The sequence below is a fragment of the Methanococcus maripaludis genome (genome assembly GCF_002945325.1).
Classification (GTDB): domain Archaea; phylum AGJL01; class Methanococci; order Methanococcales; family Methanococcaceae; genus Methanococcus; species Methanococcus maripaludis.
In genome coordinates, this window is the sequence record NZ_CP026606.1 from 1,148,333 (window position 1) to 1,375,404 (window position 227,072).

Here is a 227,072-nt window from a genome sequence, read left to right on the forward strand (position 1 = left end):
GGTTTCAGTTTCAATTGCGTTACAGTAGTTAAATTTTAATTACATCAAGTATATTTTTTAAACCTTCTTCTGGCGTAATTACTTGGGCCCGTACTTCTCTTAAAATTCTTTGGATTGTAAATTTCTGCATGCTTTTGTGTTTATGCGCTTTTCTAATTAATTGACATCCGTAAGACTGGTTTATATTAATTTTAAACTCTTTTAAAATAGTTCTGCTTTCATCCTTTGCCATTGATAAAAACGAAAGGATGTTTAATCGATTAATTCCTTTATCCACTTTTTTAATTGATAAATGGCCAATTGAAAGCATATCTCCATATATCATATAGGTTATACCGTTTTTTTCAGCGTAATTTAAGATTTCAGCTTCAACAGTACTGTGGCATCTTCCGCAGGGGTGGTATTTTCCAGATTTAGTATCTTCAAAAATAGGATCTAAATTCACATCGATAAATTCATGTGAGATATTTAATGAGTTTGTAAGTTCAAGGATACTCTGTTCAGTTTTTGCATCCATTATATATTTAGAACGCACTGTAACTACACAAATTTCAAAAATTTTGTTTGCAACAATTATTGATGTAGTACTATCTACGCCCCCACTGAATGCAACAACTGCTTTTTCTTTTTTTAGGTTTTGATTTGTTATATCACTTTTTAAGTATGCCAAAAATTCATCAAAACCCTTGTTTCTAACTTCGTGAAGTTCCAATAATTTTTCATAAATTTCTTTCGAAATTTCATTTTTTTGATATATTAAATCAAGGGCTTTTATTGAAGATTCAAGAGCAGTAGTTTTAACTTCCTTATCCATGGTTTTTTCCTTTAATTTTACCGTAAAAATAAAATATTTAGATTTATCTTAAATTTTTAAAAGAGTAGTATATTTTGAAAAAGTTAATTTGCTTTTTCAGCTTTAGATTTAATTCCAAGTTCAACCATTTCATCAAAGAGGAATCTTGCATCATGTGGTCCAGGACCCGCTTCTGGGTGGTACTGAACACTCCATACGGTATTTTTGAGATCACTTGATTCAATTTTTCTTATTCCTTCAACGGTATCGTCGTTTAAATTCATGTGCATCAATTCAGAACCTGCCGGAACTATTTTATCGTCAGTAGCAAACCCGTGGTTTTGTGATGTGATGTATACTTTTCCCGATTCAACATCTTTTACTGGCTGGTTTCCGCCCCTGTGACCGAATTTTAATTTGTATGTTTTTCCACCAAGTGCAATTGTAATTATCTGGTGTCCAAGACAAATTCCTGTAACTGGAAGTGTTCCAATTAAGTTTTTAACAGTATCTACTGTTTCAGTCATGTTTTCAGGGTCTCCAGGGCCATTTGACACAAGTACAAAGTCTGGATTGTATGATATAATTTCTTCTTCTTTAGAATTGTATGGAACTTTTACAACACTGCATCCTCTTTCAACTAGGCAGTCTACAATGCTCTGTTTTACACCGCAGTCAATAAGAACACATCTGGTTTTTTCATCTTCTGCGCTGTATTCAACTGTTTCTTTGGTTGACACTTCAGGAACAAGGTCAATTTCTGAGATATCTGGATAATCTACTACTTTTTTGATTAATTCTGTTTCTTCATCTTTACTTATCGGGTTGGTGGACGTTTTTAAGAGTGATCTGATGACCCCTTTTGATCTTATTTTTCTTGTTATGTATCTTGTGTCTACGCCTGAAATTCCTGGAATATTATATTCTTTTAAAAATTCGTCGAGTTCTTTTCCAGTAATATCTTTTACAACGAATCCTTCTGCTTTAATTCCATCGCTTTCAAACCATTCCTTTTCGACACCGTAGTTTCCTTCTAAAGGATACGTCATTGTAATAATCTGGCCTTTGTAAGATGGGTCAGTTAATATTTCAACGTATCCTGTCATGGAAGTGTTAAATACGAGTTCACCGAGGACTTCCGATTCTGCGCCAAATCCTTCTCCTCGGATGATTGTGCCGTCTTCCAAAACTAAAATTCCGTACATCAATTCCACCATAATTTTTCTATAAGTTTGTTATCATGCTATTTATCAGTTAGGTTAGTTCGAGTAGTTATTTAAATTATTAGTCATAATTATTTTGTGTAATTTGAGATGTGTAGTAAATTGTATTCATTTAGGTGATTAAATGTCAAAAATACTTATAACTGACCCGCTGCATGAAAGTGCCGTTGAAATATTAAAACAGGCAGGCGAAGTTGAAGTTGCAACTGGGTTAAATGTTGAAGAGCTAAAATTAAAAATTAAAGATGTAGATGCGCTGGTAATTAGAAGTGGAACAACTGCTACAAGAGAAATTATCGAAGCATCAGAAAATTTAAAAGTTATTGCAAGAGCTGGAGTTGGTGTAGATAACGTAGATTTAGATGCAGCAACAGAAAAAGGAATAGTTGTGGTAAATGCACCAGATGCATCGTCAATTTCAGTTGCAGAACTTTTATTTGGTATGATGCTCGCAGCAGCAAGAAATATCCCTCAAGCTACTGCATCAATTAAAAGCGGTAAATGGGACAGGAAATCATTTAAGGGAATGGAAATTTACGGAAAAACGCTCGGAATTGTTGGTCTTGGTAGGATTGGACAGCAAGTAGCAAAAAGAGCTCAAGCTTTTGGAATGACAATTGTTGCATATGATCCATATATTCCAGAAGATGTTGCATCAGAACTTGGAATAAAATTGTTAACTGTAGATGAACTCTGTACTGTAAGTGACTTTATAACACTTCACGTTCCATTAACTCCCAAAACAAAACACATGATTGGAAAAGAGCAGATTGCACTCATGAAAAGCAACATGGTTATCATGAACTGCGCAAGAGGGGGATTAATCGACGAAGTTGCACTTTATGATGCATTAAACAGTGGAAAAATCAAAGCAGCAGCTCTCGATGTATTCGAACAAGAACCTCCAAAAGAAAGCCCTCTTTTAACACTTAATAATTTAATCGGAACTCCACATCAAGGTGCTTCAACAGAAGAAGCACAATTGAGTGCAGGAACAATTGTTGCGGAACAAACGGTTAAAATATTAAAAGGGGAATCTGCAGAAAATGTTGTAAACCTTCCAATGGTTCCAACTGAAAAAATGAAAAAATTAAAACCATACATGGTTTTAGCGGAAAAAATGGGTTCAATGGCAATACAGTACCTTGATAACTCGATAGAACTTTTAGAAATCACCTACATGGGCGGTCTTGCAAAAGAAAAGACTGAAATACTCAAAAGGTCATTTTTAAAAGGTATTTTAGCCCCAATATTACTTGCAGGTGTTAATTTAGTAAATGCACCAGTAATTGCAAAGAGCAGGAACATAAAAATTGCAGAAGGAACAATGTCTGAAAGCGACTATGGAAATTCAATAAAAATTTCTGCAAAAGGGGAAAACGACGAAATTTCAATAATTGGAAGTATTGAACATAACGAAGTCGTGTTTAGAGAAATTAATGGGTACAGAATGGATATAAAACCTGAAGGAACAATCTGTATAATAAAACACATCGACAGACCCGGAATGGTTGGAAAAGTTGGAGTTCTTCTCGGTGAACACGGAATAAACATTGCAGGAATGCAAGTTGGAAGAAGAGAGCCTGGAGGACACAGCATAATGTTTTTAGATATTGACCACATGATTTCAGATGAGGTACTCGATGAAATCAGGAAAATGGAAAACGTAAGGGCTGCAAAATCAATAAACATCTAATTTAATTTTTTTTAATTTTTCGGGGGCAGGATATGGAAGGAGTAATTCTTGGACTACTTGCTGCAGTTTTATATGGTATAGGTACTTTTTTTGCAAAAGTTGTTTCAAATGAGGATCCGTATCTTCAGTGGATCATTGTAAATATTGTTGGAATTGTTTTATGTGTTATATTATTTGGAGGAAAGTGCAGAAATTTACTCGATTACCCAAATAAAGTTTTAATTTACGGGGCAATTGCTGCAGTTCTTGTGATACTTGGAACACTTGCACTTTATTATGGATTAAACAAGGGAAAGGCGAGCGTTGTAGTACCTTTATCTTCAATAGGGCCTGCAATAACCACGGTTCTGGCAATAATTTTTTTAAAAGAGCAGTTAACATTTACCCAGATAGCGGGAATTGCAATGATATTAAGCGGAGTAATTGTACTCTCAATTAACAGTTAAAATAGAATAAAAAAATTTTTAATTAAATTCCGAGGTATTTTTTAGCGCCTTGGGATCCGATCTGTAATTTAATAGCATTTAATACTTCTTTTACATCTTCAACGTTTTCAGCATCGTTTAAAGCTTTCCTAAATGTTTCCTTTTTTTCTTCTGTAACTAAGCCGATTAAATATTCGACAGTTGTTACAAGTTCTATGTATCTACCATCTTGGGAGATTTGTGATTCTATTTCCTCAATAGTTTTCATTACATTTTCAGATACCAAATTATCACCACGATTCTTACTTTTTACAGATATGTTTATTTTTATATTTAAATTTTAACATTTGATTTTGTATGCACGCTTATTTTTGAAAATATTGACGTATTATTTGCTTATGGTAAGTATCAATTCACGAATGATTTTTGCTGCGGTAACAGATGTAATCTTGCCGATGTCGTAATGAGGTGAAACTTCAACCACGTCAAAACCAACAATTTTTTCTTTAATTTCTTCCAAAAGATAAAGTGAGTTTATAAGCTCTTTTGGTGTAAATCCGCAAGGTTCTGGAGTTCCAGTTCCTGGTACAAATGCAGGGTCGAGTACATCAATATCGATTGTTACGTAAACTGGTTTTTCAAGTTCTTTGATCTTTTTGATATCGTCTTTTGTGGGCATTTCCATTGAAATATTGGTATTTTTCCATCCAAATTCCCATTCATCCTGGTCGCCACTTCTAATTCCAAACTGGAAGATATCTTCTGTTAAATCGTAAGTTCTCCTAATTACACTTGCATGGGACTGTTCGTTACCCATGTATTCTTCCCTTAAATCGCAGTGAGCATCGAAATGAATTACTGCAAAGTCATCATAAACCGATTTTACAGCTTTTACAACGGGGTATGTTACAGAATGTTCTCCACCAATCATTACAGGTATTTTTTTAGCTTCTAAAATATCTTTTGAAGCACCATATGCCCGATTTATGATTTCAGACTGATTTCCTTCCATTAAAAGATTGTATTTGTCGCAAATTTTTACATCGATTAAATCTTTTTTTAAAATTGGGCTAAATGTTTCAAGTCCCCATGAAGCGTTTCTAACTTCATCAGGCCCAAATCTTGCGCCTGGTTTGTATGATGTTGTAGCATCGAAAGGGATTCCAAAAATAACAAAATCAGCATCGTTAAATGTATCATAAGCTGTGAGAAACTTGGAATAATCTTCAAAATACATGAATTATCACCAAAAAAACAATAAAAAAGTTAAGAATTATTCTTTTAAGTATCTAGGTGTTGCTAAAAATACTCCCTTGTGAACGTCCTGGTCGTAGTATTTTGTAGTCATATCTTTTAATTTAGTTTCAATTTCTGAAACATCGGAATTTAATGGATCGTTTTTCTTTGAAGCTAAGGTAAAGCTCCAAAATCCGCTAGGGTATGTTGGAATACTACATACGAGTGGTCTTATTACTGAAAAGCCAGCATCTTTTAAGTGTCCTTTGATTTTATTTATCAATTTTTCATGTAAAAGTGGGCTTTCTGTCTGTTGAACCATGATTCCGTCATCATTTAAGCATTTGTAGAGGTTGTTGTAGAATTCTTTTTCGAATAATCCTGCAGCAGGGCCAACTGGGTCTGGGCAGTCTACGAGGATTACGTCGTATTTTTCAGAAGTTTCTGCAACGTATTTAATTCCATCCGTAATCATCGTGTTTACTTTCTCGTTGTCTATTTCGCAGCTTAAGGTTGGAAGGAATTTTTTTGCAACTTCTACAACCTGTCCATCGAGTTCAACAAAATCTATTTTTTCAACGCTTTTATGTTTTAAAACTTCCCTAACAGATCCGCCATCTCCTCCACCAATGACAAGAACTTTTTTAGGGTTTCCGTGCGTAAAGAGTGCAGGGTGTGAAATCAATTCGTGGTATATAAATTCATCTCTTTCAGTAGTTTGGTACGTGTTTTCTAAAATCAAGACTCTTCCAAACTCGTAAGTGTCAAGAACTTGAATTTCTTGGTATTCTGAGTGCCCAACATAAAGTATGTCTTTTAATTTGGTTGAAAGGCTTAAATTTTCAGTTTGTGGTTCCGTATACCATGCATCGAATTTCATTCTTTCACCTCCCCGTCATTAATAATTCCTCTTTTGATATCCATAACTTCTGTTTTCTCAGGTTTTAAGAATTTTTCAATTTCTGGGATTGTATCCTCAGGTTTAACGTGTTCCCCGCAGGTAAATACGTCCATTGCAGCGTATCCAAGTTCCGGCCAAGTGTGAATACTTATGTGGCTTTCAGATAATACTGCAACCCCAGTTACCCCCTGGGGTGAGAATTTGTGTGTTTTTACACAGATTAATGTAGCTCCGCATGCTTTTACTGCATTAACAAGCATTTTTTCTATGCCTGGTTGGTCATCCAGGGCTTGACTCTCGCATCCCCAAAGTTCGAGGATGATGTGTTTTCCTAACTGTTTCAACGGTCTCGCCTCTTTTAGCGTTTTTGAAATTTATGTTTTTTTGGACAGTTCTTTTTAAAATCATGGTTTCAATATCCCACATATGTGAACTTTTATTATAGTTCTAAATTACAACTATATATCTTATTTGTACCAGAGTGCTGCAGCTGCAAATGCGCATCCGATATTTTCAACAGTGTGTTCTGAAGCGATTGAGATTATTTCGTCAATTTCCCAACATCTCATTTCGAAACCTTCTTTAGCCATATTTCTAACGGTATCTTCACATTCTTTTTTACCGCCAACGCATTCGTATTCCATGATAAGTCCACATAATTCTTTATCTTTTGGAATTGCAACGCTGATACCTGCTGCAACGGTTTCACCTTTTACTTCGCTTATCTGGTAACCGTATGCGGTAGGAACAAGTGAACCTTGCGGTATTTTTGGGAGTGGAATAATGTCTGCTTTTGGAGGCATAATGCTGCTAATTCTGATCAGGTTTAAGTTTCCGATACCAGATTTTAACAACGACATGTCGAAAGCATTTAATGGGTTGTTTGCATCACCAGTTCCTGCAACAAGGGAAATCGTGTTTGGAGCTTCGAATGGGGAGTGTATTGCACTTGATTTAATCATAAGACTAGACACCTCTCGTATTTTTTAAATTTTTGAGTTTTAAATAGCTATGCAAAATAGAGAATAATAATTATCAAACTAAATAAAAGATTATCATATATAAATCATTCGGTCGCAAAAATAAAAGGAATAAAGCGGTATTATTTAATTATTTCGGGAAATATTCAATCTTTTCTTTTGATTACTGGTTATCATTGAAACAATTTAAAAATTTAGAGTATGCATCGTCCTTTATCAATAAATTTTTGGAACCGACAACTATCAACTTTCGCTTTGCCCGAGTAACTGCAACGTTTAATCTTCTAAGGTCTTTTAAAAATCCCATTTTATCAGTTCGAACAAATGAAATCACTATTACTTCATTTTCTCGGCCCTGAAACCCATCAACGGATTTAACATCTATTTTATCCGTATTTAGCATTTTGGAGATATATTTTACCTGTGCATCGTACGGAGTTATTACACTTACCGGAATTTCATATTTTTGAAGTTTTGAGACAATTTCTAATACCTTTTCGGCTTCTTCAACGTTGTATGATGATTTAAATGAATCCTGTTGTTCTTCTCCATCAACATTTATAAATTGAAGCGGTTTTTCATTTATGATGTCATTATCTTCGTTTGAAACATTTTCTACAATCTCAAGTAAATTATGCGATTTTACAGATTCGTGTGCAATAAGCTTATTTTCGTAGAACATTTCGTTTGAAAATTCCATGATTTTTTCATTCATCCTGTACTGAACTTGGAGGATCTTTGAAAATTCAGGATTTTCATGAATCATTCTTTCAAAAAGTGTTTTTTTAAGTTCCAATTCATCACTGAGAACGGTTGGTGGAAGTTGTTTGTGATCTCCTGCAATAATTAATTTTCTCGATCTTACAATTGGGATTAATGAAGATGGTTCCGTTGACTGACTTCCTTCATCGATTACGCAAACATCAAATTTGTAATCTTCTAAAATCTCGCTTCCTGCCATAGAATTTGTAGCAACAACAACATCACTGGTTGATATGATATCGTCAATTAGCTTTTTTTCAAATTTTTGGACATTTTCTTTTGTTTTAGCAATATTTTCGCTGCAAATTACCCAATCTGCCATCTGTTTAATGGTTTCTTTGGGAATTCCTCTTATATCTTTATTTAGCTTTGAAAAAATGATAATGTCATCATTACTCATTCCTCTTCGCCATTTTGGGTCAGGTCTTTGGAAATTTTTCCTCAAATCATAGTTTTTTTGAAGTTCTGTTTTTAGTTTTACTAATGTTGAGTAGTTTGGATGTTCCGTAATTTTGTTCTGTAAAGAATATTTCATTAATTTTTTAGAAATTCTTGAGGGGTGCCCTATTCTAACAATTTTGAAAGACTCGTGTTTTGAAATATTTGATAATATGTTATCAACTGCAATGTTTGAATCGGCAGTTGCAATGACTTTGTTTTTCCTCAAAGCTTCCTGTAAAATTACTTCAGAAATGGTGCTGGTTTTTCCAGTTCCTGGAGGCCCGTGTATCAAATATAAATCTCTTGCACTAAGAGCTTCTAAAACCGCTTCTTTTTGATATTCGTTTAATCGATAGTCTAAAAAGCGAATTTCAGTTGATTTAGATTTTTGTGGACTATCTACGCTTAAAATGATATCAATAAGCCGATTATCCGTACTATTAAATTTATCAAGTGCATTTAACATTCTTTTAAATGTAACGTCATTTACGTAGAGGTCGAGTCTTATATCGTTTAAAGCCCATTTAGGAACGATTTCCGTCGAAACATCTACGTGATTTGATCCAATTTCAATTACTGTTCCTAAAAGGTCGCTTTGAAGTGGGTTTCCTTTACTGATCAAAACGATATCTCCAACAGAAATATCGGTTTTCTTAAATTTTTCACTTCTTCCATACCTTACAATATATTCTCCAAAGAATTCTCTAAGAACTTTTCCGTTTAAGTTTAAAATGGCCCTTCCAACGTTTTCACGTTTTATCCCCAATTTTTTAATTTCTTCTTTATGAAAATTTATTTCGTGGTCTCGCTCTTTTTTAACAAGTTCCTTAAATTTATTGACGTAAATCTGCTTTAAAGTCATCATATCACAAACATTATTAGTTACTAGCAATATATGTAGTAGTAATTTTTAAGATTATTCCTAAAAATCAGAAGTATTTTGGATTCTAATTTAAAAATTCCATATCTTTTTCGGTGATTTAATGAAAATACTTGTTATAACTGGAAAGCAAGCTTTTAATAAAGTTTCATCTACAATCAAAAATTACGACTTTATAGACGTTTACGAAGCAAATATCTCAATTGCTGCTTTTTTAACTCCAAATTTGATAATAAAAGAAATAAAAAAGCTTGAAGATGTAAAAAACAAAAAATTATCCGAAATATATGATTTTGTACTAGTAACTGGACTTATAAGACATGACTTGGCAAGAATTTACGAAGAAACTGGAATAAAATGTTTTAAATCAACAAGAGAAGCATCAGACATTCCAGTTTTAATAAAAAATATGGATAAAATTAATCTTTCAACAGTAGATTATGCAGATTCGCAAATTTCTAAATTTATACGAGAAAATGCCCAAAAAGATATAGAAAATGCTGAAAAATTACCATTAAACCCGGGAAATATCAAAATAGGAAATTTAAAAGTTGGAAACGATTACCCAATGAGGGTTCTCGGAGAAATTGTTCACGTTCCATGGCTTTCCAAAAAAGAACTCGAAGAAAAAGTAAATTATTATGTTGAATCCGGAGCAGACATGATTGATTTAGGAATGGTCAGCAATGAAGATTATTCTAAAGATTTAAAGCAGATAATAAAAACTGTACGGGATATTACTGATAAACCTGTCAGTGTCGATACATTAAATACTAAAGAACTCATTGAAGCAGTGAATTTAGATGTTGACATGATTTTAAGTGTGGACTCAGGAAATTTCGATGAATTGCTTCCACATTTAAAAGAAAAAAACACGGTATCAGTTGTTCTTCCAACAAACTACAAAACAAACGAAGTTCCTGAGTCAATTTCAGAAAAAATTCAAAATATGGAAAAAATTCTTGAAAAATTTAAAGAAAATAATTTATTAGCAGTTGCAGACCCGATTTTAGAGCCGATAAATAACAGTGGTTGTAATTTCACAGAAAGTGTAATTGCATGCTACGAATTCAAAAAAAGAAATAATATTCCTATGTTTTTTGGAATTGGAAATGTTACAGAATTATTCGATGTTGATAGCAACGGTGTAAATGCAAGTATTGCAGCAATTGGCCAAGAAGTTGGGGGAAATATTTTGTTTACTCCTGAAGCTTCTTCAAAGTGCAAATTTTCAATAAAAGAATTGAAAACCGCATCAAAAATGTTATTTTTGGCAAAAATGAGAAATTCGCTTCCAAAAGATGTGGGGTACGATTTAATAAACTACAAGGATAAAAAATCCGACGAAGAGTTTGATTTGGAAGATGTAAAAATAATTGATGCAGTTGAAAATGAAAAACAACTTCTTGATGGGGGAAGCTTTAAAATCCGAGTTGATAGAAAAAATAAAGAAATAATTGCAACTTATTATGTAAAAAATCAACCAAAATTAATTATTAAAGGAAATGGTCCTAAAAAAATCTATGAAACTGCTTTAAGAGAAAATTTAATTACCAAAATGGATCACGCGGCATATTTTGGGAAAGAACTTAGAAATGCCGAACTTGCACTAAAACTTGGTAAAAAATACAATCAAGACTTTGATCTGTTTTACAATGAATTTTGGAATCAATAAAATATTATAAAACACTTAAAATACTGTTTTAATTTTTCAAAAAAGAATAGAAAAAGAAATTAATTTGATTATTCGACCAATAATCTTGCAGTTTCTGGTGAGTATCTCCATTTAGCTGGCAATACTTTTGTACCTCGGTAGTACTTAACCAATCTTCTGATTTTTGATTCGATTAATTTTAAACCAACTGTTGAGTGTGTATCTCTTGGGTTGTTTTCCAAGTGGTTTCTCAAGTTGATTGCTTTTTTCATTAAGTTGAAGAGATCTTCTGGAACTTCTGCGTAAAATCCAGCTTCTTTCATGATTGATGAAACGCTTTTGCCGGTGATTAATTTTACGTTAGGAACTCCGTACATATCTCTTAAAATGTTTCCGATAATAGCTGACTGTTTACCGTCTTTTGCCATTTCAACGATTTTTGCTTCAATATCCTCAGCGCTCATTGAAACCCATTCTGGAACTTCTGTTCTTAATGGTCTCGTTGAACCGGAGGAACCTCTTTTTCCTGAGTGTAATCTTGCCATTTATATCTCCTCTAGATGATTCCCAGTCCAATGAGTAAGGTTGTTACCTAAGTCATTGACTTAATCCTGTTAGTTTGATATCTTATATATAATTATTGGGTATTCTTTAAGTTAAATTTATAGGCGGATTATTCTTCATCGTAGTCTTTTTCGTTTAATCTTCTGATTCTGTTGATTCCATCGATTTCTTCAATTACCTTTACGACTTCTTCAGGAACTAGGTGTTCCCAAGCACTGCCTTCTAACATTTTTTTCCTTATTTTTGTTCCAGAGTAGTCTGTTCTATTGTATAATTCTGGTTTTTTAACCACATAATTTCTTTCAGAGAATAGTTCTCTAACAAGTGAATTTCCCGTGTAAATGGTAGTAAATGGGGGGGTTAATGACTCTACAGACGAAACCCATACAGCATTATAATCTATATCGATGATTGGAATTGCGTAATAATTTATGTCGTAATTTTCAAGTGTTTTTGTAATCATCATCATTCTTTCCCCTGCAGTGAACGGGTCTGTTAGAGTATGACTTTTTTGACAGCTTCCAATGCCCACAATTATCTCGTCAACTTCCGCAGAGATTTTTTTAATTATTTCTAAATGCCCTTTGTGAAATGGCTGCCACCTGCCGATTAGAAAAGCTCTCATAAAACCACCAATTTCCAGTAAAAAGATAAACATAAATATAATTTAATAAGATAACGAAGTAAGAATTACTAAATAAAGTTATATTCTGTTTTTATATATTACTGTTTATTATTTCGAGACAGGTGATTTTTTGAGCGACTATTCAGAATTTATACGTTGTATCATTTCTAATCTTTTAGTTGAAAAGGAAAAAATAAAAGATCTGGATCCAAAGAGGAAAAAACAAAAAGTGGAGGATATCAAGGCAAGATGTCTTCGTAAATTCGATTTAAACGTGGGATTTCCTCCAAATTCAGATATTATCAGTCAAGCTTCAGAAGAAGAAAAAAAGGAATTACTTCCACTTTTGAGAAAAAAACCAATAAGAACACTCTCAGGCGTTGCGGTTGTTGCAGTAATGACTTCCCCTGAACCATGTCCGCATGGAAAATGTTCATTCTGTCCCGGTGGAAAAGAAAGTAATTTTGGAGATGTTCCGCAAAGTTATACTGGAAAAGAACCTGCGACAATGCGGGGAGTAATGTATAATTTTGATCCATACGTTCAAACAAGTGAAAGGCTTTCACAACTTGAAAAAGTGGGTCACCCAACAGACAAGGTAGAATTGATAATAATGGGCGGAACTTTTCCAGCAAGAGACATTGAATATCAAGAAAACTTCATAAAAAGATGTCTTGATGCAATGAATGGCGAAGTTTCAGAAACACTTCAAAAAGCACAGGAAAAAAACGAAACTGCAAAGCACAGGTGTGTTGCACTTACTGTTGAAACAAGGCCTGATTATTGCAATGAAAAAGAAATAAATGAAATGTTAAAATTAGGAACTACGAGAGTTGAACTTGGAATTCAAAGTACAAACGATGAAGTTTTAGAGTTTGTAAAAAGAGGACACGGAACTGATGCGTCAATTAAAGCAACACAGCTTTTAAAGGACAGCGGATTGAAAGTTTCATACCACTTAATTCCTGGACTTCCAAAAACAACTCCAGAAATGGATAAAGAAACAATTAAAACAGTATTTGAAAATCCAAACTTCAAACCTGATTTGATTAAATTTTACCCCTGCCTTGTTATTCCTGGAACAGAAGTCTATGAATTATGGCAAAGTGGAGAATTTAACCCAATGACTGATGAAACGGCAGTAGAAGTTATCACCTATGGAAAATCAATCATGCCAAAATGGGTCAGGACTTCAAGAATTCAAAGAGATATTCCTGTAACCGTAATTGATGCGGGAGTTAAGAAAAGTAACCTTGGAGAACTCGTTTACAATAATTTGGAAGAAGAAGGAATAAAATGTAAATGTATAAGGTGCAGGGAAGTAGGCCACGTTACATACAAAAAAGGAATAAAACCGGATTTAGAAAGTATCAAATTATGCAGGGAAGATTACGAAGCAAGTGGTGGAAAAGAGATATTTTTATCATTTGAAGATACTAAAAATGATCTTTTGATAGGTTATTTAAGACTTAGAATACCAAATAATCCATTTAGAAAAGAAATAACCGATAAATCTGCACTTATAAGGCAGGTTCATGTTTGTGGACAGCAGAAAGAACTTGAAGGTAGCTCAAAAGAACTTTCGTGGCAGCACAAAGGCTACGGCAGACTTTTAATTGACGAAGCTGAGAAAATCGCAAGAGAGTTCAATAAAGATCAAATATTAATCAATAGCGGAATAGGTGTTCGAGAATACTATAAAAAACTTGGATACAAAAGAGTCGGTCCGTATATGGGTAAAATTCTTAAATAATTTTTCTTTTTTAAATTAGTGTAAGAATAGAGATGCAATAACTACTACGTTGAAAGCGTAAGCTGCGTATTTTATGGCATTGTTTCCGCGGTATGGTCTTTTAAGGTCGTTTGAAATTTCATCGATTTCATTGAAGTCTAATTCTTGGGTTTTAACTTTTGTATTTATCATAATTTCACCTGTTGTTAGCTATTACTATGAAATACTCCCTATATATAGCTATTTGCTCATTATAAATCGTGATAGATGTTTTTAATTAAAAATAATGACAGATTATCCGTCTTTATTATAATTATCGATAATGATAAATACAAAAAAACTGATTTATATTTAAAGAAAAATTAAGAGATTAAAAAATGTTTAGTTTAAAAATGAGAGCTTCAAGCAATGGAAATCACGTTTCAGGGGCTGAAAGGTTAGTTAATGAAGAAAAAATTGAAGAAATTTCTTCAGAATTGATAAAACGTGCAATGAATCACGAAAATGGGGTTCCCGATTTTATAAATTTGAAAGTGGAAAAAGTCACTGAAAAGATAAATTACATTGAGCACCTCAAAATAAAAACGGTTAATTCAAACTCAAAAGAAAAGTCTAGAGAATTTGCAAGAGATATCTTGAAAAAAGAGTTAGAAAAATATTTTTTGAAGAATGAAAAAGATACTGAAAAAATTGATGAATTGATTGACTCTGCATTTAAAATAATTGATGCAGGAAATATGCGGGGAGCCGCAATTTTAGATTTAGATGGAAACCGGCTTGAAAAAAGTTCAGATCGAGGAATTAGGGTAAGAAATATTGATACAGCTGAAGAATTATCTAAAAAAATTTTAAAAGATGATTCGTTAACCGAAAGAACTGTTGATGCAATTGCAATTGCAACAAAAGTTGTAAACTGTGACATTATTGCAGAACTCTGTACCTCTGATAACTTTTCTTATACAACAGGTTACGTTGCAACTAAGGAAGGATACTTTAGAATATTAAATCTTAAAGATAGCGGCCAGGTTGGGGGACGGGTATTCTTTGCTGAAAATTCTGATATCGATGAACTCTACGATAAACTTGAAAATATGCCCGTGATTGTTTATTAGGTGTTTTTATGTTTAGGGAAAACTTAAAAAAAGAGCTTGATTTGATAAAAAATCAAAATCTATATCGAAAATTAAAATTAGAAGATAATATTCGTTTAAACTTTTCTAAAAACGATTATTTGGGACTTTCAAAAAACAATGAAGTAATTAACGCATACAATGATGGACTGAACTATGGGGCCGGTGCAACTGGCTCAAGGCTTACTTCTGGAAACATAAACCACGAAGAACTTGAAGAAACAATTTCTGAATTTAAGAAAACTGAAAAATCATTAGTTTATTCTTCAGGATATGGTACAAATTTAGGTGTTATAAGTTCGCTCTGTAAAAAAGGAGATTTGGTATTAAGCGATGAATTAAACCATGCATCCATAGTTGATGGAATAAGACTTTCAAGATCTGACAAAAAAATTTACTCCCACAATAACATGCAGGAGTTAATAGAAATTTTAGAAAATAGCAGAAATTACGAAAATAAATTTATTGTATCTGATGCAGTTTTCAGCATGGATGGAGATATTGCGCCAGTAGACGAATTAAAAAAAATAGCGGATGAATATAACGCGGTATTAATACTTGATGATGCACATGGAACAGGTGTTTTAGGAAATGGAAAAGGAACACTTCACCATTTTAAAATAAAACCAACGGACAATATTATTCAAATTGGAACCCTTTCAAAAGCAGTCGGAACGGTCGGCGGATTTGTATGTGGAATCGAAGAATTAATCGATTATTTAATAAACACATCCCGAAGTTTTATTTATTCAACGGCTCTTCCTCCTGCAGTAATTTCTGCAAGTATTAAATCCTTTGAATTAATTAAATCTGGTGAATTAACTGCCAAATTATCCAAAAATATCAATACTGCAAATAAAATTTTCAAATCATCAGGGTTTATCGAAGAAGAAAAGATTACTCCGATATATCCGTTTATATTTGGTAAAGACTCGATAAAAATTTCAGAAGAACTTTTAAAATACAAAATATTCTGTGTTGGGATTCGCTACCCCACAGTTAAAAGAGGTTTTGAAAGAATACGGCTGAGTATAACCGCAGAAAATAAAAAGGAAGATTTTGAATATTTGTGTGAATGTATTTCAAAAATAAAAAATGGGTGATTTAAACGCTATTTGTAACGGGAACAGATACTGGAGTTGGAAAAACATATGTTTCAGTAATTTTGGGAAAGATTTTGAAAGGACGAGGTGTAAATGTTGGATATATAAAACCTATCGAGTCAGGGGGAGTTGAAGATACAACTTATGCTAAAACTGAACTTGAACTTTCCGAAGATTTGGCAGTATTAAATCCAATAAACTTAAAAAATCCGCTATCTCCAAATATCGCAGCAGCAGTTGAAGATGTTGAAATAGATATTGACAAAATAAAAGAATCATTCCAAAAATTGAAAGAATCTCACGAATATTTAATTGTTGAAGGGGCTGGCGGAGTATGCGTTCCTATAAAATCAGATTATTTAATGGCAGATTTAATTAAAGATTTAAATTTACCCTGTGTTTTGGTTTCAAGGCCGGACCTTGGAACAATTAATCACACGATACTATCAGTTGAATACTTGCGAAATAAAGGAATATTGGTAAAAGGAGTTATTATAAACTGCATTGACGAATTAAAAGACATTCCGTATTATGAAGAAACTTTTAATGCAATTGAAGAGTTTGGACACGTTGAAATAATCGGTGTTGTAAAAAATAAAGATGATTACTCGATAAATATTGATAAATTGCTTTAAATTCAAAATAATTATTTTTTTAAACTTTCTAAATTTTTTCTTATTTCGCAAATTTTGTTAAGTAGTAATTCTCTATCTTTTTTGGAAATTTCTTTTTTAAAAAGTTCAAATACCAGTTTTTCTTTTTGAATGTCGATTAAATTTAGAATTAAATCAATTTCAAAATCTGTTTTAGTTTCTTCAATTATTTTTTGCCATTTTTCTCCAATTTCATCAATTTTAGATTCGATTTCTATCTTTTCAGTTCCTTTAATTATGGTTAACTGTTTTTTAAGGTAATTTACGTTACATTTTTTATTGATCATCATTTTAAAACCAGCAACATGATATATGGGTATATATAATTATTATCAAGATTACACAAAAGTTATATTTATTGGGTTGCCCGGTGATACTTTGGATAGTACATTAATTGCAGGCGCTTTTTACAGCTCTTTTTTGTATACTGTGAGGATTTCTGTAGTTGTACTGTTAACCATTTACATTGTAAATTATTTTGTGAATCGGGGGCTTTTGGAAAAAATTTCAAATTATGCATCCCCAGTAACCAAAAAACTTAATTTAAACAGCTTTTTAGTTTCATCAATACTCGTTTCCTTTTTCAGCCCCACTGTTGGTTACACCATGCTTGCAGATGGGATAACTGAAAAAGAATTAACACAAACAGAAGTTTTGGCAGGAACATTGGCAAATTCGTTTCCTGCAGTACTCTCACACGTTTTAACGTATTATATTCCTGTAGTAATACCAATTTTAGGGTATACTGGAATAATTTATGTAATTTTAAGGCTTTCGATTGCATTTACAAAAAGTATATTGGGATTATTCATTTTATTAATAATTTCAAGAAAAAATATTGGAAAAATAAAAAGCCGTGGAAGTAAAATAAATAATAAAATTAGTCCTTTTGAAAAGACATTTAAATTTGCAAGAAGATTTGTTCCGATAATGTTTATTTCAATGTTTTTGGTACTTTACTTGTCAAAAATAGGATTTTTCGATGTTTTTTCCACAATTGTAATGCCTGTAACGAATATTTTTAATTTAAATCCAAATACTGGAATTTTGGCAATAACAGAGATAATAAATGTTTCAGCTGCAATGGTGATGGCAGGAACATTCTTAAATGAAGCCTCATTAACTCAAAATGAAGTTTTAATTGGCCTTATATTTGGAAATATTGTGGCATTTTCTACAAGATCGGTAAAACATTCGATTCCACTTCATTTTTCATTATTTGGTTCTAAAATGGGTACAAAAGTAATAATTTTAAATTCAGGAGTTACAATAATTTTAGATATCCTGATAATAGGTTTTTTAATTATGATTTAGGTGTTTTTATGAATTTAGCGGATTTTAAGTATATCGACTCACACTGTCATGTTGAAGATAAATCGCTCAATAAATATCGTGAAGATATCGTAAATAGGGCGTTTGACAAAAAAGTGCAGATGGTAACAAGCGGTACAAATTTAGGTAGCTGCAGGAGAGCAGTTGAATTAAAAGAGAAATATGGAATTTACGTAACTTTAGGATATCACCCTGGAAGAGTTAATGCGGATGATAATGCAATTGAAAAAGTTTATAATTTTATTCAGTCAAAAGAAAAAGAAATTTTAGCAGTTGGGGAAATTGGGCTTGATTTTGATGCAGAAAATATTGAAAGGCAGGAAAATATATTTAAAAAGTTCATAAAACTTGCAGAAGAAGTAAATAAGCCTGTAGTAATTCATGCAAGGGGCATGGAAGAGCGTTCTTACGAGATTTTAAAGAATGACGTGATTTCAATGTATCACTGCTACAGCGGTTCGCTAGAACTTGCAAAAGAACTAATCGAAAACGGTAATTTTATTTCATATTCTACACTGGTATGCTTTTCAGAACACCACAAAAATCTCGTTAAAAATCTAGGTCTCGAAAATGTCGTTGTTGAAACAGATAGTCCCTACCTTTCGCCTATAAAAGGTGAGAAAAACGAGCCAAAAAATGTAATAAAAGTTATTGAAACGATATGGGAATTAAAAAAGGATGAATACGCTTTAGATGAAATCACTAAAATTATATACAATAACACAAAGAGGTTATATCGTATCTGAGGGTGATATGATGGTAAAATTTACTGCAAAATTGATATCGATTATAACCGTGGAAGAAGCACTGAATTCCGAAGTTTCGGGAACTGTTCGTGTTAGGGCTTCTCATGATGATAGGGAACTTGACCCAAATCAAAATGTGGCAATACTTAATATTGAAGGAACTACCAGTTACCAAGCTTACTTTGTAGATCCTGATACTGACATTGAGAAGATAAAGGCAGATCTGGAAAAATACGGTGCAGTATTGAACCACAATTCAGAAGAAATAATTAAAAAATATGTAGAGAGGATGAATAATGAAGGATGCCAAGGGGATTGATAAACAATGGGTAATACTAAACGAACTGGCATCAAAGATTTCTAAAGTTCGGCCACTTCCTGAGGATGTTTATTCAAAACTCAGGATTGCAAACAACATCATTACTTACTATTTACTTGATGAACACGCAGATTTTGAAGTTTTAAGGGATGCTGAAAAAGAAATTTCTAAAATACAAGTAATACTGTTTGGATTAGCTGATCCTGGTACTTCAAAAGAATATCTGATCAAAATGGGTCAGGCATTACGAAATGAAATTAATCTTGAATTCCCACTGAAACAGACTTCATTTAATACTGAAGTTAAACGAAAAAAGGGTTCTGAGACAATAAGAATAACTATGCCAGTAGAAGTTCAAATAGAGGTTCTTGGTGAACTCAGTGAACATAACGGAGTAATATTTGAATTAAGTCAGGATGATGAACAAAAAATCCTTGTAGAAGGGGTAAAAGAGCGAATAACTTCTGCATTAAAAGATTTTTCAGTAATCTGGAAATTTCAGGATAACTAACTTTTTTTATTTTTTTTATATGTTATAACTCATAAATTTAAATTTATAAATATTATTTTCTAAAAATAAAAGAAGAAACAAATTAATTAAATTAATTTGTTTAATGGGTGTTCTGCAACAGGCACTGTTCCCATTTCTTTTGCTGTTTCTGCGATGATCATATCGGTCATTGCAACTGCAGGGAATGCAAGTTCAGCATTGTCGATTGGACCGTATAAAACGTAGTCACCTGACGTCATTGTCTGTACAATGTTTGCACCAATGTCACATACGTGGTGTACGTCTTTTGCGATCTGATCTTTTCCTTCTTCTCTTAATCCTTTTCTGAATTCTCTAAGCCAGTCCCATGCGGAAGGTACGTTGTGAATACCGCTACCTACTGGTAAACCGAGTTTTGCTTTAACTGCGAAAGCAGCTCTAACAGCGTGACCTGCACCGTTACCCATTGGGGTTACTGCAACGTCGATGAGTGGGTATTTAATACCTGCTTTTTCTGCAAGTTCTAACATACCGATGTCTTTTGTTTTACCACCATCGTTTAATACGTTTAACTTACCTCCAACGGATGGGTCCATTGGGTCGAAACATAAAACGATTGAAGCTTCAACATCACTGTTTGTTAAGTTTTCAATTTCTTCGTCTTCTGCAGCAACGTTGATTGAGTTGTAGATACACTGGTTTGCGTATCCTGCTTCTGTAGCTCTGTTTGCAGCAGCCATTCTTGCTTTACCGGATGTTGAGTCGAGTAACATTGGACCCTCCCATACTTCGGAAACAAAATCAATGTAGTTAACTAAAGCTTCTTCAGTACCACCGAAAACTTGCACGAATGCTGAATTTCCTGTGATGTCTTGCATTTCAGCTTGTTTGTTGATTAAAGCTTCAGCAGCTTTTTTATCGAAGATACCTTTTTTAGCATCTTCTACAATTTTGTGTCTTGAATAGAAAATTGTACCTGATAATGCGGTTGGGTATTCTCCTGGTTGTCCACCGAATTTTGCACCAGCGAACTCAATGACCATTTGTTCTTTGTCAAATCTAAACATTATTCCACCTCTGTTTAGGCTCTCTTATTTTATTAAGTCAAATAATGGTAAAACGGTTCCTAGAACATATACAAATATAAATCCTATTGCGAGTCCGTATGCAATACCTACGTCTCTTCCTGCCTTTTTACCGGTTCTCTGGATTATTTCAGCGTTGGTATTTTCAACGGTGTTTTCGATTTCATCGAGTTTTGCTTGAAGTCTTTTGTAGTCTTTTGTTGGTGTGACTACTGTTGGAATTTCAGACATTTACTCACCCCATTAAGAATTTTAAAGCTATTGGGATTGCAACTAATGCGACAGCAAATACTGAACCGTACATTAATCCTGTAACGGTTTCAGTTTGAACACCGGAAGCTAATCCAATGTCTCTTGTCATCAATCCTACTTTGTAATCCAATGCTTCATTTAATGATTTCATTGATTCAATGTCTGGCTCTGCTACAGTAGGGATACCTTCAATCATGAGGCCTCCTTCTTCCTCACCAGCAGCAGCTGCGCCACCTTCTAATTCAATAACCATAGGATCTTCTTCAAATGCTCCTGGGTCTTTTGAGATACAGTTTTTGATTGCATCTGAAATTTTTCCAGTGTCTTCAACATCGATTAAATCAATGCATTCAACGATTTGGCTTTGAAGTCTTCCAACTGGTTCTGTTCCTACATTTTCCATGAAAGGAATAGCTCCTTTAGCTCCGATGATACCACCATCGTCACCAATTCCGTTTTCATATAATGCTTTGATACATTGTCCAGTAATGTGTCCTTGAACTTCTGATCCAGTAATTACCATAAATCTAATGTTCGGGTTTGAAATGTAGTTTGCAACAACTTTTTCAATTCCTAAGTTTTCTGTGTGGCATGGTCCTGAAATAGCTGCACCAGCGTCAATTGCAGCCTGGTCCAAACCGTGGGAACCGAGTGTAACTACTGCAACACAGCTTTCAGGGTTACCCACTACGTATTCACCGTTAGCAACAGGCCATCCTGCTGCGGGGGCTTTTTTATCTGCCATTGTCTGCACCTCCTCCTTAGAGTAATGAGAATATCACAATTGAAAGGAACAATCCTATTGCAATACCTTGGATTTTTCCGTTGTAGTATCCTGAGTTAAATTTAGCAATCATTGCAGCTTCATTCATTTTTTCGGAGACAATTCTCATTCTAGCTTCTAATAACGCCATTTCAGGTGAAGTAGGTTTAATTGAAGTGGATTCTTCACCAGCAGCAGCTGCGCCACCTTCTAATTCAATAACCATAGGATCTTCTTCAAATGCTCCTGGGTCTTTTGAGATACAGTTTTTGATTGCATCTGAAATTTTTCCAGTGTCTTCAACATCGATTAAATCAATGCATTCAACGATTTGGCTTTGAAGTCTTCCAACTGGTTCTGTTCCTACATTTTCCATGAAAGGAATAGCTCCTTTAGCTCCGATGATACCACCATCGTCACCAATTCCGTTTTCATATAATGCTTTGATACATTGTCCAGTAATGTGTCCTTGAACTTCTGATCCAGTAATTACCATAAATCTAATGTTCGGGTTTGAAATGTAGTTTGCAACAACTTTTTCAATTCCTAAGTTTTCTGTGTGGCATGGTCCTGAAATAGCTGCACCAGCGTCAATTGCAGCCTGGTCCAAACCGTGGGAACCGAGTGTAACTACTGCAACACAGCTTTCAGGGTTACCCACTACGTATTCACCGTTAGCAACAGGCCATCCTGCTGCTGGGGCTTTTTTATCTGCCATTGTCTGCACCTCCTATTCAGATTACAACCCTATTAGGCTTAGATTCATTTTAACAGCCAATATAGTTACAAGCACAAGAACTGCCATTGTTACCCAGAAACCAAAGAACATTCCTTGGAACATACCTGCAAGTTTGTAAGTTCCTTCCCTTCCAGCGTATGCTTTCATAGGTGTGTTTCTTGGATCAAGCGAGTTTTCTAATGCTTTTGCGTATTGTGCTAATTTGTTTATTTCGTCTTCAACAGGGTGTAAATCTACAACGAGAATGTCTTTTCTCATTTCGGCTATTAAACCTGAGTCTACGTCCATTACTATGTGAAGTTCAGGACATACTTTGACGATATCCATCTATACCACCTTACTCTTTCTTAGGCAATTCTGGTACATATTTAACTTCGCAAGCGTCACCAAGTGACATTTTTACGAATGATCCGTAAGTGTATAACCAGAAGATTGCAGCTACTACTATTGAAACTATGTCTAATTTTGCAATTGAGAATATCAACCATGCCATCAATCCACATGCAACTGCAAGAGTAATTGTTCTCTTGTGGCTTTCATCTGGGCCGATACATGCGTTGAATGGGTGTAAAATTGACATACCTGCTGCAATAAATGCCAATGCAATAACTCCGTTGTTGATTGCACCATTAATAATTAAATCAGCTGAAAATCCGCCTGCAAATGCAGTACAGAATCCTAAAATTGCTAAAGCACCCATTAATGAGAGTTTAGTCATACTTGAAACGATAATTGGTACTTTCATTCCTACTGGATTTTGTGTTAATTTACCAACAATAAATCCAACAATTACTGCGATTACTGCAGCAAGGATTGGTGTAGCAAGTACTGGGAGTCCAAATGCTGAAGGTATTAAAACACCTGCCAATGCTGAAATTGTACCCATACCTAAACTTACCATTCCAATTGATGGAACACCTGTACCTAATCCGTAAGCGGCTACTCTTCTTGTAGTGTTTGCACCTGCAACACAAGCGCCCGCAGCTAATAACCCACCAATGAGCATAGCTAATGACGGAACAAATTGTGCAACGTACATTCCGATGATTGATAATACAGCGCCGATAGCTAAAACCTGATCTTCAGGAAAAAGCTCTGCTGCGTGTCCTCCACCACCATGTGACATAATTACACCTCAAATATTTTTGAAAACCATGCAGACTTAAAGTCCCATAGCCATTCCAATTAATACTGCTCCTGCGATTAATGAAGAAACAAATGAAGCAATAACTCCGTTTGGCATTTTCTTAAATTTAGGGTCGTGGAATCCTTCGATTGTACCACCAATATTGTATGAAGCTAATACTGCGTTCATGAAGAAGAATCCAACTGCCAATACACCTGCAATAGCTGCAGCAAATCCTAACTGCTGGAGTGCGATGTATGCAAGAGCACCACCAAGACCACCAAGTGCTGCACCAATTGTACCACTTACGAAACAAACGGTTGGAATACCGTGTCCTGTTGTACCTGGTGTAATGTATGGTTTTTGAATATCTCCTGTAATAGGGTCTTTTTCACATTTATCTGCTGCAGGGACGATACCAATACCGTATACATAGATAATCTGACCAATTAACATTGTAAGACCTAACATGATCATTGCACCGACAGCACCAGATAACATGATTAATAACATGTGAACTGGATTAGACAGTGAAACACCTGCTTGTGAAGCCATTGCAGCTGCAGCTAAGAGTCCAGTAAAACCTGCACCTGCTGCTAACTGTGTTGTACCTGTACCTACCCCTGTTGAAGTAGCCATCGCTGCTGGAGCACCACCTACTGGAACGAAGTGAACACTTGCGTTGATAATCGCTCCCGCAATGGTTATTTCCGCAAGAGGTAATATAAAGCTTGTAGCATCCATAATATCACCAATCTTCCTTATTTTAATTAATTTCTGTATGGTCCGTATTTGTTTCTAGCATATACCTCGAGTTTCCTGTTGATAACTGCTGCAACGGCCACTACTAAGAGACCTACTAAAAGTGCGATTGATGTTTTTGTTACTAAGTCTCCACCGATGATGTTACCGAGAATGCTTCTCCAGCCATCGAGGAAGATAATTAAACCAAAGCATAATCCTGTAAGTGGACCACCAAATCTTGAACAGAAGTATGAAGAATCTAAACCATTTCTTACCCCATATTCTGCGTAAATATCGATGTCACCTTGGTTAGCAACAGGGATACCGCCACCGAATGGGTATTTTTGGTATTCTCTTTCAGCACCGTAGTGAACGTCACCAGTTGATGAACCGATAGCACCTACAGTAATACCGAAGATCAATGAAACCAATGGTAATGGGAATGGGTTTCCTAATGCCGTTGTTGCTAAATATGCAGCAAGAGTCATTGTGAAAACAGCTATAAATCCGTGTCCTACGATTGGACCTATGTGTGATGTAAGAACATCCATGTAAACAGGTTGTCCGAACTTTTTGGACTGACCTACAGTTCTTCCAAGGAATGCACTAACTGAGTAAGCACCGTGTACGATTGCAGCAACACCTGCACCCACGATTATCGCTAAAACAACGTTTAATCCTGCGTTTATTAGTGCCCAAGCAATGGTACCTGCAACTGCAACATACAAACCGTATGATACAGGTTCCCCAGATATAGCCTTGTTGAAGTATCTGTGAATATTGCCCATTTGCGGACCTAATTGAACCTGAGAGTTAGGGTTGGACTGTGAACCGACGTCGGATTCCAAGTCTTCAGCACAACCAGAAACAGTCGCAGCTGCTCCTGCTAGGGCCAATGCCCCCAGAGAAATCAATGTTGGATCCATTATTTCACCTCACAATATAAGGGACTGTTAGCTATGCCTTTATTGGCTTTTTAAGCCTAGAGATATATCTATGCCGTTAGCTATTCAGTTATTATCTTGTTATATGATATATATTACTTTGTATTCCGTTTTTCATCGAATAACGTCTAATATTTTCTTTAATTTAATTAAAGTATATTTTAATTAATCTATATTGTTAACGATTATGAAACAATATATAATAAGTATAAAAAAAGGAAGCCAAGTGGCTCCCTTAAATTATAGAATTTATTTAGCAGGTAAGATAACGTCTCTTTCTCCTGCAGCTTCGAATTCTCTTAATGCTCCCCTAGCAATTTCTTTTCTAGGTTTGGAGAAATCGAATACGAGCATTGGGTCAGCGAATGCAACTTTTACCAATGGGTTAAGTGCAAATGCGTCTCCTCTTGCAGAGTGAGCAGCTTGTGCAATACCTGCGTATTCTCCCTGGTGACCTACGTTCATCGCGTAGTTAGGGTAGTTAGGTCCTCTTAATTCAAGAGGTGCAGCTTCGTCGTTTCTGATTGCGAGTGAGTTTGAAGCACCACACTGGTCCTGCAAGTCGTAACCGTAGAATCCGAGTCTGCTGTGGTATTCTTTGTGTAAGATTTGTGATAAGTACCAGCCGTTTACACCAGCGTTTGAGTTTCCTGTTGCCATACATACACCAATACCTGATGCAGCAGCAGCAACTGCAGCTCTTTGTGATCCACCGAAGTGGTCTTCTAATAATGCTGGGTAGTCATCGTACTGTTCTAATGCGTAGAGTGTAACTTCTCCAGCAACATCTTCTACTACATCCATTGTAGCTTTTGTTCCCATTCTACCGTATTTTTTCTCAACGTAGTCGAGTGCGTAGTATGAGAAGTCATCTAAGATATCGTCGGTGTATGATGCGGTAGCGTATTGAGTGAATCCTATACCACCAGACATGTATGCACCGAGCCAGATTTGGTCATATAAAGCAGCACCTGTTGCTACTACTTCTAATGATTGTTCAACTGGGTCTTCTGAAACTCTTGTTGTTTGTACAACATCGGAGAGAATACCGAATCTGATTCCTCCTGGTTCGTTTGGACCTCTTGCTCTTCTTCCTGGTAAAGCATTACCCATCTGAATTACATCAGCGTGTTTTGAAGCGTATGAGAAGTCAGCTGTTGCAGCTTCCCCTGCACAAAGTTTGTATGCGGTAATGAATGACATTCCGATCTGCATTGCAGACCATCTTGAGATTGTACCACCGTCACATACTCTACCTACGAGTGATGGAACTCTTGATACTTGGTATGTTTTTTTACCAATTGCAGCTTTTAATGTTTCAGCTTGTTCTTCAGGGAATAATTTGTTGATGTCGATTAAGAATCTGCTGTCTAATTCGTCAGCTAATTCATCGTCACCGGTGAAGATTCTAGCGTAACAGTCCCATGCAAGGGAAGGGTGAACTTCAACCATGTGTTCCTGAACAACAGCTCCTCCTGGAAGGGAGTGGTTGATTGTGTGCATGTATTCGTTGATTGTTTCAGGAGTTACTTCTACACCCAATCTTTTTTCTAAAACTGAGTGAGCAGTGTCCATACCTACAATAACAGTTCTTCTGATATCGTCCCATAATTGTTGGATAGCAGCGTTGTTTAAGAAGTGTAAATCGTCACCTTCACAGTAGTCGTCAGTGTTTGACAATTTGTAAGGCATTAATTTTCTCTGTCCTAGAGGAACACCAATATCTGGGTTGTAGAGTGGGATTCCTTGTCTTTTTTCAGCTACTATTTTTTCATTAGCTTCAACAAATTCTCTTTTTCTAGCAGATTGTTCCCAACCGCCAAAAGTATAGAATTTTGTGTACTTTTCTTTAGGGTCTTCTTCGAATTTTTCCTTTAAGGCTTTCAAAAATAATCTTTTTTCAGCTTCCATAAGTTCACCTCAATGGTTTAAGAGGTTTTTTTTAATTTAAAATTTAATTATAATCCTTTGAATGTTTCGTTTGTAGGGATGTATCCACCGAGTGTTCTTGCTCTGTGAATTCTTTTTACAACTTCGATAACGTCAGGATCTGCTCTCATTGCAACACCATCGTTTCTGTAGATGGTTGTAATTTCTCTTAATTTTGCTTCAGGGATTGGTTCTCCAACGTCAACAGGTGCATCGAGTGGTTTTCCCACCTGATCTTTTACGTACATAACGTGTCCGGTTTTTTCGTCGAATACACATCTTTGGAGTGCATCAAACATCATACCGTTTTCGTCTAATCTTAATGAGTGTCCGTGTACGGTTGCACCTCTCATACCTGATGTAGCAGGGTCAAAGAGTTCTGTATCCATGAGTATGTTTTTGGAGAATTCTTCAAGGTCACTTTCTCTACATTCAACAACTTGCCTTCCTGAGAGTGTACCTGCGTCTACTCCTCTTAATCTTGACATGTATGATCTTGATCTGTCGTATGGTTGAGCAGGAGCAAAGTACATTGAGTCAGCAAACTGAATGTATCTAACTCTGTGTCCTTCTTTAGCACCGTTTAATGGTTCTACTAAGTCTCTTGCGTAGTCTTCTACGAAGTCCATTTCTTCAAGTGGAGGGTGAACTGTTTTGTAGTCTTCACCAGGTTGTCTGTGTCCCATGATTTTTACAACATCTTCATCAGGGATTTCTCTTAATTTTTCCAATTCATAGTTTGGATTCAAGTGATTTCGTCTGTTTTCAGCAACTTTTGTTGCACCAGGGTAGAACTGAGGCGTGTATGCCATAAGATCACCTTAACCTAAATGTTTTTTTATGCTTTCAATGATTTCATCAATTTTTTTTTGAGGAGCTGATTCTCCTCTTATTACGCCAGTAATAATTTCAACGATTTTACCTTCAGTTTTTGATTCCAAAGGCATTACATTTTTCGTTTTTATTCCAATTGCTGCGAAATCTTCCATATCTACTGGAGTTTGGCAAACAATTATTGTAGGAATATCCACGTATTTTAAGAATAATCTAGCTTTGTAAATTATGTGGCTTTTTACATTTCCAAAATGTATTACACATAATTTATGCCTATTAACTTGTTTAGCTTCTTCGGGTTTAAGTCCAAAAGTGGAACCCAAACTTCCTTGTGGAGCATCTGACGGAATTCCCCCTCCTGCATCTAATACAAGAACGCTGGTCTGAATTCCCGCTTCCCTTATTCCATAGGTAATTTCGCACACGGGTTTTGTAATGTGCCTTCTCCCTGGAGACATTGCAACAACAACCACGTCGTTACGTAGCCCTTCTGCAAATGTTCCTCTTTGTGCAAGTCCGCCTCCTTCACCAAGACCCATAACAGCCCTACAATCAACGATCTGCTCTTTTCTACCTACTGGCATAAAATCACTTACTCGTTTTTTTCGCTCTTTGGGATAATTGTGACAGAAGAATCAAACTTACTTCTGGGGTCAGTTGCACCTAATAATCTTTTGTCGATATCATCAACAGCAGATTCCCCGTATTTTATGAAATCCGATACTGTAGGGTCGTTCCTTAAGAATTTACCCTTTGTTAACCGGTATCCAAATGGGAAAAGATCCTTACAGATTTCTTCGATTTTTTCAATTTCGCTTTCATCATCCAGTAAAACCCATAACCTTCCAACTTGAAGCATGAGTTCTACAGGGACTCCCTTAACAGTAATTTCCCTTTTTTCCGAGTGATTTACAGGAGTTCCTTTAGCTGGACCATATCCAACTTTATTGGGAAGAGATTCTCCATGTATGACTACTCTTTGAACTTTACTCAATGAATAAGCGCGGTTCAGGAATTTTTCGGTAGTTTCTGCTTTTAAATACCTATGTGGGAAGACTTCTAATTCAATCATCGTTTATTACCTTAAAACTGGTCTTTAATGCTTAAAGCTCCTTCAATTACGTATTTCATTGGTTCTCTGAATTCATCAAATGCTGAGTATACTGAACCAACTAATCCTGAAGTGTGTTCAGGTGAGAACATTTGTGTACCTGCATCTGCACACATTGCTGCACATACTGGAGGAATTGCGAATCCTTTGGAGTGTCTGGTTACAACGTGGTTACCGTTAAAGATACCAGGTCCACCACCACCGTAGATTGAGTGTGAGAAGAATGAGAATCCTACTGCAGTACCCATTGATCTACCGTAGTCAACACCAGGTAAACCAGTTTCGTACTCTAAAATATCGTTGAAGTATAAAATAACTGAAGCAACGTTCTGTGCTGCTCTTGCTGCACCACAGCTTACTGCAACTGCTGCAACTAATCCTGCTGCTGCGTATGCATTCCATTTGTTTACGTCAGCTGGTTTGTACATGTTGAATCCTGAGCTCATTGTTTTGTCAACAACGATTACGCCGTCAGCAATGGCTCTATCAATAACTGTTTCTACAACTGAACCAACAGTTCCTTTTGCATTTGCTTTAATAAAGTCAATAACTAAGTTATCAGCGTTTAATCCTTGGTAAGCTAAACCAAGTAAGTGCTGTCTTTCGAATGATCCTACTGCGTCACCCATTTCGAATGTTGCAGTTTGTTCCATAACTGATGAGAATGCAATAGCGTTCATCATGTTTTTCTTGGTTGTAGCAACTGCGTGGTTAACTGGAATGTTTCTTAAAGCGTAACCTAAACCTTCCATCATTGAAGGTGCACCTAAGAGTGATGCAATGTTACTGCCTGCGTAATCCATAACCTGTGGGTAGTTACCAACAATTGCAGCGTGCACTGTTGAACCATCGAACATGTCGATGTTGAATGTTTTAATAAGTGCTTCTTTTAATGCCATAGCAGTTGAAAGCATGGATACTGAGTATTCTGCAGCTACTTCCAATCTTGCGGTTGGAACTTGCACAGCTAACTGTTTTCCACCGTTGATTATTTTTACTGCTGTATCGTCGTCTTCGGATACTTTTAAGATTTTTTCTACTTCGTCAGCAATTGCTTGAGCATTGCTTACTGCAGATATATCCAAAGTTCTTCCTGGAACTTGACAGCCTTTTCCACCGATTTTACCTGCAGCTAAGGTACCTTCGATACCAGCTAGGTTCACAGCAACTGTTCTTTTGATGTTCTTTACCATACTTTTTATGGTAGGGTTGTATAATGGGCTAATAGCTTCTAATGGTACATTTTCGGCTACTAGGTTTCCTTTCGCATCGTACAAACTTATCTTATCTTCATACTTTACCATAGGAACCACTCCTATTTTTTTGATATATACATCATAACATTACTGAAAGAATATATATTCAAGTTTTCATTAAACTCAAATAGAAAAATATATATACTCTCCATCATCGATTAAGTTTTAGATTAGGTTAAATATCTCGATTTTTAGTACGTAATACTGTGTTAAATCGAAATTAACCCTGCTATTGTTGAGATAAAACGGATGTTTTTAATAGATTATTATTGATTACTATTTTTATAAAGCTAAATAAGATGGTAATATGAACCAAAAGTTTGGATTTAATAATATTGATGCGGGTTTTGGCTTTGAAGATACGGATAATAACGATTCAAATGACAAATCCCAGCTGTTAATCGACCTTAAAGGGGAACCTGGAAAGAATTGTGGCGGTTTTTGTAAATTTTGCTACTTTAGGAAAGTTAATTTTAATAATCCTGAACCTTTAGGCTGTGGGCAGTGCACATTCCAGATAGGATGCGACTACTGTACAAATTCGATAAGGGAAATCAATGGAAACTTTATTCCCGTACCTTTTGCAATCGAACAGGTTCAGAACGCGATAATATTCAAAAGATATGAAAAAGTAAATATTACAAGCGGTGGAGACACTAGTTACTACCCATATCTTGAGGATTTATGCAAAATAATCAATGAAATGGGTTTAAAGATACACTTAGGTTATACTTCGGGTAAGGGGTTAAAAGGTATCGAATCGGCAAAATATCTTGTGGATTCCGGTGTAGACGAAGTCACATTTTCTGTTTTTTCTACAGATCCCAATCTTAGAAAAGAATGGATGAATGATAAAAATCCAGAACAATCTCTTGAATGTTTAAAATATTTTTGTGAGAATTGTGAAACCCACTGTGCGATAATCGTAATTCCTGGGGTGAATGATGGCGAAGTATTAAAAAATACTATTTCAGATCTCGTTTCATGGGGTGCGAATGCCGTAATACTGATGAGGTTTGCAAATAATGTTGAAAATGGACTTATTTTTGGAAATGAACCATTAATTGAAGAGATACCTGTTCATACGGTCGAAGAATTTGGGACTTTGGTAAAAGAAATGCACGAATTATTTGGAAATAGCGTAAGAATTTCTGGAACTCCAGTATATGACCCAATAACAAACACGCCATTCGCAATTTGTCACGAAGAGGAAATTTTGAATGAACTCAGGGCTAAAATTAAAGCACAAGCAACGATAATTACCGGAAATGTTTCTTATATATATTTAAGCAAAATTTTCGAAAACACGCCGATAAAGGTTATATCTGTAAACAAAGATATTGCAGATTTAATTACAAAAACAGACCTTGAAACAGTTGATTTATCACAAGTAACTGATACTGTACTTTATCCTGTAAATGCACTTGTTCACGAAAGAGATGCAGAAGATATTTTTACAAAAGATGGAATGAAAAGAATAGTTTTAAAGGGAATTGATAAATTAACAATGGATGGCGAAGTTTCAGGAATTTTCACCAAAGAAGAAGCAATAGAATTTGAAGTAAATGCATTTAATGAATTAATTGAAAAAATAAATTTCTTTGGAAATCCTGTTTAATTTTTTTAATTTTTTTTATAATTAAATATAATTATAAATTTAGATATACAAATTAATTTATCCAAAAAGAAAAATGCCGAGGGGGGGACTTGAACCCCCGACCTCTCGGTTTCCCAGGACCCAAGGGGAAGAACCCCTTAGGAATTTCCGTATGAGCCGAGCGCTATAACCAGCCTAAGCCACCTCGGCAATGTGCTTCATCAAAGCATCTTAAAGTAAGCAGAACAAATATATATAGTTTTTGTAGAAAGTTTTATATACTGAAATACAAAACTACACTATGCTTAATTGAATAAGCACTTTTCAAAGGTTCACTGTGCGAGGGTTGCCAAGCCTGGTTAAAGGCGCTAGGTTGAGGGCCTAGTCTCATAGGAGTTCGAGGGTTCGAATCCCTTCCCTCGCATATTTTTTAAAACAAAATGCGTTTTTTATAAAGTTTATTTTAAAAATGATTTTTTCATAATCTATACTAATATTATTTTATCTAAATTTTTTAATTTTTACACCATTCTATATATAAAAGTCGGAAGAATATTTTTATTATAATCATCGAAGGGATAATATGGATGAGATAATAGTATGTATTACCGGAGCTAGCGGTGTAATTTATTCAAAACGGCTTTTAGAAGTTTTAAAAGAAGAAAATATTAAAACATCGCTGATAATCTCAAATTCTGCTAAAAAAATAATCAAACACGAACTTAAAATGGAAATTGACGAATTTAAAAAACTTGCCGACAACAACTATGAAAACGATAACTTTTTTGCACCTGTGGCATCAGGTTCTCATAAATTTAAAGCAGCAGTGGTAGTTCCATGTTCTATGAAGTCGTTGTCATCAATAGCAACAGGATACAGCGATAATTTAATTGGAAGAGTCTGTGATATTTCATTAAAAGAGCGAAGGGATTTAATAATCGTTCCAAGAGAAATGCCATTTAGTACAATCCATCTTGAAAATATGACAAAACTATCACATTTGGGAGTTTCAATAATTCCACCTGCTCCCGGATTTTACAACGATCCAAAAACAATAGATGATCTAGTGAACTTTGTTGTTGGAAGAATTTTGGACAATTTAAAAATTGAAAATAAAATATTTAAGAGATGGGGAGAATAATTACCTGCTAATAACTTGGTGAAAATATGCTTGATAAATTAGGCCAGAATCTCTCTGATGCACTAAACAAACTTAAAAACGCTACTTTTGTCGATAAAAAACTCGTAAAAGAAGTAATTAAAGATATTCAAAAGGCTTTAATCCAGTCCGACGTCAACGTGAAATTAGTATTTAACATGAGTAAGGAAATTGAGAGAAAAGCTATCGACGAAGCGCCTCCAAAGGGACTTTCAAAAAAAGAACACATTGTAAAGATTGTTTACGATGAACTCGTAAAATTACTTGGTGAAACCACTCAAAAATTAGAGCTTGACCCTTCAAAAAAATCTGTAATTTTACTTATTGGTATTCAGGGAAGTGGTAAAACAACGAGTGCTGCAAAACTTGCAAGATATATTCAGAAAAAAGGTTTAAGACCCGGATTAATTGCAGCAGATGTTTACAGGCCTGCAGCATACCAGCAGTTAAAACAGCTTTCTGAAAAAATAAATGTTCCACTATTTGGTGACGAAACAAGAACAAAAACACCTGTAGAAATCACTAAAGAAGGAATGGAAAAACTAAAAAAAGTAGATGTTGTAATCATCGATACAGCAGGTAGGCACAAGGAAGAAGAAGGTCTTTTAGCTGAAATGAAAGAAATGAAAGATTTAACGAATCCAAATGAGATAATCCTTGTAATTGATGGAACTTTAGGTCAGCAGGCTAAAAATCAAGCAAAAGCATTCAAAGAATCCGTTTCAGAAATTGGAAGTATTTTGGTTACAAAATTAGATGGTTCTGCAAAAGGTGGTGGTGCGTTGAGTGCTGTTGCAGAAATAAATGCTCCAATTAAATTTATTGGAACTGGTGAAGGGGTTGATAATTTAGAACAGTTCGACCCAAAAAAATTCATCTCCAGAATTCTTGGATTGGGAGATTTAGATTCCCTTTTAGAGAAAACTGAAGATATAATGGACGAATCAACGGAAGAAAGTATTGATTCTATCTTAAAGGGTAAATTTACATTAATCGAGCTTTATGCACAGCTTGAGACAATATCCAAAATGGGTCCTATGAAACAGATTTTAAGCATGATTCCTGGAATGGGCGGAAACATGCCAAAAGAAGCTGCACAGTTAACGGAAGCTAAATTAAAAAGATACAAGATCATGATGGACTCAATGACAATGGAAGAAAAAGAAAATCCTGAACTTATAAAAACTTCAAGGCTTCAAAGAATTGCAAAAGGGGCAGGAGTAAAACAGGAAGAAATAAAGGATCTTTTAAAATACTATTCAACGACTAAAAATGCGTTTGGAAATTTGAAGCGCGGAAAAATGCCAAAAATGGGCGGACAGATGGGCCAGATCATGAGGCAGTTAATGTATAAGGATTAACTTAAAAAACAATTATTACTTTTTTTAGTATCAGTTTCACGAAAACAATTAAATAATAAAAATGCGTTTTTGATCTAGGCTAATTTTGGGTAGATAAATGTCGGGTTAAGTTCGATATAAGTTTTTTTGGAGATAAAATGAGATTTACAGTAAATGATTCGTTAATAACAAGCGTGGCATTATTCATCATTGCTTTTTTATTGCAAGGAATACCTGCTATATTACTGCCGGAACTTGTCAACAACCCCGTTATAAACCAGATGATATTAATAATGGCAAATACTCTCAGGTTTTTAGGATTATTGTTTGCAATAATGTCGATTGTTTTTTGGAAAAAAGGAATGGTAATTCGATATTAAAGGTTTAATCCAGTAATGTGGATTCCAGCACCTTTTAATTTGTATTTTATGTTTAACTGTATTAATAATGGTGTAATTTGTTCTATAAATTTTGAAATTTCTAATTTTCCAGCATCAATTCCTCTAACTCCTGGAATTTCGCTTGCAAGTTCAACAATCACTTTCTTAGCATCGTTGTCATTTCCTGCAATTAAAACATCGCATGCAACTTCGCAATCTAAATCTTCTAAACATTTTGAGCAGATGTTTTGAAATCCGCTGACAACTTTTGATTCTGGAAGCATTTCTTGGATTAATTCTGCAACTGACCCTTGAGGGCATGCAATAACTCTTGTTGGTTTGTCTCCGATTGCTGTTGCAAGTGGAACTCCAATTGATACAACAATTTTTCCTTTTAAAGCTTCTTTTAATTCTTTTATTGTGGAAATTGTATATTCAAAGGGCAATGATACAATAACTACATCTGCTAATTTTGAAGCTTCAAGGTTGGTCATTCCTTTAATATCTGCAGAATATCCTTTATCTGAAATTATTTTCAAAGCATTTTCGGAAGCTTCAATGGCTTTTTCAGCTTTTCTTGATCCGATCAATATTTCATGATTTTTTGAAAATCTAAGTGCAAGGCCAAATCCTTGATCTCCTGTTCCACCAAGTATCGCAATCTTCATAATCACACCTTTTAATTTATTTTATTTTTCAAGCATTGATAGATATTTGTTTATCGTTTCCCTGCTGTTTACCGCATCTCGTATACTTTTAGATTCAAAAGATAAAACATTATCGTAATTAATAATTTTCAATTCGCTCAAAATTTTTAAAAAGTCAATGTTTCCAGCACCAATTAATGCATGTTCGTCTTCAATTCCTTGATTATCGTGAATATGACAGTGGACAATTCCTTTTCCAATTTTATTTAACTCTTTTACGAAATTTTCAGGGTTTTTGGTTGCAGTATTTGCGTGACCAATATCAAAGGTAATTCCAAGGTACTTTGAGTTGATATCTTTTATAATGTCTTTTAATGATTCAATGGAAACTCCCAAAACTCCAGGGTAATTTGGCATGTTTTCTAAACCAATCATTACTTCGTAGTCTTCTGCCATTTCAACTATATCATTTAATGAAGAAAAATTGTTATCCAATATTTCTTTTGTATAGTCAGACCAAAGTGGCGGTAAATATCCAGGGTGAACCGTAACAACGTTTGCATCTAGTTCAAAAGCACCTTCAATTGCTTCAATGACACTGTTTGTTGTTAAGTTTCTAACATCTCTATTCATTGATGCAGGATTTAAATCTGAAAACGGTGCGTGAATTACCAAATCAACATCGTATTCTTCTCTTAAATTTCTTAAATATTTTATATTTTTAGGATTTAACTGATGACTTCCTTCAGAAACAATTTCCCAGCAGTCAAATGAGTTTGCTGCAACTTTTTCCATTGAGGACTGCAGAGTTTCTGGTAAAAATACTAAAGATGATATCCCATATTTCATGACTATCTCTCCCCGCTTTATCTATTAATATAATAAAAGCGTTCTATCTATTAATTAGTTTTTATTCTGGTGATAGCGTGCAATTAAAAACACCCCTTTCAAAGGAAGACGTTAGAAAACTTAAAGTTGGAGATATTGTATACTTAAGCGGTGATATCTGTACCGGAAGAGATGAAGCACATATAACAACAATAGGGGAAAAAAAACCTCCAATAAACCTTGAAAATGGGGTAATTTATCATGCAGGCCCCATAATGAAAAAGGAAAATGAAACTTGGAAATGTGTTGCCATTGGGCCGACAACATCTGCTCGAATGAATGGACTCGAGGAAGACTTCATAAGAATTACAAATATTTCAGCAATTGTTGGAAAAGGTGGCATGGATGATAAGCTTTTGAAGACTTTTGAAGAATTCGGTGTAGTATACCTTGCAGCCCCGGGGGGTTGTGCGGCACTTTTGGCAGATTCGATTAATGAAGTAAAAAACGTTTATCATCTTGAACTTGGAATGCCAGAAGCGTTCTGGGAATTAAGTGTTGAAAATTTTGGACCATTAATTGTAGCAATGGATTCTCACGGAAATAGTTTATATTCTAAAGTTAACGAAGATGTCGATAAAAATTTAGAAAATATTCTCAAAAACTTATAATTTTTTTTAAAACAGATATTAATTTCATTAATCTAAATATACAAATTAATTTTCCCAAAGTAAAAAAAGAGATTTTGGATTCCAATTATTTAATTGGAACGAACATTGAACCTCTTGTTGCACCCATACCTGGTGAACCGTGTTGAACAACGCCTCTTGTTGGAGCCATTTCTCCTAAGAATCTTCCAACGGTTTCTTCAACTAATTTAATTTCTTTGAATTCTTTACCGTTGTAGATACCAAATGTTAATCCAATCATTTCAGGAGTAATAACAAAGTCTCTGCAGTGAGTTCTTATAACTCTTGCATCTTTGCCTCTGTTTGTTAATCTTCTAGCTTTTTTGATTTTCATAACTAATTTTCTTTGTTTAGGAGTGATTCCTCTGGCCATTGTTCTTCTTTGTCTTGAAGGAACAATTTCCATGAATTTTTTGATAGGCATCTCTTGAAGTTCTTCCAAACTGAAGCCTTTGTATTTAAATTCTACTCTTCTTCTTGGTGCCACATTTTGTTTTTGTTTATTTTTCTTTCTGGCGCCACCTTTGCCACTATACTTTTTTTGTCTGGCCATGTTTTCACCTTTAAAATTTAAAGAGATAGCTTAAGTTATTATCGTTTACCGGTTCTTCTTGAAGCGATATGTCCTACTTTTCTACCTGGGGATGTATGTCTTGAAACGCTTGAAGGTTTTCCTATGTGCTGGTGTCTTCCACCACCGTAAGGGTGATCTACAGCGTTCATTGCAACACCTCTAACTTTTGGCCATGCAACAGCTTTAGCGCTTAATGAATGGTATTTTTTACCTGCTTTAACAAATGGTTTTTCTTTTCTTCCACCACCTGCTACAACACCAACTGTTGCTCTGCATGCAGGGTTCAATACTTTTGAAAAACCTGAAGGTAATCTTACGATAGTTTTTCCAACATCGTGGGAAATAACGTGTGCGTAGCATCCACCAGATCTTACTAATTTACCGCCATCTCCAGGGATGGTTTCAATGTTGTATACTGGAATACCTTCTGGGATTTCTCCAAGTGGTAAAACGTTTCCAGGTTTGATTTCTGCGCTGATACCGCATTCAATCTCTTCCCCAACTTGAATTCCTTCTGGAATTAACACTAATCTTTCTTCATCATTAGCAAATTTTACTTTTGCTACAGGTGCAGATCTTCCAGGGTCGTGTAATATATCAATAACAGTTCCGAGGATTTTTCCGTCTTTTTCCATTTCGTCGTAACTTCTGTATTTAACTGCACCTTTTCTTTTATGAGTGGGGGATCTGTATTTCGGAGTCCCTCGTCCTCTATTCTGGGAAATCAGTCTTTTACCCATTATATCACCATATTATTTAATAGTGTTTTCTTAAATCGAATTAGTAGATTCCTAAGCTTGCAGCTACTTCTCCAGCGTTGTATTCATCTTTCAACGTAATGTATGCTTTTTTCTTTCCTTTTGGAGTAATGCTTGTGTTTATGTCTGCAACTTCAGCATCGAACAATTCTTTAATTGCTGCTCTAACGTCTGCTTTTGTTGCTTTTCTTTCAACGTAAAATACCAATCTGTTTTCTTCTTCAATGAGTTTCATTGTTTTTTCACTAACGATTGGTGTTTTTATAACATCAAAGGCATCCATGCCATTCACCTCGTATTGAGCTTAAAATCTTCCGTTTATTTTTTCAATGGCATTTTCAGTCCAGAGTGTTAATCTTCCAGCCATTGTTCCTGGTGCAATGTGTATTGCGCTTAAATCGTTAGCTGTAATTACATCTACACCTGCGAGGTTTCTTGATGCAGTAATTGCTTCACATGCATCGCCTACAACAACCAAAACACTTTTTGGTTTTATGTATTTTCTTCCTCTTAATTTTCCCCTTCCTGCTCTAATTTTAACGCCGTCTTTAGCTCTTTCTAAGTCAGCATCTAATTTTAAAGTTTTGAAAACTTCTAAAACTTCTTTTGTTTTAACAAGGCTCTCAAATTCTGCGTTAACAACCAAAGGTAATGAAGGAACACCTTCAATTTTGTGGCCTCTTGCTGAAACGATTTCAGGGTTTGCTGAAGCTGCAATAGCACTTGCTAATGCTTTTAATTTTTCTTTTCTGTTTATTCTTTCGAATAAGATTTTTTCAACTTTAGGAGGGTGAGCTCTTCTTCCACCAACTGCTTGGGGTACGAATGCACCAGCACCTTGTGCGGTTCTTCTAACTCTAGCTTTACCGTGTCCTTTTCCGATTGATTTTGCTGAAGTTCTGTATCCTGCAAATGCATCGCAACCTTTTGGTTGTAATTTTGCGGTTAATGATGAGATTACTGCCCTTTTAATTAAATCAGGCCTGTATTCTGCTTCAAATACAGCGGGTAATTCAATATCTCCCTTTTCAGAACCATCTAAATTGTAAACTTTAACATTCATAATTTAACACCTGCTCGTGTTTTTGAGTAATTAGTTTCCTTGTTTGGATTCTGTACTGATGTAAGCAATTTCAGGTAAGCCGAATTTGTCTTCAGCAGCTCTTACAGATCCTCTTAAAACTACTAATCTTTTTGCAGGACCTTGAACAGTTCCCTTAACTACAACGTAGCCGTTTTTAACAGCACCGTAGTTTAAGAATCCGCCTTTAGGTGTAATTTCAGCGCCTTCGCTGCCTAATTTTAAGATTCTTTTGTTGTATTCAGTTCTTTGGTGGAAACCCATTTGACCAGGTAATGGTACAGTCCACATAACTCTTCTAGGTCTCCATGGACCGATTGAACCTGTGTGTCTACCAACACCTTTTCTTTGGTGTTTTCCAAATTGAACTTTGATTCCCCATCTTTTAACTGATCCTTGGAATCCTTTACCTTTTGTAATTGCTAAGGTATCGATAATTTCGCCAGCTTCGAAAACATCGCTAATTGCGAGTGTTTTGCCTAAGATTTCTTTAGCGTAAGCTAATCTTTCAGCAACTGATGATCCACCGATTCTAATTTCAACAACTTCAGGTTTTTTCTTTGGTATTCCTGTAGTTTTTGGGTTTGTGTGAACAATAGCTCTTACTTCTGTAGCTTTTTCTAAAACTGCGTCTAAAGCATCAACAGTTTTTTTCTCTTCTTTTTTAGCTAAAGTTAATTTTCTTCCTAAGTCGCTGTCTAACTGTTCAGCCCATACTTCAGTTAATGCTTTTAACCCTTTGGTTGTTTTTTCGTAGAGTCTGATTCCTGCTACGGTAACGTCCGGTGTTTCTAATACAGTTACAGGTGTGAATACTTCCTGACTGCTGTTTGGACTTTTAGGGTTGTTTTCGATCAATAAAGCATGTGTTGTTCCTGCTTTGTATACAGGGAATGCTTGGAGCCCTACTTTTTTATCTGCAGGCCATGATCTGATTTTAGGAACTAATTTCTTAGCTCTTTTTCTTGGGCTAAATGCTAGGGAACCTCTACGAGGTCTATTTTTTTTCATACCCATAGTATAACCTCCTATGATAGTTAACTAGAATTCCCGTGTTTTATTCGCGTAGAACTAGTCGTTTTTTGAAGTGTTTGTTAAGTTTTTTTTAAAAACAAAGCAACCTATTAATGGCTCGCGCCTTTTCAGGTCTTCCACATAGTTGCCTACAAACATTAATCATTACAATATATATAGTTAACTCCACAACTGACTAAATCAGTATTTATTTTAAAAAAGAAATATTTTTAGTTATTATTGTATTTACGTAACAAAACAGGGTGATATTGTGAAAAATAGTTCTTATCTACTCGAATTCTTTGAAAAAAAGAATGAAACAAGGGAAAAAATTTTGAAGATTTCAAGGGAAATTGTAAAGGATTCAGGATTAATTATTCGAAAAACACAGAAAGGGGAAACGGTAGATTTTTCAGATATTGAAGAAAAATTAAAGAAATTAAAAAATTATTCAGAAAATCACTTTGAATTCCAAAAATATCGTGGAACGCCAGAACAAGAGTATGTAGAAGCAAGAGTTTACTATTCTGTAATTTTTGAAAATAAAATTTTGGAGTTTTCCGATTTTGAAAGTACTTTAGAAGAAAACTATATTTTGGGATTGTGCGATGTTATCGGCGAACTTAGAAGAATAACTCTTGAATCGATTCGAAAAGATGAAAAAACAAAAGCAGAACTTTATTTTGAATATATGAATAAAATTTATGACTTTTTAATGGAATTTGATAATTACCACGTAATTGATGGACTTAGGAGAAAACAAGACGTTTCAAGAAGTTTGATCGAAAAAACACATGGGGATATAGTTAACTTCAATGAAAACCTGAAACTTAGAATAGAACTTTCAAAATTTAATAAATAATCTTTTTTAATTAATTATATATCTAAATATACAAATTAATTTTCCCAAAATAGAAAAAAGTAGGGCAGCGGGGATTCGAACCCCGGACCACTCGGTTATCAGCCGAGCACTCTAACCAGGCTGAGCCACTGCCCTAATTTCCAATGCTTTTCGAAGCAAAATGAAATAAGGTGTTTTCATATATAAACTTTTCTACAAGTATTACATTTGAATGTATTTCAAACCAAAAGTAATAATTACCAATTGCAGGCATATAATGTAAATGTTAAACGATGGTAGAGGTAGATTATGGCACTATTTGGTCTTAAAGATACACACACGGCACTTTTGGCATACCTATTAGGCTTTGTTTCGGGAATAATTGTATTACTCCTTGAAAAAGAAAGTAGTTTTGTAAAATTCCACGCAATGCAGTCTACAATTGCATTTGGAGCAATATTCATTTTAAATATCATTTCTGGTTATATTCCCATTGTTGGCGGTATTTTAGGCAATCTTTTAAGTTTAATTGGATTAATAATCTGGATTGTAGGCATGATAAAAGCATACCAAGGCGAAAGATACAAATTCCCTATAATTGGAGATATTGCAGAAAAACAAATTTAATTTTTTTATTTTTTTAATTTATTATAGATCAAATTCTTTTAAAGCTTCAGGCATTTTTTGAATGATTTCATAAATTTGCGTATCGGGGCTTGGTTTTACAAGTTCTCCTAATTTTCTATTTAGTTTACATCCAAGTATTCCTGCTTTTTCTGTTTTAAATCCACATGCAATCAATGAAGAAGTAATTCCTGTCAGGGTATCTCCAGTTCCTCCAATGCATTCCATTGCTTCAAATTTTGGATATTCAACAGTATCTACAATATTTCCTTCATTTACAATATGGTCTTTACTTCCCTTTACAACCATATTTTTTGGCATTTTTTGTGTATATGCCATTTTGATTAGTTTTGGAATTTCTTGGTCGTCAATTTCTGAAATAAATCCCCTTACATATGCAGGGTGGGATGAATTTTCATCTGCTAAAAATGCGAGCTCTCCAACATCAGGGAAAAACATGTGAAATTTATCCCCAATTCCTGCAGCTTTTCCAGCATACATTCCACCTGCATCACCAATGACGTTTTTTGAGAAATCAACTTTAATAATTTCAGATATTTTTGGTTTTATGTAGTGGATAATTGTCAAATCATCATTAATTTCATGCAGTTCTTCGTAAATTTTTAAACTTCCATCTCCTTCCCCAATATCTCCCGCAGTAATGAATTTTAATTCATCTTCTTTTCCAAAATATTCCAACGTTTTAAACGCCGCACCCAAAAGAGCGCAGGTTCCCATAGATATTGGAAGTTCTTTATTTTTTATTTCAAAAGTATCTTTATTTAATTTGACAGGACCTTTGATAAGTTCCATTCCTTTTATCGGTACAGCACCTGCAATAATCATTTTGTACCCTCTAATGCAATTGTTTTCGCTTTTTCAAAAGCTTTATTGAGTGTGTATGCACACAGCGTGTATCCTAAATTTTTTGGAGTATCTTCTTCAGGTATTTTTAGAATATTCTTCCCTTTTAGTTTTAAATTTAGGTAAGGAACATCTGGACAGCCCCCTCCAGACACGTTTACAATTTTTCCAACTTTATCAATTGTAATTTTCATGTTTCCGGATCTTACAAGAGTAAATCCATCAATTTCTTTTACTTTCACAAGATTCAGAGGTTCCATCGAAGCGTCATCTAATGATATGAATTTAACTGCATTTAAGTTATTTTTTTCAAGTTCCCGTTTAATTCCCATTTCTTCTACAAGGTCATATTCAACTGCTAAATCACAACCTTCCCTTACTTCCTGAGGCGGAGCTACAACTTTTACAGAATAATTTTTTAAAATTCTTTCTGCAGATATGGCCTCTTTTACATTTTTAAATAATATTAATCCATTTCCCTTTTTTTCTTCTTTTTTGGGATTTAGAATTGTGTTTAATTTATTGAAAATCGAAGACATGAATGCCACCAAGTTGAGCTAATTTTTCAAAAAAATAGTAGAAATTAATTATATTTAGTGATTATGCTAAAATTGACAGAACAAATGGAGCTACCCACATGTGGAATACTACTGCACCAACTGCTAAACCAAGTACGTATGCCATAGCAGTTTGGTTTCCTTCTCCTGCCATCACGTAGTTTCTAAATGGACATCCACCTTGAATAATTGAGAGGAATCCAACTCCAAAACCACCAATGATTGTAACTATGAAGTGTGCACCAAAGCCTAAGCTTCCTGCAGCATCTCCGGGAATTGCTGTGAGTCCTTTTGTTGCAATCCATGGGAATAATGGAAGCATTCCAATAACATTGAATATAACTGCACCAAGTATGGCTCCTCCGACAAATCCGAGTAAACCTTTAACTAACCATGTATCTTTCATGAGGTAGTAATCCCTGATACCTCCACAAAAGCACATTGATGATCTCTGTCCTAAGTATCCTAAAAGAATACCAAATGCCAAAGTGGCAATTGCAGGTACGTAACTCATCATTTCACCTTTTTTTCCTTAATTATGCCTTTTTTAGATATACTTCAGTAGAAACGATTACTCCGGCAGCAATACCTAAAATACCGAGTAAACCAAATAAATCTCCGTAAGCGGTTCTTAAACCCATTCTAACTGGGCAACCACCCATTAAAAGTGCAAAGTTGAGTACTAAAAATCCAAGTATGAATCCAGTAACTAAACCATGGGTTTTTCTAATTTTGAAATCTTTGTGAACAATTGCACCAATTAGTGCACCGATTAATAAACCAACAACAGTTAACAAAGGAATTAATTTTGATACTGGAGCCATTCCTAATGTGGTTCCAGCAACGCTATTTACGATCCAGTTCACAAGGTCTCTCGTGTGGCATGCAACACAGAGTCCGTATGCTGGAGGCGGACTTACTTTAAAGATAACTTCCAAGAGTATTGCGGAAAAACCTGCGATAAGGCCAGTCTGCAATGGTGAAACTTTCATTTAGTCACCCCTATTTCTTTAATATAGTGTTTTATATTAGATATTTTGATATGCATTTAGTCAAAACATAATTTTTTCTGGATAATAACGTATTTATAACTATTTATTAAGTAATCTAATAATATTTAGTTAAATTAACAAAAGTATATGGGTTTAAATATGAATATATTGTTAGATTATTAAGGACATAATTAATGAGGGGTTAAATTGTCGTCTTTAATATTAAATGATAAAAAAATAACATTTCTGTGTATATTTTGCGTGGTTTTAGGAATTCCCTTTTTATCAACGTTTAAACTTGTTCCTGAAGAAAAACATATTTCTGATTTAAATGAAGGTGATTATGTAAAAATAACTGCTAGAATACAGAAATTGGATGTACAAAAAAATGAATATCTCGAAGTTACTGGCATAAAATCTATTAAATTAATGGATGAAACCGCAGGCGATCTTTTAGTATATTTTCCAGGGGATAAATCGGATGAATTTTTAAAAATTATTCTAAAAACAACTCCGCGAATAAAAGAAGGAGATATTGTATCAGTTAGCGGAAAAATTCAAATTTACAACGGGCGTTATGAAATAGTTTTAAACGATCCAAATGATTTTGAATTAATCAAAAAAGTGAATTTTGAACGGGATATCTTTCTTTCAAAATACAAAACAAATTATTATGCATCCAAAAACAGTAATGTGTACCACACTTTTGAAGATTGTCCGTACGGGGAGAAAATAAGCGAAAAAATTTATTTTAAAATTGAAGATGATGCGAAAATTTTAGAGTATGAAAAATGCAGTTACTGTGAAGAAAGGGATTAAATGATTAATAATTTATTCTTTTTAATTTTTGGAACATTTACTGGCACAATTACAGGATTAATCCCTGGAATTCATCCAAATACGCTTATTCCCATTTCTATAATTTTATATCCTTATTTTGGAAGCAGTAATTATTTTAGTTTTTTAATCGGGCTTTTAATTTCACACTATTTTTTAAATTACATTCCTTCCGCATTTATCGGGGTTCCTGACGACGAATCTGCAGTAGCAGCGGTTCCAATGCACAATTTAACGATTTTGGGAAGGGGCTACGAAGCAGTAGTTCTGGCAGGTTTTGGAGCATTTTTTGGAATAATCTGTTCAATATTCCTATTTTTGATAATTTCCAGAATAAATATTGATTTTCAAAGTTTTTATTCATATTTAAAACCATTTCTTCCATATATTTTGATGTTATTTCTTTTAATTTCAGTTATTTTTTCAAAAAATCGGGTCTGGACTACTTTAATAATTTTATTTTCAGGAATTTTGGGAATTATTGTATTTTATAAAAATCCCAGTTTTGATTATTCTTTAACCGTGATATTTACAGGAATGTTTGGAATTCCGCTTTTATTTGAAAATTTAACTAAAAAAGAACTCAAAAGCCAGTTTATCAGTTTTCCTGAACTAAAATTGTCGTATCTAAAATCTGCAGTTTTTGGAACTTTTGGCGGATTTTTAAGGATATTTATTCCGGCAACCGGTGGCGCACAGATTAATTATTTTTTAAGTAAATTGATAAAAGAAGAAAATATCGAAAATTTTATAATTTCACAAGGTTCAATAACTCTTTCAAACGAGCTTTTTTCCATTTTGGCACTCATGATGATTGGAACTGGAAGAAGCGGAATTTCAGAAGCTATAAGAACTTTAAAAATAGAATACACTCAGTCAGAACTTTTTTCAAGCGTACTTATTGCAACAGGTATTTCTTTTCTGAGTTTAACCGTGATTTCAAAATATTTCTTACAAAACATTAATAAATTTGATTACGGGCTAATTTCAAAAGTTTTGATAGTTTTTTGCACGATTTTAGTTTTAATTCTTTCTTTTAAAGCTTATTTGATTTATCACGTTGTAATATATTTAATATCAATCTCAATCGGAGTTTTATGTGTTAAAAACAGGGTAAATCTATCAAACATGATGGGTGTATTAATATTCCCAACAATTCTTTATTTTTTAAAAATTTAAAAAAGAGTTATTCAATAAGATAGAAGTAATCTTCAAGCCAGCTTACATTTCCATATTCTGGATTTTTTGAGTCTAAAAACATTAATATTTCATTTACTATATTTTCTGGACCTTTTTCACTGCAGTCTATTTCAAAAATCTTTGATTCGTCGTTTTTTTCAATAGATTCTATTAAGCAGACATCTAAAAGTTCTGCTTCAACATTTTCCTTTACTTTTTTTGGAAGATATTTTCGAGATTCCAGCCGGTTTTTAATTAACAATGGATTTGCTCGAAGTACAACAATGTAATCAGGATTTAAATAGTGGCTGACGTGCCCATCCAGTATTATATCTTCTGTTTTAATTGAACGGATATATTCATTTAATTTATCGAAATCAACAACATAAGAATCCATTTCAACATCTTTTTCCAGATAAAATCCTTCTTTCGAAACTATTTCAGTAATGTTTATGCAAGCGATATCTTTACCCTTTAATTGTAATTTTTCAAAGAGGAGTTTTGATACAGTAGACTTTCCAACTCCGGGAGTTCCCGTGATTGCTATTATTATAATTTCACCTATTCTTCAACTTCGTGAACAGGTTCTTCTGAAACGTATTTATCCATTTCAACGTCTGATTTTATTGCAAGAATCGTGTTTTCTCCAACTCTTCCAAGGCTGTAATCGAGTGTTTCGAGGTATTTTTTAAAATCGTTAAATTCTTTTATAATTGCTTCTATTGGCACTTCTTCAAGGTTAATCAATATAACATCGTGTTCTACTATATTTTTAATGTATTCAAAGTCTTGTGGCGATTTAATTCTTGTGGTAAGGACTCTTGGATAGATTTTATGTTTTATAACTTGCACTTTGTTTTCAGAAGTATCTTCCTGTATTGGGATTTTTTCAGACTCTTTGATTTCGTATGCTGAATATTCTTGGCCTATTACAACATATTCTTCGTCTTGTACTGGAACCTGGGTTGGCAACTCTTTATTTCCCACAAATATTCTTTTTATTTTTTTAAACATGATATTCCTCCGCCGTGGCTCATGTGCCTGAATACATGGATTTATAATACATTTATATAATGAAGTTATTTATCTTTTTTGATTAAATTTTTCTGTTTTATTAATTTTAAATAATATATGTCCAATAAAGTGATTAAAAAGTACATAATAATTCAAAATACGGTTTAAATGGCACTTTTGAATAATTGAGATAATAAATCAAGTTTAAACAATGGGTTTTGAAAAGCAGGTATTAATTTATAAATACTATTTCAAGTAATTCTTTTACCAATAATATTAAAATAATGTTTTATTATACGTACCAATTTAATATTGATGTTACAAAGAACGAATTTAACCAAATCGCGAAAAAACGGAGGAATAATAATGTTTTTAACTCTTGACGACTTTGAATTGGAAGGAAAAACGGTTGCATTGAGAGTTGACATTAATAGCCCTATTGATGTTAATACTGGAGATATTTTAGATGATACAAGGATTAAGGCATGTAGTGATACGATAAAAAGTCTTTCAGAAAAGGGAGCAAAGGTAGTTATTTTAGCACACCAGAGCAGACCTGGAAAAAAAGATTTCACGACCCTCGAAGCTCACGCGAAAAAACTATCCGAAGTATTAAATATGGAAGTTACACACGTAGATGGATTAATCTGCGCGTCTGCACGTGAAGCAATTCTTGCAATGGATAATGGAGAAATAATACTTCTTGAAAACGTAAGGCTTCTTGCAGAAGAAGTTTTATCTGATTGGAAGTCTTGGGAAGAAATTACTCCAGAAAAACAGGCTAAAACAGTTATGATTAAGAAATTACATCCTTTTTTCGATTATTTTGTTAACGATGCATTTGCAGCAGCTCACAGGGCTCAACCTTCTCTTGTTGGATTTTCTTACTATGTTCCAATGTTATGTGGAAGGGTTATGGAAAAAGAATTATTTACACTTACGAAAGTTCTTAAAAACCCTGAAAGACCTTGTGTATTTGCGCTTGGTGGTGCAAAAGCTGACGACAGCATCGAAGTATTAAAAAATGTGCTTGAGAAACAGACTGCAGATCAGGTTTTAACAAGTGGAGTAGTTGCAAATATCTTTTTAGTTGCAAAAGGTTACAAAATCGGCCCAAACGAAAATGTAATTGCAGATATGGGTTATACCAACCAGATAGAAATTGCAAAAGAGTTAATTTCAAAATATGGGGATAAAATTGTGGTTCCAATCGATGCAGCATTAAATGTCGATGGTGAACGGGTTGAAAAAGAACTCGACTTAAACGAAGAAATAACTTACCCTATTCACGACATGGGCGAAAAAACCATGAAACTATACGAAGAAATTTTAAAAGATGCAAAAACGGTTGTTGCAAACGGACCTGCTGGAGTTTTCGAAAATAAAAATTTCTTAAAAGGAACAGAAGAACTTTTAAAAAGCACTGCAAATTCAAAAGGCTTTTCGGTTATCGGTGGAGGACACCTCTCAGCAGCTGCCGAAGTTGTAGGGTTAGCAGGAAAAATGGACCACATCAGCACTGGTGGCGGTGCATGTATCGAATTTTTAGCTGGTAAAAAACTCCCTGTAATTGAAATGCTGTCAAAATCTTACGAAAAACATAAACTTTAACTTCAAAATAAAAGTCGTAATGAATCGGGTTTGTTTTTTAAAATTCGGTTCAAATCAATATTTATGGAAAGTTATATATAAGAATCAACTTACTATTTTATTATTAAAATAGTTTTTTCGGACATTATAGAACAGATAGGCGATTTTATGGATTTAAGCAAGCTCGCTGATGAACTCAGAAACTTTGAAGGCGTTACAAGAAAAAAAGAAATCAAAAATGTTGTTAATAATTTTAATTTTCAGGAAGATTATGACTTTGATATTGTTGTAGATTTTGGGGATGATGCAGCAATAATTGGAATCGACGACGAAAATGCAGTTTTACTCGCGGCAGATGGAATCTGGGGAAAATTACTTGAAGCAGACCCATTTTGGGCAGGATACTGCGCAGTTTTAGTAAATGCAAATGATATTGCCGCAATGGGCGGGAGATCTATTGGAATGACAAATATTATAGGTATAAAAGACTGCGATAAAGGAAAAGATCTGTTAAAGGGCCTTAAAGAAGGGGTCAGTAAATTTGGAATACCTGTCCTCGGAGGCCACACGCACCCTGATGCACAGTGCAATGTTTTAGATATTTCAATTACAGGAATTGTAAAACGAGACCATGTTTTAAGGAGCGATGCTGCAAAAACTGGTGACAAAATCGTCTTCGCATATGATTTGGATGGAAAAATCCATGAAAAATTTAATTTAAACTGGGATACTACTTCAATGAAATCTAAAAAATACGTTAGAGACCAGTTAAAAGTTCTCGAAATAATCGGTGAAGAACACCTTGCAAACTCATGTAAGGATATAAGTAATCCGGGCGGACTTGGGACTTTAGGAATGCTTTTAGAAGTTTCAAAAAAAGGTGCAATGGTGGATGTAAGTAAAATCCCTGTTCCAGAAGATATTTCATTAAACCACTGGCTTAAAATGTATCCTGGAAGCGGTTTTGTATTTACCGCGCCTGAAAACAAAACAAAAGAATTAATCGAAAAACTTGAATTTGCAGGAATCGAATCTGCAGTCTGCGGTGAAGTTAAAAATGATAAAAAATTCATGATAACTGACGGGACCGAAAAAACAATGTTTTTTGACTTTGATACAGAATACATCTGCGGCTGTTAAGGGATATGCATGAAAATGATGATAGATGGTGTATTTTACAACCCTGAGAAAATAGATTTTGAAAACGTTCTTCAAAAACTTGTTGAAATTTTGGGCGAAGATTTAAAAGTTCTTTCGCTTGAATTTCCAGAATTTGCGGCAATTTACGAACCTGATTGTTATTACAGGTCGGGTTTTTGTCTTGACAAGGAAATTGATGAAGAATTAAGCATTGAAGAATTAGCAAAAATTAAGGAAGAGATAATAGCAGCATTTCCAGAAGACACTATTGTCTACAGCCTTATGTGTGAAATTTTATGAATAAATTAAAATCAGACGAAGTAAAAGCTTTTTATGAAAATTGGGACGTTTCAAAGTATCCTAATTACTTAAAACTTTTAATGGAGTTTGAAGAAAACCTTATTTTTAAGATAATTTCAGAAGATGACTTTTTTAAATCTTTATCCAAATCCCACAAAAATACTAAAATACTCGATTGCGGTTGCGGTTTTGGTTCATTTTACAACTTAACAAAAGATTTTGATACGGTTTACCTTGATTTTTCGCTGAATCTTTTAAAAAAATTTAAAATTGAAAAAAATAAAATCTGTGCAAATATTGAAAATTTACCATTTAAGAATGGTATTTTTGATTTAATCTTGTGCATCAATGTTTTAGAGCATGTTAATTTTGAAAAAGCAGTTTTTGAAGTAAAACGTGTTTTAAAAACAAATGGAAGAGCTTATTTTATTGTAGTAAATGCCGATTCAATAATCAATGATGAAATATTTGTTGACTGGAAAATACCTCATAATTTAATTTCAAAATCCGATTTTATTGATAATGAATCCCCTGATTTCAAAATAGAGTATATAAAATCATTTTATTTTTTACATCCATTCTTTAAGCTGTTTCCAAAACTTATTTTAAAAAGAATAATAGATTTATTTTTTAAAAATGACGAAAAGATTTCAAAGGTTTTGAAATTTAAAGGACAGTTTTTAATTTGCAAAATGGTGAAAAAATGATCTGCTGTCTTGGGCCAAGGGGAAGTTACAGCGAAAAAGCTGCTGTTACATTTTCAAAAGCGATAAATGATAGTGAAATCCAGTTCGAAGATTCAATTTATAATGTTTTCAAGGCAGTTGAAACCAATCCTGAATTTTTTGGGGTAGTTCCATCTGAAAATTCAATTGGCGGTTCAGTATCGATTACACAAGACCTTCTTTTGGAATTTCCCGTAAAAATTCTCGGTGAAGTGGATATTTCGATAAACCACTGTTTAATTGGCTACGATATCAAAAAAGTAACCGAAGTTTTAGCTCATCCTCAGGCACTAGCACAGTGTGGACATTACATTACAAAAAATAACTGGAATATAATGCCTGTTGACAGCAACGCAAAAGCTGCAAAAATTGTTTCAGAGAAAAAAGACGAGAAACTTGCAGCAATCTGCGGTGTTGAAAATGCAGAAATTTATGAATTAAACGTCCTTGATGAAAACATTCAAGATTACAAAAATAATACAACAAGATTTTTTTTAATCTGCAATAAAAAAAAGGATTTTAAAACTGATTTAAAACCAAATAAGGTATCCCTTGTAATTGAAATAAATAAAAACATGCCTGGAGCATTTTATGAAGTTTTGGGCGTATTTAAATATCGAAATGTTAATTTAACAAGAATTGAATCAAGACCTTCTAAAAAAGAAATTGGAAATTATGTATTTTACATAGATTACGAATATTATGATGACAATTCTGCGCTACTTAGAGATCTTCGGTTTTGGGCATTAAATGTAATCGAACTTGGAAATTATTTTGTGGTATAACAACAGAATATGGCGAAAGAAATTAATTTATCCATTTACATATTTTAAAATGCATTACTATTTATATGAAAACCGCTTACTTACTAAAAATCACTTATTCGGGTGTTAAAATGGAAAGTTACATTCAAAACTTGTTTGCTGAAAGAATTGGCGGCAAAAGCTTTGGAAAAGAAGATGTAATCTACAAATTCGAAAAAATTAAAAGAGCAAAACAGGCTGCGAAATTAAAGTATCCCGACATGGAATTAATCGACATGGGTGTTGGAGAACCTGATGAAATGGCTGACGAGTCCGTAGTTGAAGTTTTATGCGAAGAAGCAAAAAAACACGAAAATAGAGGATATTCTGACAACGGTGTTCAGGCATTAAAAGACGAAATCCCAATTTACATGGAAAAAATCTTTGGGGTTAAAGATTTAGATCCTGTAAACGAAGTAGTTCACTCAATCGGATCAAAACCTGCTTTAGCATACATTACATCAGTGTTTATCAATCCTGGCGATGTAACCTTAATGACAGTTCCAGGATACCCTGTTACTGCAACACACACCAAATGGTACGGCGGAAGTGTAGAAACCTTACCATTGTTGGAAAAAAATAACTTCTTGCCAGAACTCGACGCAATTTCAAAAGAAGTTAAGGAAAAAGCAAAAATTCTTTACTTAAACTACCCAAACAATCCAACTGGTGCTCAGGCTACCAAAAAATTCTACAAGGAAGCAGTAGATTTTGCATTTGAAAACGATTTAATAGTTATTCAAGATGCGGCATACTCTGCATTAACTTACGGCGACAAACCGCTTTCATTCCTCTCATTAAAAGATGCAAAAGAAGTTGGTGTTGAAATTCACAGCTTTTCAAAAGCGTACAACATGACTGGATGGAGACTTGCATTTGTTGCAGGAAACGAACTCATTGTAAGGGGCTTTGCAGCAGTTAAAGATAATTACGATAGCGGACAGTTCATTCCAATTCAAAAAGCAGGAATTCACTGTTTAAGACACCCTGAAATCACTGAAAAAACAAGGGCAAAATACGAAAGAAGACTTTCAAAAATGGTTAAAATCTTAAAAGAAGCAGGATTCAACGCAAAAATGCCTGGAGGAACATTCTACCTCTACGTGAAAGCACCAATCGGAACAAAAGACGGCGCTAAATTTGCAAACGCTGAAGAGTTCTCACAATTCATGATAAAAGAAAAACTTATTTCAACCGTGCCATGGGACGATGCAGGAAACTTCGTAAGAATGGCAGCATGCTTTGAAGCATTCAAAGACGGCGAAATTTCAATCGAAGAAGAAGACAGAATCTTAAACGAAGTTAAAAGAAGATTAACTGAAGTAGAATTTGTTTTTGAATAAACTTTAAACTTTTTTTAAATTTTTAATTTAATCCAAATTAATTTAATTTTTATTTTTTTCAAGTTTTAAAAGTGCATTTTTGGCAGCTTTCATTTCAGCTTCCTTTTTACTTTTTCCAATTCCCTTTCCAAGTATATTTCGGTCCGATTTCACTGTTACAACAAATTTTTTATCGTGGGCCTCTCCAGTTTCTTCTAAATTTACATATTTGATAGTTTTATTGGATAATCCTGGAATTTCCTGCAATTTAGTTTTATAATCAATAAAAAATTCTTTTGAACTTTTTTCAATAATTGGAATTATGTGATTATATACAAACTTTTTAACTGAATCTAAACCCTGATCTAAATATATCGCGGCGATAAATGCTTCAAAAACGTCTGAAACAATTGCTGGTTTATTGTATCCTTCAGAATTTAATTCCCCTTTTCCTAAAAGTATATAATTGTTAAATTTAAGTTTTTTAGCGTAAGTAAAAAGTGCACTTTCACAGACGTATTTTGCCCGCAATTTTGACATTTCCCCTTCGGATAAATTTTCTTTTTTAAACAAGTATTCACTAATTATTAAGTCCAAAACAGCATCCCCTAAATATTCCAATCGTTCATTATTTTCTAAATTAGTATTTTTCTGTTCATTTATGTATGAAGAATGCATAAATGCTCGTTTAAATATATTTAAGTCATTAAATTGTATATCAAGTTTCGAAAGCAGTTTTTCAAAATTTTTCATCAAACCCCCTGCAAAAATAAATTAAAAAAATAGTTAATTATTAGTTTTTAGTTAAACAAGGATTTTTCCGTTGAATAAAAGTGGTGGTGAAATTAATTTTCCTCTTTGTTCAACTCTATCAAGGGGAACTGCAGTTTTTAAGATTTCAAAGATATTTCCAGAAAGAAGTCCTTTTTTGACAGGTGTTTTTTCGCCTTTTTTCATGATGTAGCTGTTGCTGATTTCAACTGAAAAGTCCCCTGTAATCGGGTTTGCAGTATGCGTTCCAATTAGTGTGTTGATGTAGAGATATTCATCAATGTTTTCCTGTTTTTCAACAGGCTCAATTACGATATTTGTCGGCCCAACTGAAGGAAGGCTTGAATATCCTCTGCTCGCATTTCCAGTAGACTCTTTTCCTTCAATATTTGCTCTTTTGATATCATACAGGTAGTTTTTCAAAACACCGTTTTCAATAAGTGTTGTTTTTTGAGTTTTGGTTCCTTCACCATCTACAACTGCAGAATAAAGCGAATAATCTCTTGTTCCATCGTCTTCAATTGTGATGTTTTCTCCAAATACGTCACATTCCAGTTTATCTTTTAAAACTGATCTGTTTCTTTGAACGTTTTCAGCGTTAAATGCGGGAATAAGTGTGTAGCTTAAAAGTGAGTTCAAGGCTCTTTGATCTAACACGATATTTCCTTCAAATTCCGTTTTTATTGCATTTGGATTTTTCAAAAATTCTACAACATTTTCTGCAAGTTCTTTAACATCAAAAATATTGTTTTTTGTTAAATAGTCGTATGCAGTTTCCCCGTTATTAATTCCCGCAATTGATGCAGAGTAATATGTATTTTCTTCTTCAACATCAACTCCGTTTGAGTTTATAATCCTTGAATAGCCGTAAGAATTTGAAACTCCACCGCTTACTGTTGTAATTTTATTTTCTTTTAAAATATCTTTCATTTCAAAGAGTGCATCGATTAACTCTTTTTCAGTCAGTTTTTTGACGTCATCATAAAACATTCCTTTTGGATGAGCGTATTTTTCAGGGTTTGAAAAACATGTATCGGAATCGTAAATCAGGTTTTCCATTGCTTTATTTACTACATCAATGTCATTTTTAGAAGAATATGCAAATCCAACTTTTTTATCTTTAATAACTCTTACTCCAATTCCGAAATCATCAGATTCTTCAATACTATCTAAATTTTCCCCATCAAGTTCTGAACTGAAGTGTTTTCCTTTTGAAATAAACACTTCGGCTTCAAAACCTTTTTTTTCTGAAATTTCCATAATTCTGTCGATTAAATACTGTAAATCTGTTTCCATGATTAGCACCATTCTTTCCATATACTCGTTTTTTATAGTTCATAAATATTTAAATAATATTGTTTTTTAATAATTGATGTTATGAACTCTATTTTTGGAGGGAAAGGATGAATATCAACTATAAAGTGTTAACAATTATCCCAATAATTTTAGCACTACTATCTTTGACCCTTGTATCAGTAAACGGGCTCAAAGAAAGCATTGACGTAAGTGGGGGAACTGAAATAAGTATCCTTGCACCAGCGAACACGGATTTAAGTGTTTTGAAAGAACAACTACCCGATTCAGAAGTCAAAATATCAGAGTCTTCAATCGGAACATTTGTAGTAATTAAATCTGGCCTTGAAACTGATGTAGATTCAGTAAGGGCTGTAGTAAAAGGGTTTTTTAATGTCCAAGACCTTTCAGAATTAAGCTACACTGAAAAACAAATTGGTTCAGTTTTAAGTAGTAAATTCTGGGAAGAAGGAATGAAAGCAGTAGGATTTGCGTTTATATTTATGGCAATTGTTGTTTACGCGATATTTAGAACACCTGTTCCAAGTGCGGCAGTTATTCTTGCAGCTGCATCAGACATGGCAATTGCACTAGGGGGAATGAGTTTATTCAATATTCCAATATCGACTGCAACAATTGCGGCACTTTTGATGCTTGTTGGATACAGTGTTGACACAGACATCATGCTTACAACAAGGGTATTGAAAAGAAGATCAGGAACTCTTGATGAAAGAATTGCTGGAGCAATGAAAACAGGAATAACAATGTCTTTAACGACAATTTTTGCAATGGCAGTACTCTACCTTGTAGTTACATTCGTAGTTCCTGCAGCAGATGTACTTGCAAATATCGCAGCAGTACTTCTTATCGGATTAATTGGTGACTTAATGCTTACCTGGATGACAAATGCAGGAATTTTAAAGTACTACGTTAGCGAATACAAAAAAGGGAAGTAACTTAACGAGGAGATAGAATGAAATTGCTAAAAGATCATAAAGTAGTAATTCTTTTAGTATGTGTTTTGGCCTCCTTGCTTCTTATCGCATTTAAAGGAATTTCCTTTGGTGTAGATTTAAGTGGTGGTTCTACAATAGTCTTACAGACTGAAAGTGAGCTTTCAGAATCTGAAATGACAACTGTAAATGAAATATTAACAAGCAGGCTCAATACAAACGGTCTTAGTGACGTCAGGATTTACCCAAGGGGTAGTGATGAGATAGTTATTGAGATACCGGAAAGTGCAGATTTAGAACGGATACAAAAGATTTTAACACAACAAGGGGTATTTACTGCGGTAATTGATAATCAAACAGCATATACTGGACAGGATGTATCATATGTTGAAGAACCTGGAATGACCGCTTCAGGTTACGGGGTAGGATTTAAATTAACTCTTGACGGGGCACAAAAATTTGCAGATGTAGCTTATGGAAAAGGCGGATATCCTGTAGAACTCTACATGGATGAAAAAGCAATAAGTGCTCCACTACTTTCAGCAGATCTTGCTGATGGAAATATACACCAAAATCAGGTAATCACGGTTGCAGGATCTAACCCAACTGAAGAGGATATTGACGAAGCTTGGGTTATTTATACTGCTTTAAAATCAGGTTCACTTCCTGTAAAAGTACATATCGAATATATCAGTTCTGTTTCACCGACACTCGGTTCAGAATTTATAAAAGGATCAGTAATTGCAGGAATATTTGCATTTATTGCTGTTGCAGCAGTTATTTCATTTAGGTACAAAAATCCAAAAATAGTTCTTCCAATTTTAATAACTGGATTTTCAGAAGTTCTGTTAATTTTGGGTTTTGCATCACTCATTAACTGGAAACTTGACCTCGCATCAATTGCAGGTATTATTGCAGCAGTAGGAACTGGTGTGGACCACCAGATAGTTATCACCGATGAAACGATTTCTGGTGAAGCTAAAAAAGTAACCAAAAGCATTAAAAGGGCATTCTTCATTATATTTGGTGCAGCGGCTACAACAATTGCAGCAATGCTTCCACTGTTTGTGATGGGTATTGGAATGCTTAAGGGATTTGCTATAACTACAATTGCAGGTGTTTTAATGGGAATTTCAATTTCAAGGCCTGCATTTTCAAGGATCATACAATATGTATTAAAACATTAAGTAACACTAATTAAATAAAATAATTTACCTACTTTATTTTTTGGGGATCAAATGGACAGAAAACAGCACCGGCTTTTAAGAAACATTGTTGTATATGGACTTGGTATCTCCATAATTTCATTTATAATTTACAAAATAGGCATTTTTGAAGTCTGTGCAGTTTTAGCATCGGCAAATGTTGGAATCTACTTATTCGCTGTTTTTATTTATTTAGTAACTCTTTATGTTCTTTCAATGCGGTGGAACTACCTTTTAAAATTAAATGGGTACAGTGCAGGCTCTAAAAACCTTCTTCTTCTAATTACGATGGGCCAATTCATAAACAACGTAACTCCTTCGATGAAAGGGGGTAGTGAGCCATTTAGGGCATATTATTTATCAAAATTAGAGCAGATACCATATCACGTTTCATTTTCTGCAGTAATAATTGAAAGGATACTTGATAGTGTTATATTTTTAATTTTCAGCTTTTTTGTAATAATATATTTTGCTTTAAAAGGCGTAGTTTACACAGAAGCATTCGCTATTGCATGGTTTTTGGTAATGGCCTTAACAATTTCTATAGTGTATATTGCAATGCACAAAAAATGGGCTTTTAAGATAACACTCCAGATTGCAAAGATTGTTACTAAATTTTCCTCTAAAACATTAAATGAGCAGAAAATAAAAGATACAATAAACAAGTTCCAAAAAACAATGATATTTTTCAAGGGAAATAGAAGGGGAATGATTACAGCACTTTTAATTTCATCAGCATGGTGGCTATTAGATATATTTAGAATTTATGTATTGTTTATTGCTATAAGCACAAATGTAGCATTCATATCCGTTGCATCGACGTACCTTGTAGCACTTCTTGTTGGAATTTTACCAACACTTCCTGGAGGTCTTGGAACGAGTGATACTGCAATGATTGCAATGTATTCATTCTTTAACATACCTTATTCAAATGCGGCAGCAGGAACCCTTCTTGATAGGTCAATATCCTATATCGGGGTTACAATTATTGGATCGATAGCCTTTAAAATAATAAAAAAGAAGTCTAAAGAAAACAGTTACGAAGTTGAAAGTTAGGTGGATACTATGAATAATTTAAATGTAGTTATGGGCAGGATTGTAAAATCAATGGACGCATTTAGGGGTTCAAAACCAGTAATTAATAAAGAAGGCATTCTTTCAGTAAGAAGCGTTTGTAGGGATCCCGAATTTGAAAAATATAATTCTATAAAAGAATATTTAACCGAAAAACTCGTTCAAAACGGGTTTGAGTTAGCAAATGAAGACGATATTTTGGATATGGTTGCAAAAATAAATAATTTAATTGGGGATTCTGAAACTTACGGCGATGAATTCGCATTTGAGGGCGTAAAAAGTGGTTTTGAGGACATCGGGTGCGATTGCGATTATTCCATTGGAAAAAAGGGCGGTGTTTATATCGGAATTAGCATGTGGTATGAAAAAGTTTCAAAAGATCCAAAATTTGTCGAAGTAATGGCAATTTAAAAAAGAAAAATCAATTTTTTATATAATTATTTTTGGGCTTTTACTTCTTCAATTGTTTTTTTAATGAATTCAACAACATCTGAAACGCCGTTGTCGTGTTTTATGGCAGTTAATAGAACTTCCATATCTTTGTTAATTTTTTTTGCATCATTTAACATTTTTTGCGGATCAGCACCAACAGCTTCTGAAATATCTATTTTGTTAATTATGGTCAAATTAGCTGTTTTGAAGATTTCAGGGTGTTTTTCAACGGTGTCATCTCCTTCAGTGACACTCACAACAACAGTTCTTTTGTGCGTTCCCAAATCAAAGTCTGTTGGACATATAAGATTTCCAACGTTTTCAATAAAAATAATATCTAAATTATCAAGGTCTAAGTCATGGAAACAGTGTCCAATCTGATGAGCATCGAGGTGGCATTCTTTACCAGTATTTAATGGAATAACTTTAACGCCGTGCTTTTCCATTCTTCCAGCATCGTATTTTGCGATTACATCGCCTGCAATACATGCAATTTTGTACTCGTCTTTTAATTCATTGATTAATTTTTCGATTAAAAGAGTTTTACCGCTTCCAATTGCACCCATAAAGTCAAATGCCACGATACCATGATCTTCTAATATTTTCCTGTTTTTATCTGCATTCTTATTATTTGCCTTAATTATGTCTTTTCCTATATTCAAAACATCAACAAAATGCATGAATTATCACCTTAAAACTAGCCATAACTTAAAGAGTATAGATAAGTTCAAATCTTATTTTATAAAAATATGTATTATTTGAAAAACGATTAAGCAGTTATAATTACCATTACATTAATATATTAATTCAAAACTATTTACAATACAATATGGTTTGGTGTGATATTTTGAAGGCTGACAAAGGATTTAATCTGTTATTTTTGGTGATTTCACTATTTTTACTGTTATTTGTATTACTTCCCCTGTTAAACATGATTTTAAATCCTGGAAATGTAGCGGGTGCAATTCACGATTCAGAAGTAATTAAATCGCTTCTTGTAAGTATCAAAGCAGCAAGTACTGCAACAGCATTGGCGATTTTTTTAGGGATACCTCTGTCTTATTTACTTGCAAGATACCATTTCACTGGAAAAAATGTAGTCGAAGCAATTATCGACATTCCTATGGCAATACCTCACTCTGTAATCGGTATTATGATTTTAGCATTCTTCTACGGAACTTCAATTGGAAGAGGAATTGAAAATATCGGTTTTGAGATTGTTGACAATTTTTGGGGAATTGTTGTAGTAATGCTCTACGTTGGACTTCCTTACATGGTAAACAGCGGAAGAGATGGATTTTTAATGGTAAATGAGGAACTTGAAAATGTTTCAAGAACTCTTGGTGCTTCAAAAATAAAGACGTTTTTTAATATTTCATTACCTCTTATTAAAAATAACCTGGTTTCCGGCAGTATTTTGACATTTGCAAGAGGAATTAGCGAAGTTGGAGCAATATTAATTGTAGCATATTTCCCAAAAACAACGCCGGTTTTGATATTGGATAGATTCAACGAATACGGGCTTAGTTCTTCAAAACCAATTTCTGTTATTATGATTGTACTGAGTATTGTTTTGTTTTCAGTATTTCGGCTTGTAAGATATAACAAGAAATAATCGAGGTTATACCAATGCTTAAGTTAGAAAATTTATGTAAATCGTGGAAAGAATTCCAGCTTAAAAGTGTGAACTTAGAAATTGGAAACAACTACTGCATTTTGCTCGGTCCAAGTGGTGCTGGAAAATCTGTTATAATTCAGTGCATAACTGGAATTTTAAAGCCTGATTCTGGAAAAATATACTTTAATGGGGAAGATATAACTGAAATGCCTCCGGAAAAAAGAAATTTTGGTTATGTACCCCAAAATTACGCACTCTTTCCAAACATGAATGTTTACAATAACATTGCATACGGAATGAAACTTAGAAAATATTCAAAAGCAGAAATTGAAAAAAAAGTAATGGAAATATCCGAATTTTTGCATATTTCACATATTCTGGATAGAAAACCAACAACATTAAGTGGTGGAGAACAGCAAAGAGTTGCAATTGCAAGAGCACTAGTACTCGATCCAAAAATTTTACTTCTTGATGAGCCAACGTCTGCTCTTGATACCAACATAAAAGAAAGTGTAATATCGGAATTAAAAAAAATTGGAGAATTAGTTCCTGTAATCCACATAACTCACGATTTTGTGGAAGCGAAAACGCTTGGTAACCAGATTGCAATATTAATAAACGGGGAATTAAACGATTTTGGAAATCCTGAGATTTTTAAAACGCCTAAAAATGAAAAAATAGCTAATTTTTTGGGATACAATATTATATCCAATAAAGAAGAAACTTTTGCAGTTGCTCCAGAAGAGATACTTGTTAATAAATCTTTAAATGGAGACAATGGTGAAAGTATTACTGGAACGGTCGAATCATTAGTTGATTTTGGATATTACAAAAAAGTAACAGTTAATGTTGGAGATACGGCTGTAAAAACTATAACTGATGGTGAAAATCCCGTAAATATTGGAGATACTGTGTCTATTATGTATCAAAGGAAAGTTCCAATTAATTAAGTTATCACTATTTTATTTTAAAGTAGCAACTCCGCGAATTTTTTTATTTTTTTATTTTTTTAATGATTATTTGAATTTTGAAGCACTTACTATTTTAAGTAGTTTAAATAAATGTATGGACAAAGTGCATTTAACGGAATAATTTTGTGTATCTGGTGAAAAATAATGAGTTCATTTAAGGGGATTTTTGGATTTAACAGGGTAGAATTAAAAGACCTGCTGATTTCATCAATTGCAATAGCTATTGTAGTTGTTTGGCCACGGGGATTTCCAACATTTAATATTGGATTTTTTTTGCATTTTATTGCAGCATTGCTTACTGTTGGAATTGCATTTATTTTTCACGAGCTTGCACACAGGACCGTTGCAAGACATTTTGGAGCATGGAGTGAATTTAGGGCATGGTATGAAGGACTTGCAATTGCAATATTTTTAAAAATAATTATTGGTTTTACATTTATCGCACCAGGTGCAGTATATATCCATAAAGATTACTTAACGACAAAAGAAAACGGTTTAATCTCAGTAGCAGGCCCGCTTACAAATATTGTGCTCGCAGTTTTATTCATGATACTTCCAATACCTGCAATATACTATTCGGGGTATTACGTGGATATTTCAAGCTACGGTTACTTTGTGAATATATTTTTGGCGATGTTTAATCTTCTACCCATATATCCTTTTGATGGGTCAAAAGTTATGCGCTGGAACTTTTTAGTTTGGGCCGTACTATTTATTCCACTGATTGTATTATATTTCTTCGTCTAAAAGTTAAGGAATGATAAAATGGAGTTTGATCTTTGGGTTAGGATCATTAAAGAAAGTATTGAAAAAAAGGATGTTGATCCTTGGAATATCAACATTTCTGAAATAACTGACGAATATCTTGGAACGATAAAAGAACTTCGAAAATTTGACATACGGTTGTCTGCAGACGTTGTTTTGGTTGCAGGAATTCTTTTAAGGTTAAAATCTCAGGTACTCTACGGGGAATGTGAAAATGCGTTTACCGAAGAAGAGGAAGAAGTATACGAAGACGATTATCGAGACGAAGACTATGTTGAGGACGAAATTGTTGAAAAACCCCAAAAAGAACCTGTTAAAGAGCTTAATCCAGAAAGTATGACTTTAGATGGTTTGATTAGCACTCTTAAAACGGAACTTAAAAAAATTAAGGATACAAAACCTAGGAAAAAAAGAGAAGTTGTACGACCGACTGCATTATACAATTTAGTCGAAGAAATGATCGAGGAAGATGATATTTCTGATATAATGGAACTTTTAGTTTTGGAACTTAAAAAATCGGGCGGTAAATTTACATTCCAGAATAAATTTAAGACGAGGGAAGAAATTATAAAGAATTTTTTGCCTGCATTATACCTTGCAAACGACGGAAAAATTGACATTGACCAGGAAAATCTTTTTGATGAGTTAAACCTAGAATTGAAGAAATAATTTCTGGTTTAATGCCCCATGATATGATATTTTTTATTTATATTTATTAATTTCAATGAATAACTCTTTTTTTTTCAGAACTTAACAAAATTAAATCGAAATCTTTATATATACCCTCATAGTCATATACATACCGAAGCAGTACATTTTACCAAACAACAGTTTGAAAAAAGAGGTGCATTTTATGTCACAACAACCAGGAGTTTTACCTGAAAACATGAAAAGATACATGGGAAGAGATGCTCAAAGAATGAACATCTTAGCAGGAAGAATTATTGCAGAAACAGTAAGATCAACACTCGGTCCAAAAGGAATGGACAAAATGTTAGTTGATGACTTAGGGGACGTTGTTGTTACAAACGACGGTGTTACAATCTTAAGAGAAATGAGTGTAGAACACCCTGCAGCTAAAATGTTAATCGAAGTTGCAAAAACACAAGAAAAAGAAGTTGGCGATGGTACAACAACAGCTGTTGTAGTTGCTGGTGAATTATTAAGGAAAGCTGAAGAATTATTGGACCAAAATGTACACCCAACAATTGTTGTAAAAGGATACCAAGCAGCAGCTCAAAAAGCTCAAGAATTATTAAAAACAATTGCGTGCGAAGTTGGAGCTCAAGACAAAGAAATCTTAACAAAAATCGCAATGACCTCAATCACCGGAAAAGGTGCTGAAAAAGCTAAAGAAAAATTAGCTGAAATCATTGTTGAAGCAGTTTCAGCAGTTGTTGACGATGAAGGAAAAGTTGACAAAGATTTAATCAAAATTGAGAAAAAATCAGGCGCATCAATCGACGACACCGAATTAATCAAAGGTGTTTTAGTTGACAAAGAAAGAGTAAGCGCTCAAATGCCTAAAAAAGTAACTGATGCAAAAATTGCACTTTTAAACTGTGCAATCGAAATCAAAGAAACAGAAACCGACGCAGAAATCAGAATCACTGACCCTGCAAAATTAATGGAATTCATCGAACAAGAAGAAAAAATGTTAAAAGACATGGTTGCTGAAATCAAAGCAAGCGGTGCAAACGTTTTATTCTGCCAAAAAGGAATCGATGACTTAGCACAACACTACTTAGCTAAAGAAGGAATCGTAGCTGCAAGAAGAGTTAAAAAATCCGACATGGAAAAATTAGCTAAAGCTACAGGTGCTAACGTAATTACAAACATCAAAGACTTATCAGCTGACGATTTAGGTGAAGCTGGTCTTGTTGAAGAAAGAAAAATCTCCGGAGATTCAATGATTTTCGTAGAAGAATGCAAACACCCAAAAGCAGTTACAATGCTCATCAGAGGTACAACTGAACACGTAATTGAAGAAGTTGCAAGAGCAGTAGACGATGCTGTTGGCGTAGTTGGATGTACAATTGAAGATGGTAGAATTGTATCTGGTGGAGGTTCAACAGAAGTTGAATTATCCATGAAATTAAGAGAATACGCAGAAGGAATCAGTGGAAGAGAACAACTCGCAGTTAGAGCATTCGCTGATGCTTTAGAAGTAATCCCAAGAACCTTAGCTGAAAACGCAGGACTCGATGCAATCGAAATCCTCGTTAAAGTTAGAGCAGCACACGCAAGCAACGGCAACAAATGTGCAGGTTTAAACGTATTCACCGGAGCAGTTGAAGACATGTGCGAAAACGGTGTAGTTGAACCATTAAGAGTTAAAACACAAGCAATCCAATCAGCAGCTGAATCAACAGAAATGTTACTCAGAATCGACGATGTAATTGCTGCAGAAAAATTAAGAGGAGCTCCTGACATGGGAGACATGGGCGGAATGCCAGGAATGGGCGGAATGCCAGGAATGATGTAATTTTCATTCCCTTCTTTTTTTATTTTTGGAAAACAATATTTATAGATTTAAATATATTTAAAAAAGTATTCGGTTTTTCGGGTAATATGTAAAATTAATATCTTAATTTTCCGCCGATATTTTCAATAATTTTATTGAAAGTTTCTTCTAATTTTTTCAAATCTTCTTTTTCGTAGGAATTTATTCTAAAAGTTGCACTCAACTCATTTTCATCAATTTTATCTCCATAATATGTATCAATTACTTTGATTTCAAATTTATGGGCAAGTAATTCAAGAATTATGTTTAAATCAATGTCTTTTTTAAATAATACTGAAATATCTACGAAATATTTTTCTAAATTTTTAATTTTCCAATTTTCAAGTTCCTTATCTTCCATTAAAGAAACATTTGAAATGTTTAAGATAACTTCCTTTTCATTCTGTTTTAAAACGATGTTGTCGGAATAAACTTCTTTTAAAATACCGTAGTGCACGTTTTCAGAATAGATATGTTTTAAACCGATTTCTTTTCCAACAGATTTTAATAATTTTTCAGTTTCTTTTGAAATTGCGTAAACTGCTTTGTTAGAACAGTTAAGTCCGCGTTTTGTTTCATTTCCAAAATGCCTTGCAGAATTTTTCATGTTTTTTACAAAACTATCCCTATCTTTAGTTTGGACAATTTCACTTATATTTTCGCAGTTTTTAATGAATGTATCGTGAATAGTTTTTATCTGGGGGTTGTGCATCTGGATATCTGCATAAAGGTAGGGGTTTTGGCCGATTATCCTTGCAATAATATTAATCATAAGTTCGTAAATTGGGGATGCAAAGTTTCTGGATTCTTTTATATCAATTCCAAGATCTTTTAAAGTTGATCCAAGTGAAATATATACAAAATGAGTTAGCCCTTGAACTACACCCATTATTTTATCGTGTTCTTTGGGGGACACAACAATTACTTTTGCACCTTCAATTTCTAAAAATTCTTTAATTTTTTCAAAAAATGGGTTTTCCTTTTCAGTCGGTGTGAGTATAACAACTTGCCTGTTTAACGATGGAGTTTCTGGCCCAAACATGGGGTGTGTCGGAAGTACAAATACACCATTCTGTGAAAATTCTGCCATCAGTTTTGAAGGTCTTTCTTTTATCGAAGTGATATCCATTAAAAGTGAACCTTTTTTAACATGCGGAGCAACTTCTTTAATCACAGATTCTGTAACATTTATCGGAACAGAAATTATTACAATGTCTCCTTTTTCTGCAGCATCAATATTGTTATTTGTGTAAGTTACACGAAGTTCTTTTTCAACTTCTTTTCCTTTTATTACATCCCTTCCAGATACGAGTACATCAAAACCCCTATTTTTAAGAAATGATGCAAACCATTTTCCAAGCCCGTCAGTTCCGCCGATTATCGAAATTATCATAATTTTTCCATTTCTCAGTTTGATTGGTTTATCTTATCTCTTTTATTGTATTAAGTTATTCTTACATAATAAAATTTTTACATTTTTTTATAAAATTCTTTAAAATTTAGCATATTTTACACATAATAGGGCTCCATTATAAAAAATGGATGTGTAACATTTTGGAACAACCAATGCCCATTTATTACATTCTAATTCTTGAGTATATAAATGAAGTCAAAAATCTGCTGAAAGTGATAAATACGATGTTGCCGTATTAGGTGCCAGTAACTTATCAAAAAAATACAAAAAATGTAGATGAAGAGGGATTGACATGCTAATTGGAGTACCAAAAGAAATTAAAAACAATGAAAACAGGGTAGCTATCACACCAGCAGGTGTAGAAGCTTTCGTTTTAGCTGGACACAAAGTATACATCGAAAAAGGTGCAGGTCTTGGAAGCGCAATCACTGATGAAGAATATGTTGCTGCAGGAGCAGAAATCTTGGTAACTGCAAAAGAAGTATTTGACATTGCAGAAATGATTATCAAAGTTAAAGAACCTCTTAAATCAGAATTTGAGCTTTTCAAAGAAGGACAAATCTTATTCACATACTTGCACTTGGCACCAGAACCACAGCTTACAAAAGCTCTTCTCGATAAAAAAATCACAGGAATTGCATACGAAACAGTTCAACTTGCTGACAGAAGCTTACCTCTCTTAACTCCAATGAGTGAAATTGCAGGAAGAATGTCAATCCAACTCGGTGCACAATACTTGGAAAAACAAGAAGGCGGAAAAGGTGTTTTATTAGGCGGTGTTCCAGGAGTAGAACCTGCTGAAGTTGTAATTGTAGGTGGTGGAATCGTTGGTACTAACGCTGCAAAAATTGCAGTAGGTATGGGTGCAAAAGTAACAATCTTAGACGTTAACACAAGAAGACTTGCTTACTTAGACGATATTTTTGGAAACAAAGTTACAACCTTAATGTCAAACAGCTTTAACATTGCAAAAGCAGTTAAAAAAGCAGATTTACTCGTAGGATGTGTTTTAATCCCTGGTGCAAAAGCTCCAAAATTAGTTTCAGAAGAAATGGTTAAATCAATGCAACCTGGTTCAGTAATCGTTGACGTTGCAATCGATCAAGGTGGATCAATCGAAACAATCGATAGAATCACAACACACGACAACCCAACTTACGAAAAATTCGGAGTTATCCACTACGCAGTTGCAAACATCCCTGGAGCAGTTGCAAGAACATCTACATACGCATTAACAAACGACACACTTCCTTACGCATTACAAATAGCAAACAAAGGATACAAACAAGCAGTAATTGAAAACCCTGCATTATTAAAAGGATTAAACACACTTAACGGAAAAGTAACATACGAAGCAGTGGCAAAAGCACACGACCTTCCATACACACCTGCAGAAAAAGCTTTAAATGAATAATTATTTTATTTTTATTCATTAAAAAGCAACATTTTCAACTTATAAGGTGAAGTTTATGGTTTCACATCCGATATGGGCAGAAATTGACTTAAGCGCAATTAAAAACAATATTAAAGAAATAAGAAGAATTACAAACCCTAAATCCAAGGTAATGGCAGTAGTAAAAGCAAATGCTTACGGACACGGCGCAGTCGAGGTTTCAAAAGTATGCCTTGAAAATGGGGCCGATCGGTTAGCAGTTGCACGTTCAACGGAAGCTCTTGAACTTAGGAATGCAGGAATAACGTGTCCAATACTTGTATTTGGATATGTTACCGAAGAAGAAATTTTGAAAATGGTTGAAAATGATATAACTTTAACCGTTTATTCACTTGAAATCGCAAATTCAATCCAAAAAATTGCTGAAAAATTGGGAAAAAATTCAAAAATCCATATCAAAGTAGATACTGGAATGAGTAGACTTGGATTTTTGCCCGAGAAATCGTCGGTAGAAACCATAAAAAAAATCAGGGAACTGGAAAACATCGAAGTTGAAGGAATTTACACGCATTTTGCAGATGCAGATAATTCTGATAAAACATACACCACTATGCAATTTTCTAAATTTACGAGTTTTTTACACGATCTCGAGGAAAATGGAATTGATATTCCAATAAAACACGCATCAAATAGCGCTGCAATAATTGACCACCCGGAAACACATCTCAATATGGTGAGACCTGGAATTATTTTATACGGGCTTTATCCTTCAGAACTGGTCCACAAGGAAAGAATTAATTTACAACCTGCAATGAGTTTGAAGGTACTTGTAACACATGTAAAAGACGTTCCAGAAAACACGAAAATAAGTTATGGTTGTACTTTTGAAACCAAAAAACAATCAAAAATTGCATCACTTCCAATAGGGTATGCCGATGGATTCACAAGAATGTTAAAAAATGGAAATGTCCTGATTCATGGATTGCGGGTTCCTGTTGTTGGCAGAATCTGCATGGATCAGTGCATGATTGATGTTACAAGTATTGAAAACGTAAACGTTGGAGACGTTGTCACAGTATTTGGAAAAGACGGAAATGAAAAAATCTCCATTGAAGAGTTTGGTAATAAATTGGGAACCATAAATTACGAACTTGTTTGCATGGTATCTGCAAGAGTTCCAAGAATATATTTACATTAATTCTTTTTTTTAGCCTCATATATTTATAAAATCAAGTATTTAAATCCGTTACATTTATATACTAATCTATACATTTTATATATTGCCGGAATGTGCATTCCGGTGACCACTTAATTCAAAATAAAAATTCATATAAATGTCCCTCAACATAGTTTGAAAGGTACATCTGTAATGATTAAACATTAAAAATCTTTAAAAAACCAAAAAAATTTGGAGTGGAAAAATGGATTTTGTTTCACTTGTTAATACAGTTAACAGTTTTGTTTGGGGTCCTTACATGCTCGTACTTCTTTTGGGTACCGGGATCTTTTTAACATTGAGATTAGGTTTTATGCAAATTCACACGTTGCCTTATGCATTAAAACTCGCATTTTCAAAACATCAAGATGAAACTTCAGAAGGGGACATCTCACACTTTCAGGCATTGATGACTGCGCTTGCAGCAACAATCGGTACTGGAAACATCGCAGGGGTTGCAACAGCATACGTTCTTGGTGGACCTGGTGCAATATTCTGGATGTGGGTCACCGCATTTTTTGGAATGGCTACAAAATATGCAGAAGCAGTTCTTGCAATTAAATACAGAACTGTCGATGACAACGGAGAAATGGCAGGAGGTCCAATGTACTTCCTTGAAAAAGGACTTCCAGACCACGGACTTGGAAAAATTTTAGGGGTTGCATTTGCATTTTTCGGTGCATTTGCTGCATTTGGTATTGGTAACATGGTTCAAACGAACTCAGTTGCTGATGCAGTGGCTTCAAACTTTGGTGTTGATCCATTAATTACAGGATTTGTTCTTGCAATATTCACAGCTGCAGTTATTTTGGGCGGTATTAAAAGTATCGGTAAAGCTACAGGTATTATCGTACCCTTCATGGCAGTATTTTACATATTGGCAGGATTAGTAATTCTTGCAATGAATATTGGTTACATTATTCCAGCGTTTGGAACAATATTCTCTTCAGCATTTAACTTTAGCGCAGGATTCGGTGCATTAATTGGTACTGCAATCATGCGGGGGGTTAAAAGAGGTGTATTTTCAAACGAAGCAGGTCTTGGTTCCGCACCAATTGCAGCAGCAGCTGCTAAAACAGATCACCCTGGAAGACAGGCATTAGTTTCAATGACTGGTACATTCCTCGATACAATTGTTGTATGTACAATTACTGGATTAGTTTTAACAATTGCAGGTTTAAAAGCATTCCCTGGTCTTACAGACTTAACGGGCGCATCTTTAACCGCAGCTTCATTCGACGCATTAATGCCAATGGGTGGATTGATCGTTACAATTGGTCTTGTATTCTTTGCATACTCAACGGTACTTGGATGGTCGTACTACGGTGAAAAATGTTTCGAATATTTAATCGGTACGAAAGGAATTAGGTTGTACAGAATTGCATTTGTTTTAGTTGCTTTCTGGGGTGCAACCGCAAGCTTACCACTTGTATGGAACATTGCAGATACATTAAACGGAGCAATGGCAATTCCAAACTTGATTGGTTTGTTATTACTTTCAGGAGTAGTTGTTAGCGAAACAAAAGCTTTCAACGAAATAAGGAAAAATGAAGCTAAAAACGCTTAAATTAACAATTAATTACCTATTAATTAACAATCCAATACTTTTTTGTTTATTATATTTTTAAGGAATTAATTCAAATTAGTGGTTTTTGCAATTTATAGTTTTAAAATGATAATATGCCTCAATACTTTTTTATACGTAAAATGGATAAATCTATAGGATTTGTAATTTAGGTGATTTAAATGATTACTGACAGAGTTTCCGATTACTTGGAAAAAATCGAGAAGTCTGATGTTAATGCTTTTATCGATGTTAACGGCGAGAAAGTTTTAAAAGAAGCAGAAGAACTGGAAAAAAACGACGCTCTTAAGAATAAACCTCTTTATGGAAAAATAGTTGCAGTAAAATCCAACATAAATGTAAAAGGCTACAAAATTTCATGTGCATCAAAAACACTTGAAAAATATGTGGGAACTTATGATGCAACAGTGGTTAAAAAATTAAGATCCCAAGGGGCGCTTATCGTTGGGATGACAAACATGGATGAGTTTGCAGGCGGAAGCAGTGGTGAAACATCTTGTTATGGCCCAACGAAAAACCCTGCTGCAATGGATAGAATTCCTGGTGGAAGTAGCTCTGGAAGTGCTGCTGCAGTTGCTGCAGATTTGTGTGACATGGCAATTGGAAGCGACACTGGAGGAAGTATTAGAAATCCTGCAAGCCACTGTGGAATTGTTGGATTCAAACCTTCATACGGTGTAGTATCAAGACAGGGTTTGTGCGACCTTGCAATGAGTTTCGATCAGATTGGCCCATTAACCAAAAATGCAGAAGATGCATTAGTTTTAACAAACGCAATAAAAGGAATTGACAGGTCTGACAGCACTTCACTCGAAACACCGAAATTCGAAAAAAAGGATATTTCAAATTACAAAATTGGTGTTGTAAAAGAATTCATGGATGTAACTGACGAAAAAATCAGAAACGAAATTGAAAAAGGAATCGAAGTTTTCAAAGATATGGGCTGTAAAATTGTTGATTTAAGCTACAAATATATTGATTTAGCTCTTCCAACTTACTACCTCATAAACTACGTTGAATTCTTCTCTGCAACAAGAAAATACGACGGAAGAAGATACGGGGAATTCATCGAAGAAGCTTGTGGTGAAGAAGTTTTAAGAAGAATATTAATTGGAAAACACATCAGTGAACAGGAATTCAGTGGAAAATACTACAAAAAAGCACTTCAGGCAAGAAAATCAATGAAAAAAGAAATGCTTGGACTTTTTAATAGTGCTGATTTGATAGTTGGTCCAACTGTACCAAAACTCCCGCACAAACTCGGTGAAGATGTTTCCCCAATGGAAATGTATGCATATGACGTTTTAACAGTTCCAACAAACATTTGCGGAATATGTTCTGGTGTTGTTAGATGCGGAAATATCCAAGGCGTTCCAGTAGGATTACAAATCCAAGGGGCACCTCTTGAAGATGAAAAAGTACTCAGTGCAATGATCGAGTTTGAAAAAAATTATTAACTTATTAAATTATTATTTTTTTATAAATTTCTAGACTATTTTTTACTTTTTTAAATTATCAAAGATAGTATTATCTAAAAAAATTAAATTTACAATATAAAACTCGTTTAAAATTTAAAAAAAGAGAAAAATTTAGATTTCTACGACATCCACGTCTTCTAACGGAATATCTTTTAAAGCTCTTCCAATTGAAGATTTTGCAATCCTGACAGCGTGTTCCGGACTTTCTGCATTAAAAACTTTCATTGAAAGTAAAATACCTACAATTGCTGTTTTTGCAACTACGAGTACACAATCGATTGGTTCGCCACATTTTGGGCAGATTGTTAAACCAACGTCAATATCGACGTAATCTAAGCTTCCTTTGTTTAATAGTTTTCCAATTTGGGATATTGCAACCCCTATTGCATCTTCTACGTCTTCAACATTTTTCGCAATGTATGAAGCCTGTAATGTTACGTGGTAATTTCCCATGTTTTCTCACCGAAATCTCGCTATTTTGCTAATGTAAATCTCACGTCGTCGTCTCCTACATTAAAAATTCCGAGCCTTGCTCCAGCATCAATCCAGCCGTAAGCATAATTCAACGAAGCGAATGCATTTATATAATCTCCTTTATCTATAAATGTTTTTGCATCTTCAAAGTAGCAGTCGATCATTACCAGAAAGTCGGAAGCAACGTCGGATAAAAGACTTTTTTCTGGAGGTAATCCGTTTTTTATAATTGTAATTGCTTCTTTAGTTCTTTCAAAGTAATTTTCTATTTTTTTATCAGTAATAATATTGTCAATTTCTACCATTTAATCACAAAATCAGCATTTTTTTATTTTTCATTTTTATTAACGTTTTAATTTATTTTCACTATTGATTACATTTATAGCTAACTAAAATAATCATAGCACCTATCGAAAATTAAAACGTTAAATAACGTAATATTTTAGCACATTTTCGACAATTTTTTCGACAATAGGTGAATAGTGAAAACATTTATATAATAATAATTGTAACGATTAATCATGATGATTACAAATATGGTTTCATTGCAGAGGTTATTTTGAGGTGAATTGATGAAAGAAGTTAGATTCCACGGAAGAGGGGGACAGGGCGCAGTAACAGCAGCTCAAATTCTTGCTAAGGCTGCATTCTACGATGGTAAGTTCTGCCAAGCTTTTCCATTCTTTGGTGTGGAAAGAAGAGGGGCTCCCGTAATGGCATTTACAAGAATTGACGATGAAAAAATAAGATTAAGAAGCCAGATTTACGAACCAGATTACGTAATTGTACAGGATCCAACATTGATGGATTCAGTAGATGTTACAAGCGGGATCAAAGATGGCGGAATAATTTTGATAAACACGTTAAAAGACATAAAACTCAATGGCTACGACGTTAAAACAATAGATGCTACAGGAATAGCATTAGATGTTCTTGGAGTTCCAATTGTAAATACGACACTTTGTGGAGCTTTTGCCGGGCTTACTGGAGAAGTTACTATCGAATCACTTAAAAAATCGATTTTGGAAACATTTCCAGGTAAATTAGGCCCTAAAAATGCAGATGCAGCTGAAAAAGCGTATAACCTAACAAAAGGTCTGTAATTTAAGGTGAGTACATGGTAAACACAGGAACAATTATTTATGAACCTGGAAGTTCAGCAAAAAATAAAACTGGAAGCTGGAGAGTATTCAAACCAGTTTTAGATCAAGACAAATGCGTAAAATGTGAAAATTGTTACATCTTCTGTCCTGAAGGCTGTATCCAAGAAAAAGATGGAAAATTTGAAATTGACTACGACTACTGTAAAGGATGCCTAATTTGCGAGAAAGAATGTCCTGTAAAAGCGATAAAAGCAGAAAGGGAAGAAAAATAAGACTGATTTAGGAGGATATCATGTGTGAAGTTAAGGTTATCACAGGAACTTCTGCAGCCGCTGAAGCTGCAAAGCTTGCAGATGTAGATGTTATTGCAGCATATCCAATTACCCCCCAAACGACATGTGTAGAAAAGCTTGCAGATTTTGTGGCCAATGGCGAATTAAACGCAGAATACATTAAAGTGGAAAGTGAACATTCTGCAATGAGTGCAAGTATTGGGGCAAGTGCAGCAGGTGCAAGAGCATTTACTGCGACATCATCACAAGGTTTAGCATTAATGCACGAAGTTTTATTTGCCGCAGCAGGAATGAGAGTTCCAGTTGTAATGATGAATGCAAACAGGGCATTATCTGCACCAATTAACATTTGGAATGACCAGCAAGACAGTTTATCTCAAAGAGATACAGGATGGATTCAACTATACGCTGAAGACAACCAGGAAGTTTTAGATTTAGTTATACAGGCATTTAAAATTGCAGAAGATGAAAAAGTTCTTCTTCCAGTTATGGTAAACTTGGATGGTTTTATTTTAACCCACACTGTAGAGCCAGTTACACTTCCAAAACAGGAAAATGTACTCGACTTTATAGGAACTTATGAACCAAAACATGCATATTTGGACCCTAAAAAACCAATGACGCAAGGTGCGCTTGGTGATCCAAACTACTACATGGAAACAAGATATGCAATAGAAACTGCAATGGAAAATGCTAAAAAAGTTATTGCAGACGTTCACGATGCTTTTGCAGAAAAATTCAACCGAGCTTACGGAAACGGGCTTATTGAAAGCTACAATTTAGAAAAAGCAGAAAATGTAATTGTTGCAATGGGTTCAATTTGTGGAACAATTAAAGATATGATCGATCTCAAGAAAAAAGAAGGCGTAGAAATCGGTTTATTAAAAATAAGATGCTACAGACCGCTCCCTATTGAAATGATCAAAGATGCACTCAAAAACGCCAAGAATGTTGCAATTCTCGATAAGAGTATAAGCCTTGGTATGAACAAAGGTGCAATTTATGCAGATGTCGCATCACACTTGAAAGATAAAAAGACTGTAAATTACATTGTAGGTCTTGGTGGAAGGGACATTACTCCTGAAGACATTTTGGGAATTTACGACGATGTAGAAATCTCTGAAGATGGAAAAACAAACTGGATCGGATTGAAGGAAGAATAATTTATTTGGTGATATTATGACTGGAAGCCAATTTCCAAGAGAAGAATTATTTGCTCCAGGACACAGGGGCTGTGCAGGTTGTGGTGCAGCAATTGTTGCAAGACTCGCTTTAAAAGCTGCTGGAAAAAACACGATCGTTGCAAATGCTACAGGATGTCTTGAAGTTATGACAACGCCATACCCTGAAACTGCATGGAGAGTTCCTTGGATTCACGTTGCATTCGAAAACGCTGCAGCAGTAGCAAGTGGTGTCGAGGGAGCTGTAGCTGCCTTAAAGAGAAAACGCGGAAAATACGGTGAAGAAAAAGTAAACGTTATTGCATTTGGTGGTGACGGCGGTACTGCAGATATCGGATTCCAAGCACTAAGTGGTGCAATGGAAAGAGGACACGACATGGTTTATATCATGTACGATAACGAAGCTTACATGAACACCGGAGTTCAAAGAAGTGGTTCAACGCCTTTAATGGCCTCAACAACGACTTCACCTGCCGGAAGCCTTATCCGTGGGGAAACTATGCCTAAAAAGAACATGCCAATGATCATGGCAGCTCATGGAATACCTTATGTTGCAACAGCATCAATAAGTTACCCTGAAGATTTCATGAACAAAGTTAAAAAAGCATGTGAAATAAACGGTCCTGCATTTATTCAAGTAATGCAACCATGTACTACCGGCTGGGGATATCCTGCTGATAAAACAATTGAATTGGGCAGACTTGCAGTAGAAACTGGTGTTTGGCCACTTTTTGAAATTGAAAATGGTGAATTTAAGTTAAACTACAAACCACTTAAAAGAAAACCAATTGAAGAATACTTAAAAGTGCAGAAAAGATACAGACACTTAAATCCCGAAGAGATTTCAGTAATTCAAAAGACCATCGACATGAAATGCGACGAATACGGTCTTTAATTAATATTTTTTAAGGTGCGATCATGAAAAAAGTAATGATGGTTAACGAAGCTTGTGATAACTGCGGGGATTGTGTTAAATCATGTTCTGAAGTTCACGAAGTTAGTGGAATCAGCATTTGGGAGCACGAAGGAAGGTATCTGCCAGTAGTATGCCAGCACTGTACCTCATCACCTTGTATGGATGTATGTCCTGTTTCGGCTATCGAATCAAAGGATGGTGTAATTTATCTCGACAAAGAATCCTGCATTGGATGTGGACTCTGTGCAATGGCATGCCCCTTTGGTGCAATATACATAAGCGGAAAGACTGCACACAAGTGTGATTTGTGTTTTGGAAGAGACGAACAAGCATGTGTTAAAGCATGCAGTAAAAGATGTCTCGAAGTTGTAAACGTTGATGAATTAGTAATGGATAAAAAGTTGAATAATATTGAAAATTTAACAGTTTTGGGTTCTAAAGGAAAATCCAAAAAGAAAAAAGGACTCCTTTCTTTAGTTACTGCATCGTCAAGATGTAATCCTTAAAATTATCTGGTGAAGTTCATGAAGGTAATGCCAAATATTGACTTGTGCGTAGATTGCAAAAAGTGTGAACGGGCATGTCCTATAAACGCAATTCACGTTTTTGATGGGATTCCCATTAGATGTATGCACTGTGAAGATGCACCCTGTCTTAATGTATGTCCCGAAGATGCAATTGAAAAAATAGCTGATAAAGTAGTAGTACATCCTGAAAAGTGTGTCGGATGCGCATTATGTGCGGAAGTATGCCCTGTTGGGGCCATACAGATTGATAGATGTACAAAAGTCGCAGTAAAATGTGATGGATGTATTGAACGAGGCAGTGAAGTATGTCTTGAAGTATGCCCTACAAAGGCACTTGACTACTACGAAAATACAATTGAAAACAAAAGAGCGGAACTTGTTTCAAAACTTAAGAAATTAACTTCAAGAAAATAAATTTATTTTTTTATTTTATGGAAATTAACTCTGCATCAATTTTTCTTTCTTCTATTTTTAATTTCATAATCGTTTTTAATGGATATCTTGGAACAGTCGGGCTTCCAGGATTCAAAAGTAATATTTTTTTATTTTCAGCATGTAGTTCTTTTATCATAGGAACGTGGGTATGTCCAGAAATTAAAACATCCCAGTTTTTTTCAAGGCATAAATATTTCATTTTTAATGTATCTCCACGCGGATGAATCTGGTTTCCATGAATTATTCCAATTTTGAAATTTTCAATGTTTAGTTCATGTTCTTTTGGATAATTCATATAATCCATGTTTCCAGAAACGACTAAAATTTCACTGATTTTTTTTAATTCATTTAAAACGGATTCAGACGTTACATCACCGCAGTGAATTATTAAATCTACGTCAGAAAAGTGTTCAAAAATTTCTTTCGGTAGTTTTTTAGCCCTTTCTGGAATATGTGTATCTGAAATGATCCCTATAATCATGATTTAACCCTTAAAAAACTTGGAAAATTGATATACTTATAAAAATCTTTTAAAATAAAAAGTGGCTTCCTTGAGGTGGGTGAAAAATCCTGAAACCCATTGTACCTCAAGTTCTGCTCGATTCCGCAACCCTCTGAGCGTTGAAGTTCTTTCTACCGCTGCTCCCTTCCGGGCCTGACGGGGTTCGAAAGATAAGGGAGGTTTGTCTTTTTCCTACAAAAAAGGTTCCTCCTCCATCTTACCCCAAAGGACGAAATGTCTACACAAAACTTGAGAATGAGCGACAGAATTCAAAACCGCCCTCAAGTTTTCGGCTCTCGCAAAGGCGATTTCGAGTTACAGGAAACGCCTAACTTCCCAGCCTAGCCACATCAAGGTTTAAGTGTTTATATTTATATACCTTACGATAATAATCAATAAGTATACTAAATGCAAATATGCCAAAAACATATAAAAACTATTATATAGCATAAAAGAGGGAATATATTTAGTAAAAACAATTTTTTGACTGTTAACATACTACTAAACGTAATTTACACAACCATCTTCACCGCTTTGGAGGATTAATATGAGACTTGTAAAAGAAGCTTTGTCCAAAAATAATGAGGAATTATACAACACCCAAATGGCAAAAGACGATTTTGGAAATGCAAAAATTCTTGTTGTTGGATGTGGTGGTGCTGGAAACAATACCATTCACAGATTAAGTGAAATTGGTATTGAAGGTGCCGAAACTATTGCAATTAATACTGATAAACAGCATTTAGAACACATAAATGCTGATAAAAAAATATTAATTGGTTCAACGCTTACAAGAGGTTTAGGTGCCGGAGGATACCCAGAAATTGGTAAAAAATCCGCTGAACTTGCCAAAAACGTGCTTGAAGATGTCATAAAAAGTGCAGATTTAATATTTGTTGCAGCAGGAATGGGTGGTGGAACAGGAACTGGTTCCGCTCCAGTTGTAGCAGAAATTGCAAAAGAAAACGGTGCTGTAGTTATTGGTGTTGTAACTTACCCATTCAAAATTGAAAGGGCAAGACTCAAAAAAGCTGATGAAGGTCTTAGACGACTTACTGAATGCTGTGATACTGTTATTGTAATTGATAACAACAGGCTTGTTGATTTTGTTCCTAACTTACCAATGAACGAAGCTTTCAGAGTAGCTGATGAAATTATTGCTCAAGCAGTCAAAGGAATCACTGAAACAATTTCATTAAAGAGCTTAATCAATATCGACTACGCAGACGTTAAAGCGGTGATGACAAACGGTGGAGTTGCAATGATTGGTGTTGGAGAAGTTGACTACGACACTAAAGGCGATAGGGTTGAAAAGGTAGTAAAAGATACATTACAATGTCCTCTTTTAGATATCGACTACAAAGGAGCAACCGGTGCTTTGATACACATAACTGGCGGTCCAGATTTAACTCTTGGTGAAGCTAACAGAATCGGTGACGGAATTACAAGCAGCATGGATATAAATGCTAACGTTATTTGGGGTGCAAGACTCGATCCTTCAATGGACGGAGCAATACGAGTAATGGCAATTATTACAGGAGTTAAATCTCCAAATATAATGGGCGGTGGAAAAAGCCATCAAAAAATAATTCCAAATTCAGCTAACCGGTCAAAAGGTTCTCTTGGAATTGATTATATTGTATAATTGCATTATTCTAACGATTTTTCTTTTTTTATATTTTAGGTGGGACCTATGCGAGCACACGAACGACTTTTATTGAGTGTGGGTTCAGATAAGTTTACGGATGAATTCAAAAAAGTTCTTCTTGAATTGGATGTTCCTTTAAAGGAATTTTCCGAGATATCTGGGATTCCCTATAGTACACTTTATAAAATCACGAATGAAAAAGATTTTCGAGTATCGACTCTTAAAAAAATTATTGGGACTGTAAAAAGTTTTGAAGAAGATGATTCATCAGAAGATAAAATAGCTTTGATTGCAGCAAGACCTTCTTTAAATAAAGTAAGTAAAAAAAGAGTGGAAATAAACGGAAAAACGTATCTCTTGAAAGAATATCCTGCAAGTACGCTTGAAGAATGTATTGTTTCAGCAATATATGCAGAAAGAGAGGGCGTAAAAGCGATAGTCTGTGCGCCAATAGTAAGTACCAGCATTGAAAAGGTTGTAAGAATACCTGTTGCAGTTATTATCGCAGAAAAAAATGCATTTATGGAAGCACTCGAAATTGTCGTGTCAAAAATTTAAAAGAGTTTAAAATTCTTTAACAAAGGAATCTACTCTTGAAATATTTTTAGAGAGTATTTCTTCAAGTTCGTATTCAACATGGTCTATCGAACTTACAGTTATTGCAGGCATGTTCAATTCAGTTAAAAATTTTTTTACGTTTTTTTCGTGGAAAACGGTTCCCTCGAAGTATTTTAAGTTTGGAATCGTGTACAAAACACTATCTAACTCATTAATATCTCTGCATGAATCCATTATTATGTCAACAACAAGGGTCATTGTTCCAGAAGTTTTTGAAAATTTAGACGACCGGTAAGTTTTTAAAACTCCTTTTTTGGCCCCTACGCAGAGTCTTTTGTCGGTATTATCTATTTTTGAAATTCCTTTATCGTGGTTTCCTTTCGGGTCTTCAACGATCAAAACTTTTGGGTTAAATTTGGAAATTAAATCCGGAGATACTCCTCCAATACCTGTTAAATCAATTACCAAATCGGGGTTAATTGAAGTTCCATTTCTTAATTCAAGTTGCAATTTGTTTAAATCCATAAATTTTATTCCGTCGTTAAATAAAATATCTTTTAAATGGGGCTGAATGTCTACGATAATAACTTCGTCACAGTCTTTTAAAAGTGAATATGCAATGTAGCTTCCGGAAAGATAAGCTCCAAATACAATAGCCTGCTTAAATTCTTCGCCTTCTAAGAAGTATTTAATTGCATTAGCCTTTTTTTCTACAACATCTGAAACGATGTCTTTTATTTTTATTTTTGAACGGGTCGTTTTTACACTTTCAGTAATTCCGTAATTCATTTTTTCACCACAATACCGATTCTTTCAAGGGCCACAATCAATTCTAACTCTACTGTTTTATCTATTGGATTTTTATGAATTATGGATGAAGGAGAAACTGATCCTGTTAGAATTCGTCCCTTTCTATCCATTATAAGGAGTAGTGATCCAGAACCTGGAATTCCAAGCCTTCCTCTAGTTATTATTAAATCCGCATCTGAGGAATCCACGGCAATTAATCCCTTGTTTAATGCAGGCATTCGGGTTAAGTCCGCAGAATTTGTTGGAAGTTCAAGCATTGATATATTTGCATCTGTAATCCTTGAAATAATATCGGATACTACTTTAAATTTTTTTTCATTGCTTGTTGCTACAGTTACGTTTTTTGCACTTTTTATGGTGCTTTGGATGGCATCGATTTCTTCTATTTTGTCACCAAAGCGTGTATTGGTTATTGATTCTTCATAAGCAGATTTAATGGTATTTTTAATATTCACGAAAATCCCTTCAAAAAGTTGAATTTATTGTTCATTAACAGCAGTTTTTTTAAGCCATTCCATGTCGTTTTTGTGAAGTTCACGGATGTCTGTAAGTCCGAGTCTTAACATTGCAAGCCTGCTTAAGCCAATTCCCCATGCAAGAACCGGTTTTTTAATTCCGAAAGGTTCTAAAACTTCAGGCCTAAATACTCCGGCACCTAAAAGTTCAAGCCAGCCTTTTCCTTCCATGTAAACTTCAGCTTCAAGGGATGGTTCTGTAAATGGGAAGTATGCAGGCCTAATCCTTACTTTTTCAAAGCCTAATTTTCTTAAAAATTCTTTTAAAATTCCAACGAGGTTGTCAAAGTTCACGTCTTCAGCCATAACGATTCCTTCACACTGGTAAAATTCTGGAAGGTGTTTGTAATCGATTGTTTCGTTTCTAAATACTCTGTCAATACAGAATACTTTGTGGGGTTTTTCTCTTTCGCTTTCTGAAAGTGAAGCTAAATATTTTATCGATGAAACGGTTGTGTGCGTTCTTAAAACTGTTCTTTTAGATACGTTTTCATCAAACTTGTAGCACCAGCCTTTTGAAATTTTTTCGCCATCAATAGTTCCGCATTCGTGGATTCCTTTTACTTTTTCGAGCAAATTTTCTGGAACTTTTCCCGTGTTTGGATATTTTACAAAGAATGTATCCTGCATGTCTCTTGCAGGGTGGTCTTGAGGCTCGAATAACGTATCAAAATTCCAAAATTCAGTCTGGACGATCTGGCTTTTTACTTCCTTAAAACCCATTGAAATTAAAACTTCGTTTACTTCCTGAATCATTTTTGACATCGGGTGTGCTTTTGCAGGGTAAACATCTTCTGTAGGAATTTTTGCATCATATGGCCTTATAAAGTAGTCTTTCCATTTTCCACTTACAATCATTTCCCTTGTAAGCTGGGTAATTTCTTCTTTTATTTCTATTGGATTTTTAATAAATTCAGTTCCTGCATCCTTAATTTCAAAACTTCTATCAACTACTTCTTTTAAGTTTAAAAAACCTCTTTTTTTCAGGTTTTCAACTATTTTAACTTCGTCTTTTGAATATATTGATAAATCAGGGTTGATTGAAACTTTTTTTAATATTTCTTCTTCAATATCTTCGTAGTCTAAATTTTTAAATACAATATTTCCTTTATCTATCTCGACCAATCCTTTTTTCTTTAAATTACCAAGTGCGGCTCCTGTTTCGTCCTTTTCTAAAATTTTTGAGAGTTCTTTTATCGGGATTGATTCCAAATTATTTTCTTTGATATAATTTGCAACTTTTCTCTCGGGAATTCCAAAATCAATGGAATTTTTACCAAGTTTAGTTAATTCACAAAGTTTTGTTTTATTTTCAATAATTTCAAGAAAATCTCGCCCTGAAAGCCAAAATGCTGCTCTCATTACTTTTTCTTTTTCAATATATTTTGAAAGTTCTTCTAAATTCATCGTTTTTTTATTAGATTCCTGAAATGCCTTTAATAATCTTTTTTCGTCGTTATGAAGTTCCATTATTTTCACCTTTATGAACATATAACAATATAAACACCAATTATTTAATATATCCTATAATTTAGTTTTTGGTGGTTTCATGAATAGGGGCGCTCAAATTTACAGAAACACTAGTAGTTCCATAGATAAAAATATTGTCGATAAAATTTACAGTGAAGGCTACTCAATAGCCCAATACGGACTTTATACGAGGCGAGAAAAGGGTTACAAGACTTTTAAAGTTGCAGTTGATGCAGGATTCTCATGCCCTAATAAAGATGGGACAATTGATACAGAAGGTTGCATTTTCTGTCCAAAAATGGGAAGGCCGATAAGTGTTGAATACTGCAATGTTAAATATTCCTTAAAAGAGCAGATTGAACATCAAATACAGAGGAATAAAGAAAAGGGAATTGAAAAATTTTACGTTTATTTTTATCCTGGAACAAATACTCATGCATCACCAGAATATTTAAAAGAATTGTGGGATTTTGCACTTTCTTTTGATGATGTTATAGGAATTTCAATTGGAACAAGGCCCGACTGCCTTGAAGATGAAAAACTTGATATTTTAGAAAATTATGTGAAAGAAGGCTATGAAATCTGGATCGATCTAGGAATCCAGACAATGCACGATAAAACTCTTGATTTTCTAAATAGGAAGCATTCTTCAGACGATGTAAGAAGAGTTCTTAGGGAATGTAAACAAAGAGGGATTTTGGTATGTGGTCACATAATTTTAGGACTTCCTGATGAAAGCTGGGATATGATGATGGAAACTGCAAAAATTTTGTCTGATTTAGAAATTGACGCATTAAAGATTTACCCGCTTGTTGTTGTTGAAAATACAAAACTTGAAGAGATATACTGGAAAGGAGAATACAAATCTTTAGACGAAAAACAGTACATTCATCTTGTTGCTGATTTTTTAGAACACTTATCTCCGTATGTAATCATTCAAAGAGTTTCAAAGGACAAAGTGCCAGAAGAAATAAAAATTTCACCAGAATGGTCTTTAAAAAGGCTCAGAATTTTAAATGAAGTTTCAAAATTATTGGATAAACGAAAAACAAAACAGGGCTCAAAATATGAAAAATAAAAATTAATCTAAATTAAAATAGAGGAAGTGTTTTTCTAATATCTTTTTCAATTTTTGACATTTCTTTTGCATAAATTTCTGCAATTTCTTCCATAATTTCAAAAGTATTTTCAATTCCCATATCTTTTAACCCAACTGCAGAAACGTGGGAAGGAACACCATCACTTTTTACGTTTATTCCGAGGTGGATTTTTCCAGAACTAATTCCCCGGCATGCGATGCAGACAGATAATTTTTTATCATTAAAATAAAGGTCGTCTCCTGACTTTTTTAATTTTAAGTTGCTTTGATTTTCAATTACTTCTTTTGCGGTTGAAACTAAAATTCTTTGTCTCAAATAAGTCATTTTTAAATCCGGATTATCAAAATGTTCGACGATAAAATTAATCGCTTCTGAGGATTGAATTGGAATTTCAACGTCTTTTTCTTCTTTAACATCTTTTAAATCTTTCATATTTTCTATTTTAACGTTCATTGGACCTATAAATCCAACAATACTATCTTTTTGAACGTCAAACGTGTTAAATGCCCATAATGGTTCGATTTCTTTTCCAGTATATGATTTAAATTCTTCTAAAATAACTGCAGAAATTGTATCAAAATCGATTTTTTTCATAAATTTCACCAAAATTTCTTTCTTTTTAAATTATACAAAAGAAAGGAAAATAAAATAATATTCACTTCAAAAGGAGTTCCAAGAACCGTTAGGTTCTGAGATTAGATAGCACTTACGCTATCGTCACCAGTTAATTTTACAACTAAATTGCCAGATCCTGAATAAAGGCCCTGATTAAGTGCTAAAACACAGGCTTTTGTTCCATCCCTGTCTGATCCTGCGAGAACTAATATTTTACTGTTGCCATTGTTTGGATTGGTAATTGTTTGAATTACTCCTTTTCCTTCTCCAGGGTAGTCATTTGTAACTTCAACACTTAAACTATTTTGAATGCTTTCTGTAACTTTGTTTGAAACAGGTCCGCCGATCAAAATTAAGTCTGATGAAGCACTCAAAAGTTCGTCCTGATCAACTAATTGAACTGAACCTTGGTAATCCACGATTTTGTCATATTTTTTATTGTTTTTATAAAGATATAGTTCATCGTCCCAGTCGTTTTCTTCATCATTGTCTAATTTAACTGCAAATATGTTATTTCCGAAGTATTTTGTACCTTCATCCATATCATATTCGTAGCTCTCAGTCTGAGTTACTGTGAAAAATACAGTTAAATCTTCACTGCTTACGTCTGTAAGTTCTACGTTATAATTTAATAGTTCAAAGTTTTTGGATAAACTTTTAGGACTGTCGTAATCTAAAGTTATTTTTTTACCATCGATTTCTACATCAAATTCTCCGTTATCTTCGAAAGATTCGCCATCTTCAAGTTCAAGGGAGTCAGAGAGTTCAAAGAAAAAGTATGGTGTATCTCCACTTGTCAAATATTCATCATAATACAAAGAAAGGCTTGAACCGGATATCATGCAGCTGTCATCAGGGTACATTTTTAAGTTGTCAACCCTATCGTTTCCTTTGTAGACGCTAACCATTATTTCGCCATCTGAATTACTGGCTACTACTTTGATGGTATAGCCTTCATAGTTAAATTCATCAGAGGTTTCAAAATCTTCGATAGTGTTTCCAAGAACTATTTTTCCAGATTCGTATTCAAGTACTCTATAGGTTTTTCCCATAAAGGTTACTTCGTCCCCTTCATCGTCAGATTCAATTTCTTCTTCATATTCAAAGTTTTTGTAAGTAACTGTTTCACCAGATTTTGTAAATTCCACTAACAAGTTACCCTTACCGTCATTAATTTCAAATTCATCGATTGCAGGAACGTTATAAATAATATTTTCATTAACAACAATTTCGTTATCAGAATTTACTTCAATGGTCCTTTTCGTGTAATATTTATCCATTAAAAGTTCTGCGTAGCTTTTATCAACTTTTTCGCTATTTACTACAATTAATGGGTCATCTACAACCATACCATAAGATATGGGTAGTGTGCAGAGTACAGTTAAAATAAATAGTGCTATTAATTTACTGGGGGCACTCATTCAATCACCATGTAATTTTTGAGAAAAGATATATTTACTACCTTAATATAATATTCAAATAGCATTTATAGTTTACTTTTTTGTTTGGTTTATAAGGTGATATTTTTGGTAACAACGGAAGAAATCAGTTTAAAAAATGAATTGATAAGATTATTGAAAGAAGTAAATTGCGTAAAGTTTGGTGACTTTACATTGGCCTCTGGAAAGCAGAGTAAATATTACGTAGATATTAAAAAGGCTACTACCAACCCTAAAGTTTTAAAAGCAGCTGCAAAACTTGTAAATTATTATGTTTCAAAAGAAAACAATGAAAATTTAAAAATTGCAGGAGTAGAACTCGGTTCAGTATCAATTGCAACAGCAGTATCTTTAGAAACTGAAAAAGACCTTTTAATAATTAGAAAAAAGGCAAAAGAATACGGAACTAAAAATAAAATTGAAGGGGAATTAAATCCCGGCGATAATGTAATTGTAATGGAAGACGTTACAACAACCGGTGGAAGCGTTTCAAAAGCAGTAGATGAGATAAGGGCAGTTTCTGGAAACGTTAACAAAATTTACGTGATTGTGGACAGACAAGAAGGTGCAAAAGAGAATTTGGCCGAAAATAACGTTGAATTAATCCCTCTCGTTACAATCGAAGAGCTTGGACTCAATAAATAATTTTTAATTAATTATTAACTAATTTTAAATTTCAGGTAGATTTTCATGATTTTAGTAAAAGATGCAATTATAACCGGAAAAAAGCAGGATCTGCTTGTAGATGGAAATATTATTAAAAAAATTGGAAATATTTCAATTTCAGAAGTTTCAAAAGACGAAACAGAAATAATTGACGGAAAAAACTGTGTTTTAATTCCTGGATTAATAAATACACACACTCACGTTCCAATGTCTCTTTTTAGGGGGGTTGCAGATGATATCCCATTAATGGAATGGTTAAGCGGGCACATCTGGCCAATGGAATCAAAATTAAATGAAAAAATAGTTTACGCAGGAACTCTTCTTGGAACAATTGAGATGATTAAAAGTGGAACTACTGCATTTAATGACATGTATTTTTTCCTTGATTCGATAATTAAAGCAGTTGATGAAACAGGAATTCGATCAAGAATTGCATACGGAATGATTGATTTATTTGACGAAGAAAAACGAGAAAAAGAATTAAAAACTGCGAAAGAGTCTCTTGAAATGATTAAAAACTTGAATAATTCAAGAATTAATGGAGCTTTGGGGCCTCATGCACCATATACATGTTCAAAAGAGATTCTCGAAAGTACAAATGCCCTTGCAAGAGAATTCAATGTTCCAATTCATATTCACATGAATGAAACACTGGATGAAATAAATCAGGTCGTAGAAAAAACAGGAATGCGACCTTTTGAATACTTAAATTCTTTTGGATTTTTCGATAATGTAAACACAATCTGTGCGCACTGCGTTCATTTGAGTGATTCAGAAATTCAAATAATGAAAGAAAAAAATATATTTGCAGCCCACAATCCAGTAAGTAATTTAAAGTTAGCATCAGGAGTTTCTCCAGTTTTAAAATTGCTTGAAAACAATGTTCCCGTAACTCTTGGAACTGACGGCTGTGGAAGTAACAACAATATGAATTTGTTTGAAGAAATAAAAGCAGCAGCTTTGATACACAAAGGTGTAAATTTAAACCCGGTCGCAGTAACTGCAAAAGAAGCATTTGATTTTGCAACGTTAAACGGTGCAAAAGCACTCAATATTAATTCAGGAGAAATAAAAGAAGGAAAACTTGCAGATTTCGTACTCATCAACATGAAAAAGCCGTATTTAACTCCTAAAGAAAATATCGAATCGCATTTAGTTTATTCATTTAACGGTGCAGTCGACAAAGTTGTAATTGATGGTAAACTGGTGTTAAATGATGGAAAAATGGTTAATATTGATGAAGAAAAAGTTTATGAAATTGCAGAAGAAGCATACTTTGAATTAGCCAACTAATTTTATTTTAAATTTTCTTTTAAATAATCTAAAAAATCTTTTTCAATTTTTTCAAAATCTAAATTTTCAGATTCAATTTTCTTAAATGTTTTTAAAAACGATTTTCTTAATTCAGAAACTAATTTTATATCTTTTTTATCGATTTTTTCGGATTTTATCAAATTTCCAACAATATTTCTTGTTAAAGAATCTATTTTCACTAAATTGCTTTCAATAGTTTTTAATTTTGGAATATTATCTTCTTCAATTTTTAAATTTTTATTTTCGTTTATTTCTAAAATTTGACTTAAAATTTTCTCATGATCGATTTTTTCAGTTGTATCTACAGTAATATCTGGTAAATCCCATGCATATTTGGTTCCAGGGGTATCGAACTTTTCGTACATATTTGTTATAACTTCATTTGGGATTTTTTGCCCTCTTTCAATATTTCGCTTCAAAAGTAAGTTCAAAGGCGCTTTAAGATATATTGTAACGTAATTAACGTTACATTCTTTTGCAATATTCATTAAATCGCGTCTTTTTGAATTATAATAATTTGTATCATCCACAATAACATTAAAATTGCTTTCAAGTGCTTTTTTTATTAAATAGTTGTTAGAATCCCTTATAAATTCTTCATAAGATTCTTTCCAAACCGGAAAACTTTCTCTAATTAAATCTGTTCCAAGTATGATGTTATCGATATTTTTTTCAGCCATCTTTTTTGAAATTGCTTTTGAAAATGTCGATTTTCCAACTGAGGGAAGTCCAGTCAGGATTATTAGCATTTGTTCACCAAAGTTTCTAGATTCCACTTTAAATTCTTGCTTTTTGTTATTTATTTATAATAATTAATAGTTATGTACTATTGGTGAAAAAATGGACATGTTGGAAATGGCTTTAAATATTGCCAAAGACATCGAAAAAAGTGTTAAACCTTTAATTGGATGGGAAAAATCTAACGAAGTCGTCAAAATCGGAGCAGACGGTACTCCGACAAAAAGAATCGATTTGATCGCGGAAAACGTTGCTATAAACTCGATAGAAAAGGTTTGTTCAGCAATTTTAATAAGTGAAGAGATAGGATTTAAGAAAATAGGTAAGAATAAGCCCGAATACGTTATAGTCCTCGATCCAGTCGATGGAACTTACAATTCATTAAAAGACATTCCTTTTTATTCTGCAGCAGTTGCAATCGGCAGAATTGATAAATTTACAGATAATCTCGAAGAACTGATAAATAACCTTAAAATGAAAGACCTTGAGGTAGGGGTTGTTCGAAATATTGCGACAGGGGATACTTATTATGCTGAAAAAGGAAAAGGCGCTCATTTTTTAAGAAAAGGCGAAAAAAAATCAATTTCAATTTCAAATTCGTCAAATTTAAAAGATTCTTCGATAGGACTTTTTGCACACGATATCTCAATAGATACTCTTAAATTTATAAAAGATAGGCGATTCAGAAGAATCAGGCTTTTTGGATCGATTGCTCTTGAAATGTGTTATGTTGCAAAAGGTGCACTCGATGCATTTATCAACGTAAATGAAACCACCCGGCTTTGTGATATTGCCGCAGGATATGTCATAATCAAAGAAGCTGGCGGAATTGTAACTGATAAAAACGGTCAAGAAGTAAATCTAGATCTCGATGTCAATTCAAAGGTCTCAGTTATATGTTCAAATGAAATGCTTCACAAAAAGCTTGTTGGAATATTTGGAAACCGCTGGAGAATTAAGCCGACCAACTTTGGAATAATTTCAAGAATTGATAATGAAGAATCGATAGAAGTTGCAGATAATGTAATAAAATATTTAGATTCAAAAGGGATTAAATACGAACTCGATAGCAGTACTTACGATGCATTAAAAAACCGCTTAACTAAAAAATGTGATATTATCTCAAATATTGAGGAAATATCCCACATGATATCTATCGGTGGGGATGGAACAGTACTTAGAGCATCAAAAATGATTGAAGGAAATGAAATACCAATGATCTGCATAAATATGGGAACTGTTGGATTTTTGACCGAATTTAACAAAGATGAAATATTTTCTGCAATCGATTCTATAATTTGTGGAAACTATAAAGTCGAGAAAAGAACAAAACTTATGGGATTTGCAAAGCTTTCTGACGGAAAACAGCATATATTAAGCGATTCTTTAAATGAAGTTGTGATTACGACTAAAAATCCTGCAAAAATGATGCATTTTGAAGTATATATCGATGGAAGTCTTGTAGAAGATGTTAGGGCTGATGGAATAATTGTTTCAACTCCAAATGGATCTACAGCATATTCTTTAAGTTCTGGCGGTCCGATAATTGAGCCAACTGTCGAAGGATTTGTAATTGTTCCAATATGTCCGTTTAAACTTTCATCTCGGCCATTGGTGGTCAATGCAAATTCAGAAATAAAAATAAAACTTCTGAAAAAATCTACGTATGTTGTAATTGATGGGAATACTGAATTTGAAGCAAAAAAAGGTGACGAGATAATTTTAAGAAAGTCTGAATCAAATGCGTACTTTGTAAAAGGAGATAATTTTTACAACAAGCTGAAAAAATTAAGTTTAATGTAAAATAAATTTTTAAGTTCTTTTTTAATTTTCTTTATTTTTTTCTAAAAACAAGATTTTTTAAGAAGTATTTCATTTTAAATGCTAAAATTATGAGAATTAATAATGCAATTATCAGGTAAATTAAATCTAATGTAATATCGAGTAAATCCCGAAATAATGCATTTATTAAATTATTTGCTAGTTCATCCATATTTTCACGAATTTATGAAAGTGTAGTTTTTGTTCTAACACTTCCTCCACCATCTCCTACTGGAACACTCTGACCTCCTTTTCCACAGTATCCAACACTTAATTCAAATTCGTCAGATACTGCATCGATGTGATGTAAAATATCTAAAATTTCACCGCTGAGTCCTGCATCTCTTAGTGGTTTTGTTAATTTTCCATCTTCAATTAAAAATGCTTCAACAGCGTTAAATTGGAACAGCCCTTTTCCAGTATCCACCTGTCCACCCCTTGAACCTTTTAAAAATATACCTGTTTTTGTATCTTCTAAAAGTTCGTCAAATTTCCATGAACCCGGTTTAATGTATGTATTACTCATTCTAACGATTGGTTTATTTAACCCTTCTGCTCTTGCATTTCCTGTAACGTCCATGTTAAGTCTTCCAGCAGTTTCTCTTGAATGTAAATATCCATTTAAAACTCCATTTTCAATCAATGTAGTTTTTTCTCCCTTAACTCCTTCATGGTCGTATTTGTACTGTCCAAACGATTTTTCGATTGTTGCGTCATCAATTACGGTTACTTCTTCGCTACCAACTGAATTTCCTAGTTTATCGTGAAATACGCTGTCATTTTGTAAAACAAGGTCTGCTTCAGCAGCGTGCCCTACAGCTTCGTGAATGAATACTCCTGCAAGTTCTGGGTCTAATATTACATCAAAAGTTCCCTTTGGACAGCTTTCTGCGGTTAAAAGTCTTACAGCTCTTTCTTTGGTATTTTTAGCCATCTCTTCAATTTTTGCATTTTTAATTACTTCAAATCCGTTTCCACCGATTCTATCAAATGCAAACTGCAATGTTCCATCTTTTGCAATTGCAGTCATTCTTAAAAGTGCTTTAACACTTTCATTTTCAATTCTGGTTCCTTCACTGGTCATCAAAATGGAATGGCCTTCTCCATCACTGTAGCTAACAGAAGTGCTGACTATTTTTTCCCCAGACATGTTTCCATGTGCTGATTTTAAATATTCTTTTTTTTCTTCGATTGAAATGTTTTCAGGATGAATTTTTACATCTGCTTTTATATTGTCCTGAATTACGGGGATTTCTTTCAATTCAATCGATTTTTTTGTATGTATATTGGATATTTTTGCCATATCATGCGCTTTTTTAATTATTTCTGCAATGTTTTTCAGGGAAACGTTATTTGAAGTAGCAAGTCCCCATCCGTTTTTTTCAAGTACTCTAACAATTACTCCTGAAGAAATACCTGAAGAAATTTCGTCTATTATTCCATCTTTTTGTATGATATTGTTTGATTCACCAGTAACAATTCTTAAATCTGCATAAGTTCCAATTTCAAGTAATTTTTCAAGTTTTTCAATGTTTAAATCAAGATCGTTCAAAAAACTCACGATTTCACCAAGTTAATAATTAATAAGATAATTCATTTTCTTTTTAATTAAATGTTATGAATTACGATTGTTTTTATTTCAGACATTTCTTCAACCGTATATTTTATTCCTTCCCTTCCAAGACCGCTTTTTTTAACCCCTCCAAAGGGCATGTTGTCTTTTCTAAATGTTGGACTGCTGTTAATCATTATCCCACCGTATTCAAGCTCATCGGCTATTTTCATCGCTTTATTTATATTATTTGTAAATAAGCCAGCTTGAAGTCCGTATTTAGAATTATTTGCAATATTTACTGCTTCTTCACTGTCTTTAACAGGCAATATCGGAAGAATTGGTCCAAAGGTTTCAATTTTTGATAGTATATTTTCTTCATCGATATTAATTACTGCAGGGGAAATTAAACTGTTTTGTCGGTTTCCACCAATTAACAATTCTCCGCCTTCATTTACTGACTGTTTTATTAAATTTTCAATTCTTAAAGCACTTTCAGGGCTTATAAGTGGGCCAATGTCTGTATTTTTATCGAGTGGATTTCCCAAAATTAGTTTTTTGGTTTCTTCAATAACATATTTTGTAAATGTTTCAACAACTTCTTCTTCAACGAGTACCTGTCCAACCGAGATACAAACCTGTCCAGCATTTAAAAATTTACTTTTAACAGCAGATTTAGCAGCTAATTTAATATCAGAATCTTTTAACACGATCATGGGGTTATTTCCTCCAAGTTCGAGTGTAACTTTTTTCATTTTCGCATTTTTAGATATTGATTCTCCAACTTCAACACTTCCTGTGAAAGAAACCATGTTTACATTATCGTTTTTCGATATTTCATCCCCAACAATTTCCCCATTTCCTGTTGCGAGATTAAATACGCCTCTTGGAATATCCATCTGTTTTAAGACATGTTCTATAATTTTTGTAAGATATATTGCAGCAATGGGTGCTTTTGATGATGGGTGGAGTATAACTGAGTTTCCTGTGGCAATTGCAGGGCCGATTTTATGTGTCGCCAGATTTAAAGGAAAATTAAATGGAGTTATTGCTCCAATTACGCCTAATGGCTCTTTTTTAGTGAATATAAGGCCATTTTCTGAATTAATTGTTTCTCCACGGATTTCCTTTGCATAGAATGCAGAAAGCTTGAGCGCAGTTAATGTCCTATCCACTTCTATTTTTGACTGTTTTATCGGTTTTCCAACATCGATTGAAATTGTTTTTGCAAAAAAGTCTTTTTTCGAACTTAAATGTTCGGCAATTTTCATCAATATTTTGTATCTTTTTGACGGGCTTAAATTTTTCATTACTTCCTTGTGTTTTTCAGTAACTTCAATTGCATTTTTAGTTTCTTCCCTATCAAGTGCAGTTATTTTTTCAATATTTTCAAGAGTGTACGGGTCAAAAACATCAATATCTTCCCTTATAATCCATTTTCCATCGATAAACATAAAATCACACTCGAAATTTCAATTGAATAATATTAATGCTTAATCTATTATAAATTTTAGCGAATAATTAATATATTTAAAAAATTAAAAAGTTAAGATAATAACGTTTTGAGGGGATACAAAAATGATGATTTCGTTAATGGGCTACAGCATGTCTATAAACCTGATTTTAATATTAAAAGCAATTTTGATACTAGTTTTAGGGTATTTTGCTGTAAGAATTGTTTCTAGTATTTTAGAAAATGGTGCTAAAAAAAGCAAGATTCCAGAACTTGTATCTGAGTTTGTTATCAAGCTATTCAGTGCGATACTCTATGTATTTGTAATATTGCTTGCCGTAGGGGTTTTTGGTGTTGAAACAGGGCCAATAATTTTGGGGCTTTCTGCATCACTTGGTTTAATTTTGGGTTTTGGTCTTCAGGACACACTTACAAATTTAACTTCAGGCCTTTGGATTGCAGTTATGAAACCCCTTGACAAAGATGAAACTGTTCAAATAGGCGGAATAACTGGAAAGATCGTAGAAGTTGGAATAATGGCAACCAAACTGTTAACGCCAGATAATGTGGTAATCACAATTCCAAATAAACTAGTTTGGGGCAGTCCTATAACCAATTACACCAGAATGGATTTAAGAAGGGTTGATGTGGCAGTTGGAGTTAGCTATGGTGAAAATTTAGACAATGCATTATCAAAAGCATTAGAACTTATTTCAGAACATCCAAAAGTATTAAAAGATCCTGCACCTGCAGTAGTTGTAACTGGTCTTGGTGAGTCTTCCGTAGATTTACAGCTTAGGGCTTGGACAAAAACTGGGGACTACTGGGGCGTAAAAGGAGATCTTACAAAAGGAATATACGAAAAATACGGAAAAGAGGGTATCGAAATTCCATTCCCACAGATGGATGTACATATCCACAAATATTAAAAAATAGTTTTTATAACTTTTTTTATTTTATATGGCCAAGAATGTGGCCGGTTTCTGTTTTAATAATGTCAAGTGCGGTTTTACATGCATTAATAGATCCCGGAAGTGAATAGATAATTTTTCCCTTATAAAGTCCAGCAGATGCTCTTGAAAGGATTGTTGAGTATTTTACTTCACCATAGCTTAAATTATGGAATACTATTTTAAAACCGTCAAGTTCTTTTTCATACAGATTTTTTACGACATCAGCTGTAATATCTCTTTTAGAAAGGCCTGTTCCGCCCGTGATTACAATAGAATCAACATCTGTAAATTCAATAATATGTTCAATTAATCCTTCCAACATCGGTTTATTGTCCGGAATTAAATGGTAGATTTTTGCACCTAATTCATCTTTCAAAAAGTCCCCTGATTTATCAGTTATATCGTGCCCTGAAATTATTTCATTAAATCGGCTGTCACTTACAGTAATTACTGCGTATTTTACATCGGAAATTCTCTCATGCATGCTTATTCCCCCTTTATAAACTCTTTAATATTATTTCTTGCTTCTCCAATGGTATAGCCCATTTTTATTCCCAGTTTGTCTTCTTTGTCTAAAAGTTCTATTAAATGTGCGACCCTTGGAAGCCTTAAATTTGCACTTCTAACTGTTTCAGAGTCACTGAAAATTTCCCTTGGAGTCCCGCCTTTGATAATTCTTCCTTCATTTAACAAATAAACTTTATTTGCATATATTGGAACTAAATCTACATCGTGGGTAGATATGATTATGGTTATTCCCTGCCTGTTTAACTCGTAGAGCAATTTCATGATTTGGGATGCACCCATCGGGTCGAGTCCTGAAGTTGGTTCATCAAGAACAATAATTTCCGGGTTCATTGCCAAAATCCCTGCAATTGCAATTCTTTTTTTCTGGCCACCACTTAAATGATGCGGTGGTTTTCTCTCAAAGCCTTCCATAGAGACCGCTTTTAATGAATCTTTTACTCTTTTTTCAATTCCCTCTTTTGAAAGTCCGAGATTCATGGGTCCAAAAGCAACATCCTGCTCAACTGTGGGTGCAAAAAGCTGGTCGTCAGGATTTTGGAATACGATTCCAACAGTTTTTCTGACATTTAAAAGCGATTTGTTGTCGTATTTTATTGGTTCGCCTTTTAAAAGTACGTTGCCGTGACTTGGTTTTAATATTCCGTTAAAATGAAGAAATGTAGTGGATTTTCCAGCACCATTGGGGCCTAAAATTGCGATCATTTCGCCCTTTTCGGCTTTAAAATTAATCCCGTTAAGTGCGACAGTTCCATCAGGATAAGAATACTTTAAATCTCTTGTTTCCAAAATCGCCATTAAATCACCTTGGAGGAACTATATGCTTAAAGGTATAAAAAAGTTAGAATTTTAATTTTTGGCTTTAAAATATCTTAATGTAATTTAGGGATAACAATAATAATTCAAATACTCCTAAAAGTACAACAGAAAAGGTTCTTGGATAGGCAATATCTCCAAAAAACATTAGATTTCCATCGTATCCTCTTGAATTAAGTGAATTATAAATTATATCTCCCTTATCAAGTGCTTTTATAAACAAACTTCCCGTCAATAATCCAAGGGAGTGGTACGAAGTTTTAAGATTTTTGTAGCCCAGTCTTGTTTTTTGCGAGTTTTCCATTGTTAAAGCTTCTTCTAAAAGCATAAAAATATAGCGATACATCATCATCGCGATTTCAAGCATGTTTTTTGGCATTTTGGACTTTTTAAGGATGTAGAATAATTCGGTGAATGGGGTTGTAAGTGCTAAAAATAGGGTGCAGGATACACCACCAAGCATTTTAAAAAATGTTAAAAGTCCAAGACTAAATCCGTCTTTTAGTAAATTGATTGTAATTCCAAAAAAATCAAATGACATGTAAATATCAGTTCCAAATAAAAAAGTCATCATTAAAAACGTAATAATTCCAAAAACAATTGGAATTGCCAGTAATTTTCCGTAAATAGTTTTAGGTATTTTTGCAATAGAAATAATCACAAAACTCATTATAAGTGTGATTAAAAGAGGTACAATAAAATTTTTAGAAAAAATACTAACGAACAGTGAAGAAATTGCAAAAATAACTTTTAAAGTAGGATTAACTGACCTTAACTTGTTATAGTTTGCAATGTTATCGATTAAAGTACTGTTCGTCATTTTTTAACCTTTTACTGGTTTTTGGCATCATATTTGGCTTTGTTGTAGCCAAAGAAGTATCCTATAATTATAGCACCTATTGCAGCTTGAAGCGCAAATAATAGGCTTTCAATTTCCCCACTTGGAGGTTCCCAGAATGGTTCAAACCATGGTTCGTAATTTGGACTGATTTCCATGATCAAATCTCCAGCAGCACCATCTGCACCACCGAAGTAGCCTTCATCTTCACCAAGGCCCGAATACATGATCAAAGGTGCTAATGTAAGAATTATAACTCCAAGAATCATCAAGACGTGTTTAAATTCCATTATTCAGCACCTCCTTCTGCTTTTACCGGGTCAATAAGACCAAGTTTTGCAAGGAGATCTGGTCTCAATTTCATGATGTAATCCCAGATAAGTCCTGTTAATAGACCTTCCATAATTGCAAGTGGAATCTGTGTCACTGCAAATACGGTTCCAAAGTTTGCAAGAGCCGTTCCAAAATCGGGTAGCGGGTATGCTAATGCGAGCTGGATTGATGTTGTAGCGTATGTTCCCCAGTCTGCAAATATTGCAGCGAGTACAACAACCCACGTGATATTTAATTTTCCTTTTAACAATTTAAACACTAAAAAACCAAGCGCTGGACCCATAATACCCATTGAGAATATATTTGCTCCCAATGTGGTTAATCCACCGTGTGCAAGTAAGATTGCCTGAAACAATAATACGATCGTTGCAAGTACTGCTGTAATTGCCGGACCAAACATAATTGCGCCGAGTCCACCACCTGTCGGGTGTGAACAGCTTCCTGTAACTGAAGGAAGTTTTAGCGAACTTAATATGAACATAAATGCTCCTGCGAGGGCTAATGTAGGTTTAACTTCAGGTTTGTCGTTTATTAATTTATTTAACTGGATTATTCCATATATAACAACAATTCCGGAGAGTACAAACCAAAATGCAGCCCACATCGGAGGTAAAAAACCTTCCATAATGTGCACTTTACCACCTATTAAAGATAAGTTATATTGTTTTACAGTTATCTTTAACTTGGTTTGGTATATATGGATTTCGATTTAATTCCAGATTATTTTACTAAATGAAATATATCTTGAATACTGTTGGTAATACTATATAAAACTAATTTTAAAAAATAGAAACAAATATTGATTATTATTCATTTGTAATGTAGCCCTTAACTGCAGATTTTGCAGCTATTTTTGGAGAAGAAAGGTATACTTGTGCGTTTGTATTTCCCATTCTTCCTTTAAAGTTCCTGTTGGTTGTGGCAAGGCACACTTCTCCATCGCCTAAAACTCCCTGGTGGGCTCCAAGGCACGGTCCGCATCCTGGGGTGCATATCAATGCTCCAGAATCTACAAAAATATCAATTAATCCTTCATTTAGCGCTTCTTTAAATATTGATTTTGAAGCAGGGATCACGATTAATCTTGTGTTTTCACTGACTTTTTTCCCTTTCAAATATTTTGCAGCAATTCTTAAGTCGTTTAATCTTCCGTTTGTACATGAACCGATAAATACCTGGTTTAATTCTGTTCCTTCCACTTCTGAAACTCCTTTTACGTTATCAGGGTGGTGGGGACATGCAACCTGTTCTTCCATATCTGTTATGTCAAATTCAATTGTTTTGTAGTAGTCTTCTTCGGATTCGTTAACTGTTATTTTATTTTTTTTCAATTCAAGAATTTCTTCACGCGAAACTCCCGCATTTTCAAGGTATCTGTAAGTAGTATCGTCAGCTTCGATAATTCCTGCTTTTCCACCCATTTCAATAGCCATGTTTGATAAAACCATTCTTTCATCCATGGATAGATTTTGGACTGCATTTCCGCCGTATTCTAAAGACATGTACGTAGCCCCACGTCTTCCAACTTCCTTACAAGTTTTTAAAATAATGTCTTTTCCAGAAATATTTTCGTTTTCTCCAGTTACCTTTACACGGATAGTTTCAGGAACCCTGAGCCATGTTTTTCCAGTTGCATAGACGTAACCCATGTCTGTTGCACCAAAACCTGTAGCAAATGCCCCAAATGCCCCATGAGTACATGTGTGGCTGTCAGCTCCCGCAATTATCATGTTGGGTTTCACGTGGCCCTTTTCAGGTAGAACTTGGTGGCATATTCCTTCGCCATCGAGGTAGTAATTTTTAATACCCTGTTTTTTGATGAATTCTCTCGTTATAACCTGCATATTTGCAGCTTTTGACGTGTTTGCAGGGATATTGTGGTCAAAAATAATGACTATCTTTTCATTATCCCAAACTTTATCCGAAATCTGTTCAAAAGCTTTTACTGTAAGCGGGGTAGTCCCATCATGGGTCATTGCAATATCTACATTTATTTCAACGCTATCTTTGGCGTAAACATTTTTTCCAACATTTTTTGAAATGATTTTCTCAGCAAGTGTCATAGATTCTCACCGTAAATTCGTAATATACATAAAAACAGTACTTCATAGGTTAGGTGTTATTGATTTATAAATATAAGGGATTTAAATTAAATTTTAAAATAGAATATTTATAATTAATAAGAGTATTCTGACGTGTTACTTAATTTTTTAGGCTTTATTTCGGATAATATTTCTCCATTTTTAAAAATTCTTATGACTCCACCGCTTTCTGAAATCGTAATTGCAATTGCACCAGTATATTTTGAAATGGTTGCAGCAGCATGGTGTCGTGCACCAAGACCCAGTGGTAGTTCAATATTTCCACCGCTGCAGCTTATATACCGGCCTGCACAGAGAACTTCTCCTTTTTCACCAATTACGAATGCCCCATCGATTGTTGATAATTCTTTAACCGTCCCTTTGACCTGTTTATCAAATATAAATGATTCGTGGCCTTCAAAAGGGTTTAAAATTAATTGGGATGACATTTTTAAAACTCTATCCGAATCACCAATTACAAATATTGAACCAACAGGAGTTCCTTCTCTACCTTCAACTGCAAGTTCCATACACAGGTTTAAAACTTCATTAATAACTTTTCCTTTTGTTTTTTCAATCGATGAGATGTAATCATAATATTTGAGGATTTGTGGGTATTCGTTTACTTCAAAGATGGATATGGTGTCAGTACCGCCAGTTACTTTTGGAATACCTAAAATTGATACAACAATATCCCCTTTTTTAACAATGTTATTTGCAAAAAGGTTGGTTACAGCTTGTTTTATCATTGAAGATCTATCGTCATTCCTATATGTCATCAAAAGCGGTATAATTTTTGATTCATTTTTTAATTTCAAAAAAGTTTCTTCGTTTGGCGTGGTTACAACTACTTTTAAACTTTTAAAGTCTTTTAATGATCTATTTTTCCTGGCCCTTTTGTATATGGCTTCTTGATCTTTGTAGTACTCGTAAGTTCTTCCAGTTTCCGTAAATATCAATAAAATATCTGCGCTGATATCTATTGCAAGATTGAAACCATGTTTTATTAAACTTTTGACTTTATTATTTATCATCTGGTGCACCGGTTTTTACATTTTTGAGAGGCTTGCTGCAAAGTAAGGATTACCAATACAGTGCTGGTGAGCGTAACCTCCAACTATATCGCCATCTTTTGAAGTTATTCCATCCATGGAGTTAATTATTCCTTTTCCCCTATTTATCTTATATGAAAAGTCGTTTTCATTAATATTTATTAGTTTTGAATAATGGAATTCGTGTGCCTTAAATTCTTTAGATTTTTTACCAATAATACAATCTTTTTCAAAAGTCCCTTTAACGTAACTCAAACCCTGAACGTTTGGAGTCATTACTGCATCCGCATCTATTAATTTTAACATTTCTATTCCATCAATAGAATTTGTAAGATACATGAGCCCCCCACATTCACCGTAAATTTTTCCATCAAAGTTTCTTATAGATTCAACCATGGATTTATTATTAGAAAGTTTTTCGGAAAATATTTCCGGATACCCTCCTCCAAGGTAAATAGTATCGCAATCTGGAACTTCTGAATCATTTAACGGGCTGAAGAATTTTAATTTTGCACCGTTTTCTTCTAATGCATCAAAGTTGTCCCAATAATAAAAATTAAATGATTCATCAAGTGCAACGGCAATTTTTAAATTATTTTTTTCAACTTTCCAGAGGGTTTCTTCTTTATTTTTATCATCAACACAAAAATCAAAATTTTCATCACTTAATTCCACGATTTTTTCAAGATCAAGGCATTTTTCAACCGTTTCCCCCCATAAATCAATTCTTTCAAGCAATTCCTGTTTATTTTCAGGGGTTGGAACAAGTCCAAGGTGTCTTTGAGAAACAGACAGGCTATCGTCTCGAGGAATTGCGCCTATTATCTCAATTTCATTATCGTAATATTTTACAGCTTCTTTTAATTTATTTAAGTGCCCTTCTCCCCTGATTTTATTGAAAATAACCCCTTTGATATTTAAATTAGGATCAAATGATTTAAAACCTTTAATTATTGCAGATGCACTTCTTGTAAGACTTCTTGCATCCATCAGTAAAATCACTGGTGAATTTATAGTTTTTGCAACGGATGCAGTACTTCCAATATCATTATATGGTGAAATTCCCTCGTAAAGTCCCCGAACTCCTTCAATAACATTTATATCTTTATTTTTGGAATGTCGTTTAAAAATTGATCGAACTTGCATTTCATCCATAAAAAACGAATCTAGGTTCCTTGATTTGTTATTTGTAGCTTCCGTGTGATAAGTGGGGTCTATATAATCAGGACCAATTTTGTAGGGCTGTACATTATGTTTTTTGGATAGTGCCTTCATTATTCCTGTAGATATGGTGGTTTTTCCAACCATTGAAGAGGTGCCTGCAATAACTATTCTTTTCATATTTTTCACGCAAAAGTTAATTTAATAATATTTCCTAAAATGGATAAATTAATCATAAACTAAATATATTTTAAAAACATAAAAAATTTTTGATATTTTGTAGAGAGGATGAAATTTTGAGTTTTGAATTTTTAAAAAAACAGTTTAACGAGTTTTTAAACTTAAGCTTCATAAATAAATTCATTGTAACTTATTTTTTATCTTGGATGGGTTTATCCATAACTTTACTCATAAGTAAGCTTATAACTCCAATTATAAACGTTGAATCCGCAGGGGTTTTAACAACTGCAAAATATGAAGTAATTTCAACAGCAGTATCCTCTCAAATGGGAATTAATTATTTTTCGATATGGTATTCGTATTTTATAAGTAATTTTCTTGCATGTGTAACTATATTTTTGGTTTTCGTAATCCTTCCTTATATTTATAATAGGGATATTTCAAAAGGAAAATCAACGATCAAAGATTATTTCGATGTTTTATTGTTTTTTTACGCACTGGTTGTATTAAATCCACTCACTGGAATTTTGGGTGCAAGTTTAAGTTTTTCAGATCTGCTTGCAATAATTCCGCATGGGTTTTTTGAATATGCTGGGTTTTCAATGTCAATAGTCCTTGGAATCGAGTATTCTATTTATAAACTTCCAGTAACTGGTGAAAAAGAAGTATGCACAAAAAAACAGAAAATAAAATTTTTATTAAAATTTTTATTAATTCCGATTTTCTTATTTATTGCAGGGGGAATGGAAACTTTGGACTGGATCATAGTTAATTATGCAAAAGAAAATGGATTACCCATTGTGAAAACATTTTTTGAAGTGTATTATAACATCTTACGTTCATTAATATTTTAATCATTTTTTTAGTTTTTTAAAAAAGAAATTTTTGCAGTTTTTCAAAATATTCATATATTTTTAACACCCATATTTTTTAATGCAAATGCCAAAAAAAGCTAATTTTGGGGGATAATATGTTTAATAAAAAATTTTTGGTATTTCCTGTGATTTTTGCACTTTTAGTTGCAGTTTCATTTTCTGGCTGTACGGACAGTTCAGATTCAGAATCTGGTGCATCTGCTGAAGTGCAAACACAGGATTACGATTCACAAAGTTCTTCAAGGTTAAATACAAACGAAGGTTCGGAAATTTTAGAATTGATTGGAAATCATGCTGAGGTATGGATTTATTCGTATGAATATACTATGAATTCTAAGGTAAATGGTCAAAATATCGAGATTAGCGGATCTGGAATAGTTGATACAAAAAATAAAAATACTTACATGTATTTATCATCTGAAAATGGGAGTATTGAGTACTATTATTTCCAAGATGCAGTTTACATGGGGGCTGTTGCAAACGGGGAAACCCAGTGGATGAAAATGCCTGCTAGTAGCGAAGATTTTGAAGATAATTTTGATGTAATGGCCCAATACGACGAAAGTGTTTACGAACTTGAAAATAGTGACTTTATTTTGGAAGGTGAGGAAACCGTAAATGGAATCCCCTGTTACAAAGTAAGAATGAATATAGAAGACATTTATAATGATATGGTGTCAGAATATGCTGTTGAAGAAGGCGAAGTTTTAGATTGGGAAACAGCAGATGTTATTTATTATATCAGTAAATCGGACGGTTATTTAGTAAAAACAACAGCTAATATCAAAGGAACTGATAAATCCGGAGAGTCCTTTGAGATTAACTACGTTTTAAGTTTAAAAAATATCAATGAAGTTCAAAATATAGAACTTCCAAAAGAAGCAGAAAATGCAATTGATATGTCAGATTACTACTCAAACTACCAGTAAATTTATAATAAAAATATAAAAAAAGATTTTTTTATTTTATTTATTTTTTTCAATATCGATTGAAATATCGTAAGTTTCTTCATTTGGCGTTTTAATAGTCCATTTTTGATTGTAATCAGATTTTAAACTTTCAACGAAGTTTCCTCTAACTTCATTTGCAATATGGCTTAAATAATCACTACTGAAATCAATTCCGTCTAATTTTACATTGATTTTTTCGTTAATATCTAAATCCATATCTTTTCTCATGGACTGGATTCTTCTAACAACTTCTCTAACCAATCCTTCTTTGATTACTTCATCGTTCATCTCAATGTTAATGTAAACGTTTCCTTTTGAGAATTCAACACCGACAATGTTTTCAGGAATTTCAACCCTGAATTCAACGTATTCTGGTTTTATTTCATATTCTGAAACTTTTAAGTTTCCAGATTTCAATTTTTCTTTTAGTTCGCTAGGTGCTACTGAATTTATCGCAGCAACAACTTTTGGAACATCGCTTCTGAAGATTTTTCCAAGTTCTTTGAAGTTTGGTTTTACAGTTATATTTCCTTCAAATTCTTTTAATTCGATTTCTTTTACGTTGCCCTGTTCTTTTATGATGTATCCATATTTTTCAACAGTTTCAGCAATGTTTTCAGGAAGCGTTATTTTTGTAATCGGATATCTTAGTGTGTATTTTGCTTTATCTCTTCCTTTGAGGATTGAATCTACAATTTCACGAATAATTTCGGTATCTTTTTCCAAAGTTTCATTTATGAATTCAGATTCAATTGTTAACTTGTTCATGAAGATGCTTTCAGGCATATCTTCAGTTTTCAAGTTCTGGTAGATTTCTTCTGAAAGGTGAGGTGTTACCGGAGCCATTATTGAAATTAATTTCATGATCACGTAGTACAGAGTCTGGTATGCAGATAATTTCTGCACGTCATTTTTCTCCATCCATGTTCTGTCACGAATTAATTTAATATACCATCTTGAAAAGTCGTTGAGTATGAAATCCCTAAGTGCCCACGTGTACACGTGTAAATGGGGTTTCTCTAAAGCTTCAACAGCTTCTTTAGCGACAGTATTTATTCTGCTCAATATCCATGCATCTTCATCTTTTACATGCTTGAAATATTCGTTATTTGGAACGAAATCATCAAGAACCATGTAGTTTGCAGAAAATGCGTATGAATTCCAGAGTGTATTTAACATACTTCTGGTTTCATCCATTTCCGAGTATGAAAATCTTAAATCTTCCCAAGCTTTGTTTGCACTTAAAAGATAGAACCTTAAAACATCTGCACCGTACTGGTCTGTAACATCGTCAGGGCTTACAATGTTTCCTAATGATTTACTCATTTTTTCTCCGGTTTCATCAAGAGTGAATCCGTGCATCATACATTTTTCGTAAGAAGTATCGTCAAATACAACTGCACTCAATGCATGCTGTGAGTAGAACCATTTTGTAACCTGATCGTTTCCTTCGGTAATAAATTGAGCTTTTTTAAGCTTTTTAGATCCAATTGAAGCATATGGTGCCAAACCACTGTCGTACCAGACATCTAATACATCAGGGGTTCTTTTCATTTTTCCGCCGCAGGAACATGTAAGTGTAATTTTATCAACGGCAGGTTTGTGGATGTCGCTTAAATCTACATCTTTTTCGTTAGCTCTTTCTTTTAATTCACCAACTGAACCGATTACTTCATATTTTCCACATTCTTCACAGATCCAGATTGGAAGCGGAATTCCCCAGTATCTTTGTCTTGAGATGTTCCAGTCTCCAACAAAGCTTACACCGTTAACATATCTTGTTTTAACCCAGTCTGGGACCCAATCAACAGTTTTACCCTGTTCGATGATGGAATCTTTTATTTTTGAGATTGAAAGGAACCACTGTTCAGTTGCCCTGAATAAAAGTGGTGTTTTACATCTCCAGCAGTGCGGGTATGTGTGTTTTACTTTTCCAGAGTTTACGAGTAAATTTTTGGATAACAATGTTTCAATAACTGATTCATCCATATCTTTTACGAAAGTTCCTTTCCAGATACTATCGGTATATTTTCCGTTGTCATCAATTGGTGCGTATACTGGAATATTATGTTCTTTACCAATGTTAAAATCGTCTTCACCAAATCCTGGTGCGGTGTGAACTAAACCGGTTCCACCTTCGAGAGTTACGTGGTCTCCTGGAACAATTGTGTGCACATTTTCTATTTTTGCAAATTCTTGCTGTTTTTCGTTTTCTTCAAGGAGTGGGTGGATGTATTTTAATCCAATTAACGAATCTCCTTTAACAACTTTTGAAATACTGAATTTTGAAATTTCATTGTTTTTTTCAGCCTTTTTCATTACGTCATTTACTAATTTTTCAGCAATAATCCATGTTTCAACAGTTCCATTTTCAAATTCAACACTAACATAAGCGTAATCAAATTCCGGATTTACACATACGAGCATGTTTGAAGGAAGTGTCCATGGAGTTGTGGTCCAGATTGTGATGTATTCATCGCTTTTTTCAAGCTTGAATTTTACATAAACTGAAGGATCGAGTACCTCTTTGTATTCTCCTCTTACTTCGTGTTCAGCAAGCGAAGTTTCACATCTTGGGCACCAGTATCCTGATCTTAAGTCTTTTGTAAGTAATTCTTTTTCATGAGCTTTTTTAAGCGTCCACCAGCCCATTTCCATGTAGTCTCTTTTGATCGGCATGTATGCGTTTTCAAAATCGAGCCATACACCTAGGTTTTCAAACTGTCCTTGCATGTGTCCGAGGTGATTTAATGCAAACTCTTTACATTTGTTTATAAATTCCTGCGTTCCAATTTTTGTTTCAATGTCTTTTTTGGAGCCGATGTTAAATTCATTTTCCACTTTAACTTCGATAGGAAGGCCGTGCATGTCCCATCCAGCTTTATCTAAAACATTGTATCCTTGAATTCTCTTAAATCTTAAAACTGTATCCTTTATAATTTTATTCCAAGCCGTTCCAAGGTGTATTGCACCAGAACAGTACGGAGGGCCGTCAACAAAATAGTATTCAGGGCCGTGTTCATTTAATGCTTTTACTTTTTTGTAGGTATTTTCTTTTTTCCAGTATTCTTTTACTTTTTTATCTAATTCTCTAAAATTTACGGATTTAACTTGTTTCATTTATTCACCCCGATAATTTTTAAAATAATTTAATTTAGATTAATGTGATTCTTCAATTTCATCATCTGAATCAAGACTTTTACTTTTGTAGTACCCTTTCAAAAGCGGCATTTTTGGAAGGTCCTCTAAAAGATAAAAGTAAGGTTCATGCCTCTCGCTAACAATTACGATATGTGCAGGAGGGTGAATTTTTCTAATCCTATCGATTGCTCTTGGTGCATTTTCCTCAATCCTGACAAGGCAAGCTTTTTTGCATGGTTTTTTAATGTTTCCAACAATATGTTCAAGAATTTCATCTGCAGCTTCTGGAACCATTATTCTTGGTTTTCCAAGTATTGTTAATTTAGCATGCCTGTGAACATCAGCTATTGCGTTTTTTATTTTTTCGTAGCTGTCGCCTCTAATAATCAAGAGTACCATGTTTCTCACCGTGTTTTAGTAGTTTTAAGTTTTAGAATTATAAAATATTCTAATTTACTTTTTATCCCATAAATCAAGATATTCTTGAAGTATGAATGGAAAATCTCTTGCGTTGACGAATCTAAGCCCGAGTCTTTGAGCCCATTTTTCAATACCTTCATCGTTTGCAACAACTGCTGCATCGAGCTCTTTTGCTAACAAAAGAACATCTAAGTCAGGGGCACTGTCAAGTGTACCTCCTCGAAGTGCATTTCGGTATTTGACCCTAAAACTATTAACTGTTTTTGACAGGACTTCGTTTAACACGTCTTCCCTATCTTTTTCGTCAGGTTTTGAGAGTATGTATGCTTCCAAGGCTGTTTCATACATTGCGTTTTCACTTATTCTCATCCCTTTATTTATTCTTTCCCTTAAATCTTTTACATATTCATAAAATATTTCGGCAGGAATTTTTATTTCGTACCTGTTTGGGGTTTTTTTGACAAGCCACGTGTCTACTTTTATCAATGTTTCAGGGGCACACCCTTCACGAGTTAAAAAACCAACAAGTTCTTTATAAACAGTATCATAAGGAATATGGCATGAAATATCGAGCTGTACCCGTGCCTGTGCGATAATATCCATTATTTTTTCTGCAGATTCTGAAATATTTGAAACACCTAACGATTTTCTAACGTCACTATCAGTAATTGCAGTTGTATCAAGGCAAAATCTTTGTTTTTGCAAAAGTATCGACCCCCTTTATTCATGATTATTTATCCCGTTTAAAATTCTTAAATTTGCCGGATAATTTTCAATGTATTTTGAGATAGTTTCCTTTTCTATTCTCGCTTCTAATTTTGAGATTGTCCTTTCAATGTTATTTTTTGAAAAACCTCTTGGGATACATTCTTTTATTTCTTCAATCGATTCGTAATATTCTTTTTCATTTAATTTTTCTGAAATATTTTCTGGCAGATATCTGCTCAAATCAAAGTTATTCACGGTATCAAGGACCATCTGTTCGTTTCTTTTTAGAATAATTTCTGATAAATTATCTCCAAAAGATTTAAAGACATCAATCGTGGTTTTTGGAAGCATGTGTTTTATGGATTCAAAATTATTGTTAAAAACTCCTTCTCGTATTTTTGTTCCACTTATACCTTCAATTCTTTCGATAAATTTGAATTTAGGGTTCCATTTTGGGAAATTTTCTTTTAAACGGTACATCGTGTAGGACATTGAAGCAATAACATAGTTATCAATTTCCAATTTTTCTCCAAGTTTTTCGCAAGTTTCAATACACGAGATATTATATGGTTTTATTTTGATGTGATGCCCATTATTTATTGAATTAATTACCCGTTCCATCGTTTCTTCTTCAATATATCCTCTTGGAATAATATCTCCATTTAATGCAGAAAAAATCTTTATCAAACACTGCATGTATTGACCTGAACCCATAATTCCCATTGGGGGGCCTTCAACTACTAAATCTGCTCCAGCAAGCAGTGCCATTTCTGCACGAATATGTCGATTAACTAAATATGGAATTCCCCGTCCACTTCTTTCAAGGGGTCCTGGAATAACACTTATAAACAAACCTTCACTTTTTCCAAAATCCATGCAGTATTTGTGCCCGTTATGGAGTGGATTATATTCGGTAAAGTCTACAACAATGTTTTTTAGGTTTTTTTCATCTTTCAATGCTTCAATGAGTTTTTGAACTTCAAAAATGTTATTTTTTGAATTTTTCGAGTCTTCAATTATCAACTTTCTATCTTTTTCAAATGATTTTATTTCGTCTTCCATTCTACCACAAATCCAATGTTTTCAAAGCTTACCGAAAAATTTATATATTATGAATGCAATGTTTATTTTGCTCTCAGAACGAGAGCCAAGAGAAGCAAAAAGGACCTATGGTCTAGTTGGCTATGACATCGCCCTTACAAGGCGAGGGTCGCCGGTTCGAATCCGGCTAGGTCCACCATTTTTATTTTAGGCATATATATTGATAAATTCAAATATATTGTAATGTTTGAAATGTAACTTTTTTGAATAGATTATTTTAATATGTATTTTAAAATTTAATTTAAAAGTTAAAAATTAGTCAAAATTAGTTTGTTTTAGGATTCATTTGAGCGCTTCTCTGTTCAATTGCAGCAGCTCTTTTTTCAAGTTCAGATCTTAATTTTACAATTTCCTGACTTGTTTTTTGGATTTGAGAATTTACGAGTTCTTTTGTTTTTTCGAGTTCTTCAATACTTTTTTGGAAATCTATTATTACATCATCTACATTCTTTTCAAGTAAAACGTCTACTCCGACTGAAAGAACGATTTTTTCAGGGTTTTGAGCTTCTGCTTTTACAAATGCACCAGCACCTAGAGGTAATAAAATTTCTTTGGATGTTTTCATACTTTCCATGGATTCAATGGATCTCAAAAGTTCCATTATCATCATATCAATGTTTGAAAGTTCTTCTTTAAGTTTATCAACCTGTTGGTTGTAAACGTCAAGTGCCATAAATTGATTTTGAAGTTCTTCGTTCATTCTTATCACCCTTAATAACTATTTTGGATTAGAATTAGGACACCATAAACTCTAAAAGTAAATCGTGTTTTGTTTTCAGATATTTAAAACAATAAGCCTTATTTTCAATATTTTTATAGTTACGATAATTATATATAGCTATTTATCATTATTGATAATTAAGAATTGTTCCTCTATGGACAAAGGTGTTATAAATGAAGCTTTTTGGATTTTTCGGGTATTCAATCGTTTTTTTAAAGGCTTTAGCCGAAGCATGGATTGATGTAGTTAAAAGAAGTTTTGACGGCAAAATCGATCCAGAAGTTATTGAAATAAACACGGATATAAACAGTTTAATGGGCCAGGTTTTGCTTGCATCGAGCATTACTTTGACTCCTGGAACCCTTACAATTGATCTGGATTCAGAAAATAAAATTTTAAAAGTAGCTTCAATAAGTCCGAGAACAAAAGATGAGATAGTGCCTTTTGAGCCATACATAAAAAAGATTTTTGATTAAATTAATTTTTTTAAAATATTATTTTTTATTTTTTCTAAAGATTTAGTTGGTATTATGGATGATTTTAAACGTATTTTAATTACAAAAATATTAAAAAACGAAGTAACAGAAGCTTTAGGCTGTACTGAAGTCGGATTGATTGGTTATGCAGTTTCACTATGTAATATTTCAGACCCATTTTCAATTGATAAAATCGAACTTACACTAAATAACGGCTCTTTTAAAAACGTATACGCTGTCGGAGTTCCAAATACTAAAAAATATGGAATATTGCCTGCAGTTGTTGGCGGACTTTTGGGAAATTATAAAAACAAACTATTGGTTTTTAATGGTATAAATTACAGCCAAAAGTTAGAGGATTTTATTAAAGAACGACTTAAAATAAGCGTAACTAATGGCCCACTTTATTGTGCTGTAAAACTTAAAGATAATTCTGGGAATACTTTTGAATCGTTAATTAAAGACAATCATTTAAACGTTTTAATTCCAAAAATTAACAATGAACCTATGAATTCTGAGATAACTGGTTCTGAAAAAGAAAAATACAAAAATCTTGAACTGTTAGATTTTTTAGACTATCTTGATGAAATTCCAGAAGAAATTATTCAATTGATTGAAAAAACAATTTATACAAATAATAATTTAATCAAAGGCGATTTTTTAAATTATGGAAACGATTGTCTGTCAAATATGGTAAATAAAACAACTTCTGCATGCAACACCCGAATGATTGGTGAAAATATGCCTGCAATGAGTGTTGCAAAAAGTGGTAATATGGGCATAATGGCGACACTTCCAATAATTGCTTATGATTGTTCAAACGAACAAAATCAGGAAAAATTAATAAAATCTATCCTTCTTTCAGTTCTTGTAACAATTTATGCAACATATAAATCGTCTTATCTTTCATCGATGTGTGGCTGTGTAAGTAAAGGTGGAATGGGGGCAGTAATTGGACTCTGCTACTATAAAAACGGTAAAAACCTTAAAAAACTTGATAGTGCAGCAAGAACATTTACTGCAAATTTGCCCGGAATAATATGTGACGGCGGAAAAGTGGGATGTGCATTAAAGCTTGCATCAGGATGCTTTGCAGCGCATTCTTCTCTTTTTTTGGATATATCTTATGAAAATGGGATTGTTGGTAAAGATTTTAAAGAATGCATTGAAAATATTTCAGAGATCAGTAAAGTAATGGGGGATCTCGATTCTGACATTGTAAAAATCATGTCCAAAAAAGAAAGTTAATATTTTTTCTATTTTATTCTTCGTTTAAAAACCAGTCCGGGGTTTCTAATAATTTATATCCTCCAAGCGGCCCAGGCTTGGTTTCAATAGTAAATTCCAGTTTTCTTAAATCATTGATTCTGTTGTGAACTGCAACCCTGCTGTCTCTATCAATATGTTTTTTTAAATATTCTCCTGAAATGTATTCTGAATTTTTAGAAAAGATTCCTTCCTTTTCAAGCGTTTTCCTCGCTTCTTTTTTAGATGTATCTTTACTCAAACTTTCGTAGATATCCATAACATCAAGAAACATGCAGATGATTTTAAAGTGTCCAAGGTCGATTTTAACATTTTTTTCAAATGCTTTTTCAAGGAAAGTCCAGAAATCAATTTTCCTACTGTATTTAGGAATATTTATAAGATTAGACATTCAGACACCCGATTATTGATTATTTTTTTATGACATTTTTACAGCTTACTTTTCTTGCAAGTGCAACTTCACCGATTTTTATGAGTCCTGTAAAGAATTTTTCAAGTCCTCCGCAAGCCCATATTGCCTGTCCGAATGTAGAACCTTTTATTCTTCTTTCGTATTCTTCACCTGTAATTTTTTCTCCGGTAGTCTGTTTTGTAACAATTGCGGCGGCATTCATTAATTCTTCCCATGAAATTCCTTTCAATTCACCCATTAATGATTTAAAGATGCTGTGTACGGGAATATCGTATAATTTGGAAAGAGTTTTTGTAATATCGCAGTTTCTAACTATTCCAACAACCTGGCCATCATCGTTTAAAACAGGAATGCTTATGACTTTGTATTCTACAATTTTGGTAACGGCTTCTCTTGCAGGTTCGTTTTTATTTACAACGATTACGTCTTCAATGGGACTCATAATGTCTTTTATTGGAATATTTTTATCAGAAACGATCATTAAATCAATGGCAGTTGTCCAACCAACCATTTTGCCGTCATTATCAATAATTGGTGTACTGAATTTCTTATTTTTATACATTAAGTCAATAACGGTCTGTACAGTAAAATCAGGATATATTTTAATAAATTTTTTATCCATCAAGCTTTTTACTTTCATATTACCCCTCCCCGACTACATATCTTTTTGTTTAATCGCTATCGCAGTTACAGGACAATTTTTCTCACATTTTCCGCAGAATATGCACATTTTATCATCCAATTTCATTAATCCATCCTCGTAAACTATCGCACCAACGGGACATATTTCACTGCATACCATACAGTTAATGCAGGTGTCATTATTTAAAGATATTTCATTTTCAGCCGTTATTTCGCCCATTTCGTTTTCAACTTTTATCGCCGATTTTGGACATACTTTTTCGCAAGCAGTACACCCCATGCAGAGGTCTAGATTTATGTCAATGCTGTTTCTTTTTTCAACGGTTATTGCAGAAGTTGGACAGAATCTTTCGCAAATTCCGCATTTTATGCATGATTCTTCATCGAGTTCGTGTTTTACCAACCTTATTTTTCTATGGGTTACGTCAATTTCTTTTAATTCGTAAACTACGGTATCCTCTTCTAATTTTGCACGACCTTCTAATACATTGATTGCACCAACGGGACATGTTTTGGCACATATTTCACATTTTACACATTTTTCAGGGATTATTTCAGCAGGGCTTTTAACGCTTGGTTCTTTTATCGCATCAACAGGACAAACTTCGTAGCAAAGCTCGCATCTAATACATTTGTTGGATTCTACGTATAAATTCCTTTCAACAGGCACCATTAAATCCTTTAATTTTTCTTTTACAAATTTTTCATCAATTCCAAGATTTTTTGAAATATCTGAGATGATTTTTTGGACTGGTTTTTTTACGGTTATCATCTAAAACACCTTTTTAGGTATTATTCAAGTTTAATCGCTTTTGCAGGGCATATCTCTTCGCAATGTCCGCAGAGTACGCATTTATCCATATCGAAAGAAATATTATCATCAGATTCAGATATTGCTCCAAACGGACAGTTTTTAGTACATACTAAACACATTACACATTTTTTTCGATTATAGTCTAATTTTTTACTTTTTAATCGATTTTCAATTATTAAATTGCCCTGTTCTACCCTTACTCTAGTTTTAGTAATTTTTATCGCATCAACAGGACATGTTTCAACGCATGTGTTGCAGTAGACACATTTATTATCAATATCTGGAACTTCTGGAAAGTTCGAGCTGATTGCAGTTACCGGACACACTTCAAGGCATCTATTGCACAATATGCAGAGTTCTGGATTTATCTCGATTTTGTTACTGATGTACTGGCTGTCAAGTTCAAATTTGATATCCAAATTATCAAAATATTTTTTAAGAATTTTCGATACCATATCAATCATCCTTCCTCTTTTCACCAATATTTTCCTCTGAAATCGACTGTTTTCCAAGATTTTTAACTTCTTCTTTTAACAATACATAATTTTTGGTGAATTCTTCAAGGTCGCTGTGCAGGATACTTTCAAATTCGTCTCTTATTTTTCGTTTAGAGTACAAATCTTCAGATGTTTCTGTTTTAAGATAATCAATTGCATCAACAGGACATGCATTTTGACATAATCCGCATCTTACACAGTATTCCGGATTAATGTACGGTAAATTGGTTTCTTTAGATATTAAAATTGCTTCAGGAACATTACATGCCCTATAACAAATTCTACAGCCGATACATTTTTCTTCATCAACAATGTAGCACTCAGCAGTTCTTTTCGTAATTTTTTCAGGAACTCCGATCCTTATCGCGGTTGTTGGACACACTTCAAGACATTTTCCGGATTTTATGCAGGATGTAACTTTAAGTCTTTCAAGGTCTATTGAACCAGGACAAACATCAACACAGTTTCCGCAACCAATACATAAACTTGGAACGATCCTAGGAATTTCGGCTATTACGTCGCTTTCTTCTTTAAAATCACTTCCAAGTCTTTCCCGGTCAAATTTAGTATTTTGTGCAATTTCTATTTTTTCAGAAAGTCCCGGTTCATCGTATGTAACAATTGCATTTTCCACAGGGCATACTTTAAGGCAATTTTTACAGCTTACACAAATGTTAACGTCTATTTCATAGAGTCCAGTATTGTTGTGAGAAATTGCATCAACTGGGCACGCATTTTCACAAGTTCCACAGCTTACGCAGATTTCCTCATCAATTAATAAGTTGATGATTTTTGGAACATTCCACAAAAGTTCTTTTGCTTCTTTTCGAAGGGTTCCCATCTCTAAAACATTTGTTGGGCAAGATTCAACGCAGTTTCCACAGTTTATACATGAACCTGCATCAAATACGGGCATTTCTTTTTTAAATTCTTCGTTAAATTCCATTGAAATTGCATCAGAAGGGCAGGATTCTTTACATGCACTGCAACTTATACATTTCTCGGGTAAATCAAAAATTACCGGAATTTTTCTAAATCTTTCTGGTGGAATAAAACTTTCTTTTTCAGATTTGGCGTTCGTAAATCTCATAAACCATTTTTTTCTTACGAACTCGTAAAGGTACCAAATGGATGATGACATAAGTATCACCTGCAATCAGGTTTATTTATTAGATTTTGTAGTCGCTAAGTTTTCCAGTATTTAAGTCTTTTAATTGGATAGTTCTTTCAGTACATGATACACAAGGGTCTATTGAGGTATATGTTGCAACTGCATCCGCAATTGTTGGGCAGTCTTTTATCATGTATTTATAAGCTTCAAGGTTCATTACAGTTGGAGTTCTTATAATAATTCTTTTTATGAGTCCGCCATCGGTAATTGCAATTTTATAGTAAACTTCGCCCCTGTGAGCTTCGTTATACCATTCTCCTTCAGTAGCTCTAATTTCAGCCTTATTTCTAACGATTCCTGAAGATTCCGCATAGTGTTCAAGTGCTCTTCTTATAAGTTCGACACTCGTGAGAACTTCATCATGTCTTACCATCATTCGCGCGTAGTTGTCCCCTTCATTTCTCCAATCGGGTTTGAAATTCAGTGCTTTGTAAGTTTCATGCCTTAGTCTCCAGTCACTTTCAGGAATTCCTGAAGCTCTTGCAACAGGTCCTGCTGCACGTGTTTTCATGATTTCTTTGTAGCCAATTTTTCCAATATGTTTACTTCTCATTCCAATTAATGGGCCGGTTTCGAATACTTCAATTATATTTTTAACATCTTCTTCAAATTCATCAATTTTTTTGTGAATTTTATCTAAAATTTCCTTGTTTAAATCGAGTCTCACTCCACCAACAACGTTAAATCCCATGTTTACCCTATTTCCTGTAATTAATTCGAGTAAATCCATGATAGATTCCCTTACATTTAACATCCATATTCCAAGAGTTTCATGTTCAATTGTAAGATTGTAAACTGCTGCTGCGATCAGGTGGCTGTGAATTCTCTCAAGTTCACAGGTAATTACTCTTAAATATTTTGCTTTTTCAGGAACTTCAATATCACACATATTTTCAATGCATTCTGCAAAAGACTGGGTGTGGATATATGAACAGATTCCGCAAACTCTTTCTGAAAGGTGTATACATTTTAAATAATGTTTTCCTTCCATAATACGTTCTATACCCCTGTGAACGTAACCCATGTCTATTTCAGCACCTTTTACGTTTTCTCCTTCAACAAGGAGTTTTATTCGCAAGGGTTCTTTTAGTATCGGGTGAATGGGTCCAATCGGTACTACATTCATAATATCATCTCAATCATGCTTTGGCTTTATTTTTTTCTTCTTTTAATTTTTGATTAAGCAGTTTTTCTTTAGCCGCAAGTGCATCTGGGGCAATTGATACAACTGCAGATATAATTTCTGAAGGTCTTGGCGGGCATCCTGGAAGTTTTGCATCAACTGGAATTACTTTATCAACGGGCCCATGAATATGTCCTTCTTTAAATATTCCGCCACTCAGTGCGCATGCACCAACTGCGATAACTATTTTTGGTTCGGGAGTTTTTTCGTAAATTTCAAGAAGTCTTTTTTCCCAAGCTCCCGTTACTGGGCCAGTTACAACTAAAACATCGGCTTCTCTTGGATTGTTATGCACATAAATTCCGTACTGTTCAATATCGTACCTTGGGGCAAGGCATGATACTATTTCAATATCGCAACCGTTGCAACCACCGGTGTTTACAAGACAGACGTTAATTGATCGTTTTCTTACAAAATCTTTAATCATCAAGATCATCTCCAAATTAACTCTATTCCTCACCCTTCAGGATTCTAATTGTAAGGAGTCTGCCGTTCTCAAGTGCTTCTTTGTAGGGTATTTTTTTGATAATTGTGTCTTCAACGACCTTTCTTCTTATTAAATCAGCATCTTTTTTAGAAATTAATCCAAAAAAATCTGCTATCCAACATAATCCTAAGTCAATGTCGACTCTTCTTCCAAGGCATCCCATTTTAGCCTGTTCAACATATGCATGGGATTCGTAAAGCGCTACTCCATCGCATGTTTTTACGAATACATCAACAACTTCATCCATGGACATTTTGAGGGCTTTTGAAATTGGAACGATCGCTTCTTCCATTATGTAACGATTACCCTTTATTATGTTGTATTTTTGTTCTAAACTTGATTTTTTGTAATTTTTGTCGATTTCTTCTAGCATATTTTCACCTTTTTGCTAGACTATTCCAATTGTTAGTAAAATGTAGCCGATAAGTGCAATTAAAACTCCAAGACAGAATTCGGAATGTCCATATCCGGGCCTCATTCCAAGTGGAAATGCAAGGAATAATACTGAAATTGGGGCGTTTACTGTAAACGCGAGTCCCCCGATAATGGCTGAAATAAGTGCTGTACTGTCAAGGGTTTTTTCCACGTAAGGTTTAGCATATTTTTTGTAGCTGTATGAAAGGCCCAACATTGATCCAATAACGAATGTAATTGCACAATAAAGTAGTATGAATGGAACTTCGTTCATAAAATCACCCTGCGATAAATGCGAAATATCCAAGATAGATAAATGCAATTAATACAGCCAGCATCATTAAATGCTCTGTAGTTTCTATTAAATGGGTTATTTTTTTATTCTGAATAAGTAATGCCAATATTCCTACAAGAAGGACTACGAAAAGACCTAAAATTGGGGTTATTGGGTATTGAAGCATGTTAATAAGTACTATCATTCCCAAAACCACAAATCCTGCAATCGAAAGTAACTGGATGTACTGTTTCATGATAACACCTAATGGATGATTCTGTATGCCAGATCAATTAACGTAAGTGACGCAATTGTAATTTGGAGCATTACTGAGTGATTTGGAGCAAGTAGTGGAGTTAATGCACAGATAAATGAAATAATTATCGTTAAGACAAACATTCCAAGCAACGTCAAAACTGGGCTTGCTACGATTAATGGGCCTAAAAACAACGCCATAAAGAGCCATAGTAATACAAACCATGCTATTGCGTCTCCAATCATTATAATCGCTTCAAGAGGTCCGTAATGTTCTGTAAGATATCCGCTTATGATATCTTTTCCTTTCACTATTGCAAATGGACTGAAAGGTGCTTTTGAAAGAACAAGGACAAATACTGCAAAAGCACATATTGGGAGTTGGAATATTAATGGACCATTTACAGCCTGATAATTTATTATATCTCCAATAATCAATGAATGTGTTACCGTATAGACTATTCCAGCAGCGGCAAAGAGTGGAACTTCTGCAGCAGCGGAGAAAACACTTCTAACACCACCAACTTTTCCATATGGGGAGCCACTACTCAGTCCACAGCCATGTTCAACTATTTTTTGTAATATATAGAGTCCGATCAATATCAGTAGGGATGATTCAAAGACAACTGCAATTGATAATGCACTCATCCAGACCATGACATCCATCAATGCTACAAAGACGTACAGTGGATTTCCTGCTGAAATTGGGAATGTTAATTCTTTAAAGTAAAATTTGAATGTATGGATTAAATACTGAATAATTGGGGGCCCGGGTCGACACTGAATTCTTGCCATAATTTTTCTGTGGAATCCGAGCAAAATTCCGCCAACTAAAAAGGCATACAATGCATACATAAGTCCGTTAAACATACTGAATGCTGCGTTCAAATTACCACCCTCTGAACGGAATTTGACCTATTTTTTCTCTTCTTGATTTCGGATTAAGGAACATTGCAATGCCAAATATCAAAAATGGGGTAAATACTGCGGTTAAGAGGTATGTTACCATTTCGTTTTGAGAATTTAAGTAAATTGTTCCCATGTATCCCAAGATTCCAATTATAAGTGCTATATAGCCACTTTTCGTTTCTGGACTCATTTTTTCACCTTAAGATATTGTAAGCAGGATTTCTACAGTCCTTACGATAACCAAAAGGGATGACAGGTGTATCATCAGAATGTAAGGAGCTCCTGGAGCCCTGAACATTTCCGCTTTTGCTGCATAAAACGGAGCAACGCCTGTTTCTCCAATCATTCCAACTGCGTAGAGTAGTTTTTGATAGAATAATTCATTACCATTTTTTGCAAGTTCAAATATGGAAAGAGTTCCTGTTTTTCCTAAAATCAGTGCAGCGGCACCAAATAATGGAAGTGATGAAATTATCGTGATAAGTCCGTAGTGGAATGCTGCATTCAACACCCATTCCTTTTTAACTGCTGCAACAATTCCAATGTTTGAGATACCAATTACGGCAAGAAATAGTGCAAAGTCGAATAAGTCCCCAGTTAACATTGAAAATGCAGTCGCAATACCACATACTACCGACATAAATCTCCTTATTTTAAGTTCTTCAACTGTCACGTAATTAAATTTATCACCAAATTCATGAACCTGGGCTTCCAGTTGTTTTTCTGGTTTTGTAAAGTACACGATAACTGTGAAAAGCATCGCCACAATGAATGCTATGAGCGAAAAGTCTGTTACATAAAATACGATATCTCCCAAAGGAATTATTCCGTGAAAGTTTCCTGCGATATATTCAACGAGCATTTTAATCACCTTTGGTCGAAATTATTCGAATAACTCTCCAATTAGTCCGAGTTTAGAACCTACTTTTATTGCAAGTCCAAATCCGGCTATAATCAAGAAATATGGCCATTTTGAAGGGAATAAGAAGAATCCAATAAACCCAAGTATCCAAATTGCCCATGCAATTCCTGAAAACGCTGAAATTCCTTCCCAAGATACTTTTAACTCTTCTGGAAGTATTTTTCTACCGAGAACTCTTTTCGAAAGTACATAGAACAAAAGACCGCTGGCCATAACTGCTCCGCCAGTAAATCCACTTAAAATTGCCCCGTAAATTACGAGTATAACTGCGAGGAATTTTGGAGTGGTGTACAATACTTCCATTTTACTAAAGTTTATATCCATTTTAGGGGTTTCTTTAATCATAAACTCTTCTAAAAGCTTTGATTTTTTTGGTTTACCCTCTTTTCTTAAGTCATTTCTTGAAACAAATATTTCTGCAACTGCCAAGAGTTCTGCCATACCTACAACCAATCCTGGAAGTATGAGTGCTTCTGCAAGGTCTGATCCAATTGCTGCAATAATTACGAGCATTCCGTATTCTATAAGGTCAGTTAACAATATCATGTTAAGGTCTGATTTTTGGCGGGAAATTGAATAAAGTGAAATTATTCCAACTATAAATCCGACAGCAACTGTTTTACTAAACAATAAACTCACGTAGTCCATTATTTCACCTTATTATTCCGATTTAGGAATAACCATCCAAATATCGTGAACGAGAGGAGCAAAGTCAGTGATTCTAAAACTGTATCAAATCCTCTTGTATAGTATAATATTTCGTCCAGTATTCCCCCAGGGGTTGAAACGATTGTTGTACCAAAGTACATTGTATTTTCACTTATTGCAATAGCAACAGGGGATAAATAAGCTGTAATTTGGCCTCTAATGCTTTGGTATTCTGGGTACTGGGATTTAATATCTGCAGGTTCCGATAATACAACTCCACCCCTGTCGTATGGTGCAAGAGGTGTTTTTAAAACCTGGCCCTGTATTGCATTTTTTGGATAAAGCTGGTCGCTTGTAAATTCCGTAGGTAAGAATATACCAATGAATAAAACTATGCAGACAAACCCTGCAAACAATCTGGAGACGGCACTGGGTTTTGAAATATAATTCCAGGCTTCGTTTAGCTTTTTCATATTATTCCTCCAGTTCCTCATTTTTGATAATCGCTCTCACGAGTACAAGTGTAAGGATAGCATTTACGCCGAGGAACGTCATAAGTGCAAGAGTCTGGTTGTACGCTAGAAATATTAAACAAACTCCAATGGCCGGAACTTCAATGTTTAAAAATCTTTTAAATGGATCTTTTGTTAATGGCCCAATAACTGCACCGACTGTACCGATTATAAGTAAGAAGTAGCCCACGTACAACGTCAAGGTAATTAAATCCATTTTATCACCTATTTAGTAAGCACAGGGACTTCTGCACTGTATTTTTTCTTAGTTCTTAATATGTATTCATATTTTAACACGCCTAAAAGCAGTATCAGCGTAGAAATTGGTTCTAAAACGGATGAAACAATCGCAACATCAAGGTAGTAAAATGAAGCAATAAAGCCGATAAGTCCGCTTTCAAGAAGTGCAAACATGATTATCTTGTTAATATTGTGCGTATGAATGATGGTACCTATTCCTCCAAGAATACAGCACCCTGCAGCAACGATAGGTAGTATTTCCATCAAAATCACCTTTTCTTCTCAAATTCATCCATTTTGTCGATTTCTCCAAGAGTATGGGCTATCGCATTACTGGATACTGTTGATAATGCAAAGTAAACAACTGCTGCAATTGCACCCATCGGGCTTTTTATGTAGAGTGCAATCAATGCTGCAATACAGAAGTTAATACAACAAATAATAGGGAGTTTTAAAGCTCTGCTTTTTGTCAGAAATACTTTTATAACGGAAATTATCCCTATAAGTCCAATTGTAACGGTTACAAGAGATTCCATTTATATCCTCCCCATTTTTCTTGCAATACTGCCGAGAAGTTGTGATGCAGCGCTGTGATGTACGCCTTGAATTGAGAATATTGCTAGAACCATTCCTGCAATAAAATATTCAGCGCTTATAAATCCGCTAAATAAGTAAATTAATACTGTTGCAGTAATTGTTCCAATTGTTCCTGCACAACCTGTATCATTACATAATCTGTTTCCAATGTAGATGAAAAGTGCAGCAATTAATCCACCTTCAAAGCCCATCAGGTAGTAAAATATTGAAGCCATTAACGTTCCTGCCGATGCATCAGGGGAACATACAATGTTTCCCATGAAATAGCCACCATTGATATTTCCACCGACATTTTCTATCTTTTTACCGATTACTTTGGCACCGAGAACTCCTGGTTTTTTTGGAAGTCCAAAGTAGGTGTCAACAATAACAAAATTTAACCAGCAAATTGCAAACGCGGCCAATATTTTTCCAGTTTCAATTAATATCATTATTAACACCAGGGAATATTTTGTTTGTAAATTTCGAGAAAACACTCGCAAAAATTCCTATTATTATACTGGAAACCAGGTCTAAAGTTATTAAATAGCCAATTAATGCAGTTAAACCAATTGCTACAAATGGGGTTGGGAAAAGTACGGATCCTTCAAAAGAATCCATATCAAATGACAGTTTCATTCCAATAACTGCCCCAACTACAATTGCAGAAACCAAAGATACTGCGTAGTTAATTAATAAAACCATGAAAATCACCAGCAGTGTACAATCATGCAGTCTTTTTTTATAGAATATATTGGGGGAACTTCCTCTTTGGGAAATATTTGAAGTACTGTTTTATTATTTAGTACTTTAGATACCTTATTTTCGAGCCTTCGAATGTCTGAACAGTCTAATTGTATAAGTACGGTTTTTTTATCGAGGTGTAATCCCCTAATATTCATTCTACCTCTAAAAAAATCAACTTCTTCAATGTCCATGACACTGAGTCGTTTTTTAATTTCTTCAGTAAAATATTTTATATCTATAATGTATACAGGATGTCCTTCGATATATCTTTTACAGAAGATATCGCTTTTTGACGTTAAATCCTGGATAAATTCGACAATAGCACTTTCAAGTTTTGTGAGTGAAAGTACGTCTAATAAATATAAAATAGGATTTTCTTTATCCCAAAAATTAGTACATTTAAGCATTCCAAGTGTTATTGCGGCAGCATGTGCTTCCCCAATTTCTCTTTTCCCTTTTTCAAGCATACTCAAGTGAGATTGGCTAACCCCACTTTCTTCAGCAAGTTTGGACTGGGTTATCTTGAGTTTTTCACGAAATACTTTTATATTTTCGGGATTGAGCAGAATAGCTCGTTCTATGATTTTTAATTTATCGTACATTCTACCACTTTTTGAGGCAATCGGATCGAAAAATTATTTCCTATGAATAACATTATTCTGGGCGGATTTTGTATATATAATTTTTTACTTGAATCAAGCCAAAAATTATTACGTATTTTATCAGAATATTTTTTTATCCTATAAGCGAGTAAATGTAAAAAATATTAAAATCAGGTGAGAAACATGGAAAAACAATGCAATGTAATGGACTGCCCGATATGCGGAAAAGAGGATTCATTAAAATTAATCACTCAGGAACTCGAAATCCCTTATTTTGGAAAGGTTATTGAAACAACCATATTATGCGAGGCTTGCAAATACAAAAAAAGCGATATTTTCCCGGTAGATGTAAAAGAGCCTAAAAGATATACCTTAACGGTTGAAGATGAATACGATTTAAATAAACGGGTTATAAGAGGTTCATCAGGTCACATTTCAATACCTGAATTTGGATTTGAAGTGTCCCCTGGTCCTGCATCCGAAGCATACGTTTCAAATGTTGAAGGCGTGTTGACAAGAATGGAAGATGCGATTAAAACATTGAAGTCTTGGGTTGAAAATGAAGATGAAAGGAAAAAAGCAGATGAGTTAATTGAAAAATTAGAAGAAGTAAAACTTGGAAAAGAAAAAATAACATTAATTATTGAAGACCCGCTTGGACACAGCGCAATAATCGGAGATGGGGTAAAAGAAGAGCTTTTAACAGAAGACGAGATAGCACTGTTAAGTGACAATACTATAATTATGGATAAATAATTTTAAAAAAATAAAACTTTTTTTATTTAATTAACTAATTTATTCTTTAAATTCAAATCCACATTTTTTACAGAAGTTTTTCAAAATAATGTCACCATATTCGGTGTGTGACACTTCAGGGTGGAATTGAACACCATAAATTGATTTTTCTTTGTGTTTTATTGATTCTACTCCGCAAATGTCAGAGTATGCTAAAACTTCAAAGCAGTCAGGTGTTACTTTAACTTCATCCATGTGGGAAGCCCATGCAGTAAATTCACTGGGGACTCCTTTGAAGAGGTCGTTTTCTTCTTTTACATAAATTTTAATACTTGCATATTCTTCTGAATCTGCTCTTGAAACCGCTCCACCATATGCTTTTGAAATTAACTGGTGTCCGAGGCAAATTCCAAGAACTGGAAGTTCTGAATTTAATGCAATATTTTCGCAGTTTGTAGCTTTTGTAATATCTGGGCCACCGCTTAATATTATTCCTTTTATTTCGGGATTTGCAGCAATTTCTTCAAGAGTGGTTGAATTTGGAACTATTTTTGCAGGTACATCAAGGTACTTTAAACTTCTCTGTATCCTGTGTACGTACTGCCCACCGTTGTTTAAAATGACGATCATAACTCCACCTTTCATTTAATTATTTTGTAGTGATTTCAACACCATTCTCGGTAACTAAGACTGTATGTTCACACTGGGAAACCATTCCATGTTCTCTTTCAACCAGTGTTGGGTATCCATATAGAACTCCTGCCATCATTAAGCCTTTTAAGCCGGTTTTATAATGTTTATCGATTTTTGCCATGTCTCTTTCTGAAAATGGTAGATATGCATGGTTTTGTTCGATATCTCTTAATAAGTTTCTTGCAGCCGGAAGTCTTGTTGGTCTTGATCTTAGATATTTAAAGATATATACGTCTTTTCCATCTACAACCTGCCCAAACCCATCTGTTGCAAACGGTTCAATTGCAACGAGGTCGCCAACATCGATGGTATCTCTTGTATTTTCGGAAACATTTGGAATACTTACTCCAGAGTGGAGTGAATATTGGTGCATTACATGTCCTGAAAGATTTGAAACTGGCTTGTAGCCGTAACTTTCAATTACTTCCTGAATTATTTTTCCCATTTCCCCAACATTCATTTCAGGCATGATTTCTTTAATTACAGTATTTAGCGCATCTTCTGAAGCTTTTTTTAAGTCAGAATATTTTCCAGATAAATCTATAGTTACTGCAGTGTCTGCAATAAATCCATCTACGTGTGATCCAAGGTCTAATTTTACAACGTCTTCCTCGGAAAAAACCGATTCATCGCCATATGAAGGGCTGTAGTGTGCTGCAATGTCGTTCAATGAAATATTGCATGGAAATCCAATACCTGCACCGAGTTCTCTTGTCCTGTTTTCTACAAATTCTGCAACATCGTAGAGTTTTGCGCCAGGTTTTACTAATTTTACTGCTTCTTCTTTAACTTGGGATGCAATTTTTCCAGCTTCAATAATTTTACTGTATTCTTTATCATTCATTTTATCTACCTTAAAGTGATCTTCTAACAACGATCGTCAATATATCTCCGTCTTTTAGCACGTGGTCTAATCCTACTCTTTGACCAGGGTGTTTTGCAGATTCTCCCCATACAAGTGCATATCTGAAATTTTTAACAAAATCCCTGTGAAGCCTGTTACAAACATCTTCAACAGTTGAGTTTTTGAGAATAATTAATGGTTCATCAAGGTCTGCTTTTCCGCCCTGAGGTTTTAAGTATAATTTGATAAATCCTAAAGTTTCAAAGATTTTGTCTTTTAATTCTTCAAGATTTATTTCTTTATGCCCTGAAACAAATACGTGTGGCCTATCTCCAATTGCAGCTTCTGTTTTTTTCAGATTTTCTTCGTCTGCAAGGTCGATTTTGTTCACAATAACAAGTGTTGGAATGTAGGATCTGCTGTCTAGCACTACATCGATTAACTGGTCAGCATCAATGTCTTCTCTTATTAGAATAGCTGCATTGTGGATTCTGTGTTCTCCAACTATCGCAGTTATTGTGCCTTCATCTATTTTTGTTAAGTTAACGGTTTTGTTGATTGCAAGTCCACCACGATCGTGTTTTTCAATTTTTACGTCTGGTTTTTCCTGGTCAAGCCTTATACCTACATTTCCAAGCTCTTTTTCAAGTATAGGTATATGCTCTGGTGAAAATACATCCACAACGAGCATTACAAGGTCCACGTTTCTAACGGCTGCTAAAACCTCGCTACCCCTACCTCTACCAAAAGAAGCTCCAGAAATAATACCTGGTGCATCCAACACTTGAATTTTAGCACCTTTATGTTCCATTAACCCAGGAATAATTGTAAGAGTGGTAAATGCGTAAGCTCCAACTTCTGAATTTGCATTTGTAAGTTTATTCAAAAGTGTTGACTTACCAACTGATGGAAATCCAACGAAAGCAACTGTCGCGTCCCCTGTTTTTCTAATTGCATATGAAGGTCCACTGGATCCACCTGATCCTTTTGGGTTTTGCTGTTCGTCCCTTAATTTAGCAAGTTTTGCTTTTAATATACCCACGTGTTTTTGGGTGGCTTTATTATACTGGGTATGTAATAGTTCATCTTCTAATTTCTTGATATCTTCCTGTATTCCCATAATCTCACAACGCATAAAGCTGTAAATTGGATAAATCGATGAAAAATGTTTTAATTACAAAATTAAAAAAGAAAATTGTGTTTTATTTGTTTTCAAGTCTCAAAATATCACTTTAGTTATTCACTAATAGTGATATAAGGTATATAAAATTAACTATAGTGGCTTTTGACCAATTTATTTCGTTTAGTATAATGATTAATCTACAATTCCGCCCATAATAGATATCATTTCCCTTACTTTAGGATTTACAATATAGTAGTGGTTCCAAGTTCCTTCTTTTCTAGCTTTAATGATTCCTGACTTCTTTAATATGTTTAAGTGGTGGGAAATTGTTGGTTGAGGTTTTTTCAATTCATCAATAATTTTACAAACGCACATACTTTCATTATCACTTAAAAGCTCCAAAATCATCAATCTAGTAGGATCAGCAAACGCCTTAAAAACTTCAGCCATATATTCGTATTTGTATTCTTCTATAGCCATGATATCACCAAGTAACCATAATATAGTCTATTTATTGCAATATTTAAATATTTTGAGATACGAAAAAAGTCCATAATGCACGGTATGGGTCTTTATTCAAAAAATAAGAGTTATTTTTTTTCAATTTTGATTGAAATTGTTTCAGGGTTTTCCGTACCCTTCAGTGTTCCTACAATCCCTTTTATAGTGTTTTTTATAACGTCGGAAACAAATGGATTTACCGGGATTGTTTTGCCATCGACTATCAATGTTAGTGCTGTTGACATAACACATTTGTTCCATTTAACTTCGCCTGAGGCCAACAGGTTTGCAAAACCTTTGCAGTTGTATCCGCAGTGACCGCAGTTTAGATTATACGATGGAACTATAGCTTTTTCAAGAACTTGGGCTGTAACTTCATTTATATCGTATTTGAAGTCATCAATTACCATTATCGTCTGATTATCCTTTAATTCAGCGCCCCGTCCCCCTTCAGTTACAAGTATTTTTGGAATATTTAATTCGATCAAATCTTCCTTAAAGCCTTCTACGATAACCAGGTCGCAGTCGAGCTTTGCAAGGATGTCTTTCAAATGCATCCTGTCATAATAAAAGGCCGAACCTTTATTTGTAACAAAAATAGACGTATCTGCAAGCTGTTTTAGTTTATATGAATCAGTATCTGGGGAATCAACGTCTAAATCCATATGTGAATTTTTAACTGTCGCAACAGACATGCCAGTCAAGTTCTTGAGGATATTGGCTATTAGACCTGTTTTTCCAGTATCCTTTCTTCCGATTACACCTATTACTCTTATCATACCTTATCTATAATAGAATCTCATATATTTAAATGTTGCCATATAGAACGCATAGCTTAAAAGTTATAAATAGTAATTAAACAATGCTTGAGTATAAGGTGATAATTATGATTCCTGAACAAATACACAATATTTTGAGAAAACAGCGCTATCAAATAAAAGAACACAGTGGCGTAAAACTCTGCGGATGGGTTAGAAAATCTTTTTTAGAAGGAAAAGAATGTTATAAATCAAAGTTTTATGGAATAAACACTCATCGATGTGTTCAGAGTACTCCTTCTGTTGCATGGTGCCAGCAATCTTGTATTTTCTGCTGGAGAGTTCTTCCAAAAGATTTAGGATTGGATTCTTTCGAATCTCCAAAATGGAAGGAACCTGAAACTGTTGCAGAAGATATCTTGGCTATGCACAAAACTGTTATAACAGGATACAAAGGAATTTTGGATAGAATTGGTGAAGAAAAATATCTTGAAGCAACAAAACCAAAACACGTTGCACTATCTCTTTCCGGAGAGCCTACAATGTATCCATACCTCGATGAATTAATCGAAGTTTTCCATAAAAAAGGAATGTCCACATTTTTGGTTTCAAACGGGATATTAACAGATGTAATTGAAAAGGTAAATCCAACACAGCTCTATATTTCACTTGATGCATACGATTTAGAAAGCTACAAGAAAATATGTGGTGGAACAAAAGAAGATTGGGATTCTATATTAAATACACTTGATATTTTGGAATCAAAAAAACGAACCTGTATTAGAACTACCGTTATTCGAAATATAAACGATAATATTTTGAAATTTAAGGAATTATTCGAGAGAGCAAATTCAAATTTCATCGAACTAAAATCTTACATGAATGTTGGATATTCAAGAAAAAGATTAAATTTGGATGACATGGTAAAACAGGTTGAACTTTTAGAGATGGGTAAAATTTTAGGTGAAAACAGCATATTTGAAATCGAAGACGATTCGCCTGAAAGCAGGGTTGTTTTACTTACCAATAAAAATAGAAAAATTAATCCAAAAATAGATTTTGGATTTTAATTTAAGCACCATATTTTTTTGCAAGGCCCATGAGGTCCATTAAAATAGGCATTACATGTACTCCTTTTATCCAGTTCAATCCGCCTTTGTAGGTTGAAAATTCATCGAATTTTTCGACATCGTCAACCCTAACACTTTTTCCCCAGAGAACAACTGGAAGAGGGTCTGCAGAGTGGTCCATTTCTTCAATAGGTGTTGAGTGGTCTCCTGAGAGTACGAAATAAACTTCATCTTTGCTAATATTTTTTGTAATGTAATCTAACATTTCATCGATTTTTTCGATAACCTGTTTTTTAAGTTCGTAATTTCCGTCATGTCCAGCTTCATCTGCGCCTTTTACATTTACAAGTATAAATTCGTAATTTTCAAGGGTTTTTACAATTGCACAGGCTTTTGCCATAAAGTCAGAATCTGGGGTTCCATCGCATCCTTCAACATCAATTACGTCCAAACCAACCATTTTTGCAATTCCCTTGATAAGTCCGGTTCCTGCAATGCATGCTCCTTTGAGTCCAGTTTTTTCAGTAAACTGCATAATTTCTGGAACCTGTCCAACCCCTCTTGGAACTATCATGTTTGCAACAGGTAAATTCTGCTTTCTTCTTTCTTCATTTACAGGGTGTTTATCTAATTTTTCGTAAGCAATTTTTAACAAGTTATTTACTATTTCGGCAGTTTTTTTAGCTTCTTTTGAATCATCAAGAGGATGTATCTCTTTTACCTTTTTTCCTTCTTTTTTAGGGTCTGCATCGGTGATTTTATCACTTAATCCAGGTCCCCTCAAAACAAGTGCTGCTCTATATCCACCGGACTCTTTAAAAATAATTTCTACATCATCAATTTTTAGCCCGTCAAGTTCTTTTTCGAGTTCTGATGTATTTTCAATTCTTCCAGCTCTTCTGTCAGTTACGATAAAGTTTTCGTCAACTGATGAAAAATTGCACCTAAATGCAATGTCTCCGGATTTTACTGTAACACCAACACCACACGCTTCAAAAGGTCCCCTTCCGGTGTATGTTGTGTACGGGTCGTATCCTAAAAGAGCAAGGTGTGCAGTGTCACTTCCAGGCCTCACCCCAATATCAACGGAATTCATAAGTCCACAAATTCCTTCTTTAGCCATTCTGTCCATTACTGGAGTTTTAGCTTCTTTTAATGGAGTATTTCCATTCTTGTCGGGCCTATCTCCAAGTCCATCTACAACAAAAATAACCGCTTTCATAGATTCACCAATCCGATAATTTTAGATGATATCTGCTATTGTTTAGTTTTTATTAATATTTTTGGGTTTTAAATTCAAGAAAAATTGATAAATGGGCAATAGCTTTAAATTTCGGTTGAAAAAAATAAAAAAAGATAGATTTGTAGGTTAATTAGTAGAAATTTTGTGTTGCAATATAATACGTACCATCAAATGCAACGCCAATACCTATATTGGTGTATTGAGAGTTTAGAATGTTTGCTCTGTGGCCATCGCTGTCCATCCATGCATCCACGATAGCTTTTGCAATACTTTCAGCATCATCTGAAACATATCCAATTCCAATTACATTTCCGGTAGGCATTTTTGCAATATTTTCGCCAATTCCTGTGGAGTAATATCCATCTCCGAGGTATTTTACAACGTTGTAGTCTGCTGCAATGGCCCTATCGGTAGGAGTTTCCCCGTCCAAGTTTACATGGGAGAAATAATCATTTTCTGCCATGTCGTCACTGTGATCTTGTGAAATCTGGCTTAATGCACTATCAAGTACTAACGCTTCAAGACCATATGAAGAGCGTTCCATGTTAGTATATTCAAGTATATATTGTTCAATCTGAGCGTTTTTATATACTACTGGTTCTTCTACTACTGGTTCTTCTACTACTGGTTCTTCTACTACTGGTTCTTCTACTACTGGTTCTTCTACTACTGGTTCTTCTACTACTGGTTCTTCTACTACTGGTTCTTCTACTACTGGTTCTTCTACTACTGGTTCTTCTACTACTGGTTCTTCTACTACTGGTTCTTCTACTACTGGTTCTTCTACTACTGGTTCTTCTACTACTGGTTCTTCTACTACTGGTTCTTCTACTACTGGTTCTTCTACTACTGGTTCGGGGGTAGTTTTAATGATATATAGCGATGTTTTTGGAGATTGCGTTATTTTTGAAGGTAAATAAACGTAATCTTCAGAAGAAGTGTCAGTATTATCTTCAGAAGAAGTGTCAGTATTATCTTCAGAAGAAGTGTCAGTATTATCTTCAGAAGAAGTGTCAGTATTATCTTCAGAAGAAGTGTCAGTATTATCTTCAGAAGAAGTGTCAGTATTATCTTCAGAAGAAGTGTCAGTATTATCTTCAGAAGAAGTGTCAGTATTATCTTCAGAAGAAGTGTCAGTATTATCTTCAGAAGAAGTGTCAGTATTATCTTCAGAAGAAGTGTCAGTATTATCTTCAGAAGAAGTGTCAGTATTATCTTCAGAAGAAGTGTCAGTATTATCTTCAGAAGAAGTGTCAGTATTATCTTCAGAAGTGTCTACTGTAGTTACTGGGACATATCTTGATTCAAGCAAATCTATTTTTGAAGACGTTTTCTTTAATGGAGCATATGCTTTAACTTCAAAAGTTTTGTACCCCATATTATTTTTAAAAGGGCTGTTTAATTCGAAGAATAGATTGTGGTTATTATCAAATAAATTAGAATAGTTTTCGTTAAAATTTTGGTAAGTTACGTTTGAAAAAGTTGATTCACATCCATCAAAGCCACAATTTGCGCTAGTGACTGCCAATAAGGATAGTGTAATTAACGTTAATGTAAAAGCTTTAAACGGCCAATCCATTGTTTAGTCTCCATTATATATTTTTGAATATTGGGGGATTACCCGTTATTGAATATATAGGATCAATTTATATGGTTTTCTATAATTTTGACTTAATATCGGCCGATTTTATCGTAATAAAAGAAAAATAGTTTTAGGATATTGTTTTTGATCCCAGATTGCTGAGATACTGTAATTATATTTAGATTAATTATGGGAGCCATGTACTCGAGTCTTCAACTTTTGCAGGCAAGTATTCTTCAACAACATACTTTAAACCGTATTTTGCTAAAGACTGCTGTTCTGCCCTTACTTTACTGTCTGCCATTTGAACAAGCGCATTTTGCCATTGAGGGAATGATTTAACGAAATCATCGTTTTTCAAACCATCTTTTAATCTTTTTATGTCGTGATCTTTTAGGGGGTGCGTTGGAAGTTCGTAGTCAACAATATCCTGAGGCGTTACTCCAATAAGTCTGGCTTCAGGCACTGCCAATTTGTCTGCTAAGTGAACTGCCTTACCACTTCCTACCTTTAACGTCCTGTAGATGTTTAAGTATCCGTAAGGGTCACCATCCGTGAATACTAAAATCGGTAATTTATATTCTTCATTTAATCTTTTGATAAACCTTCTAGTTGCCCTTGCAGGAACCCCTTTTAAAGAGATTAAAATACAGTTGTGTTTTTTCCAGAATCCTTCTGCATTTAACCTTGCAAACATACCCGCAGTTTCGATTGCCAAAATAAAATCTGCTTTTGTTTCAAATTCCAATTTCGTAACATCATTAGGGATGCTGTATGCACCACTTCCAAGTTTTGTACAGTCAATTTTAATTTCGTCTCCTTCAGCAGTCCTGTCAACAATTCTTAACGGTCCGATAACTGCTGCACCATCTTCTTCAGGAATAAATCCTAAATCTTCTCTTAAAAATTCTGAAGCAGCTTCAATATCTTCAATAACTCCGTTTGAAGGTTGCTGGTCATCAAATCTTGCTTCACCCCAGTTTTTGGAAACATAATATGCTTCTCTCAGAGTTGAGAAATCGTTTGTATCAAGCAGTCCTTTTGAAAATTCCATCATTTTGATAGTCTGAGCAAATATTTTTGCCTGATTTACCGTTAACATCCTATCTTTTTCTTTTCCAAGTATCGCAAAAGTTCCTTTTTCGACATCAAATTTTGCATTGGCAAGGCTTCTTATTGGGAAGGTGAGTTTTGGTCTTTTTCCTCGTATGATATCTTCATACATGCCATTAGCAAGTTTTAGTAATTTTTTGGCCGCTAAATTTCTCTCTTCTGAGGTTATCACAGTTTCACCGCATTTTAATAGAAAATAATATAAATATGAATTAAATAAATGAAAGCTATAATCGGCTTTTATATTCCGAATATAAGTATTTTTATTTATAACTATATTTTTGGTATTGGTCCTAATCAAAAGATATAAATCTTGTAACTTATATATTTCCAATGATTATTTAAAACCCACACAATCAGGGCTTTGAGGGCATGCACTATTTCATGAGGAGGTAATAATCTTGAAATTCTTAAAAAACATAGCACAAACAGATTTTTTGGAACCTGCTTCAGAACAGCTTTCAGATATCGATAGAGAACTACTGGAATTAATCGAACAGTCAAAAGCAAGGATAACTGTTGTAGGTTGTGGTGGTGCAGGAAACAACGCAATAAATAGATTAATTGCGGAAAGCATCGATGGAGCAAGAATCGTTGCAATAAACACAGATGCACAGCAACTTGTAAAAACTCACGCGGATCATAAAGTTTTAATTGGTAAAAATCTCACAAAAGGACTCGGTGCAGGTGGAAACCCAGTTAAAGGTGAAGAATCTGCAAAAGAAAATTCAGAAGAAGTTAAAAAAGCAGTTCAAGATTCCGACCTCGTATTTGTAACATGCGGACTTGGCGGTGGAACAGGAACAGGTTCTGCTCCAGTAGTTGCAGAAATTTCTAAAAAAGTTGGTGCTTTAACAGTTGCAGTTGTTACATTACCATTCTCAATGGAAGGAAAAGTAAGGATGTCAAATGCAATTGAAGGTCTTAACAAATTAAAAGAAGTTGCAGATACTATTGTTATTATTCCTAACGATAAATTGTTAGAGATTGTTCAAAACGTTCCATTAAGAACAGCTTTCAAGGTTGCAGACGAAGTTTTAATGAATTCAGTCAGAGGAATGGTTGAACTCGTAAACAACGCTGGAGACATTCACGTGGACTTTGCTGACGTTAGAGCAGTAATGAACAACGGCGGAATTGCAATGATGGGTATTGGTGAGAGCGACTCTGAAAAAAGAGCAAGGGAAGCAATACAAATCGCATTAAACAGCCCACTTCTCTGTGTGGATGTTGATGGTGCAACCGGTGCATTAATCCACATAACTGGCCCTGAAGACATGAGCCTTGAAGAAGCAAAAGAAATTGTTTCAACTGTCTCAGATAGATTAGACGAAAAAGCAACGATTATTTGGGGAACCACAATCGATGAAACACTCGAAAATTCATTAAGAGTTTTACTCATCGTTACAGGTACAAAATCAACTGGCGATTACACTGTTGATGTAACGAAAAAGAGATATTTAATAGATATCCCAAAAATCTAAGTTTAATTTTTTAACGTAATGCCGAGGGATACTATGGCAAAAGAAAAAACTATGAATACTGAAGTGCAGAAATCAAAGTTAAATACGACATTAAATGGATTAAAAGACTTTTTACAACAGTGTAAAAGAGTTTTAATGATTTCAAGAAAGCCAACAAGACAGGAATATATAACAATTTCAAAAGTAACTGGTCTTGGGATATGCCTTCTTGGTTTTGTCGGGTTTGTAATACACGTGCCTATAACTTATTTAAAAGCATTAATAAAGCCTTAAAACACGAAACATACTTTCATATTTTTCAATTTATGAATAGATATATATAGTATAAATCGATAATTCTTTTCAATTATTTTGAGATCTATTTTTAAAATTATTTATTTTCAAATTTTATTCCGTTTTGGTGATATTATGATTTTTGCAGTAAGGACCACTACAGGTCAGGAAAAAAACGTTGCAGAATCTCTGGCGTCAAGAGCTGAAAAAGAGAATTTGGAAGTATTCTCAATCTTGGCAACCGAAGATTTGAAAGGATACATCCTTATTGAAGCTGCTAACAAAGGGGCTTTAGACGAACTTGTTAGAAAAAGTTTTAAAGTAAAAGGAATTGTACCTGGTGAAACCAGTGTAAATGAACTCGATCATTTGTTAACTCCAACAAAAATTATCGAACATATTGATAAAGGGGATGTTGTTGAATTGGTCGGAGGTCCATTTAAAGGTGAACGGGCAAGAGTTACAAGGGTGGACAAACATAAAGAAGAAATTACGCTCGAATTAATTGATGCAGCAGTGCCTATTCCAATAACTGTTGGTATTGAACAGGTTAAAATTATATCCAAACAGGATTAATTTGTATTTTATAATGTCATGGTAAATTTTAAATAGGATACACATAAATAAGAATAAGGAACTTATGATAGTATTATTGCGATACTAAACACGATTCATTTAGAGGTGAATATATGGCAGAACAAGTAGTAGAGATACTCGTATCTGGTGGGAAAGCAACAGCAGGACCTCCTTTAGGTCCAGCAATCGGTCCTTTGGGCGTAAACATCATGCAAGTTGTTCAAAAAATTAACAACATGACAAAAGACTACGAAGGAATGAGCGTTCCTGTTAAAGTTATTGTTGATACCGATAAAAGGACATTTGAAGTTGAAGTAGGTATTCCTCCTGCATCAGCATTAATTAAAAAAGAAATTGGAATTGAAAAAGGATCACAGGAACCAAAACACCAGGTTGCAGGAAATATAACAATGGAACAAATTGTTAAAATTGCAAAAATGAAACAAGATGCAATGTTAGCTTACAACTTGAAAAATGCTTCAAAAGAAGTTGTTGGAACGTGTGTGTCAGTTGGAATAAGTGTGGAAGGAATGACTCCAAGTGAAGCACAAAAAGCAATTGATGCAGGACAATTTGACAGCTACTTTAACTAATTGAATTTCACATTCTTTTTTTTCTGGAAATTCGTATTTATTAATTCAAATATTTATTGGATATGAACTCCTCCGAGTATGCTTGAGGATTTGAATGGAGGTTCTGTACATGACATGTACCATAGTAGTTGGTGGCCAATGGGGCGACGAAGGAAAGGGAAAGATAATAAGTTACCTCTGTAAAAAAGACAACCCTTCAATTATTGCAAGAGGCGGAGTAGGCCCTAACGCAGGACATACTGTCGAAGTAGACGGAGAAAAATACGGAATCAGAATGGTTCCAACCGGTTTTCCAAATGTTAACGCAAAACTTGCAGTCGGTGCTGGAGTTTTAACTGATCCTGAAGTTTTAATTAAAGAAATCAAAATGCTCGAAAAGTTCAATGTAGGGGAAAGAATTCTCGTTGACTACAGGTGCGGTATTATTGAAGAAGTTCACAAAGAACTTGATAAATCTAACGAACACCTTTCAAAAGAAATTGGATCAACGGGAACAGGATGTGGTCCTGCAAATGTTGATAGGGCAATGAGAACGTTGAAACAAGGAAAAGACGTAGAATCAATTTCCAACTATCTTGGAGATGTTTCAGAAGCGGTAAATGACGCTTTGGAAGCAGGAGATAATGTATTAATCGAAGGAACACAAGGGTCCCTATTATCATTATTTTACGGAAGTTACCCTTACGTTACTTCAAAAGATACAAATGCAGCATCTTTTGCAGCAGATGTAGGTATAGGCCCTACAAAAATTGATGAAGTCGTTGCAGTATTCAAATCTTACCCTACGAGGGTTGGTGAAGGACCCTTCCCAACAGAAATGTCATTACAAGAAGCTGAAAATCTTGGAGTGGTTGAATACGGAACAGTTACTGGACGGAGAAGAAGAGTCGGTTATTTCGATCATGAACTTGCTAAAAAAGTATGCAGGCTAAACGGAGCAACCCAAATAGCAATAACATGCCTTGATAAATATGATTCAGACTGTTATGGCATAACTGATTACGAAAAATTGTCCGAAAAAGGAAAGGCATTCATAAAAGAAGTTGAAGAAAAAGTTGGTGTTAAGGTAACTCTTATATCAACAGGTCCAAAACTCGAACAGACAATTGATGTTAGAAATGAATAATTATAAAAATTTTAATTAACTACTTTTTTTATGATTATTATATATTATTATCCAAGTTTTATTTTTTAGATTGGTAGGGATATGATGACGTTTGATGATAATATTAGAATTTTAGTAAAAGATAAAGAGTATGATATGCCCTTTTCAAAGGGTCTTTTAGCGAGATCGTTAACTGCTGCGGGAATGAAACCCAGTGCATCATATACTTTAGCACGCGATATTGAGCGAGAACTAAATGAACAAAACGTATTAAAGATTTCAAAAGATGAATTAAGACGAAGAGTATATTACACACTTATTAATCGAGATTACGAAGCAATTGCGGAAAAATACCTATTATGGCGAAGAATATTAAAGAAACATTCTATAATTATTCTTGTAGGTGGATCCAGTGGTGTTGGAACATCCACAATTGCATTTGAGCTTGCTTCAAGGCTCGGTATTCCAAGTGTTATAGGGACCGATTCAATAAGAGAAGTAATGAGAAGGAGTATTTCAAAAGATTTAGTACCGATGCTCTACGAATCTTCATATACTGCTTGGACTGCGCTTAGAAAGTCCTCATGGGAAGAGCAAGACTCAAAAGAAATGCATTTACTCGGTTTTGAAAGGCACGTTGAGCCTGTTTTATTGGGCATTGAAAGTATTATAGATAGGAGTCTAACTGAAGGAACCAGCGTTATAATTGAAGGAACACACATAGTTCCCGGTTTAATGGCTGAAAAATATCAGGAAATGCCAAACGTTATATTTTTAAACCTAACATTAAGTTCCGAAGAAACCCATAAAAAAAGATTTATCGCAAGAGCAAAGGTAAGCGATAGACCCCTTGAAAGATACTTAGAGAATTTTGAAATAATAAAAGAGATTAATCAGTATATTGTTGAAAAATCAAAAGAAAACAACCTTCCAGTTATAGAAAACGTTTCAATCAGTGATACCGTTCAAAAATGTCTGGAAATTGTTACAGAAAGGTTTAGCAACTTAAATGATGAGCCGATAATTGATTCAGATTTTTACTAATTCATTTAATTTTGGGGTATTATGAAAATTTTTAAAAAAAGCGATATTTCAGGAATTTTTCATGAATTGGGGATTTTAATATCAACTATCGGTTTCATCATGCTGTTGCCGTCGTTTATTGGGATTTATTTTCATGAACCGTTTTTTTATTTTTTATTCCCCTCACTTTTTTTCATGATACTCGGGTTATTAATTAATAAAATTACCAAGCCTATTTCAGTAAAATTAAAGCATGCAATGGTTATTTCCGCATTAGCATGGCTCATGGCTTCATTAATTGGGGCAATTCCATTTTATATCGGTATTGAGTATTTCAGTTATCTTGACGGTGTTTTTGAAAGCATGTCTGCATGGACCACAACAGGATTTAGTATTGTCAGTGATGTAGAATCATTACCAAGAACTCTTCAATTTTGGAGAAGTTTTGAACAGTGGATTGGCGGAGTTGGGGTGCTTGCAATGGTTATCACAATTCTTTCAAAAGCAGGGGCATCTGCATACTACCGTGCAGAAGCAAGGGAAGAAAAAATCATGCCAAGTACAATTGGAACGATTAAAAAAATATGGCAAATATACTTGTTATATACAACCATTGGGATCTGTCTGCTTTATTTAAGTGGCTTAAATTTGTGGAGTGCATTAAACATCTGTATGTGTGGTATTTCAACAGGCGGTATGAGTATAAGTAATCAAAGTTTTCCATTTAATAACTTCGCAAAGATTATAATGACTTTAATTATGTATATCGGTGGTGTTGTTTCATTTTCGGTACACCACAATGTTTTAACCGGAAGGCGGGTTGATGATATACAGACAAAAACTTCAATTCCAATACTATTCTTTGCCGCATTTGTAATTACCCTAACTTCAGGAATAGATCCATTAGATTCGCTATTTACCGTAGTTTCTGCAATGACGAGCACGGGATTTTCAAGCGTACAGATATCTTCGCTAACAAACATATCAATTGCAGTTTTGATATTTGTAATGGCGATTGGAGGGGCCACTGGGACTACAACGGGTGGTATTAAGCTTATAAGGCTTGTAATTATGGCTAAAGGATTTTATTACAGGTTAAAAGAAGTTGTTAGTCCTGGAAACGCAATAATATACAAAAAAATAGGTAAAAACCAATTGTCTGATTTTTTAATTCTGGATGCATTTATAATAGCTTTTGCATATATTATCCATTATTTATTTGGAACGCTTGTTTTAATAAGCCTTGGTTATGATCCATTTTTATCAGTATTTGAGTCAGTTTCGCTAGTTGCAAACATGGGGCTTTCTGTTGATATAGTAAACCACTCACTACACCCCGTTGCAAAAATTTTAGGTGTATTTTCAATGTGGGTTGGAAGGCTTGAAATTATTCCGATATACGTTTTAATAATCCTTCCTCTGTACTTAAAACTAAAAGATGTGGGTAAAAACAAAATAAGTAAAAATCGAAAGTTATAAATAGTAATTTAACCTCTTTAAGTTGAATTATGAAGATATATCCTTTATAACCGAATTACAAGGTGGGATTTATGGTCGAATTTTGTCCTAAATGTAACAATATCATGCTCCCAAAAGGTGGAGTTTTAAAGTGCGTGGTCTGTAAACACGAAGAAGAACTTGGTGATGCAAATCAAGAATACGCTTTAAAAGAAAAAATAGAATCCAAAAAACAGGACGTTACTGTTATTGAAAACGTAGATACCCTCCCAACAACAAGAATAGAATGCCCAAATTGTGGAAATATGGAAGCATTCTGGTGGTTACAGCAGACAAGATGTGCTGATGAACCTGAAACCAGATTTTACAAATGTAAAAAATGCAGTCATACGTGGAGAGAATACGATTAATTAAGATTTAAATTAATATTAAAAATTCAAAAAAAACTTATTTTATTTTTTTAATTAAATTAAAATTCCGTAGTTTAAAACAGCTTCAATGATTATAATTGACACGGTTAAGCCTAAAACTTTTTCCGGAGCTATTTTTATTTTTGAAACATCTTCATCCATATATCTTACAAGTCCTGCACTTGTGCTCAGTCCTGCATCCTGATTTTTAGCCATTTTATCACCTTATCTAAAAAGTATATGTTTTAAAAGTTTATAAACTTTCCTAAAAATTTTTAAGTATTGATTTTAATTTGTAAGGGATTGAATTGGTGCAGGTATTCTTCCGCCCCTTTCGATAAGTTCTTCGGAAGAAAATTCGCTAACAGGCATGATTGGAGCTGTTCCAAGGAGTCCACCATATTCTACATGGTCTCCAACATCTTTTCCAGGAACTGGAATGATTCTAACTGCTGTGGTTTTTTTGTTTATCATTCCAATTGCCATTTCGTCGGCCATAATTGCAGATAATGTTGAAGCAGGTGTTTTTCCCGGAACTGCAATCATGTCAAGACCTACTGAACAAACACAGGTCATTGCTTCAAGTTTTTCTAGTCTCAAAGCTCCAACCTCAACTGCTTCAATCATTCCTGCATCTTCACTTACTGGAATAAATGCACCACTAAGCCCTCCAACGTTACTTGAAGCCATTGCTCCTCCTTTTTTGACTGCATCGTTTAACATTGCAAGTGCTGCTGTAGTTCCGTGGGTTCCGCATCTTTCAAGACCAACAGCTTCTAAAATGTTTGCAATACTGTCTCCAATTGCAGGTGTTGGTGCTAAAGATAAATCAACTATACCAAAGTTTACGCCAAGTTCATTCGCAACTTCTTTTCCGACGAGTTCGCCCATTCTCGTGATTTTAAATGCTGTCTTTTTAATTTCATCACTAACTGTTCCAATATCTTTTCCTTTCAACTGTTCTACAACTGCTCTAACAACACCAGGTCCAGAAACTCCTGCATTAATTACTGCATCTCCTTCTCCAGGTCCGTGGAATGCTCCTGCCATGAATGGGTTGTCTTCAGGAGCATTACAAAATACAACAATTTTTGCACATCCAATTGCATCTTTTGTAATCTCTGAAGTTTCTTTAACTATTTCCCCCATTTTTTTAACAGCGTACATGTTAATTCCAGCTTTTGTTGTAGCAACATTAACTGATGCACATACTTTGTCAGTTTTAGTCATTAATTTTGGAATTGACCTGATAAGCATTTTTTCTTCGTAGGTAGCTCTTTTTTGAACTAATGCAGAATATCCTCCAATAAAGTCTACTCCAACTTCTTTTGCAATTTTGTCAAGTGTTATTCCAACTTCAACGCATGCATCAACTGCTTCTTCATCACTCAATCCTTTTACGGTACTTCCCATAATCAATCCGATCGGAGTTACTGAAATTCTCTTGTTTACTATTGGAATACCATACTTTTGAGAAACTTTGTTTGCAGTTTCGACTAAATTTCCGCCAAGTGATGTTATTTTGTCGTATATGTTTTCTTTTAACAGGTCTAAATCTTTATCAGCACAGTCTTTTAGGTTGATCCCAAGTGTGGTAGTTCTTATATCTAAATTTTGGTATTCAATCATTTTTATTGTTTCAATAATTTCCTCTGGAACGAACATGTTTTATTCCTCCTCATTAGTTTCAAAGTCTTTTTTAATAAGTGATGCCATTACTGACGTCTGTCCTGCATATTTTGAGCATTTTCTATCTGAATATCCAATATCTGCTGGTGAAAGTGTTTTACTAAATATTAACTGTCCTACTCTCTGGTTTTTATAGAGAATTACAGGCTTATCATAAGCTACAATTTCTAACGTTATTTTTCCCTTAAATCCTGAATCAATCCATCCTGCGGTCTGGTGTGTTTGTAAAAATACCCTTCCAAAACTGCTTCTACCCTGGTACTGTGCACAAACGTCATTTGGAAGTTCTACGTATTCATTGGTGGTTCCTAAAAGTCCTCCACTCACAACACAGTCGACACTGTATTTTTCTTTATAATTTTTAATTATTGTTTCATCCAAGTGGTGGTTTAGGGGGCATACCATAACGGAATTTTCAATTTCGAATTTACTGTGATTTAGAGTTTTTTTAACGTCGTAAACGTCTTCGTTGTATTTTATAAATTCGCTTCCAAGGGTAACATCATAAGAACAAGGTCCAACGAATTTTGAGTTAAATGGCTCAATTAAAACTCTTTTCGAAGTAACATAATTAAAAATGTCTTTATCACTTAATATCATCTATTTCACCAGAGAGATTTAGATTAGTCCTTTTCTACAAAAACACACTTTTCAGATTTTGAAGGTGTTACTTTTATTTTGGCATCATTATACTCAGAATAAAGAGTTTTTCCTTCGGTAAATCGGTCTAGGAATATTGCAAGTGCCGCAACTTCAGAATGGGGCTGGTTTCCAACTGAAAGGTTGTAGTCTGCAAGATCGTAAGCTTCTCTTGGAACTTTTTCAGCACCAATTATCAAAAGCAAGTTTTTATTCGTTTTTGAAATATCTTCTCTAATCTCTGTCATAATTTTATTAATATTTTCCCCATACATTGTAAGATGTACTACTATCCCGTTATCTTTAAACCTTTTTGCATAAGATCTCCAGGATTTGACGACTTCAAATTTAAATTCTCCGCCCCATGCGTCAACAATTCTTTCAACGCTTTCTTTAACGTGTTTATCCTCTTCAGTAAATATTATCTTTTCAGCCCCAAGTGCTCTTGAAGTTAGTGCAACGTGGGTGGATATTCGTTTGTCTCTCTCGCCTCGATGGCCCAACCTCAATATCTCAATAGCCATAAAATCACCAAATTAATCAAATAAAATTCGAGTTAAATTAAAAGTTTTCAAAAAATATTAAAAAAGTTAATATTTAAAATTAATTGAAATGGTAAAAAAATTAAATCTCAAAATTAATTGAGATAGTCTGTTCCGTAATCTACGCTGTAAACTTTAAATCCTGGCTGTATGCCGTAGGATGTTGGATCTACTGATTCTTTTTCAAGACTAATTTTTTCAAGTCCATATCCGTCAAGGAAATGTAGTTTTGTATATATACTGTCTTCAAGGTTTTTACTTGAAACCCAAGCATATACTTGGTATGTTCCATCTGATAATTTTTCTAGCCTTACGATTTCAGAGTAGTCTCCATTTTCGTTTGTTTCCTGTTCGTAGACATTTCCATTCACTTTTAAAATTAGTTTGTGGAAATTTGGACTCTGCATGGATGTCTGGTTGTTGCTGTCAATAACTGCATTTGCCGATTTTATTTCAGAATCTGTAATTTCAAGAATATTTATAACACGGTATGAATCAGTTTCTTGTAGTGGTATGTATACTACAGTAGTTCCGTTAACATCCTGTGCACTACCGCCCAATTGCTGGTAGTAGCCCATTTCTCTATCGCTATTTTCAGTGTTTGCCGGTAAACTAAAGTTCCAGTTTCCAAACATGCTCCATACTGATGCAATACTTGTCATCCTGTTGTAAGTAATTAAATAATCAGGATTTGTAACTTTTGGATGTGTTAAATCAATTACTTCTTCTGCTTCTGCATTTGTCAGGTCGTAGTTATTTACTAAACTAGCTTTAGCTTCTGTTCTTGTCAATGGAAGTATTTCATTTAAAATATCTACAGTATCTTTAATCGATCCTGTTTTTTTAATTAAAATACTGTCATCATCATAAGCGCTGTCTCCACTAGTTGCAAGCATTCTCAAAATTCCAACTGATAAATTTTCATCAGATGTTGAAAATGCATGTCCGACCCAGTAAGCTCTAGGGGTGTTTTGTGATCCTCCATCAAAGGTTACCATTTTTCTTGTAGCCCATGTGTAGATGTGTCCGTTATCCCACCAGCAGGTAACAACTGAGTTTTCAGGAGTTTCTGATTTTATCCAGCTTAAACTATCCATCCAGCCGTTATTCATTGTAGGTGCAGTATAAAATGGTACTGCGGCAGCCATTGATGGGAAAACAAGCATAACTGCAAGAAGTACTCCAAATACTTTTTTAACAGCTTGCTCCTTTTCAGAAATTATATCAATGATTTTGTATACTGCCAATACAAGCATTGCAATTATTGATAAATAAAATGCAATTGGAACATAGGTGGTTGGAATGATTATATTGAATAATTCCCCATTGTATTTGATCAAACTAATTACCGAGAGAATTCCAATTACTGGATATAATATATATTCCACTTTTTTTTCGTATCTTTTAATTATATTTTCAATCTGGCCTGCAAAGATTCCTATACCTATTGCAAGTGCAGGAGTCATCAATGCAACGAACCTGATACCTTTTGTCGCAGCATAAACTGTAGCCATAAGCCAGAGTGTTAAATAAAGTGCATATTTAATATCAATTTTTTGTTTATCGTGTCTGAATGACACAAATGATAATAATATTCCAGAAATTCCTGCAATTAATAACCAAACATTTCCAACCGAATTTTCAATTATGTCAGTTACGGTTGGAATTGCAAGTTCTGAAACTGTCGTATAAACATTTGGCCAACCTGTTATTTTTGTAGCTTCATTTATTGCAGTAAATCCGATTGGGGATAATATCCCGTTAATAAATCCACTTAATCCTGTTGAAAGCGAAACAAGAATTGCTCCACCAACCAATGTAATCAATGAGGTTGTAATCACATTTTTTAGATTTTTAGATTTTGTTAAATATTCGTATGCTAAATATAAAACTAAAAATCCTGCTGTGATATCAAATGCATACCACCAACCCATCCACATCATTGGATATAATCCAATCAAAATGGCAGCAATTCCCCCAAATATACCCGATTTTTTAGAATTTTCCTGTTCGTGAATTGCTTCCATTACCATCCAGACTATGAATAGTAATGGCAGTATCTCAAATATCGGTGTATCTGAAAATCCAGCAGATGTTTTATATAATAAACTTGGACTTGAAATCAAAAGCAGCGCTCCAACAAGTCCCCCTATGTTTGAGCCCGTATTTCTCCTTACAATAAAAAATACAGGAATTCCAAGGAAAATACTCATAATTGCAGGAACCCAGAATGCTGCATTCATTATTGTAACTGTTGAATCAATCGAATTCCAAACTGAATATACTAAAACTGTTGCAATAGAAAGTGCAGAAACTGAACCTGATTTATGTCCCGGAGGTGCGTACTGTATTGTATCATATGGGATATTTTCCCCATTTATTTCAACGGTAGTTTCTCCAACATGTGAATAATCACTATTTACATAATTTTCAGTCATTCTAAGGTAGTAATAAGGGTCGAGTGCAGTTAAATACATCCTGCCGTTATCGTCTGAGAACATGTCTTGCAAATATGAATTATCTGTAAACGCCATGTCCGCAGTTTGGGCACGGATTTGAAAGCTCATCATTCCTATAAACAATAATATTAGGATGATCTTTATTTTTTCATTCTTTTTGAAAAAATCTGAGACTTTATTTAAAAATTCACCCATAATCCTCCTCCAAAATTTTTATCAAAAATAATCAATAATGTATATATAAATAGTTTATCAATTGAATTATGTTTTAATAGTATAAATGGTGATGTTATGGATTTATATTTTGTTTTATCTGCTTTATTTTCTTTTGTAATTTCTCTGATATTCACAAAGTTCATGATTAAAAAAATGGTTAATTACAAGTATGGTTATGACCTTCATAAGGCCGATAAAATCAAGGTGGCAGAAATGGGTGGGTTATCACCCGTAGTTGTATCGTCTGTTGTAATGTTATTTTTCAACCCGGCAATTTCTCTAAGTATATTTTTACCGGGATTTGTTGGGGTAATCGACGACATTTCAAGATTAAATTCAAAAGAAAAGATAGTTTTAACATTTTTAATCGGCTTTCCAGTCGCATTTTTTTTAAAGTTGGGTTTTTTACCATCCATTCTTTTAATCCTTGGAATTTTTATCTCATCAAATTTAACAAACATGCTTGCAGGTTTCAACGGTCTTGAAATTGGAATGGGGATACTTCTCTGTTTATTTATGGCGGCAGTATGCTTGATGAATGGAGATATATTTGGATTTAAAGTTTTGATTTTATTTTCAGCAGCGTATCTCGGACTTTTATACTACAACCGATACCCTGCAAAGGTATTTCCTGGGGACACTGGAACCCTTCCAATCGGTGCATTTTTAGCAACTATTGCAGTATGGAGAGGATTTATTCCGGAATTATTTATACTAATGATTCCATTCGTGGTTGATGCACTTTTAAAGCAGTTTACTGCAGGAGTTACAAAAAAAGATACTGTATTTACACCTACTAAATTAAAAAATGGAAAGTTATGTGTTGAAGGCGGATATCTGTCATTGCCAAGAATGATTTTAATGAAAAAAGCAATGGAAGAATATAAAATAGTACTTGTGTTATGGGCAATCGAAGCCTTTTTTGGAATTTTGAGTATTTTATATACAAAATACATCGGATTTAATATTTTTTAAAAAAGTAAAAATTTTTTATTTTAGTTATTTTTTTAAGTTTTATTTTCTTATGAACTTCGCAATTGATGGGTGAAGTTCAGAGAGTTGTTCTTGAACGAGCTGTTCGTATAATCTGTATACAATTGATACTGTAAGCAATACTCCAGTACCTCCTCCAAGTGCACCAGTAAAGTCAGCAGCTGCGGCCAAAAATCCAACAAATGCTGAACCCATTACTGTAATTGGTGTTATGTATCTTTTTAAACGTTGTTCAATTGATTTTTGGCTTTTTCTAAATCCTTTAATCGCCATATCGAGATTCCCAAGTTTTTTAGCCATTGATTTTGCGTCAAGTCCTGAGGTTTCAACCCAGAAAAGACCAAACAAGATACAGAATATTACCATCATTACAGTGTAAAATACTGCATGAAGCGGATCTGCAGTCAGGCTAGAAATTCCATACGGTGTTGAGAAGTAGTATGCAAGTCCATCAACTGCCCTACCACTCGTATAGTGCCCGAGAATTGGGAAACCCATTTTTTCTAAAAACATTCCCCAAAGCTGTATGTTTGCAAACAATGCTGCAGCAAGGATAACTGGCAGGTTTGAAACATAAATGAATTTTATTGGGTATTTTCCAACAGCACCTTTTACTCTTCCGTGTGCTAGTGGAATTTCTACTCTGATACTTTCAACGTAAACTACAACTAAGAATACAAGTATTGTACCTAAAATCGGTAAAATATATTCCAATGCAGTCCATAAACTTCCTGCAGTCATTGCAGTGAAGAATTTCCATAAATATCCTTCTGCACCAAAGGTTCCTACAAATATTGTTTGTGAGACTCCTGCTGCAATGAAAAGACCGATACCTGATCCGATACCGTATCTTGAAACAATTTCATCCAAATAAATAATTAATATCGCACCAAGTGCAAGCTGGAATACTAACACTGCAGTCATTAGTGGGGTTAATGCACCAAATGCCCCTGCTCCAACAAACATCAAAGCTTCGAGGAAACATAATGCTATACCAAATAACTTTTGTAAACCCTGAAATAGTGCCCTATTCATTGGTTTTGATAGATCCAGACTTATAAGTTCGGATCCGACCAATAGCTGCATAATAATTCCTGCAGTTACAATTGGCCCGATACCAAGCGTAATTAAAGTACCCATTTTAGAAGCAGTAACGGTCTGCCAAAAATCAAATATTGCAGGCATTTCTGAACCGCCCGTGTAAATATCGATTGTACCCAAAATAAAGTAGAGTACAAGCACAAGTGCAGTCCATTGTAATTTTTCTTTAAATGAAATTTCTCTTAGCGGTCTTTTTACTTCAGGTATTAATTCAAGTATAGGTTTTATTTTTAATAGAAAACTTTCCAAATTTTCACCTTGGAATAAACATGATAAATTTCAATAAACGAGAAAATTTACAAATTTGTTATCAAATAGTGTAATTGTGATAATCTTTGGAAAATGTATTAAATATCGGTTTCACAACATTAAAAGATATTAAAAAATGAGTATTTAAATGATTGGGATATTCATAGTATCCACTATCAAAAATAAGAAAAAGCAGAATTAAATGGAATAAGTGATTCTTAATTGAATTACAATTCAACAAATTCTCCACCGGCAGCCTCAATTTTTTCTTTAGCTCCTTCAGAGAATTCAACTGCTTTTACAACCATTGCGGTTGAGATTCTTCCTTTTCCGAGAACTTTTTCGAATCCGATTTCGGTAGCGTTAACTACAACTTTACCTTCTTCTACTTGGAATGCATCTTTGTATTTTAAGATGTATTCTTCTAATTCTCCAATGTTGATAGTTTCTAACTGTTTTATAAGGCAAGGGTTTCTGTTGAATCCGTATTTACCAAAGTAGTCAGGATTGAATTTACAGACGGACAACCATTTATGTTTTTGGTGACCAGCGTTACCCCTACCACCTCTGTGGCCAGCGCCTCTGTGTTTTTTAGCTTCTCCATATCCGCAGGTTCTGGAGCCTCTTTTTTTCGTGATTTTTTTGCTTTTTCTAATCATTAAATCACCTTAAATTACATCATTTTGTTCAATAAATCGTTGATTTTACCAGATCTGTAACCTAAGGCACCACCAATTGAGAATCCTTTTTTAACTCCTGCTCTATCATATCCTTTTCTTGGAGGATGTAATCTGAATACAGGTTTTATTGGTGTGTCTTTTATTTTAATTTCGCCAGCAATTACTTTTTCAGCTAACTCTTCAACTGGAAGTTCTGTTAACTCTTTTACGAGTTCTTCAGATAATCTTTTGTTTCCAGGAAGTCTTCCTCTTTTTAAAATTAAAGCTACAAGTGTATCTTTATCGATTTCACCGTAGGTTACATAGTCTTTAACTTTTTTTATCATTCCAGTGTAGTGTTCTGTATCTGGAATTATAACACAGTGGTTTACACGGTGTAGTCTTAACATCTTCATGGTATCTGCGATGTCTCCTCTAACACCTACGCTTCCTCTGACTCTTACAACTGCGTAAGCCATGTTTTAATCACCTTTTTTAAAAAGTAATAAATTAGAGTACTCTTCCTTCTGTAAGACCTAATTTTTCCTTTTGGTTAGGCAAGCATCTTACGAAGTTTAAGTTGTTTAATGCATCGAATGTAGCTTCAGCAAAGTTGTATGTGGTTCTTGTGTCACCAAATGTTTTAGTCCATGCATCTTTTACACCTGCAAGACCTAAAACAGCTTTTGCAACGTTACCAGCAACTAAACCAACACCTCTTGGTGCAGGGAGTAATTCTACTTTAACGCTACCACAAGCTCCTTTAGCTGTGAAAGGGATTGAGTGAGGTGATCCGCAACCGCATTCCCATGAACCGCAGCCAACTCTAACTTTGATTAATGATAATTTTGCGTGAGCAATTGCTTTTCTGATAGCAGGGCCAACTTCTTTTGATTTACCCATGCCTACTCCAACGTAACCGTTTTTGTTACCAACAACAACAGTTGCTCTGTATCTTGCTCTTCTTCCAGATTTGTGCATTCTTTGAACTAATTTAACGTCCAAAACTTGCTCTTCCAAATCAGGTAAAAGTGCATCAACAATTTCAGGTTCTAATAATGGAAGACCTTTATCCATAATGTAGCTAATGTCTGAAATTGTTCCTTCCTTAACCATTCTACCAATTTGGGTTTTTGGCTCCCAAGCTTCGGTATTGAATTTTCTTTTTTCAGCTCTTTTTTCAGCCATTTATATCACCTTATAAGTTAAGGATTTTTTCTTTCAGTTCTTCAACGTGTTCTGGCAAGTCTTCTGGGTTTAATCCTTTTTCTAAGTATTTTGAGAACTGTTTTTTGTACGCATCTGCATCTTCTTTTAAGCTTTCAGCGTAATTTTTAACGTGAGTTCCGTTTAATCTTTCTTCATCTGCGATGATTTTATCACCGTGAGGTATATCCATACCTGCATCAAGTGCACCTTTTAAAACAGCGAAAATTGCAGCTCCTTTGGTAGCTCTGTGAAGACCTTTGTCCAAAACTGCTTCTTTTACATCTTCTTTAACTGCTTTTGCACCTAACAATAAACCTGTTAAGTATGCAGCAGGTAAGTTTCCGCAGTGGCCTTTGTAGCCCATTTTAACGAGTTCTTTGGAGTGTGCTGAAACTAAGACAACGTCTCCTTTTTCATCGTATGCCATAAGCTGAGCGGTCACATTGTTTAAGGATTTTCTCGCAACTAATCTTGGTTTACCAGACAATAATAATCCTAATCTTTGTCTGAAATCTGTTTTTCCTTCTCTTCTTCTTCTAAAAGGAACTCTGAATTTGGCGTTCATTGCCATAGTCATTCCTCCTTAAATTTGAATTATTCAGCTAAAATTCCATGTTCTTTCATGTATAATTTCATGTGATTTCTACTTCTGAATGCTCCACCTTTAGCCATTCTGTAGAGTTTTCTGTATGCTGATCTTTCGATTTTTTCATTTTCTCTTAATTCTTTCAGCATTTTTCTGAGCGGCCTAATTGTGTTCATCCATTTCTCTTTTTTAGGCGTTCTAGCACCTTTAGCCCCTTTTCTTGAACCAGGTCCTTTTCTCTTTCCTTTTCTCTTCTGTTCTTGAACTTCTTTTTTCCTAGCGCTGCTGATTCCTTTTTCCTGTTTTTTAACAATGATTCCATCGTTAATCAAGAGTCTAATGTCATCTTTGGTGATTGCCATTTTGACTTTTTCCAGGTTTTCCGGATCAATCCATACCCTGTCGATACCGCAATCCAAAACAGCTGCAGCAATTCTTCTCTGGGTTGATACATCCATAATATCACCTTATATCTTAAGCGAGATTATAAACTTAAGAATTCTTCCTGTTTTTGTTTGGATACGTTAAACACTCTAATTCCTAATTCATTAGCTTTTTTAACGATTTCTATTCTTTTTCTTTTACCAACGGTAGCTGCAATTCTTGCGCCTTGAACTTCAGGGTTTAATGCAACTAATTCTTTTACATTGTTAACAAGAATATCTTGTAAACCTGATGGGTGTAAACCTCTAACAAGAACAGGTCCTCTGTAGCCTGTGTTAACAACAGCAGCTCTGTGTGTCAATCCTATTCTCATACCGCTGTGTTTACCGAAAGGTCTTCTCCAGCTAGTTCCAATTCTTGAACACTTGAACCAGTCCTGTCTTTTAAATTCAGGTCTTTTTTGTTTCATTTTGAGTTTTAATCTCATTAATCTTTTGAATTCACTCATGAGACCACCTTATAATACTTTCCCTGCTTTTTCTACAATGTAGATGCCATCTTGGAATATTCTTGTGTCTCTTCCTTTAACTTTAGTAGCTTGTTCGATGTTTGCAGCGGTTTGACCAACAAATTCTTTGTTAGCTCCACTTACAACCACGTCTTCACCACTAACTTTTACAGTGACTCCATCCATGATTTTAGCAGTTCTAGTGTATTTTTCTCCTAAGAAGTTGTCAATCATTACAGTGTTTCCTTTAGCACTAACTTTCATTGGGAAGTGAGCGTATCTGATTACTAATTTGTATTCAAATCCGTCAGTAACACCTGTGATCATGTTTTGAATGTGTGATCTGTAGGTTCCAACAATTGCGGTTTGTGCTTTTCTTGGGAATGCACACTCAATAACAACTTTTCCGTCTTCTGTGCTTATTTCAATTCCTGGGTACATTAATTCTCTTTTAAGTTCTTTTGCACCAGATTTAACAACAACTGTGCTGCCGTTAATTTCAACGTTGACGTTTTCAGGAATTTCGATTTCTTCCCTTATTAAAGCTGCAACTGGCATAAGAATACCTCCATAATGTCCTTAGTATATGTAAGAAATTAATCTTCCACCTACTCCAGCGTTTCTAGCTTCGTCGTGTGTCATTAATCCTTTTGGGGTACTTACGATTAACAATCCGAAACCTTTAGCCGGTAAGTATCTTTTTTCGAATTTTTCGAAGTCGTGGTTTTTAACAGCGTATCTTGGTTTTACAGCCCCACATTTGTTGATTTGTCCGATTAAATCAACTTTGTAGACTCCTGCTTTTCCATCTTCAATGTATTCGAAGTTTCCAATGTATCCTTGATCCTGCATAACATTTAGAACTCTTCCAATTAATTTTGAAGCAGGTTTCAAGTAAGCTACGTTTTTACCCACACTTTCGCAGTTGGATACGTGGTTTAATGCGTTTGCAAGAGGGTCCATTAAACTCATATTGTTACCTCCTTGTCCTTAATCGTACTTTTTAAATCCTAGTTTTGGTGCTAATTCTCTGAAGCATTGTCTGCATAAATTTAATCCGTATTTTCTGATGATTCCTGGCCCTTTTCTTCCGCATCTTTTGCAAACTTTTGAACCTTGGCCGTATTTTGTCTTAAATGGTGTTTTTGTCATTCTTTCACCTTATTCCCTAACTACTTCAGTATCGAATTTAGCTTGGATGTATTCGATAGCTTCGTCTTTGGTAACTAAGTGTTTCTCTGGAATGTGGCTTCTTTTTACTTTTCTTGATTTTACTCTGTATCCTGATTTTTCAAAGGTTACACAGATATCCATACCATAGATTCCAACTGATGGGTCGTATTTTTGACCGGGGAAGTCAATATGTTCAGGAACACCAAATGAGAAGTTTCCAACCTGGTCAAATGATGACGCAAAGAGTGTTTTACCACATGCTTTGAAAGCAGTGAACGCATTTTTGAGGAATTCTTCAGCTTTTTTTCCTCTTAATGTTACTTTTAATCCAATTGGTAATTTTTTTCTGATACCAAATGCAGGGTTTGTCTGTTTAGCTAAAGTCCTTACTGGTGATTGGCCGGTGAGTTCTTCAATAACTTTTGCACCTATTGTTAACCTATCTCCAGCTTCACCTACACCGAAGTTTACGGTGACTTTTTGGATTCTTGGTTTTTTCATAGGTTCTTTTTCCCAAACTTCTTGGAATGACATGTTTCGTCCTCCTCTAATTTTATGGGCATTACATCGAAATTACTGGCTCGTCTTGACCTACGATGAATACGTAAGGCTTAACGGTTTTAAATTTCTCGCCATCTTTGTTTTCTAAAGTTACAATATCTGAGTACAATGCTCTGTTTTCAACTTCAACGATTTTAGCAAATTCTCCAACGTGTTTACCGCCAGTGATGTATGCTAATTTTCCTTCGCCAAATGCAACATGTCCAGCAATTGACTGTTCTGGAATTGAAATTAAAACACTGTCTCCAGTTTTGTAAACATCTTCTTCAGCTTTTGCAGCATCTGAAACTTTTACAATCTGGTTTCTACCATCGTGAAGGTTTAATTGAATGTTTCCGCCTTTAACGACAGTTTTGTTTACGATTTTGCACAATTTTACATCGGTTTTATCAGTTTTTTTCAAGCTGATTCTTCCGCTTTCGTCAAATAATACAAGGTAAGTTTCATCCATTTCAGGGATTGATAAAACATCCATTAATCCAGCAGGGTGTTTGTACTCTTTTCTTTTTAATCCATCGATTAAAATTTTTCCTGTTTGGATAATTTTTTTAGCTTCTCTTGCATTGTCAGCATATTTTAATACATCTCTTACAACTAACAATAATGGCAAGGATTTATCCATTGAATGTGGTCCAGGTGATGGTCTTACCGTAAATGTTTTCACTTTTCTAGGAAGTTGCCAATTTGCTGGAGCAGCCAATCTTTTAAGATGTTTTCTAGGTCCTTTAATTGCCATGCTCACACCTCTTAGTTACTTGAATTTTTAAATCTCTTTTCGTCTGATTCGTCCAATTTGGTAATCATAACATTTGATGGATGAATTGGATATGCTGTTTCATTTCCATCTTGTTTTTTGTTAACTACTCCTTCAACAATGATTTTGTATCCTGCGTAGTCAACTTTTGAAACTTCCCCTTCAATTCCTTTGAAATTTCCTCTGAGTACTTTTACAGTATCTCCTTTTTTCACAGGAAGGGAGTTTTTAGCGTATTTTTCTTTTAATTCTTTTGCTAGCATTGCAGACATAACGCTATTTCTTAAATGTAATGGTGCGTTGTAGAGTGCTTTTCTTTGTTTTCTTGGCTGTTTTGAGTTTGTCAAAACCATGATTTCACCACATGCCTAATTAGTGAATAATTTTAGCTAATCTTGAAACACCAGGCCATCTTTCAGCAGCTTCTTTTGAAACTGGACCTTTAATTTCTGAACCTTTTGGTGTTCCTTCTGGGGTAACAATAACAGCTGCGTTATCTTCGAATTTTACTCTTGTACCGTCAGCTCTTCTGTATTCTTTTTTCTGTCTGATGATAATTGCAGGTAAAACCTGTTTTCTCATTTCAGGAGTACCTTTTTTCACTGAAACGAAAACCATATGGCCTACACCACCTGCAGGTAACCTTCTTACAGTACCTACGTAGTTTTTAACTGCAATTACTTCGAGCTCTTTTGCACCTGTGTTATCTGCACAGACGAGTCTAGCTCCGTTAGGTAATGATCTTACGATGTTTGAACCTAGTCCTTTCATAATATTCACCTTTTAAAGGATTATTCCAGGTTTTCAGTTTTTTCAATTACAACAAATGATTTTGTTTTACTGATAGGCCTGCATTCCATAACTTTCACAGTGTCGCCAACTTTTGCTTTGATGCATGCAGGGTTGTGTGCAACCAATGAAGTTGTTCTTTTTTCGTATCTTTCGTACTTGGATATGTATCCAGTAACTTCTCTTTTGATTACGATTGTGTCGTGTCCTTTGTCACTTGTAACGATTCCTTCGAATATTTGTCCTCTTACGGATAAAGTTCCGTGGAATGGACAGTTAGGATCTTCACAAACGTTTTCAGGAGCTTTTACATCGATTCCAATGTTTGACATAATCATACCTCCTAATTATTTAGAGTGTTTAATGTCGATTTTAAAGTTCCAGATTTAATACGGGCTACAGGTATATAATGTTTTCACAAATACCACTAACGCCTGTTTAGAACTTAAATTTTAATTCTTATTTTCAATTTGGGACATTTAAAATAGCTGAGAAGCTTAGTACGAGTAGAGTTGTTTTATTTTTCTTTTTAACCTGTCTTCAGGTCGTCCAACAAGTAGTCTTCCATCGATATCGATTTTTACAACATTTTCAGACTCAAATTGAATTCTGAATGTTGAAATTTCTTTTACGAGGGTAATTTCCTTGCCGTTTTCTTTTTCAAGAACTAGCGTATTTCTAGTCTCGTTAATTACTCTACCTTTTGTTGAAATCAAACCAGAATCTGTAGATTTTACAACTTCAAGGTTTAATCCAATTAGTTCATGTCTCAATATATTTTGTGACAATTTCATGGGTGTCCCTACCCTTTGAGCATGGGGGTGTACATTTTTCAGTATCCACATACTCATGTGAATAGTTAATTATCTGACATCTATCATGTCTTTTGAGAATCCCATTTTGATTAGGGTTTCTTCAGCTTTTCTCCTGTGGTCTCCCTGTAACTCGATAGAATCTTTCTTTACAGTTCCGCCGCAGGCACATATATCTTTTAACTTTTTAGCCAAATCTTTTACATCAATCAAGTCCGCATCAAAGCCGTCGACGACTGTCATCAGCTTACCAAACCTTCTTTTAGTTACGTAAACTTTAATTTTCTGTTCTTCCTTTGCAATCTCTTCACAGACACACAAATCTTTTGGTAAACCACATATAGGACAAATCTCTGGCATCAATGCACCTCTCATCTTGATAGACTAATTTTGTTATAAGTATACTGGATATACATACTGATTGATGGTATTTAAAATTATGCTTAAGCATTTTCTGCTTGAGCTTCTTTTTCTTTCATGATTGTTAAGATTCTAGCGATTGTTCTTTTGGTTTCGCTGATCTTACCTGGATTTGAAGGTGCACCGCCTGTTGACTTGTTTACGCCTTCTTTCATTAATTCTCTTTTCAATTCTGCGATTTTTCCTTTCATTTCTTCAACTGAAAGTTCCCTTATTTCGCTAGCTTTTAAGATCGCCATTTACATCACCTTATTCTTGGGATACTTCACTAATTTCACTAACTTCTTTGATTTCGCCGGATGAAATTACAATTTCATCAGGTAATGATACGTCAGGTCTCATTATTTTTACAGTAACTCCAACAATACCGAGTTTTAATTTTGCTAATTGGTGTGACTTGTTTACAAGTGCTTCAGCAGGTTCACCGCAGTGTTTCATGTATCCGTCCATGAACTTTTCAGTTCTTGACCTTTCTCCGGATAATTTTCCAGAAACTATGATTGCAACACCTTTAGCGCCTGAACCCATAACTCTTCTTATTGCTGAGTGAGCTGTTTTTCTAAAGTGCATTCCTCTTTCTAATGAAGATGCGATCTTGTGTCCAACAACAGCAGGGTCTAAATCTGGGTTTTCAACCTGTTTAACTTCAATTTGTGGGTTTTTAACTGAGTATTCTGTTGCGAGTGTTTCAGTTAATTCTTTAACCATTTTTCCTTTTCTTCCGATAACGAAACCTGGTTTTTCAGCGAATACAGTTATTCTTGTTCCAATTGGTGTTTTTTTGAAATCGATGTGGCTGTATCCTGCTCTAACTAATTTAGTTTTAAAGTATTCGTCGATTAATGTTTCGGAAACATTTTCTCCAACAAATGTTCTTTCAATCATTGTTTCACCATTAGTAGAATTCTTCAAGGATTACTTGGATATGTATTGTTTCTTGGTTTTTAGGGCTTGCTCTACCAAATGCTCTTGGCATATATCTTTTAATTGTGAAGCCTCTGTTTGATGATATGTGTTTAATTCTTAATTTTTCTGTGTTTAATCCTTTTTGCTCAGCGTTTTTCTTAGCGTTATCTAAAACGTTTAAGATTTCTAACGAAGCTTTCTGTGGGAATCTACCTGAGTGTGTTCCAATTTTTCCTTTTCTGTGTGGTAAGTCTTTGTTGTGAACTTTGAATGGAACAGGAGTTTCTAATGCGATTACTCTGTTTAAGTATGCAACAGCAGCATCTAATTTCATTCCACTTAATTCTCTGCAAAGTTCAATAGCATGTTTTCTTGATATTCTTAAAGTTCTGCCCATAGCTCTTGCAGTGTTCTTTGGGTCAGCTTCAACTTTGTATTTTAGTTTAGCCATCGTCTTCACCTCAATCGGGTTAGTCTCTCATCTTTAACAGGAGTTTAGCTGTATTGATGTAGTGTACTTTCACGTTTCCAATCGTGTTTTTTATTATTGGATTGGTTTTTTTATTTCCAATCTCTATAACAGGATTATTTTCATGTTTTACATTGATAGAGTATCCCCTATCATCCATATAGTCAATAGCCTTTTTTATTTGCTTAAACTTATTTATATAGTTTATCATAACAATCCCATATTTTGAATTAAAGCTTAGAATGAGTGTTATTTTAAGTTAGGGCTATTTTTCGTTATTTAAAAAATTAGTATTGGTGAAATTAAACGAGTGAAAGTTCAACTACTTCAGCGCTTTCTACATTTTCTAAAGCGTTCATAGCTTCTTCGATAGGGTCCATTCCGCCTTCTTTTTCTTCCATTTCAACCATTACATACACAGTGTAGAGTCCAAATGCGAGTGGTTCGTCAGTTACTCCTCTGCATTTTGCATCGTTTTGTTCAACGAGTTCTTTTAAAGATTCTTTTAAAGATTCTTTTTCTACTTCTGGGCTTGTAGGCATTACTTTTACTTTTGCGATAACTGTAGCCATATTTTCACCTAAGTTTCGTTTTTAGATTAATTTAAGGACCTTCGTATCCACATACTGGGCAACTGTATCCGTTGCTTAATTTTCTGCATTTTTCGCATCTTATGATTTCTGCTTTTCCACAGTTAGGGCACAAGAATTTTGTAGCATTTTCTCTAGCTGCAATTTCTGCATTGCAAGAAGTACATTTTTGTTTCATGTTTCTCACCATAGTGTTTTATTTCAAGGTTATTTTCGTATACGTATCTACTACGCCTTTAAAAATGTTATTTATTCTCTCAGGATGATTTCCGTTAACAACAAAGCACTTAATGCCGTATTCGGATATAAGTTTTGGTAGGTGTTTATCCACAGACGTAAAACCTTTAATCGTTTTTGTATTTATTGTATTTAATAGTTTTCCCTCAGGATATTTATCATAAATTCCGTCGACGTCGGTGGCTATAATTAGTGTTTTAGAGTTTAATAATTTTGCTATATATGCTGCAAATGAATCCGAAGTAACTTCCCAAGAATAGGGCAGTTCATCAGTACTAAGTATAATATTTGATGGAAGTATTATAACTATACTTTCATCTCTCAGGATTTTTTTTGCATCAAACAGATTATCTGCTGTTTTTATCCCCGAAATTTCGGAAAAATAGGTTCCAGTTATATCCGTACACATTGTTGCAAGTTTATGTGCAGAAATATCATTAATTTTTTCATTTTCATGAAGATTTCGAACCACATTTGCGAAATTTCCCCCGCCAGGCATAATTACAACTTTTTCTCCCGATTTTTTAAGATTTTCAAGAATATTCACTGCGTTATTCGTTAAACTTCCGCCAATTTTTACAACGTACACGACTACCACTTATTTTAATATATCAAGATACACTTCTGCCATTTTTATTAAATTTTCTATTTTCACGTGTTCATTTGGCTGGTGTGCAGTTTCGTCTCCAATCCCCCAAACTGCAGTGTTGTATTCTTTTTCTCTTAAAAATGCGGCAACGGTTCCACCACCCATTCCACATAATATGGGTTCTTTATTTAACACGTTTTTAATTGCAGAACCTAGTTTTTTAACAACTTCTGAATCTTTTTTTGTTTCTTCTGCTTTTTCAAGTTTTAAAATCTCGTAAGTTATCGAAATATTTTCTTTTTCAGAAATATCAAAATGGAGAATATGTTTTTCAATTTCATTTTTAAAAACTTCAATATAATTTTCAATATCGTTTAGGATTTCTTTTGGATCGTATTTTGGAATAATTCTGCAGTCAAAGTTTAATTCAACGTATCCCGGAATTGTATTTATGTTTTCAATGTTATTTTTCAAAATTGTGGGTTCAAACGTTGAAAATGCGGGGTTGAATATTGGATTTATGCCAGTATATTTACCGTAGAGTTTATCGTAAAGTCCTTTTCCAAATGAAAATGCGATTAAATCTGCGTTTATTCCATTTTCAGGAACACTTCCATGGCACTGTTTTCCAGTAATTTTAAACTTTATCCATAGTATGTTTTTTTCAGCAATTTCAATAAATTCTCCTTCAGGCATTCCAAAATCTGGAACAATTATTAAATCTTTTGAGCCGAAAAGTTCATCTTCAAAATTATTTACAAGGTAAGATAGACCGTATTTACTGCCGTCTTCTTCGTCAGCTACAAAAATTAGATTTAGATTATATTTTGGATCGATTTTTTCTTCAAAAATCATCTTTAAAAGCAAAAACGATGAAACTATTCCTTTATGGTTGTCTTCACTGCCTCTCCCATAAATTATTCCGTCTTTTATTTCGGCTTTGAATGGGTTGGAGTTCCAGAGGCTAAGGTCCCCTTCAGGAACTATGTCCATGTGTGAAATTATTGTTAAGGTATCCTTTTTTCCAAAATCGTATTTTGAAACGATATTTGGCCTTTCAATTCCGTCTGAATCAACTGAATTGTATTCGATTATTTCGCAATTTTTTATCGAATACATATAACGGTATTCTTTTAGCTTATTTTTTATGTAAATTGACTTTTCTTTTTCCCCAATTCCACCAAAAGTTGGATTTACTGAGTTTATAGATATTAAATCAGAAGAAAGTTCAATAGTTTCATCCAAAATACTTTTCATGAGATTCACCGAAAATTATTTTATATTAAATATCTTAAATTTTTAATCCGACTAATTTACTGAGTCCATTTTCCATACATACTCCATACATAACGTCAGACTTACTTATCATCTGTTCACGGTGAGATATTACAATGAACTGTGAATCTTTCGATGCATTTTTAATCATTTCACCGATTAATCCCGCATTCTTTGTATCAAGTGCAGCATCAACTTCGTCAAGCACGTAGAACGGAGCAGGATTTAGGTGCTGGATCGCAAATAAAAATGCAAGTGCAGTAAGCGACTTTTCACCACCGCTCATTACATCCAGGCTCTGTAATTTTTTGTTCATTGGGGATGCATCAATTAATAAACCGCCTGAAAATGGATCTTCTGGATTTTCCAGACTTAATTTTCCACTTCCCCCAATTTCAGTATATATCTTTTCATAGTTTTCAGCAACTTTTAAGTAAACATCCATAAATACTTCTTTTTTCCTTTTGCTGACTTCTTCAATTAAATGGAGATATTTTTTTTCTTCGTTTTCGTAATCAGTTCTTTTTTCAAAGAGTTCGTCGTATCTATCTACAATATATTGATAATCATCAATAGCACGCATGTTTACAGGTTCTAATTTTTTGATATGTCCTTCAAGGTCGATCTGGTGACTTTCAAGAGCATCTACATCAAACTCTTTTATTTTGGAAGTAATATCTTCAGATATTTGTTCGATATTTTCACAAACGTATAATTTTCTATCTTCTTCTTCAAGCCTAGTTTCATATTTTGCCTTATCAATCGAAAGGCTGTTGATCTGACTTTCGTTCTGGTTAATTCTTCCGTAAACTCTTCTTTTTTCGCCATTTAATATTTCCAGTTCTTTTTCAAACGCTTCTTTCTTTTCAGTAAGTTCTCTTAAATCTTTTGTAAGGTCTTCGTAGCGTTCTTTTTTGGTTTTCAAAATTTCAAAGTTCTTTTCAACATTGTTTTTGTAGAATTGAATGTTTTGTTCAAGAATTGTCTTTTTTTCACTTAATTCTTTGATATTGCTATTTAATTCGCTTATTTTTGGGATTAAAACTTCTTTAATAAGCACTGCATCCCTTTTTATTTCGTTTTCAAATTCATTTTTTTTCTTTTCAAAATTAAGAATAGTTTCATCTATTACCTTGATTCTTTTGGAATGCTCTGAATTTTCAAAAGATGCTATTTCTTCAGAAATCCTTTCCCTTTGGGTTGTAAATCCACTAATTTTTTTAGTAAATTCTTCGATTTTTCTTTCGAGTTCTTCTTTTGAACCTTCTAAATAATCTAGTTCTTCTTCGAGCTTTCGGGATTCCAATTCAAGTTCTTTAATTTTTACTCCATTGTTTGTGAGTATTCCTTCTTTTTTATGTTCCAAATCTTTAATAATCTTTAATCTGCTTTCAAGTTCCATCTTTCTTGTTGAATATGTTGCATTTTTATTTTGAAGGCGTTCAATTTCATCTTTAGTTTCAGATAATGTACCGTCGAGTTCTGAAATCTGCTCTGCAAGTTTTTCAAGTTTGGATGTGTCTATATCAACTTTAATAACTGATTTTTTTCTTGAACGTCCACCAATCATCGCACCGGATGGCTCGATGACCTCACCTTCAAGAGTTACAAATCGTGCTTTGTGATCTTTTGATAAGGTTTTTGCGTAATCTAAATTTTCAACAATGATCGTATTTCCAAAAACATATCTGAATAAGTTTTCATATTCCGGTTTAAATTCAACAAGATCAATCGCCCTTCCAACGATCCCTTCATCATATAGATAAAGAGCTTCTGGTCCATTGATCCTATCAAGTGGTAAAAATGTGGTTCTACCAAGATTATTCTTTTTTAAATACTGAATTGCTCTTGCACCATCATCCATTCTTTTTACAACGATGTAATTTAGCCTGTTTCCACCTGCATTTTCAATTGCAGTTTTGTATTCTGCATCAGTTTTTCCTAAATTTCCTGCAATATCCACTACTCCAGGTAATTTTGCTTCAAGAACACTTTTTACGGCCCTATCAAGGCTGAAATCTTCCATATCTTTCATTGCCTTAATTTTAGCATTTTCTTTTATGTAATCGGCATGAGATTTATCCAATTTTTCCTGGTACTCTTTTTTATTTTCTAAAAGTGTTACAACTTTCTTTTTAGAGTATTCAAGTTCAACCGCAACATCCTCAAGTTCTTTGTACAGGCTTTTAGTATCTTCATGTTCTGAACGTATTTCTTCAAGTTCTTTTTGCAGGGTTTCGATAGTTTCTTTATTTTTTGTTAAATTAAATGATTTTTTGTTAATTTCATTTTCAAGAGCATTAAATTCATTTTTGAAATTGTAAAGTTCGTTCTGACTTTCATTTATTCTTTCAGATAATTTTCGCTCCTGCTGTTTCAATATTTCAGTCTGAGTTTCACTTTCTTCAACCTTTGACTTCAACTTCTTCTTTTCAGTTTCAAGATTTTCCATTTCAGTTTTTAAAGTGTTAATTTCCGCTTCTTTTTGGAGTGTTTCGGTCCTTATGGTTTCTATTTTTTGTCTAGTTTCTACTAAATCCTGTCCTTTTTTTTCGGATTGCGAATTTACATTTTTCAAGTCATCGAGAGCTCCGTTTAAGGACTTTTTGTCGTTATCAACGGTTACTTCCATTTCTTTAATGGACTTGTGAAGTTCCATTATCTCTTCATTTCCTTTTTCATTTAGCTCGTTTATCAAATTTTGAAGCCTATTTCTAATATCGTTTGATTTTGCATCGTATTCAGAAATTTCCTTTAAGAAACAGACTTTCATTTCTTTGAGTGCTTCAATTTCTTCTTTAGTTTTTTCCAAAATTCCGTTTAAAAATTCAATTTTTTTAGAAGTTAAAATGTATTTTGTTGCTTTTAATTCTTCTGTTAATTTAACATGAGTTTCAGCATCTTCTTTTTCTTTTTTAAGTTTTTCCAGATTGTTTTTTACTTCATTAATTCTGATATCAATTTTTTCAATGAATTCCCTTGCTTTTTCAAGTTCTTTTTTTGCTTTTTCCCCTTTTTCATCGAATTCTGCGACACCACTTATTTCATCGATAATCTTTCTTCTTTCATTTGGTGTGGTATCTATAATTTTTATCAGGTCTCCTTGGAGGATAATGTTAAATCCATCAGCACTAAGGGATATTTTTCCAATGACATCTAAAATTTCAGATTTTTTTACTTTCTTTCGTTTTTCTTCCTTTACGGTTTTTATTTCCCCATTTTCCTTAACTTCCTTTTCTTCATTCCAAATCAGGTAGTAGTTGTTATCGCCGTTTATCTTAACTTTTCGCGATATCCCAACCTTATCTGAATCTACAGGCATTTTTCTATCTTTATTATCAAAAATAAGCGTAACTTCTGCGAAATTTTCCCTTTTTCCATTATGATAAGTAATAAGCTGGTTAAATTTACCTGCACGAAGCGATTTTGCCGAAGTTTTTCCAAGAACAAAACATATGCCATCAATGGTATTTGATTTTCCTGATCCATTGGGCCCCAGTATTGCAGTGAAGCCATCGGGAATTTTTAATTTTGAATTTTTGAATGATTTGAAGTTTTTCATGTGGATTTCTGATAATGATGCCATTGTATTCACCAAGAACCTGCGGAAAAATTTATAAAATACTATTTGGATAATAATTGCTTATATTTCTTAATTAACTGATATATTATGTTGTTGATTTTATATTTGGTTTTTATTCCTGAACTTTTAATTTTAAAATCTAATTAATATCACACTTTAATGGTTAATTATTCTCTTCATATTTTATTTATATACTTTATAAATAATAGGGCTCTATTAAAAAATCACTCGATAGTTATCTTTATATATTAAAAAATAAAAAGGGAACAGTTAGACGTTATTGGAAAATAATAACAACTATAATAGAACCCTATTAAAAAGCTTTCAAAATAAAATTTCAAAAGTTAAACAATACAGCAAACACGATGGAGGTGGAAGCAATGAGAACCGATATTGTCAGTTCAGGAGTAGGGGAGTTGTCCTATGAAATCAGAGAAATTGTAAAGGTGGCTAAAAAAGCCGAAAGTTCGGGATTAGAAGTTGTATGGGAAAATATTGGTGATCCTATTGCCAAAGGAGAAAAGCTTCCCCTCTGGATAAAAGAAATAGTTTCAGAAACCACAATGGATGACAGTTCTTATGGATATTGTCCTACAAGGGGTCTTTTAGAAACGAGGGAGTTTTTAACTGATTTAAACAACAGCAGAAATGGGGCACAAATTACGCCTGATGAAATCGTGTTTTTTAACGGTTTAGGGGACGCTATCACAAATATTTACGGTTTGATGAGAAAAGAGTGTAGGGTAATTGGCCCAACACCCGCATATTCCACACATTCTTCTGCAGAAGGACTTTATTCAAACTGTAGGCCTGTAATGTATGAATTGGATAAGGATGACGGATGGAATCCAGATATTGATGATTTGAGAAATAAAGTAAAATATAATCCATCAATTGCATCGATATTATTAATAAATCCTGGAAATCCAACCGGTGCAGTTTATTCAAAGAAAATATTAAGCGAAGTTGTAGACATTGCAAATGAATACGACCTTTTCATTTTAGCGGATGAAATATATTCTAACCTTGTTTATAATGGAAAAAAACACAACTACTTATCAGAAGTTTTAGATGACGTTCCAGGGATTTCTTTAAAGGGAATTTCTAAGGATCTGCCATGGCCTGGTTCAAGGTGTGGTTGGACAGAGTTTTACAATACTCAAAGTGATGAATTATTCAAGAAATACACTGAAAACATCTGCAAGTTTAAAATGATTGAAGTATGTTCGACAACACTTCCTCAAAAAGTAATTCCAAAGATAATGTCTGATAAACGATATAATAAGTACCTTGAAGAAAGGAAAAGCTACTACGAAACGGCTTCAAAGTACGTATACAATAAAATGAAAAATATCGATGGACTAAATGTAAACAGAACTGATGGTGCATTCTATAACACCATAGTTTTAGAAAAAGAATATTTAAATGAAAACCAATCTTTGAAAATTCAAGATAGTGGACTTAAAAATTATGTTGAATCGATTTCAAAAGGAATCCCTGAAGATAAAAGATTTGTATATTACTTACTTGCATCTACTGGAATTTGCGGTGTTCCTTTAACATCATTCTGTTCAGAACACAATGGAATGAGATTCACGCTTCTTGAAAGAGACGAAGAAAAGAGAAATTGGGTTTTTGAAACAATCGCAGAAAAAGTTGAAGAATATTTTAACAGCAGTAACTAATTTAAACACTTTTTTCATATTTTTTAAAATCAGATTTACTTAAGATTACTTTTGATTTAGGTTTATTTTTAAGTTTTAAGTAGTAGTTATATATTTTATAATAATATAAAGTTAATAAACTTGGATTTTTAATGCAAGGCCAAATAATGGTGTTTTAATGCATGTAACTCATCCTTTGATAAAACCAGAAACTATTGAAGCTAGAATTTACCAGCAACTCGTTGTAGCAAGTGCACTAAAGCAAAATACGTTATGTGTTCTTGGAACAGGACTTGGTAAAACTGCAATTGCGGCCCTTACAATAGCTGGAATTTTATCTAAACAAGATGGAAAAGTTTTAATCATTGCACCATCAAGGCCGCTTGTAGACCAGCACTTTAAGAGCATGAATCAATTTTTAAACATCGATTCAGAAAAGATTGTCATTTTAAACGGTAAAATCTCACCAAAAAAACGAGAAGCAATGTGGGAATCTGGTAAAATCTTTATAGCAACACCTCAGGTTGCAGAAAACGATATTATTTCTAAAATTTTAAAACCATCTCAATTTTCACTTTTAATTGCTGATGAGGCACATCACACAACTGGAAACCACTCTTACACGTTTGTTGCAAACAAGTTTAAGAAAAAATCGCATGTTTTAGGATTAACAGCATCCCCTGGTTCAAACATTGATAGAATATTTGAAATCTGTGGGAATTTGGGAATCGAACACGTTGAAATAAAAACGGAGGAAGACCCAGATGTTGCACCATACGTTGCAAAAGTTAAAATGCGGCCAAAACGTGTCGAACTTCCCGAAGAGTTTGAAGTAAATTTAACTCTTTTAAAAAATGCATTAAAGGATCGTTTAAGAGATTTAAAAGAAAATAGGGTAATTCATTCTATAACTGTAAATAAATCCGAATTACTCGGGTTAAACAAAAAAATAATGGCAATGGATGATAATATAAAGTATGAAATGCTTCGAATTTCATCTGAAGCTGTAAAATTAGAGCATGCAATTGAAATGCTTGAAACACAAGGCAAAAGCACGTTTTTAAATTATTACCAGAAACTTTTAACTCAAAATACAAAGTCTGCAAAGGAAATTACAAATGATCCAAGATTTATTCAGGCGGTTAAAAATTTAAACGAAATCGATATAGAGCATCCAAAATATGAAAAGATGCTTGAAATTGTAAAAGAAATTTTAAAAGAAAACGAAAAAATAATTATTTTTGCACAGTATAGGGATACAGTTCAAAAAATTGTGGATTTACTTTCTGAAAATGGAATTGAAGCAATAATGTTTGTTGGGCAATCCAATAAAGATGGAAAAGGGATGAATCAGAAAGAACAGGCAAAAGCAATTGAACGATTTAAAAATGAGGCAAATGTGCTTGTTTCAACGAGTGTTTCAGAAGAGGGAATTGATATTTCAAGTGTAAATTATGTTTTATTTTACGAACCAGTTCCTTCAGAAATCAGAATGATTCAAAGAAGAGGTCGTGCTGCAAGGGGCGAAGGCGGACAGGTAATCGTTTTAATTGCACAAAAAACTCGGGATGAAGGATATTATCGAGCAGGGCTTGCAAAAGAAAAGAACATGAAAAATATCCTAAAAAACATGCAAACTACATTAAATAAAAAATTAAAAGAATTAACGGAAGAAGAAAGTGGAAACAAAGAGAATTTTGATGATACAAATAATAAAGATCACTACATGGATTTAAGATCGGTTGTAAGTTCTAAAACATCTGATAACTTAGAAGAAAAGAAACCGACAAAACATGATAAAAAAAGTAAAAGTGGACTGCCAAACAAGGCAACCATAATAGTGGATTCAAGAGAACGTCATATTGGAAGATACCTTTCAGAAAAAGCAGAAGTTGAATTTAAAACCCTTGAAATCGGGGATTATATTTTAAGTGACAGGGTTGCAGTTGAGAGAAAAACTGCAGAGGACTTTGAAAACTCAATCATTGATAAAAGGCTGTTTAATCAGGTAATGGACTTAAAAAAATATGAAAGACCTTTAATGATTATCGAAGGAAATGAATTTGTTAGAATTCACGAAAACGCGATACGCGGTATGATGTTTTCAATAATGATCGATTACCAGATACCAGTAATGTTTTCAAGGGATATTGAAGATACAGCAGATATCTTGGTAAAACTTGCAGAAAGGGAGCAGATAAAAGAAAAACGAGAAATATCTATAAGATATGGAAAAAGGCCAATGTCTTTAAAAGAACGTCAAAAATTTTTGGTAGAAGGTCTTCCTGATGTTGGGCCAGTAATGGCTGAAAATCTTTTGGATAACTTTAATTCGGTTGAAGATATATTTACTGCATCAGAAGCAGAATTGAAGGCTGTTGAAGGAGTTGGGCCGATAACTGCTAAAAAGATTAGGGAAGTTGTATCTAAAAAGTATAGAGAATAGGTGTTATATATGATCTGTATTCCTGTAATTGATGAAGATGTGTCTGATGCAATAAATTCCGCAAAAGAAGCTTTAAAATACGGAGATATTGTGGAATTTAGAATTGATTTATTAAATGATGTAAATTTTGAAGATATCGAAGAGTTTTCAAAAATTCCGTCCATAATTACAATAAGAGCAGAATGGGAAGGTGGAGCTTGGAAAAAGTCAAACGATGAAAGAATCGAGCTTTTAAAACACGCGATAAAAAATAATGTGAAATTTGTGGACATTGAACTAAAAGAAGAAAAAAACTTAGAATTGGTTAAATATAGAAATGAAATTGGATCAACTACGAAAATTATCGTTTCATACCACGATTTTGAAAAAACCCCTGAAATTGACGAATTAATTGATGTAGTTGAAAAAGAGTTAAAAATTGGAGACATTGCAAAATTTGCAACGTTTGCGCATTCAAAAGAAGATACTTTAAAAATATTAAATTTGATGAACAGGTATGCTGGAAAAATAATTGCAATTGGCATGGGCGAATCTGGAAAACTTACAAGGATTTTGGGTTTGGATTTTGGATCAATACTCACCTTTGCATCAATGGAAGGAAAAGCATCTGCCCCAGGTCAGGTCGACGTTAAAAAACTAAAAGAAATTTTAGAATTGCTAAAATAAATTTATTCAACAATTATTTTAAACTTCAAATCTGCTCCTTTTTTTAATTTTTTAACAATTTCGCGGTTTATGTCTTTTGAAGCCTTATCTGAATTAACCATTAACGTCCTACTACATGAAAAGTCGCTCGTTCTAATTACAATATCTGTTTTATGGTCAAGTGTTAATTTTGAGTTACCTTTTCCAGTAATTACTTCTTTTAATCCATCAACTTCAATTTCAACAGTAATTTTATCCGAATTTCTTAAATTTTCTTTAAAACTTTCCGAAAAATCGAGCATAGATTTGTCTGCAGAAATTCCAATGATGCAGTCGCCAGTGCACGTCACGTGGTTTTCTTTTGTAATTTCAAGTGTACTTTTGTGATTTGCGCTGATATTTTCGTGTCCTTTTGCGTAAATTGTAAATTCAAAAGCCATTATTTTCACCCAAATACCAAAAACGGTAAAGATTAATACTTTGGAGTAATAAAGTTTTTAATTAAATAAACTTATTCTTTTATTTAAGTATAAAATACGAATTATCGATTTTAAAATCATTTCTTTACCGGTGAAATTATGAAATCTACGGTTACTAAAATCGCTGAAAAAACGTACCAGCTTCCAGTAAGTTATAAAGACTGCATGAGGGTTCCCGGAAACGTTTACCTTGATGAATTATTGTTTGAACATCTTGAAGCGGATGTATTTAAACAGATTGCAAATGTTGCATGTCTTCCAGGTATTCAAAAGTACTCACTTGCAATGCCCGACTGCCACTACGGATACGGTTTTTGTATCGGGGGAGTTGCCGCATTTGACGAAGTTACAGGAGTAATTAGTCCTGGCGGAGTTGGTTTTGATATCAACTGTGGTGTGAGACTAGTTAAAACAAATTTAACGAAAAACGATGTTACTCCAAAATTAAAGGAACTTTTATCAGAAATTTTTAAAAATGTTCCTTCAGGACTTGGAAGCAAAGGAAAAATAAGAATTACAAAAGATGAAATTGATAGTGTCCTTGAAGAAGGGGTTTCATGGGCAGTTGAAGAAGGATATGGTTGGGAAAAAGATATAAACCATATTGAAGAACATGGAAAAATGAAAGAAGCAGATCCAACGCTTGTTTCAGACAATGCTAAAAAACGAGGACTTCCACAACTTGGATCTTTAGGTAGTGGTAACCACTTTTTAGAAGTTCAGTATGTTGATGAAATATTTGATGAAGATGCTGCAAAAACGTTTGGAGTGTCACCTGATCAGGTAGTTTTAATGATACACACGGGTTCAAGAGGTCTTGGACACCAGATATGTGCAGATTACTTAAGATACATGGAAAACGCTGCAAAAAAATATAATATTAAATTACCCGACAGACAGCTTGCATGTGCACCGATAAATTCGGAAGAAGGTCAAAAGTACTTTAAAGCAATGTCTTGCGGTGCAAACTATGCATGGGCGAACAGACAGTTAATTACGCATTGGATAAGGGAAAGTTTTGAAACGATATTTAAAACGAGTGCGGAAGATTTAGAAATGGATATAATATATGATGTAGCACATAACATTGCTAAAAAAGAGCAGCATTTAATTGATGGAGTGTTGAAAAATGTCGTTGTTCACAGGAAAGGTGCTACAAGGGCATTTGGGCCAGGTCATGCTGAGATTCCATCAGATTACGTTAATATTGGACAGCCAGTAATAATTCCAGGTGATATGGGCACTGCGTCTTATTTAATGCACGGAACAGAAAAAGCAATGGAACAAACATTTGGATCAACTGCACACGGTGCTGGAAGGGCCTTAAGTCGAGTAAAAGCACTTAAACTCTACACTGGAAATGAAGTTCAGGAAGCACTCCAAAAGAAAGGAATTTTGGTAATGGCAGATTCAAAAGGGGTCATTGCAGAAGAATGTCCTGAAGCTTACAAAGATATTGAAAATGTTGCAGATATATGCCATGATTCAGGGATATCTTTAAAAGTTGCAAAAATGAAACCGATGGGAGTTGTAAAAGGATAAATTCCTTTTAAATTATATTTACTAAAAAAATAGTGTTCTTAATCATTATTTCAATAATTTTTATCCAAAGGTGAAAGAATGAACATAAAAGTAGGTATTTTGGGAGCTACTGGAAACGTTGGACAGAGATTTATACAGATGCTTGAAAATCATCCCGTTTTTGAACTCGAAGCGCTTGGCGCATCACAGAGGAGTGCAGGAAAAACTTACAAGGATGCATGCTACTGGTACCAGACCGAACCAATTCCTGAAGAAATTGCAAATGCAACTGTTGTTTCAACCGACCCAAACGATAAAGCTTATGATGATGTTGATATTGTTTTTTCAGCGCTACCGGCAGATCTGGCAAAAACACTTGAGCCAGAATTTGCTAAAGCTGGAAAATATGTATTTTCAAACGCTTCAGCAATGAGAATGGAATCAGACGTTCCATTAATTGTTCCAGAAGTAAACCCTGAACACTTTGGAATGCTTGAAGCGCAAAAAAGCAACAGGTGCTCAGATGGTGCAGTAATTACAAATCCAAACTGTTCAACAATTGGGGCAGTAATTTCATTAAAACCGATAATGGATAAATTTGGAATTGATTTAGTAAATATCACCACAATGCAGGCAATAAGCGGTGCGGGATACAGTGGGGTTCCTTCAATGGCAATTTTAGACAATATGGTTCCATACATTGGCGGTGAAGAAGAAAAAATGCAGACAGAATCATTAAAAATTCTTGGAAGCATGGACGGAAACAATTTTAAAAACGGAAACTTTAAAATTGGCGTATCTTGCAACAGAGTTCCAGTAATTGATGGCCACACTGAAAGCATATTTGTAAAAACAACCGAAGAAGCAACGCCTGAGGAAGTTGCAAAAGCAATGAATGAATTTGATCCATTAAAAGGTTTAAATTTACCAAGCTACGCAAAACCAATTGTTTTAAGGGAAGAAAATGACAGACCTCAACCAAGACTTGACAGAAATACTGGAAAAGGAATGTCAATCGTTGTTGGAAGGGTTAGAAAAGACCCGATCTTCACTGTAAAATACACTGCACTTGAACACAACACAATAAGGGGAGCTGCAGGAGCAAGTGTTTTAAATGCTGAATTGTTCGTTCAAAAATACCTTTAAAATCCTTTTTTCTTTTTATTTTTTAAAATTTAATCCATGTATTCAGATGTTTTTTAAATATATTAAAATTAATCGATATATTGATAGTTATAAATATATCCTGTTTTGAATTATACTAGTATCAAGGTGATAGAATGCTCCAGTGGAATTTGCAGTGTCCAAACTGTAAAAAAAGAATTACTTATCGTGTAGATGTCTGTATATGTAAAGCCGCAGAAGTTGAAATTCCAAACTGCGAATCTTGCGGTACAAAAATGGAAATAGATGTTTCAGGACTCAAAGGTAGAAGAAGAGTAAAAAAATGAATAAAATTACAGTAATGCCGAAAACCCGAAAATTGTAATCCCTATAAATATTAAAACCTGAGAATAATTGTTTAAACTTAACTTAATTGTAAACAATCGGTGTATCGATGATAGAAATCAAAAAAAATCCAATGTACAATTACCTCTTTTTTCTAATAGTTGCAGCCGCAATTTCTCATCAGGTTTGGGGAACGCTTTTTAACAATTTTGCAGTGGACGTTGTCGGTATAAATGGATTTCAAATGGGTTTAATCCAGTCTATTCGAGAAATACCTGGTTTTTTAACGTTTCTTGTAATTTATGTACTTTTAGTGATAAAAGAACACAGGCTTTCAGCGCTTTCAACAATTTTAATGGGTTTTGGTGTTGCAATAACCGGATTATTCCCAACAGTTCAAGGTTTAATTATCACGACGTTTTTAATGTCTTTGGGATTTCACTATTTTGAAACAACCAATAAATCGCTTACACTCCAGCACTTTAATAAAAAAGAGGCGCCAGTAGTTTTTGGAAGATTTAGTAGCTACGGTGCAATCGCAAGTATTATTGCAGGATTTTTTATATGGTTAAGTGTTAAACTGTTGCCTATATGGACAAATTATCTAATTTATGGGATAGTTATAATGTTAATCGGGGTTTATTCACTTTTTAAAAATCCAATCTTTAAAGAAACGGTCCCACAAAGAAAAGGAATGGTTGTAAAGAAAAAATACTGGTTATACTACGTTTTAAACTTTTTAAGTGGTGCAAGAAGGCAGATCTTTATCGCATTTGCAGTATTTTTACTGGTTCAAAACTATGGATTTAGTGTTTCTGAAGTTGCAGTATTATTTGTTTTAAACAATTTATTGATCTATTTCACGGCTCCAAAGGTTGCAGAGGGAATAAATAATTTGGGGGAACGAAAGATGCTTACAATAGAATATGTGACGTTAACGTTCGTTTTCTTAGGTTATGCATTTATTGAAAACAGGAATATTGCAGTTTTACTCTACATAATCGACCATATCGTATTCAGCTTTGCTATCGGGATAAATACATACTTTCAAAAAACCGCAGATTCCGAAGATATCGCGCCGTCAATGGGTGTTGGATTTGCAATAAATCATATTTCGGCAGTTATAATTCCTGTGGTTGGCGGAATCTTGTGGATGGCAAACTGGAAGACTCCATTTATCATGGGTGCAGTATTTAGTGTAATTTCGCTATTTTTTGTCCAGAAAATTCCAAAACACATAAAAATTCTACAAAATTAATTATTAATTAAAAAATATAATTTGATTTATCAATAAAATTTCAAAGGTGGATTTATGAAAATAAGAGTATTTGGTATGGGATGTTCAAAATGCAATGAAACGTACGAAAACGTTAAAAAAGCAGTTTTGGAGATGAACATTGACGCAGAAATTGAAAAAGTAACGGATATAAAAGAAATTTCTGAATGGGTATTAATGGCTCCAGCAGTTGCATTTGATGAAGACATTATATTTGAAGGAACTGCTCCTTCAGTAAATGATTTAAAAAAAGAACTTAAAGATTATTTAAACTCGAACTAATTTTAGAAACTATTAATTTATTATTTTAGCTTATTTTAAACCTATTTTATTAGCAGTGAAGCATATCCAACGACTTCTGAATAATCTTTTGTAACATCACCAGAAGTTGAATAATAAAGTAAATATGAGGTCCTAGCACCCAAATCTTTCATTGCTTTGACCATTGCAATAACTGGCCCGTATCCGCACATGCTTATATTGTGTGTTACAACATCAGTGAATATTTCTTCATCATTTAATTTTAAAATGTCTTTTATAACAACTGCATCTTTTTTTGAAGCCTGTTCTTGGGGTTCGTAGTGTGAAAAGTCTGTAGAAGCAATTATTACAATTTTTCTGTTTAATTCCCTTGCAACTTTTGCAATAACATACCCTACATCAATACAAGAGTCATAATCCTGCATCATCATAGATATTGGGACAAATTTGAATTTTGCGATATTTAGGTCTTCAAGATGCTTTAAAAATGGTAGCTGTACTTCTATTGAGTGTTCTCTCAAATGTGAATTTTCATCCATATCTAAAATATCGCATTCTTTCCATAATCTGTCAGCAAATTCGTTATCGATTTCCATATCTCCAAAAGGCGTTTTCCATGTCCCTTTCATGGTGGCAATTCCAGAACCAAGTCCCGTATGGTTTGGACCAAGAATTATCGCGGTGATTTCTCCGCTGATGTTTTCAGATATTTTTTTGTACCCGTGTGCGGCAACAGGTCCAGAGTAGATATATCCTGCATGTGGCGATACGATTCCAAGCGGTTTTGTGTATTTTCCCCGTTTTGAAGGCAGTTCTTTAGGGCCCCTTGGGTTCAAATAGCAGTATTCGATCATTTCAAGTAATTCATGGTATTCAGCAGGATAAAACATCCCTGCAACAACAGGATTTCTGGTCATAATCTCATCCCCAAAGTTATCTACTCTAATTTATTTTTTTAAGGATTTATATTATTTTCAAATTTCCATTTCCAAATAGCATGATAATACCCGCAAGAATTAAGAGATTTGAGAACCAGAATATTATGGTAAATATTGATAATTTTCTTGCTTTTTCAATTTCCCACCATTTGTAAGGGGTTATGCCGTAAATATAAAACAATGATGCAGATGCAAAGTTAACTGAGATTATATTTACAATAAATAGTATCAGAATCGGGACTGATTCTAAGTAATATCCTGAACCAAGCATTAAACCAAATGCAACTAATGGTGGCATCAGGGCAACTGCAATCATAACTCCAACAACTGTTGACGAAATTTCAGGGATTAACATTGAAAGTGTACCAACAAACCCTGCTGAAAGTGCAATTACAATATTTTGCAAGCCTAAATTCATTCTGGATGCAACTTGGGGGCTTTCAGGACTTACGTGTATGAATGTTCCAATAAAGAATGAAAATACGAGTACTGTTAAAATTCCCAATATTAAATTTTTCAAAGATTTTTTTGCAAGGGATGTATCCATTACTGCAATTGAGAACGTGAATGAAATCATGGGACTTAAAAAAGGTGCAATTATCATGGAACCAATTATCAATGCAACATCATCTAACCATATTCCAATAGATGCAACAACCGCAGCTAAAAATAATAATGAGTAATATTCTTTTGAAAGGTTTGATATATCCCCTATTTTTCCAATTATTTCATGTCTTGAAACTCTTTTTGGGGTTTTATCTTCAACTTCTACTTTTTCTTCTTTTTTGATTTCCGGAATCGTTGCGGTGGGTTCAGTTACAAGTATTCTGAAATTCGATCCGCCGTATTTTGAGGAGAGTACATCGATTACTTTTTCAACGTGTTCTGTTTCGGTAAGTAACCTGATTACAGTATAATTTGATTCTTCGCAAATGCTGTGCCAGATAATGTTTTCAAGGTTATCTCCAAGCGATTCTTCGTATCCTGCAAATATCTTTTTTGGAACATAGCATTCGATAAGTCTCACGTTCACATAAATCCCTCAAAACCAGATTACACAATAAAAATAACTTATGAAAAAACTATATAATATAATTGTCGAAAATTTATTTAAAAATAGTAAAAAAGTTTAAAAGAAGTTAGTATGGAACAGGTAAGCCGATTTCTTTCCTGTGTTCCACTTCTTTTCCATTTTTCTCTTTTTTCGTGAGAGCGAGTTTTTCTACTAATCCTAAACCTGGTTTTACAGCGTCAATTTCTTTTGTTTCAAGAGCGCCTGCTTCAACCATTTTGTTTAAGTACTCTTCCCCTTTTGCAGTTCTAACAAAGATTGTACTCCATCCATCTGGGCTTCCAACGGAACCTGTTGAGATATCTGCAAGTTCTGCTGTATAGTCCATACATACGTGGCATGATCCTTGTTCGTATGGGTGGGTGTCTTTTAATGGGATTGTTTTTACGTCGCCCCATTTTGAGTATACCCAGAATTTACCTTTTCCGATGTCGGTTTTTACAACATCATCCATTTTGATACCGCAGTGTTCTTCAACAATTGCTTTCATACCATTATATGGGAAGTTTTCCATACAGAATATACCCATAATTAATGCAATTTTGTCTGGAACGTGTCTGTATCCAACAGGGTATTTTATAGCTTTTCTGATTGATCTAACCTGACAAGGAGTTCCAACAAATCCTAATTTGTCGCATCCGTATTCTCTTACAGCGCTTTTTACTACTGAAAGGTTAGGACATACTGTATATTTAGTTCCTGCAGCGTTTAAGATTTCTTCTCTTGTTGTAGCAACTTTTGGAGCTGCTGCAAATCCATCTTCTTTGTCTGCAATAATTACACCATCGAGGAGTCCGTTTTCTAAACCGTAAATGTATGCGGCAGAAACGATACCTCCATCTTGTGCTTTCTTAAGGATTTCTTTGTCTGCAGCCCTTGCGGAAACTGCTTTTATATATTTTCCAAAGGGATCCATCTAATCACCTTTTTTTATTTTCCATAATTGCAATTATTCTATTTTTTCAATTAATTCTGGGAATCTAATTCTTGGGCACTGAACTGAACATGCACCACATTTTATACAGATTTCCTTGTCAACTAATGGTCTTCCTGCATCCATAGATACTGCTCTTGTAGGGCATGCTGCAGCACATGAACCGCAACCCATACAGAGTGATTTGTTGATTACTTTTACAATCAAATCGCATCCACAAGCTTCTGATCCATATTTTGCAAGTTCTGCGTATGGTTCTAAGTATTCCATATCTCCGTTTAATGCCGCTAAAACAACTGCAACTATAGATTCTGGTGATGGCGGACATCCTGGGATTGCCAAGTCACATTTCACAACTTCAGTTAACGGTGCAAATGAATCGTGAACTGGTTTTGACATCTGATTTCCTTTTGAAAATCTTGTAATATTTCCGCTAGCAGCACAAGCTCCTAACGCAACTAATATTTTTCCTTTTTTTCTGGATTCAAGTGCAACTTCCATTGCGTGGTGGTCGCTTAAACAAACACTACCTTCGAGCAAGACTATGTCTACATCGTCAGGAATTTCTCTCACGTCAGCGAGAGTCTGGGAGTAAACTAAATCTATAGCTCCTAAAACATCTAAAAGCTGTTCATAGGTGTCTGCAAGGGAAACTAGACACCCACAGCAGCTACTTAATTGCACGTGGGCAACTTTTACCATGGTATTCTCCTCCCTTAGTTGATTGGTTTTCCCCTTAATTCGGAAAGTACAATGTCTACGGCTACGTCTACTGCATTTTGGACTTCTTCTGACAGTTCAAGTACTACATCAGGTTCTGAAACGTACTTCTTCTGACAACCGACAACTTTAAAGTCTATTTCACGAGGGGAGTCCCTAACTACTCTGTACATGGTAGTTGAGAGCGGCCAGTCATGACTGTCAACTTTTGTGTGGTCTGGTTTTGGAAGATCCTCCATAGTAAGTATCTTAATTTCTCCAGGTTCTAGTCCGTAATCGATGATATCCACGACTATTATTTTCTTAGTCTTGGATTCACTGTCGATTAAAGTGAGCACTTGTTGCGGAGCTCCTGCTCCTGCATCTACAAGTGCAATGTTTTCCTTTTCTTCTTCAGTTAGTATTTCCTGTAATTTTTCGATTACATGGACACTAAATCCATCGTCTGCAAATAGGATATTTCCGCATGCAAGAACCATATTTTCCTTTAAAAGGTATGAAGGGGTTAAACTGTATTCCATATCAATACCGTTGAAATGATTTTTTTATGATTACCGTAAGTTAATTTGTGTCTTTCAAGGTCCATTAAGGTTCCCTTTCCAAGACTTTCCTTTTCAGGAATTTAGAATTCTCTTATTTCAACAACTTTTTTAGTCTGTTCATCTTTTACGATGACGTGCGTAGCACATGAAGCTCATATGTCGTAAGCTCTCATAATTACTTCCGCATATTTATGGTGGTAACCTTCAATAGCTTTTTCAACAGCTGGGAAGTTCCATGTTGAAGCAGCAATGATGTTGTATTTTTCGATTCTACCGTCTTTGCCCATTTTAGCCATGTGGGTGTTGGTAGCTCTTGGTGCTTCGTGAACACCTATTCCGAATTCTTCTTTTGCATTATAGAAGTTAGGTACTTCTCTTACAGTTCCGTTAATGTTTAATTCATCGATAAGTTCCAATGATCGTTTAACAGCTTCGAAGTTTTCCATAGCTCTCGCAAGGTTAAGGTCCATTGCTCCGCCAGCAGGTTTGAAGTTTCCGTATTTAATCATTCTTGCTCTAGGTCCACCTTCTGCAGGGTTTCCTCTGTAGAATGGGATCTGGTTTGTTGCGGTTTGTGCAATATCTGGGAAGTCTGCATAGTATCTTTGTGCAGGTACTTCTGTTACATCTTTCCAGTTGATAGCATCTCTGTTACCAAATGTTGAGTCTGTAGCAATGTATGGGAGATTGTGTTTACCTAAATCTGGAATTCCGATTTCATCTAGGTATCTTTCCATTAACATTTCCAATACTTCTAACATTGCATTACAATCTTTTTCGTATTCTCTACAAGCATAGTAGAGTTTGGATTTTGCTCTTTCGGTGATGTTGGTTCTCATTCCACCAACCATCAAATTTGGAGGGTGAATTCCTTCTCCACCAGTAATGTCTACAACCATTTGTCCAGCTTTTCTCATTCTCTGGATCAATTTGATTCCTTCAACTCTTAAGGTTCCTGCTTCTTCAGGTTTTAAGAAGTCATCTACAATTAACAAATGGTGTAATGGGTGCGAATGCATCCTATTTCCTAAACCTAATAATTCTCTTAATATCATACCGTCTTTTGGTATTTCCATATCAATAGCATTTTCGATTGCCTCACATGAAGCAATACCGTGGGTTGCCTGACATATACCACAAATTCTCATAACTGCAATAGGTCCAAATGCTGCTGTTTTTCCTTGCAGCATGGTTTCGAAACCTCTTACAGGGGTTGTATTTGGATAAAATGCCTTAGTTACAATCCCTTCATCATCTACATTCAAAACTAGCTTAGCATGCCCTTCATGTCTAGTTGTAGGGCTGATAGTTACAGGTTCTGCCACTTTATTCACCTCCAAGGGTAATATGCATACATTAAACTTTCTTTCTCGGGGATAATATAAAGGAATACCTCTTTAAAAATGCAGATAAGGGATTATATATTATTAAATACTTAAAAGCCCGTTTAAATTACTTATTTTTGTAACATACATTAGAAAAGTAAATATTATATCGGTTATCAAAATTTAAAATATTAAAAAAGAGAGTATGTGGGATAATTAATCAAATAAAGGCAAAACACTGCCAATACTTGGAGCAAGTGCGGGAATTTTTAAGGTTTTCCAGATTGTCATTGCAAGGGATAGTGCCTGATATCTTTCCCCGTGCATTACAATTGCTTTATCTGGTTGCGGTATCTTTTTCATAAATCTAAGGAGTGAATTGTAATCAGCGTGGGCAGAAAACTCGATTTTCACTACTTTTCCATTTACCGGAATTGCTCTTTTAAAGGGTTTTACTTCTGTAGCTCCTTCTTCAAGGCTTCTTCCGATAGTTCCTTCAGCTTGGTATCCGGTTAATATAATTTTATTTCTTGGATTTTTCAATAATGAAAGGTATTGAAGTACTGGACCTCCCTGAACCATTCCAGATGTTGAAATAATGATACATGGTTCTCTACTGAAAACTTCATCCCCACCTTTTATTAGATTTCCAAATGGGTTGATCCTGTTTTCAATTGCATTTTTTATTTTTGGATTTAACCAGTCAGAATATCCCATGTACATTCCGGTAGTGTGTGTCAATGATCCGTTAATGTAAATTGGAACTTCTTTTAAAGCACCGCTTTTCATGTAGTTATTGATTACGACAATGATTTCTTGGGATCTTCCAACTGCAAAAACTGGAATAATTACTTTTCCGCCGTTGTCGATAGTTTCAGAGATTTCATCAATAAGCTGTTTTTCTAAAACTTTTCTTGCAGGCTTTATATCTAATGGTGAACCGTAGGTAGATTCAATAATTATTGTATCGATTTCATCAAAGTCGGTGTCAGCTGCACGAAGAGTTCTTGTTTCAATTTCGTTGATATCTCCAGTATATAATAATTTTTTTCCATCGATATCTAAATAAAGAGAAGAACTTCCTAAAATATGTCCTGCATCGTACATTTTCATCTTAATGTCTGAAGTAACCTGTTTTTCTTCTCTATAGTTTACAGTTTTGATTACATCCATTGATTTTTTGATATCTTCTTCTTTGTATGTTTTTGAAAGGCTTACTGTATCTTTCCATACATTGTACATTAAATCAGCAGTTGGAGGATTACAGAATATTTTTTTGAAGTTAAAGTAAGGTATTGCACCGCAGTGGTCCAAGTGTGCGTGTGAAACTACAACCGCATCAACGTCTGAGTCGTTAATATCTGGAAGACCGTTGTCTGAAGGATCCATTCCGCAGTCAATTAATATTTTTGATTTTTTAGTGTTTATCTCTACGCAAGATTTTCCGATTTGGTGGCATCCACCGTGAAACTTAGCAATTGTCATTATATCACATAAATTTAATATATTGCAGTTTTTTAAATTAAATAATAATTAAACATTAAATTAGCAAACTAAAAACTTTGAATCAACGTCTCCATTTTCCAATCTGGTTACAACTGATGCAGCAATGTTTTTAGAAGTTTTTAAAATATTTCCATTTTTTATAAATGTAAATGTCGGAATATATCCTTCTTTTATTAATCCAGTATTTTGAAGTCCAAGTATTTCAGCACCGTTTACTGTCGCCATTTTAAGAATTTCTTTTGGATCCACGTGGTAAATTTTGTAGATAAAGTCCATTTCTTTAAATATTGACGGAGAATTTGCCATAAAGTTATCTGTTCCAATTCCAAGTTTTAAATTATATTCTAACATTTTGGGAATATCCGGAAGTCCAACGTTAAACGAGGCATTTGCTCTTGGGCATACTACAACTGGTATTTTATTTTCATTTAACAGGGATAGATCGTCAGAACTTGAATGTGTCGCATGGATAAGAAAATCTGGTTTTATGTTTAGATTTATCAATCTTTCAATTTCAGAAATTCCATATTTTTCTTTTGAATACTGGACTGAGCCCTTATGTTCATTTGCATGAATTGAAAGTATTTTTTTGTTTACTAATTTACAAATAAACTTAAGTTCTTGGTCCGAATACTCATTTGAACCGCTTAATCCTAAACCATCACAATTATCCAAGATAATGGATATTTCATCTTTTAATAGGTTTTCTTCTCTTTGAGTGGGTCTTCCAAGAATTATGGGTTTAATAGATACATTTGAATCTTCAAATGCTGATTTAAGTGAATTTATTCCATTAAGTCCATTTTCACGGAAGTCACAAAAAGCTTTAATGCCATTATTTTCGAGATCATAAAGCCCTTCTGACATCCCCTGCACCAATTCTTTCTCGCTACAAGTATTTAAGAACTTGTGTTTAAGGCCGTTTGGTGGTTTGACAAGTTCGTCAAGTGACTTGCCAATACCAATATCTTTAATACTATTGTCTCCAATATGAGTATGGGAATTAATAAGGGGAGGAATGACCAACCCCTTGTAATTTAAAACATTTGAATGGTGTTCACTCGTAAATCCTTTTATGATTTCATCTTCAATAACCAAAGTTCCTTTTTTTGGTTCGAAGTCGTCGCCATATAAAAAATTAGAATTTAAATAAACCATAATTCGCACCTTTATTCTAACTACCTTAATTTATTGAAGTTTAAACATTAAATATTATCTGTTGGTGAAAATCATGCTCGCGCTGAAGAAAAAATCCGTTAAATCTGCATTCGAAGCACTTATACCAAAAATCATGGAAGAAGGAACTGAAATGATTACCGAAGATGGGCAGAAATGCAAAGAGATAATGAATACAATTATTGAAATTAACGATCCATCTGACAAATCAATCTCTGAAAAATATCCCCTTGGTGAAAGGGCTGTTAAATCTTACACAGAACAGTTATTACACGGATCAGGAGCAACGTTTGTCTACGACTATCACGAGAGAATTTTTGAATATCCTAATGAGAAAAAAGAATTAAAAAACGATCAAATTGAATATATCGTAAATAAATTAAAAGAACAGATTAATTCAAGACGGGCTGTTGCAATTACCTGGAATCCATATATTGACCAGACTGTAAAAGATGTTCCGTGTTTGCAGATTGTACAGTTTTTAGTAAGGGATAATAAATTATACCAAACAGTACTTTTCAGATCAAACGATGCATTTTTGGCATTTCACGCAAATGCAATAGGATTGATTGCTCTTGGTGAAATGGTTGCCGAAAAATTAGGAATTGAACTTGTAAAATACACGCATCACTCAGTATCCATGCACGTTTATTTTGAACGGGATAGTGATGCTTTAAAAAAGTTTTAAAATGAATTAAAAAAATATTTTTATTTATTTCCGCTTAACTGTTTTAACTTTTTACTGAGTTCTAAAAAGTCCATGCAGTCTTCAATGCATCTGTAGGACCCTCTGGATTTAAAACAATCAATTATTTCTTGAAGTTCCGTGCTTGGTTTTCCTCGTATCCCGCGCCATACATTTTTTATTGAATTTCCAACGCCCATAGTATCTACCTTCAATAAACTTTGTTATTTGTGCCTACAAAGCCTCTTTTTAAAATTAAAAACATTGTAATACAACAAAAATAAGTATTTTTTAATTATTATATTATTGTTACTATTCTAGAAAAATCGAAATACTTTTATTGTACAATATATGGAAATGCCCTAAACTAAAAGATATTATTATATAACGCCGAAAAAAAGTATTAAAGTTTTAAATAATTATTTTTTAGCCAGATTTATTATTAATTTAAGTTTTTCTCCATCGTATGAACTTCTAATCCAGATGGAACTGTATTCTGAAATATTATATTTACTTTCATTCGCATCGTTTTTAATGTAATCAAATGCCCATTTTGCATACTGTTTTTCAAAAATTGGTGTGTACCCTCCAAATTCAAAGAAATACTGAATTGTAATTCCTTTTTCATACGCTCTTGGAAGATATTCCATTGAATCTAAGTATTGTATATTGTAGTCACTTTTTATTTCGTAATTCTGTTCAAAATCTGTCATCAAATACCTTGAAAAACCTGCAATATCGCTGTATTTATTTGAAACTGCACTGTAACTTTCAACAGATTTAAAATCTTTATCATAAGAAACTGAATCATTTACAAGTTTAATTTTGTAAAATGTAATGTTATCGATATTATAATTTTCAACATCTTTTTTATAATCTAAATAGTTGTATAAATCCATAATTGGGGGCTGCTGGTCGATAATGTAGTAATCACCATTTATATCAACTGCCGCGGCTGCATGACCTGGATTTCCTGTTGATTCAAATGTTAAGATATATATCGAGGAATAATCCATTTCTAAAAGCAATGCAGAAGTTAATAGGGCATAATCTCCACAGATTCCAGATTTTAATTTAAGTGTTTCTGCAGGACTTTGTATTGTATTATTATATGAATCAGAAACTTCTGTTCTTCCGCCAACCCAGTATGTAACCTCAGGACTTGGGAGTTCTGCTTTTTCATGATTATATTCAATATTATCTTCTTCCCAAAGTACAATATTCCAGATGGAGTCTTCAATAGTATTACCACTTAATGATTTAGAAACGTTGGATACCTTTTCAAGTTCATTTGGGGATAAATATATTTCAATTGAATCTTCAAAGATATATTTTGGAATCTTTTCGTCAAATTCACCATTTTCAAGTATTTTTGATAAATTTAAACTTTCAAAATTATTTTGAACGATAAATAGTGTAGAAAATACTAAAATTCCAATGATTGTAATATAAATTATGTTTTTCAGTTTTAAATTCATAAAAACACCAAAAATAAAAAAATTTAAATTAGTTTATTCTTCAGATTCAGCTTTTATTTTTTCAGGCTCTTTAGAAAAATCGTACGAAACCCCTTCGGGTGCAATAGGGATAATTATTGCTGCAATAATATATACAATAATCATTAACGGGTTCATGAAAAATAATAGTACCCATAAAAGCCTGATGAGCGTTGGATCTACGTTGAAATAGATTGCAAGTCCCCCACATACTCCTGAAAGCATTTTTTCTTTGTCTGATCGGTATAATCTTTTCATAAATTATCCCTCAAAATAGATGATACTTGTGTTCGTTATAATAATTATGAAAAATAGTAGTATTTAAAAAAATGGTTAAGTGAAAATTTAATTTTCTTCAGACTGTTCTGCTGTCTCTTTTGGCTTTTTTGGAACGTATTCTACTATTTTTTCAGGGCAGACTCTCGCAGTTGTAATGTATCCGGTGTGTCCGATCATTCTAGTTGATGGCCTTACTCCTTTTTCTGAAATTTCAATGTCTCTTACAATACATTCAACAGTTCTAATGTCTAAAAAGCCGTGTTCTTTTAAAGCTTCAACACCTTTTTTAGCCTGTTCTACGTATGGTACATATATTGCAATTCTTCCCTTTGCTTTATTGAGTGATTTTTTAGCATGTTCCACAACATTCCAAGGGTCAGGCATATCCAAAACTAAAACATCGATATTTTCTTCTTCTATTTTTTCAGTAATATCTCCGATTTTTTGCGTAACGTTGTAAAGCCCGTTTTCTACAATTTCAATTTCTTCTTCGTCTTCGTCATCAATTCCAATGATTTTTTGGTTTTGTCTAACGGCTCCAACTATTTCAAGATTTTTTCTAGCAATTTTTGCAAATTCTGGCCTTTTTTCGTAAGTTATTATTTTTCCTTCTTTTCCAACAGCATTTGCTAAATAAATTGTAAGTGCCGCAGAACCAGTACCTGCTTCAACAACGGTTTCTCCATTTTCAATACCGCATTCAGCAATGATTAATCCGATATCTTTTGGAAGGAGTGTTGTAACACTTCTTTTCATTTTTTTAATAATGTCATGAATAGTTGGAGTTACAAAATAAAATTCTCCGCCTTTATTTGTAATTAAAATTGATCCTTCTTCTTTTCCAACTAAATCAACAACACCAAGGTCGTTTCCGAAATTATCGAGGTTTTTATTTAAAAGGTATTTTTTTCCACGATCATCTATAATTAGTTCTTTGTTAACCATTATTTCACCCACTGAAATATTTTTGATTCTTCGATTTCCTTTAAAAGATTTTTTGAAGTTGCCCAGCTCTTTCTAGCAATTTTTGGGAGAGTTCTGTTTTCATACACGTAATTTTTTAAAAATTTTTTAGTTTTTGGATCACTTGGATATCCGCTTCCAATTTCTCCAAAAGTTTCTTTATATTCTTCAATAACCCTATCACGAGTTACTTTAGCAATAATTGATGCAGCAGACACTATTTTGTAATTTTCATCAGCTTTGTGTTCAGCAATGATTTCAACGTTTTTATTAATAAGTTTTGCTTTAAATTGATTTGAAAATGACTGTTCACTGCTACTGCAGGCATCGATATAAATTGATATATTATCATTTTCCCTGATAAAATGATTTGAAAGCTTTGAAAAAGCGCTTAATTCTATTTTGTTTAAGTTTATAATTTCCATCTGTTTGTCAATTGTTTCAGGATCAATTACAATCTTTTCGACATCGCATATTTCGTTTATTTTTATATAAAGTTCTTCACGCTTTTTTTTGGAAAGTTGTTTACTGTCCTTTAATTCAAGATCATTTAACTTATGTAAATTTTTTTCATCAATTTTTACCGAAGCAATTACCATTGGTCCAAGTACGGGTCCACGGCCTGCTTCATCGAGTCCAACTATTATTTTTTCGTTAGATCCGTTTGAATTATCCGAATTATTTAAATTATTATTAATATCCTCACTCATTATATCACGTAATTTACTAAACAGGAAACATATAAAAAACAGTAACACGAATATACTTATGCGTTATTTCGGGTCTAAAAACTCTATTTTAAATACCATATAGAACAATGGTGGTAATATGATTCCAAAAGAAGAAATAATGGGGATTTTTGAAAAATATAACAAGGATGAAGTGACTATTGTTACGGTAGGAAGCCACACGTCTTTACACATCTTAAAAGGTGCGAAATTAGAGGGTTTTTCAACAGCAGTTATAACAACAAAAGATAGGGCTATACCATACAAAAGATTTGGTGTGGCAGACAAATTTATCTATGTTGATCAATTTTCAGATATTTCAAAAGAAGAAATTCAACAGCAATTAAGAGATATGAATGCAATTATCGTTCCTCACGGTTCATTCATTGCTTACTGCGGATTAGATAATGTGGAAGACACATTCAAAGTTCCAATGTTTGGAAACAGAGCTATTTTAAGATGGGAAGCTGAAAGGGATCTCGAAGGACGGCTTTTGGGCGGAAGCGGTCTTAGAATTCCAAAAAAATATGGCGGACCTGATGAAATAGATGGGCCAGTAATGGTTAAATTCCCTGGAGCAAGGGGCGGAAGAGGCTACTTCCCATGTTCAAGTGTTGAAGAGTTCTGGAGAAAAATAGGCGAGTTTAAAGCTAAAGGTGTTCTCACAGAAGACGATGTTTCAAAAGCACACATCGAAGAATATGTTGTTGGTGCAAACTACTGCATTCACTATTTCTATTCACCATTAAAAGATCAGGTTGAATTAATGGGAATTGATAGAAGATATGAAAGCAGCATTGATGGGCTCGTTAGAGTTCCTGCAAAAGACCAGCTTGAATTAAATATAGACCCTTCCTACGTTATCACCGGAAACTTCCCTGTTGTAATTAGGGAAAGTCTTTTACCTCAGGTATTTGACATGGGCGATAAATTAGTTGCAAAAGCAAAAGAAGAAGTAAATCCGGGAATGCTTGGACCATTCTGTTTACAGTCATTATGTAATGACAACCTAGAACTCGTTGTATTTGAAATGAGTGCAAGGGTTGATGGTGGAACAAACACGTTTATGAATGGAAGTCCATATTCATGCCTTTACACTGGCGAACCGTTAAGCATGGGTCAGAGAATTGCAAAAGAAATAAAATTAGCACTTGAACTTAACATGATTGACAAAGTTATATCTTAAATTAAATTTAATTTTTATTTTTTTTAAAAAAGTATTTTTGGAATTTTTAAAGTTATTTAATATTTAAGAATTTATTATCTCTTTTATTTCTGTTAATTTTTCATTCATTGTTTTTTCATCATCTGCTTCTAAATTTAACCTTAAAAGTGGTTCAGTATTTGATGATCTAACATTAAACCAAAAATCATTACAATAAAGCGAAATTCCATCTAATTTTTCGATTTTGCAGATGTTTTCATATTTTTTTTCAATGGATTCGATCGATTTTTTCTGGTTAGCCACTTTAAAGTTTATTTCACCACTGTGGAAATATTTTTTGTAATTTTTCGAAATTTCTGAGAGTGGTTTTCCTTCTCTTTCAAGTGCTTTCAAGATATAATTCAATGCTAATAACGGGCTTTCAAAGTAACCTGTTGATTTGAAGTAGAAGTGATTGCTAAACTCCCCTGCAAACTCTGCATCTATTTCATGCATTAATTTTTTTATGAAGTAGTGTCCAACTCTTGTTTTTACAGGAGTTCCCCCATTTTTTGAAATTGTTTCAGGAACCACTTTACTGCATCTTAAATCGTATACAATTTTTCCTTTAACTTCGTTTAAAATTTCATTTGAAATTATCGCAGTTAATATGTCCCCTGCTAAAATTTCTCCTTTTTCATCGACCATTCCGATTCTGTCGCCATCTCCATCAAAAATAAGGCCAAATTCGCAAAAGTTAGTTTTTACCGTGTTTATAATATCGATCAAACATTCTTTTTTAAGGGTGTCTGGTTCGTGTGCAGGGAAATTTCCGTCCGGAAAATCGTTAACAAATATTTTATTTTCTAAAACTTTTTCTAAAACTTTTTTTTCTGCATTGGTAGTTGCACCGTTTGCAAAGTCTACTGCAATTTTTCGATTTGTTTTTTCAAGTTTTTTGGTAAAAAAATTCAAATATTTACTTAAAATATCAACCTTTAAACTTTCTAAATCCAAATTTTCAATTTCTTCCTTTTGTTCTTCTGAAAGTTCAAACATTTCAAAATCCGGTTTTATTTCATCTACTGGTGAAAGTGGAATTGCATCGATGTCGCACATTTTAAATCCAGTATACTCTTTTGGATTGTGGGATGCAGTTAAGATTACTCCAAGATCAAATTTTTTAAGAGTTCCAAAGTACATCAGCGGGGTTGAGATTTCTCCAGCATAGTAAACTTTAGAATTTTCAAGTATCCCGTAAATAAATGGTTTTAAGAGTTTTTTGGAACCGATTCGAATATCGTTTCCAACCATTATTCTTTCATAGTTTTTTCCAACGAGTTTTCCTAAAGAATAAGCAAAATTATCATCTAAATCTTTTTCATAAATTCCCCTGATGTCGTATGCCTTAAATACCAATTTAAACCACCGTTCAATGTTCGAATAAAAAAATTTATGCGTTATATTATGTAAATTGGGATTAAATAACTTTTCAAAAAAATAAAAAATATTATACCATAATTACTCTGAACAATGGTCGAAAATAAAATTAAACCTCACACACTCTGGAATGAGGTATTATTTATTATATTAATATATTTATAAAAATGTTTTGATTTGATAATGTGAAAAAAAGAAGTTTTATTGCAATCCTCAACTCTCAGATTGCAATACGTCTGGCTTTTGCGATTTAAACGAATTAAAATTAGTTTCTCAATTCAATTTCGATTTGAACTGTGTCAGGAATTCTAACTTTCATGATGTGTTTCATGGTTCTTTCGTCAGCTTCAATGTCGATAACTCTTTTGTGAACTCTCATTGTCCATCTGTCGAATGATGAGGAACCTTCACCATCTGTTGATTTCCTTGTTGTAACTTTTAACGCTTTTGTTGGTAGTGGAATTGGACCTGACATGTCTACACCAGTTTTTTCAGCGATAGCTTTAATCTGGTCGCATACACCGTCTAATTCTGTGTGTTGTGTGCTTGATAATTTTATTCTTGCTTTTTGCATAATATGCCTCTTTTGCCGTGTTTAATAAGAAGAAAAAGTTAAGCTAAATTATTTGTTTTTAGCTGTAACTTGGATTGCCATACCTGCAGCAACGGTCATACCCATATCTCTGATTGCGAATCTACCGAGTTGTGGGATTTCTTTAACGCTTTCCATAACTAATGGTTTTGTAGGCATTAATTTAACGATTGCAGCGTCACCAGCTTTTAAGAAGTCTGGGTTTTCTTCTAAAACTTCACCAGTTGCAGGGTTTAATTTTTTCTGTAATTCCATGAATGTACATGCAATCTGTGCTGTGTGTGCGTGGAATACAGGTGTGTAACCTACTGTCATAACTGATGGGTGTTGTAAAACAACGATTTGTGCTGTGAAGTCTGCAGCAACTGTTGGAGGGTTTGTTGTATGTCCTAAAACGTCTCCTCTTTTAATGTCTTTTTTACCAACGCCTCTTACGTTGAAACCGATGTTGTCTCCAGGTTCAGCACTTGGTAATTGTTCGTGGTGCATTTCCACAGTTTTGATTTCTCCTACTGCTCCTGCAGGTTCGAAGACAACTTTGTCTCCTGGTTTGATGATACCTGTTTCAACTCTTCCTACTGGAACTGTACCTACACCAGTGATTGAGTAAACATCCTGGATAGGTAATCTTAATGGTAAGGTTGTTGGTTTTTCAGGTGGTTGGAATCCATCGATAACTTCTGCGAGTGTAGGTCCGTTGTACCATGGTGTTTTGTCGGATTTTTTGAATACGTTGTCACCAAGAAGTGAAGCAACTGGTATGAAGTTGATGTTGTCAGGGTTGAATCCAACCATTTTTAACAATTGGTCGCCTAACATCTTTTTCATTTCGTTGTAGTCAGCTTCTGAGAAGTTAACTGTGTCCATTTTGTTGATTGCAACAGCTAATTGGGTGATACCAAGTGTTCTTGATAAGAAAACGTGTTCTCTTGTTTGGGGTTGAATGCCTGATTTAGCATCGTCAACGTTTACAACTAAAACAGCTGCATCAGCTTGTGAAGCACCAGTGATCATGTTTTTAATGAAGTCTCTGTGGCCTGGGCAGTCTACGATTGTAACTTCGTATTTTGCGGTAGGGAATTTTTTGTGAGCTACGTCAATTGTAACTCCTCTTTCTCTTTCTTCCTTTAAACCGTCCATAACGTAAGCAAATTCGAATCCTGCTTTACCTTTTTCTTCAGCTTCTTTTCTTAATCTTACGATTAACTGTGGGTCGATAGCTCCACCATCTAATAATAATCTTCCTACTGTTGTTGATTTACCAGCATCTACGTGTCCGATAAATGCAACGTTAAGAATTGGTTTTTCTTTTGCCATAATCATTCCTCCATAAGAGTATATTTTTAGCGATTTTTGTAATATGATAGTGAAAAAGGGTATATATATTTTATGGTACTTGTTTATTCAGATTTTAACCCTTTTCTGTCCCTAATTTGTTTAGCAATCTTAGGTTGAAGCTCGTTTGGAACTCTTTCGAATCCTGAGAACTCAACGCTCCACAAACATCTACCTTGTGTAGCCCCCCTAATTGCACCAGCAAATCCGAACATTTCAGCAACAGGCACTGAAGATTTGATAATTGACATGTCTCCTTCTTGTTCCATGTCGAGAATCTGTCCTCTTCTGTTGTTGATCTCTTTCATACCGTCTCCCATGTAGTCTTGCGGGGTGTTGATGTAAACACTTTGCATAGGTTCGAGGAGAACTGGTTTTGCTTGGGCAACTGCATCCCTTACACCGAATCTTACAGCAGGGATAATTTGAGCAGGTCCTCTGTGGATTGCATCTTCGTGGAATGTTGCATCCACTAATCTGATTTTTACACCCTGAACTTTTTCAGCTGCGAGTGGACCGTTTCTTACACCTTCTTTGAAACCTTCGATAATTAATTCTCTAGCTTCATCGAGTTGCACGATACCTCTTGTCATGTTTACAATCATGTTTCCATTGTAAATTGACATTACTTTTTTCGCCTGATCTTTTTCAAGACCTGCTTCAACTAACCTTGCTTCACCATCAGCGGTAGTTTTCTTTTTGTAATCTTCATCGTGGAGTTTACCTTCAACGTATGCAGCGTAAACTGACTCTTCCATAGGTTCTGCAATCATGTAGAGTTTGTTGTGTTTGTTTGGTGATTTTCCTTCAATTTCTGGGGATGTGCCCATAATTGTTTCTCTGTAAACAACGATTGGTTCACCGACATCTACTTCAATTCCACCGTCTCTTCCGATTTTGGTGTTAGTGATAACTTCGATGTGGAGCTCACCCATACCGCTGATTAAGTGTTCACCGGTTTCTTCGTTGATTTCTACTCTTACTGTGTTGTCTTCTCTTGCAATCTGTCTTAAGATTTCAATTAATTTTGGTAAATCTTTAGTGTTTTTAGCTTCGATTGCAACAGTGATAACTGGTTCAGAGGTGTGGCTTAATGATTCAAATCCTGGTTCTAAGATTTCTGAAGGGCTGCATACTGTTTCACCAGCAGTAGCTTCTCTTAATCCTGTTAAAGCACAGATGTTACCTGCTGAAATGCTTGGTACCTGAACTCTTTCAGCACCCATGAAGATTGAAACTTGCTGAGCTCTTGCTTTCTGTTTTGAACCAACGAGGTAGAGGTCGTCTCCTTGTTTGATTCTTCCTGAAAACAATCTGCATGCAGAAATTGCACCAGCGTGTTTATCAACGATAATTTTTGTAACAACACCTGCAAGTGGTCCGTTAGGGTCACAAGCAACCATTGATTTACCGATGGTTGATTCAGCGTCTCCTTTCCAGATGTTTGGAATTCTGTATTTTTGAGCAGTCAATGGATTTGGTAAGTGTTTGATTGACATGTCAAGAACAACTTCGTGGAGTGGAGCTTTTTCAGCCAATTCTTTTTGGTTTTCTTGCTCACAGTAGTCAATAATATCTTTGAATGAAATTCCTGATCTTTGCATGTATGGAACTGAAATAGCCCAGTTGTTGTATGCTGAACCAAAAGCAACTTTTCCATTTGCAACATCACATAACCATTCTTTTTTGAATTCTTCAGGAGCCATTTTTTCGATTAACTTGTTAACTTCTGCAATGATTTTCATGAATCTTCCCTGTAATTCTTCAGGGGTTAATTTCAATTCATTGATCAATCTGTCAACTTTGTTAATGAATAAAACAGGTTTAACTTTTTCTTTTAATGCCTGTCTTAAAACAGTTTCCGTTTGTGGCATAACACCTTCAACAGCACAACATACAACAACAGCACCATCAATTGCTCTCATTGCTCTTGTAACGTCACCACCAAAGTCAACGTGACCAGGGGTATCGATTAAGTTGATTAAGTACTCTTTTCCGCTGTATTCGTGTACCATTGAAACGTTTGCAGCGTAGATTGTGATACCTCTTGCAGCTTCTTCTTCATCGAAGTCAAGTGCAAGCTGGTCTCCAGCTAATTCTTTGGAGATCATACCTGCTCCTGCAAGCAAGTTGTCTGATAATGTGGTTTTACCGTGGTCAATGTGAGCACAGATACCCATGTTTCTAATTTGTTCATGTGTTTCCATTAAGGTTTTGACCTTTTCAACCATTTTTGCTCTTCTTCCCATAATCTCACTCTTTTATTTTTTGAGAAGTTCATAATATACGAACTATTGTTACCCTTTTATGACATAGGGTCATGTATAAAGAGATATAAAAAGTATTTAATTTATCTTGCAGATTGTGCAACTCTCTCTTTTTCTTCTTTTTTCTTAACAGCAAAGCTTTTTTGCATGTCAGCTTTTGAAGCAAAGATGAGTTCGTCTGCTAAGCATTGAGCAACGGTTTTTTTATTTTTGTGTGCGCTTTCTGAAGCACCAAGTGCAATGTTTCTAAAAGCTGTGTCCAATCGTCTTGATGGTGAAACATCAACTGACTGTAAGAATGCAATTCCCCCGTAGGAGATTCTTGTTGTTTCTTCCCTAGGTCCTGAATTTTCTAAAGCATCAACTAAAACTTGAACAGGGTTTTCTTTAGTCCTGTTTTCAATGATTGACAAAGCTTCTTCGACAATTGCTAAAGTTTCGTGTTTTTTACCGGTGTTGTTTTGGTTAGCCATTAATTTGTTAGCTAATCTTTCTACAATGTTCATTTTTGATTTATCAAAACTTTTCTTTGAGTTTCTTCCTGCAGTATGTGGAACTAAAACTGGAGCTACACTAATGTAGGATTTTAAACTTGGGTCTTTAACTGCGACAGTTTCACTGTCCCATTTACCAAATAATTTGATTTCCAATTTTTCACCCTTTTTTCTTTTTTAGATCTTAATTTATCTTTTAACTTTTTCCTGTCTTCCTCTGACAAGCTCTCTGATTGAGTTTTTACCGACTAATACAACTTTGTATCTAACTCCTGGAATATCCCCTTTAGCCTGTCCTGATGGACCACCGATACCTTCGATAACAACTTCGTCGTGTTCATCAATGAAGTTGATAGCGTGGTTTCCAGGTGCAAATGCTGTAACTTGTCTACCGTTTTTGATTAACTGAACTCTAACACATTTTCTGATAGCAGAGTTTGGCTGTTTTGCTTCGAGACCTACTTTCTCAATAACAATTCCTCTTCCCATTGGAGCTCCTTCTAATGGGTCAGCTTTTAATTTTAAGCTTAGAGCTTTGTTAACGTATTTGTAGTGGTGCCATCTGCTTGCTTTTCTTTTTAAAAGTAATTTTCTTCCTGCGAATTCTCCTTTTGGAGATTTACTTCCTGCCATAAAATCACCTTATTGGTTTTCTTCAGCTTCAACATTTTTAGATGATTCTGCTGCTTTTTCAGGTACTTCTTCCTGTTTTGGTTTTTTATCGTTATCTTTTCTTAAACCAGCAACGACTTTGATATTTTTAACACCTGCAAGTCTTCCTGCAATGTCTACTGCTCTATCAATGTTTTTTCCTTTGTCTCCAATAATAGCTCTCCTAAATCTTGGATGAACTCTTATGTAAACTACTAAATCGTCACCAAATTTTTTAGTCCATACATCTTCTACTTCAATTGGAGCAAAGATGTTTTTAATGAACTGTTTTACATCTTCTGAGTATTCGATTAAGTCTATTTTTTTACCGAATTTTTCAGTTGCATTTCTCACATTTTCGCCGCCTTTTCCAATTGCAGCTCCAATGTCACCTTCTTTAACAACGAAAACAATTTTTTCATCATCAGAAGTGCTATCAATCACGTCAGCACCAGTCATCTTTTCGAAGAGACTGATTCTCATGATATCTTCTGTATTAAGTTTAATTCTCATCAACCATCACCCGCGGTTATTCTTCATTGTTAACGTTTAAAATAGCCGAGTTACCAGGTTCTAAAACCAACAATGCGGAAACAGGGAATGGTTTTCCACAAATAGCTCCAAGTTCAATTGAAGTTGCCTGGTGTGTGTAAACCGGGGTTTCTGAAAGTTGTGTGTAATAAAAAATGTCTTCTCTAACGTCTTTTGCGCAGTTGTCTGCAACAATTACTAACTGGCCTTCGCCGTGTTTTATGTTTTTAATAGCCTGTTTTGTACCTAAGACTACATTTCCAGTGTCCACTGCTACTCTTATAGCTCTGTTTATGTCCATATTAGACCTCCTTCTCATTATATTCTCCAGAGGGTTTTCCTATGCAATTTGGAAATTAATGTCCCTATGAATATACGAACTAGTTAATAGTTACATGTTATTTTTATACCTTTGCATCAACCAAAAACTCTCTAATTATAATTAACGGATCGAAGTGAGTGTTATAAACGGTATAAAAAAACGATTATCTTAAAAATAATTAAAAAAGTATTAAATTATAATTCTTTTCCTTCTTCGTAACTCTTGTCGATGCATATGTCGATACAGCCTGTACCCATTGAGATTGGTTTTCCAACAATAATGTTTTCAACAACTCCACCGAGTTCATCAACATATCCTCTCATGGATGCAGAGTAAAGGTGTTTTACAGTTTCCTCAAATGCTGCTCTTGCAAGAACTGATGCTTTTTCACCACCAATACCATGTCTACCGATTGGTTTTACAACTCCATCTGTACACATAAGGTCTGCTACCATCATCAAGTGTCTTTTGTCTACCGTAAGACCCTGATTTCCAAGGGTTGCATCCATCTCATAGATGATTGCATTTCTTGCAGCTTCGATACCCAAAACATCCTGAATTTCAACAATGTTGTTTGTCGTGGTTTTTGTGGTATCAACACCCTCGATATCAAAGACTTCTTTGATGTTTGAACCTTCACTGTAAAGGATGTATTCATCAACTTCTTTTCTGATGATAACCCTTTTGATGTTTTGAACACCTTTCAAGTGGATTGCCCTAACTTTTGGAAGTCTTTTTCTTAATGCTTTTAATGAAGGGGTTTTGATTTTTAAATTGAGAACATTTTCATGATCTTCAATTTTAAGTTTCATTTTGGATTTTATTGCATCGATTACATCAGGAACAGTTAGTCCCCTGCTTTCGAGCTGCTGGTTATTTAATATAATTGTAATACATTCATTTACCAAATCTACGCTGATATCTTCTGAAACAGATTCAACATTGGTACTTTCAATGTTTTTTGCAACCGTTGCAGCTTTTTCTCTATCGCCCTTAAATTCATCATTTAAGTAGATTGTCATTGTTGGGGTAGATGGTTCTTTTCTTGCATCTACAATTTCAATCATTCTTGGAAGACCAAGGGTAACGTTTAACTCCGCTACCCCCGCATAGTGGAACGTTCTCATTGTCATCTGCGTACCAGGTTCACCAATTGACTGTGCCGCAACAACACCAACAGCTTCTCCGGGTTCTACGAGAGTTCTTTCGTATGCTCTTGTAGTTTCGTTTATGATTTCATCAACGAGGTATTCTTCACTTATTTCTTCCCTTAAGATTTTTTCTGAAAGTTCCCTTTTTAACAATGGTGGTAGGACAGAATTTTCCAATTTCTTTTCTAAATCGGCCATTTGCATGTGTTTCACCTAGAAATAGTTTTAATTTAAGAAATTGAAAATAATTAATTTTCATATCTTGAATAACTTTTGTGAATATTTTATCTAAATCTACACCTTTTCCGTGGTCTGCTTTTGCAGGGTCTACTAAGTCTTCCCCGTATTCAAACTGAACAACGAGTCCTCTTGAATCCCTTACTGTTCCATCGTATTCTGCTCTAATATCCTGTAAAGCGTTTACTAGTCTTCTCTGCATGTAACCAGATTGTGCAGTCCTGACCGCCTGATCCACAAGACCTTCTCTACCACCCATCGCGTGGAAGAAATATTCTGTTGGGGCCAATCCTTTTTTGTAACAGCTTCTAACGAATCCGTGTGATTTTGCATCTAAACTTCCTTTTCCAAAGTGCGGAAGGGTTCTTTCTCTGTAACCTCTAAAGACCCTACCACCTCTAACGGACTGCTGACCAACACTTGCAGCCATCATCGTGATGTTAAGGAGTGAACCTCTCGCACCAGTTCTTGCCATCAACGCTGCGTGATTTTCTTTACTTAAGTATTTTTCAGCAACGTTACCTGCCTGGTCCCTTGCTTTACCCAAAATCTGCATGATATATGCTTCTCTGGATTCTTCAACGCCCCTTCCTGGTAAGGATTCTAAAGTTCCGTTTTCGTATTTTTCAACAATATCTTCAACGTCCTGTTCAGCTTTATTTAATAAATCTTGGATTTCCTGAATCGCTTCAGCAGGGATGTCTTCATCGTCAATACCTGTTGTAAATCCTTTCAAAACCATTGCTTTTATTGACATTTTGGTTGCAGCATCGAGGAATAATCTTGCATCTTCTGAACCGAAGTCTTTTACAAGCGTGTTTAATACAATTCCAGCTTCTGAACCAAATCCGTTTTTATCGATTACTCCACGTAAGAGTTTACCGTTTCTAATTACAACGTAAGCATCGTGTTCACATTCTTCTTTTGTACACGTGTCACATTTTTTACAGATTTTTGCTCTGTACTGTAAACTCAATCCTTCTGGAAGTGTTTTACTGAATAATGATTTTCCGCTGTAATATTCTATGTTATTTTCAATAACGTCTGGTTCTCCAAGTTCAACATTAAGTCCAGAGCTTTTTAATAATGTTAAAGCTTCGTCTTTTGTAAATAATGAACTTGTAAGGACGTAAGCTCCTGAAATAAAGTCGTGAATTGCACCGATGATTGGACCACCAAATCTTGGAGAAACAATGTGTTTTTCAACGAGCATTAATTTTTCAGCTTCAGCTCTTGCTTCTTCGGATTGTGGGACGTGAACGTTCATCTCGTCACCATCGAAATCCGCGTTGTATGGTGGACATACACACAAGTTGTGTCTGAATGTCCTGTATGGAAGAACTTTTACTTTGTGTGCCATGATAGACATTCTGTGTAATGAAGGCTGTCTGTTGTACAATACAATGTCTCCGTCTGAAAGGTGTCTTTCGATAACCATTCCGTCGGTTATATTCTCAACCCACATGTCTTTGTTGGCATCGGTAATTTTAATCTTGTATTCTTCTTCTTTTCCATCTTTAGTTCTTACTTTCTTAACCACGTAGTTTACACCAGGGTGGGTGTCAGATCCGTTTCTTAAGAGTGCCCTTACTTTTTCAATGTTGTATGGGGTAACTTTTTCAGGAACAGTTAATTCTTTTGCGATTAATTTTGGAATACCAACTTCATTAATACTGAGTCTTGGATCAGGTGAAATAACCGTCCTTGCAGAGAAGTTTACCCTTTTACCTGCTAAGTTGTGTCTGAACCTTCCTTCTTTACCCTTTAACCTTTGAGCGAGTGTCCTGAGTGGCCTTCCACTTCTGTGTCTTGCTGGAGGAATTCCTGGAGCTTCATTATCAAAGTACGTGTTTATGTGGTACTGTAATAAATCCCATAAATCTTCAATAATTAAGTTTGGAGCCCCACCGTTGATATTTTCTTCTAACCTCTGGTTAATCCTGATAATATCAACTAATTTGTGCGTTAAGTCATCTTCACTTCTTTCTCCACTTTCAAGTGTGATTGAAGGTCTAACTGTTACTGGAGGAACTGGTAAAACTGTTAAAACCATAAATTCTGGTCTTGCAACTTTTGCATTGATTCCGAGGAGTTTACAGTCTTCAGCAGGAATTTTTTCTAAAATTTCCCTAACTTCTGAGGATGTTAACTGTTTTTGAGCTTTTCCGTCTAACTGGTGGTATGCAGTAGGTTTATCGTATTTTACATCTGCTTTTACTTCACCGCATGAAGGACAGACGCTACCTTTTGCAGCTTCTTTTAATAAATCATCACAGAGTGTCCAAGGGTCTCCACCATCCTCTTCGAGTTTGGCCATTTTCTCTAAGTATTCATCCCTTTTGATCTCTGTAATTGTAACTTTTCCACAGTGTGGGCACACTGCTTTTAAAATTTTGTAAATATCTTTTGCAAATCCAATATGGACTACTGGTTTTGAAAGTTCAATATGTCCGAAGTGTCCTGGACAAGTTCCTACTCTTCCACTGCAGCTTTTACATACTAATCCCGGGTCAATAACACCGAGTCTAGTATCCATCAATCCACCGTCAATTGGGTATCCGTCGTCATCGTACGTGTCTGCGGTAACGATTTTTGCAACTGACATGGTTCTTATCTGTTCAGGGGAGAGCAATCCAAATGTAATATCTCCGATTTCCTTTGGAACATCAAATCTATCCATATGTTTCACCGTGGTTTTAGACCTTTTTAATAAAAAATAAATAATTTAAGTTATGCTCTGTCTTTTAATTCTAATTTTGGATCGATTCCCATACTTTTAAGCTCATCCAACAATAATTTGAATGCATAAGCAATTTTTACAGGTGGAATCTTTCTGTTATCTTGAATGTCTTCTGATTCACCACAAACTGGACAGAATTTCATGCCTCTCTTGTAATCGAAGATTGCAATTTCACCACATTTAGCACAGACGTAGTCTTCGTGAGGGTCTGATTCATCGAGAAGTCTTTCCTTAAGGAGCATTGCAGCACCGTGGGCAACTAACACATCTCTTTCCATTTCCCCAAACCTAAGACCTCCTTCTCTTGCCCTACCTTCTGTAGGCTGTCTTGTAAGAACTTGGATTGGTCCTCTGCTTCTTGCGTGGATTTTTCCAGCAACCAAGTGGTGTAATTTCTGGTAGTATGCAACTCCAACGAAAATATCGCACTCTAATTTTCTACCGGATTTTCCATCATACATTGCTTCTTTTGCATGGTGTTCAAAGCCGTATTTTTCAAGGCCTTCTCTTAATTTCCATTCGCTTTCGCCGCTGAAAATTGTTCCGTCGATTCTTCTGCATTCCAATGAACCAACTTTACCACCAATCATTTCAAGAACCTGTCCGATAGTCATCCTTGAAGGGATCGCGTGCGGGTTGATAATTAAATCAGGAATTACTCCATCTTCAGTATAGGGTAAGTCTTCTTGTGGAACAATGAGTCCAATAACCCCTTTCTGACCGTGTCTTGATGCAAATTTGTCACCAAACTCAGGAATTCTTAAATCTCTAACTCTAACTTTTCCAAGTCTGTTTCCTTCTTTTGTTTCACTCAAAATTACGAGGTCAACGATTCCTTCTTCGCCATGTCGAATCGTAACTGAAGTGTCTCTTCTCTGTGATTTTGTTTGAAGGGTGATTTCCTGTTCTTCTAAAAATCTTGGAGGTGACGTTTTTCCTAAAATTACATCTCCCGATTTTACTGAGGATTCAAGGTCGATTAAACCATCGTCACCTAAGTTTCTGTAGGCTTCTTCAGCTCTGTAACCCCTAACTCCTTTTTCAGGAACTTCGAATTTATCGAGTTGTCCTCCAGGGTATCTTTTTTCAAAGCTTTCGTAGCTTCTAAAGAATGAACTTCTACCAAGACCTCTTTCAAGAGATGCTTTGTTGATAATGAACGCATCCTCCATGTTATAGCCTTCGTAACTCATAACTGCTACAACGAAGTTCTGTCCAGCAGGTCTTTTATCAAATCCTAAGATTTCCTGGTGTTTTGTTCTTACAAGTGGAACTTGGGGGTAGTGGAGTAAGTGTCCTCTTGTATCCATTCTCCATTTTATGTTTGCCATGGGAATTCCAAGTGACTGTTTACTCATCGCAGCAGCCATTGTAATCCTTGGAGCTGAATTGTGTTCTGGATATGGGGCAACACCTGCACCGATACCTAAAATAACAAGAGGGTCAATTTCAACGTGCGTGTTTTCCTCGGTTATTTCATCTTCATACATCGCAATTCTTGCGTTTTCTTCTTCTTCAGCATCTAAATATTCAATAATTCCTGAATTTACTAAATCTAAAAAAGTTAATTCTTTAGATTCCATTTTTTCGAGTATTTCTTCTGTTACTTTTGAAGCACCGTTTTCAACAACAATCAATGGTCTTACAGCCCTTCCACCATCGGTTGAAATGTGGACATCGTTACTTTCTTCATTGAACGAAATTGACGTGCTTGGCGATAATTTTCCACTTCTTCTGTTTTCCCTTAAGTTTTTAACAAGTGTTTCAGGGTCTTGTGTGGTATCGATCAATTTCCCGTTAACATATACATTTGTCTGCTTTTCCAAGGTATCCACCTTCTTAATTGACTAAATTCGATCAATATTAAATTTAGTTTTCCTTTGTGAGCCCGAGTTCTTTTAATAATTCGATTACGCTATCGTCGCCTTCGTCAGTAGTTACTTTGCACATTACAGCAAGGTTTTTTACCAGACCACAGTTTGGACCTTCTGGTGTTTCGGATGGACATATTTTACCCCATTGGGTTGCGTGCAAGTCTCTCGCTTCGAAGTGAGGCTGTGATCTTGAAAGTGGAGATACAACTCTTCTTAATTGCGATACTGTTGCAAGGTAACTGGTTCTATCGAGAAGCTGGGATACCCCTGTTCTTCCACCTACCCAGTTTCCAGTAGCCATTGCATGTCTCATTCTTTCAGTTAAAACATCGCTTCTAACTGCAGCTTGAATTGAAGGCTCTTTGTTTCTAATTGCCTGTCTTTCGAGCTGGTATTTGATATCTTTAATTAACTGGTTGAATGAATGTCTGAATAAGTCTTCCATTAAGTCTCCAGCTAATTTTAATCTTTTATTTGAATAATGGTCCTTATCATCTTCAACCCTTAATCCTAAGTAAAGTTCGATTGAATTTTTAGCCATTCTTCCAAGATATTTACATTTAGCGCCTAATTTTTCAGATTCTACGCCCATGTGTGGCAATAGGTAGTTACAAAGAATTGTTTCTGCTCTTTTTAACTTGTACTCTTTAGGCTGTCCTGGAGCTACTCTTTTTCCAATATGTTCGAGTGCATCTTCAGTCGTGTTTATTGCATGCTCTTCTCTTGCTTCCTGTAAGTTTGCAATTAACTGCATGACAACTGTTGGTTCGTCCGAAATTAATTCGATAATTTCTCTATCTGATTCTGCACCGAGTGCTCTCATTAATATAACTAATGGAATTGTGCTAGGCATTCCTGGGAATGAAACATTTAATAATCCATCAGGATTTCTTTCAACAGTACAAAGTGCCCTAAATCCATGTCTGGTTGAAAATACTTTTGCGATATCTACAACTTTGTTGTTTTTTTCTACCTTTTCACATATAATTCTGTTAGGAATAAGGTCTTCTTGAGCAACAACTGCTTTTTCTGAACCATTAACAATAAAATAACCTAAAGGATCTTGTGTATCTTCGCCGTATTTTATCAATTCTTCTGCAGATTTTCCGCACAAATGGCAGATTTCTGAACCAAGCATTACTGGAAGTTCTCCAATGTAAACTTCAACAGGGGATAATACTTTTTCTTCTTCACCTTCACCGACAGTTGGTATCATTTCAAGGTAAAGCGGTGCAGAGTATGCAAGGTTTCTGATTCTTGCTTCCATAGGTGTTATTGGTTTTACAGAACCGTCAGCTTCCTTATTTATTGGTTTTGTAACTCTCACGTTTCCAAAGGATACTTTGTATCCTCCTTTAATTTCTGTTTCAACACCAGTTACCTCATCAATGATTCGTTGAATTTTATTCTTAACAAAATCATCGTAGGAATCGATGTGGTGTTTTACTAAACTGTTTTCTTTAAAAAATGCATCAACAACGACACGGGATTCCATGATTTTCCCCCATAGATTTTAGATAAAGGACTAATAGCTTATTTTAAATTTTAAAAATATTTAGCAGGTATTAACCAGCAGTTAGAGTGAAGTTGCTATTACTAATCTGTAATAGGTAGATTCGCCTGCGGTAGGGCTCATTCTGGTTATTTTTACAACGTCTCCAGGTGTTGCTCCAATTTCAAGCACGAGGGGATCGGTATCGAGCAATTTTGGGAATTGCTGCATTTTTATACTGTATTTTTCGAGTAAAAGGGGTATTTCTTCTCTTGGAATAATCTCATGTGTCGGAACCATTTCATGTGACGATATTTTCACAATTTGGCCTCCATTTGTTTAAAATAGTTATAAAAATAAACTTATGCGTATAATATTAATATCATGAAAAATAGTGGTAACTCATATATATTATTTTCTATCTTTAAATACATTTCTAAATTGTTTCAAGTTAACAAAATAATGATATGGTTATATAATATGGGGTATATATACTATAGAACTAACCCAATGGATTTATTGTCCAGATATTATACATTCACTGCTTTAAATATATAAAATTAAGGTTGATATTTTGAAAACCGTTCACGAAATTAACGAGAAGATACGAAATGGCGATGCAGTTGTAGTCACTGCAGAAGAGATGATCGATATAGTCGACGAACTGGGTGCAGAAAAAGCGGCAGTTGAAATAGATGTAGTTACAACAGGTACATTTGGAGCAATGTGTTCAAGCGGAGCATTTTTAAATTTTGGACACTCTGATCCGCCAATAAAAATGTGTAAAACATATTTGAATGGTGTGGAAGCATATTCGGGAATTGCAGCAGTTGATGCTTATTTAGGGGCTACTCAAACGAATAGTGATGATGATATTGATATATCATATGGGGGTTCCCACGTTCTTGAAGATCTTGTCGCAGGGAAAGAAATTGAACTTGTAGCGGAAGGATACACTACTGACTGCTACCCTAGAAAAAAAGTAGAAACAACAATAACAATCGATGATTTAAATCAGGCAATCTTAGTAAATCCAAGAAACTGCTACCAATCTTACAACGGTGCTACAAACAGCACCGAAGAAAAGATATACACTTACATGGGTGCACTTCTCCCAGAATTTGGAAATCTAAATTATTCCGGTGCAGGTCAACTAAATCCACTGCAAAACGATTTCAATAAAGAAACAAAAACTTATAACACCTTAGGAATGGGTACAAGAATCTTCTTAGGTGGTGCACAAGGTTATATTGCAGGTTCAGGAACCCAGCACAGTCCAAATGGTGGATTTGGAACCTTGATGGTTCAAGGAGACCTAAAAGAAATGAGTACTAAATATTTAAGAGGAGCAACGATTCCAAAATACGGAAGTACGCTTTACATGGGGATCGGAATTCCAATTCCAGTATTAAACGCAGAAATTGCAAAAACCTGTGCAATAAAAGATGAAGATATTGCAATACCCATATTGGATTACGGAATTCCAAGAAGGGATAAGCCCGAGTTAGGCGTTACAAACTATAAAGATGCAAGATCTGGAAAAGTAACGATTGAAGTCGAAATCGAAGGCAAAAAAGTAGATAAATGCATGAGATCTGCATCAGTTTCAAGTTATAAAGTTTCAAGGGAAATTTCAAAAGAACTTAAAAACTGGATTTCAAATAGCGAATTTATGTTAACCGAAAGACTTGAACCTTTAAAAAGTGCAGCTCCAAAACCAATGAAAGCAAAAATGAAACTTGTAAAAGATATATTGAGCAGACCTGTAGTTGTAGGAAGCTTAAATACTTCAATTACAGAAGCTTCAAGAGTTTTGATTGAAAATAATATAAATCATTTGCCAATTGTGGATGAAAACGGCAAACTTTCAGGAATAATTACGTCATGGGATATTGCAAAGGCAATGGCGCAGGATAAACATTCAATTTCTGAAATCATGACTACATATATAGTATCTGCAACACCAGATGAAACTATAGATATGGCAGCAAGAAAAATGAGCAGAAACAATATTTCAGGACTTCCTGTTGTCGATTCAAACAACAAGGTTCTTGGAGTGGTTTCAGCTGAAGATATCTCAAAACTTATCGGGAGAAATGGACTTCATAAAATTTAATCTGGTGATTTAAGTGAAAAAGAGAGTATTTTACTGGATATCTGGAAGCAACGTAAGAGAACCGGTAGTTTCAAACGTGGTTTTAGAAACCGGTGTAATGGTAAATATTTTAAAGGCAAAAATGGAACCAAGGGAAGGATTTTTAATTCTCGAATTAACTGGCGATGAAGGGCAGATTGAAAAATCTATCGAAATACTGAAAAAATTCGGGGAAGTGGAAGATATTCCAAAAATCATCCAAAAAGATGATGAAAAATGCATTGATTGTGGTGCATGTGTCGTTCACTGCCCTGTTGGTGCGCTTTCAGTTGACGAAGAATTTAAAATACTGCTCGACGAAGATGAATGCATTGGATGTAAAAACTGTGCAAAAATATGCCCTGTAAATGCAATTAAAATATTTGAAATCTAATATTTCAATTAAATTTAATTTTTTACTGTTTTTTAGGTGATTTAATGGATTTAACAATAAAATTCTTTGCAAAATGCAGGGAAGATTTTGGCGAAGGTTTAAAAATATCAATAGATCTAAATGAAGTATCTGTTTTAGAATTGATTGAAATTTTAGAAAAAGACTACAATTTACAATTAAAAGAAGATTTTGAAAATGGGCGAATAATTGTTTCAAAAGACTTTGAAATTGTTTCTTCAAACGATATAATAAATAAAAACAGTGAAATTGGAATATACCCTCCAGTTTCAGGCGGATAAATTTACGTGATTACTATGAAATGCAGAAAATGTGGTAAACCTCCAGTATATCATCAAAAACACTCTGGAAATAATTATTGTAAAGAGTGTTTCATAAAAGAAACTAAAAGAAAAGTTAGAAAGACTCTTGGAAGGGATGTTCTTAAAAATAACATAAAAGTTGCAATGGGCCTCAGTGGTGGAAAAGACAGCCTTGTAATGGCTTATCTTTTAAATGAATATTATAAACAGATTCCAAATTCTAATTTAATTGCAATAATGGTTAATGAGGGAATAGAAGGCTATAGAACTGATGGAATTGATGCAGCAGTAAAATTTTGCGAAGAATATGGCATTGAATACAAAATTGTTCACTTTAAAGATTACCTTGGAACCAATCTTGATGAAATTGTAAAAATCGCAAAAGAAAAAAATCTTACAATGAATCCGTGTTCTTTTTGCGGAGTAATTAGGAGAAAAATCTTAAATCGTGTATCAATAGAAGAAAAATGCGATTTTCTTGCAATTGGACATAATTTAGATGATGTTGCGCAAGCTGTGATGATGAACTACATCGAAGGAGATGTAAAAAAACTAGCATTCTTAGGAAAAAGTCTGAAACATCCTAAATTTGTTAAAAGAATAAAACCTTTAGAAAAAATTCCAGAAGATGAAGTACTTTTACTTGCAAACATGCTCGAATTAAAGTATCACAAATCCCCCTGTCCGTATTCATGCCTTTCATTTAGATCAGAGGTCTCGGATATTACAGATAACTTAGAAAAAAACCATCCTGGTTCAAAATATTCAATTGTAAGAGGATACGAAAGACTTCTCGAACATATTGAACTTCCTGGATACACAGGGGAATGTAAAATCTGTGGAGATTTATCTGCAACCGAAGTTTGTAAGGTATGCGGTTACTTGAAAAATCTTGGAATTTTGGAAAAATCTAAATTTGAAAAGATTTAATCAATTAAAATAAAAATTCATTCTTCACAAATCTTTTTTAATTCTTCAAAGTCATCACTCATCAAAGTATTGATGTTTGATTTAATTTTTTCAATTGGCCAGTTCCACCATTTTATTTTCAAAAGAAGTTCGATTTTTTCATCGGAAAATCTTTTTTTAATTATTTTTGCAGGATTTCCGCCAACTATCGTATATGGTTCTACATTTTTTGTAACAATACTTCCCGTTGCAATTACTGCTCCACTGCCAATTTTAACACCGGGCATAATTGTTACATTTGCACCAATCCATACATCGTTTTCAATTTCAGTATCTCCTTTTTTCAAATACCCTTTTCCATTTTCGCATTTTAAATCTTCAGGAGTTTCAGAAATTAATGTTAAAGGATATGTCGAAATCCAGTCGTATCTGTGCCCCTGATTTCCGCCCATTATAAATTTAACGCCTGAAGCAATGCTGCAGAATTTGCCAATAATTAATTTATCCATGTCTTTGCAATTGTCGATTTCATCAAGATACATTATACAGTCTTTAAAGTTTTTTCCTTCGTAGTAGCCCGAATAATACGTATATTCCCCGATTTCGACGTTTTCACTTTTTATTTTTTCCCGAGTTATTCCGTTTCCCTTTACAGGGTATTTCGGGTTTTCATTCATTATTTTAATATCTCTATACGATTCAAATGGATTAGAATTCAAAATATACCTCCTAATTTAGCAATTTTTACAAGTTTTACAATTTCTTAAGTTTAAAAGCTGTTCTTCAATTTTTTCCATTTCTTCGGGCGTTGCATTTGTTATTGGGTGTTTTGGAACTGCAAAACAGCTTACTTCTTTACTTGTGGAAATATCAAAAGTTCCAATTTTTCTTGCGATATCCATAATTTCAACTTTGTCAAGTCCGATTAAAGGTCTTAAAATCGGGTAGTCAATTCCTTCACTAATTACTCGCAAATTTTTAAGAGTTTGGGATGCAACCTGCCCCATATTATCTCCATTTACAATAGCATCACATTTATGCCATTTAGCATGTTTTTCAGCCAGTTTAAGCATGTATTTTTTACAGTAAAGACACGTGTATTTATCCCTATTAATTTCTGTGAGTTCGGCTTTAATTTTTGCAAGTTCTTCATTAAAGTCTACGTATACAAATTTAGCTTCAGGGTCAAAGTCACTTAAAACATCAACAAGTTTTTGAGTTTTTTCAAGTCCTTCATCCGAAGTTTTCATGTGTAATAATAAAAGTTTACATCCCCTTTTTGCCATCATGTACGCAGAAACAGGGCTATCGATTCCATCGGATAATAAAACAATAACTTGCCCTTGAGTTCCAACGGGGATTCCACCGATTCCTTCGATTCGTTCTGCAAATACGTAAGCGTATTCGTTGAATACTTCGATATCAAGTGAAATTGTAGGGTTTTTTAAATCTACTTTTATTCCGTATTTTTCAGAAATTGGGCCCCCCACTTCCATATTTACTTCAAGTGACGTTAACGGGAATTTTTTCTGAGGTCTTTGGGTTTTTACTCTAAATGTAATATTTTCTTTATTTTCGTAACGCTCAATTTCTTTTTCAAAAAGTTCTGATGAAATTTTCTTAATCTGTTCGATATCTGGATCTATGTAGTAGCAAGGGCTAAATGATACAATTCCAGGTACTTTTTTTAATAGTTCCTTCATCTTTTCGAAATTTTCTTCAGGAACATCTACAATCAATCGCGTATGGATTATTTCAACTTCTGCGGAAATCCCATATTTTTTTGCAAGTTTGGAAATGTTTTTTGCAAGTAATTTTTCAAACCTGTGCATGGTCTGTCTTGATTTTGTTCCAATTTCTCCGTATCTCACAATAAATTTTTTCAATATCTCAACCTAAAACCGTTTTTAAACCAATAATAAATGAATTTAAATAAAATAGCTACATCCTAAATAAATACTTTCAAACAGTTATTCTCTATATAACATGTTATATTTATGTGATGATTATTATCGGGTGAATTTATGATCGACTTAAAAGAGTTAAAAAAATATTGCAATCCTTCCTATTTAACGATAAGAAACGATAAAATTATTGTGGGAAACAAAGGTTTGGCGAGACTTTCAAAGGAAAAAATGAGAAAAATTGAAAACGATTTTGGAATTCCTGTTGTTTATTCTCGGGTTTTTGAAGAAATTTCTGAAAGAATGGGAAGATTCGTTTCAAAAAATAATATAATTTCTCCAAAAGACAAAATACTGGTCGGATTAAGTGGTGGAAAGGACAGCCTTGCACTTCTGCACCTTTTAGAGCCTTACCGCCGAAAATACGGGGTTCAAATTTATGCTGTAACAGTTGATTTAAACATAAACGGAATAAGGCCATGGACAGAAAGCAACAAAAACGTGGAAAAAATTGCAGAGCACTGTAAAAATCTAAATATTCCCCACAAAATAATTGCGCATGATGGAAATGTTGTTGAAATGTCAAAAATACTTTCAGAAAACACGAAGGGAATTGAATATTCACCGTGTTTTTCGTGTTCAATGGTTAGAAGACATGTTTTAACGAATTATGCAAAAAATAACTTTGAAAGCGATTCAAACGTAAAAATTGCAATAGGTCACACGTTAGAGGACAATTCTGACACGATAATGGCAAATATATTTAAAGGAAATATAATAAAAGCACTAGAGCCGATTAAAAACTTCAATGAGACAGATGTAGACTTTAAAGATTTTAAATTAAATCTTAAAAGCTGCTGTATGATTAGACCGATGCTTAATGTCTCAGAAGAAAAAATCGTAAAGGCATTAGTTGAATGCGATATTGAATACTATCATGATAAGGATGAATGTCCTTACAGCAGACATAATGGGAACGGAATAAGGAAAAAGTCCCATGAAGTTTTGGAGTCAATCGAAGAAGATGTTCCAAACATTCGGGAAATGGTTATTTCTTCAATATTAAATAGTATTGAACACTATAAACAAAAATGATAAATTGATATATGATTTTGAAATTCCTAAAACAAAATCTAAAAACTAAAAAACTAGCAATAAATCTTTAAAAAGTCAAAGAGTGAAAACATGGATGGAAAGCTCAGAGCAGATGAAGTAGCAGTAACAAAATCGATATTGAAGTCCACTTTCGATATGTGGATGGATTTAATTGACGTTGACGTCGTAATTGTTGGTGCAGGTCCAAGCGGACTTACAGCTGCAAAATATTTGGCTCAAAACGGAGTTAAAACTGTAGTTTTAGAAAGACACCTCTCCTTTGGTGGCGGAACCTGGGGCGGAGGAATGGGCTTTCCAAACATTGTCGTAGAAAAACCTGCGGACGAAATATTAAGAGAAGCTGGAATTAAATTAGATGAAGTTATTGGTGAACCTGAATTATTCACTGCAGATTCAGTAGAAGTTCCTGCAAAATTAGGTGTTGCAGCAATTGATGCAGGCGCAAAAATATTAACTGGAATCGTGGTAGAAGATTTAATTTTAAAAGAAGACAAAGTTTCAGGAGTGGTTATTCAATCGTACTCTATTGAAAAAGCAGGTTTGCACGTAGATCCAATTACAATAAGTGCAAAATATGTAATAGATTCAACTGGACACGATTCTTCAGTAATTCATACTCTTGCAAGGAAAAATAAAGATCTTGGGATCGAAGTTCCTGGCGAAAAATCAATGTGGGCAGATAAGGGTGAAAATTCACTCACTAGAAACACAAGAGAAGTATTCCCTGGACTTTATGTCTGCGGAATGGCTGCAAATGCATACCATGCAGGATACAGGATGGGCGCAATCTTTGGTGGAATGTACCTTTCTGGAAAAAAATGTGCAGAACTGATTTTGGAAAAATTGGAAAATAAATAAAAATCTTTTAATTAACTTTTTTTAAATATTTAAATCTGGAATTTTCTTGAATTTTTTATTATTTTTTTAGTTTTTTTATTAGTTTAGCGTTAAATTTTAATAATTTATTTAAATATATTATATCAAATCTGATTTCGGACTGAAACCGACTGGTGAACACATAATGATTATAAATATACGAAAATTCCGCGAAAAGGACCTAAAACGGGTAATGGAAATAGAAAAGGAATCTTTTGATAAAAATTATCCGGAATTTTTGATGATGCACATATATTCCTCTTTTCCTGATGGTTTTTTAGTTGCAGAGGATGAAAACGAAAAAGTGGTCGGCTACATCATTGCACTCATGGAATGGGGAAACGGCCATATCGTATCGATTGCGGTAGATTTAGCTTACCAAAATTATGGAATTGGAAATGCACTAATTAAATCTGTTGAAAACTTTTTATTTAACGAGTGCCACGCAAAACACTGCGTTTTAGAAGTTCGTTTTGACAACAAAAAAGCGAGAGAATTTTATTATAAAAGAGATTACGTTGATAGAAAAGTCCTCTATAATTATTATGACGATGGTGCAGATGCAATACTCATGATAAAAAGGAGATTTGATTTATCTGGAAGTTATCCTATTTTTGTGAACATGTGGTAGATAATCATGAAAATTACAATTTATTCAAAGGATATATACACCTACGGCGCCATGTTGATCGGCGGAATTTTAAAAGAAACGCATAAACATAGTATAAAACTTACAAAGGATATAACTAATAAGAAACTTTTTTTAAAATCTGATATAGTTATTTTTAGCCTTTATTCTACGCTAAATATTATCGATCCAATGATTAAAGAGACAATTGACTATTTAAAATCTAAAAACATAAAAATTTATGTTGCTGGACCCGTTTCAGCATATCCTGAGATTATCCTAAACGAATTAAATGTTGATGGGGTAATTTTAGGGGAAGGCGAACTTACAACTCCAGAAATTATTAACGGAAGCACTGAAGGATTGGCATATTTTGAAAATGGCGAAATGATAGTTAATAAACCAAAATCAAAGCCTGATTTAGATTTTTCAAAAATTTACGTTCCAAAAGATATTGCAGCTCAAAATGTACGGGGTGCAAATGTATATATTGAAACTCACAGGGGCTGTCTTGGACACTGCACGTTTTGCCAGGTTCCTGAATTTTTTGGGCGAGACATCCGGAGTAAACCAATCGAATTAATAATTGAAGAAGTGAAAGAGCTTAAAAAAAGTGGTGTTAATAGAATTGCGATAAGTGGGGGCACGGGAAGCCTCTATAACTTTAAAAACACGGTAAACAAAAATAAATTTATAGAAATGATTGAAAGTGTTTCAGATATAATTGGGAAGCAAAATCTATCCGTTCCTGACATGAGGGTTGACTACGTTGACGAAGAAGTTTTAAACGCCATTAAAAATTATTCAATTGGATGGGTATTCTACGGAATTGAAAGCGGAAGTGACAGACTTTTAAATTCAATGAAAAAAGGAACAAATTCAAAGAAAAATTTAAAAGCAATCAAACTTGCAAAAGACTGTGGGGTAAAAGTTGCTGGAAGCTTTATTGTAGGACACCCTCAAGAAAAAGAAGTCGACTTTTTACTGACAAAAGATTTTATTGTCGATGCAGAACTTGAAGATGTGTTTGTAAGTGCTGCTGAACCGATTCCAAAAACGGAACTTTGTAACGAAGTATTAAATACAAAAATGGATGAAAATCCAACTTTTATTTCACACAATGGGCCTTACCGAAGATATGGGTTAAAAGAAAATGAAGCAAGGGCATATGATTTAATGCTTCATTCAGAAATGTGGAAATCAAATCCAAGAGTTATTACAAATAATCTATCAAAAGTATATCTGGATGAAGCAAAAATGCAAGGTTCAGATATACGAAAGGCAACCGAGTTAATATTTAAGTACAGGGATTTCTTAATTTAAATTAAGAGGTATTATCATGATGAGAACAAACGAACAGTTAGAAGAACTTGCAAACAATATTTGTAATTTTATAAAGGAACAGGTAGAAAATGCAGACGCAAAAGGCGTTGTAGTAGGACTAAGTGGAGGGATAGACAGTGCCCTTGTAGCATATCTTTCAGTAAGAGCTCTTGGAAAAGAAAATGTCTTTGGGGTAATAATGCCTGAAAAAAATTCAAATCCTGATGATGAAAAGTACGGAAAACTCGTTGCAGAATCTCTTGGAATTGAATATGAAGTATTTGATATAACTCCTGTTTTGGTTGCATTTGGTGCAGGGGGGTACGTTGAAGGAAAAGAGTTTGACAAACGGGTGGATTCAAATTTAAAACCTAGAATCAGGATGACTGAAGTTTACTACCACGCAAACAAGAAAAATTACCTTGTTGCAGGAACTTCCAATAAATCGGAAATCTATATGGGTTACGGAACGAAATACGGGGATCTTGGAAGCGATTTTTTAACTATCGGAAACCTTTTCAAAACCGAAGTAAGGCAACTTGCAGGCTATGTAGGAGTTCCAAAAGATATAATTGATAAAGCACCTTCGGCAGGACTTTGGGAAGGTCAAACTGACGAAGACGAACTTGGAATTTCTTATGAAACTCTCGACAAACTCCTAAATTTAATGGAAAAAGGAAAAGAAATTGGCGATATATGCGAATTTTTAAGTATTCCTCCCGAAAAAGTGGGAGAATTAATGCTCAGAATTTCAACAAATAAGCACAAATCACTTCCATTACCAATGCCTTAAATTTAACTATTTTTATTTTGTGAAAAGATGGATAAGCAGGAATCTTTAGAAAAACTCCTTTTAATAATTGATGATCTAAAATTACTGGCTGAAAACGGGATTCCAATACTGGTAGAAGGTCCAAATGACATATTATCTTTAAAAAACTTAAAAATAAGGGCTAATTTTATAACTGTTTCAAACACCCCTGTTTTTCAAATAGCTGATGATTTAATCTCAAAAAATATTTCTGAAGTTATACTTTTAACGGATTTTGACCGAGCAGGACGCGAGTATGCTAAAAACATAATGGAAGAATTTCAAAGTAGGGGAATTAAAGTAAATAATTTAATCAGAAAAGAGATAATTAAATATTCTCGCGGTGATTTAAAGGATATTGAAAGTCTTTATCCCTATATTTCAAGAAGAATTAATATTAACAGCGATTTAAGTGATATTATGCTTCCCTTTGTTATATCAAATGTTGGAATGACTTTGGATGGAAAACTGGCTACAATAGACAATGATTCAAGAATTTCTGGTGAAAACGATTTAAAACGGGTTCACGAGATAAGAAAGGAAGTTGATGCAATCATGGTCGGAATTGGAACTATTTTAAAAGACGATCCAAGGCTCACGGTCCATAAAATTAATGCATCACCAAAAGACAATCCTTTAAGAATTGTGGTTGACAGTAATTTAAAAATTCCATTAATTGCAAGAGTATTAAATAAGGATGCAAAAACCGTAATTGCAACGACAACGCCAATTTCAGACGAAAAAGAAGAAAAAATCAGAAAACTAAACGAAATGGGAATTATCGTATTGCAAGCAGGAGTTCAAAAAGTTGATTTAAGAAAAATTATGAACGAAATTTACAAAATGGGAGTATATAAAATTCTTCTTGAAGGTGGTGGAACTTTAAACTGGGGAATGTTTAAAGAAAACTTGATAAACGAAGTTAGGGTTTATATCGCTCCAAAGGTGTTTGGAGGAGCAAGTTCTCCCACATATGTTGATGGAGAAGGGTTTAAAAACGTTGAAGAATGTACAAAACTGGAATTAAAGAATTATTATCCGTTAGATGACGGAATTGTTTTAGAATATCATGTAATTGGGTCATTTGAGTAATATAATTCTTTTTTTTAAATTATTTATTACTTGGATATTCGAATAAATAAATTTAAATGAATCATCCAGATATTTTGAATTTAAAACTGATTAACTCGTATAATTGGAAAAAGAATACGTTTTTTTACGAAAATTATAAATACTGGAAGAATACCATTTTAAATTGTAATAAGAAAAGAAGGTGATTCTATGGCAGAACTTCCAGTTGCACCAATGGAGAGAATCCTAAAATCCGCAGGTGCTGAAAGAGTAAGTAGAGATGCAGCAGTAATGCTTGCAGAAGCATTAGAAGAAATCGCAGTTGACGTAGCTAAAGAAGCAGTTAGTTTAGCTAAGCACGCAGGCAGAAAAACTATTAAAGCTGACGATTTGAAATTAGCAATGAAATAATTACTTTAACAATTTTTTTACTTTTCTTTACTACTGCATGTTTTTGTATGTTATTGAATCGATATATAGTTGGTTATTATATTTTGTGAAAGATTATTTTTTTAATATTATTCAAGTATGGTGGAAACCATGTATGCTATCGGTATCGGTAAAAATCGAGATGAAGTTTTAATTGCTGTTGAAAACTTAAAAAAAGAAGGAATAAACGTTGAATTGGTTGAAAATCCCGAAGTTTTGATCGATGGATTGATTAATAATCGATACGAGGGTGCAGTTAGGGGTTCACTTTCTTCAAGCGAATTAATTCCAATTTTAAGGAAAAATATCGGGAAATTTTACAGAGCATCTATTTTAAAAAACCCGTTTACCAATAAAATTTTTATACTCGCTCCAGTTGGTATAGATGAGATTTCTGAAAGTCCTAAAATAAGATTCAGTGAAAAACTAGATATAATTAAATATTCATCAGAATTTTTAAAATCAATGGAAATGATTCCAAAAGTTGGAATTTTATCTACAGGAAGGCTTTCAGATATTGGAAGGAGCAAAAAAATAGACGATTCCATAATTGAAGCTGAAAATCTTTTAAAACATGTTAAATCTTTAGATATTTTTGAAAATTTAGAAATTGAACACAAAGGAATTTTAATTGAAGAATACTTAAAAGAAGGATGCAATATAATTCTTTCAGATGACGGAATTTCTGGAAATCTTTTATTTAGGGCATTTGCGCTTGTTTGTGATATGGAAGGTTTTGGAGCTATTATTTTAAATAGTGAAAATATTAAGTATATAGATACAAGTAGAAGCGGATCTTGGAAAAGATATTACAATGCGGTTAAATTTTTAAAAGAAGGTTTTTAAAAACTTTGGTGGTATTTTGCCGTTATTTAAATGTTATGAATATTTGAGCAAGTTTGGGGCACTAAAACTCTACGAACGGGAATTAGAATCAAAAATTTCCAAATTTCCCCCTCCAAAACACGTTGGAATTATAATGGATGGTAACCGAAGGCTTGCAAAAAAATTGGGCGAAAATCCCGAAATTGGTCATAATTTGGGTGCTTCAAAGGTTCACGAAGTTATAAACTGGTGCGTCTCATTGAAAATACCAACTATTACACTTTATGCATTTTCTTTGGAGAATTTTGAGCGGCCAGAAAAAGAAGTAAAAGTTTTGATGGACCTTTTTGAAAGAGAATTTATTGAAATTGCAGATCACCCTGATGTTCATAAAGATAAAATTCGTGTAAGCGTTATTGGAAGAAGAGAAATGCTTCCCAAGTATGTTCAAAAAGCAATTAATTATGCAGAAGATAAAACAAAAAATTATTCAAATTATTTTGTCAACTTTGCAATCGCATACGGGGGACAGCAGGAAATAATTGACAGTGTTAAAAAAATTGCAAAACATGTAAAAAACGGTGAAATAGAAATTGAAGATATAAATATTGACTTAATTTCTAAAAATTTATACACGGGGGACCTTCCCTCACCAAATCCTGATTTAATTATTCGAACGTCAGGTGAAGAGAGAATAAGTAATTTTTTAACATGGCAGTCCTGTTATTCAGAACTATATTTTTGTGAAACATACTGGCCGACATTTAGAAAAGTTGACTTACTGAGGTCCATTCGGGAATATCAAAAACGCGAACGAAGATATGGGAAGTGAATCATGAGATATTTGTTTATTTTATTAATTTCTTTAATCCTCGTTTTTAGTGGATGTATCAATGAGAATATTATCTCCGAATCAGACGAAACTTTATTTTTAAATAATACTTCATCCGAAAATCCGAATATTGAAGTAGAATTAAATAATAATTTTGAATCAGACAATAGTTCCGAAATTGAATTACTATCCTTTAAGATATTGGAATTTGGAATATATGGGGATTCGTACAAGCATTATGAAAGCAGCATAACTGGGGATAAAACCGTTATCGAAGTTTACATGGGCAAAAAATTAGGTTCTGACAATATTATAGAAATTAATTCGATAAATTTAGAAAATGGCGTATTAATCGTTTACGTTGAAGAAATAACGCCTGAAACTGTTTCCGATAGGGCAATTGTTTACCCTTACGAGATAGTTGAAGTGAATGGAATTTACAATAAAGTTGAATTTAAAACAATCGAGTAGTGATCAACCTTGTTAGAGATAGTATTTCTTGGGGGCGGAGGGGGCCGATGGGAGAGTATAACTCAAGTTAAAGGAACCGGGGGCTTTAGAATCCATTCTGAAAATATGAATATGCACGTTGACCCTGGAACCGGGGCTTTGGTTAGAATGAATCAGCTCCAGATTAACCCTTGGAAAACTGACGCAATAATTGCCACGCACTGTCACCCTGATCACTACACCGATGCAGAGTGTCTGGTTGAAGCAATGACAAAAGGCATGACCAAAAAACAAGGCATTTTGATTGGTAATAATTCTGTTTTAAATGGAAACAGCAGGTTTGAAAAAGGCATTTCAACGTACCACCAATCCAGAGTTGGGGAAAGGCATGTTTTAGGACCTTGTGACGAATTAAATATAAAAAACTGGAACATAACTGCAACAAAAACAAAACATAACGATCCTGAAACAATAGGATTTAAAATGGAAATTGAAGATGGGATAATTGGTTATACTTCGGATTCGGAATATATTGATTCATTAATTGAAGATTTTGATTCTGTAGATTTTTTAATTGCAAATGTAATTCGTGTTAAGGGTCAAAAAGTGCCCGGTCACATGTGTTCAAACGATATAATTGAAGTAGTAAATTCGATGAATAAAAAGCCAAAAATGCTCACGATGTACCACATGGGAATGAAAATGACTGACCCGGATTCTGAAGCAAGATATATTTCAAAAAATGTTGATATTCCAGTAATTCCTGCCAAAATCGGTTTAAAAGTAATTCTTGAAAATAAAACTTGTAAATTTGATTATATTACCTACTAAACTAATTTTTTTCAACATTATTTTAGATAACCCTGAAGTTCAAAGTGATTGTGCTGTTTTACAAGAATTATTGGAGTTCCAATATCAATTAAGTCTTTTTTTAGTTTTTTATCATTAGTACAGATTATAACATCTTTGTTTTCGTTAGAATAGTTTAAAATCATTTCATCTGCATATTTTCCGTTTGAATATTCAATAATTTCAAAATTTTTGGCATATTTTAGTGCAATGTTCACAGAAAGCTTTTCTTTTCCTTTAAATTCCAATTTTAATTTTTCAAGTTCTTTTAAAACGCAATCCATAATATATATTTTGTAACCTCTATCGATGGCAATATTTAATTCGTATTCAAAATTTATGCCCTGTTTAAATGCATAAATTAAAAAATTGGTGTCTGGAATTACTCTGTACATTTTTTTAACCTATTCTAAAGATATTTTTGAATTTTCGCCGATTTTTCTAACTTTTACAATGTTATCTGCAATCTGTTCGAGTTCTTGATGGTGTGTAATTATTGCCATCTGGTTTATTGTTTTTATGTTTTTGAATATATTTAAAAGATTTTTACGCCTATCTTCATCGAGATACGCTGTTGGTTCATCTAAAATGATACATTCGATATTATTACATACTGCTTTAGAAATTCCAAGCCTTAATGCAAGAGATACTGCAATCTGCTCCCCCCCACTCAAGGTTTCAACAGGAAGGCCGTCAACTATCAAGCTGTAATCGTCTTTTAACTGGATATGCGAATATGGAAGTTCAAATTCCTGAAAAATCTGGTTTGTGTGCCTTTGAATTAATGGAATATACTTTTCTCTTAAATACTTCTGAAAACCATCTTTTGAAAAGATTTCTCTTTTTATTTTATCGAGATATTCTTTAAATTCTTCAATTTTTCTTCTTTCTTCTTTTTTATTCGACAGATTTTGAATTTTTTCATTTAAATAAATTATATTCTCATTTTTAAGTTTTAATTCAGAAGTTATTCTCTCTAAAGTTCTTGAAATATCATTAAATTCATTAAATATATTTTCATAAACTTTTTTAGCGTTTTCATGCATTTCAGGATTGTAGTTTACGCTCTGAATATTTTTTTCAATTGTTAATCGTGTTTCAAGGAGTTTTTCACAAAAATGCTCTTTTTCAGCAATTTTTTGGTTTAAAAACTCATTTAAATTGTTTATTTCAACAGAATATGTTTTTGAATAATTTTTAAGAACTGCCAGACTTTCCATATATTTTTCATAACTTTTTTTACATTCTGATAATTTGTTTTCAAAATCTGATTTTTCAGCTTCCCATTTAACGTAACATTCAACAATTCCAATTTTTGAAGAAATATCGTTTTGAATATTTTTTAATTCCGTTTTTAGGTTAATTTCTCTTTCTAAATTGTAAATAATGTTTTTTAATTCATCTTTTAAATTTTCAAGGGATTTTTTTTCATTTTCAATTTTTGAAGAATCGTAATCTCCAATAATTTTTGAAAGTTCCAATTTTTTATTTAAAATTTCAGATTCTTCATTTTTAGTTAAAAATTGGGCAGAATAATTGTAATTTTTATAATCTTTTTCCAAATCTTTTAATTTATTTTCAATTAAACTTATTTCGTCATTCAGTGAAGAATATTCGTTAATTTTTCCAATTAATTCGTTTAATTTTTCAGTAGTTTCGATTATCGATTCTTCAACTTTTAAAGAATAATTCTTTTTTTCTTTTAATTCCCCGTATTTTAATTTGAAAGAATCAATTTCATTTAATTTAACTTTGATATGCTCTTTTTTGTTTAATATGATTTCAAGCTGTTTTTTAAGACTTTCAGTTGATAATTTTTCATTTTCAATTTCAGAATTATATTTTTCAAGTAATTCCTGCTTTTTTTCTTCACTTATTTTGGACTGACACACATGACACGAATCTTTGGTTTTTTCAAGCTCTGCTTTAGAATTTTTAGTTTCTGAAATTTTACTTTCTTTTTTCAAAACGATTTCATTTAATTTATCTATTTTTTCAGATAAATCTTCATATTTTTCTTTAAATTCAATTTCTAGATTTATTTTTTCTTCTATTTTTTTTAAATCAGTTAATTCAGAAATTAATTTTGTTTTTTCATCAGTTTCGTTTTGAAATTTTTTTTCAAGGTCATTTTTTTCTTTTAAAAGATTTTCATAACTATTTTTTTTAGTTTTTAGTTCTTCAAAAGTTTTAATCGAGTCATCGTAAATTTTAACACTATCAAAAAGAGTTTCCACTGTTTTTTTGTGGATTTTTATTTCATAAATCTGTTTTTCAATAAATTCTAATTCCTTAATTTTTTCTTTTATTTTATCCAAAATTAGAATTTTTTCTTCATTTTCTTTTAAATTTTCTTTCAATTCATCAGGATTTTTTTTATTATCTTTTAAAGATTCTTCTAAGTTATTTAATTCTTTTATTAACGATTCTTCAATTGTTTTTAGTTTATTATATGATTCATAGTTGGATTTGTGGTTTATTAACTTATTCTTCAATTCTTTAATGTTTAATTCAAGTTCTAAATATTTTTTGTAATTTTCTTCATTTTTAGATATGTTTTTTGATTCTTCAACAACTAAACTTAGTGAATTTTTGAAATTTTGAATTTCTAAATTTATATTTTTAATTTCTGAAATAACATCCTTTAAATTTTCTTTTAACCGGTTATTTTCAGCAAATTTTTCTTCCATATGGGTTAATTCTGAATTTTTTTCAAGTTTTAGTTTTTCTAAATTTCCATATTTTTTTAATATTTCTTCTTTTAAAATTTCAGATTCAGAAACTTCAATTTTTAATTTTTCAAGATTTTCCAAAATTTCAGGTTCCTGAGTTAGCTCCCCTTCAAGTTTCAAAAGCGTTTCTTCATAGCTCTTTTTTACAATATTCATTTTTTCAGAGGCTTTTTCATATTTTTCAATTCCAAGAAGCTTTCCAATAACCTCTTTTCTATCTCTTGGAGTCATCTGGATTAAATTTGCAATTTCGCCCTGTTTTATATATATTGCATTTGAAAATACGCTGTTATCAATTTCTAATATTTCTTCCATTTTTTTGTTGATTTCAGATGCAGATTCCGCATTTAATTTTCCGTTAACGTATAATTTGTCATCTGTTTTATTTTGAAACCTTTTTCTTTTTACAAGATATGTATTTCCCATCATTTCAAATTCTAATTCTACAGAAAAAGATGCAGAGCCCTGTTGCATTAAATTTTCAATCCTAAAATTGTTTCCACGCGGAGCAAAAAGTGCAAAATTCATTGCTTGAAAAATTGACGACTTTCCACTTCCATTTTGCCCAATTATTGAAGTTATTCCTTTGTTAAAATTTATCGAGGTGTTTCTGTGGCTTCTGAAGTTTTCCATTTTGATATTTTTAATAATCATTAACTGCGCCCCCTTAGTAATTACCTTTAAAATAGTCATTTACGTAAAGCAATGAATCTTCATCGTTTTCTAAAAGCTTTTTATAGAGTCCATAAACGAAATTTACATCCATTTCTTTATTTTTAATATATTCCTGGAAAATTTCTTCAATGCTGCTTTCATTAATGATTAAAGATTCTTCAAGGTTTTCATCAATCCTGCTTATTCGTTTGTAGAGTGTTAAATCGGCAATTTCATCGTTAAATGAATTAAATAAATTTTCAACGATATCACAGTATAAAACTGGCTTTTTCTTTTCATTCTGCAAACTTTGGAGTTCTTTAATTGTTTTTTCGTAATCATTTTCATTCTTAATTTTTTTATCGATCAAGAAATTTCTGCATTCAACGTCGATCTTTTGAATTGAATTAATATCAAAATCCCCGCTTAAATCCCCTAAATAAAATCCTTTTCCATTTTTTTTGTAATCTTTAACTTCACTAACAGACATGATATCCGTTGACCCGGCATAAGAAAATACTGAATTTCCATCATTGATTGGTTTTAATGCTCTTTGATGAATGTGGCCTCCTGCAATATAGTTAAAATCATCTGGAAAGTCGGTAACTTGCATTTCAAAGCTTTGCGGGATAAATGGGTTCACGCTCTGGTGAAATAAAAGTATCTTTTTTTTGTAATTTTTAGAATCAGAATTGATTTTTTCCAAGTCTTCGTAAGTTTTTGGAATTTTGTTTTGGGATACGTATTCAATTCCCCCAATGAAGACTTCGTTGTTAAAAACATGGGACTTATTTTTTCCAAAAGTTAGTAAACTGTTTCCAAGTATTTTTTTCAAAAGTCCAAACGGTTTTCCTTTCTGTTGGCTTTTTGGAATGTCGTGATTTCCATGGATTAAATAAATTGGTATATTTTTTTCCTTTAATTTTAATAATCCTTCCATTGCACACCTTATTGCATTTACTGGAGGCTGCGGGCTTTCAAATAAGTCGCCACTATGAATTACAAAATCAGGGCGTATCTCAATAATTTTATCGATACATTCTAAAAATGATTCGTAAATATCGTTTTCCCGCTCGTCAAGGCTGTACTGGCGGTATCCGAGGTGATTATCCGCCATGTGAACAAATTGCATAATATCGCTCCAAAATTACTTAAGTTAACATTCAACCGTATTTGTTAAATATTTTTTTATATTATTGTACCATCAATCATTTTAAAATAAAATGTGAAACCCATGAAACAGGAACCCCTAGAACTCGGACTGAAAATTGAAGATGCGATTTTGGTAAATGAAAAGTTGAAAGATTTTGTCGTGTATAAATCTGGAAAACCAAGAATTGATTTTAAGAATAAAGAAGCAATGAAAGAATATAATATTGCAATATTGGACCATGTTTTTGGATTAAATATGGATTTTCATGAAGATGCACTCATTCCGACACCCATTAACAGGTACTTATTTATAAAAAATATTTTTGATGAAAAAGATGACATTAAAGATGTTCTCGAGATTGGAACGGGTTCTGGAATCATCTCAATATTGATTGCAAAATATTTTGAGTGTAATGTCACTGCAACAGACACGGTTTCTGATTATTTAAAAATTGCAGAAGGAAATATTTCAAAAAATAATCTTACTTCAAAAATAAATTTGATAGATTCAAAGGGAAAAATAATTTTTGATATTCCAGAATTAAAAAACAAAAAATTTGATTTAATAATATCCTACCCTCCATACTATGCAGATAATTCAGTTGCATCAAAAAGAAGTTTTGGCGGAGCTTTTGCAAGCGAAGTTGAATTAATCGGTGGCGGGGCTTATGGGGAAGTATTTTCTCAAAAGATAATCGAAGAAGGAATGGATCATTTAAATAATGGTGGAATCGTTGCAATAATGTTTCCAGAAAAGCCTTTCGAGCGAAGAAAACTTGTCGAAGATAAAATTTTGGAACTCGGACTAAAACTTGAAAAATCAGAAATAACGACTGGAAAAAGAATCAGGCATATTATAAAAGCTAAAAAAGAATAATATGCATATAATTTATTTTATAATATCGTATACCCAAGTATTTCTATTTTTGAAAGAATTTCAAAAGATCTATCTTCAATTCTTGGTTTGATTGCCCCATATTTTTTTAAAAGTATTTCTTTTGCCTCAAATGGATTTTCAGCTTCAATATTTTCTGTTTTTATAATATCCTCATCGCCAGTGAAAAAAAGCTTTATTTTGTAACTTTTCATGAATTCCCCCTCAAAAAACTCAATAATAAATTTGTGTTTTAAACGGGTTAAAGTAATTTTTGTTTGATCAAATCAAATTTCAAAAAAAGTATTTTTGGAATATTTCTTAATTTTTAAATTTGTTAAGTTATTCGTTTATTTTTTCAAGAACCAGTTTTACTGCACCGTCAAGGGATGCTTTAACTTCTTCAGTCAATCCAACTTCGATATCAGGCATTGTTACCCTCTTTGCTTGACATCCGATAACTGTTACATCGATTCCAGATTCTTTCGCTTTTATTAAGTAGTCTGAAAGAGGCATATCATGTGCATCAAAGGTGTATTTGTCTATTTTTGTGAGATCTTCAGTTGATAATATTTTTAGGGTTCCAGGGGGGAGCTGAAAATCAATAATGTCGACAATAATAATTTTTTTAGTATTGCACTCTTCATCCATTATTGACATTAAATAATAAGGTGCTCCAGTTCCTGCATCAATTAGTCCAACGTTTTTAGGAAGCTCCATCTTTTCAAGCTTTGAAATTACTTCGTATCCAAAACCATCATCTGCGAATATCAAATTTCCGCAACCAAAAACTAAAATCTCGTATTTTAAAGAATCGGGGATCATATCTATCACCAAAAAATCAGTTCAAAATTTATTTATCCTTTTATATCTAAGTGCATATATAATCTAGGTATATTATTTTATAGGAATCGGTTATAAGGGTAAGAAAATGGACTTTAAAAATATTAATCTTGGAATTTTTGGACACATCGATCACGGAAAAACGACGCTTTCAAAAGTTTTAACTGAAATTGCATCAACTTCGGCACACGATAAACTGCCAGAATCTCAAAAACGTGGAATTACAATAGATATCGGTTTTTCAGCATTTAAACTTGAAAATTATCGTATAACTTTAGTTGATGCACCCGGACACGCTGATTTAATTAGGGCTGTAGTAAGTGCTGCAGATATAATCGATCTTGCATTGATTGTGGTTGATGCAAAAGAAGGGCCAAAAACACAGACTGGGGAACACATGTTAATTCTCGACCACTTTAACATTCCAATAATCGTTGTGATTACAAAGTCTGATAATGCAGGAACTGAAGAGATCAAAAGAACTGAAATGATTATGAAGTCCATTTTACAATCAACACACAATTTAAAAAACAGTTCAATCATTCCAATTTCCGCAAAAACTGGATTTGGTGTGGATGAACTTAAAAATTTGATTATAACTACGTTGAATAATGCAGAAATTATTAGAAATACTGAAAGCTATTTTAAAATGCCGCTTGACCACGCATTTCCTATAAAAGGGGCCGGAACTGTTGTAACTGGAACTATTAACAAGGGAATTGTAAAAGTAGGTGATGAATTAAAAGTTCTTCCAATAAATATGTCTACGAAAGTTAGGAGTATACAGTATTTCAAAGAAAGTGTTATGGAAGCAAAAGCGGGTGACAGAGTTGGAATGGCAATTCAGGGAGTTGATGCAAAACAGATCTATCGAGGATGTATTTTAACTTCAAAAGATACTAAATTACAGACTGTTGATAAAATAGTTGCTAAAATAAAAATTTCAGATATTTTTAAGTACAATTTAACTCCAAAAATGAAAGTTCATTTGAATGTTGGAATGTTGATAGTTCCTGCAGTTGCAGTTCCGTTTAAAAAAGTTACATTTGGCAAAACGGAAGAAAATATAATTTTAAATGAAGTAATTTCGGGAAACGAATGCTACTGCGCATTTGAACTCGAAGAAAAGGTTTTAGCAGAAGTTGGAGATAGGGTATTAATTACAAGGCTTGATCTTCCACCAACAACACTTAGAATTTGCGGTCATGGTTTAATCGAGGAATTTAAACCAATAAAAGACTTAAATATTAAAAAAGAAGTACTGCGTGAAGGAAAAGTTAAAATCGATAAGGGAAGAACCGTAATCGATGGGCTGGCTCAATCAAAGGTTGCAGCTGAAAAATTAATCGGTGAAGAAATATCTATTGAAGGAAAAGATATTGTTGGAAAAATAAAAGGAACTTTTGGAACGAAGGGTCTTTTAACTGCAGAATTTAGCGGAAATGTTGAAAACCGTGACAAGGTAATATTAAACAGGCTTAGAAGATGGGGTTAAGGTGGATTATATGAATACGATAAAAACCCCCTCAAAAATTATACTATTTGGAGAACACGCGGTAGTTGACGGATATCCGGCAATTTCAATGGCACTTGATTTAAAAACAACTGGCGAAATTGAAGAAAATTTTGATACAATTTCAATAGATCTTGTAGATTTAAATGAAATTTTTGAAATAACTCCTGAATTAATTAAGAATTTAGAAATTTCAAATTTCAGCCCTGCATTAAAGTATGTGGTTTGTGCTGTAAAATCTGTAATATTTTATTTATCCGAATTTAAAAATTTAAAAGAGATAAAGCCTTTTAAATTAAAATTATATTCTGAAATACCGCTTAGTTGTGGATTGGGATCATCTGCATCCGTAGTTGTAACAGTTATCCGTTCGATTTCAAATTTTTATGGGATTGAATTAGATAATGATGAAACAATAAATCTTGCATACTCTGTTGAAAAAGAAGTTCAGGGTAGAGCAAGTGTAACGGACACTGCAACGATTTCACTTGGGGGTATGATTGAAATTGTAAACGGCGAGTACAAACCAATGCCTAAAAACTTGGAAGAATTTATAAAAACTTGCAAATTTCTGGTTGTAAATGTTGAAGAGAGAACTAGAAAAACTGCAGAACTTGTACATGACGTTTCAAAGCACCCTGAAAAAGAGCAAATTTTTGAAGAAATTGGAAAAATAATTCAAAATGTAAGGCAAGTTACAGGCAAAGCAGAACTTGGAAAATTGATGAATGAAAACCACGAACTACTTCGAAAATTTGGAATTTCAACTGAAAAATTAGATTTGGTTGCAAAAGCAGGTCAAAAATACGCTTACGGGGGAAAATTAACTGGTGCCGGAGGAGGGGGTTCTGCAATAATACTTTTAAAAGAAGATCGAGAAGAACTTTTAAAAGAACTAAAAAAAATAGGCGTAATTGGAATTTACGAATGTAAAATGGCTAATTAAAATTTTATTTTATTTTATTTTACCTTTTTTCGCCTACTCCAACGTAGATTCTGTGTTTTCCAATTCTGCCATCACCAAGAGAATACAATTCGATATCACTTGTTCTTGCAAGCTCTTCAACTTTTTTTCTGCCAGTATCTCTTGATTTTTCAGAAAATGAGATAATTACAAAAGCATCATCTAATTCTTTTATTCCAATAACCGGTCTCGTGTTTAACTTTCCAAGTTCATCTATATTTTCAAGATGCAAGATAATCTGATCGGCATCGTTGATAAATGGGAAGTCTTTTAAATATTTGGTTATAAAATCGATGTTTTTAGTTCTTTTCTGTTCGTATTTTTTTAAGTTCATTCTGTGGTAGTTTAATTTTCCATTCTGGAACTCTCTAATTATGCTTTTTGAAGTCCTGTCAATATCGATTTTACCGTCTTTTGTAAGGAAATTTAATTTAGTTCCGATTTTTTCAAGAAGTTCTATATTTATCTCTTCACCAATTTCAAAACCGTAGTATTCTTTCAAAATCGTGTTATCGAATGTATGAATACGGCTTAATATCTTTAATGCTGGGGATATAACGTCATCCGCCTTTTCATATCTTAATGCGCCAGATATTACAAGTTCATCTTCATCTTTTGGCTCAATTATCCCTGGAGAATCTAATAGTTTAATGTCTTTTGTTAATTTTACCCACTGTTCTCCAACTGTTAATCCTGCGGTAAGTCCACTTCTTGCACTTTTTTTACCCGTTAATGCATTGATTATTGAGGATTTTCCAACATTTGGATACCCTACAATTCCTACCTGGCCATATTTTATGCTGTTTGAATTTAGGTAAGTCTTAATTTCATCCCTTAACATCTTGGTACCTAATTTTTCTTTGGCACTTACAAAAACTACGGAAGAATCCGGATTTTCAGATTTGAATTTGTTTTTCCATTTTTCGAGGATTTTTTTGGGAACTAAATCTGATTTGTTAATTACGTAAATTAATTTTTTATTTTTTTCAATAGTGTACTCTTCAAGAGCTCTGTTTCGGGTAGTTTCTGGATCCCTTGCGTCAACGACTAAAAGTACAATATTGCATTCGTATATAATTTTATGAACCATTCTTCTCATGGGGATTTTGTTTTCCATAGTATCCATCTTTAGGTGTTTTACTGAGTTATTTAACATAATTCGACTTAATATATAAGATAGCCTGTAGTTTTAAAAATAATATAATGGCTTTAAAAAAAGGTTTTTTGAATAAAATAGATTTACTACTGAAAAATTAGATTATTAAAGATGATTTAGTGGTTATCAAAAGCCATATATTCATTAAACGCTATTTAGCGAGTTACGGGCCTTTTTTGCGGTTAATATCCCCCATTCCTCACATAATCTATATATATCATGATATTGAAAGTTTATAGTGCACTTGCTTGTAGATAACATACAGGTGCTATTATCGTTGGATTAATGGGGATTATACGTTAGGATGTGGGATTTTTTGGATTGAGTTCTGCATCCGCTTTTTTTATTATTTTTTAAAAGAATTTAAAGTTTTTCTATTGGTTTTATAGTCTGCAAGGGTGAATATATCCTCCTGAAATCATTAAATCTGCAACCGTTATTGCAGCCATTGATTCGAGTACAGGAATTACTCTTGGAACGATTATCGGGTCGTGTCGGCCGCCAATTTCGATTTTTTCAGTTTCATTTGATATTAAATTTACACTGTCTTGAATTTTTGAAATTGAGGGGGTAGGTTTTATTGAAACCCTAATGACAACTGGAGAACCGGTACTAATTCCACCAATAATTCCTCCAGCATTGTTAGTTTTTTCATTTATTGAATTTTCATCAATATAATATTCGTCATTCATTTCGCTTCCATATAATTCTGAAGATTCAAAACCTCTGCCTATTTCAAATCCTTTCACGGCATTAATTCCAATGAATGCACTTCCAAGTTTTCCTTCTAATTTATTGAATACTGGATTTCCAACTCCTTGAGGAATTCCTTTTATAATTATTTCAATTATTCCTCCAACGCTGTCTTTTTTATCCATTGCATCAAGTACATAATTTTTCATTTCATCGCTATTTTTTGAAGGGCATCTTAAGGGATTATTTTCCGTTTTTTCAAATAATTTTTCGATATTTGAATCACTTTCAAAGAATTTTGGGTTTTTATAGTAATCAAAATCTCCTTTTATTTTTCCAATTTTTGTAGAGTAACCGATTATTTTAATATTGTGCGTAAATTCAATTAATTTTTTAGCAACTGCTCCACCAATCACGTTTCCAATTGTGGTTCTTCCGCTACTTCTTCCACCGCCCCTGTAGTCGTAATTTCCGTACTTTAAAAAGTAGTTTAAATCAGCATGTCCTGGTCTTGGGGTATCTTTAATTTTGCTGTAATCCTTTGATTTTTGTCCTTTGTTAAATACGAGTCCTGAAATCGGTGTACCTGTAGTTTTTCCTTCAAATATCCCTGAAAGAATTTCCACTTTATCTTCTTCTTTTCGCGGTGTTGAGAATATACTGTATCCGGGTCTTCTTCTGTTCAATTCATTTTGAATATCTTCTTCTAAAATGGGTAGATTTGCAGGACATCCATCAACTACTGCACCTAATGCTTTTCCGTGGCTTTCCCCCCAAGTCGTTACTCTAAAATTATCCCCAAAAGTGTTCAATGTATCACCGTGATTTCGTAAGATATAAACATAATACATTCAATACATTAGATATACTGGTTTAAAAAATGAGGGGATGGATTATGATTGCAGTTGTAGGTGGAGGACCTGCAGGTCTTTCATGTGCTCACGCACTCGCTAAACGGGGGCTTGATGTTGAACTCTACGAAATGGATAAACTCGGGGGAACCTGCCTAAATTACGGTTGTAGGTATGTAAATGCTTTGAAAGAAGTTGCAGACATAATTGATAATTTAAATGCAATAACTGGAAAAAAACATGATTTAAATGATATAATTTCACTTGACGAACTTCATGAAAAAGTTTATAAAATTCACAAATCGATGCGAGAAAATGCAAAAAAAACGCTTGAAAAAAAGGGAATTTTTGTAAAATTTGAAGAGTTTAAGGAAGATTATGAAAAAAAATAC

The 227,072-nt window shown here is 34.0% G+C and carries 260 protein-coding genes, 4 tRNA genes and 1 other RNA gene (2 of these 265 running past the window's edge); 99 read left to right on the forward strand and 166 right to left on the reverse strand.

All coding sequences use genetic code 11. The annotated features are described in order from the left end of the window. A protein-coding gene (locus tag MMJJ_RS06185) for a cobalt-precorrin 5A hydrolase (protein WP_104838106.1) crosses the window boundary here: on the forward strand, window positions 1-28 show its final stretch. It extends 944 nt beyond the left edge of the window; only the last 28 of its 972 coding nucleotides appear in the window; the start codon falls outside the window, past its left edge; the stop codon is at window positions 26-28. Here the strand turns inward: MMJJ_RS06185 and MMJJ_RS06190 are convergent, their stop codons facing one another. Together MMJJ_RS06190 and carA are read right to left on the reverse strand one after the other, a co-directional pair. Next, window positions 29-814, reverse strand: a complete 786-nt coding sequence (locus MMJJ_RS06190) for a 7-cyano-7-deazaguanine synthase (RefSeq protein WP_104838107.1) — start codon at window positions 812-814, stop codon at window positions 29-31. It lies immediately after the preceding gene. A gap of 83 nt (window positions 815-897) precedes the next feature. Next, the gene (carA, locus tag MMJJ_RS06195) at window positions 898-1,998 is read right to left on the reverse strand and encodes a glutamine-hydrolyzing carbamoyl-phosphate synthase small subunit (RefSeq protein ID WP_104838108.1); all 1,101 of its coding nucleotides are present in this window, start codon (window positions 1,996-1,998) and stop codon (window positions 898-900) included. 142 nt (window positions 1,999-2,140) lie between these two features. Here carA and serA point away from each other — a divergent pair, with 142 nt between their 5' ends. Together serA and MMJJ_RS06205 are read left to right on the forward strand one after the other, a co-directional pair. Then, window positions 2,141-3,712, forward strand: coding sequence for a phosphoglycerate dehydrogenase (gene serA, locus MMJJ_RS06200; protein WP_104838109.1), 1,572 nt, complete (start codon window positions 2,141-2,143; stop codon window positions 3,710-3,712). Window positions 3,713-3,744: 32 nt separating this feature from the next. After that, complete coding sequence (locus MMJJ_RS06205) at window positions 3,745-4,158, forward strand: EamA family transporter (protein WP_104838110.1); 414 nt, start codon at window positions 3,745-3,747, stop codon at window positions 4,156-4,158. Window positions 4,159-4,180: 22 nt separating this feature from the next. Here the strand turns inward: MMJJ_RS06205 and MMJJ_RS06210 are convergent, their stop codons facing one another. The 6 genes from MMJJ_RS06210 to MMJJ_RS06235 form a co-directional block, all read right to left on the reverse strand. Beyond that, window positions 4,181-4,423 (reverse strand): hypothetical protein, encoded by a 243-nt coding sequence (locus MMJJ_RS06210; protein WP_011171530.1) that lies wholly within the window; start codon window positions 4,421-4,423, stop codon window positions 4,181-4,183. A gap of 102 nt (window positions 4,424-4,525) precedes the next feature. Next, entirely contained in the window at window positions 4,526-5,374 is an 849-nt protein-coding gene (gene speB / locus MMJJ_RS06215; protein ID WP_104838111.1) for an agmatinase, read from the reverse strand. A gap of 36 nt (window positions 5,375-5,410) precedes the next feature. Then, window positions 5,411-6,253: a polyamine aminopropyltransferase gene (speE, locus tag MMJJ_RS06220; protein ID WP_104838112.1), complete on the reverse strand. Its 843-nt coding sequence runs from the start codon at window positions 6,251-6,253 to the stop codon at window positions 5,411-5,413. Further along, complete coding sequence (gene speD / locus MMJJ_RS06225) at window positions 6,250-6,618, reverse strand: adenosylmethionine decarboxylase (protein WP_104838113.1); 369 nt, start codon at window positions 6,616-6,618, stop codon at window positions 6,250-6,252. The genes speE and speD overlap by 4 nt, the downstream gene beginning before the upstream one ends. Before the next feature lie 123 nt (window positions 6,619-6,741). Then, window positions 6,742-7,236: a pyruvoyl-dependent arginine decarboxylase gene (locus MMJJ_RS06230; protein ID WP_104838114.1), complete on the reverse strand. Its 495-nt coding sequence runs from the start codon at window positions 7,234-7,236 to the stop codon at window positions 6,742-6,744. 181 nt (window positions 7,237-7,417) lie between these two features. Then, entirely contained in the window at window positions 7,418-9,319 is a 1,902-nt protein-coding gene (locus MMJJ_RS06235) for an IGHMBP2 family helicase (RefSeq protein ID WP_104838115.1), read from the reverse strand. Between the two features lie 121 nt (window positions 9,320-9,440). Here MMJJ_RS06235 and MMJJ_RS06240 point away from each other — a divergent pair, with 121 nt between their 5' ends. Continuing rightward, window positions 9,441-11,012, forward strand: a complete 1,572-nt coding sequence (locus MMJJ_RS06240; RefSeq protein ID WP_104838116.1) for a dihydropteroate synthase-like protein — start codon at window positions 9,441-9,443, stop codon at window positions 11,010-11,012. Between the two features lie 68 nt (window positions 11,013-11,080). On the opposite strand, the gene MMJJ_RS06245 is transcribed toward MMJJ_RS06240, so the two are convergent. Beyond that, a complete protein-coding gene (locus MMJJ_RS06245; protein WP_011171523.1) occupies window positions 11,081-11,536 on the reverse strand; it encodes a 30S ribosomal protein S15 in 456 nt (151 codons plus the stop codon). Between the two features lie 128 nt (window positions 11,537-11,664). Continuing rightward, window positions 11,665-12,180, reverse strand: a complete 516-nt coding sequence (locus MMJJ_RS06250) for a nicotinamide-nucleotide adenylyltransferase (RefSeq protein ID WP_104838117.1) — start codon at window positions 12,178-12,180, stop codon at window positions 11,665-11,667. A gap of 130 nt (window positions 12,181-12,310) precedes the next feature. Here MMJJ_RS06250 and MMJJ_RS06255 point away from each other — a divergent pair, with 130 nt between their 5' ends. Then, window positions 12,311-13,933: a tRNA uridine(34) 5-carboxymethylaminomethyl modification radical SAM/GNAT enzyme Elp3 gene (locus MMJJ_RS06255; protein ID WP_104838118.1), complete on the forward strand. Its 1,623-nt coding sequence runs from the start codon at window positions 12,311-12,313 to the stop codon at window positions 13,931-13,933. Window positions 13,934-13,948: 15 nt separating this feature from the next. Here MMJJ_RS06255 and MMJJ_RS09355 read toward each other — a convergent pair whose 3' ends face one another. Further along, entirely contained in the window at window positions 13,949-14,104 is a 156-nt protein-coding gene (locus MMJJ_RS09355; protein WP_169929108.1) for a hypothetical protein, read from the reverse strand. Window positions 14,105-14,289: 185 nt separating this feature from the next. Here MMJJ_RS09355 and MMJJ_RS06260 point away from each other — a divergent pair, with 185 nt between their 5' ends. From MMJJ_RS06260 to bioD, 3 genes are all read left to right on the forward strand, one after another. Beyond that, window positions 14,290-15,024 carry a 6-carboxyhexanoate--CoA ligase gene (locus MMJJ_RS06260; protein WP_104838119.1) on the forward strand — a complete coding sequence of 245 codons (735 nt, stop codon included), beginning with the start codon at window positions 14,290-14,292 and terminating at the stop codon, window positions 15,022-15,024. Window positions 15,025-15,032: 8 nt separating this feature from the next. After that, complete coding sequence (locus tag MMJJ_RS06265; RefSeq protein WP_104838120.1) at window positions 15,033-16,145, forward strand: aminotransferase class I/II-fold pyridoxal phosphate-dependent enzyme; 1,113 nt, start codon at window positions 15,033-15,035, stop codon at window positions 16,143-16,145. A gap of 62 nt (window positions 16,146-16,207) precedes the next feature. Further along, the gene (gene bioD / locus MMJJ_RS06270) at window positions 16,208-16,780 is read left to right on the forward strand and encodes a dethiobiotin synthase (protein WP_104838121.1); all 573 of its coding nucleotides are present in this window, start codon (window positions 16,208-16,210) and stop codon (window positions 16,778-16,780) included. Between the two features lie 11 nt (window positions 16,781-16,791). Here bioD and MMJJ_RS06275 read toward each other — a convergent pair whose 3' ends face one another. Further along, entirely contained in the window at window positions 16,792-17,088 is a 297-nt protein-coding gene (locus MMJJ_RS06275; RefSeq protein ID WP_104838122.1) for a hypothetical protein, read from the reverse strand. 88 nt (window positions 17,089-17,176) lie between these two features. Here MMJJ_RS06275 and MMJJ_RS06280 point away from each other — a divergent pair, with 88 nt between their 5' ends. The 4 genes from MMJJ_RS06280 to MMJJ_RS06295 are packed head-to-tail and all read left to right on the forward strand — an operon-like array spanning window position 17,177 to window position 19,706. Beyond that, complete coding sequence (locus tag MMJJ_RS06280; RefSeq protein ID WP_104838123.1) at window positions 17,177-18,112, forward strand: nucleoside recognition domain-containing protein; 936 nt, start codon at window positions 17,177-17,179, stop codon at window positions 18,110-18,112. 8 nt (window positions 18,113-18,120) lie between these two features. Next, window positions 18,121-18,876: a TatD family hydrolase gene (locus tag MMJJ_RS06285; RefSeq protein WP_104838124.1), complete on the forward strand. Its 756-nt coding sequence runs from the start codon at window positions 18,121-18,123 to the stop codon at window positions 18,874-18,876. A gap of 10 nt (window positions 18,877-18,886) precedes the next feature. Beyond that, entirely contained in the window at window positions 18,887-19,195 is a 309-nt protein-coding gene (locus MMJJ_RS06290; RefSeq protein WP_013999876.1) for a DUF749 domain-containing protein, read from the forward strand. Then, entirely contained in the window at window positions 19,173-19,706 is a 534-nt protein-coding gene (locus tag MMJJ_RS06295) for a DUF2096 family protein (RefSeq protein ID WP_104838125.1), read from the forward strand. The genes MMJJ_RS06290 and MMJJ_RS06295 overlap by 23 nt, the downstream gene beginning before the upstream one ends. An 86-nt stretch (window positions 19,707-19,792) precedes the next feature. Here MMJJ_RS06295 and mtrH read toward each other — a convergent pair whose 3' ends face one another. From mtrH to mcrB, 13 genes are all read right to left on the reverse strand, one after another. Continuing rightward, on the reverse strand, window positions 19,793-20,752 hold the full coding sequence (gene mtrH, locus MMJJ_RS06300; RefSeq protein ID WP_104838126.1) for a tetrahydromethanopterin S-methyltransferase subunit H: 960 nt from the start codon (window positions 20,750-20,752) through the stop codon (window positions 19,793-19,795). A 24-nt stretch (window positions 20,753-20,776) separates the two neighbouring features. Continuing rightward, complete coding sequence (gene mtrG / locus MMJJ_RS06305) at window positions 20,777-21,001, reverse strand: tetrahydromethanopterin S-methyltransferase subunit MtrG (protein WP_011171510.1); 225 nt, start codon at window positions 20,999-21,001, stop codon at window positions 20,777-20,779. A 4-nt stretch (window positions 21,002-21,005) separates the two neighbouring features. Next, entirely contained in the window at window positions 21,006-21,767 is a 762-nt protein-coding gene (gene mtrA / locus MMJJ_RS06310) for a tetrahydromethanopterin S-methyltransferase subunit A (RefSeq protein ID WP_104838127.1), read from the reverse strand. 16 nt (window positions 21,768-21,783) lie between these two features. Continuing rightward, window positions 21,784-22,503: a tetrahydromethanopterin S-methyltransferase subunit A gene (gene mtrA, locus MMJJ_RS06315; protein ID WP_013999872.1), complete on the reverse strand. Its 720-nt coding sequence runs from the start codon at window positions 22,501-22,503 to the stop codon at window positions 21,784-21,786. Between the two features lie 21 nt (window positions 22,504-22,524). Next, window positions 22,525-22,851 (reverse strand): tetrahydromethanopterin S-methyltransferase subunit B, encoded by a 327-nt coding sequence (locus tag MMJJ_RS06320; RefSeq protein ID WP_011171507.1) that lies wholly within the window; start codon window positions 22,849-22,851, stop codon window positions 22,525-22,527. A gap of 10 nt (window positions 22,852-22,861) precedes the next feature. Further along, window positions 22,862-23,650 (reverse strand): tetrahydromethanopterin S-methyltransferase subunit MtrC, encoded by a 789-nt coding sequence (gene mtrC / locus MMJJ_RS06325; RefSeq protein WP_104838128.1) that lies wholly within the window; start codon window positions 23,648-23,650, stop codon window positions 22,862-22,864. A gap of 36 nt (window positions 23,651-23,686) precedes the next feature. Continuing rightward, window positions 23,687-24,394, reverse strand: a complete 708-nt coding sequence (gene mtrD / locus MMJJ_RS06330) for a tetrahydromethanopterin S-methyltransferase subunit D (protein ID WP_011171505.1) — start codon at window positions 24,392-24,394, stop codon at window positions 23,687-23,689. 26 nt (window positions 24,395-24,420) lie between these two features. Next, window positions 24,421-25,320, reverse strand: coding sequence for a tetrahydromethanopterin S-methyltransferase subunit E (gene mtrE / locus MMJJ_RS06335; protein WP_011171504.1), 900 nt, complete (start codon window positions 25,318-25,320; stop codon window positions 24,421-24,423). A 267-nt stretch (window positions 25,321-25,587) separates the two neighbouring features. Beyond that, window positions 25,588-27,249 (reverse strand): coenzyme-B sulfoethylthiotransferase subunit alpha, encoded by a 1,662-nt coding sequence (gene mcrA, locus MMJJ_RS06340; protein ID WP_104838129.1) that lies wholly within the window; start codon window positions 27,247-27,249, stop codon window positions 25,588-25,590. Window positions 27,250-27,296: 47 nt separating this feature from the next. Next, window positions 27,297-28,079, reverse strand: a complete 783-nt coding sequence (gene mcrG, locus MMJJ_RS06345) for a coenzyme-B sulfoethylthiotransferase subunit gamma (RefSeq protein WP_104838130.1) — start codon at window positions 28,077-28,079, stop codon at window positions 27,297-27,299. A 9-nt stretch (window positions 28,080-28,088) separates the two neighbouring features. Then, window positions 28,089-28,685 carry a methyl-coenzyme M reductase I operon protein C gene (gene mcrC / locus MMJJ_RS06350; RefSeq protein WP_011171501.1) on the reverse strand — a complete coding sequence of 199 codons (597 nt, stop codon included), beginning with the start codon at window positions 28,683-28,685 and terminating at the stop codon, window positions 28,089-28,091. 8 nt (window positions 28,686-28,693) lie between these two features. Further along, on the reverse strand, window positions 28,694-29,173 hold the full coding sequence (gene mcrD / locus MMJJ_RS06355) for a methyl-coenzyme M reductase operon protein D (protein ID WP_104838131.1): 480 nt from the start codon (window positions 29,171-29,173) through the stop codon (window positions 28,694-28,696). Between the two features lie 11 nt (window positions 29,174-29,184). Further along, a complete protein-coding gene (mcrB, locus tag MMJJ_RS06360; protein WP_104838132.1) occupies window positions 29,185-30,516 on the reverse strand; it encodes a coenzyme-B sulfoethylthiotransferase subunit beta in 1,332 nt (443 codons plus the stop codon). Between the two features lie 259 nt (window positions 30,517-30,775). Between mcrB and mmp10 the strand changes: the two genes are divergently transcribed. After that, complete coding sequence (gene mmp10, locus MMJJ_RS06365) at window positions 30,776-32,086, forward strand: methyl coenzyme M reductase-arginine methyltransferase Mmp10 (RefSeq protein WP_104838133.1); 1,311 nt, start codon at window positions 30,776-30,778, stop codon at window positions 32,084-32,086. Between the two features lie 74 nt (window positions 32,087-32,160). On the opposite strand, the gene MMJJ_RS09320 is transcribed toward mmp10, so the two are convergent. Beyond that, window positions 32,161-32,275 (reverse strand) — tRNA-Met (locus MMJJ_RS09320). A 129-nt stretch (window positions 32,276-32,404) separates the two neighbouring features. Here MMJJ_RS09320 and MMJJ_RS06370 point away from each other — a divergent pair. From MMJJ_RS06370 to MMJJ_RS06385, 4 genes are all read left to right on the forward strand, one after another. Continuing rightward, a tRNA-Leu gene (locus tag MMJJ_RS06370) sits at window positions 32,405-32,489 on the forward strand. A 159-nt stretch (window positions 32,490-32,648) separates the two neighbouring features. Next, window positions 32,649-33,206: a UbiX family flavin prenyltransferase gene (locus MMJJ_RS06375; protein WP_104838134.1), complete on the forward strand. Its 558-nt coding sequence runs from the start codon at window positions 32,649-32,651 to the stop codon at window positions 33,204-33,206. A gap of 26 nt (window positions 33,207-33,232) precedes the next feature. Continuing rightward, on the forward strand, window positions 33,233-34,585 hold the full coding sequence (locus MMJJ_RS06380; protein ID WP_104838135.1) for a signal recognition particle protein Srp54: 1,353 nt from the start codon (window positions 33,233-33,235) through the stop codon (window positions 34,583-34,585). Between the two features lie 137 nt (window positions 34,586-34,722). After that, window positions 34,723-34,944, forward strand: coding sequence for a hypothetical protein (locus MMJJ_RS06385; RefSeq protein WP_104838136.1), 222 nt, complete (start codon window positions 34,723-34,725; stop codon window positions 34,942-34,944). On the opposite strand, the gene npdG is transcribed toward MMJJ_RS06385, so the two are convergent. Further along, complete coding sequence (gene npdG / locus MMJJ_RS06390; RefSeq protein ID WP_104838137.1) at window positions 34,941-35,612, reverse strand: NADPH-dependent F420 reductase; 672 nt, start codon at window positions 35,610-35,612, stop codon at window positions 34,941-34,943. The genes MMJJ_RS06385 and npdG overlap by 4 nt on opposite strands. A 21-nt stretch (window positions 35,613-35,633) precedes the next feature. Next, complete coding sequence (locus tag MMJJ_RS06395; protein WP_104838138.1) at window positions 35,634-36,440, reverse strand: sugar phosphate isomerase/epimerase family protein; 807 nt, start codon at window positions 36,438-36,440, stop codon at window positions 35,634-35,636. Window positions 36,441-36,517: 77 nt separating this feature from the next. Here MMJJ_RS06395 and MMJJ_RS06400 point away from each other — a divergent pair, with 77 nt between their 5' ends. Beyond that, window positions 36,518-37,090: a FumA C-terminus/TtdB family hydratase beta subunit gene (locus MMJJ_RS06400; RefSeq protein WP_104838139.1), complete on the forward strand. Its 573-nt coding sequence runs from the start codon at window positions 36,518-36,520 to the stop codon at window positions 37,088-37,090. A gap of 85 nt (window positions 37,091-37,175) precedes the next feature. Here MMJJ_RS06400 and MMJJ_RS06405 read toward each other — a convergent pair whose 3' ends face one another. From MMJJ_RS06405 to MMJJ_RS06425, 5 genes are read right to left on the reverse strand one after another with little or no spacing between them, the layout of a single operon-like run. Continuing rightward, a complete protein-coding gene (locus tag MMJJ_RS06405) occupies window positions 37,176-37,661 on the reverse strand; it encodes a 30S ribosomal protein S19 (RefSeq protein ID WP_011171491.1) in 486 nt (161 codons plus the stop codon). 38 nt (window positions 37,662-37,699) lie between these two features. After that, window positions 37,700-38,422, reverse strand: coding sequence for a 50S ribosomal protein L2 (locus MMJJ_RS06410; RefSeq protein ID WP_011171490.1), 723 nt, complete (start codon window positions 38,420-38,422; stop codon window positions 37,700-37,702). Between the two features lie 40 nt (window positions 38,423-38,462). Then, window positions 38,463-38,723 carry a 50S ribosomal protein L23 gene (locus tag MMJJ_RS06415; protein ID WP_011171489.1) on the reverse strand — a complete coding sequence of 87 codons (261 nt, stop codon included), beginning with the start codon at window positions 38,721-38,723 and terminating at the stop codon, window positions 38,463-38,465. Between the two features lie 21 nt (window positions 38,724-38,744). Continuing rightward, window positions 38,745-39,503, reverse strand: a complete 759-nt coding sequence (gene rpl4p, locus MMJJ_RS06420; protein WP_011171488.1) for a 50S ribosomal protein L4 — start codon at window positions 39,501-39,503, stop codon at window positions 38,745-38,747. A gap of 30 nt (window positions 39,504-39,533) precedes the next feature. Next, window positions 39,534-40,538 (reverse strand): 50S ribosomal protein L3, encoded by a 1,005-nt coding sequence (locus MMJJ_RS06425; RefSeq protein WP_011171487.1) that lies wholly within the window; start codon window positions 40,536-40,538, stop codon window positions 39,534-39,536. Between the two features lie 268 nt (window positions 40,539-40,806). Here MMJJ_RS06425 and MMJJ_RS06430 point away from each other — a divergent pair, with 268 nt between their 5' ends. Further along, on the forward strand, window positions 40,807-41,397 hold the full coding sequence (locus tag MMJJ_RS06430) for a translin family protein (RefSeq protein WP_104838140.1): 591 nt from the start codon (window positions 40,807-40,809) through the stop codon (window positions 41,395-41,397). A 60-nt stretch (window positions 41,398-41,457) separates the two neighbouring features. Here MMJJ_RS06430 and MMJJ_RS06435 read toward each other — a convergent pair. Next, window positions 41,458-41,532 (reverse strand) — tRNA-Ile (locus MMJJ_RS06435). Window positions 41,533-41,685: 153 nt separating this feature from the next. On the opposite strand from MMJJ_RS06435, the gene MMJJ_RS06440 reads away from it, so the two are divergent. Continuing rightward, entirely contained in the window at window positions 41,686-42,003 is a 318-nt protein-coding gene (locus MMJJ_RS06440; protein WP_013999856.1) for a DUF4870 domain-containing protein, read from the forward strand. A gap of 21 nt (window positions 42,004-42,024) precedes the next feature. Here the strand turns inward: MMJJ_RS06440 and MMJJ_RS06445 are convergent, their stop codons facing one another. From MMJJ_RS06445 to MMJJ_RS06460, 4 genes are all read right to left on the reverse strand, one after another. Then, the gene (locus tag MMJJ_RS06445; protein WP_104838141.1) at window positions 42,025-42,846 is read right to left on the reverse strand and encodes an NAD(P)H-hydrate dehydratase; all 822 of its coding nucleotides are present in this window, start codon (window positions 42,844-42,846) and stop codon (window positions 42,025-42,027) included. Continuing rightward, window positions 42,843-43,403 carry a DUF3343 domain-containing protein gene (locus tag MMJJ_RS06450; protein ID WP_104838142.1) on the reverse strand — a complete coding sequence of 187 codons (561 nt, stop codon included), beginning with the start codon at window positions 43,401-43,403 and terminating at the stop codon, window positions 42,843-42,845. The genes MMJJ_RS06445 and MMJJ_RS06450 overlap by 4 nt, the downstream gene beginning before the upstream one ends. Before the next feature lie 61 nt (window positions 43,404-43,464). Beyond that, window positions 43,465-43,935, reverse strand: a complete 471-nt coding sequence (locus MMJJ_RS06455; protein ID WP_011171482.1) for a YeeE/YedE thiosulfate transporter family protein — start codon at window positions 43,933-43,935, stop codon at window positions 43,465-43,467. Between the two features lie 22 nt (window positions 43,936-43,957). Further along, on the reverse strand, window positions 43,958-44,413 hold the full coding sequence (locus MMJJ_RS06460) for a cytochrome c (RefSeq protein WP_011171481.1): 456 nt from the start codon (window positions 44,411-44,413) through the stop codon (window positions 43,958-43,960). 207 nt (window positions 44,414-44,620) lie between these two features. Between MMJJ_RS06460 and MMJJ_RS06465 the strand changes: the two genes are divergently transcribed. Both MMJJ_RS06465 and MMJJ_RS06470 read left to right on the forward strand, forming a co-directional pair. Continuing rightward, on the forward strand, window positions 44,621-45,232 hold the full coding sequence (locus MMJJ_RS06465) for a hypothetical protein (protein ID WP_104838143.1): 612 nt from the start codon (window positions 44,621-44,623) through the stop codon (window positions 45,230-45,232). After that, window positions 45,233-46,429, forward strand: a complete 1,197-nt coding sequence (locus tag MMJJ_RS06470) for a tripartite tricarboxylate transporter permease (protein WP_104838144.1) — start codon at window positions 45,233-45,235, stop codon at window positions 46,427-46,429. 7 nt (window positions 46,430-46,436) lie between these two features. Here MMJJ_RS06470 and MMJJ_RS06475 read toward each other — a convergent pair whose 3' ends face one another. Both MMJJ_RS06475 and MMJJ_RS06480 read right to left on the reverse strand, forming a co-directional pair. Further along, window positions 46,437-46,982: an adenylate kinase family protein gene (locus MMJJ_RS06475; RefSeq protein ID WP_104838145.1), complete on the reverse strand. Its 546-nt coding sequence runs from the start codon at window positions 46,980-46,982 to the stop codon at window positions 46,437-46,439. An 8-nt stretch (window positions 46,983-46,990) separates the two neighbouring features. Continuing rightward, the gene (locus MMJJ_RS06480) at window positions 46,991-47,443 is read right to left on the reverse strand and encodes a hypothetical protein (protein WP_011171477.1); all 453 of its coding nucleotides are present in this window, start codon (window positions 47,441-47,443) and stop codon (window positions 46,991-46,993) included. Window positions 47,444-47,809: 366 nt separating this feature from the next. On the opposite strand from MMJJ_RS06480, the gene MMJJ_RS06485 reads away from it, so the two are divergent. From MMJJ_RS06485 to MMJJ_RS06510, 6 genes are all read left to right on the forward strand, one after another. After that, complete coding sequence (locus MMJJ_RS06485) at window positions 47,810-49,054, forward strand: phosphoglycerate kinase (RefSeq protein WP_013999848.1); 1,245 nt, start codon at window positions 47,810-47,812, stop codon at window positions 49,052-49,054. 147 nt (window positions 49,055-49,201) lie between these two features. Then, window positions 49,202-50,173 carry a methanogenesis marker 2 protein gene (locus MMJJ_RS06490; RefSeq protein ID WP_104838146.1) on the forward strand — a complete coding sequence of 324 codons (972 nt, stop codon included), beginning with the start codon at window positions 49,202-49,204 and terminating at the stop codon, window positions 50,171-50,173. 9 nt (window positions 50,174-50,182) lie between these two features. Beyond that, window positions 50,183-50,473, forward strand: coding sequence for a hypothetical protein (locus MMJJ_RS06495; protein WP_104838147.1), 291 nt, complete (start codon window positions 50,183-50,185; stop codon window positions 50,471-50,473). Next, window positions 50,470-51,180, forward strand: a complete 711-nt coding sequence (locus tag MMJJ_RS06500) for a class I SAM-dependent methyltransferase (protein WP_104838148.1) — start codon at window positions 50,470-50,472, stop codon at window positions 51,178-51,180. The genes MMJJ_RS06495 and MMJJ_RS06500 overlap by 4 nt, the downstream gene beginning before the upstream one ends. Next, complete coding sequence (gene pheA, locus MMJJ_RS06505; RefSeq protein WP_104838149.1) at window positions 51,177-51,983, forward strand: prephenate dehydratase; 807 nt, start codon at window positions 51,177-51,179, stop codon at window positions 51,981-51,983. The genes MMJJ_RS06500 and pheA overlap by 4 nt, the downstream gene beginning before the upstream one ends. A gap of 110 nt (window positions 51,984-52,093) precedes the next feature. Further along, window positions 52,094-53,344, forward strand: a complete 1,251-nt coding sequence (locus tag MMJJ_RS06510) for an LL-diaminopimelate aminotransferase (RefSeq protein ID WP_104838150.1) — start codon at window positions 52,094-52,096, stop codon at window positions 53,342-53,344. 42 nt (window positions 53,345-53,386) lie between these two features. Here MMJJ_RS06510 and rnc read toward each other — a convergent pair whose 3' ends face one another. Together rnc and MMJJ_RS06520 are read right to left on the reverse strand one after the other, a co-directional pair. Next, entirely contained in the window at window positions 53,387-54,076 is a 690-nt protein-coding gene (rnc, locus tag MMJJ_RS06515) for a ribonuclease III (RefSeq protein WP_104838151.1), read from the reverse strand. A 51-nt stretch (window positions 54,077-54,127) separates the two neighbouring features. Then, window positions 54,128-55,390 (reverse strand): TldD/PmbA family protein, encoded by a 1,263-nt coding sequence (locus MMJJ_RS06520; protein ID WP_104838152.1) that lies wholly within the window; start codon window positions 55,388-55,390, stop codon window positions 54,128-54,130. A 107-nt stretch (window positions 55,391-55,497) separates the two neighbouring features. Between MMJJ_RS06520 and MMJJ_RS06525 the strand changes: the two genes are divergently transcribed. The 4 genes from MMJJ_RS06525 to MMJJ_RS06540 are packed head-to-tail and all read left to right on the forward strand — an operon-like array spanning window position 55,498 to window position 59,030. Beyond that, complete coding sequence (locus tag MMJJ_RS06525; RefSeq protein ID WP_104838153.1) at window positions 55,498-56,343, forward strand: protein translocase subunit SecF; 846 nt, start codon at window positions 55,498-55,500, stop codon at window positions 56,341-56,343. A 17-nt stretch (window positions 56,344-56,360) separates the two neighbouring features. Continuing rightward, window positions 56,361-57,527, forward strand: a complete 1,167-nt coding sequence (locus MMJJ_RS06530) for a preprotein translocase subunit SecD (protein WP_104838154.1) — start codon at window positions 56,361-56,363, stop codon at window positions 57,525-57,527. A gap of 51 nt (window positions 57,528-57,578) precedes the next feature. Next, entirely contained in the window at window positions 57,579-58,601 is a 1,023-nt protein-coding gene (locus MMJJ_RS06535) for a UPF0104 family protein (protein WP_104838155.1), read from the forward strand. 9 nt (window positions 58,602-58,610) lie between these two features. Then, window positions 58,611-59,030: a DUF2120 domain-containing protein gene (locus tag MMJJ_RS06540; RefSeq protein WP_104838156.1), complete on the forward strand. Its 420-nt coding sequence runs from the start codon at window positions 58,611-58,613 to the stop codon at window positions 59,028-59,030. 26 nt (window positions 59,031-59,056) lie between these two features. On the opposite strand, the gene hypB is transcribed toward MMJJ_RS06540, so the two are convergent. Continuing rightward, the gene (gene hypB / locus MMJJ_RS06545; RefSeq protein WP_104838157.1) at window positions 59,057-59,731 is read right to left on the reverse strand and encodes a hydrogenase nickel incorporation protein HypB; all 675 of its coding nucleotides are present in this window, start codon (window positions 59,729-59,731) and stop codon (window positions 59,057-59,059) included. 167 nt (window positions 59,732-59,898) lie between these two features. On the opposite strand from hypB, the gene wtpB reads away from it, so the two are divergent. From wtpB to thsA, 5 genes are all read left to right on the forward strand, one after another. Continuing rightward, on the forward strand, window positions 59,899-60,666 hold the full coding sequence (gene wtpB, locus MMJJ_RS06550; protein WP_104838158.1) for a tungstate ABC transporter permease WtpB: 768 nt from the start codon (window positions 59,899-59,901) through the stop codon (window positions 60,664-60,666). A 14-nt stretch (window positions 60,667-60,680) separates the two neighbouring features. Next, window positions 60,681-61,619: an ATP-binding cassette domain-containing protein gene (locus MMJJ_RS06555; protein ID WP_104838159.1), complete on the forward strand. Its 939-nt coding sequence runs from the start codon at window positions 60,681-60,683 to the stop codon at window positions 61,617-61,619. 165 nt (window positions 61,620-61,784) lie between these two features. Continuing rightward, a complete protein-coding gene (locus MMJJ_RS06560) occupies window positions 61,785-62,387 on the forward strand; it encodes a site-2 protease family protein (RefSeq protein WP_104838160.1) in 603 nt (200 codons plus the stop codon). Between the two features lie 18 nt (window positions 62,388-62,405). Continuing rightward, window positions 62,406-63,074: a segregation and condensation protein A gene (locus MMJJ_RS06565; RefSeq protein WP_104838161.1), complete on the forward strand. Its 669-nt coding sequence runs from the start codon at window positions 62,406-62,408 to the stop codon at window positions 63,072-63,074. Between the two features lie 184 nt (window positions 63,075-63,258). Further along, window positions 63,259-64,890: a thermosome subunit alpha gene (gene thsA, locus MMJJ_RS06570; RefSeq protein WP_104838162.1), complete on the forward strand. Its 1,632-nt coding sequence runs from the start codon at window positions 63,259-63,261 to the stop codon at window positions 64,888-64,890. Window positions 64,891-64,984: 94 nt separating this feature from the next. On the opposite strand, the gene MMJJ_RS06575 is transcribed toward thsA, so the two are convergent. Beyond that, entirely contained in the window at window positions 64,985-66,301 is a 1,317-nt protein-coding gene (locus tag MMJJ_RS06575; RefSeq protein ID WP_104838163.1) for a prephenate dehydrogenase, read from the reverse strand. 313 nt (window positions 66,302-66,614) lie between these two features. On the opposite strand from MMJJ_RS06575, the gene ald reads away from it, so the two are divergent. The 4 genes from ald (at window position 66,615) to gatA (ending at window position 71,973) form a co-directional block, all read left to right on the forward strand. Next, complete coding sequence (gene ald / locus MMJJ_RS06580) at window positions 66,615-67,736, forward strand: alanine dehydrogenase (protein WP_104838164.1); 1,122 nt, start codon at window positions 66,615-66,617, stop codon at window positions 67,734-67,736. A gap of 55 nt (window positions 67,737-67,791) precedes the next feature. Then, complete coding sequence (gene alr / locus MMJJ_RS06585) at window positions 67,792-68,913, forward strand: alanine racemase (RefSeq protein ID WP_104838165.1); 1,122 nt, start codon at window positions 67,792-67,794, stop codon at window positions 68,911-68,913. A 223-nt stretch (window positions 68,914-69,136) separates the two neighbouring features. Then, window positions 69,137-70,498, forward strand: coding sequence for a sodium/alanine symporter AgcS (gene agcS, locus MMJJ_RS06590; RefSeq protein ID WP_104838166.1), 1,362 nt, complete (start codon window positions 69,137-69,139; stop codon window positions 70,496-70,498). A 179-nt stretch (window positions 70,499-70,677) separates the two neighbouring features. Further along, complete coding sequence (gatA, locus tag MMJJ_RS06595; protein ID WP_104838167.1) at window positions 70,678-71,973, forward strand: Asp-tRNA(Asn)/Glu-tRNA(Gln) amidotransferase subunit GatA; 1,296 nt, start codon at window positions 70,678-70,680, stop codon at window positions 71,971-71,973. A gap of 132 nt (window positions 71,974-72,105) precedes the next feature. On the opposite strand, the gene MMJJ_RS06600 is transcribed toward gatA, so the two are convergent. Together MMJJ_RS06600 and MMJJ_RS06605 are read right to left on the reverse strand one after the other, a co-directional pair. Further along, window positions 72,106-72,447 carry a DUF555 domain-containing protein gene (locus MMJJ_RS06600; RefSeq protein WP_011171453.1) on the reverse strand — a complete coding sequence of 114 codons (342 nt, stop codon included), beginning with the start codon at window positions 72,445-72,447 and terminating at the stop codon, window positions 72,106-72,108. A 20-nt stretch (window positions 72,448-72,467) separates the two neighbouring features. Beyond that, entirely contained in the window at window positions 72,468-72,773 is a 306-nt protein-coding gene (locus tag MMJJ_RS06605; RefSeq protein ID WP_104838168.1) for a DUF357 domain-containing protein, read from the reverse strand. A gap of 267 nt (window positions 72,774-73,040) precedes the next feature. Here MMJJ_RS06605 and MMJJ_RS06610 point away from each other — a divergent pair, with 267 nt between their 5' ends. Genes MMJJ_RS06610 through MMJJ_RS06635 form a run of 6 tightly spaced genes read left to right on the forward strand, consistent with a single transcriptional unit; the run spans window position 73,041 to window position 76,902 of the window. Beyond that, window positions 73,041-73,571 (forward strand): pyruvate ferredoxin oxidoreductase subunit gamma, encoded by a 531-nt coding sequence (locus MMJJ_RS06610; protein ID WP_104838169.1) that lies wholly within the window; start codon window positions 73,041-73,043, stop codon window positions 73,569-73,571. Between the two features lie 14 nt (window positions 73,572-73,585). Further along, complete coding sequence (gene porD / locus MMJJ_RS06615; RefSeq protein WP_104838170.1) at window positions 73,586-73,843, forward strand: pyruvate synthase subunit PorD; 258 nt, start codon at window positions 73,586-73,588, stop codon at window positions 73,841-73,843. A gap of 20 nt (window positions 73,844-73,863) precedes the next feature. Next, window positions 73,864-75,027 (forward strand): pyruvate synthase subunit PorA, encoded by a 1,164-nt coding sequence (porA, locus tag MMJJ_RS06620; RefSeq protein WP_104838171.1) that lies wholly within the window; start codon window positions 73,864-73,866, stop codon window positions 75,025-75,027. Between the two features lie 16 nt (window positions 75,028-75,043). After that, window positions 75,044-75,940, forward strand: coding sequence for a pyruvate synthase subunit PorB (porB, locus tag MMJJ_RS06625; protein WP_104838172.1), 897 nt, complete (start codon window positions 75,044-75,046; stop codon window positions 75,938-75,940). A 23-nt stretch (window positions 75,941-75,963) separates the two neighbouring features. Continuing rightward, window positions 75,964-76,467, forward strand: a complete 504-nt coding sequence (locus MMJJ_RS06630) for a 4Fe-4S dicluster domain-containing protein (protein WP_104838173.1) — start codon at window positions 75,964-75,966, stop codon at window positions 76,465-76,467. Between the two features lie 18 nt (window positions 76,468-76,485). Beyond that, entirely contained in the window at window positions 76,486-76,902 is a 417-nt protein-coding gene (locus MMJJ_RS06635) for a 4Fe-4S binding protein (protein ID WP_104838174.1), read from the forward strand. 10 nt (window positions 76,903-76,912) lie between these two features. Here MMJJ_RS06635 and MMJJ_RS06640 read toward each other — a convergent pair whose 3' ends face one another. Next, complete coding sequence (locus tag MMJJ_RS06640) at window positions 76,913-77,404, reverse strand: YfcE family phosphodiesterase (RefSeq protein ID WP_104838175.1); 492 nt, start codon at window positions 77,402-77,404, stop codon at window positions 76,913-76,915. A 58-nt stretch (window positions 77,405-77,462) separates the two neighbouring features. Continuing rightward, window positions 77,463-77,777, reverse strand: an RNA gene (gene ffs / locus MMJJ_RS06645) — signal recognition particle sRNA. Window positions 77,778-77,972: 195 nt separating this feature from the next. Here ffs and ftsZ (MMJJ_RS06650) point away from each other — a divergent pair. Beyond that, on the forward strand, window positions 77,973-79,070 hold the full coding sequence (gene ftsZ / locus MMJJ_RS06650) for a cell division protein FtsZ (RefSeq protein ID WP_011171444.1): 1,098 nt from the start codon (window positions 77,973-77,975) through the stop codon (window positions 79,068-79,070). A 48-nt stretch (window positions 79,071-79,118) separates the two neighbouring features. After that, complete coding sequence (locus MMJJ_RS06655) at window positions 79,119-79,631, forward strand: transcriptional regulator (RefSeq protein WP_104838176.1); 513 nt, start codon at window positions 79,119-79,121, stop codon at window positions 79,629-79,631. A gap of 6 nt (window positions 79,632-79,637) precedes the next feature. Here MMJJ_RS06655 and MMJJ_RS06660 read toward each other — a convergent pair whose 3' ends face one another. From MMJJ_RS06660 to pheS, 3 genes are read right to left on the reverse strand one after another with little or no spacing between them, the layout of a single operon-like run. Beyond that, window positions 79,638-80,420 carry a DUF1188 domain-containing protein gene (locus MMJJ_RS06660; protein WP_104838177.1) on the reverse strand — a complete coding sequence of 261 codons (783 nt, stop codon included), beginning with the start codon at window positions 80,418-80,420 and terminating at the stop codon, window positions 79,638-79,640. After that, the gene (locus tag MMJJ_RS06665) at window positions 80,417-80,896 is read right to left on the reverse strand and encodes a DUF3236 domain-containing protein (protein ID WP_104838178.1); all 480 of its coding nucleotides are present in this window, start codon (window positions 80,894-80,896) and stop codon (window positions 80,417-80,419) included. Before MMJJ_RS06665 ends, MMJJ_RS06660 begins: the two co-directional genes overlap by 4 nt. Before the next feature lie 24 nt (window positions 80,897-80,920). Continuing rightward, window positions 80,921-82,426: a phenylalanine--tRNA ligase subunit alpha gene (gene pheS / locus MMJJ_RS06670; RefSeq protein WP_104838179.1), complete on the reverse strand. Its 1,506-nt coding sequence runs from the start codon at window positions 82,424-82,426 to the stop codon at window positions 80,921-80,923. A gap of 79 nt (window positions 82,427-82,505) precedes the next feature. On the opposite strand from pheS, the gene MMJJ_RS06675 reads away from it, so the two are divergent. Further along, the gene (locus MMJJ_RS06675; protein ID WP_104838180.1) at window positions 82,506-83,504 is read left to right on the forward strand and encodes a TIGR01212 family radical SAM protein; all 999 of its coding nucleotides are present in this window, start codon (window positions 82,506-82,508) and stop codon (window positions 83,502-83,504) included. Window positions 83,505-83,517: 13 nt separating this feature from the next. Here the strand turns inward: MMJJ_RS06675 and MMJJ_RS06680 are convergent, their stop codons facing one another. Further along, complete coding sequence (locus MMJJ_RS06680; protein WP_104838181.1) at window positions 83,518-84,120, reverse strand: DUF366 family protein; 603 nt, start codon at window positions 84,118-84,120, stop codon at window positions 83,518-83,520. Between the two features lie 101 nt (window positions 84,121-84,221). Next, entirely contained in the window at window positions 84,222-85,562 is a 1,341-nt protein-coding gene (locus tag MMJJ_RS06685; RefSeq protein WP_104838182.1) for an S-layer protein, read from the reverse strand. 105 nt (window positions 85,563-85,667) lie between these two features. On the opposite strand from MMJJ_RS06685, the gene pyrE reads away from it, so the two are divergent. After that, entirely contained in the window at window positions 85,668-86,225 is a 558-nt protein-coding gene (gene pyrE / locus MMJJ_RS06690; RefSeq protein WP_013999814.1) for an orotate phosphoribosyltransferase, read from the forward strand. A 45-nt stretch (window positions 86,226-86,270) separates the two neighbouring features. After that, entirely contained in the window at window positions 86,271-87,539 is a 1,269-nt protein-coding gene (locus MMJJ_RS06695) for an amidohydrolase (RefSeq protein WP_104838183.1), read from the forward strand. A 2-nt stretch (window positions 87,540-87,541) separates the two neighbouring features. On the opposite strand, the gene pstK is transcribed toward MMJJ_RS06695, so the two are convergent. Further along, complete coding sequence (gene pstK, locus MMJJ_RS06700; protein ID WP_104838184.1) at window positions 87,542-88,309, reverse strand: L-seryl-tRNA(Sec) kinase; 768 nt, start codon at window positions 88,307-88,309, stop codon at window positions 87,542-87,544. 91 nt (window positions 88,310-88,400) lie between these two features. Between pstK and MMJJ_RS06705 the strand changes: the two genes are divergently transcribed. Beyond that, window positions 88,401-90,101 (forward strand): bifunctional NADP phosphatase/NAD kinase, encoded by a 1,701-nt coding sequence (locus MMJJ_RS06705; protein ID WP_104838185.1) that lies wholly within the window; start codon window positions 88,401-88,403, stop codon window positions 90,099-90,101. Window positions 90,102-90,132: 31 nt separating this feature from the next. Here the strand turns inward: MMJJ_RS06705 and MMJJ_RS09325 are convergent, their stop codons facing one another. The 3 genes from MMJJ_RS09325 to MMJJ_RS06715 are packed head-to-tail and all read right to left on the reverse strand — an operon-like array spanning window position 90,133 to window position 93,125. Further along, the gene (locus MMJJ_RS09325) at window positions 90,133-90,291 is read right to left on the reverse strand and encodes a hypothetical protein (protein ID WP_158658972.1); all 159 of its coding nucleotides are present in this window, start codon (window positions 90,289-90,291) and stop codon (window positions 90,133-90,135) included. A gap of 12 nt (window positions 90,292-90,303) precedes the next feature. Continuing rightward, window positions 90,304-91,680 carry a TldD/PmbA family protein gene (locus MMJJ_RS06710; protein WP_104838186.1) on the reverse strand — a complete coding sequence of 459 codons (1,377 nt, stop codon included), beginning with the start codon at window positions 91,678-91,680 and terminating at the stop codon, window positions 90,304-90,306. Window positions 91,681-91,727: 47 nt separating this feature from the next. Beyond that, window positions 91,728-93,125, reverse strand: coding sequence for a lactaldehyde dehydrogenase (locus tag MMJJ_RS06715; protein WP_104838187.1), 1,398 nt, complete (start codon window positions 93,123-93,125; stop codon window positions 91,728-91,730). Window positions 93,126-93,249: 124 nt separating this feature from the next. Here MMJJ_RS06715 and MMJJ_RS06720 point away from each other — a divergent pair, with 124 nt between their 5' ends. Then, window positions 93,250-94,053 carry a mechanosensitive ion channel family protein gene (locus MMJJ_RS06720; protein ID WP_104838188.1) on the forward strand — a complete coding sequence of 268 codons (804 nt, stop codon included), beginning with the start codon at window positions 93,250-93,252 and terminating at the stop codon, window positions 94,051-94,053. Window positions 94,054-94,075: 22 nt separating this feature from the next. On the opposite strand, the gene MMJJ_RS06725 is transcribed toward MMJJ_RS06720, so the two are convergent. The 8 genes from MMJJ_RS06725 to cfbB all read right to left on the reverse strand — a co-directional run bounded on the left by MMJJ_RS06725 (window position 94,076) and on the right by cfbB (window position 101,063). Further along, window positions 94,076-94,561, reverse strand: a complete 486-nt coding sequence (locus MMJJ_RS06725) for a MogA/MoaB family molybdenum cofactor biosynthesis protein (RefSeq protein ID WP_104838189.1) — start codon at window positions 94,559-94,561, stop codon at window positions 94,076-94,078. Between the two features lie 2 nt (window positions 94,562-94,563). After that, complete coding sequence (locus MMJJ_RS06730) at window positions 94,564-95,400, reverse strand: ATP-binding cassette domain-containing protein (RefSeq protein ID WP_104838190.1); 837 nt, start codon at window positions 95,398-95,400, stop codon at window positions 94,564-94,566. Window positions 95,401-95,464: 64 nt separating this feature from the next. Further along, a complete protein-coding gene (gene cbiQ, locus MMJJ_RS06735) occupies window positions 95,465-96,238 on the reverse strand; it encodes a cobalt ECF transporter T component CbiQ (RefSeq protein ID WP_104838191.1) in 774 nt (257 codons plus the stop codon). Window positions 96,239-96,249: 11 nt separating this feature from the next. Next, window positions 96,250-96,546, reverse strand: a complete 297-nt coding sequence (locus MMJJ_RS06740; protein WP_011171426.1) for an energy-coupling factor ABC transporter substrate-binding protein — start codon at window positions 96,544-96,546, stop codon at window positions 96,250-96,252. Continuing rightward, the gene (locus MMJJ_RS06745) at window positions 96,546-97,223 is read right to left on the reverse strand and encodes an energy-coupling factor ABC transporter permease (protein ID WP_104838192.1); all 678 of its coding nucleotides are present in this window, start codon (window positions 97,221-97,223) and stop codon (window positions 96,546-96,548) included. The genes MMJJ_RS06740 and MMJJ_RS06745 overlap by 1 nt, the downstream gene beginning before the upstream one ends. Before the next feature lie 172 nt (window positions 97,224-97,395). Beyond that, window positions 97,396-98,652 (reverse strand): homoaconitase large subunit, encoded by a 1,257-nt coding sequence (gene hacA, locus MMJJ_RS06750; protein WP_104838193.1) that lies wholly within the window; start codon window positions 98,650-98,652, stop codon window positions 97,396-97,398. A gap of 113 nt (window positions 98,653-98,765) precedes the next feature. After that, window positions 98,766-99,704, reverse strand: coding sequence for a diadenylate cyclase (locus MMJJ_RS06755; RefSeq protein ID WP_104838194.1), 939 nt, complete (start codon window positions 99,702-99,704; stop codon window positions 98,766-98,768). Window positions 99,705-99,719: 15 nt separating this feature from the next. Further along, the gene (gene cfbB, locus MMJJ_RS06760) at window positions 99,720-101,063 is read right to left on the reverse strand and encodes a Ni-sirohydrochlorin a,c-diamide synthase (RefSeq protein ID WP_104838195.1); all 1,344 of its coding nucleotides are present in this window, start codon (window positions 101,061-101,063) and stop codon (window positions 99,720-99,722) included. Window positions 101,064-101,179: 116 nt separating this feature from the next. Here cfbB and MMJJ_RS06765 point away from each other — a divergent pair, with 116 nt between their 5' ends. Both MMJJ_RS06765 and MMJJ_RS06770 read left to right on the forward strand, forming a co-directional pair. After that, a complete protein-coding gene (locus tag MMJJ_RS06765; RefSeq protein WP_104838196.1) occupies window positions 101,180-101,917 on the forward strand; it encodes a hypothetical protein in 738 nt (245 codons plus the stop codon). Between the two features lie 116 nt (window positions 101,918-102,033). After that, window positions 102,034-102,867, forward strand: coding sequence for a hypothetical protein (locus MMJJ_RS06770; RefSeq protein WP_104838197.1), 834 nt, complete (start codon window positions 102,034-102,036; stop codon window positions 102,865-102,867). Between the two features lie 36 nt (window positions 102,868-102,903). Here MMJJ_RS06770 and ileS read toward each other — a convergent pair whose 3' ends face one another. Genes ileS through MMJJ_RS06790 form a run of 4 tightly spaced genes read right to left on the reverse strand, consistent with a single transcriptional unit; the run spans window position 102,904 to window position 108,219 of the window. Beyond that, entirely contained in the window at window positions 102,904-106,008 is a 3,105-nt protein-coding gene (ileS, locus tag MMJJ_RS06775) for an isoleucine--tRNA ligase (protein WP_104838198.1), read from the reverse strand. A 39-nt stretch (window positions 106,009-106,047) separates the two neighbouring features. Further along, complete coding sequence (locus MMJJ_RS06780) at window positions 106,048-106,428, reverse strand: DUF356 domain-containing protein (RefSeq protein WP_104838199.1); 381 nt, start codon at window positions 106,426-106,428, stop codon at window positions 106,048-106,050. A 54-nt stretch (window positions 106,429-106,482) separates the two neighbouring features. After that, window positions 106,483-107,154, reverse strand: a complete 672-nt coding sequence (locus MMJJ_RS06785; protein ID WP_104838200.1) for an RNA ligase partner protein — start codon at window positions 107,152-107,154, stop codon at window positions 106,483-106,485. 15 nt (window positions 107,155-107,169) lie between these two features. Continuing rightward, window positions 107,170-108,219 carry a nucleotidyltransferase family protein gene (locus MMJJ_RS06790; RefSeq protein WP_104838201.1) on the reverse strand — a complete coding sequence of 350 codons (1,050 nt, stop codon included), beginning with the start codon at window positions 108,217-108,219 and terminating at the stop codon, window positions 107,170-107,172. 101 nt (window positions 108,220-108,320) lie between these two features. Between MMJJ_RS06790 and MMJJ_RS06795 the strand changes: the two genes are divergently transcribed. Further along, window positions 108,321-108,397, forward strand: a tRNA-Val gene (locus MMJJ_RS06795). A gap of 126 nt (window positions 108,398-108,523) precedes the next feature. Here the strand turns inward: MMJJ_RS06795 and pfdA are convergent. Beyond that, complete coding sequence (pfdA, locus tag MMJJ_RS06800; RefSeq protein WP_104838202.1) at window positions 108,524-108,958, reverse strand: prefoldin subunit alpha; 435 nt, start codon at window positions 108,956-108,958, stop codon at window positions 108,524-108,526. Window positions 108,959-109,152: 194 nt separating this feature from the next. Here pfdA and MMJJ_RS06805 point away from each other — a divergent pair, with 194 nt between their 5' ends. Next, window positions 109,153-109,455 (forward strand): monovalent cation/H+ antiporter subunit E, encoded by a 303-nt coding sequence (locus MMJJ_RS06805; RefSeq protein WP_011171413.1) that lies wholly within the window; start codon window positions 109,153-109,155, stop codon window positions 109,453-109,455. Between the two features lie 54 nt (window positions 109,456-109,509). Next, the gene (locus MMJJ_RS06810) at window positions 109,510-110,703 is read left to right on the forward strand and encodes an L-serine ammonia-lyase, iron-sulfur-dependent, subunit alpha (RefSeq protein ID WP_104838203.1); all 1,194 of its coding nucleotides are present in this window, start codon (window positions 109,510-109,512) and stop codon (window positions 110,701-110,703) included. A gap of 13 nt (window positions 110,704-110,716) precedes the next feature. On the opposite strand, the gene MMJJ_RS06815 is transcribed toward MMJJ_RS06810, so the two are convergent. Genes MMJJ_RS06815 through MMJJ_RS06915 form a run of 21 tightly spaced genes read right to left on the reverse strand, consistent with a single transcriptional unit; the run spans window position 110,717 to window position 122,026 of the window. After that, window positions 110,717-111,112 (reverse strand): HTH domain-containing protein, encoded by a 396-nt coding sequence (locus tag MMJJ_RS06815; protein WP_104838204.1) that lies wholly within the window; start codon window positions 111,110-111,112, stop codon window positions 110,717-110,719. A gap of 19 nt (window positions 111,113-111,131) precedes the next feature. Beyond that, entirely contained in the window at window positions 111,132-111,773 is a 642-nt protein-coding gene (locus tag MMJJ_RS06820) for a CBS domain-containing protein (protein ID WP_104838205.1), read from the reverse strand. A 15-nt stretch (window positions 111,774-111,788) separates the two neighbouring features. Then, complete coding sequence (locus MMJJ_RS06825) at window positions 111,789-112,547, reverse strand: 4Fe-4S binding protein (protein ID WP_104838206.1); 759 nt, start codon at window positions 112,545-112,547, stop codon at window positions 111,789-111,791. 20 nt (window positions 112,548-112,567) lie between these two features. After that, a complete protein-coding gene (locus tag MMJJ_RS06830; RefSeq protein ID WP_104838207.1) occupies window positions 112,568-113,053 on the reverse strand; it encodes a 4Fe-4S binding protein in 486 nt (161 codons plus the stop codon). Next, window positions 113,046-114,227 (reverse strand): 4Fe-4S binding protein, encoded by a 1,182-nt coding sequence (locus tag MMJJ_RS06835; RefSeq protein ID WP_104838208.1) that lies wholly within the window; start codon window positions 114,225-114,227, stop codon window positions 113,046-113,048. The genes MMJJ_RS06830 and MMJJ_RS06835 overlap by 8 nt, the downstream gene beginning before the upstream one ends. A gap of 28 nt (window positions 114,228-114,255) precedes the next feature. Then, complete coding sequence (locus MMJJ_RS06840) at window positions 114,256-115,383, reverse strand: hydrogenase large subunit (RefSeq protein ID WP_104838209.1); 1,128 nt, start codon at window positions 115,381-115,383, stop codon at window positions 114,256-114,258. Between the two features lie 13 nt (window positions 115,384-115,396). Then, window positions 115,397-115,867, reverse strand: a complete 471-nt coding sequence (locus tag MMJJ_RS06845) for an NADH-quinone oxidoreductase subunit B family protein (protein ID WP_104838210.1) — start codon at window positions 115,865-115,867, stop codon at window positions 115,397-115,399. Window positions 115,868-115,889: 22 nt separating this feature from the next. Continuing rightward, window positions 115,890-116,300, reverse strand: coding sequence for a DUF1959 domain-containing protein (locus MMJJ_RS06850; protein ID WP_104838211.1), 411 nt, complete (start codon window positions 116,298-116,300; stop codon window positions 115,890-115,892). A gap of 15 nt (window positions 116,301-116,315) precedes the next feature. Beyond that, entirely contained in the window at window positions 116,316-116,615 is a 300-nt protein-coding gene (locus MMJJ_RS06855) for a DUF2104 domain-containing protein (protein ID WP_011171403.1), read from the reverse strand. Between the two features lie 4 nt (window positions 116,616-116,619). Next, on the reverse strand, window positions 116,620-116,871 hold the full coding sequence (locus MMJJ_RS06860; protein WP_011171402.1) for a hypothetical protein: 252 nt from the start codon (window positions 116,869-116,871) through the stop codon (window positions 116,620-116,622). 8 nt (window positions 116,872-116,879) lie between these two features. Next, window positions 116,880-117,740, reverse strand: a complete 861-nt coding sequence (locus tag MMJJ_RS06865) for a respiratory chain complex I subunit 1 family protein (protein ID WP_104838592.1) — start codon at window positions 117,738-117,740, stop codon at window positions 116,880-116,882. A gap of 19 nt (window positions 117,741-117,759) precedes the next feature. Further along, window positions 117,760-117,969 (reverse strand): hypothetical protein, encoded by a 210-nt coding sequence (locus tag MMJJ_RS06870; RefSeq protein WP_013999787.1) that lies wholly within the window; start codon window positions 117,967-117,969, stop codon window positions 117,760-117,762. A gap of 9 nt (window positions 117,970-117,978) precedes the next feature. Then, window positions 117,979-118,641 (reverse strand): proton-conducting transporter transmembrane domain-containing protein, encoded by a 663-nt coding sequence (locus MMJJ_RS06875; protein WP_104838212.1) that lies wholly within the window; start codon window positions 118,639-118,641, stop codon window positions 117,979-117,981. Window positions 118,642-118,662: 21 nt separating this feature from the next. Beyond that, complete coding sequence (locus MMJJ_RS06880) at window positions 118,663-119,349, reverse strand: EhaG family protein (protein WP_013999786.1); 687 nt, start codon at window positions 119,347-119,349, stop codon at window positions 118,663-118,665. After that, window positions 119,349-119,822: an EhaF family protein gene (locus MMJJ_RS06885; RefSeq protein WP_104838213.1), complete on the reverse strand. Its 474-nt coding sequence runs from the start codon at window positions 119,820-119,822 to the stop codon at window positions 119,349-119,351. The genes MMJJ_RS06880 and MMJJ_RS06885 overlap by 1 nt, the downstream gene beginning before the upstream one ends. A gap of 1 nt (window position 119,823) precedes the next feature. Next, the gene (locus MMJJ_RS06890; RefSeq protein WP_104838214.1) at window positions 119,824-120,078 is read right to left on the reverse strand and encodes an EhaE family protein; all 255 of its coding nucleotides are present in this window, start codon (window positions 120,076-120,078) and stop codon (window positions 119,824-119,826) included. An 8-nt stretch (window positions 120,079-120,086) separates the two neighbouring features. Then, complete coding sequence (locus tag MMJJ_RS06895) at window positions 120,087-120,365, reverse strand: EhaD family protein (RefSeq protein WP_011171395.1); 279 nt, start codon at window positions 120,363-120,365, stop codon at window positions 120,087-120,089. A gap of 5 nt (window positions 120,366-120,370) precedes the next feature. After that, window positions 120,371-120,637 (reverse strand): DUF2109 domain-containing protein, encoded by a 267-nt coding sequence (locus tag MMJJ_RS06900; RefSeq protein ID WP_013999785.1) that lies wholly within the window; start codon window positions 120,635-120,637, stop codon window positions 120,371-120,373. Then, window positions 120,638-121,129 carry a hypothetical protein gene (locus MMJJ_RS06905; protein ID WP_104838215.1) on the reverse strand — a complete coding sequence of 164 codons (492 nt, stop codon included), beginning with the start codon at window positions 121,127-121,129 and terminating at the stop codon, window positions 120,638-120,640. After that, window positions 121,116-121,382 (reverse strand): energy-converting NiFe hydrogenase A subunit EhaA, encoded by a 267-nt coding sequence (gene ehaA, locus MMJJ_RS06910; protein WP_104838216.1) that lies wholly within the window; start codon window positions 121,380-121,382, stop codon window positions 121,116-121,118. The genes MMJJ_RS06905 and ehaA overlap by 14 nt, the downstream gene beginning before the upstream one ends. Before the next feature lie 5 nt (window positions 121,383-121,387). Further along, on the reverse strand, window positions 121,388-122,026 hold the full coding sequence (locus MMJJ_RS06915) for a helix-turn-helix domain-containing protein (RefSeq protein ID WP_104838217.1): 639 nt from the start codon (window positions 122,024-122,026) through the stop codon (window positions 121,388-121,390). Between the two features lie 183 nt (window positions 122,027-122,209). Here MMJJ_RS06915 and MMJJ_RS06920 point away from each other — a divergent pair, with 183 nt between their 5' ends. Further along, the gene (locus MMJJ_RS06920; protein WP_104838218.1) at window positions 122,210-122,782 is read left to right on the forward strand and encodes a ZPR1 zinc finger domain-containing protein; all 573 of its coding nucleotides are present in this window, start codon (window positions 122,210-122,212) and stop codon (window positions 122,780-122,782) included. Window positions 122,783-122,821: 39 nt separating this feature from the next. Here the strand turns inward: MMJJ_RS06920 and MMJJ_RS06925 are convergent, their stop codons facing one another. The 5 genes from MMJJ_RS06925 to MMJJ_RS06945 all read right to left on the reverse strand — a co-directional run bounded on the left by MMJJ_RS06925 (window position 122,822) and on the right by MMJJ_RS06945 (window position 126,701). Next, complete coding sequence (locus MMJJ_RS06925) at window positions 122,822-123,391, reverse strand: GMP synthase subunit A (protein ID WP_104838219.1); 570 nt, start codon at window positions 123,389-123,391, stop codon at window positions 122,822-122,824. A gap of 19 nt (window positions 123,392-123,410) precedes the next feature. Then, entirely contained in the window at window positions 123,411-124,298 is an 888-nt protein-coding gene (gene map, locus MMJJ_RS06930) for a type II methionyl aminopeptidase (RefSeq protein ID WP_104838220.1), read from the reverse strand. A gap of 10 nt (window positions 124,299-124,308) precedes the next feature. Further along, on the reverse strand, window positions 124,309-125,418 hold the full coding sequence (locus MMJJ_RS06935) for an OBG GTPase family GTP-binding protein (RefSeq protein WP_104838221.1): 1,110 nt from the start codon (window positions 125,416-125,418) through the stop codon (window positions 124,309-124,311). Window positions 125,419-125,613: 195 nt separating this feature from the next. Beyond that, entirely contained in the window at window positions 125,614-125,901 is a 288-nt protein-coding gene (locus MMJJ_RS06940; protein ID WP_011171386.1) for an ArsR/SmtB family transcription factor, read from the reverse strand. A gap of 110 nt (window positions 125,902-126,011) precedes the next feature. After that, window positions 126,012-126,701, reverse strand: coding sequence for a molybdopterin-guanine dinucleotide biosynthesis protein MobB (locus tag MMJJ_RS06945; protein ID WP_104838222.1), 690 nt, complete (start codon window positions 126,699-126,701; stop codon window positions 126,012-126,014). 107 nt (window positions 126,702-126,808) lie between these two features. Here MMJJ_RS06945 and twy1 point away from each other — a divergent pair, with 107 nt between their 5' ends. Further along, the gene (gene twy1, locus MMJJ_RS06950) at window positions 126,809-127,750 is read left to right on the forward strand and encodes a 4-demethylwyosine synthase TYW1 (protein ID WP_104838223.1); all 942 of its coding nucleotides are present in this window, start codon (window positions 126,809-126,811) and stop codon (window positions 127,748-127,750) included. 1 nt (window position 127,751) lies between these two features. Here the strand turns inward: twy1 and MMJJ_RS06955 are convergent, their stop codons facing one another. The 3 genes from MMJJ_RS06955 to MMJJ_RS06965 form a co-directional block, all read right to left on the reverse strand. Further along, window positions 127,752-128,972: a 2,3-bisphosphoglycerate-independent phosphoglycerate mutase gene (locus tag MMJJ_RS06955; protein WP_104838224.1), complete on the reverse strand. Its 1,221-nt coding sequence runs from the start codon at window positions 128,970-128,972 to the stop codon at window positions 127,752-127,754. Between the two features lie 151 nt (window positions 128,973-129,123). Next, a complete protein-coding gene (locus MMJJ_RS09505; RefSeq protein WP_276329392.1) occupies window positions 129,124-130,521 on the reverse strand; it encodes a CAP domain-containing protein in 1,398 nt (465 codons plus the stop codon). 241 nt (window positions 130,522-130,762) lie between these two features. Beyond that, a complete protein-coding gene (locus tag MMJJ_RS06965) occupies window positions 130,763-131,860 on the reverse strand; it encodes a DNA topoisomerase IV subunit A (protein WP_013999773.1) in 1,098 nt (365 codons plus the stop codon). Window positions 131,861-132,089: 229 nt separating this feature from the next. On the opposite strand from MMJJ_RS06965, the gene ftsZ (MMJJ_RS06970) reads away from it, so the two are divergent. From ftsZ (MMJJ_RS06970) to MMJJ_RS07005, 8 genes are all read left to right on the forward strand, one after another. Continuing rightward, complete coding sequence (gene ftsZ, locus MMJJ_RS06970) at window positions 132,090-133,172, forward strand: cell division protein FtsZ (protein WP_011171380.1); 1,083 nt, start codon at window positions 132,090-132,092, stop codon at window positions 133,170-133,172. A gap of 33 nt (window positions 133,173-133,205) precedes the next feature. Then, window positions 133,206-133,445: a protein translocase SEC61 complex subunit gamma gene (locus MMJJ_RS06975; RefSeq protein ID WP_104838226.1), complete on the forward strand. Its 240-nt coding sequence runs from the start codon at window positions 133,206-133,208 to the stop codon at window positions 133,443-133,445. Between the two features lie 135 nt (window positions 133,446-133,580). Beyond that, window positions 133,581-134,021: a transcription elongation factor Spt5 gene (locus MMJJ_RS06980; RefSeq protein WP_011171378.1), complete on the forward strand. Its 441-nt coding sequence runs from the start codon at window positions 133,581-133,583 to the stop codon at window positions 134,019-134,021. Between the two features lie 113 nt (window positions 134,022-134,134). Continuing rightward, on the forward strand, window positions 134,135-134,614 hold the full coding sequence (locus MMJJ_RS06985) for a 50S ribosomal protein L11 (RefSeq protein ID WP_011171377.1): 480 nt from the start codon (window positions 134,135-134,137) through the stop codon (window positions 134,612-134,614). Between the two features lie 109 nt (window positions 134,615-134,723). Then, window positions 134,724-135,740: an adenylosuccinate synthetase gene (locus MMJJ_RS06990; protein WP_104838227.1), complete on the forward strand. Its 1,017-nt coding sequence runs from the start codon at window positions 134,724-134,726 to the stop codon at window positions 135,738-135,740. 84 nt (window positions 135,741-135,824) lie between these two features. After that, the gene (locus tag MMJJ_RS06995) at window positions 135,825-136,763 is read left to right on the forward strand and encodes a 2-phosphoglycerate kinase (RefSeq protein ID WP_011171375.1); all 939 of its coding nucleotides are present in this window, start codon (window positions 135,825-135,827) and stop codon (window positions 136,761-136,763) included. Window positions 136,764-136,784: 21 nt separating this feature from the next. Then, a complete protein-coding gene (locus MMJJ_RS07000) occupies window positions 136,785-138,221 on the forward strand; it encodes a TrkH family potassium uptake protein (protein ID WP_104838228.1) in 1,437 nt (478 codons plus the stop codon). Window positions 138,222-138,292: 71 nt separating this feature from the next. Next, entirely contained in the window at window positions 138,293-138,610 is a 318-nt protein-coding gene (locus tag MMJJ_RS07005; protein WP_011171373.1) for a transcription factor S, read from the forward strand. A 54-nt stretch (window positions 138,611-138,664) separates the two neighbouring features. Here the strand turns inward: MMJJ_RS07005 and MMJJ_RS07010 are convergent, their stop codons facing one another. The 5 genes from MMJJ_RS07010 to MMJJ_RS07030 form a co-directional block, all read right to left on the reverse strand. Beyond that, window positions 138,665-138,826, reverse strand: coding sequence for a preprotein translocase subunit Sec61beta (locus MMJJ_RS07010; RefSeq protein ID WP_011171372.1), 162 nt, complete (start codon window positions 138,824-138,826; stop codon window positions 138,665-138,667). Between the two features lie 72 nt (window positions 138,827-138,898). Further along, on the reverse strand, window positions 138,899-140,275 hold the full coding sequence (locus MMJJ_RS07015) for a PFL family protein (RefSeq protein ID WP_104838229.1): 1,377 nt from the start codon (window positions 140,273-140,275) through the stop codon (window positions 138,899-138,901). Between the two features lie 3 nt (window positions 140,276-140,278). Next, the gene (gene dcd / locus MMJJ_RS07020; protein WP_104838230.1) at window positions 140,279-140,899 is read right to left on the reverse strand and encodes a dCTP deaminase; all 621 of its coding nucleotides are present in this window, start codon (window positions 140,897-140,899) and stop codon (window positions 140,279-140,281) included. A gap of 23 nt (window positions 140,900-140,922) precedes the next feature. Beyond that, window positions 140,923-141,462: a tRNA (cytidine(56)-2'-O)-methyltransferase gene (locus tag MMJJ_RS07025; protein WP_104838231.1), complete on the reverse strand. Its 540-nt coding sequence runs from the start codon at window positions 141,460-141,462 to the stop codon at window positions 140,923-140,925. A gap of 113 nt (window positions 141,463-141,575) precedes the next feature. After that, entirely contained in the window at window positions 141,576-144,134 is a 2,559-nt protein-coding gene (locus MMJJ_RS07030) for an STT3 domain-containing protein (RefSeq protein WP_104838232.1), read from the reverse strand. 96 nt (window positions 144,135-144,230) lie between these two features. Here MMJJ_RS07030 and MMJJ_RS07035 point away from each other — a divergent pair, with 96 nt between their 5' ends. Beyond that, a complete protein-coding gene (locus MMJJ_RS07035; protein WP_104838233.1) occupies window positions 144,231-145,130 on the forward strand; it encodes an MraY family glycosyltransferase in 900 nt (299 codons plus the stop codon). Between the two features lie 39 nt (window positions 145,131-145,169). Here the strand turns inward: MMJJ_RS07035 and secY are convergent, their stop codons facing one another. From secY to smc, 26 genes are all read right to left on the reverse strand, one after another. Then, window positions 145,170-146,498, reverse strand: coding sequence for a preprotein translocase subunit SecY (gene secY / locus MMJJ_RS07040; RefSeq protein WP_011171366.1), 1,329 nt, complete (start codon window positions 146,496-146,498; stop codon window positions 145,170-145,172). 227 nt (window positions 146,499-146,725) lie between these two features. After that, window positions 146,726-147,157 carry an uL15 family ribosomal protein gene (locus MMJJ_RS07045; RefSeq protein WP_011171365.1) on the reverse strand — a complete coding sequence of 144 codons (432 nt, stop codon included), beginning with the start codon at window positions 147,155-147,157 and terminating at the stop codon, window positions 146,726-146,728. 14 nt (window positions 147,158-147,171) lie between these two features. Further along, window positions 147,172-147,636 carry a 50S ribosomal protein L30 gene (locus tag MMJJ_RS07050; protein WP_011171364.1) on the reverse strand — a complete coding sequence of 155 codons (465 nt, stop codon included), beginning with the start codon at window positions 147,634-147,636 and terminating at the stop codon, window positions 147,172-147,174. Between the two features lie 31 nt (window positions 147,637-147,667). Further along, window positions 147,668-148,345 (reverse strand): 30S ribosomal protein S5, encoded by a 678-nt coding sequence (locus MMJJ_RS07055; protein ID WP_011171363.1) that lies wholly within the window; start codon window positions 148,343-148,345, stop codon window positions 147,668-147,670. A gap of 10 nt (window positions 148,346-148,355) precedes the next feature. Beyond that, the gene (locus tag MMJJ_RS07060) at window positions 148,356-148,937 is read right to left on the reverse strand and encodes a 50S ribosomal protein L18 (RefSeq protein ID WP_011171362.1); all 582 of its coding nucleotides are present in this window, start codon (window positions 148,935-148,937) and stop codon (window positions 148,356-148,358) included. A gap of 23 nt (window positions 148,938-148,960) precedes the next feature. After that, window positions 148,961-149,410 (reverse strand): 50S ribosomal protein L19e, encoded by a 450-nt coding sequence (locus tag MMJJ_RS07065; protein WP_011171361.1) that lies wholly within the window; start codon window positions 149,408-149,410, stop codon window positions 148,961-148,963. Between the two features lie 26 nt (window positions 149,411-149,436). Continuing rightward, window positions 149,437-149,844 (reverse strand): 50S ribosomal protein L32e, encoded by a 408-nt coding sequence (locus MMJJ_RS07070; protein ID WP_011171360.1) that lies wholly within the window; start codon window positions 149,842-149,844, stop codon window positions 149,437-149,439. 9 nt (window positions 149,845-149,853) lie between these two features. Beyond that, window positions 149,854-150,402: a 50S ribosomal protein L6 gene (locus MMJJ_RS07075; RefSeq protein WP_011171359.1), complete on the reverse strand. Its 549-nt coding sequence runs from the start codon at window positions 150,400-150,402 to the stop codon at window positions 149,854-149,856. Between the two features lie 21 nt (window positions 150,403-150,423). Further along, window positions 150,424-150,816, reverse strand: coding sequence for a 30S ribosomal protein S8 (locus MMJJ_RS07080; RefSeq protein WP_011171358.1), 393 nt, complete (start codon window positions 150,814-150,816; stop codon window positions 150,424-150,426). A gap of 18 nt (window positions 150,817-150,834) precedes the next feature. Then, entirely contained in the window at window positions 150,835-150,996 is a 162-nt protein-coding gene (locus tag MMJJ_RS07085) for a 30S ribosomal protein S14 (RefSeq protein ID WP_011171357.1), read from the reverse strand. 9 nt (window positions 150,997-151,005) lie between these two features. Next, the gene (locus MMJJ_RS07090) at window positions 151,006-151,551 is read right to left on the reverse strand and encodes a 50S ribosomal protein L5 (protein ID WP_011171356.1); all 546 of its coding nucleotides are present in this window, start codon (window positions 151,549-151,551) and stop codon (window positions 151,006-151,008) included. Window positions 151,552-151,579: 28 nt separating this feature from the next. After that, the gene (locus tag MMJJ_RS07095; protein ID WP_011171355.1) at window positions 151,580-152,314 is read right to left on the reverse strand and encodes a 30S ribosomal protein S4e; all 735 of its coding nucleotides are present in this window, start codon (window positions 152,312-152,314) and stop codon (window positions 151,580-151,582) included. Between the two features lie 11 nt (window positions 152,315-152,325). Beyond that, window positions 152,326-152,685: a 50S ribosomal protein L24 gene (rplX, locus tag MMJJ_RS07100; protein WP_011171354.1), complete on the reverse strand. Its 360-nt coding sequence runs from the start codon at window positions 152,683-152,685 to the stop codon at window positions 152,326-152,328. A 19-nt stretch (window positions 152,686-152,704) separates the two neighbouring features. Then, on the reverse strand, window positions 152,705-153,103 hold the full coding sequence (locus tag MMJJ_RS07105; protein ID WP_011171353.1) for a 50S ribosomal protein L14: 399 nt from the start codon (window positions 153,101-153,103) through the stop codon (window positions 152,705-152,707). Window positions 153,104-153,123: 20 nt separating this feature from the next. Next, window positions 153,124-153,453 carry a 30S ribosomal protein S17 gene (locus MMJJ_RS07110; protein WP_011171352.1) on the reverse strand — a complete coding sequence of 110 codons (330 nt, stop codon included), beginning with the start codon at window positions 153,451-153,453 and terminating at the stop codon, window positions 153,124-153,126. 165 nt (window positions 153,454-153,618) lie between these two features. Further along, complete coding sequence (gene rnp1 / locus MMJJ_RS07115) at window positions 153,619-153,915, reverse strand: ribonuclease P protein component 1 (protein ID WP_013999758.1); 297 nt, start codon at window positions 153,913-153,915, stop codon at window positions 153,619-153,621. A 69-nt stretch (window positions 153,916-153,984) separates the two neighbouring features. Further along, complete coding sequence (yciH, locus tag MMJJ_RS07120) at window positions 153,985-154,293, reverse strand: stress response translation initiation inhibitor YciH (RefSeq protein ID WP_011171350.1); 309 nt, start codon at window positions 154,291-154,293, stop codon at window positions 153,985-153,987. Window positions 154,294-154,376: 83 nt separating this feature from the next. Further along, window positions 154,377-154,592: a 50S ribosomal protein L29 gene (rpmC, locus tag MMJJ_RS07125; protein ID WP_011171349.1), complete on the reverse strand. Its 216-nt coding sequence runs from the start codon at window positions 154,590-154,592 to the stop codon at window positions 154,377-154,379. A gap of 10 nt (window positions 154,593-154,602) precedes the next feature. Continuing rightward, window positions 154,603-155,238, reverse strand: coding sequence for a 30S ribosomal protein S3 (locus MMJJ_RS07130; RefSeq protein WP_011171348.1), 636 nt, complete (start codon window positions 155,236-155,238; stop codon window positions 154,603-154,605). Window positions 155,239-155,248: 10 nt separating this feature from the next. Continuing rightward, window positions 155,249-155,710, reverse strand: coding sequence for a 50S ribosomal protein L22 (locus MMJJ_RS07135; protein ID WP_011171347.1), 462 nt, complete (start codon window positions 155,708-155,710; stop codon window positions 155,249-155,251). Window positions 155,711-155,729: 19 nt separating this feature from the next. Continuing rightward, complete coding sequence (locus tag MMJJ_RS07140; protein WP_231856887.1) at window positions 155,730-155,888, reverse strand: hypothetical protein; 159 nt, start codon at window positions 155,886-155,888, stop codon at window positions 155,730-155,732. A 142-nt stretch (window positions 155,889-156,030) separates the two neighbouring features. Then, entirely contained in the window at window positions 156,031-156,300 is a 270-nt protein-coding gene (locus tag MMJJ_RS07145) for an elongation factor 1-beta (RefSeq protein ID WP_011171345.1), read from the reverse strand. A 31-nt stretch (window positions 156,301-156,331) separates the two neighbouring features. After that, window positions 156,332-156,496 (reverse strand): zinc finger domain-containing protein, encoded by a 165-nt coding sequence (locus MMJJ_RS07150; protein ID WP_011171344.1) that lies wholly within the window; start codon window positions 156,494-156,496, stop codon window positions 156,332-156,334. A gap of 18 nt (window positions 156,497-156,514) precedes the next feature. After that, on the reverse strand, window positions 156,515-157,153 hold the full coding sequence (gene mfnE, locus MMJJ_RS07155) for a [5-(aminomethyl)furan-3-yl]methyl phosphate kinase (RefSeq protein ID WP_104838234.1): 639 nt from the start codon (window positions 157,151-157,153) through the stop codon (window positions 156,515-156,517). After that, on the reverse strand, window positions 157,154-158,401 hold the full coding sequence (locus MMJJ_RS07160) for a M20 family metallo-hydrolase (protein WP_104838235.1): 1,248 nt from the start codon (window positions 158,399-158,401) through the stop codon (window positions 157,154-157,156). A 34-nt stretch (window positions 158,402-158,435) separates the two neighbouring features. Next, complete coding sequence (gene smc, locus MMJJ_RS07165; protein WP_104838236.1) at window positions 158,436-162,005, reverse strand: chromosome segregation protein SMC; 3,570 nt, start codon at window positions 162,003-162,005, stop codon at window positions 158,436-158,438. A gap of 377 nt (window positions 162,006-162,382) precedes the next feature. Between smc and MMJJ_RS07170 the strand changes: the two genes are divergently transcribed. The 3 genes from MMJJ_RS07170 to aroD all read left to right on the forward strand — a co-directional run bounded on the left by MMJJ_RS07170 (window position 162,383) and on the right by aroD (window position 166,778). Further along, window positions 162,383-163,687 carry a pyridoxal phosphate-dependent aminotransferase gene (locus MMJJ_RS07170; RefSeq protein ID WP_104838237.1) on the forward strand — a complete coding sequence of 435 codons (1,305 nt, stop codon included), beginning with the start codon at window positions 162,383-162,385 and terminating at the stop codon, window positions 163,685-163,687. Window positions 163,688-163,844: 157 nt separating this feature from the next. Then, a complete protein-coding gene (locus tag MMJJ_RS07175; RefSeq protein WP_104838238.1) occupies window positions 163,845-166,112 on the forward strand; it encodes a DEAD/DEAH box helicase in 2,268 nt (755 codons plus the stop codon). A gap of 9 nt (window positions 166,113-166,121) precedes the next feature. Next, window positions 166,122-166,778 carry a type I 3-dehydroquinate dehydratase gene (aroD, locus tag MMJJ_RS07180; RefSeq protein ID WP_104838239.1) on the forward strand — a complete coding sequence of 219 codons (657 nt, stop codon included), beginning with the start codon at window positions 166,122-166,124 and terminating at the stop codon, window positions 166,776-166,778. 2 nt (window positions 166,779-166,780) lie between these two features. On the opposite strand, the gene MMJJ_RS07185 is transcribed toward aroD, so the two are convergent. After that, window positions 166,781-167,197 (reverse strand): DUF371 domain-containing protein, encoded by a 417-nt coding sequence (locus MMJJ_RS07185; protein ID WP_104838240.1) that lies wholly within the window; start codon window positions 167,195-167,197, stop codon window positions 166,781-166,783. A gap of 138 nt (window positions 167,198-167,335) precedes the next feature. On the opposite strand from MMJJ_RS07185, the gene MMJJ_RS07190 reads away from it, so the two are divergent. The 5 genes from MMJJ_RS07190 to MMJJ_RS07205 all read left to right on the forward strand — a co-directional run bounded on the left by MMJJ_RS07190 (window position 167,336) and on the right by MMJJ_RS07205 (window position 171,764). Next, on the forward strand, window positions 167,336-168,778 hold the full coding sequence (locus MMJJ_RS07190) for an RtcB family protein (RefSeq protein ID WP_104838241.1): 1,443 nt from the start codon (window positions 167,336-167,338) through the stop codon (window positions 168,776-168,778). A 78-nt stretch (window positions 168,779-168,856) separates the two neighbouring features. Continuing rightward, window positions 168,857-169,903: an aspartate-semialdehyde dehydrogenase gene (asd, locus tag MMJJ_RS07195; RefSeq protein WP_104838242.1), complete on the forward strand. Its 1,047-nt coding sequence runs from the start codon at window positions 168,857-168,859 to the stop codon at window positions 169,901-169,903. 134 nt (window positions 169,904-170,037) lie between these two features. Next, entirely contained in the window at window positions 170,038-170,208 is a 171-nt protein-coding gene (locus MMJJ_RS09360; protein ID WP_011171334.1) for a hypothetical protein, read from the forward strand. A 107-nt stretch (window positions 170,209-170,315) separates the two neighbouring features. Continuing rightward, complete coding sequence (locus tag MMJJ_RS07200) at window positions 170,316-171,464, forward strand: MFS transporter (RefSeq protein WP_104838243.1); 1,149 nt, start codon at window positions 170,316-170,318, stop codon at window positions 171,462-171,464. Window positions 171,465-171,518: 54 nt separating this feature from the next. Continuing rightward, window positions 171,519-171,764 carry an MTH895/ArsE family thioredoxin-like protein gene (locus MMJJ_RS07205; RefSeq protein ID WP_104838244.1) on the forward strand — a complete coding sequence of 82 codons (246 nt, stop codon included), beginning with the start codon at window positions 171,519-171,521 and terminating at the stop codon, window positions 171,762-171,764. Window positions 171,765-171,805: 41 nt separating this feature from the next. On the opposite strand, the gene amrB is transcribed toward MMJJ_RS07205, so the two are convergent. The 8 genes from amrB to MMJJ_RS07245 all read right to left on the reverse strand — a co-directional run bounded on the left by amrB (window position 171,806) and on the right by MMJJ_RS07245 (window position 179,938). Further along, window positions 171,806-172,660, reverse strand: coding sequence for an AmmeMemoRadiSam system protein B (gene amrB, locus MMJJ_RS07210; protein WP_104838245.1), 855 nt, complete (start codon window positions 172,658-172,660; stop codon window positions 171,806-171,808). A 46-nt stretch (window positions 172,661-172,706) separates the two neighbouring features. Continuing rightward, entirely contained in the window at window positions 172,707-173,714 is a 1,008-nt protein-coding gene (locus MMJJ_RS07215; protein ID WP_104838246.1) for a TIGR00341 family protein, read from the reverse strand. A 106-nt stretch (window positions 173,715-173,820) separates the two neighbouring features. Continuing rightward, entirely contained in the window at window positions 173,821-174,669 is an 849-nt protein-coding gene (gene frhB / locus MMJJ_RS07220; RefSeq protein WP_104838247.1) for a coenzyme F420 hydrogenase subunit beta, read from the reverse strand. Window positions 174,670-174,702: 33 nt separating this feature from the next. Continuing rightward, entirely contained in the window at window positions 174,703-175,389 is a 687-nt protein-coding gene (gene frhG, locus MMJJ_RS07225) for a coenzyme F420 hydrogenase subunit gamma (RefSeq protein WP_104838248.1), read from the reverse strand. 14 nt (window positions 175,390-175,403) lie between these two features. Beyond that, on the reverse strand, window positions 175,404-175,928 hold the full coding sequence (gene frhD / locus MMJJ_RS07230) for a coenzyme F420-reducing hydrogenase, FrhD protein (protein ID WP_048055822.1): 525 nt from the start codon (window positions 175,926-175,928) through the stop codon (window positions 175,404-175,406). A gap of 101 nt (window positions 175,929-176,029) precedes the next feature. Continuing rightward, window positions 176,030-177,274, reverse strand: a complete 1,245-nt coding sequence (frhA, locus tag MMJJ_RS07235) for a coenzyme F420 hydrogenase subunit alpha (protein WP_104838249.1) — start codon at window positions 177,272-177,274, stop codon at window positions 176,030-176,032. Window positions 177,275-177,490: 216 nt separating this feature from the next. Beyond that, window positions 177,491-178,759: an MBL fold metallo-hydrolase gene (locus MMJJ_RS07240; RefSeq protein ID WP_011171325.1), complete on the reverse strand. Its 1,269-nt coding sequence runs from the start codon at window positions 178,757-178,759 to the stop codon at window positions 177,491-177,493. Between the two features lie 60 nt (window positions 178,760-178,819). Then, window positions 178,820-179,938, reverse strand: coding sequence for an amidohydrolase family protein (locus MMJJ_RS07245; RefSeq protein WP_104838250.1), 1,119 nt, complete (start codon window positions 179,936-179,938; stop codon window positions 178,820-178,822). 73 nt (window positions 179,939-180,011) lie between these two features. Here MMJJ_RS07245 and MMJJ_RS07250 point away from each other — a divergent pair, with 73 nt between their 5' ends. Beyond that, window positions 180,012-180,644, forward strand: coding sequence for a thymidylate synthase (locus tag MMJJ_RS07250; RefSeq protein WP_104838251.1), 633 nt, complete (start codon window positions 180,012-180,014; stop codon window positions 180,642-180,644). A gap of 20 nt (window positions 180,645-180,664) precedes the next feature. On the opposite strand, the gene MMJJ_RS09365 is transcribed toward MMJJ_RS07250, so the two are convergent. From MMJJ_RS09365 to rnhB, 5 genes are all read right to left on the reverse strand, one after another. After that, window positions 180,665-180,856, reverse strand: coding sequence for a hypothetical protein (locus MMJJ_RS09365; protein ID WP_181507951.1), 192 nt, complete (start codon window positions 180,854-180,856; stop codon window positions 180,665-180,667). A 204-nt stretch (window positions 180,857-181,060) separates the two neighbouring features. Beyond that, window positions 181,061-182,119 carry a transglutaminase-like domain-containing protein gene (locus MMJJ_RS07255; RefSeq protein ID WP_104838252.1) on the reverse strand — a complete coding sequence of 353 codons (1,059 nt, stop codon included), beginning with the start codon at window positions 182,117-182,119 and terminating at the stop codon, window positions 181,061-181,063. Window positions 182,120-182,152: 33 nt separating this feature from the next. Further along, window positions 182,153-182,395: a PspC domain-containing protein gene (locus MMJJ_RS07260; RefSeq protein ID WP_104838253.1), complete on the reverse strand. Its 243-nt coding sequence runs from the start codon at window positions 182,393-182,395 to the stop codon at window positions 182,153-182,155. An 87-nt stretch (window positions 182,396-182,482) separates the two neighbouring features. Further along, on the reverse strand, window positions 182,483-183,361 hold the full coding sequence (locus tag MMJJ_RS07265) for a tRNA (adenine-N1)-methyltransferase (protein WP_104838254.1): 879 nt from the start codon (window positions 183,359-183,361) through the stop codon (window positions 182,483-182,485). Then, window positions 183,361-184,089, reverse strand: coding sequence for a ribonuclease HII (gene rnhB / locus MMJJ_RS07270; RefSeq protein WP_104838255.1), 729 nt, complete (start codon window positions 184,087-184,089; stop codon window positions 183,361-183,363). The genes MMJJ_RS07265 and rnhB overlap by 1 nt, the downstream gene beginning before the upstream one ends. A 118-nt stretch (window positions 184,090-184,207) precedes the next feature. Between rnhB and MMJJ_RS07275 the strand changes: the two genes are divergently transcribed. Next, complete coding sequence (locus tag MMJJ_RS07275; protein WP_104838256.1) at window positions 184,208-185,293, forward strand: formate--phosphoribosylaminoimidazolecarboxamide ligase; 1,086 nt, start codon at window positions 184,208-184,210, stop codon at window positions 185,291-185,293. Window positions 185,294-185,356: 63 nt separating this feature from the next. Here MMJJ_RS07275 and MMJJ_RS07280 read toward each other — a convergent pair whose 3' ends face one another. The 13 genes from MMJJ_RS07280 to MMJJ_RS07340 form a co-directional block, all read right to left on the reverse strand. Further along, the gene (locus tag MMJJ_RS07280) at window positions 185,357-186,670 is read right to left on the reverse strand and encodes a phosphomannomutase/phosphoglucomutase (protein ID WP_104838257.1); all 1,314 of its coding nucleotides are present in this window, start codon (window positions 186,668-186,670) and stop codon (window positions 185,357-185,359) included. A 286-nt stretch (window positions 186,671-186,956) separates the two neighbouring features. Beyond that, window positions 186,957-187,265, reverse strand: a complete 309-nt coding sequence (gene rpsJ, locus MMJJ_RS07285) for a 30S ribosomal protein S10 (protein ID WP_011171315.1) — start codon at window positions 187,263-187,265, stop codon at window positions 186,957-186,959. Window positions 187,266-187,313: 48 nt separating this feature from the next. Continuing rightward, entirely contained in the window at window positions 187,314-188,600 is a 1,287-nt protein-coding gene (gene tuf, locus MMJJ_RS07290; RefSeq protein ID WP_104838258.1) for a translation elongation factor EF-1 subunit alpha, read from the reverse strand. 83 nt (window positions 188,601-188,683) lie between these two features. Further along, window positions 188,684-190,867, reverse strand: a complete 2,184-nt coding sequence (locus MMJJ_RS07295) for an elongation factor EF-2 (protein ID WP_011171313.1) — start codon at window positions 190,865-190,867, stop codon at window positions 188,684-188,686. Window positions 190,868-190,968: 101 nt separating this feature from the next. After that, window positions 190,969-191,535 (reverse strand): 30S ribosomal protein S7, encoded by a 567-nt coding sequence (locus MMJJ_RS07300; protein ID WP_013999728.1) that lies wholly within the window; start codon window positions 191,533-191,535, stop codon window positions 190,969-190,971. Between the two features lie 33 nt (window positions 191,536-191,568). After that, a complete protein-coding gene (locus MMJJ_RS07305) occupies window positions 191,569-192,012 on the reverse strand; it encodes a 30S ribosomal protein S12 (RefSeq protein WP_011171311.1) in 444 nt (147 codons plus the stop codon). A 9-nt stretch (window positions 192,013-192,021) separates the two neighbouring features. Continuing rightward, complete coding sequence (locus MMJJ_RS07310; protein WP_011171310.1) at window positions 192,022-192,543, reverse strand: NusA-like transcription termination signal-binding factor; 522 nt, start codon at window positions 192,541-192,543, stop codon at window positions 192,022-192,024. 16 nt (window positions 192,544-192,559) lie between these two features. After that, window positions 192,560-192,880, reverse strand: coding sequence for a 50S ribosomal protein L30e (locus MMJJ_RS07315; RefSeq protein ID WP_048055788.1), 321 nt, complete (start codon window positions 192,878-192,880; stop codon window positions 192,560-192,562). A 197-nt stretch (window positions 192,881-193,077) separates the two neighbouring features. Then, window positions 193,078-194,238, reverse strand: a complete 1,161-nt coding sequence (rpoA2, locus tag MMJJ_RS07320) for a DNA-directed RNA polymerase subunit A'' (protein WP_104838259.1) — start codon at window positions 194,236-194,238, stop codon at window positions 193,078-193,080. Then, window positions 194,138-196,951: a DNA-directed RNA polymerase subunit A' gene (rpoA1, locus tag MMJJ_RS07325; protein ID WP_244901526.1), complete on the reverse strand. Its 2,814-nt coding sequence runs from the start codon at window positions 196,949-196,951 to the stop codon at window positions 194,138-194,140. The genes rpoA2 and rpoA1 overlap by 101 nt, the downstream gene beginning before the upstream one ends. A gap of 50 nt (window positions 196,952-197,001) precedes the next feature. Continuing rightward, window positions 197,002-198,837, reverse strand: coding sequence for a DNA-directed RNA polymerase subunit B (gene rpoB / locus MMJJ_RS07330; RefSeq protein WP_011171306.1), 1,836 nt, complete (start codon window positions 198,835-198,837; stop codon window positions 197,002-197,004). Window positions 198,838-198,880: 43 nt separating this feature from the next. Continuing rightward, window positions 198,881-200,380, reverse strand: coding sequence for a DNA-directed RNA polymerase subunit B'' (locus tag MMJJ_RS07335; RefSeq protein ID WP_011171305.1), 1,500 nt, complete (start codon window positions 200,378-200,380; stop codon window positions 198,881-198,883). Window positions 200,381-200,461: 81 nt separating this feature from the next. After that, the gene (locus MMJJ_RS07340; protein ID WP_011171304.1) at window positions 200,462-200,698 is read right to left on the reverse strand and encodes a DNA-directed RNA polymerase subunit H; all 237 of its coding nucleotides are present in this window, start codon (window positions 200,696-200,698) and stop codon (window positions 200,462-200,464) included. Between the two features lie 253 nt (window positions 200,699-200,951). Between MMJJ_RS07340 and MMJJ_RS07345 the strand changes: the two genes are divergently transcribed. Genes MMJJ_RS07345 through MMJJ_RS07360 form a run of 4 tightly spaced genes read left to right on the forward strand, consistent with a single transcriptional unit; the run spans window position 200,952 to window position 204,155 of the window. Beyond that, window positions 200,952-202,493 carry a homocysteine biosynthesis protein gene (locus MMJJ_RS07345; RefSeq protein ID WP_104838260.1) on the forward strand — a complete coding sequence of 514 codons (1,542 nt, stop codon included), beginning with the start codon at window positions 200,952-200,954 and terminating at the stop codon, window positions 202,491-202,493. 13 nt (window positions 202,494-202,506) lie between these two features. After that, window positions 202,507-202,905: a 4Fe-4S binding protein gene (locus MMJJ_RS07350; protein WP_104838261.1), complete on the forward strand. Its 399-nt coding sequence runs from the start codon at window positions 202,507-202,509 to the stop codon at window positions 202,903-202,905. 44 nt (window positions 202,906-202,949) lie between these two features. Next, window positions 202,950-203,204, forward strand: coding sequence for a MoaD/ThiS family protein (locus MMJJ_RS07355; protein WP_011171301.1), 255 nt, complete (start codon window positions 202,950-202,952; stop codon window positions 203,202-203,204). A 15-nt stretch (window positions 203,205-203,219) separates the two neighbouring features. Further along, window positions 203,220-204,155, forward strand: a complete 936-nt coding sequence (locus MMJJ_RS07360) for a TIGR00269 family protein (protein ID WP_104838262.1) — start codon at window positions 203,220-203,222, stop codon at window positions 204,153-204,155. 17 nt (window positions 204,156-204,172) lie between these two features. Here the strand turns inward: MMJJ_RS07360 and MMJJ_RS07365 are convergent, their stop codons facing one another. Both MMJJ_RS07365 and thiI read right to left on the reverse strand, forming a co-directional pair. After that, on the reverse strand, window positions 204,173-204,811 hold the full coding sequence (locus tag MMJJ_RS07365) for a CatB-related O-acetyltransferase (RefSeq protein ID WP_374057621.1): 639 nt from the start codon (window positions 204,809-204,811) through the stop codon (window positions 204,173-204,175). Between the two features lie 57 nt (window positions 204,812-204,868). After that, window positions 204,869-206,020, reverse strand: coding sequence for a tRNA uracil 4-sulfurtransferase ThiI (gene thiI / locus MMJJ_RS07370; protein ID WP_104838264.1), 1,152 nt, complete (start codon window positions 206,018-206,020; stop codon window positions 204,869-204,871). Window positions 206,021-206,158: 138 nt separating this feature from the next. Between thiI and MMJJ_RS07375 the strand changes: the two genes are divergently transcribed. The 11 genes from MMJJ_RS07375 (at window position 206,159) to MMJJ_RS07425 (ending at window position 215,230) form a co-directional block, all read left to right on the forward strand. After that, window positions 206,159-207,133, forward strand: a complete 975-nt coding sequence (locus MMJJ_RS07375; RefSeq protein WP_104838265.1) for a tRNA lysidine(34) synthetase — start codon at window positions 206,159-206,161, stop codon at window positions 207,131-207,133. A gap of 90 nt (window positions 207,134-207,223) precedes the next feature. After that, window positions 207,224-208,012, forward strand: coding sequence for a sulfide-dependent adenosine diphosphate thiazole synthase (locus tag MMJJ_RS07380; RefSeq protein WP_104838266.1), 789 nt, complete (start codon window positions 207,224-207,226; stop codon window positions 208,010-208,012). Window positions 208,013-208,175: 163 nt separating this feature from the next. Beyond that, window positions 208,176-208,661 (forward strand): ribosomal protein S18-alanine N-acetyltransferase, encoded by a 486-nt coding sequence (gene rimI, locus MMJJ_RS07385; protein ID WP_104838267.1) that lies wholly within the window; start codon window positions 208,176-208,178, stop codon window positions 208,659-208,661. 6 nt (window positions 208,662-208,667) lie between these two features. After that, window positions 208,668-209,981 (forward strand): methyl-coenzyme M reductase glutamine C-methyltransferase, encoded by a 1,314-nt coding sequence (locus MMJJ_RS07390; RefSeq protein ID WP_104838268.1) that lies wholly within the window; start codon window positions 208,668-208,670, stop codon window positions 209,979-209,981. A gap of 16 nt (window positions 209,982-209,997) precedes the next feature. Continuing rightward, a complete protein-coding gene (locus MMJJ_RS07395; RefSeq protein WP_104838269.1) occupies window positions 209,998-210,774 on the forward strand; it encodes an NAD+ synthase in 777 nt (258 codons plus the stop codon). A gap of 27 nt (window positions 210,775-210,801) precedes the next feature. Continuing rightward, window positions 210,802-211,884: a 2,5-diamino-6-(ribosylamino)-4(3H)-pyrimidinone 5'-phosphate reductase gene (locus MMJJ_RS07400; RefSeq protein ID WP_104838270.1), complete on the forward strand. Its 1,083-nt coding sequence runs from the start codon at window positions 210,802-210,804 to the stop codon at window positions 211,882-211,884. Between the two features lie 189 nt (window positions 211,885-212,073). Then, a complete protein-coding gene (locus MMJJ_RS07405) occupies window positions 212,074-212,274 on the forward strand; it encodes a histone family protein (RefSeq protein ID WP_104838271.1) in 201 nt (66 codons plus the stop codon). A gap of 129 nt (window positions 212,275-212,403) precedes the next feature. Beyond that, window positions 212,404-213,138, forward strand: a complete 735-nt coding sequence (gene mtxX, locus MMJJ_RS07410; protein ID WP_104838272.1) for a methanogenesis marker protein Mmp4/MtxX — start codon at window positions 212,404-212,406, stop codon at window positions 213,136-213,138. A 16-nt stretch (window positions 213,139-213,154) separates the two neighbouring features. Next, on the forward strand, window positions 213,155-213,949 hold the full coding sequence (gene uppS / locus MMJJ_RS07415) for a polyprenyl diphosphate synthase (protein ID WP_104838273.1): 795 nt from the start codon (window positions 213,155-213,157) through the stop codon (window positions 213,947-213,949). Window positions 213,950-213,952: 3 nt separating this feature from the next. Continuing rightward, window positions 213,953-214,420, forward strand: coding sequence for a protease complex subunit PrcB family protein (locus MMJJ_RS07420; RefSeq protein ID WP_104838274.1), 468 nt, complete (start codon window positions 213,953-213,955; stop codon window positions 214,418-214,420). A 9-nt stretch (window positions 214,421-214,429) separates the two neighbouring features. Next, complete coding sequence (locus MMJJ_RS07425; RefSeq protein WP_104838275.1) at window positions 214,430-215,230, forward strand: MBL fold metallo-hydrolase; 801 nt, start codon at window positions 214,430-214,432, stop codon at window positions 215,228-215,230. 17 nt (window positions 215,231-215,247) lie between these two features. Here the strand turns inward: MMJJ_RS07425 and MMJJ_RS07430 are convergent, their stop codons facing one another. The 3 genes from MMJJ_RS07430 to MMJJ_RS07440 are packed head-to-tail and all read right to left on the reverse strand — an operon-like array spanning window position 215,248 to window position 219,766. After that, window positions 215,248-215,643, reverse strand: a complete 396-nt coding sequence (locus tag MMJJ_RS07430; RefSeq protein ID WP_104838276.1) for a type II toxin-antitoxin system VapC family toxin — start codon at window positions 215,641-215,643, stop codon at window positions 215,248-215,250. A 9-nt stretch (window positions 215,644-215,652) separates the two neighbouring features. Next, window positions 215,653-218,634, reverse strand: coding sequence for an AAA family ATPase (locus MMJJ_RS07435; RefSeq protein ID WP_104838277.1), 2,982 nt, complete (start codon window positions 218,632-218,634; stop codon window positions 215,653-215,655). Window positions 218,635-218,647: 13 nt separating this feature from the next. Next, a complete protein-coding gene (locus MMJJ_RS07440; RefSeq protein ID WP_104838278.1) occupies window positions 218,648-219,766 on the reverse strand; it encodes a DNA repair exonuclease in 1,119 nt (372 codons plus the stop codon). A gap of 102 nt (window positions 219,767-219,868) precedes the next feature. Here MMJJ_RS07440 and MMJJ_RS07445 point away from each other — a divergent pair, with 102 nt between their 5' ends. Next, window positions 219,869-220,663 carry an RlmF-related methyltransferase gene (locus MMJJ_RS07445; protein ID WP_104838279.1) on the forward strand — a complete coding sequence of 265 codons (795 nt, stop codon included), beginning with the start codon at window positions 219,869-219,871 and terminating at the stop codon, window positions 220,661-220,663. A gap of 17 nt (window positions 220,664-220,680) precedes the next feature. Here the strand turns inward: MMJJ_RS07445 and MMJJ_RS07450 are convergent, their stop codons facing one another. Next, window positions 220,681-220,875: a hypothetical protein gene (locus MMJJ_RS07450; protein WP_104838280.1), complete on the reverse strand. Its 195-nt coding sequence runs from the start codon at window positions 220,873-220,875 to the stop codon at window positions 220,681-220,683. Between the two features lie 127 nt (window positions 220,876-221,002). Then, window positions 221,003-221,485: a coenzyme F420-reducing hydrogenase, FrhD protein gene (frhD, locus tag MMJJ_RS07455; RefSeq protein ID WP_104838281.1), complete on the reverse strand. Its 483-nt coding sequence runs from the start codon at window positions 221,483-221,485 to the stop codon at window positions 221,003-221,005. Window positions 221,486-221,591: 106 nt separating this feature from the next. Here frhD (MMJJ_RS07455) and selB point away from each other — a divergent pair, with 106 nt between their 5' ends. After that, window positions 221,592-222,998, forward strand: a complete 1,407-nt coding sequence (gene selB, locus MMJJ_RS07460) for a selenocysteine-specific translation elongation factor (protein ID WP_104838282.1) — start codon at window positions 221,592-221,594, stop codon at window positions 222,996-222,998. 10 nt (window positions 222,999-223,008) lie between these two features. Then, window positions 223,009-223,962, forward strand: a complete 954-nt coding sequence (mvk, locus tag MMJJ_RS07465) for a mevalonate kinase (protein WP_104838283.1) — start codon at window positions 223,009-223,011, stop codon at window positions 223,960-223,962. Between the two features lie 19 nt (window positions 223,963-223,981). Here the strand turns inward: mvk and MMJJ_RS07470 are convergent, their stop codons facing one another. Then, window positions 223,982-225,136, reverse strand: coding sequence for a GTPase (locus tag MMJJ_RS07470; RefSeq protein ID WP_104838284.1), 1,155 nt, complete (start codon window positions 225,134-225,136; stop codon window positions 223,982-223,984). 383 nt (window positions 225,137-225,519) lie between these two features. Then, window positions 225,520-226,641 (reverse strand): chorismate synthase, encoded by a 1,122-nt coding sequence (gene aroC / locus MMJJ_RS07475; protein ID WP_104838285.1) that lies wholly within the window; start codon window positions 226,639-226,641, stop codon window positions 225,520-225,522. A gap of 83 nt (window positions 226,642-226,724) precedes the next feature. On the opposite strand from aroC, the gene MMJJ_RS07480 reads away from it, so the two are divergent. Further along, window positions 226,725-227,072, forward strand: the beginning of a protein-coding gene (locus MMJJ_RS07480; RefSeq protein ID WP_104838286.1) for an FAD-dependent oxidoreductase. Its footprint extends 807 nt past the window's final position; 348 of the gene's 1,155 nt are visible here — the first part of the coding sequence; its start codon is at window positions 226,725-226,727; its stop codon lies beyond the right edge, outside the window.

Excerpts from the sequence above, each read along its gene's own strand:
- MMJJ_RS06190 (WP_104838107.1), bottom strand. The coding sequence starts at position 814 with ATGGATAAGGAAGTTAAAACTACTGCTCTTGAATCTTCAATAAAAGCC.
- carA (WP_104838108.1), bottom strand. The coding sequence starts at position 1,998 with ATGTACGGAATTTTAGTTTTGGAAGACGGCACAATCATCCGAGGAGAA.
- serA (WP_104838109.1), top strand. The coding sequence starts at position 2,141 with ATGTCAAAAATACTTATAACTGACCCGCTGCATGAAAGTGCCGTTGAA.
- MMJJ_RS06205 (WP_104838110.1), top strand. The coding sequence starts at position 3,745 with ATGGAAGGAGTAATTCTTGGACTACTTGCTGCAGTTTTATATGGTATA.
- speB (WP_104838111.1), bottom strand. The coding sequence starts at position 5,374 with ATGTATTTTGAAGATTATTCCAAGTTTCTCACAGCTTATGATACATTT.
- speE (WP_104838112.1), bottom strand. The coding sequence starts at position 6,253 with ATGAAATTCGATGCATGGTATACGGAACCACAAACTGAAAATTTAAGC.
- MMJJ_RS06230 (WP_104838114.1), bottom strand. The coding sequence starts at position 7,236 with ATGATTAAATCAAGTGCAATACACTCCCCATTCGAAGCTCCAAACACG.
- MMJJ_RS06235 (WP_104838115.1), bottom strand. The coding sequence starts at position 9,319 with ATGACTTTAAAGCAGATTTACGTCAATAAATTTAAGGAACTTGTTAAA.
- MMJJ_RS06240 (WP_104838116.1), top strand. The coding sequence starts at position 9,441 with ATGAAAATACTTGTTATAACTGGAAAGCAAGCTTTTAATAAAGTTTCA.
- MMJJ_RS06245 (WP_011171523.1), bottom strand. The coding sequence starts at position 11,536 with ATGGCAAGATTACACTCAGGAAAAAGAGGTTCCTCCGGTTCAACGAGA.
- MMJJ_RS06250 (WP_104838117.1), bottom strand. The coding sequence starts at position 12,180 with ATGAGAGCTTTTCTAATCGGCAGGTGGCAGCCATTTCACAAAGGGCAT.
- MMJJ_RS09355 (WP_169929108.1), bottom strand. The coding sequence starts at position 14,104 with ATGATAAATACAAAAGTTAAAACCCAAGAATTAGACTTCAATGAAATC.
- MMJJ_RS06260 (WP_104838119.1), top strand. The coding sequence starts at position 14,290 with ATGTTTAGTTTAAAAATGAGAGCTTCAAGCAATGGAAATCACGTTTCA.
- MMJJ_RS06265 (WP_104838120.1), top strand. The coding sequence starts at position 15,033 with ATGTTTAGGGAAAACTTAAAAAAAGAGCTTGATTTGATAAAAAATCAA.
- MMJJ_RS06275 (WP_104838122.1), bottom strand. The coding sequence starts at position 17,088 with ATGATGATCAATAAAAAATGTAACGTAAATTACCTTAAAAAACAGTTA.
- MMJJ_RS06285 (WP_104838124.1), top strand. The coding sequence starts at position 18,121 with ATGAATTTAGCGGATTTTAAGTATATCGACTCACACTGTCATGTTGAA.
- MMJJ_RS06290 (WP_013999876.1), top strand. The coding sequence starts at position 18,887 with ATGGTAAAATTTACTGCAAAATTGATATCGATTATAACCGTGGAAGAA.
- MMJJ_RS06295 (WP_104838125.1), top strand. The coding sequence starts at position 19,173 with ATGAAGGATGCCAAGGGGATTGATAAACAATGGGTAATACTAAACGAA.
- mtrH (WP_104838126.1), bottom strand. The coding sequence starts at position 20,752 with ATGTTTAGATTTGACAAAGAACAAATGGTCATTGAGTTCGCTGGTGCA.
- mtrG (WP_011171510.1), bottom strand. The coding sequence starts at position 21,001 with ATGTCTGAAATTCCAACAGTAGTCACACCAACAAAAGACTACAAAAGA.
- mtrA (WP_104838127.1), bottom strand. The coding sequence starts at position 21,767 with ATGGCAGATAAAAAAGCCCCCGCAGCAGGATGGCCTGTTGCTAACGGT.
- mtrA (WP_013999872.1), bottom strand. The coding sequence starts at position 22,503 with ATGGCAGATAAAAAAGCCCCAGCAGCAGGATGGCCTGTTGCTAACGGT.
- MMJJ_RS06320 (WP_011171507.1), bottom strand. The coding sequence starts at position 22,851 with ATGGATATCGTCAAAGTATGTCCTGAACTTCACATAGTAATGGACGTA.
- mtrC (WP_104838128.1), bottom strand. The coding sequence starts at position 23,650 with ATGTCACATGGTGGTGGAGGACACGCAGCAGAGCTTTTTCCTGAAGAT.
- mtrD (WP_011171505.1), bottom strand. The coding sequence starts at position 24,394 with ATGGATGCTACAAGCTTTATATTACCTCTTGCGGAAATAACCATTGCG.
- mtrE (WP_011171504.1), bottom strand. The coding sequence starts at position 25,320 with ATGGATCCAACATTGATTTCTCTGGGGGCATTGGCCCTAGCAGGAGCA.
- mcrA (WP_104838129.1), bottom strand. The coding sequence starts at position 27,249 with ATGGAAGCTGAAAAAAGATTATTTTTGAAAGCCTTAAAGGAAAAATTC.
- mcrG (WP_104838130.1), bottom strand. The coding sequence starts at position 28,079 with ATGGCATACACGCCTCAGTTCTACCCTGGTGCAACAAAAGTTGCTGAA.
- mcrC (WP_011171501.1), bottom strand. The coding sequence starts at position 28,685 with ATGCCAGTAGGTAGAAAAGAGCAGATCGTTGATTGTAGGGCTGTTATG.
- mcrD (WP_104838131.1), bottom strand. The coding sequence starts at position 29,173 with ATGATTGAATTAGAAGTCTTCCCACATAGGTATTTAAAAGCAGAAACT.
- mcrB (WP_104838132.1), bottom strand. The coding sequence starts at position 30,516 with ATGGTAAAGTATGAAGATAAGATAAGTTTGTACGATGCGAAAGGAAAC.
- mmp10 (WP_104838133.1), top strand. The coding sequence starts at position 30,776 with ATGAACCAAAAGTTTGGATTTAATAATATTGATGCGGGTTTTGGCTTT.
- MMJJ_RS06375 (WP_104838134.1), top strand. The coding sequence starts at position 32,649 with ATGGATGAGATAATAGTATGTATTACCGGAGCTAGCGGTGTAATTTAT.
- MMJJ_RS06380 (WP_104838135.1), top strand. The coding sequence starts at position 33,233 with ATGCTTGATAAATTAGGCCAGAATCTCTCTGATGCACTAAACAAACTT.
- MMJJ_RS06385 (WP_104838136.1), top strand. The coding sequence starts at position 34,723 with ATGAGATTTACAGTAAATGATTCGTTAATAACAAGCGTGGCATTATTC.
- npdG (WP_104838137.1), bottom strand. The coding sequence starts at position 35,612 with ATGAAGATTGCGATACTTGGTGGAACAGGAGATCAAGGATTTGGCCTT.
- MMJJ_RS06395 (WP_104838138.1), bottom strand. The coding sequence starts at position 36,440 with ATGAAATATGGGATATCATCTTTAGTATTTTTACCAGAAACTCTGCAG.
- MMJJ_RS06405 (WP_011171491.1), bottom strand. The coding sequence starts at position 37,661 with ATGGCCAGACAAAAAAAGTATAGTGGCAAAGGTGGCGCCAGAAAGAAA.
- MMJJ_RS06410 (WP_011171490.1), bottom strand. The coding sequence starts at position 38,422 with ATGGGTAAAAGACTGATTTCCCAGAATAGAGGACGAGGGACTCCGAAA.
- MMJJ_RS06415 (WP_011171489.1), bottom strand. The coding sequence starts at position 38,723 with ATGGATGCCTTTGATGTTATAAAAACACCAATCGTTAGTGAAAAAACA.
- rpl4p (WP_011171488.1), bottom strand. The coding sequence starts at position 39,503 with ATGAATGTTAAAGTTTACAATTTAGATGGTTCTGAAAAGGGAGATATT.
- MMJJ_RS06425 (WP_011171487.1), bottom strand. The coding sequence starts at position 40,538 with ATGGGTATGAAAAAAAATAGACCTCGTAGAGGTTCCCTAGCATTTAGC.
- MMJJ_RS06440 (WP_013999856.1), top strand. The coding sequence starts at position 41,686 with ATGGCACTATTTGGTCTTAAAGATACACACACGGCACTTTTGGCATAC.
- MMJJ_RS06445 (WP_104838141.1), bottom strand. The coding sequence starts at position 42,846 with ATGATTATTGCAGGTGCTGTACCGATAAAAGGAATGGAACTTATCAAA.
- MMJJ_RS06450 (WP_104838142.1), bottom strand. The coding sequence starts at position 43,403 with ATGTCTTCGATTTTCAATAAATTAAACACAATTCTAAATCCCAAAAAA.
- MMJJ_RS06455 (WP_011171482.1), bottom strand. The coding sequence starts at position 43,935 with ATGAGTTACGTACCTGCAATTGCCACTTTGGCATTTGGTATTCTTTTA.
- MMJJ_RS06460 (WP_011171481.1), bottom strand. The coding sequence starts at position 44,413 with ATGAAAGTTTCACCATTGCAGACTGGCCTTATCGCAGGTTTTTCCGCA.
- MMJJ_RS06470 (WP_104838144.1), top strand. The coding sequence starts at position 45,233 with ATGATTAATAATTTATTCTTTTTAATTTTTGGAACATTTACTGGCACA.
- MMJJ_RS06480 (WP_011171477.1), bottom strand. The coding sequence starts at position 47,443 with ATGTTTAAAAAAATAAAAAGAATATTTGTGGGAAATAAAGAGTTGCCA.
- MMJJ_RS06485 (WP_013999848.1), top strand. The coding sequence starts at position 47,810 with ATGTTTTTAACTCTTGACGACTTTGAATTGGAAGGAAAAACGGTTGCA.
- MMJJ_RS06490 (WP_104838146.1), top strand. The coding sequence starts at position 49,202 with ATGGATTTAAGCAAGCTCGCTGATGAACTCAGAAACTTTGAAGGCGTT.
- MMJJ_RS06495 (WP_104838147.1), top strand. The coding sequence starts at position 50,183 with ATGAAAATGATGATAGATGGTGTATTTTACAACCCTGAGAAAATAGAT.
- MMJJ_RS06500 (WP_104838148.1), top strand. The coding sequence starts at position 50,470 with ATGAATAAATTAAAATCAGACGAAGTAAAAGCTTTTTATGAAAATTGG.
- pheA (WP_104838149.1), top strand. The coding sequence starts at position 51,177 with ATGATCTGCTGTCTTGGGCCAAGGGGAAGTTACAGCGAAAAAGCTGCT.
- MMJJ_RS06510 (WP_104838150.1), top strand. The coding sequence starts at position 52,094 with ATGGAAAGTTACATTCAAAACTTGTTTGCTGAAAGAATTGGCGGCAAA.
- rnc (WP_104838151.1), bottom strand. The coding sequence starts at position 54,076 with ATGAAAAATTTTGAAAAACTGCTTTCGAAACTTGATATACAATTTAAT.
- MMJJ_RS06520 (WP_104838152.1), bottom strand. The coding sequence starts at position 55,390 with ATGGAAACAGATTTACAGTATTTAATCGACAGAATTATGGAAATTTCA.
- MMJJ_RS06525 (WP_104838153.1), top strand. The coding sequence starts at position 55,498 with ATGAATATCAACTATAAAGTGTTAACAATTATCCCAATAATTTTAGCA.
- MMJJ_RS06530 (WP_104838154.1), top strand. The coding sequence starts at position 56,361 with ATGAAATTGCTAAAAGATCATAAAGTAGTAATTCTTTTAGTATGTGTT.
- MMJJ_RS06535 (WP_104838155.1), top strand. The coding sequence starts at position 57,579 with ATGGACAGAAAACAGCACCGGCTTTTAAGAAACATTGTTGTATATGGA.
- MMJJ_RS06540 (WP_104838156.1), top strand. The coding sequence starts at position 58,611 with ATGAATAATTTAAATGTAGTTATGGGCAGGATTGTAAAATCAATGGAC.
- hypB (WP_104838157.1), bottom strand. The coding sequence starts at position 59,731 with ATGCATTTTGTTGATGTTTTGAATATAGGAAAAGACATAATTAAGGCA.
- MMJJ_RS06555 (WP_104838159.1), top strand. The coding sequence starts at position 60,681 with ATGCTTAAGTTAGAAAATTTATGTAAATCGTGGAAAGAATTCCAGCTT.
- MMJJ_RS06560 (WP_104838160.1), top strand. The coding sequence starts at position 61,785 with ATGAGTTCATTTAAGGGGATTTTTGGATTTAACAGGGTAGAATTAAAA.
- MMJJ_RS06565 (WP_104838161.1), top strand. The coding sequence starts at position 62,406 with ATGGAGTTTGATCTTTGGGTTAGGATCATTAAAGAAAGTATTGAAAAA.
- thsA (WP_104838162.1), top strand. The coding sequence starts at position 63,259 with ATGTCACAACAACCAGGAGTTTTACCTGAAAACATGAAAAGATACATG.
- MMJJ_RS06575 (WP_104838163.1), bottom strand. The coding sequence starts at position 66,301 with ATGATAATTTCGATAATCGGCGGAACTGACGGGCTTGGAAAATGGTTT.
- ald (WP_104838164.1), top strand. The coding sequence starts at position 66,615 with ATGCTAATTGGAGTACCAAAAGAAATTAAAAACAATGAAAACAGGGTA.
- alr (WP_104838165.1), top strand. The coding sequence starts at position 67,792 with ATGGTTTCACATCCGATATGGGCAGAAATTGACTTAAGCGCAATTAAA.
- agcS (WP_104838166.1), top strand. The coding sequence starts at position 69,137 with ATGGATTTTGTTTCACTTGTTAATACAGTTAACAGTTTTGTTTGGGGT.
- gatA (WP_104838167.1), top strand. The coding sequence starts at position 70,678 with ATGATTACTGACAGAGTTTCCGATTACTTGGAAAAAATCGAGAAGTCT.
- MMJJ_RS06600 (WP_011171453.1), bottom strand. The coding sequence starts at position 72,447 with ATGGGAAATTACCACGTAACATTACAGGCTTCATACATTGCGAAAAAT.
- MMJJ_RS06605 (WP_104838168.1), bottom strand. The coding sequence starts at position 72,773 with ATGGTAGAAATTGACAATATTATTACTGATAAAAAAATAGAAAATTAC.
- MMJJ_RS06610 (WP_104838169.1), top strand. The coding sequence starts at position 73,041 with ATGAAAGAAGTTAGATTCCACGGAAGAGGGGGACAGGGCGCAGTAACA.
- porD (WP_104838170.1), top strand. The coding sequence starts at position 73,586 with ATGGTAAACACAGGAACAATTATTTATGAACCTGGAAGTTCAGCAAAA.
- porA (WP_104838171.1), top strand. The coding sequence starts at position 73,864 with ATGTGTGAAGTTAAGGTTATCACAGGAACTTCTGCAGCCGCTGAAGCT.
- porB (WP_104838172.1), top strand. The coding sequence starts at position 75,044 with ATGACTGGAAGCCAATTTCCAAGAGAAGAATTATTTGCTCCAGGACAC.
- MMJJ_RS06630 (WP_104838173.1), top strand. The coding sequence starts at position 75,964 with ATGAAAAAAGTAATGATGGTTAACGAAGCTTGTGATAACTGCGGGGAT.
- MMJJ_RS06635 (WP_104838174.1), top strand. The coding sequence starts at position 76,486 with ATGAAGGTAATGCCAAATATTGACTTGTGCGTAGATTGCAAAAAGTGT.
- MMJJ_RS06640 (WP_104838175.1), bottom strand. The coding sequence starts at position 77,404 with ATGATTATAGGGATCATTTCAGATACACATATTCCAGAAAGGGCTAAA.
- ftsZ (WP_011171444.1), top strand. The coding sequence starts at position 77,973 with ATGAGACTTGTAAAAGAAGCTTTGTCCAAAAATAATGAGGAATTATAC.
- MMJJ_RS06655 (WP_104838176.1), top strand. The coding sequence starts at position 79,119 with ATGCGAGCACACGAACGACTTTTATTGAGTGTGGGTTCAGATAAGTTT.
- MMJJ_RS06660 (WP_104838177.1), bottom strand. The coding sequence starts at position 80,420 with ATGAATTACGGAATTACTGAAAGTGTAAAAACGACCCGTTCAAAAATA.
- pheS (WP_104838179.1), bottom strand. The coding sequence starts at position 82,426 with ATGGAACTTCATAACGACGAAAAAAGATTATTAAAGGCATTTCAGGAA.
- MMJJ_RS06675 (WP_104838180.1), top strand. The coding sequence starts at position 82,506 with ATGAATAGGGGCGCTCAAATTTACAGAAACACTAGTAGTTCCATAGAT.
- MMJJ_RS06680 (WP_104838181.1), bottom strand. The coding sequence starts at position 84,120 with ATGAAAAAAATCGATTTTGATACAATTTCTGCAGTTATTTTAGAAGAA.
- MMJJ_RS06685 (WP_104838182.1), bottom strand. The coding sequence starts at position 85,562 with ATGAGTGCCCCCAGTAAATTAATAGCACTATTTATTTTAACTGTACTC.
- MMJJ_RS06695 (WP_104838183.1), top strand. The coding sequence starts at position 86,271 with ATGATTTTAGTAAAAGATGCAATTATAACCGGAAAAAAGCAGGATCTG.
- pstK (WP_104838184.1), bottom strand. The coding sequence starts at position 88,309 with ATGCTAATAATCCTGACTGGACTTCCCTCAGTTGGAAAATCGACATTT.
- MMJJ_RS06705 (WP_104838185.1), top strand. The coding sequence starts at position 88,401 with ATGGACATGTTGGAAATGGCTTTAAATATTGCCAAAGACATCGAAAAA.
- MMJJ_RS09325 (WP_158658972.1), bottom strand. The coding sequence starts at position 90,291 with ATGGATGAACTAGCAAATAATTTAATAAATGCATTATTTCGGGATTTA.
- MMJJ_RS06715 (WP_104838187.1), bottom strand. The coding sequence starts at position 93,125 with ATGTTTATCGATGGAAAATGGATTATAAGGGAAGATATTGATGTTTTT.
- MMJJ_RS06720 (WP_104838188.1), top strand. The coding sequence starts at position 93,250 with ATGATGATTTCGTTAATGGGCTACAGCATGTCTATAAACCTGATTTTA.
- MMJJ_RS06725 (WP_104838189.1), bottom strand. The coding sequence starts at position 94,561 with ATGCATGAGAGAATTTCCGATGTAAAATACGCAGTAATTACTGTAAGT.
- MMJJ_RS06730 (WP_104838190.1), bottom strand. The coding sequence starts at position 95,400 with ATGGCGATTTTGGAAACAAGAGATTTAAAGTATTCTTATCCTGATGGA.
- cbiQ (WP_104838191.1), bottom strand. The coding sequence starts at position 96,238 with ATGACGAACAGTACTTTAATCGATAACATTGCAAACTATAACAAGTTA.
- MMJJ_RS06740 (WP_011171426.1), bottom strand. The coding sequence starts at position 96,546 with ATGGAATTTAAACACGTCTTGATGATTCTTGGAGTTATAATTCTTACA.
- hacA (WP_104838193.1), bottom strand. The coding sequence starts at position 98,652 with ATGACACTTGCTGAGAAAATCATTTCAAAAAATGTTGGAAAAAATGTT.
- MMJJ_RS06755 (WP_104838194.1), bottom strand. The coding sequence starts at position 99,704 with ATGATAAATAATAAAGTCAAAAGTTTAATAAAACATGGTTTCAATCTT.
- cfbB (WP_104838195.1), bottom strand. The coding sequence starts at position 101,063 with ATGAAAAGAATAGTTATTGCAGGCACCTCTTCAATGGTTGGAAAAACC.
- MMJJ_RS06770 (WP_104838197.1), top strand. The coding sequence starts at position 102,034 with ATGTTTAATAAAAAATTTTTGGTATTTCCTGTGATTTTTGCACTTTTA.
- ileS (WP_104838198.1), bottom strand. The coding sequence starts at position 106,008 with ATGAAACAAGTTAAATCCGTAAATTTTAGAGAATTAGATAAAAAAGTA.
- MMJJ_RS06780 (WP_104838199.1), bottom strand. The coding sequence starts at position 106,428 with ATGGTACTCTTGATTATTAGAGGCGACAGCTACGAAAAAATAAAAAAC.
- MMJJ_RS06790 (WP_104838201.1), bottom strand. The coding sequence starts at position 108,219 with ATGGAAGACGAAATAAAATCATTTGAAAAAGATAGAAAGTTGATAATT.
- pfdA (WP_104838202.1), bottom strand. The coding sequence starts at position 108,958 with ATGAACGAAGAACTTCAAAATCAATTTATGGCACTTGACGTTTACAAC.
- MMJJ_RS06805 (WP_011171413.1), top strand. The coding sequence starts at position 109,153 with ATGAAGCTTTTTGGATTTTTCGGGTATTCAATCGTTTTTTTAAAGGCT.
- MMJJ_RS06810 (WP_104838203.1), top strand. The coding sequence starts at position 109,510 with ATGGATGATTTTAAACGTATTTTAATTACAAAAATATTAAAAAACGAA.
- MMJJ_RS06815 (WP_104838204.1), bottom strand. The coding sequence starts at position 111,112 with ATGTCTAATCTTATAAATATTCCTAAATACAGTAGGAAAATTGATTTC.
- MMJJ_RS06820 (WP_104838205.1), bottom strand. The coding sequence starts at position 111,773 with ATGAAAGTAAAAAGCTTGATGGATAAAAAATTTATTAAAATATATCCT.
- MMJJ_RS06825 (WP_104838206.1), bottom strand. The coding sequence starts at position 112,547 with ATGATAACCGTAAAAAAACCAGTCCAAAAAATCATCTCAGATATTTCA.
- MMJJ_RS06830 (WP_104838207.1), bottom strand. The coding sequence starts at position 113,053 with ATGATTGATATGGTATCGAAAATTCTTAAAAAATATTTTGATAATTTG.
- MMJJ_RS06835 (WP_104838208.1), bottom strand. The coding sequence starts at position 114,227 with ATGTCATCATCCATTTGGTACCTTTACGAGTTCGTAAGAAAAAAATGG.
- MMJJ_RS06840 (WP_104838209.1), bottom strand. The coding sequence starts at position 115,383 with ATGAATGTAGTACCGATTGGACCCATTCACCCGATACTAAAAGAACCC.
- MMJJ_RS06845 (WP_104838210.1), bottom strand. The coding sequence starts at position 115,867 with ATGATTAAAGATTTTGTAAGAAAACGATCAATTAACGTCTGTCTTGTA.
- MMJJ_RS06850 (WP_104838211.1), bottom strand. The coding sequence starts at position 116,300 with ATGCTAGAAGAAATCGACAAAAATTACAAAAAATCAAGTTTAGAACAA.
- MMJJ_RS06855 (WP_011171403.1), bottom strand. The coding sequence starts at position 116,615 with ATGAACGAAGTTCCATTCATACTACTTTATTGTGCAATTACATTCGTT.
- MMJJ_RS06860 (WP_011171402.1), bottom strand. The coding sequence starts at position 116,871 with ATGAAACAGTACATCCAGTTACTTTCGATTGCAGGATTTGTGGTTTTG.
- MMJJ_RS06865 (WP_104838592.1), bottom strand. The coding sequence starts at position 117,740 with ATGTTTAACGGACTTATGTATGCATTGTATGCCTTTTTAGTTGGCGGA.
- MMJJ_RS06870 (WP_013999787.1), bottom strand. The coding sequence starts at position 117,969 with ATGAGTCCAGAAACGAAAAGTGGCTATATAGCACTTATAATTGGAATC.
- MMJJ_RS06875 (WP_104838212.1), bottom strand. The coding sequence starts at position 118,641 with ATGCTCGTTGAATATATCGCAGGAAACTTTCACGGAATAATTCCTTTG.
- MMJJ_RS06880 (WP_013999786.1), bottom strand. The coding sequence starts at position 119,349 with ATGGACTACGTGAGTTTATTGTTTAGTAAAACAGTTGCTGTCGGATTT.
- MMJJ_RS06885 (WP_104838213.1), bottom strand. The coding sequence starts at position 119,822 with ATGAAAAAGCTAAACGAAGCCTGGAATTATATTTCAAAACCCAGTGCC.
- MMJJ_RS06890 (WP_104838214.1), bottom strand. The coding sequence starts at position 120,078 with ATGGATTTAATTACCTTGACGTTGTACGTGGGCTACTTCTTACTTATA.
- MMJJ_RS06895 (WP_011171395.1), bottom strand. The coding sequence starts at position 120,365 with ATGGAAATACTACCTATCGTTGCTGCAGGGTGCTGTATTCTTGGAGGA.
- MMJJ_RS06900 (WP_013999785.1), bottom strand. The coding sequence starts at position 120,637 with ATGGAATCTCTTGTAACCGTTACAATTGGACTTATAGGGATAATTTCC.
- MMJJ_RS06905 (WP_104838215.1), bottom strand. The coding sequence starts at position 121,129 with ATGATATTAATTGAAACTGGAAAAATATTGGCCGCGTTTGCAATTTGC.
- ehaA (WP_104838216.1), bottom strand. The coding sequence starts at position 121,382 with ATGGTTTTATTAATTAACTACGCAGTATCTTTGGTTTCTGCAATTGTA.
- MMJJ_RS06915 (WP_104838217.1), bottom strand. The coding sequence starts at position 122,026 with ATGTACGATAAATTAAAAATCATAGAACGAGCTATTCTGCTCAATCCC.
- MMJJ_RS06920 (WP_104838218.1), top strand. The coding sequence starts at position 122,210 with ATGGAAAAACAATGCAATGTAATGGACTGCCCGATATGCGGAAAAGAG.
- MMJJ_RS06925 (WP_104838219.1), bottom strand. The coding sequence starts at position 123,391 with ATGATCGTCATTTTAAACAACGGTGGGCAGTACGTACACAGGATACAG.
- map (WP_104838220.1), bottom strand. The coding sequence starts at position 124,298 with ATGAATGATAAAGAATACAGTAAAATTATTGAAGCTGGAAAAATTGCA.
- MMJJ_RS06935 (WP_104838221.1), bottom strand. The coding sequence starts at position 125,418 with ATGGGAATACAGGAAGATATCAAGAAATTAGAAGATGAACTATTACAT.
- MMJJ_RS06940 (WP_011171386.1), bottom strand. The coding sequence starts at position 125,901 with ATGGCTATAGAAGAATACAAATACGAATATATGGCTGAAGTTTTTAAG.
- MMJJ_RS06945 (WP_104838222.1), bottom strand. The coding sequence starts at position 126,701 with ATGATAAGAGTAATAGGTGTAATCGGAAGAAAGGATACTGGAAAAACA.
- twy1 (WP_104838223.1), top strand. The coding sequence starts at position 126,809 with ATGATTCCTGAACAAATACACAATATTTTGAGAAAACAGCGCTATCAA.
- MMJJ_RS06955 (WP_104838224.1), bottom strand. The coding sequence starts at position 128,972 with ATGAAAGCGGTTATTTTTGTTGTAGATGGACTTGGAGATAGGCCCGAC.
- MMJJ_RS06975 (WP_104838226.1), top strand. The coding sequence starts at position 133,206 with ATGGCAAAAGAAAAAACTATGAATACTGAAGTGCAGAAATCAAAGTTA.
- MMJJ_RS06980 (WP_011171378.1), top strand. The coding sequence starts at position 133,581 with ATGATTTTTGCAGTAAGGACCACTACAGGTCAGGAAAAAAACGTTGCA.
- MMJJ_RS06985 (WP_011171377.1), top strand. The coding sequence starts at position 134,135 with ATGGCAGAACAAGTAGTAGAGATACTCGTATCTGGTGGGAAAGCAACA.
- MMJJ_RS06990 (WP_104838227.1), top strand. The coding sequence starts at position 134,724 with ATGACATGTACCATAGTAGTTGGTGGCCAATGGGGCGACGAAGGAAAG.
- MMJJ_RS06995 (WP_011171375.1), top strand. The coding sequence starts at position 135,825 with ATGACGTTTGATGATAATATTAGAATTTTAGTAAAAGATAAAGAGTAT.
- MMJJ_RS07000 (WP_104838228.1), top strand. The coding sequence starts at position 136,785 with ATGAAAATTTTTAAAAAAAGCGATATTTCAGGAATTTTTCATGAATTG.
- MMJJ_RS07005 (WP_011171373.1), top strand. The coding sequence starts at position 138,293 with ATGGTCGAATTTTGTCCTAAATGTAACAATATCATGCTCCCAAAAGGT.
- MMJJ_RS07010 (WP_011171372.1), bottom strand. The coding sequence starts at position 138,826 with ATGGCTAAAAATCAGGATGCAGGACTGAGCACAAGTGCAGGACTTGTA.
- MMJJ_RS07015 (WP_104838229.1), bottom strand. The coding sequence starts at position 140,275 with ATGTTCGTTCCAGAGGAAATTATTGAAACAATAAAAATGATTGAATAC.
- dcd (WP_104838230.1), bottom strand. The coding sequence starts at position 140,899 with ATGATATTAAGTGATAAAGACATTTTTAATTATGTTACTTCGAAAAGA.
- MMJJ_RS07025 (WP_104838231.1), bottom strand. The coding sequence starts at position 141,462 with ATGGCTATTGAGATATTGAGGTTGGGCCATCGAGGCGAGAGAGACAAA.
- MMJJ_RS07030 (WP_104838232.1), bottom strand. The coding sequence starts at position 144,134 with ATGGGTGAATTTTTAAATAAAGTCTCAGATTTTTTCAAAAAGAATGAA.
- MMJJ_RS07035 (WP_104838233.1), top strand. The coding sequence starts at position 144,231 with ATGGATTTATATTTTGTTTTATCTGCTTTATTTTCTTTTGTAATTTCT.
- MMJJ_RS07045 (WP_011171365.1), bottom strand. The coding sequence starts at position 147,157 with ATGATTAGAAAAAGCAAAAAAATCACGAAAAAAAGAGGCTCCAGAACC.
- MMJJ_RS07050 (WP_011171364.1), bottom strand. The coding sequence starts at position 147,636 with ATGGCTTACGCAGTTGTAAGAGTCAGAGGAAGCGTAGGTGTTAGAGGA.
- MMJJ_RS07055 (WP_011171363.1), bottom strand. The coding sequence starts at position 148,345 with ATGGCTGAAAAAAGAGCTGAAAAAAGAAAATTCAATACCGAAGCTTGG.
- MMJJ_RS07060 (WP_011171362.1), bottom strand. The coding sequence starts at position 148,937 with ATGGCAATGAACGCCAAATTCAGAGTTCCTTTTAGAAGAAGAAGAGAA.
- MMJJ_RS07065 (WP_011171361.1), bottom strand. The coding sequence starts at position 149,410 with ATGGATGTATCAACCCAGAGAAGAATTGCTGCAGCTGTTTTGGATTGC.
- MMJJ_RS07070 (WP_011171360.1), bottom strand. The coding sequence starts at position 149,844 with ATGAGTGAATTCAAAAGATTAATGAGATTAAAACTCAAAATGAAACAA.
- MMJJ_RS07075 (WP_011171359.1), bottom strand. The coding sequence starts at position 150,402 with ATGCCAGTTGCAGCTTTAATAAGGGAAGAAATCGAAATTCCTGAAAAC.
- MMJJ_RS07080 (WP_011171358.1), bottom strand. The coding sequence starts at position 150,816 with ATGAGTTTAATGGACCCTCTTGCAAACGCATTAAACCACGTATCCAAC.
- MMJJ_RS07085 (WP_011171357.1), bottom strand. The coding sequence starts at position 150,996 with ATGACAAAAACACCATTTAAGACAAAATACGGCCAAGGTTCAAAAGTT.
- MMJJ_RS07090 (WP_011171356.1), bottom strand. The coding sequence starts at position 151,551 with ATGTCATTCCAAGAAGTTTGGGAAAAAGAACCTATGAAAAAACCAAGA.
- MMJJ_RS07095 (WP_011171355.1), bottom strand. The coding sequence starts at position 152,314 with ATGGCAATTAAAGGACCTAGAAAACATCTTAAAAGATTGGCTGCTCCA.
- rplX (WP_011171354.1), bottom strand. The coding sequence starts at position 152,685 with ATGGTTTTGACAAACTCAAAACAGCCAAGAAAACAAAGAAAAGCACTC.
- MMJJ_RS07105 (WP_011171353.1), bottom strand. The coding sequence starts at position 153,103 with ATGAAAGGACTAGGTTCAAACATCGTAAGATCATTACCTAACGGAGCT.
- MMJJ_RS07110 (WP_011171352.1), bottom strand. The coding sequence starts at position 153,453 with ATGTCAAACATTGGAATCGATGTAAAAGCTCCTGAAAACGTTTGTGAA.
- rnp1 (WP_013999758.1), bottom strand. The coding sequence starts at position 153,915 with ATGAAATTGTCACAAAATATATTGAGACATGAACTAATTGGATTAAAC.
- yciH (WP_011171350.1), bottom strand. The coding sequence starts at position 154,293 with ATGCCAGAGATTTGTCCTATATGTGGTTTACCAAAAGATTTGTGTGTC.
- rpmC (WP_011171349.1), bottom strand. The coding sequence starts at position 154,592 with ATGGCGATCTTAAAAGCTAGCGAAATAAGGGAACTTTCAGTTGAAGAA.
- MMJJ_RS07130 (WP_011171348.1), bottom strand. The coding sequence starts at position 155,238 with ATGATTGAAAGAACATTTGTTGGAGAAAATGTTTCCGAAACATTAATC.
- MMJJ_RS07135 (WP_011171347.1), bottom strand. The coding sequence starts at position 155,710 with ATGGCTAAACTAAAATACAAAGTTGAAGCTGACCCAAAGAACACTGCA.
- MMJJ_RS07140 (WP_231856887.1), bottom strand. The coding sequence starts at position 155,888 with ATGGATGATAGGGGATACTCTATCAATGTAAAACATGAAAATAATCCT.
- MMJJ_RS07145 (WP_011171345.1), bottom strand. The coding sequence starts at position 156,300 with ATGGCTACAGTTATCGCAAAAGTAAAAGTAATGCCTACAAGCCCAGAA.
- MMJJ_RS07150 (WP_011171344.1), bottom strand. The coding sequence starts at position 156,496 with ATGAAACAAAAATGTACTTCTTGCAATGCAGAAATTGCAGCTAGAGAA.
- MMJJ_RS07160 (WP_104838235.1), bottom strand. The coding sequence starts at position 158,401 with ATGAAAAGTATTTTGGATGAAACTATTGAACTTTCTTCTGATTTAATA.
- smc (WP_104838236.1), bottom strand. The coding sequence starts at position 162,005 with ATGGCATCATTATCAGAAATCCACATGAAAAACTTCAAATCATTCAAA.
- MMJJ_RS07170 (WP_104838237.1), top strand. The coding sequence starts at position 162,383 with ATGAGAACCGATATTGTCAGTTCAGGAGTAGGGGAGTTGTCCTATGAA.
- MMJJ_RS07175 (WP_104838238.1), top strand. The coding sequence starts at position 163,845 with ATGCATGTAACTCATCCTTTGATAAAACCAGAAACTATTGAAGCTAGA.
- aroD (WP_104838239.1), top strand. The coding sequence starts at position 166,122 with ATGATCTGTATTCCTGTAATTGATGAAGATGTGTCTGATGCAATAAAT.
- MMJJ_RS07185 (WP_104838240.1), bottom strand. The coding sequence starts at position 167,197 with ATGGCTTTTGAATTTACAATTTACGCAAAAGGACACGAAAATATCAGC.
- MMJJ_RS07190 (WP_104838241.1), top strand. The coding sequence starts at position 167,336 with ATGAAATCTACGGTTACTAAAATCGCTGAAAAAACGTACCAGCTTCCA.
- asd (WP_104838242.1), top strand. The coding sequence starts at position 168,857 with ATGAACATAAAAGTAGGTATTTTGGGAGCTACTGGAAACGTTGGACAG.
- MMJJ_RS09360 (WP_011171334.1), top strand. The coding sequence starts at position 170,038 with ATGCTCCAGTGGAATTTGCAGTGTCCAAACTGTAAAAAAAGAATTACT.
- MMJJ_RS07200 (WP_104838243.1), top strand. The coding sequence starts at position 170,316 with ATGATAGAAATCAAAAAAAATCCAATGTACAATTACCTCTTTTTTCTA.
- MMJJ_RS07205 (WP_104838244.1), top strand. The coding sequence starts at position 171,519 with ATGAAAATAAGAGTATTTGGTATGGGATGTTCAAAATGCAATGAAACG.
- amrB (WP_104838245.1), bottom strand. The coding sequence starts at position 172,660 with ATGACCAGAAATCCTGTTGTTGCAGGGATGTTTTATCCTGCTGAATAC.
- frhB (WP_104838247.1), bottom strand. The coding sequence starts at position 174,669 with ATGGATCCCTTTGGAAAATATATAAAAGCAGTTTCCGCAAGGGCTGCA.
- frhG (WP_104838248.1), bottom strand. The coding sequence starts at position 175,389 with ATGGTAAAAGTTGCCCACGTGCAATTAAGTAGCTGCTGTGGGTGTCTA.
- frhD (WP_048055822.1), bottom strand. The coding sequence starts at position 175,928 with ATGGAATACAGTTTAACCCCTTCATACCTTTTAAAGGAAAATATGGTT.
- MMJJ_RS07240 (WP_011171325.1), bottom strand. The coding sequence starts at position 178,759 with ATGACAATTGCTAAGTTTCACGGTGGATGCCACCAAATCGGAAAATCT.
- MMJJ_RS07245 (WP_104838250.1), bottom strand. The coding sequence starts at position 179,938 with ATGGTTTATTTAAATTCTAATTTTTTATATGGCGACGACTTCGAACCA.
- MMJJ_RS07250 (WP_104838251.1), top strand. The coding sequence starts at position 180,012 with ATGCTCGCGCTGAAGAAAAAATCCGTTAAATCTGCATTCGAAGCACTT.
- MMJJ_RS07255 (WP_104838252.1), bottom strand. The coding sequence starts at position 182,119 with ATGAATTTAAAACTGAAAAACATAATTTATATTACAATCATTGGAATT.
- MMJJ_RS07260 (WP_104838253.1), bottom strand. The coding sequence starts at position 182,395 with ATGAAAAGATTATACCGATCAGACAAAGAAAAAATGCTTTCAGGAGTA.
- MMJJ_RS07265 (WP_104838254.1), bottom strand. The coding sequence starts at position 183,361 with ATGGTTAACAAAGAACTAATTATAGATGATCGTGGAAAAAAATACCTT.
- rnhB (WP_104838255.1), bottom strand. The coding sequence starts at position 184,089 with ATGAGTGAGGATATTAATAATAATTTAAATAATTCGGATAATTCAAAC.
- MMJJ_RS07275 (WP_104838256.1), top strand. The coding sequence starts at position 184,208 with ATGATTCCAAAAGAAGAAATAATGGGGATTTTTGAAAAATATAACAAG.
- rpsJ (WP_011171315.1), bottom strand. The coding sequence starts at position 187,265 with ATGCAAAAAGCAAGAATAAAATTATCAAGCACACAACACACAGAATTA.
- tuf (WP_104838258.1), bottom strand. The coding sequence starts at position 188,600 with ATGGCAAAAGAAAAACCAATTCTTAACGTTGCATTTATCGGACACGTA.
- MMJJ_RS07295 (WP_011171313.1), bottom strand. The coding sequence starts at position 190,867 with ATGGGAAGAAGAGCAAAAATGGTTGAAAAGGTCAAAACCTTAATGGAA.
- MMJJ_RS07305 (WP_011171311.1), bottom strand. The coding sequence starts at position 192,012 with ATGGCAGGAAGTAAATCTCCAAAAGGAGAATTCGCAGGAAGAAAATTA.
- MMJJ_RS07310 (WP_011171310.1), bottom strand. The coding sequence starts at position 192,543 with ATGAGAATTAAACTTAATACAGAAGATATCATGAGAATCAGTCTCTTC.
- MMJJ_RS07315 (WP_048055788.1), bottom strand. The coding sequence starts at position 192,880 with ATGAGAAGGAGGTCTAATATGGACATAAACAGAGCTATAAGAGTAGCA.
- rpoA2 (WP_104838259.1), bottom strand. The coding sequence starts at position 194,238 with ATGCAAATGGCCGATTTAGAAAAGAAATTGGAAAATTCTGTCCTACCA.
- rpoA1 (WP_244901526.1), bottom strand. The coding sequence starts at position 196,951 with ATGGATAGATTTGATGTTCCAAAGGAAATCGGAGATATTACATTTGGA.
- MMJJ_RS07335 (WP_011171305.1), bottom strand. The coding sequence starts at position 200,380 with ATGGAATCCCGTGTCGTTGTTGATGCATTTTTTAAAGAAAACAGTTTA.
- MMJJ_RS07355 (WP_011171301.1), top strand. The coding sequence starts at position 202,950 with ATGGATTTAACAATAAAATTCTTTGCAAAATGCAGGGAAGATTTTGGC.
- MMJJ_RS07360 (WP_104838262.1), top strand. The coding sequence starts at position 203,220 with ATGAAATGCAGAAAATGTGGTAAACCTCCAGTATATCATCAAAAACAC.
- MMJJ_RS07365 (WP_374057621.1), bottom strand. The coding sequence starts at position 204,811 with ATGAATGAAAACCCGAAATACCCTGTAAAGGGAAACGGAATAACTCGG.
- MMJJ_RS07375 (WP_104838265.1), top strand. The coding sequence starts at position 206,159 with ATGATCGACTTAAAAGAGTTAAAAAAATATTGCAATCCTTCCTATTTA.
- MMJJ_RS07380 (WP_104838266.1), top strand. The coding sequence starts at position 207,224 with ATGGATGGAAAGCTCAGAGCAGATGAAGTAGCAGTAACAAAATCGATA.
- rimI (WP_104838267.1), top strand. The coding sequence starts at position 208,176 with ATGATTATAAATATACGAAAATTCCGCGAAAAGGACCTAAAACGGGTA.
- MMJJ_RS07390 (WP_104838268.1), top strand. The coding sequence starts at position 208,668 with ATGAAAATTACAATTTATTCAAAGGATATATACACCTACGGCGCCATG.
- MMJJ_RS07395 (WP_104838269.1), top strand. The coding sequence starts at position 209,998 with ATGATGAGAACAAACGAACAGTTAGAAGAACTTGCAAACAATATTTGT.
- MMJJ_RS07400 (WP_104838270.1), top strand. The coding sequence starts at position 210,802 with ATGGATAAGCAGGAATCTTTAGAAAAACTCCTTTTAATAATTGATGAT.
- MMJJ_RS07405 (WP_104838271.1), top strand. The coding sequence starts at position 212,074 with ATGGCAGAACTTCCAGTTGCACCAATGGAGAGAATCCTAAAATCCGCA.
- mtxX (WP_104838272.1), top strand. The coding sequence starts at position 212,404 with ATGTATGCTATCGGTATCGGTAAAAATCGAGATGAAGTTTTAATTGCT.
- MMJJ_RS07420 (WP_104838274.1), top strand. The coding sequence starts at position 213,953 with ATGAGATATTTGTTTATTTTATTAATTTCTTTAATCCTCGTTTTTAGT.
- MMJJ_RS07430 (WP_104838276.1), bottom strand. The coding sequence starts at position 215,643 with ATGTACAGAGTAATTCCAGACACCAATTTTTTAATTTATGCATTTAAA.
- MMJJ_RS07435 (WP_104838277.1), bottom strand. The coding sequence starts at position 218,634 with ATGATTATTAAAAATATCAAAATGGAAAACTTCAGAAGCCACAGAAAC.
- MMJJ_RS07440 (WP_104838278.1), bottom strand. The coding sequence starts at position 219,766 with ATGCAATTTGTTCACATGGCGGATAATCACCTCGGATACCGCCAGTAC.
- MMJJ_RS07445 (WP_104838279.1), top strand. The coding sequence starts at position 219,869 with ATGAAACAGGAACCCCTAGAACTCGGACTGAAAATTGAAGATGCGATT.
- MMJJ_RS07450 (WP_104838280.1), bottom strand. The coding sequence starts at position 220,875 with ATGAAAAGTTACAAAATAAAGCTTTTTTTCACTGGCGATGAGGATATT.
- frhD (WP_104838281.1), bottom strand. The coding sequence starts at position 221,485 with ATGATCCCCGATTCTTTAAAATACGAGATTTTAGTTTTTGGTTGCGGA.
- selB (WP_104838282.1), top strand. The coding sequence starts at position 221,592 with ATGGACTTTAAAAATATTAATCTTGGAATTTTTGGACACATCGATCAC.
- mvk (WP_104838283.1), top strand. The coding sequence starts at position 223,009 with ATGAATACGATAAAAACCCCCTCAAAAATTATACTATTTGGAGAACAC.
- MMJJ_RS07470 (WP_104838284.1), bottom strand. The coding sequence starts at position 225,136 with ATGTTAAATAACTCAGTAAAACACCTAAAGATGGATACTATGGAAAAC.